Origin of the sequence: Phocaeicola oris (assembly GCF_021295095.1) — a bacterium.
Taxonomy (GTDB): Bacteria; Bacteroidota; Bacteroidia; order Bacteroidales; family Bacteroidaceae; genus Phocaeicola; species Phocaeicola oris.
On the sequence record NZ_JAJLQX010000001.1, the window covers coordinates 1 to 230,686 of the forward strand.

Here is a 230,686-nt window from a genome sequence, read left to right on the forward strand (position 1 = left end):
TCCACCGTCAGGGAGGAAGAGCGGAAGTTTCAAAGACAATGGTTGAAGAAGGCTGCAAGCCGTGCCATGGTAGGAGACGGAAAAGGGATGTACCACTATAAGGTCTGCAAGGCAATCCGCATAGATGCATGTTCGTATAGCCATATATACGTATATACAGCTATACAAGAATGCACCTATATGACAATATGGAAATATAGGAATGCGGCAATAAAGATATGCCGCTATATAGAAAGAAAGGTAAGTACTCTATATCCAACAATGTGGGCAGTGTCTGCAAGTCTCTGCCCTTCCGCTTTTGGGAGCTTTTTCCTGTGGCGTGCCGGAAGGTGAAAGCGACCCCGGCGGACGGGATTCGACAATGTCTTTGACTTCAATCTTAAAGGGAGCCGGTTCATAATCAGGGTGTGGGGCGGTAAGCCCCACCGAAAAAACCACGCTCCCATACAATTAGACATATAGGAGCGTGGAAACTTCATAAAACAAATTTCCGTAAATCAATCAGTACAGACTTGAATACGGCTTTATCATATCCTTCCTTTTTCAGAAGAGCCAACATACGCTTTGAATAAGCATTGGCTTGTGTCTTGCTCATGCCAAATTTGCTTTGCATCGGTCGGTTAGGGCGCATAGTCTGCACTTCGTAACTTTCTCGATAAATCGGAACATAAATTGTTCGCTTGATGACTTCTATTCTTGGAAACCTAAGCATAGTGTGTTATTTATAAATTAAAACAGTTCTAATTGGCAGGGGTTGAACAATTTTCTGTAAGACTTAATCTTATTCATCGTATCCTTAAGTATTGGAAGAGCAGACGAACCTCTTGTTTCGAGTTTGTTTGCATCATCATCATTCGGGTCACCGTCTCTGAATAGAATTTCGTCAATGACCCGTTGACAATTTTCCTCTACACGGTTTAAGGCAGCGGAGACAGCTTCTTTCTCGGTATTGTAACCGTCTTTTAGTGTGTCAATATAAGTTGCACCACAGCAACCGCCTTGTGTCCAAAAATTATAACTAAGTCCAAAGTCCCATCGCCCATTGTCTGATTGCGCTGTTGTAACCTTAAAGAAACAGACTTTTTTAGCCCAATCAATTTTAATATGTGGTGTCAGACACACATCGGCAATATTGAAACAAAATTCTTTATATGTATGCACAACCTTTGGTGGATTCCCTTTCAAATAGTTACACCATTCCTTAAATGTAAATCTCTGACCTGTACACCGGCATTTATAGTGAATTTCTTTATTCATTTGTTTGATATTCATTTTATGAAACACAGTCATTATCTTGTTTTATAGGGTACAAACTATTCAACAATTTTGCAAATCCTATTTTTGAGTTGTTTTTATGCTGCGTTTACAAGTTTCCAAAGTTCCTCTTCAGACTTGACTTCTGTCCCGTTGTAATAAAAATGGGTATCAAGCGATCCGTTGATATAGCTGTCGAACATTTCTCGGCTGCAATCCATTGTGTCAACAAAGTAATAAACGACTTTAAGCCAAAGTATTTCCATGAGGCAATTTCTCACATTTGAGGTGTTGTATCCGGCCACCTCTATCGCTTCGTCCAAGTCTTCACCTGTCCAATCATAACCGAAGTTGGTTTTGAACTCATCTAACTGACTGTCCCAATTAGAAAAACCTAATGCTGCTAAAATCATTTCGTTGTTTGACATAATCTATTATTTTATGAAGTTGTTATTTATTCTGGGCCTCCCGATTCTCAACCTTTTTATAGGTTTTTCGTTTCTTCGACCCGAACTTTTTTTTATCATTCCGGTGTAACCGTCATCTCGAACCTTTTATGTGCAAGGTAAGATCGTAGGCTTTAAGGGAACCTAAGGCAAAGAATTGGCCGGTAAAAGTTTTCAGGAAACCGCAATCTTTGATTTCGGAGGGTCATGAAAAGTTTTCCGCCAATAGGAAGCATTCCGGTGTTTGCCGTGTTCCCTGCCTGCGATACTTTTGCAGAATAAAAGTCGATGGATGACTACAAGCGGACGAAAGTGAGGTCGAAACCAGAAACGGAAATGGAAAGATAGATATACATCAAATAAATAATACAGGAAGAGACTTTTTGCAGTAGCCTATTGAATAAAAAAGACTACAAAGCGTAAGTATTAAAAAATCATAAACATAGGCATTATAAGCCTCGTGTTAAAATTATTTAATTAAAATAATAAGATCAATTATCTCATTAAGTAACAGATTATACATTTATGTACAACCATTTAACTTCACAGCAAAGATACGCAATTTCAACTTTTATTCAAAACGGATGGAGCAGGGCAAAGATAGCAGACTCGATAGGAGTTAATCATTCTACCGTTACTCGTGAAATCAATCGCAACAGCGGAGTCCGTGGAACTTATAATTGGGAGACTGCCCAGAAAAATGCCGATTATAGAAAGATACGAAGACCAGGCAACCGCGCTATTTCTCAAGAGATAAAGGATGAAGCAGTGCGGCTATTAGTGGAAGAACAGTGGTCGCCGGAACAGATTTCGGCAGTTTTAAAGGAACGGGGTATGTCAATATCTCATGAGACTATATACAAGATCATCCGCACAGACAAGAAGAATGGAGGGTCTTTGTATCTTTACTGTCGTCATAAACTTAAACACCGGGCACGTCCAGTAAGTGGCAGTGGATCAATTATTTGTAATAGGGTAAATATAAGCGAAAGACCGGAAGAAGCAGATGGTAGACGCTTTGGTGATTTCGAGATGGACACCATTGTAGGCAAAGGGAACCATGGAGCCATACTGACCCTTACTGAAAAAAGCACAGGCATGTTGTTTATGAGAAAGTTGAACAAAGGAAAAGAAGCTAAAGAACTTGCAAAGACGGTTGTTCGAATACTAATGCCATATAAAGCTTTCCTTAAATCAATAACGACTGATAACGGTTTGGAGTTTGCCTGTCATGAATACATTACAAAAAAATTGGGTGTTACGGTCTACTTCACCGATCCGTATTCATCATGGCAAAAAGGTTCGATTGAAAATCAGAACGGTCTTATCAGGCAATATATCCCCAAATCATCCACTTTTGAAAATATCAGTCATCAGTTTGTTACCAAAGTTGCTGACAAAATAAACCGTCGCCCAAGAGAAAAATTAAATTTTCGTACCCCTTTTGAGTGTTTTTACGAAAATATTCTTTAACTTTGCGGGCGGTGCATTTGCATGTTGAAACCGCCCGAACATTATATGTTCTTTTATGTTAAAATATATAAAAATCTTGGCAGCCTATCATTGGAGTTTTCGCTTCGATACTGAAATGACTTGGAGACATTGGTAATATCGGCAATTAAAGATACGGGGAAAATCATCAACTCAACAAGAGAATGGAAAAATTGATATATATCATCGAGAAAAGTCATCCGCATGAACTGATCAACTCATCCGCATGAACTGATCAACTCGTCCGCATGAATCGATCAACTCATCCGCATGAACTGATCAACTCATCCGCGTCACTTTTCAGAAACTTCTGATGAATTCGATAACTCGTACATATCGTTTTCTTTGAAGATAGGTGCCATATTCCCATTCGATGACTGTGGCCGTAGCGTTTTACTTTAATTTATCGGAGTTGAGTATGGTGATTTCGCGACCTTCAACGCGAATAGCTCCCGACTCTTCAAATTCAGAGAGGCAACGGAGCAGAGAGAATTTCTGAATGCCGAACATATCGGCTATTTCCTGCCGCGACTTATCGATTCTTATCGTACGACTCCCCTGATGCTGAGCTGCCGAAATAAGGAAATAAGCCACCTTTTCGCGTACGGAGAAAAGCGATAACATCCGCATTTTCCGAGTAAGAAACACATTGATAATAGACAATTGCCGGATAAAGTTCATCCGTATACGTTCGTTTTCGTCCATAAGCTTTTTCAGTTCAGATGGTGCCATGCGGAGTAAACGGGTAGGGCGGGAGGTTTCCACATTTACCGGCATGGCATTGTCTTTTGCGAAGATAAAAGCCGGAGCAATAAGCGTACCCTCTTGCAATCGGTCTATTTGCACCTGCTTTCCCGACAGTCCTTCCATACGGGCTATCATCTCACCATCTATAATGATGTCCGCGTACTTGCAGGGGTTACCGGCCAGCGTATAAATCTCTTTAGCGGGAATCTCCACTATACGATAAAATATTTTCAGCAATACATCTTCTATTTCCTTTGGCTCGAATCCGGAGAACAAGGGGCAAGTCGACAAAACGGTCAGCGTATCTATCATTTTTTCCTTTATATCGCAAAAGTACCAAGAATTTCTGATCCTTCCAATTCGACTTGGAAAAATTCCGGAGTTTCGTTATTTGTTTTTATTGGTAGAATGCATAAAGTGCTCTTTTGCAAATTCCATATCTTGAACAAATTCGGCTGTACCCACATAATGTCCTTCCTTATCTCGAACAGCAGTATAGGTAACCAACATGGTTCGTCCGTTTTTCTCCATCCATATAGGAACTTGATTGCGTTTGCCCTCCCGAAATTCTTTGATGATGGTACGTACCATAGGTTCTATCTTTGGCGGGTGACAAGTGAATACTTCGCGGTCGACAGCCATAGCCGGGCGTTTGAACACTTTCGGTCCCTCATTAAAGTAACGGTTGATGTTTCCATCGTCCACGAAACTGATTTCTAATGGGATGGTATTCAGCAAAGCAGTGAGTTGTTCCACTGTGAGATGTCCACCGGGCATCACCACTTCTCCTTGATGATCGGGCAGAACAATCTGTCTTTTTTCTGCCTGCTCCCACATAACACTTTCTACGCCAAGGCAGGGAGCATAATCTTTCGCGTCACGGTAAATTTGTTCCCACTCCTCATCGGTAAAGTTAGCCGCGCAGATTGGAAAGAGTATATTATCCTCTTTATATATCATTTCGTTTGACCGTTGTAAGACTGCTCTTACCCTTTCTTTCCATTCATCGTTTTGTTCTGTGCTTTTCAGTAAGGACGCGAATTCGTCCCTGATTTCATCATCTACGGTCCACATTACCTCCGATGGTCCGGTAATGCCGTATTTCACTTTCAAATGCGGATAAAGCAAATCCCCTTTCTTGGCATAATGAATGGCTACCTGTCGGATACGTTTCAGCGTATCGGTAGGGTCTTCCTGTCGTCCCAATTGTTTGCGTGCCTTTTCGATGAGTTTCTTCAACGCCTTGTTTTCGCGTGTGAACGTTTGTAGCGGATGCCCTTCTATAGCTATAAGAGAGGTACATTTCCCTGTATTGGTGTTAGCCATAGCGATGGTTTTCTCCTGTTCCCGCTTAATTGAAGCCTCCACTTCTTTTTCAGCATGGAGTATTTTCTCTTCCATTGTAGCGCCATGAAAGAGAGCGGAATGGACATCACAGAGTCTTTGTACATTTTTCAGCGGTTCGCCTTCAGCCATCAATTCCTGTTCGGCACGCATAATTTCGGCGGCTTCCACGTTTTTAAAGTTGTCTACAAAATCGGCACGTACGCTCTCCAGATCCTCTCCCTGACTAAGTCGATGGAGGTAGCTTTTCAGCAGTGCTATCCGGTCGAGTTCAAATCCGTTAGAGATAAGTGTATCTGTAATCAGATCCATACTGATACCTTTCATTTTAGCACCCTTAGGTATAGTCATCAGTTTGCCTACCGACTCTCGTATAAACTTCTTGCGGATTTCAGTAAATCCAATTGATGATAGGATTTCTATCAATTCCGGATACTGTTTTGTCAGCTCATAGACAGAGCTGTTGAAATCAATTTTTTTTGCCATAATATTATTTGTTTTGTGCAAAGATAAGAGGGTGGAAATCTTTTTTCGGTAACAATTGTGTCGGTCATGAGTTAATAATCATTAAAGCAGATAGTCAGATTGTCTCGTTCTCATCATTTTTTTTATCAGGATATAGGATGATTTCTGTTAAGATTGGATTGGGATTTAAAATATATTATTTACCTTTACCACCTCATCGAAAGACATACCAAGAATTGAAAAACATATCAAAAAGATGAAAGCAAACATTTTAAAGAGTATTGCAATTGTAGCGCTTGTTGCATTTGTTCCTCTGACAGGATGCGAAAAGCAAGGCAATGTAGTGAAAGACTACGCAGGCATGCGAACCAGTGCGCTGGATAATTCCGCATGGGATCAATCCATTTGGATTTCAGCAGTTAATGCCTCGGTTGTAACCGATACCATTAAAGGCAACGTTTGTCGTGCTGCCGATGGGGCAAGTTTTTTTGCTTCAACTATTAAGAACGAGAAGAAAGTCACTTCGGTAAAGTGGATGACTGCCGGACTCGGTGTGTATGAGTTGTATATCAATGGTAAAGAAGTAGGTAACGAGTTTCTGAAACCGGGATTCACACATTATGCTAAGACGAAACGTTCGTTTACTTACGATGTTACGGATGCCATTGATAATAAGGCAGACAATGAGAACTTGTTTGCTGTTCAGGTCACTCCGGGATGGTGGGCCGATAAGATTGTTACTCCGGGCGACCATGTGGGAATGATTGGAAAGAAATGTGCTTTCCGTGGTGTATTGGAATATACCTTTGCCGATGGCAGTAAAAAACTCTATGGCACGAATGTAGAAGATTGGAAAGCCGGAATAGCCGGTCCTGTTCTACATGCGGCTATCTTTGACGGTGAGGTTTACGACGCTCGTATCAAGCCGGGGTATGAAACTCCGGAGAAGTTAAGTAAACCTGAGCAGAATAATGAGTTCAATGGTGAGATTCTTCCTTCGGACGGAGCGGAGATTTATCTGCGTCAGGATTTAGCCCTTGCTCCGGTTAAAGCTTATGTATGGAAGGACGTAGAGGGCGTAACGGATGATGCTTTTGGTAAGGTCGTTATTTCTAAAGAATTTACTCATGGAGAAGAAATAGTTGTTAAACAGGGCGAGACACTTGTCGTTGATTTTGGTCAGAATGCAGCTGCCGTACCTTCATTTGAATTCAACGCTAAAGAAGGAACTGTCCTTACTTGTCTTCCGGCAGAATTGCTGAACGATGGTAATGGAGCCAAGAGTCGTGGCATGGATGGTCCGGAGGGAAGTTGTCACCGTACCAACCTGAGAACTCCCGATCAAGGGATGCAGCTGATATATACATTTGGTAATAATGAAGGATTTGTTTCATTCTACCCGCGTTGTACCTTCTTCGGATATCGTTTCGTATCCGTAACAGCTACCGATGAAGTTCGTATTAAATCCATTCAATCAGTTCCGGTGACTTCTATTGCCAAGGATTTGGAAATAGGTACGATAACTACCGGTAATGATTTGATCAATCAACTTATTTCGAATACGATATGGGGTGAGCGTTCTAACTATCTGTCAGTTACTACCGACTGCCCTCAGCGTAACGAGCGTTTGGGCTGGACAGCCGATACTCAGGTATTTACCGAAACAGGTACATTCTTTGCCAATACCGATAAGTTCTTCCATAAATGGATGCGTGACATGCGTGACTCTCAGAGTGAGAAGGGCGGATTTCCGGGTGTTGCTCCTACTGCTCAATATGGTGGCGATATGATGCGTGTCGGTTGGGCTGACGCAGGGATAATTGTTCCTTGGACTGTCTGGAAGCAGTTTGGTGATAATCAGATTGTTGACGAGAACTGGGAAGCAATGAATAAGTATATGACATACGTCAATGATACGAAATATGATCATAAAGCACACATTGAAGAGAACGGTAATTATCAATGGGCTGACTGGTTGAGCTATGAGCCTCTGGAGAGCTGTGGCGGCTTGGCATTCGAGGTTGATAAATCGGGCAAGCGTGGTCCTAAGGCTGACGCTGTGGATTACTGGAACTATCTGAGTGCTTCTTATTGGGCTATCGATGCCGGAATGATGCGCGATATGGCAACAGCTACCGGTCGTGACGCAGCTGTTTATCAGAAGATGGAGGATGACGCGAAAGCGTATTTGAAAGCTACTTTCTTAAATGAAAATGGAGAATTTAAGGTTCCGATTTTGAATACTATGCAGACTCCTGCTTTGTTCGCTTTGAAAAATAATCTGGTTGAAGGTCAGGCTAAAGAGAATATGATTGCCCATTTGCGTGATAACTTTAAAGAACATGGCAATTGTCTTCAAACAGGTTTCTTGGGAACATCTATTCTGATGCAGACATTGACGGATAATGGTATGGCCGACATATCTTATGAGTTGCTTTTCCAGCGCAAGAATCCAAGCTGGTTATATTCTGTTGATAACGGCGCTACTACTATCTGGGAGCGTTGGAACAGTTACATGATTGATAAAGGCATGGGACCATCGGGTATGAACAGTTTCAATCACTATGCATACGGTTGTGTATGTCAGTGGATTTGGGAGACTGCTGCCGGTATTGCTGCCGACCCTGCCGTTCCCGGATTTAAGCATATTATTATGCGTCCTGTTCCGGACAAACGTTTAGGTTATATAAAGGCTGAATATAATTCTGCTGCCGGTCTGATTAAGAGTGAGTGGAAGTATGATGGTGATAAGTGGACTTGGAGTTTTACTGTCCCTGAAGGTGCCACTGCGTCAGTTACGCTTCCGGGTGAGACAGAAGTTAAAGAATATAAGAGTGGATCTTATACAGTAGAGAAATAAGTGACGGATTGATATAAATAAAGAGGCTGTCTCAAAACAAAATATGAATATGAGACAGCCTCTTTATATTATGATTTCTAACTTGTATTGTTTATTTCTTGATATAATCTAAGATCTGTTCCGCGTGAATCTTGGTCTTGATTTCTTTCGGTGTGAATATTTTTTCGATGATACCTTCTTCGTTCACTAAATAAGTAGTGCGTAATATGCCAAAATAATGTCGCCCATACAAAACCTTTTCACCCCATGCTCCAAGTGCTTGGAGTAAGGTTGTATCAGTGTCAGCGATGAGTGAAAACTCCAAGCCTTGTGTATCCGCGAACTTCTTTTGTTGTTCTACTTTGTCTTTGCTCACGCCAATTATCTCGTAATCGGCAGCAGCCAATTCTGCTTTATGTGCCTGAAGTGAACAAGCCTCTGCCGTACAGCCGCTGGTATTTGCTTTGGGATAGCTGTAGAGTATCAATTTACGACCTTTGTAGTCGCTTGATTTTATTTCTTTCCCGTTTTGGTCTATGCCAAGAATCTCAGGTATTTTGTCTCCAATTTCCATGATTTTATAATGATATGGTTTGTTATTCAAAAATTTTTTCAAAGAGAAGAAGTGTCATGAACCCAAGCAGCAATGCATAGGTCGCTTGTTTTTGGTATCCATGAGCGTGAGTCTCGGGAATCATTTCATCGCTTATAATATAAAGCATGGCTCCACCGGCGAAGCCCAGCATGGCAGGAAGGAAAGATTGTGAAGCCGTGCCCAAACCAAACCCGATCCACACTCCAATGATTTCAAGCATTCCGATTACAAAGGAAATGGCTAAAGTGCGCGCTTGGCTGACTCCGGCAAGCAATAGGGGAGCGATGATTACCATACCTTCCGGAATATTTTGCAGAGCAATACCGAACGATACACTCCATGATGGCTCTGAGGTATCACTCATGCTGACTCCCGCGGCTATTCCTTCAGGCAACTTGTGAAGCGCGATGGCCATAACAAAGAGTAAGATATGGTTGATGGTGCTGTTGTTGGCATGTTGCTCGGGATCTAACCCTGTGATATGGTGCAGATGAGGCGTTACAAAATCTAAAAGATTTAAGAAGAGAGCACCGACCATCACTCCAACCACAATCATCCACCAGCCGGAAGGAGGACAGAGGTCGAAAGCCGGAACGATCAGTCCTAAAGTGGAGGCAGCCAGCATGATGCCGGCACAGTATCCGAGTAATGTGTCATTCCATTTATGTGGCAGTTCCTTGACAAGAAAGCCTAAGAATGCTCCTATGATGGTTGCTCCGCATAACCCTAAGGCACTAATCCAAACCTGTGTCATTTCTGTAGGTCTTTATAAGTCATAACTTTGTCGCTTATTTTCAATTAGTCTGCGAATGTATGGATTATTATTTGAAAAGCGAAAGTAAATCATAGATGAAGAATAAATAGGATGGAATTTTAACCGTTTTTAAATATATTCTTACTAAAATCAGTCATTATCTTTTTATAAAAACACTTGATGTTTGGTAAATAATCAATATCTTTGCGACAGATAACTACTATAACTTTTTTAAAATTTATCGAATATGGCTACAAAGTATACCGGTACCCAGACCGAGAAGAATCTGGAAGCTGCTTTCGCAGGCGAGAGTCAGGCACGTAATAAGTACACCTATTTTGCGTCAAAGGCAAAGAAAGAGGGATTTGAGCAAATCGCGGAGATGTTTCTGAAGACTGCTGATAATGAGAAAGAACATGCTAAGATTTGGTTTAAAGAACTGAATGGCATTGGCGATACAAAACAGAATTTGGAAGCTGCGGCAGCAGGCGAAAATTATGAGTGGACAGATATGTACGATGGTTTTGCTAAGACTGCGGAAGAAGAAGGTTTTACTGCATTGGCTAAGAAGTTCCGTCTTGTTGCGGCTATCGAAAAGCGCCATGAGGAGCGTTATCGTGCTCTTTTGAAGAATGTTGAAATGCAAGAGGTATTTGCAAGAAGTGAAGTGAAGGTTTGGGAGTGTCGTAACTGCGGTCACATTGTAGTTGGTGAGAAAGCTCCTGAAGTATGTCCGGTATGTGCCCATCCGCAAGCTTATTTCGAGATTCATATAGATAATTTCTAATCTTTTCCTTGCAGAGAGGGATACAGTATAAAAGAGAATCGGGAAGAGTTTGCTCTTCCCGATTCTCTTTTTATGATGGATAAAGGGTAGGTTATCATATCCCGACGACCGATGGTTAAATAATCAGATTCTCTTTTCTTCTTCTTTATTTATCTTTTGAAACTAATTTTTGAATACATTCAGGCAGCTTCACGTTGTCGCAGTTGATTTCAGATAGAAGCTGTTCACCCTTCTTTGTGATGCTGAATTTCATGCACCGCAGGTCTTCTTTGCATGCATGACGGTCGATGAGTCGCTGCTTCTCCATTGAAGCAATGACTTTTGACATGTTAGAATTGGATAGTCCCATCTCCTCAGCGAGTTCACCGGATGAGATATTCTCGTGTTCGGATACAATACACAGCAGCATAGCCTCATTGATATTGAGGCTGAAATTCTGCTGCAGTGTATGTTCAAAGGCAGCTATCGAGCGATAGATATCTCGGATATGACAAAGACAGTCTCTGTTCATTTAAGCAAGATGGTTTTTATTGCTTCGTTGAAGTTCATGCGATTCATGGCGCCAACTTGCATCTGTGGCTGTCCCTCTAAAGGAATGAATAGGAGTGAAGGGATGGAACGGACGCCGAACATGGCAGCCAGTTCTTGTTGTTTGTCAACATCTACCTTGTAGAAGTCTACCTTACCATCATATTCCTTGGCCAAAGAATCTACTATTGGCGCTGTTGCCTTACACGGACCGCACCATACAGCATAAAAATCAATAACGGCAGGACGTTCACCCTTATATTTCCATTCTTCCGGATTTGCCTCATAATCCATGATCTTATTTTTGAAGGCATCTAATGTTAATTCTGTTACATTCATTTTCTTTTCTTTTTTTATTTGTTCATTATTCACCGCATTCAGATTCTTATTCTTTTGCGCGCAACCGGTGTTGAAGAGCATCAACCCCATCATTACTGTCATTATTACTTTTTTTTGCATATTATGTCATATTTATAAATTCAACTGATTTTCTAAAAACTCCGCGGTATCAGCCACACAATTATTGCATGGGCGAAGTACCCTCTTGGTTTCAATGCCTTTCAGTTCCTTGCAAATGGTAGAACTGTTTCTTGCTTTGAATTTGTCCATGATAATTTTCATTTCTTTCATTGACTGTATTTTATCTTTACGAGTAAGACCAAGCACAACACCTGCTCCAACCAGACTGCCACATGTCCCTTCCATACATCCCATGCCTACACCAAAGGCATTGGTTACGTTCTTGATGGTATCCTCATCCATACCTGTGAAGTCGCAATACGTACATGCTATGGCTTGTGCGCAATTATATCCCGCCTGCTTTTTATTTACTGCTTCTTTTACTCTTGATTCCATTTTATTTATTTTACTTAGTAGGTTATTGGAAACATGTCTTTAAATATGCGGCATATTTCGTATAGTGGTCAGTTTCATTTTATATTCATTTATTCTTATAAATAATATTCTATCGGAAAATTGTCGCAAATATATGTTGTTCTATACATATAGACAAATTTCCAATGGAAAATAATGTAAGAAATAAGATAATTTAAGAATAATGATTATAAGAAAAATTGTAGAAAGAATGATAGTGTTCAAAGTTTTATGGGCTGGTATGTGACTCGTTTTTTATAAAGAGCGCAATACATCATTACTTCTTTTTAGTTGGATATATGACTTTTGGAAAACCGACCTATAATAGTTATTGTTCTGATGCATGAGAGTATGGAAAGTGATGCGGATGAGTTGCTTGGTTCATGCGGATGAGTTTGTCGGTTCATGCGTATGAGTTGATCGATTCATCCGTATCACTTTTCTCACTCTCTTTACGATATGGTTAATGAACCCAGATAAAAAATAATTCTTTAGGACATCGCAAAGTGATTTTAACAAAAAAAATATCTAAATTCGCGCTTAGTAATTGAAATTGCCATGGAATTGGAAGAAGACAATTCTCAACAATAAGATAGGTCATAGGCACATAATGGGGTATATGAGATGGGTAAATCAATCATTTCAAATTAAATCTGATGAGTAACGAGAAGAAGAAAAAGGCAGGATGTACGTTCATCTTTATTCTATTACATCTGGTAATCACTCGCTTTTATGTGCGAATTGTGGATGCGATGGTGCATATTGATGATGACATAGCGTTGCTTATTATATCAGTATTGATACTGAATGCCGTGCTTTTCCTATTTTTCAGAATGATTTATAGAAAGATGTTTAAATAGAAAAAGCGTGAGCGATGAAAGAAATAATTATCGAAACAATGGGATATGTAGACAAGAGAGTGGTGCTCTCATGTTTTGCACGTTTCAGGATGAAAAATGTAGAATAGTATGACAGCATTGTTTAAAAGTATCATATATGTAGCCTTTGGTGGTGCGATGGGATCAGTAGGGCGGTTTTTGATGTCGAAATATATTCAGATACATACCGCGGGCGTATTCCCATGGGGGACAATGGTAGTAAATGTCATGGGATGCCTGCTTATCGGTCTGCTTTATGGTGTTTTTGAGCGCACCAATGTGCTTAGTCCCGATATGCGACTTCTGCTTACTGTGGGTATTTGCGGAGGATTCACCACTTTCTCCACATTCATGAACGAGAGCTTGGGATTAGTACATAGTGGTAATATAATTTATGCAGCCCTGTATATGGGTGGAAGCGTAACCTTTGGCTTCATTACCGTATATCTTGGTTCAGTAATGGTAAAAATGATATAAGAAAAGATGATGAATTATATAACAGAAAATGATCGCATTTATGCGACAGATGATAGTGGTAAAGTGATTGCGGAAGTAACATTCCCGACAGAGAATGGTGTTGCCACCATAGACCACACCTTTGTGGACGGTTCTTTGCGTGGTCAGGGCATCGCAGGACAGTTGGTAAAAATGGCCGTTGACAAGATTCTTGCTGACGGGAATAAGATTGCCGCAACATGCTCGTATGCCGTGGCTTGGTTGGAACGGCATTCTGAATACGAAATTGTTAATAGTGATACACCTATTGCATGCAAGATTGACGGACGGCATGAATAGATGGATGGAAAAGAAATTTTAATGAGGCTATGACTCTGTAACGTTATGCTGCAGTTTGCAATTATATATCTTATAATGATCAATCTTATTGCCTTTATCACTTACGGTATTGATAAGTGGAAGGCACGGTATCATCGTTGGCGCATCCCTGAAGCCACATTGATACTGCTTGCCGTTACTGGTGGTGCATTGGGCGCATTTATCGGTATGAAGGTATTCCGGCACAAGACACAACATTGGAAGTTCAAAATACTTGTGCCGTTACTACTTGTACTTTGGATGGTAGTTATCGGGTATTTGATATAGAAAATGGCTGAAAAAGAGAACAAATACGATAGATCATTTTTTATTTAAATAAAAAGATATGTTCAAAATGAATAATCTTCTTATTTGTCTTGGACAGTATCTATCTAATTTTGCTTTCCCATGCCAAATGGGTTTCATGCCATTTTTTACTATGAGCACCTAACGCTCCTATTTGCCGAGGATGGGCTAAAGGTAAAACTTGCAAATTCCTTTTGTTAATAACAACCTCCGTACTTGTACCATATCCGAATAAATCCACATATTGTTGGAGACTGCTATATTGGATTTCTGTCACCTTATTTAGAAATTGCTGAATAGGTATGTCACCAAGCAAGACTAACAAATTTGCCCCAGATTCTTCCAACTCACTCGAAATCTCGTTGGCACGTTGTTCATTACAAAATTCTTTTGACCTAAGAGGTATTGTTACTTCATTCAGCCCATATTGCTTTATGAGAGGGTTATATCTCTCACTGATTACTTTTTCTTGGCTTGGATTAAGCCGGGCTTCTGGCAGAAGATCACAAAGCCATGTGTCTGACCTTGTAAATCCTAATGGAGAAAGAATATGTTCATCTAATGTTTTGGCAGATGGTCCGTTCAAGTGGGCTCCTGTGGGTTCTAATGTGCCAAGTTCTTTTGGAATATTAATTCTGCGGATAATGTCAGTAGCTTCTTGTTGATTACCATCCCAGAAAATTCGAGGCTCACTGGCAACTGCAAGTGCCTGGCAGATGATTTTGTTTTCTATCTTCCATTTTGCATGTACTGCGCTTGCATAAACTCCAAGAATAAAAGCCTTCTTGGGTGTTCTGTCTTGTTGTACTAATGGATGAAGCTCTTCACCGAATGGATAATGATACCTCATATAAAATATCTGTTTTTTCGTTGTTACATTCTTTGATATTGCAAATATAACGATAAATTTTGACCAAAAAAGACTTTTAATAAAAATAGACCTATGAAACACTCATGTTCATTGATGCCATTGACGATGGTTTTACAACGGTGATGATACTTTATTTGGAGAGGTCAACTTTAGAGGGTTCACAGTCTTTACCCATGAAAGCAGCAGCCCAGAAAAGACTGTCAAACTGCCTCTGAGTTGTAATCAATGGAGATTCAGGGATGGTAGCATCATTGCGGAAGAAATAATTGTTCACTGGTTGGAAGCTGATTTTTTCTTCTTGCGCAATCAATTCAGTCTTACGGATAAGTTCCATTTTCTTTGTGGTACAGTTTGTAAATGACACGACAGTTACGAAAGCTAATATGAATATATAATACCTGAGTACCTCATAATGTTTCTTTTATCTTTCGGGATAACTTGGAATAGACAAGGTCGTATGACCTTTTTATCCATTCTTTCACCAATTCATCATCAATATGGTCAAGGTAGATGTCGCTCCAATGCTTCTTGTTCCAGTGAAAAGCAGGTTTGACTCCGTCGTAATGCTCACGAAGTTCTTCGGCAAAGTCAGGTTCCAACTTGATCGTAATCTTGGGCTCTTCTGAATCCAAGCCTATAGCCATAAATATCTTCTCACCGATTCTGAATGTCAACACATCAGGACCGAAAGGTAAATCTTCTGTTACTCTTGGCATGGTCAGCGCGTATTCTCTTACTTCTTCTATGTCCATAGCGTCTTTGTGACTTTAGTCTCTTCTTGTTTCCAATTACCAATAACCTTTCCCTTGTCAAGAAGAACTGGTTGTAAAATATCATTATTGGAATATGTCTTCCACTCGTCTTTCTTCCTCAACACATTATAACGATACTTGTAGCTGATAAGATATTGCATACATGTCCGGTGTAAATAGTCACGTGAGAGTTCGTACATCCATTGTATGTCCTCTGCCGCAACCAGATGCCATGTTGGTCGAAGAATATGGGCACGCAGGATTGTGCCTTGATTTAACGCATCGACGACATCTTCTGTCGAGCCCTTCTGCATTCTTATTGCCACGGTCATCATCGCCATCTTGGCTTGTTGAGTTTGCACGGCTCCCATCCACGAAACGACCTCTGCAGGATTCGTCATCTTTGAACCCACCAAATGCTGGGTCTGAAATCGTATCTTGGGTATATTCAGTTTACTCATATCATTACCTTTTCAAATCTGAATGCTCCTTCAAACTCATCGTCCATCGCGGGATGCTCTGCTTCCCAATTATCATGCGGATTTTGATGAAGTTTGTTGAAGAACTCCACGGCTCTGTACGCCACGCTTCACAAAAAGGAATCCCAACTCATTATGCTGCGAATTTTTGTCTATTACCACAATGGCTCCACCCACCATAGTTCCATTTACTATGGCTTCGTATGCAGCGGCATCCTTCATGGCAAGGCACATATTGATGTCTTTCTCGGGAAGAATTTCACCATCTACTTTGCCCATGACATCCTCAGCACCGTACTGAAATGCTTCCTGTATGTCGTGTTTGAATTGTTTCATATCTTCTTCGCAAAGAGGAATAAGTTTGAAATTCTCTATTTCCATATCAGATACCGAATATCAACAATAGTATAAGTGCTATAAGTGCCAGTCCTCCCTGCTTCGGGAAAATCTTTGGATCAGAGCTGACGGCTCCGTAAGCTGCCACAAGAATGATATAATTCAGAAGAAGGATTATAGTCCCTTTGGAGTGCATGAAGAACAACGCTATCAAAAGCATCATGGCAATGAGAAGATTATACACTCCCTGATTCTTCAAAAGCACGTTTACGTTTCTTCCATCCAAGGCTTTTTGACTGATACCAAAAGTCTCGGAAGTTTTCTTCGATGTGGTTGCTATCGTTTCGAGGTAGAAGATATACACGAACTCGATTGCTACAAGCACAACAAATATGTCTGTCAATATATTCATAAGTTTCTATTTTCTTGCTAAATTGGTCACATCCTTAACTGTTACCGCATAGTGGTCGCAGTTACCCTTGGCACACGCAATCATTGCTTTTGCCACCTCATCCATGGTGTTAGTTTGACCGAAGATGCGCATGATGGGATACATAATTTGGGACATTCGAATGATTTTGGGACTTGCAGCCTGACCTTCGTAGGGTTTCATCACCATCACGCGGAAACCATAATAGTCCTTAAATCCCATTGCCTTGATTTCCATTTCTGTCTTGCCCTTTACACGAGCCCACATTGTTTTGCTATCAGGGTCCAGTTCCGCACCGCCACCAGTAACATAGATGAATGTTGTATTCTCCCGCTGCTCTATCACCCCGGCGAAATGTACAGGTATATCATGGCATGGCACGGAATAATCCTTCTCGTTCATACCTACGCTACTCACGCCCATGCAATAGAACACAGCATCATATCCTTGCAGATGCTCATCGCCATTGGAAAGCGTCATGAAATCTTTTATCAGAAGTTCCTTCAGCTTGGGATGAGTCCTGCCTGTTGACCTTCGGCTCACACTGAGCACTTCCGTTATCTCCGGATTATCGAGGCATGAGAGCAATACTCCCTCACCCACATATCCTGTTGTTCCTGTGATAATGACTTTCATTTCTCTGCAATTTTTAAGTTATCAGCATCCTTTGCCATCAATACTACAGGCAGTACCATTTGTCTGAGGTCGTGGTTCCAATCCAACATCTTTCGAATATAGAGTCACCGTGCCATCTTCAAGCACATAGCAAGGAATGCCTATATCATCCATCGCCTTAGCTTCATCAAAAACGGGATTGGTATCGCGGAGCTTAATAAACTCCTTTAGGTTTCTAACGTGCTTACCTATATCGATAATTTCAAAGTTAGGATTTCCTTCCACCTGCTTTTCCACGTACTCACAGTCGGGACAGGTCTGCATCACATACATTTTAATCATATATTCATTGTTTGATTTATTGAAATGCCATATCATAACCGTATCTAATATTTAGATACTGAGCCCACTTTGCATATCAATCTGACTCATCTATCAAATGTGCTATGGCTCTTGGCTCAATCCATTGGTATTTGTTCTGATCGATATTATATTACGCCATGTGTCCTCCAATCCCATATTCGAATATTTGTATCTACGGTGCAATAAATGAACGTTCTCGTGGAGTTTCACTTGTTCCTTTTGAGCAATTGTCATTTTTTCTGCTATAGTTCTACTTGAATTAAAAGATAATCACTTTATGTCTCTCCGAGGGACACTAATTCTGTCCCCTGAAGATAAAAATCTGAACCTTCATTGTAATCTCCGGGGATATCTGGAGGACAAATTTACGAAAAAAACTGCAAATATTCCAAATGTAATACAAGAAAAAGAAAAAATTCTTGTATATTTTAATACTTGATTTTAAGCGGTTTATAAGGATATCTTTACTTTTCTTATGATTTTCTTTTCAGTGGTATCATTTTCATTTTATAGTTGTTTGGGGGTTAATGTCCAACCGTTATCACCATGATAAATCATCTGCCGGGTCATGCCACCGTCTATGCAGATGTTCTCGCCCGTAATGAAATCGGCTTTCTCACTACAGAGAAAGAGTACCATTTGGGCGATGTCCTGCGGGTTGCCCACACGTCCGCAAGGCTGCTGAACAGCATTAGCACCTTCATAGACCATGTATGCCGTGTCTATCCATCCGGGGGAAATGGAGTTAACTCTTATTTTCGGACCGAGGCTCACGGCCATTGCATGGGTCAGTGCTACAATACCTCCCTTTGCCGCCGTATAGCTCTCCGTCTGCGGCTGGCTCATGCGGTCACGCGAAGAAGAAATGTTGATGATACTGCTTCCTTTAGGCATGGAATCCTTGAAGAGCTTTGCGAGATAAAAGGGTGCCACAACTCCTACGCGCTGGGCATAGCAGAACTCTTCATAACTGCATTCGTCGATGCCCTTGAACAGAGGCAAGGCATTGCTTCTTCGCAAAGAGGAATAAGTTTGAAATCGTTCATGCTCAATCCTCTTATTCAGTATAATTATGATCGATGACCACCATGAACTCATAGTCAGGGAATTGCTGGTGGAGCGTATCTGCTACTAATTGCTGGAACTCACCGTCATTGTGAACATCATCGTCAGGAATGACATCGAGAGTAATGCAGTGCTGCTCTTCATAGACATAGAAGGCATGGACGTAGAGCGCATGAGGAATGGCTTTGGCAGTGGCTGTCACTTTTTCCTGTAGTTCGCCCATCTTTCCTGTGTGCGTGGCGTAGATACCCACATTAATAATCATACCATGGCGATCAGCCATTTCTGTAGAAATAGTGCGTGTCAGTCCGTGAATCTCACGGGCCGTCATCGTATCGGGTACACTGACGTTCATTGAGCCAATGATGGTGCCGGGACCGTAGTAATTCAGGATGATGTCATAAACACCATTCACCTCCTGATGGTCATGCATCACTTCCTCACGCAGTTGGTGATAAAGATCTTTCGGGATGCTCTCGCCAAGCAATTGGCTGACTGGCGAACCAAGCATCTCCACGCCGGCCTTGATGATGATCAGTGAGATGAGTGTACCAAAGATGCCGTCGAGATTGATACCCCACAGCAGCATGATGCCGGCAGAGATGAGTGTGGAGAGTGTCACCACGGCATCAAACAACGCATCAGCTCCAGAGGCAATCAGCGAATCGCTCTTTAACTGATCGCCCTTGCCTTTAACGTAGCGACCAAGGATGAGTTTCACGAGGATGGCCACGATAATGACCGTCAGCGTCACCGTGGTATATTCCGGCTCCGAGGGATTGAAGATTTTTTTCACCGACTCGATGAGCGAGGTGAAACCGGCTATCAGTACGATAATGGCAATGATGATAGCACTGAAATACTCGATGCGTCCATAGCCGAATGGATGCTTGCGGTCGGGATTGCGCTCCGAAAGTTTCGTGCCCACAATGGTGATGACCGACGAGAGCGCGTCACTCAGGTTGTTCACTGCGTCCATCACAATAGCGATGCTGCTTGCCAGCAGTCCCACTGCCGCCTTGAATCCAGCCAGCAGCACATTGGCCACAATGCCGATAATGCTTGTGCGGATAATCTGTTTGTTTCTGTCCATGTAGCTTAACTATTATTTCACTGATTCTCTTATTTTCTTTGGTAATTTACTCACCACGAGGCGATAGGAAGTCTGTATCTGTTTCTTTACGAAGTCATCATCAAATTACTTCAAATAGAGGTCACTCCAATGTTGCTTATTCATGTGATCAGTAGGAGTTATACCCTCATTTGTTTTTCTTAGGTTTACTGCCACTTTTGGCGCGTCCAACTGCATCAGCAGGAACCATTTGCCTTCGATTCGCCAAGGATCCATTCTTCGGCGAACAGCTCTTCCGTCATTCGCTCATTCCGTGATAGCGTATATTGTCTTTCCTCTTCGATGTTCATACTTGTTGTGTTTATCTAAACCCAATCGAACTTGTCCTTTCCGGCACCAATCTCGAAATGGAGCTTGGCAATGCCCAAGTCCATGTGAGTATAGCCAATCATAGAGAAACCTTTGTCGGCCTTAACAAGGTGATGACCGCCTTTATTTCCCAGATACTCGAACGAGAACTTCTGTTGGTTGACAGCGGTAGGAGCAAGCAAGGCTGCTTCCACTCCATCCTTGAACCAAGATGGGGTGAGATCGCTGGCGTTACTTACCTGTTCAAAGGTTTTGATCTTATGCTTCATGCCTTGGTTCTCTCCATATCCGAGAGCTATCATGCAGCAGATCTTTTCGTCCTGGCCCAAATCGTAGGCACCTTTTACCTTACGATAGGAGAGACCGGTCCAGCAAGTATTCAGTCCCAACTGCTGTGCTAACAGTACAAGCTGTTCGCCATAGTACCCGATACGCTCGTCAAGTCCATCCTCTTTTTTCCCTACCATCACGAAATAGTTCTCCACGCCTGAGAAAGAGCCGTAGGCGAAGATACCTGTGAAAGCTTTCGTCTCGTTGGTGACCAGTTGTATGTGCAGACAGCCCCGGGCATTGCATTTGTCCACCTTCGCCTGTAACGTGTCAATGATGTCCTGTTCCAGAGGTTTGTGCAGGTACCTCCTCACGCTATGACGTGATTCTATTGCTTCAAGTATTGTCATCTTTTGTCTTCTTTGATTATTGGATTCTCACGTTCATTCCACTTTTTATTGGACCGGAGTGTGGGTCACGATTCATGATTCTACCATATTTACGCAGTACTCTGAAAATTAAACTTCTGCATTTTCAGCGACCTCATTTACCGATGCAGAAATTTTTGAAGATGTTGCCGAGTACTTCATCGGTGGTGACATCTCCAACGATGTCGGAGAGTTCGTAAATGCATTGACGGAGGTCTTCACTGATAAGGTCTCCGGAGAGGCCGGTTTTAAGCCCGTACAGGACACGACGGATAGATGATAGGGCTTTGCTAAGCGCTTCGTAGTGACGGACGTTGGTGACGATGAAATCGTTCTCTGTGACTTCAGGAATAGCGGATAGACAGACGAGTTTGTTCTCTAACTCATTCAACTGTTTTCCATATTTGGCTGAGATGAACATCTTGTCGGAAGGAACATCTGTAAAGTCGGAGAGAAGGGCTTGTCGTTCCTGTTCATTAATCAGATCTGATTTGTTGAAAAGAACCAGTAACTTAGCTTCTCCTATATGTGGAATCACTTCTTTCTTAATCTCGTGCAGACGGGATAACAAATCAGTGGAGTCAACCATCCACAGAATGATGTTCGCTTGTTTCATCTGCTGGTAAGTTCTCTCTATTCCCAAATTCTCTATTTCATCCTCGGTTTGTCGGATGCCGGCCGTATCAATAAATCGGAAAGTGATGCCTTGCACATTAATGGTGTCTTCTATCACGTCACGGGTAGTTCCGTGAATATCGCTGACAATCGCTTTATCTTCATGCAGAAGCAGATTAAGTAAGGTAGATTTACCCGCGTTCGTTTCACCGATAATGGCAACCGGTACGCCGTTTTTGATAGCATTTCCTACGTTGAATGAATTGGTCAGTTTAGCTATTGTTTCCTCGATGTGTGATGCTAATGCTTTTAGTTCATCACGATTGGCGAACTCTAACTCCTCATGGTCGCTGAAGTCCAATTCAAGCTCTATTAACGAAGTGATATGTAGCAGTTGATCTCGTAGATTCTTTAGCTCTTTATTGAATCCGCCTCGCATCTGATTGATGGCTAACCGATGCGTGGCCGCTGATGAAGAGGATACCAAGTCTGCCACTGCTTCTGCCTGACTTAAGTCCATCTTTCCATTAAGGAAAGCCCGTTGTGTGTATTCTCCGGGATTAGCCATACGACATCCTTTGCGAATAAGCAGTTGCATTACCTGTTGCAGAATATAACTTGAACCATGACATGCTATTTCCGTGCTATCTTCGCCGGTGTAGGAATGAGGTGCTTTGAAGAGGGACACCAATACTTCATCTATCTCTTCGTTTTCTTCATTATATATTTTTCCAAAGGTAAGCGTGTAAGCTCTCCGATCGCTCAATGGAGCACCTTGGATGGGAGCGAATACGGATGAAGTAATCTCAATAGCTCTCGGACCGGAGACCCGAATGATCCCGATTGCTCCGCCTTGAGCGGTGGCAATAGCGCAAATAGTATCTTGGTTAATATTCATTCCTTATTATATATAGTGTCGGCAAGGATAGAAGCAACCTGTTCTAAGTATTTCCGGTCGATGGCATCGAAAGTGTTCAATTGTGTTGAATCTATGTCGAGCACTGCTTTTACCTCATTGTTTGCGAATACAGGAACAACTATCTCCGAGCGTGACAGAGAACTGCAGGCAATGTGTCCGGGGAACTGTTCCACATCGGGGACAACCTGTGTTTTTTGCTCTTTCCAGGCCGTACCGCATACTCCCTTTCCGAATCGGATAGTAGAGCAAGCAACCGGACCTTGGAACGGACCGAGAATAAGTTTATCGGCTTTCACTATGTAAAACCCAACCCAGAAGAAATGGAATTCATCGTGTATGGCAGCTGATGTATTAGCCATAGCGCTAACTTCTTCCGTCTCTCCTGATATGAGCCGTTTATAATCGTCTACAAACTGTATGTATTGTTCTTCTTTTGTCATATCAAATTCTGTCGAGTACCAACTTTATCAGCCCTTCTATGGAGTTCTTATAGCCTGTATTGGCTTCTTTTGCCAGACGGTTGGCTATCACCATGCAACAGGTCATTGCCTTGTGTCCCATCAATTTGGCTAATCCTGCCAAGGCTGAACTCTCCATCTCAAAGTTGGTGATACGGTATCCTTCATACTCAAAGTTTTCTATCTTCTTGTTTTGTTCCGGATCGGCCAGAGGAATACGCAATTCACGTCCCTGAGGTCCGAAGAATCCGTTAGCGGCAATAGTCACTCCGTGTACCATATTTTCGTTGGCAATACGATTCAGCAGCTCCTTGTTCGCGTCAATAACGTAAGGATGAGCCTGACACACATTTCCTTCCCATCCCATGAATTCTACGAATGCTTGCTCGAATTTCAAATCACAGACTTCATTCCGACCGGCATAGAAGTTGAGCAGTCCGTCCAGACCAATCGACTTGTCGCTGGCAATGTACGTACCTACGGGTGTATTGGGTTGAAGACCTCCGCAAGTACCTATCCTGACCAGTTCCAGTGAGCGGAGACGGTCTTTTGCAGTACGGGTCTTGAAATCAATGTTAGCTAATGCGTCTAATTCGTTCATCACGATATCTATGTTATCACAACCTATTCCGGTGGATAACGCTGTAATTCTTTTTCCTTTATATGTTCCCGTAACGGTATGGAACTCACGACTGTTCACTTCACATTCTATTTCATCGAAGTTGGAAGCTACAATGGTTACCCGTCCCGGATCTCCGCAGAGAATGACTTTATCAGCCAACTGCTCGGGTTTTACATGTAAATGGAACACCGAACCGTCTTCATTGATAATCAGTTCGGACGGTGCAAAATATTTTTTCTCTCTCATAATTATTTTATTTTAATGGTGAAGTAGTTGCGCTGCTATCCGGCTTTGCAATACTCTGACGCATATTAGTGTCAGCATCAATATTCTTAATGCGATAGTAATCCATGATACCTAAATTCCCCGAACGGAAAGCTTCGGCTATGGCCTTAGGAATCTCTGCCTCGGCTTGGATAACGTTAGCACGAGCTTCTTGAGCCTTTGCTTTCATCTCCTGTTCCTGAGCGACAGCCATGGCACGACGCTCTTCTGCTTTAGCCTGAGCGATATTTTTATCGGCATTTGCCTGATCCATCTGAAGGGTAGCTCCAATGTTCTTACCTATATCTATGTCGGCGATGTCAATAGACAGAATCTCGAAAGCGGTACCGGCATCCAATCCTTTCGAAAGCACGAGCTTGGAGATAGCATCCGGATGCTCTAAAACCAATTTATGGTTAGCAGATGAGCCGATGGAGGAAACAATGCCTTCGCCTACACGGGCAAGGACGGTATCTTCACCGGCACCTCCTACCAACTGCCGTATGTTGGCACGGACTGTTACACGAGCCTTGGCAATCATCTGAATACCATCTTTGGCAACGGCTGTAACAGGAGGTGTGTCTATCACTTTAGGGTTTACCGACATCTGTACGGCCTGAAATACATCACGACCGGCAAGGTCGATTCCCGTAGCCATCTGGAACGTGAGGTCGATATTCGCTTTCGAAGCGGAGACCAATGCATGTACTACTTTCTCTACATGACCACCTGCCATATAGTGTGCCTCCAGTTCATCGCGGGTGATGGTTTTCAATCCGGCTTTATGCGATTCAATCATTGCCGGAACAATGGTGTATGGAGGAACATTTCGGATACGCATCAGAAACAACTGAACCAACGAGATGTGAACACCTGACACCTTGGCGGACAGCCAAAGGAAGAAGGGCACATAGTGGAAGAACACGATGAGGAAAATAATACATCCTCCTGCAAGGATAAACGGTAAAAAAGGATCAAACATATTATTGAACTTTAAATTAATAATCAGATTTTACGAACATATACGATTCCGTCGGTGATACGGTCGACACACACCGGAGTCTTTTCGTCAATGAATCCATCGGACGAGCGGACTTCTATAATGTGCCCCTCTATCTCGGCATTGCCTATCAACGCCAGACGTGTGACAGCCTTTCCCTGATCGCCGGGCTTGATGTTCAGCCCTTTCAGCGGGTTGATGTCATAATCGATTGATTTCTTCAATGCAATCTTGTCCAGTGTTTTCGATTTCATAAACCAGACTGTGATTCCCACACCACCGATAATAGTGATAACTAACGTAATGATTCCTGCCGTCGGCCCTAAAGTGGCAAAGGCAAAATAGTTGGCATAGAGCAGGCAACCGATGGCCGCGAGGCCTGTCAGCCCAAAGCCGGGAATAAGGAACACCTCGATGATGTACAGTACAAATCCGGCAATGATGAGTAATGTTAAGATGAGTAAATCCATGATTCAGATATTAACTGTTGTTTTTATTTCAGTGTTACGGACTTGGCCGGTAAGGGCTTCTATCTCGTCGTGGAGCTGCTTGACGCGCTTTTCCATATCTAAGATACTTGCCGACGTTTGTTTGTTCCCCTCGGCGTACTGTTGACGTTTGTCGGTCAGTTCCTTCGACAGTATGGCATAGTCTTTCTGTTTCTGAATAATTTGTTGATATAAATGGCGTGCCTCGTCCGAACGGAATTGGTTCAGCGAGGTGTAGGTAATGTTATCGTTAACTATAAATTCAAAGTCTTCTTTTTTCTGCTGTTTCTGTTCTTTAGCGTACAGCAGAGCGGATAGGCGTTGTTTTGCCTCGTGAACCTTATCGTCGTCTTTCCATGTCCTTTTGATGGAACGCAGAGTGGCGGCATTCCTCAGTACGGCAGGGTTGGTGGTGTCATAATCCAGTGTTTTCTTCGATGTGTTCGGAACGAATATATAGACGCAGACCGAATCTTCCGGCTGATAGCGGTCGGAAGCGAACCATCCCAAATCGTTTAACTCGTCTATGGCGAGCATATAATCGTTCGAAGGGGAATTAAAAGGCATACCCTGATTGTTCGGCTTCAGATAATCATTGTCGTCCGTATTGTAACGGGTGACATAGATATCGTAACCACCTAATGTGCCTTCTTCGTCGGACGCGAAGTACAGGGTGACTCCGTCGCCCATCAGGAACGGATAGTTCACATTGCCCAACTCGTTCAGCGACGTGATGGGAGCGGGGGAAGACCACTCGTTAATCAGTTTATTCTCGGTGTACAACAGCGACTTGCCTGTATCGTCCGTCTGACTGATGATTCGCTTGTCGCCCTTTTCCGTTTGGTAGATAATCGATTTTCCTTCTTGCGCTAATGTCCCCGATTCTTTGCTTAATTTGTACAGGCTCAGAAAATCGTTCTTGTTCACCACCATGCTGTCTATAACGGTCACATCTTCCACACTTTTATACATGATAGATGCTCTCTGCAGTGCTTCCATTTCTTTTTCCGCTTCGGCAGTATCGCGCTTTTTATCCTCTAAGAGTGAGATATAACGCTCGTAACTTTCTACTGCTTCATCAAAGCGATATAAGTCGGCATACGCCTTTCCCAAGTAACGGAAAGCACCTATATATTTGCGTTTGGCACTTTTCTCCAGATAGGGGACGGATTCTTCCAATGCGCCTGTTTCATAGCAGCAGGCACCGTAATAATAATTGTACGCGGGGTTCGACGGACTTTTTTTCACCAGCAATCGGTAAACTGTGAGCGCAGAGCTGAACTCTCCGGCATCGAACTGCTTTTGGGCTTGAGCGGCACTCTGAGCTATCAGCTGATGGCTGAAGAGAAAGGCAAGAAAGAAAATGATATATTTCAGTTGTTTCATTTCAAATAGAATAAAAGTATATTATCATATTATAAATCAAAGGTACTCATTTCTTTTGAATTTTCCGAGTAAAACACATTTTATTTTTTTTATTTTCTTTTTCAAATTAGTTGAATTAGCGTATTTTTGTGCCCGTTTTATAAAAGCGGAAGAAAATGTTATCATCGGGAATACAAACGATTTCTTTATTGCTCTTTTCGAACATCTTCATGACATGCGCTTGGTACGGTCATTTAAAGATGCAGGAAGAGTTCAGCTGGTTCGCCTCTTTGCCTTTGATAGGCGTCATTCTATTCAGTTGGGCGATAGCTTTTCTTGAGTACTGTCTTCAGGTTCCTGCCAATCGTATCGGCTTTTAGGACAACGGAGGACCTTTCACGCTGATGCAGTTGAAGATTATCCAAGAGGTAATCACTCTCACGGTTTTTGCGGTCTTCTCCATGCTCGCTTTCAAAACCGAGATTCGCTGGAATCATTTGGCTGCTTTCGTTTGTCTTATTTTAGCGGTGTACTTTGTGTTTAAGAAATAAGAAATGGGGATATGAAGCGATGGAACACGTCATCCGATACGTATGAATGATGGAAGTGATACGGATGAGTTTCCGTATTCATCAGAAGAATTTGTGCGCTTATACGTATGAGTCATGGAACTCATCCGTATGAGTTGGGTGATTCATCCGCATAAGTTTCGGAACTCATGCGCATCACTTTCCAATAGGTTGCTGATGGTAAATTTAATGAACACGTAGGTTCCATAGGTTCCACAGGTTCCGCTATGCTGTTTTCGGAACCTGAAAAGAATGAAAATTTTTCAGAAAACATTGAGTCACAGGATGATATTATCGAGCACACCATTAGTGCCCTACCCTGCCTGCCCCGTTGTGTTTATACCCATCTTAATCAAATTTTGCTTACAATAACGAACATGGCGAACATATACTACGGACTGATAATGATGCGCCTCTGCACCATCCTCACGGCCATGCGTAAGTGGGAAGCTAAAATGACGTTCACCGATGTTTATTGCGACGATGCCGATTTTAAAACGGCACGGGGCATAGTGCCGAACTGCATAAAGCACAGCTTGGCGCTGTTCACCATGCTGCCCGGCGGCATCAAGGTAACGCAGCCGGCAAAAAGCAACGAGGAAGTATTCTACATCCTCTTGGCTATGCCGGAAGAATTTACGTGGAGTGAATTTTGGGCTGCCCTGAAAGAAGCTCAGTTCTCAAAAAATATATGTAACAAAACATTGAAAAAGTTTGTCAAAAAAGGGTTTATTGTAAAAAAAGAAGGCAAGTATATAAAGAACAAAAAAGCCCTGAAGAAGGTTTCCAAAAGGGCATAGTGGAACCTGTGGAACCTGTGGAACCTAAAAAAAAATAAAACGCTGTTTTAATCTATCCTGAGCCTGCTTTTCCGGGAAGTGCGAAAAAAAGACAACGGGTGTTGTGTTTCGCTCCCGAACAGGGAGCCCGCCCTGAAAACCGGAAAAAGCAGGCTCTTTCCCTATCAGGCGTAACGGTAACGCATTTTGACAAGTAAATAGATTCGTTATCAAGTTCTTATAAGTTTTACGACCGGAGTATGTCGCATTCGACAGATAATCCCAATGCCTAAAAATACCACTTATTTTAGTCCGGTTAAATAAAAAATGTAAAAATGATTTGGTGAAGTAGAAAAAGTGGTTAAATTTGCAAGCGATTTATACCTATTGGCAGATAGATATTAATTATTGGTAGAACATTATCAAAAATTTGGAAATGGTTAAATTATTAATTAAATTTGTATTACTTAATCCTAATTCTATTATGACAAAAAACCTTTTAGGAAAAAGATTGGTGTCAGTCTTGGCAACATTCTTAATTGCAGTGACTGCTATGGCGCAGGTCACTGTGAAGGGTGTCGTGAAAGATGAGACGGGCGAACCTATTATTGGCGCGAACGTTCTCGTTAAGGGTACCACAAACGGTACAATTACCGATATTGATGGTAACTACACGATTCAGAATGTAGCGAATAACGCTACGTTAGTTTTCTCCTACGTTGGCTTCAACAACATAGAGATTCCTGTTAATGGAAAGACACAAATAAATGTCACCATGAAAGAGGATTCACAAGCATTGGATGAAGTCTTGGTGGTAGGTTATGCTACAGGTTCAAAACGTACGGTATCCGGTGTTGTTGAACGAGTAAAGAAAGAAGATATGAATAAAGGTATCGTTACCGACCCTACCGAAGCTTTGAAAGGCAAGGTAGCCGGTGTCAGCATTACTTCGGCCGGTGGCGGTGACCCGATGGGAGGTACCAACATTGCTATCCGTGGCGTATCCTCTTTATCCGGTGGTAACGACCCGTTGGTTATCGTTGACGGTGTGTTTGGTGACAAGCGTATGATGGAGGCTTTGTCTCCAAACGATATCGAGACCATCACCATTTTGAAGGACGCGTCAGAGACTGCTCAGTATGGTTCACGTGGCGCTGCCGGTGTAATTGTTATTACCACTACCAAGGGTAAAGCCGGTGTCGCACGCATTGATTATTCCGGTCAGTTTGGTGTTGGTACTACTTACAAGAAGATTGACATGTTGTCTCCGGAAGACTATGTTGCTCAGCCGGGCGCTATTGATGCCGGTTCCAGAAGCAATTGGTACGACTTGGTTACTCGCGACAATCCTATTACTCAGAACCATAACGTAGCATTCTCTACCGGTTCGGAGAACGGAAACATGCGTGCTTCTCTCGGTGTTGTTCAGCGTCAGGGTTTGTTGAAGAGAAACTCAGACATGATACACTATACTGCCAAGATGGACGCTACACAGTTTGCTTTCAATAAGAAGTTGAAGTTCGAGATGGGCTTGATGGGCTCGGAATTGGACGGTTCAATGGTGTATAACCCAACCCGTACATGGAACTCTGTATTCGCTTGTATCCCTACTTATTCGGCAGAGCCTGTAAATGGTATTTATGTTCAGAACGATGCCGGTGTAAACGCTTATAATCCGGTAGGTATTCTGCAAATCGACAACAAGTTCGATGTAACTGTATTGAACGCTCACGCCAAATTGACTTGGACTATTATTGAAGGCTTAAATTTGAGCGCGTTCGGTTCATATACATCTATTAACTTGGCATCGAAGTCGTTTGTTCCTAACAACATTTATCAAGGTAAAGGTTCTAACGGTTATGCTCAGATAAACAACACTCGCCGTGGTGATATCATGGGTAATATCCAGTTGTCTTATACGAAAGACTTTGGTAAGCACCATATTGATGCTTTGGGCTTGGTTGAGGCACAGTCATACGATTCATTCTATAACTTCTCAGCTGCTCGTAACTTCGAAACCAATTATTTCGGTTACAACAACATGAAGTCGGGCGCTACACTTAATTGGGGCGATGTTGATTCTAACAACAGCAACAACAAGTTGATGTCTTACATGGGCCGTTTGAACTATATGTTCGCCGACCGTTACATCGCAACCGTCAACGTACGTACCGATGGTTCTTCTAAGTTAGGTAAAAATCACAAGTGGGGTTTGTTCCCATCCGCGTCTGTTGCTTGGGTATTGAGCAATGAGAGTTTCTTGAAGAACAATCATGTCATCAGCAACTTGAAACTTCGTGCAGGTTACGGTGTTACCGGTAATCAGGATGCTATTGATGCTTATAACTCATTGGAGTTGATGAAACCAAGTGGAACAACTGTTTATAACGGTTCTCAAACTACTACATACGCTATCTATCAGAACGCTAACCCTGATTTGCAGTGGGAAACCAAGAAAACTTTCGACGTTGGTGTTGATGCCGGTTTCTTAGGCGGTCGTTTCCACGCTACATTCGATTACTATCGTTCTACCACATCTAACATGTTGTACACTTATAATGTACCTGTTCCTCCATTTACTTATAACACACTGTTGGCTAACATCGGTGAGATGCAGAACAACGGTATTGAGTTTGCTATTGGCGGTGACATTATTAAGACTAAGGACTTTACATTTACCGCTAACTTGAACGCGGCTTACGCGAAGAATAAGCTGACTAAGTTGGCAGGTACGTATAAAGGACAAGACTTGACACCTGCCGCTCATATCGAGATTGCCGGAGTATACGGTTCTTCCGGTTTGTCCGATGGTCGCGGTACCACTTATCTGATTGAGGGCCAGCCTGTAGGTACTTTCTTTATTCCTAAATTCAAGAGCTTCAATGAAGGTGGTGGTTATGTATTGGAAGATTTGAACGGTGACGGTAAGATTGATACTTCTACCGAGGGTGGCGACCGCTATATTGCCGGTCAAGCTATTCCAAAGTGGACCGGTGCATTGAACTTGGGCTTCAAGTATAAGAACTGGGATTTAACAGCGCAGTTCAACGGTGCGTTCGGTCATAAGATCTACAACGGTACGTATGAGACTTACATGAACATGGATATGATCAATGCTTATAACGTTTTGGCTGATGCTCCTACCGGTGGTAACGGCAAGGGTATCCATGGTATTATCAACTCAGATTATTGGTTGGAGAAAGGTGATTATGTTCACTTCGATTACTTGACATTAGGTTATAACTTCAAGACGCTTCCGAAGTTCATCCAGAACTTACGTCTGGCTCTTTCTTGCAATAACATTGCTACATTCACAAGTTACAGTGGTATGACTCCGCTCATCAACTCTACTTCCATTACCGGAATGAAGTCACAGAATGAAGGTACTGTAGGAAACTTAGGTGTTGATGACAAGCGCGTTTACCCATTGCAGCGTACATTCTCTCTGCAGTTGAACGTAACATTCTAATAACATCTTAAAAGTATACAGATTATGAATAAATACATTTTTGGTTCATTGCTCTTGGGTGTCGGTATGTTGACATCTTGTAGCTTGGATGAGAATCCTAAAAGCGCTTTCTTTGAGAAAGACGCTATGCAGAGCGAGACCTTGATTTACCTGAATACTGTTGCTGCCGTTTACAACAAGATGGGCAACACACAGGAGACTACCGGCTCTGATGCATCCAACTTCGTTTCAGATGAATATTTTGTTCCCGGTCGTTTAGGAGACTGGGTAGATGGTGGCGTTCCACAGAATAAGTTTACTCACAACATTGTGCCTTCACATGGTTCACAGGGTAACTGGTCGGACATATATAGTACCATCGCGATGGCTAACAGCGCTATTGCCAAATTGGAAAGCTATAGTGAAATGGAAGCCGCGAAGAACTATATTTATGAGTTGCGTGCTTACCGTGCCATGTTGTATTATAATTTGTGCGACGTTTACGGTAACTGTCCGTTGGTAACTTCTGCTGAGCAGAGTGTTGCCGACACCAAGTCAAGTCCTCGTAAAGATATTTTTGATTTCGCTGTAAAGGAACTGACAGAGTGTGTATCTCACTTGGCTCCGGATCAGTCACAGAAGTCGGGTACTTACTTTGGTCGTATGACTCAGCCTGTAGCTTACATGGTATTGGCTAAGTTGGCTTTGAATGCTTCTATTTATCAGTTGGATGTAACTCAGGCTAATTGGTCGAAAGATTATTTAGGTTCTGATATGACAGGTAGGGAGCAGATTGACGAAGCTCAGGGACAGAACATCACAAATCTGATGAAGGCTGTCACTATGACTATTGATGGTCAGACCATGAACTCATTGGAGGCAACTATCTACTGTGTTAATAAATTGGAGAAAGATTACGGTTATAAATTGTCTCCTTCATACACTGAGAACTTTGCTGTTACTAACGAGAACTCTGTGGAGAACATTTGGACTATTCCTAACGATGCCGTAACTTATAAGCGCAGTTGGGATCATCATCGTCGTTCATGGCATTATAACCATGCAGGTCACCCTACTTATAAGGGTTTCTCTTCATGGAACGGTCCTTGTGCAACCAAGCACTTGGTTGAGCTTTACGGCTACACCGAGGACAGGCAGGATTTATCAACTTGCGACCCACGTTTCGAATACAATTTCTACATCGATCGTGACTATGTTAACGAAACAGGAGTAAGAGTAACCGATGGTTTCAATAACAAACCGGGGGTTCTCGACACCGAGTTGGCATTGGAATACATGCCGTTGTGGTCGTGTGTCGATATGTCAAATTCAGAAGCTGCCATCAAAGCTAAGAAGCCTGCGCTTTACAGCAGCTTTACTGATGACGAATTCTTCCAGCATGTAGTTAAGAGCGCGGGCGCTCGTTTCAGAAAATATGCGTTCGACTTTACTACTTCCGATGCTTCTTATCCGGGTAACGATTTGGTAGTCTTCCGTTTCGCAGATGCTAAATTGATGCGTGCAGAAGCAGAATATCGTTTGGGTAAGACCGGCGAGGCTTTGCAAGAGGTTAATGATACTCGTGCCCGTGTTGGTTTACCGGCATTGACCGAAGTCAGCTTGCAAGTTATCGGTGATGAGCGTCAGAAAGAGTTGGCTTGGGAAGGTACCCGTCGTCAGGACATGATTCGTTACGCTATTATGAATGAGCCTACTATCGACCGTTACGAAGGCGTTCCGGTAAACGTGTCCGCGTCTCCTTACAAACAGTCGAACATGGATGGTCACACTTATGTATGGCCTGTTCCTGCCGATCAGATTGCTACTAACTCTAATTTGAGTCAGGCTTGGGGATATTAATATCCTGAAATCAAGTTATTCCAATAGGGGAATGTGCATCATTTTTGGTGCACATTCCTTTTTATATATTCAGGAATAAAGTTTGTTCTCACCTTGCTTTTTTCAGGAAAAATGAGTAAATTATGTATTATAAAAACGAATGCTATGCAAAAGTTAGAACGATACTGTCCATACCTGTTTGCTTTGTTACTGATAGTTCTTTTTTATACTCAGTTGCAAAGTGTTCAGGAGTATGTCTTTTATCATCGTGAGCAACAGCAGGTAATGGCTTGGGATTTCGATATACTCTGTCAGCGGTATCATGGTGTGGCAGGATTCTCTTTGTTTTTTGCGCATTTCCTTAGTCAGTTTTTCTTTATACCGGAAACAGGCGCCTGCATAACCGTTTTATTGGCCATGATTGCAGTCATGACTTTATGGTATGGTTGTAATCGATTCTGTCATTCCTTTTATCTTTTCCCTTTATGTGCCATTCCGGTAGCATTTGAGTTGAGTAATTTGAATGACGCCTATTACCTTTATCAAGGTTTCATCAGTTATGTATTGCTTTGCGTTTTTATAGCAGTTTACGCTTGGTTAGCCGATAAATTCTCCTTATATGCCCGAATGGTCATAGGAACTCTACTTTCCGTTCTGTTGTTTTATTTGAGCGGACCGGTTTGTTTGTTATTGGGAACATTCATCTTGATTCATGCCTTGCTTGCTCATAAGGAAAAATGGTATTATCATATTCTCCCGTTATTGGTTGTAGCATTAATTACTGTTTATGCCGTCCGTTGGTGTTGGTTGCCATCTACCCGTACCGCTTTCAGTCAGGATTTATATTACAATATGTTGCTTTCCGTTCCAAAGACATTTAAGTTGTCTTGGGTTCTTTTGCTTATTCTTCCCTTTTTGTTCTTTGCCACTTCTAAATTACAAATATCCAAGTTGGGTATGCGGTTGGCTTTAAGTGTTGTTTTATTTTTGTGTGTAGGGACAGGCGTTTATGCTTTAAGTGAAAAAGACCGTAAGAATACCGATATTTTGTTAGAGTTGCAACATGATGCCATTACGGAGAATTGGGACGCGATTCTCAACAATCGAAACGCTTACTCTCAAAACTATTTGGTGATGAACTATGTGAACTTGGCATTGTCAAAGAAACACCTGCTTCTGTCTCATTTCTTCCGTTATCCGCAACGGGATGTTCAAAATATTATGGTTGCCCGTGAGATTGATGATACCAATGTGCCATTATCTTTTGTCTTTAGTTTTATAACTTATCAGATGGGAGATATGGGAGCAGCTCAGAACCATGCTCATGATACTTTTGTCTGTACCATGTACGGTCAGCCAACCATGTTGAAGATGTTGGTAAAAACTAACCTGATAAAGGGTGCCTATCCGGTGGCAGAGAAATATATCACTTTGTTGGAAAAGACTTGGCGTTACAGTGATTGGGCAAAAAATATGCGTAAGTTTCTTTATAATGACAAGGCGGTAGAGGCAGATCCCGATTTAGGGTTGATGCGCCGAGATCTTCCTGACGATGATACCATGACTTCTGATACTTTTGAATGTCTGATAAAGACATTGGAAACTAATCCGGAGGATATGAATGCCCGTGATTATCTGATAGCATATCTCTTTCTTTATCGTGATCAGGATTATATCAATCGTGTAGTGGAGAAATTTCATGACACTCCGGCATTAAAACCTTTTCCTGAACAGTTGCAGGAAGCCTTCTTGTTGGTAAATAACGGAAACATTGATTATTGCCGTCCATACGGTGTTAGTGAAGGAATCATAAAACGTTATGCGCAATTTATGAATTTTCTGGATGAGGTTGAAAGGCGTGGACTCAATCCTGCTCAAACCATGCGTAAGAGTTTTGGTAATACCATTTGGTATCAATTTATGTTTAACTGATGTGTATGAAAAAGATAGCATACTTTATATTGTCAGGTGTCTTTCTTACCGCTTGTCAAGGTAATATCGAAGTGGCTCAGACATTGAATGAAGAACCGTTTATCTTCCCTGATTATAAGGAGGTGACAGTTCCATCGAATATTGCTCCATTGAACTTCCAATTGATGGATATGGGCGATACTGCCACTTGCTTGATTATAAAAGGTGGGTCTGCCTCGTTTCAAGTGTATGGCAAAGAAGGTGTTTTCGATATTCCTCAGCGTAAGTGGCGCGATATGCTTCAGCAGCAGAAAGGTAAAGAAGTTGAGTTTACCGTATGTAAGCGGAAAGATGAACAATGGCAGGCATATCAGTCATTTTGTATACAAGTGGCAAATGAAGAGATAGATCCTTACTTAGTTTATCGTTTGGTTCCTCCCGGCTATTCTCCTTGGGATAAGATGGGTATTTATCAACGTAATCTTTCTACTTTTAAAGAAACGGCTATCTATGAGAATACGCTGACCGAATTGAACTGTCAGAATTGTCATTCTTTTAAGACGCAGAATCCCAATAAGATGATTTTCCATTCCCGTGCTTGGCATGGTGGAACCATATTGATTGATAATGGTAAAATTGAAAAGCTAAATACCAAAACTCCTGAAACCATATCCGCATTGGTATATCCGTCCTGGCATCCTACAGAAGATATGGTTGCCTTCTCAGTGAACGCTATCGGGCAAACATTCTTTATGAGTCATGCTAATCGTCTGGAGGGTTTCGATGCCGCTTCGGATGTGGTGGTCTATGATACCAAGACTCATCAGATTTTCTCTTGCGATTTGTTGAAGAGTGATTCGGTCTTTGAGACACAACCGACATTTTCTTCTGATGGGAAAAGCCTGTACTTTGTTTCAGCTCCGGCTGTTAATCCTATGCCTGAACGTTATAAGGAATTGCATTATAATCTGTGCAGAATAGACTTCGACTCAAAAACAGAGACGTTTGGCGAAAAGGTAGATACCATATACAATGCCGCTCATGATTCTCTGAGTGTCTTTTTTCCACGGGTATCTCCCGACGGTAAGTATCTGGCTGTTGTCCGTCAACATTACGGACAATGGTCGATTTGGCATAAAGATGCCGACTTGTGTCTGATTAATCTTCAGACCGGAGAGATAGATCCGATGACAGACGCTAACAGTCATGATGCCGAGAGTTATCATTCATGGAGTCATAATAGCCGGTGGTTGGCTTTCAGCAGTCGGCGTGACGATGGATTGTATACCAAGCCGTATTTCACTTATATAGATAAGAACGGTAAAGCGCATAAACCATTTCTGTTGCCTCAGAAGAATCCTAAGAAGTATTACGACAATTTGCTGTTCGCGTACAATATTCCGGAACTTGTTACCGATAAAGTACAAGTGAATGAACGTTCAATTGCTGATAAACTCAGAGACGATCCCGGTATCCATGTCACTTACAGTCATCACTTTTCAGGCCAGCGCTGAATAAGAATGTCCTGTAGTTTCAACAGTTCATCGCGATAAGCAGCTGCTTGCATAAAGTCAAGTTCCTTAGCTGCTTGTTGCATTTGTTTTCGTGTTTCGTTGATTGCCTTTTCAAGCATTTGTCTGCTCATATACTGAACTACGGGATCGGCAGCCAGCGAAGGGATCTCAGGCTCCACGTAAGCTTTCGGTTTGTTGATAAGCTTTTTCTTATCACTATGTTCTTCGGCCGCGGAGAGCAAAGCCTGATTCTGACGGCTTTTAATTTGTGTAGGAGTGATATGATGCTCCTCATTATACTTCAATTGCTTTTCACGTCGACGGTTGGTTTCACTGATGGTCTGTTGCATGCTATCGGTAATTTTATCGGCATACATAATGACTTTTCCGTTGACATTGCGTGCTGCACGACCTGCAGTCTGGGTGAGCGAGCGATGAGAACGTAGAAAGCCTTCCTTATCGGCATCGAGAATAGCCACGAGTGATACTTCCGGTAAGTCGAGTCCCTCACGCAGCAGATTAACTCCCACCAGTACATCAAAGAGTCCAGCTTTCAGATCGTTTAGAATTTTTACACGTTCCAATGTATCGACATCACTATGAATATAATTACATCGCACGTCATGATCAAGCAAGAATTCGGTTAACTCTTCAGCCATTCGTTTGGTAAGTGTGGTTACTAATACGCGTTCATCTTTTTCAGCCCGCTGAAGAATTTCTTCCATCAGGTCGTCAATCTGATTCTTGCTGGGACGGACTTCTATCATCGGATCGAGCAAACCGGTAGGACGGATAACCTGTTCCACTACCACACCTTCGGCCTCTTGAAGTTCATAATCGGCCGGAGTGGCACTTACATAAATAATCTGCTTAGCCAGTTCCTGAAACTCATTGAACTTAAGCGGACGGTTATCGAAAGCAGATTTCATTCTGAAACCATATTTTACTAAATTCTCCTTACGTGCACGATCTCCGCCATACATAGCCTTAATTTGTGGCACGCTGACATGACTTTCGTCAATGACTATGAGATAATCGTCAGGGAAGAAATCGAGCAGGCAGTAAGGACGTGTTCTGGCAGCCCTTCCGTCAAAGTAACGCGAGTAATTCTCTATGCCGGAGCAGTGTCCTAATTCGCGTATCATTTCCATATCGTAGGTAACACGTTCCTGTAGTCGTTTAGCTTCTAACATCTTACCCTCATCTTGCATTTCAGCCACTTCTTTTTTCAAGTCGTCTTCAATATGATAAACGGCTTGCATTTGGGAATCTTTTGTCGTCATGAACAGATTGGCCGGATAGATTTTATATTCGTCGAAAGTAGTCAGTGTCAATCCCGATACCGGTTCCACTTCCGATATTTCGTCAATATCATCATCCCAAAATACCACTCTTAACAGGTTATCGCTATATGCGAGGAAGACATCTACCGTATCTCCTTTTACACGGAAGTTACCTCGATTTAGGTCTACATCGTTTCGTACATAAAGACTATCCACCAATCGGTGGAGAAATACATTTCTGTCGAGCTTCATTCCCTTTTTTATTTCGATGACATTATTATAGAAGTCCGCCGGATTTCCCATACCATATATACACGAGACGGAAGATACGACAATGACATCTTTTCGTCCTGAGAGCAGGGCAGAGGTAGCTGCCAGACGCAGCTTATCTATCTCATCGTTGATGGCAAGATCTTTTTCTATATAAGTATCCGAATTGGGCAGATAAGCCTCCGGTTGATAGTAATCGTAATACGAGACATAATATTCCACCGCATTGTTCGGGAAGAAACTCTTGAACTCTCCGTAAAGCTGTGCTGCCAATGTTTTGTTATGGCTCAGAACGAGCGTAGGCTTATTTACATTCTTGATGACATTGGCGATGGTAAAAGTCTTCCCTGAGCCGGTTACACCAATCAAAACCTGCGCGGGGTTATGTTCTTCCACACCCTTTGTGAGCTGTTCTATTGCTTCAGGCTGGTCGCCGGTAGGCTGGTAGTCGGAAATAAGTTCAAAATTCATAAACAAGTATATTAAGATTACAAAGGTACGGCTATTTTTCTATTATTAATATCCGTTAGAATTAAAAAAAGGTTTGCAAAAATATTTTAGCATTAAAAAACAGTTAACTTTTTGTATTATTCGATGGAATGGCGTAAATTTGTGCCCATATTTGATAAGAATGAGAAGGAATACCATTATAGCTCTTGTATTAGCCTGCGGTGTTTTTACATCGTGTGGAGAATATAATAAGGTGTTAAAGAGTACTGACGCCGATTATCAGTATGAAGCAGCGAAGAGTTACTTTGGTGAGGGCAAGAATTCAAAAGCTGCCACATTACTGGAGGGATTGGTTACAGTGATGAAAGGTAGCGACAGGGCAGAGGAATCTCTTTATATGGAGGCAATGACTTATTATAATCAAACAGATTATCAAACGGCTTCGCACTACTTCACTACCTATTACACTACTTATCCTCGTGGCTTATATGCTGAAGAGGCTCGTTACCATTCGGGGAAAGCTCTGTATCTGGATACTCCGGAACCACGTCTGGATCAATCGGGTACTTATAAGGCGATTCAAGAATTACAATTGTTCATGGAATATTTTCCTCAAAGCAAGTATCATACGGAAGTTCAACAAATGATTTTCGAGTTGCAAGATAAGTTGGTTGTCAAGGATTATATGGCCGCCAAATTATATTATGACTTGGGTTCGTATACCGGTAACGGCAGTTATACTACCACGGGAAATAACTATTTGGCGTGCATTGTTACCGCGCAAAACGCGTTGAGGGATTATCCTTATACCAAGTTACGTGAGGATTTGTCTATCTTGGTGCTCCGTTCTAAGTACGATATGGCGAAGGAGAGTGTTTTAGAGAAGAAGCCTGAACGTATGCGTGAGACGATTGATGAGTATTATGCTTTCACCAATGAGTTTCCTGAGAGCAAATACAAAAAGGAAGTCGACGCGATTTATAAGGATGCCAGCAAATACGTTGACAAGTTGAATGACGAAGAATAAAAGCATAATTAAATATAAATATGGATTATAAAAAGACTAATGCTCCTACCAATACCACTGTCCGTGACATGGTAGATTTGTGGAAAGAGACCGGCAATGTGTATGAGACTGTTGCTATTATAGGTAAACGTTCGAACCAAATTGCCGTTGAAATGAAAGCAGAACTCTCAAAAAAATTGCAAGAGTTTGCTTCTTATAGCGATAATCTGGAAGAAGTATTCGAGAACAGGGAGCAAATAGAGATCTCCCGCTATTACGAGAAGTTGCCAAAGCCAACGCTGATAGCTATTCAGGAGTTCGAGGACGGTAAGATTTATTATCGTAATCCGGCTAAGGAAAAAGAAAAATTTGATTAAGACCTTCTATTAAGGCCGTTTCGTTGAAGCGGTCTTATTTTTTGCCTTATAGATATCATCATTAACTTTAAATATTGTAAGAATGATTCAACGTATACAATCTGTTTATTTGTTTATTGTGACCGTATTGAGCATTGTTAGTATGTGTCTTCCGGTAGGTTATTTCATGGGATCCGACGGTTCGATCATTACGTTTACCAATCTGTCGGTCATTGCTCAAGATCAAGTCAGTCATGCACCTTGGGCACTGTTTGTCATTCTACTCATTGTAGCTATATTGTCATTCGGGACCATCTTTTTGTTTAAACGCAGAATGCTGCAAATCCGTTTGACCATATTCAGCACCATTCTGCTGATATTTTATTATATTACATTTATCGTGTTCATTTTCATGCTGAAAGGTGATTCAAGTTATCGTCCGGCATTTGGAATCTGTCTGCCTGTTATCGGTATAATCCTGAACTGGTTGGCTATCCGCGCCATCGGAAAAGATGAAGTATTAGTGAAAGCTTATGATCATTTAAGATAAGCATTTTGAAATTTACAGTGCGGGCTGTTTATCTCTTCAGGTCGAAGAGGTAGGCAGCCCGTACTCCCATATAAGTATTGGCCGATCGGTCGAAATAATCTTTCTTTGTATTCGGGTATATATCGCTCAGTCCATAGAAGAAACGTCCCTCAACGATGAAATGTCCTATTTTGGTATTCATCTCCATACCTGCTCCGGCTGCTATACCATATTCAAACTTCTTGTCTACTTCGAGGTTATACTGTGCGGTAGGAGAGCGTAAAGATGGATCCCAAGTGTCATCCGAACTCTTATCGACGCTGTCGCTAAGGTAATAGCCAAACTGCGGACCTGCGTTGATAAAGAATTGAAATCCCTTGGTAGTGGAGTCTTTTCCGAAAGCTAAATGAGCCATGAAAGGAATTTCCACATACTTAAACGAATGTTTGTAATAGTTTTCTGTTCCATCCTCTATCTTTTCGTTCCATCCTCGGGTAGAGTAGTTAATTTCCATCTGTACGCCACAAATCATACTGAAATATTTCTCGGTAATATAGCGCAACGTAACACCAACAGAAGGGCCGTTCAGCGTATTCTGCTTCACTTTAGGATTGAAGCTGACAGAAGCCATATTCATTCCACCGTTGATGCCGACAGCAAAGTTATGACGCTCGGAAATCAATTGCGCGGAAGCCGGAACGGAGAGAAGCGCTGTAACAGTTAATATAAGTATTGATCGTTTCATTGCTCGAAGTCTGATTTGATCAGTTCACCGTTCTTGGCAAAGTGAACAAAAAATACTTTCTTATTGATGAAGCCTCCCCAATTGTTCACCCGCTCAAATTTGAATCCGGTCTGAATAGGGGTAACGGTGTATTTATTGAACGACTCTTCAAGATTATTTCCAAATCGTGATAACCCGCTCAACAGGTAGTAGGCGGTATCGAAGCCTAACATGCCATACTTAGGATAGGTGTTCGCCATCTCCTTTCCATACCAACGACGGAAAAGAGAGGAATAACTTACAGCTTCGGGGAACAGATTATTTGTATAGAAAGAAGAATAAAAATATGTGCCGAGCGTATAAAAATCATGAATATGATCGCTGGTATAAGTTTGCCATTCCGGATAACCAAAAAGATGAACCTCATACCCCGGATGTTCCTTGGTAAGAGCTACTAACTGAGGCAGCAGCTTAATAAGCGTTACGTTTGAGCCGGATACCGGAATGAAGATATTATTTTTCAGCGTGTCGGCTGCCGCGGACATGGAAGCCTCTAATATATTATCGCCTTTTAAGTCTGTATATGGAATATGATTGTCGTGAAGCTCAGACTTCAGTCCGTTAATGAAGACCAATTTGTCGTTTGAAGAATCATTCGTATCAAGGAAGATAACATTTGCGTTGTTATTGAACTTACGAATAAAATGATCGTAAACCTCCGAGAACAGATACGATTGTGGCGTATTGATTTGGTATATGTACGGATTGCTGAACACATGATTATCTTTTGAAGTGAACGGAATTACCGTACGGATTTTATTGGTTTGAGCGAACTGAGACAACGGTTCTATCTGTTCGGTAACAGCCGGACCGATGATGATATCCATGTTTTTCATCTCGCTCTTTCGCAGAATAGGGTCGATGGAAGTGGAGGATGTACCGCTGTCGTATGTATAAATATCGAGAGAGGTACCTTTCTTTTTCAAACTGTCGGCAGCCAACAGAAATCCCTCGTAGTACTCCACCATACGGCGGTCGGATTTGAAAGGAAGGATAACGGCTACCTTAATCTTGTTGTATGCATGAAACTCTGTTTTATTGTTGCGGAAGAGTTCATCGTTGGTAGGATCATTGCTTTGCTTATTCGTCGTGGCGACAGAACTCGAATACGGAATAGCCAGATATGAGCCTTTTTTTAGTTTCCCGTTCTTTAATTCAGGATTAGCGGCTTTCAGTTCGTCTTCTGTGATATGGTATTGACGACAGAGACTGAAAATAGTCTCTCCCTTTTTTACTTTGTGCATGTCTTGCCACTTGTTTTGAGACTGTCCAATTGATGAAATCGGATTATCAGTCTTATTATTGCTTTTCCGTATGTTATCGGCATCCTTTTTAGGGGTGTTCGATACCGGTATAACTATCACCTGACCGGCACGGAAATTTTTTTCGCTTAAACCGGGATTGGCTTGGCAAATAGCATTGGCAGATACATTATAATTAACGGAGATACGATAGAGTGTTTCTCCCGATTGAATGGTGTGAAAGGTCTGCTTCGTCTTTGCTGTTACCTGTGGAATTTTCAGTGTCTTGCCTTCTTTAATTACCTGATCGCTTCCCGGGTTCAACCGTACGATATCATCGATTGTTACATTATACATACTGGCAATGGAATAAAGGCTTTGACCTTTAGTAATAGTATGTAGAAAGAATTTGTCTTGTGACTGGCTGAATGCTGCGATGGGTAGAACCGACAAAGCAAGCATCACGTATAATGTCTTAAAAAATTTCATCGGCAATCATAATTAGTTTCTGGTTACAAAAGTACAAAAAAAACGATACGAATCTGTTTTTATCTTATAATTAATGAGTTCTACCGATTATAAGACAGATGCCGATGCCCTTCATAGCATCTCAGGCATTGATTATGGTCTCCTTATAAAGTGATCAGTACGATATCCGAAACTGATCCGCATGAGTTGTTCGGTTCATGCGTATCAGTTGTCCAACTCATGCGCATCATTTGCTAAACTCATCCGCATGAGTTGCTCGGTTCATGCGTATCAACTCGGATGTTGTTAACCAACTCTTTACGTAAGTATACATACAACAAAGTTTATTAATAAATATATAAGAAATCTTGTTTCTTGAGGAGAATTGGAGTAACTTTGTCGGTTCAAAAAATGAGTATGAGTAAGGAAACTGAATATATAGATGTATATGGAGCTCGTGTACATAATCTCAAGAATATAGATGTAAGGATTCCACGAAACAGTTTGACAGTCATTACCGGACTGAGTGGCAGCGGGAAATCTTCATTGGCTTTCGATACTATTTTTGCAGAGGGACAACGTAGGTACATAGAAACCTTTTCGGCTTATGCACGTAACTTTTTAGGTGGTATGGAGCGTCCTGATATAGACAAAATTACAGGATTGAGCCCGGTCATTTCTATTGAGCAAAAGACCACCAATAAAAATCCTCGTTCTACTGTGGGTACCATCACCGAGATTTACGATTATTTCCGTTTGCTTTTTGCCAGAGCGGGTATCGCTTATTCGTACGTATCGGGTGAGCGGATGGTGAAATATACCGAGGAACAGGTGCTTGATTTGATTCATAAGGATTATGTGGGTAAACGTATTTTTATATTGGCTCCATTAGTTCATTCGCGTAAGGGACATTATCGTGAACTCTTTGAGCAAGTCCGTAGGAAAGGATATCTGTATGTCCGTGTAGACGGAGAAGTTAAAGAGATTGTTCATGGAATGAAACTCGACCGTTATAAGAATCACGATATAGAAGTGGTGATTGATAAAATGGTAGTGAACGATAAGGACGATAAGCGGTTGAGGGATAGTGTGTCTATGGCTATGAAGCAGGGCGACGGTCTTCTGACGATTCTTGATGCCGACATCAATCAGGCGCGTCATTATAGTAAGCGGCTTATGGATCCGGTGTCGGGTATATCTTATAAGGAGCCGGCTCCGAACAATTTCTCATTCAACTCTCCCGAAGGCGCTTGTCCGCATTGTAAAGGATTGGGATTTGTCGATTTGATTGATGTGGATAAAGTTATTCCCGACCCTAATTTGTCTATTTACGAAGGGGCCATTGCTCCGTTAGGCAAGTATAAGAATACCATGATTTTCTGGCAGATAGCGTCCTTGCTCGAGCGTAACGAATTAACATTAAAAGACCCTGTTGGTACCATTCCGGAAGATGTTATCAATGAGATTCTATATGGCTCAACCGAACGAATTAAGATAAAAAGCAGTTTGATTCATACTACATCCGATTATTTTGTAGAATATGAGGGACTGGTGAAATATATTCAGATGCTTCAAGATAGAGAGGCATCTGCTACGGCACAGAAATGGGTAGAACAGTTCTCCAAGACAGCTGTCTGTCCGCATTGTCACGGATCACGATTAAATCAGGAAGCACTCTCGTATCGCATTTACGATAAGAATATTCAGCAGTTGGCTGATATGGATATCAAGGATTTATACGAATGGATATGTGCGGTGGATGAACATTTAGAGGAGAAACAGAAGTTGATTGCCACAGAGATTCTCAAAGAGATTCGTTCCCGTCTGCAGTTCCTGCTCGATGTAGGGCTTGATTACCTCTCACTGAATAGAAGTTCCGTTTCCCTTTCGGGTGGCGAGAGTCAGCGGATCCGCTTGGCTACGCAGATAGGTTCCCAATTGGTTAACGTACTTTATATACTTGATGAGCCAAGTATCGGACTCCATCAACGGGATAATTTGCGACTGATCAATTCGTTGAAGAAATTACGTGATGCAGGTAATACCGTCATCGTTGTGGAGCACGATAAAGACATGATGCTTAATGCCGATTATGTGGTTGACATGGGACCAAGAGCAGGCAGGTTGGGAGGTGAGGTGGTATTCCAAGGAACTCCGCGTGAGATGTTGAAAAAAGATACACTTACATCCCAATATCTAACCGGTGAGCAGAAGATAGACGTTCCGGCCAAACGCCGTAAGGGGAATGGGAAATCTATTATTCTGCATGGTGCACGAGGAAATAATCTGAAGAATGTGGATGTGGAGTTCCCATTGGGCAAGTTGATTTGTGTGACGGGAGTATCGGGTAGTGGCAAGTCCACGCTGGTTAATGAAACGCTCCAGCCAATTCTCTCTCAACATTTTTATCGCTCTTTACAAGATCCATTACCATACGACAGCATTGAAGGAATGGAGAATGTTGATAAGGTAGTTAATGTAGATCAGTCGCCATTAGGACGAACTCCACGTTCTAATCCTGCTACCTATACCGGCGTATTCTCCGATATTCGTAATTTGTTTGTCAGCCTGCCCGAGGCGAAGATTCGCGGCTATAAACCCGGACGCTTCTCTTTTAATGTAACAGGAGGACGTTGTGAAGCCTGCAGTGGAAACGGATATAAAACTATTGAGATGAACTTTCTTCCCGATGTGCTTGTACCATGTGAAGTTTGTCATGGAAAACGTTATAACAGAGAAACTTTAGAGGTTCGATTTAAAGGGAAATCTATTGCCGATGTGCTCGATATGACCATAAATAGAGCAGTGGAGTTCTTTGAAAATATTCCGTCTATATTAAATAAAATAAAGGTATTGCAGGATGTAGGACTTGGTTATATCAAGTTGGGGCAGCCATCTACTACTTTGTCGGGAGGAGAAAGTCAGCGTGTGAAACTTGCGACTGAGCTTTCGAAGCGTGATACCGGCAAGACTGTTTATATTTTAGATGAGCCGACTACCGGTTTGCACTTTGAGGATATTCGTGTTTTGATGAATGTATTGAATCGATTGGTAGATAAGGGTAATACGGTGATTGTCATTGAGCATAATCTGGACGTTATCAAGCAGGCCGATTATATTATAGATATGGGGCCTGATGGCGGTAGAAACGGTGGTCAGGTACTCTCTGCCTCCACTCCCGAGCAAGTAGCGAAAAGTGAGAAAGGATATACTCCTAAATATTTAAAAGAGGAACTTGACCTTTACAAGAAAGGGAACGATTCTTCGGATAAAGTGCAATGATATGGCGATGAAAGTTACAAAAACAAATGCAGCTCGTTTGTTAGACCGGCAGAAAATTTCTTATGAACTGGTTCCTTATAGTGTGGACGAGACCGATTTAAGTGCTCAGCATGTAGCCGACAGTCTGGGTGAAAATATTGATCAGGTATATAAAACTTTGGTTCTTGAAGGCGATAAGACAGGGCATTTCATCTGTGTCATTCCGGGAGAGCATGAAATAAATTTGAAGCTTGCGGCAAAAGTTTCGGGAAATAAGAAGTGTGACCTGATTCATTTAAAAGAGCTTCTTCCGCTTACCGGATATATCCGTGGGGGATGTTCGCCCATAGGAATGAAGAAACACTTCCCAACATACATTCATGAAACGTGTCTGCAGTTTGAGCATATCTATGTCAGTGCAGGAATGAGAGGATTGCAGTTAAAAATAGCTCCTGCCGATTTGATTAAGGCGACAGGAGCTCAGACTTGTGTATTGTTTTAATATTATATCTCTATAAAAATAAAGGCATTCGGTTCCAAAAGTACTTCAATCTCTCCATTCTCCACATTTACGGGAACCTCTGTATATAAGTGAGATGTGTCGGTCAAATGTCCGATAGCCGATTGGATGCTTTCATTGGCAATGCTGACTTTATACTTCTCAACACTGCTGGTGTTATCATCGTTGCTGTAACGGCTGATGAGGATTCCTATTTTTCCGTCTTTGCCTTGAGCAGCAGTGACATAGACATCTTTTTCATCCACATTCACTTTCAGCTGTTGGCCAAGCTGTATCAGTTTGTTCCATGCGTAGAAACCATAGTAGCAGGCTCTTGGCTTCAGTGTGTAGGAATCAAACAGCCCGTTAAAAAATATATCGACGCGAGCATCATAATACATTAACATGTCTACAGGTTTGTCCTGACAGACAATCATTGTCGATAGGGTAAACGCTGCGCCTTTCTGATTGTTTATAGTCTGTATACTATACGGATAATCTTTTGTCCAACCCTTCACATAGTTCCATTCGTTCAGAATAGATTCTATATCGCCGTATCCATGTATTTTCATCATGGTTCTGATGCGGTCGGCTTTGTTAGCTATATCCAGCGGACTTTGTGCATAAATGTGCCAACTGAAGAAATCCATTTTTACATTGTGATTGTGCATGTAAGCAAGGAATCGGTCACCCCAGTCATCATTACAACAGAGAGCCGGTCCTCCTATCTTCTGGTTCGGGAAACAACTTTTCAGATATTGCGCTACGGTTTTGTAGAATTCAAAGAACTGCTCTGCGGTGCCTCCCCAAGTGCGTGGATCAGTTTTCCATCGGTCACCATCTTCATCCAAATCAGGCTCATTCCAAATCTCCCAGTATGGGATGTTCCAATGGTATCCGTTATTCCATCCTTCGGTATAATGACGGATGATATGCTCACATATCTGAGCCCATTTTTTATAATCCTTTGGAGGATATATGCCATATTTCTTCTTTGCATGCTCTATCTTCTGTCCTAAGCGATAGAAGACATTTGTTCCGGCATCTTGAATATTTTTCAGATAAATGTCGGTCAGAGTAAAATCGTATGAGTCAGGGGCATTTACATCCTTTGCGAAATCGGGGAAAATACTTGTGATATCTACCACGTGTTCTCCGCCATAGGCTGCACAGAAGGCCGCGTCGTGAATTCGTGCAAACGGGATATGAGCAGCTTTATATTCAGCAAAATTGTCTATGGTTTGGTCGGTACCCGAACGGACCGGTCCGTTATTAACGGCATTCATATACTTGATAGGTCCTTTTATTTCTTTTGTGACCACAATATCGGCCATGGTAAAGCCTGCCGATAGTAAAAAAAGTGTAATGAGAAATAATTTTTTCATTGTAATTATTGATAAATAATAGTGTAAAGATAAATGCTTTACATCGAAAATCAAATAGTTTCAGTAAAAAGATTCATCTAATAAAAAGAAAGAAATCTTTGCACGATTAATTTTAATTCCTAAATTTGTCGAATAACTTTGAAATATTAATAATTTAAACGGATTTGTTATGTTTGAAGGACAACCAAAAGGCCTTTTTGCGTTAGCATTGGCCAACACGGGTGAGCGTTTCGGCTATTATACCATGATTGCTGTTTTCGCCCTATTTTTAAGAGCCAACTTTGGCTTATCTGCCGGTACAGCCGGTTTAATTTACAGTATTTTCTTGGCAATGGTCTATCTGGCTCCGCTGTTTGGCGGTATGCTGGCAGATAAGTATGGCTATGGAAAGATGGTTACTATTGGAATCATTGTAATGTTCTTTGGTTATCTGTTTCTATCTGTTCCTTTAGGTGGAAATACCATTGCATTGGCCTGTATGCTTGCAGCTTTGTTGCTTATCAGTATGGGTACAGGACTTTTTAAGGGCAATCTGCAGGTTATGGTAGGAAATCTTTATGATGACCCTCTTTATAAGGATAAGCGCGATTCCGGTTTCTCTATATTCTATATGGCCATCAATATTGGCGCGCTGTTTGCTCCGACAGCGGCTGTTGAGATTAAAGAATGGGCTGAGACAAGTCTGGGCTTTTCTTCTAACGATGCCTATCATTTCTCTTTTGCCGTGGCCTGTCTTTCATTAGTGTTGTCTATTCTTATATATTATGCATTCCGTTATACTTTCCGTAGTGCCGAAGCAAGTGTTCAGTCATCTGCCGCTGCTGCTAAACATGAGGAAGAACTATCTCCGGCCGACACAAAGGCTCGTATCGTGGCACTCTGTCTGGTATTTGCAGTTGTTATTTTCTTTTGGATGTCTTTTCATCAGAATGGTCTGACATTGACTTACTTTGCTAACGAATTTACTCAGAAGACTTCTACAGGTATTCAGAGTATGGCGTTCGATGTTATCAATCTTGTTATGATTATTCTTATTGTCTATGCGTCATTCTCACTGGTACAGAGCAAGACATCTAAGGGCAAAAGCATCTCTGTGGTGGTTATCATGGCCGCGTTAGCCGTATTGTATTATAAATATCAGCGAATTAGCGGATCTGTCGATGTCAGCGCGCCCATCTTCCAGCAATTCAATCCGTTCTATGTTGTTGCTTTGACACCGGTCAGCATGGCTATCTTCGGTTCACTTGCCAAGAAAGGAAAAGAACCTTCCGCACCACGAAAGATTGCTTATGGTATGCTCGTTGCAGCGGTAGCTTATTTGGTAATGATGGCCGCTTCTATGGGATTAAATACGCCTGACGCGCAGAAGGTGGCCGGTGATGGTGGAACTTTTGTTTCTGCCAACTGGTTGATAGGCACTTATCTTATTCTTACTTTCGGTGAATTGTTACTGAGTCCGATGGGTATCTCTTTTGTTTCTAAAGTGGCTCCTCCTAAGTATAAAGGTTTGATGATGGGTGGTTGGTTTGTTGCTACAGCAGCCGGAAACATGCTTGTCAGTGTAGGCGGATTCCTTTGGGGCGGACTTCCATTATGGGTAGTATGGCTCGTATTCATTATTGTTTGTACGCTCTCTGCTGCTTTCATGTTCGCTATGATGAAGCGATTAGAGAAAGTCGCGAAATAATCTCTTTTTATAGTGTTTATTAGTGTGAAATAGCCCTCCTTTATAATACAAAAAGGGGGGCTATGTGAATAATAAGATGCTTATTACATCATAAATTCTAAACATATTAATATTTAATACTATGTTTGAAGGACAACCTAAAGGTTTGTTTGCACTGGCTTTATCCAATACGGGTGAGCGGTTTGGGTACTATACCATGATAGCTGTCTTTGCCCTTTTTCTTAGAGCGAACTTCGGACTCTCTGCCGGAGCAGCCGGATTGATATACAGTCTGTTTTTGGCATTTGTTTATCTTTCGCCTATTGTGGGAGGTATTTTAGCCGACAAGTATGGCTATGGAAAGATGGTTACTTTAGGAATTGTCGTTATGTTATTCGGCTATCTGCTTCTTTCTATTCCGTTGGGTGGAAACACCTTTGCCCTGATTTTTATGCTGGCAGCATTGCTGCTTATCGGCGTAGGAACGGGACTCTATAAGGGGAATGTGCAGGTTATGGCGGGTAATCTGTACGATGATCTTAAGCTCGCCGGCAAGCGTGATGCCGGATTCTCCGTTTTTTATATGGCTGTGAACATTGGCGCGCTGTTTGCTCCTACGGCGGCAGTACGCATTAAGGAATGGGCAGAGAACAGTCTTGGCTTCTCTTCTAACGATGCTTATCACTTCGCTTTTGCGGTAGCTTGCCTTTCTATGGTAGTTTCCATCATTATTTATTATACATTCCGCTATACTTTCAGGCATGTTGAGGGCAGTGTACAGTCATCGGCCGAGACTGCAAGCCACACAGCCGAGTTGTCATTAAAGGAGACAAAGTCGCGTATCTTTGCGCTTTGTTTTGTGTTCGCTGTTGTTATCTTTTTCTGGATGTCGTATAATCAAAACGGTCTTACGCTGACTTATTTTGCCGACGAATTCACCCAAAAGACTTCTTACGGCTTACAGAGCATGTGGTTTGATGTGGTAAATTTAGTCATGATTATTTTCATCGTATACGCTACGTTCAGTTTATTTCAAAGCAAGACAAAGCGTGCCCGTTATATCGCGTCGGATGTCATTATTTTTGCCATGGCTGTACTTATTTATAAGTATACACAGGCGAATCAAGTCATAGATATCAGCGCGCCTATTTTTCAGCAATTCGGAGCTTTCTTTGTGGTAGCGCTCACACCGGTCAGTTTGGCTATATTTGGAGCGTTGGCAAAGAAGGATAAAGAACCTTCCGCGCCTCGAAAGATTGCTTATGGAATGCTTGTTGCTTCCTTGGCATACGTCGTAATGCTCATTGCGTCTTTCGGGCTGAATACTCCCGATCAACAAAAATTAGCAGGAGATGATGGTACTTTCGTATCGGCCAACTGGTTAATAGTAAACTACCTCATCATCACTTTTGCCGAACTGTTGTTGAGTCCGATGGGCATTTCTTTTGTATCAAAAGTATCGCCTCCGAAGTATAAAGGCTTGATGATGGGAGGTTGGTTCGTTTCCACCGCGCTTGGAAATATCTTAGTCAGCGTAGGCGGATTCCTTTGGGGCAGTTATCCGTTGTGGTTCGTATGGATGGTATTTATTGTATTTTGCGTTATCTCCGCTCTCTTTATGTTCGCCATGATGAAACGCTTGGAGAAAGTGGCTGAGTAAATGCTTATCGTTATGAAAAGTCATACCAATGAGAGTGCCAAGTGATGCTGATGAGTTGTTCGGTTCATGCGTATGAGTTGTTCGGTTCATGCGTATGAGTTGTTCGGTTCATGCGTATGAGTTGTTCGGTTCATGCGTATGAGTTTATCCGTTCATGCGTATCAGTTTATCTGTTCATACGTATCAGTATTGGCGTGTTACTTTTGTCTTTATTTTATTAGCAGAGATAATGATTTTAATTATCTTTGTATGCTTTAACAAAACAATAACAGAGATGAAAATTGATATAGAAGCGAATAAAAAAGAATTCATTACTCTGCTTAAATCGACGGAGCGGGAAGGGGTGGATTACGTGATAGAAGACTTGGAGAAGAACGGGTTCTTCACCGCTCCTGCGTCGGCAGGGCATCATCTGAATGTAGAAGGTGGATTGCTGGTTCACTCGCTGAATACGTGTAAGGCCGCGCTTATGCTATATGAGAACATGCAGAAGCTGGAGCCCACGCTGGCAGGTGAAGTGAAAAGAGAAAGCGTTATTCTGGCAAGCCTGTTGCACGATGTATGTAAAGAAGATGTGTATATCCGTTCTACCAAGAGGCGTAAGAATGTGCTGGGCGAGTGGGAAGATTATGAAGGCTATAGGGTATCGTATAAGAACTTTCCGATGGGGCATGGAGAAAAGTCGGTTGTTCTGTTGCTATACAGTGGTTTGGAACTGAACGATGACGAAATGTTGGCTATTCGTTGGCATATGGGAGCATTCGGACTGAATCTGAACAGTGTAGAGGATATGAAAAACTATGATGCTGCCAAGACACGTTATCCATTGGTATCTATCGTTCAATGTGGTGATAATCTGGCAGCGAGCATCATGGAACGGAACGCGGGGGATATAGACAATTTATAAGAATGTCAGGCAGAATAGAAAGAGAAAAGACTACTGTTCGTGAAATGATAGCGTTGTACTCCAAGCATAAGCTGAAACAGTCGGAAATATCGGAGGAATACAAACAGTTGACCGATTATGCCTGCAATCGTTTAGATCACTGTACGTTCGGAGAGAAGAAGACATCGTGTAAGAACTGCCCGATACATTGTTATGCGCCAAAGCAAAGAGAGCAAATCAGGGAAGTGATGCGGTGGGTAGGACCGAGGATGTTTTTCTATAATCCGATATACGCCATAAAGCATCTTTTCGAGAAATAAATATTTCATGTCATAAATCAAAACAAAAATGGTATTACAAAAATTGTTTGGGTATGATCCCAAAAGCATGAAGGTGAGGACCGAGCTTATAGCAGGAGCCACAACTTTCCTCACCATGAGTTATATTTTAGCCGTAAATCCGGCCATTCTGAGTACTACAGGAATGGATAAGGCGGCATTGTTCACCAGTACGGCTATCGCTTCGGCTATAGCAACCATTCTGTTGGCAGTGATGGCCAAATTGCCGTTCGCTCAGGCCCCGAGTATGGGATTGAATGCGTTTTTTGCCTTCACTCTTTGTCAGGCGATGGGATTCACTTGGCAACAATCGTTGGCCGCATTGCTCATTGAAGGAATTATATTTATCCTTATCACGTTTTTAAATGTACGTGAATTGATATTGAACAGTATTCCTGTTAATCTGCGGTATGCTATCTCGGCGGGCATCGGAATGTTCATTGCTTTCATCGGTTTGAAGAATGCCGGTATTATAGTGGCTAATCCTGATACCTTTGTCGGATTAGGAAAGTTCACTCCGACAGCCATTTTGGGTATAATTGCCATACTGTTAAGCGGTATACTCATGGCTCGCAAGGTAAAAGGAGCGTTGTTTTATGGTATTATCATGGCTACTATCATAGGTATTCCAATGGGAGTGACTCAAATTCCGGAAGGTTGGTTGCCGGTATCTGCTCCACAATCGGTAGCCCCCATCTTCTGTAAGTTCGATTTCACGAACTTTTTCAATTTCAAGATGTTCATTGTCATCTTTTCATTGCTGATAGTTAATATTTTTGATACCGTAGGAACATTGGTTGGTCTGGCCGAGAAGACAGGTATTGTAGAGGAAGACGGAACGATTCCACATGTAAAAGAAGCCATGATGAGCGATGCCATCGGTACTACTGCCGGAGCAATCCTTGGTTCATCGACTATTACTACTTATATAGAAAGCGCGTCGGGTATTGCCGAAGGCGGACGAAGCGGCTTGACATCCTTTGCAGTTGGTATTTTCTTTTTGTTATCATTGTTCCTTTCGCCGTTGTTCCTGCTTATTCCGGGTGCCGCGACCAGTGGAGCGTTGGTATTGGTTGGTGTACTGATGATTGATTCCGTGAAACGGATAGATTTAACCAACATATCCGAAGCGTTCCCGGCTTTCATTACCATGATTACAATGGTGCTTTGTTACAGCATTGCCGATGGTATTTGCCTGGGAATCCTCAGTTATGTTATTATGAAACTTTGCATCGGTGAATATAAGAAAGTAAATCCTACCTTAGCAATACTTAGTGTTCTGTTTATTCTAAATTTTATCTTTGGATAATCAGAAGGTCCATTTAATGGCAAGTGTCGGGATGGCATAGAACTTGTTGTTCTTGCTGTCCCGATTATATACAAAGTTGTTACTGATTTCTACCTCGGTACCGATACTCAGATTAAAATCCTCACATCCCTGAAGGGTGTTCATGTTATACCAGAACTGCGGCTCAGAAAGCAGAATCCATTTTCCGTTTACATTTGGATCGTACCATAAATCACAGAATCCGGAAAAAGTACAAGCCTTATTAGCGAAGGTGATGCCCCAGACTTCAGTAAGTTGAAATCCGCTGAACGGACTGTTCCATGCATTTTGTCCCTTGAAATAATACTTATACATAGCTTGCAGAGAAAATGTACGCGAGAAGTCGGCACTGTGCCAGTTCCATGCCGGACCAACTAATATGGCGTGTTGGAATCGGTTAGCGTAATTTCCTACTTGATTGCCCTGCATACCTCCGTTATATTCCACATGAGCAGCCCACATTTTATTTTTCGAAACATTCAGTTCGCGTGCCACTTCCCAATAGGCACCGGCTATACCATCGTGATAATAATCCAGATCGACAAAGAAGAATGTGCTTCCCCAGCGGTCGGGTTTGAACATCTCAATAGTAGTTGTAACACTCGGACGATTGCTTAATCCATCGAATAAGCTGTGTCCTAAATCATAATGGAACTGTAAGTTCTGCGCAGAGAGCATTCCGCAAAACAGAATAGCGACGAGAAGTGTTATATACCTCTTCATGTATCAAATAATTTATGTTAATATGGGCGCAAAAGTACAATTTTATATTTATCTGCCCAATAATTCTTCTTTAAATCTAACGGTTATTTAATAACCTAAATTTTCTCCGACCAACAGAACGATGTGACGCTTGGCAGGATGTGACATTCGCATGATGGATATATAATTACAGATACTGTCGGGCGACTTGCAGTTATGACAGATTCCATCAGTTTTACACGGAGTCTGATTATGGTCGAAACGAGCCATGTTAATTGGAGCGGCGGTCGATCGAGCGCGTTTAACAGCCGCGTCTATATCCTGACATACTTTGTTCATGCCTACGACGAGCAATACATGTTCAGGACCGAAAGTGATGGCAGCCACACGGTTACCGTTACTATCAATATTGACGATGATTCCGTCTTCGCTGATAGCGTTCACGCCGGCCAGATAGAAATCACATTCAAATGCTTTACGGTAAATTCGCGCTTTATCTTCTTGCGTAGTGACATCGTCACGGTCGAATACCTGATAGTCTCCATTTTTCAGCGCCTCAGTCAGTCCCATATCACGGATACTCATGGAACCTCCCCATGAGATAGAACAACCCTTAGGAATGATTTTCAATGCTTTTCGGAGTGCTTCCTTAGCGGTAGGGCAGTAATAAGCATCGTAATGACGCATGTTCAGGTTTTTTATGAGCTTCTGAGCAAGTAAATCATTACGTAATTCTCTTGGTGATTTCTTTTCATCCAACATAGTCATATATAGTTATTTACGATAATGATAATAATCTTTCCAATCGGTCGACCGATGAAGAAAGGTCGTGCGCGAAAGTGGTATGATCGAGCAAGTAGCTATCGTTTCCTTCCGCAATCTTTGCATACAAATCTTTATTCATTTGTATTATATACGAGTTAATGGCTATTTCTATCTCATCTTTCTGTGTGCTGCTGTTAGATTTCTCGTATACTTTCCATTTCTGATGAAAGAAACAATACGCAGCTTCTATGCTGTCTTTGGTTATCATAATTTATTTACCAAATTCTATTTTGTTTTCCATCATAGCGGTAACCGTTGTCAGCTAATTTCTTTTCAAGTTCTTTACGGTCGACATTATAATGATAGCAAATCTCATCTAAATTGTTGAACATTTCGTCTCTCAATAGGAAATTGATGGCAGAGACAAGCATAGGTATGTCGTTTTCAGGTAAATGATCCATATTTCATATTCGTTTATAATGCGACAAATTTAATAAAAAATCAGTTTACTTTACGATTTACAATGTGAAATATGATTTAGAGAAGTGTATAACCTTTTTGCGTCTTTCGTAAATTTTATATTAAATTATTCGTATGAATATTTCTTATATTGTTTTTTAATTTTAAATTTGCATGTAGTAATACTAAACCATATATTATGATACAAACAGGTTTAAGCTATAATTTTGGAGTTTCAACACAGGTATTGTTTGGTCCAGGGAAGTTGAACGAGTTGCATAACCAAGTTCTTCCGGGAAAGAAAGCGTTGTTGGTTATCTCGAATGGAAAGTCTACACGTGTGAACGGCTATCTTGACCGTACGGTAAAGGAACTGGAACAAGCCGGAGTTTCTTATGTCTTGTTTGATAAGGTACAGGCTAACCCGTTGAAGGCAACGGCTGAGGAAGGTGCCACTGTAGCTCGTGCGAACAATTGTGATTTTGTAGTAGCGCTTGGAGGAGGTTCGGTTATGGACTGCGCAAAGGCTATTGCGCTCAACGCGACTAATCCGGGCGATTTATGGGATTATGCTTTTGGTGGAACAGGAAAGCGCATCTTTGCCAAGAATGCTCCGTTGCCTATTATTGCTATTACTACTACAGCCGGAACAGGTTCGGAAGTTGATTGTGGTGGCGTTATCACCAATCCCGAAACCAACGAGAAGATAGGTATTGTCCATCCCGGTATTTTACCGCTTATAGCTATTGTTGATCCGGAACTCATGACCAGCGTTCCTCCTAAGTTCACTGCATACCAAGGTTTTGATGCCTTGTTCCATTCCACTGAAGGTTATATCTCTAAGCCGAGTAACCTGTTCAGCGACATGGTGGAAGAGACTGTAATTCGTATTATAGGAGAGTATCTTCCTATTGCATATAAGGATGGGAAAAACATGGAAGCTCGTGCTCACATGGCATTTGCGAATACGCTATCGGGATATTCTATGATGACAGCATCGTGTACAGCTGAACACAGCATTGAGCATGCGTTGAGTGCTTTTCATGGAGAACTTCCGCATGGAGCCGGCTTGATTATGATTTCAAAGGCATTTTATACTACTATTATTAAGCAACATGTATGCGATGAGCGCTTTATCCGTATGGCAAAGATGTTAGGGAAAGCTGACGCAAAAGAACCGATGGATTTCATTACCGCTTTGACAGACATACAGAAAGCCTGTGAAGTAGATAATCTGAAAATGAGCGATTACGGTATTACTCGGGATGAGTTCAATAAGATGGCTGCCAATGCCCTTGAAGTAATGGGAGGTTTGGTACAGATGGATCGTCAGCCACTCACGCACACTGATATAGTAAACATATTGCAAGATTCGTATAAGTAAATCATTTGATTTACTCTTTTATTCATAAATTATTGATTTGCGGGATAATGCTTAGCGTTATCCCGTTTCTTTTGAGTTAGAGATAATTAGAAAGTAATATGGTTATATGCATCATCTTAGAATATGATGAGCATGACTTCTCAAGTTCATGCGTATAAAACAACAAAGTGATGCGTATGAGTTGGATGATTCATGCGTATGAGTTGATCAGTTCATGCGTATCACTTTATCGCTTTATACGCATCACTTTATCGCTTTATACGCATCACTTTATTATGTTATCTATTTTGTTTTTATTCCCACTCAATTGTCGAAGGTGGTTTTGAGGAAATATCATAGCATACTCGATTGACTCCCTTTACTTTATTGATGATTTCGTTGGAAACTTTTGCAAGGAATTCATAAGGAAGATGAGCCCAATCGGCTGTCATTGCGTCCGTACTTGTTACGGCACGGAGCGCAACGGGATGTTCGTATGTACGTTCATCACCCATGACACCAACACTGCGAACAGTAGATAAGAGAATGGCACCGGCTTGCCATACATGATCGTATAAAGGTTTTCCATCCTCACAAATCCAGTTATGTAGACCTTCCACGAAGATGTCATCGGCATTCTGAAGAATCTCAACTTTTTCTGGAGTGATGTCTCCTAAGATGCGGACAGCCAGTCCAGGTCCCGGGAACGGATGACGCATAATCAAGCTTTCGGGCATGTCCAATTCGTGTCCTACACGACGCACTTCATCCTTAAACAGCCATTGCAGCGGTTCACAAAGTTGTAATTTCATTTCTTTAGGAAGCCCGCCTACATTATGATGGCTTTTAATAGTCTGCCCTGTAATGTTCAGACTTTCTATGCGGTCGGGGTAGATAGTTCCCTGCGCAAGCCATTTCGCGTCAGTAATCTTCTTTGCTTCGGTGTTGAATACTTCAACAAAGTTTCGACCTATGATTTTACGTTTTTGCTCAGGGTCTGTCACGCCTTTTAAGTCCTTAAAAAACTTTTCGCCGGCATCGACCCCAATAACATTCAGCCCCAAACCTGAGTATTCGTTCATTACTTTTTGGAATTCATTCTTACGAAGCATTCCATGGTCAACAAAAATACAGGTAAGGTTTTTGCCGATGGCTCTATTTAATAAGGTAGCGCAAACAGAAGAGTCAACGCCACCGCTTAATCCGAGAATGACCCGGTCGTTTCCCAATTGTTTCTTCAGTTCTTCAACGGTAGAGTCGATGAACGATGCCGCGCTCCATTCCTGACGGCTTCCGCAGATGTCAACCACAAAGTTCTTCAACAGTTGGGTACCTTGAGTTGTGTGGAACACTTCGGGATGGAACTGAACAGCCCAAACCGGTTGTTTGCTGCTTGCGTAAGCCGCGAACTTCACATCGTTAGTTGATGCTATGACATGACAATCGGAAGGGATAGCCGTAATGGTATCGCCATGACTCATCCAAACTTGTGAGTTGGGAGTGAATCCCTTAAAGAGCGGATCCGTTGCGTCAAACTCCTGAAGGAGAGCACGGCCATATTCGTGAGCTGCTGTTTTCTCTACTTTTCCCCCCAGTGTATGAGCGATGAACTGGGCACCATAGCAAATGCCGAGTACCGGTATACGACCGATGAACTGACTGAGGTCAACCTTGAAGCCTTTCGGGTCGTGTACAGAATACGGGGATCCGCTGAGAATGACGCCAATAATATCTGAGTCATCTTTTGGAAACTTGTTGTAAGGGAAAATCTCACAAAATGTATCAAGTTCACGTACACGGCGACCAATAAGTTGTGTGGTTTGTGAACCGAAGTCGAGAATAACGATTTTTTGTTGCATACGGAAAAGATTATTTCGAATTAGGGTGCGAATATAAAGAAAAAAGAGTGCATAGCCAAATATTATATTGATTATGCACTCAATTTGTTTTTATTAATTCAAATCTTATTTATTTTTCAGCAAATCGCGGATTTCTGTCAACAGGATTTCTTCTTTAGTAGGAGCAGGAGGGGCAGCAGGTTCTTCTTTTTTCTTCTTTGAGAGCTTGTTTACAGCCTTTACCATAATGAAGATACACCACGCGATGATAAGGAAGTCTATAATGTTCTGGATGAACATACCATAGTTTACGGTAGCATCGCTAATTTTCGCGGAAAGGTTTGAGAAATCGACACCACCCGTAATAACACCAATGATAGGCATAATGATATCACCCACCAAAGAACTTACGATTTTACCAAATGCACCGCCAATGATCACACCGACAGCCATGTCCATAACATTGCCACGCATAGCAAAGTTTTTGAACTCAGAAAGAAATTTTCCCATAAATAAAAGAACTTAATTTTATAAAATTTAATAATTAATCCCTGTGCAAATATAGAAAGATTTTTATAACTTTGCACCGTCAAAGAGAAAAAAACTTTGACAGTGATATTTTAAGCGCGGATTATTTTTAAACCATTTATAAATTACAAATAAAATGATTAAAATTGGTATTAACGGTTTCGGTCGTATCGGCCGTTTTGTATTCCGTTCAACTCTTGAAGAGGCTAACAAGAACGATGTTGAAGTTGTAGCTATCAATGACCTTCTGTCAGTTGATTACTTGGCATATTTGCTGAAGTATGATACAATGCACGGAAAGTTCAAAGGCACAGTATCTGTTAAAGATGAGCATACATTAGTTGTTAATGGTAAAGATATCCGTATCTTCGCTGAGAAGGATGCTGAGAACATTAAATGGGGCGAAGTTGGTGCTGAGTATATCGTTGAATCAACAGGTTTCTATTTGACAATGGATCGTGCGGAGAAACATTTGAAAGCCGGTGCTAAGTATGTTGTATTGTCAGCTCCTTCAAAGAAGGGTGAGGATGGTCGTCAGGCTGATATGTTTGTATGTGGCGTTAACACAGATAAATATGAAGGTCAGAAGATTGTTTCTAATGCTTCTTGTACAACAAACTGTTTGGCTCCTATCGCTAAAGTATTGAATGATAATTTCGGTATTGAAACAGGTTTGATGACTACCGTTCATTCAACAACAGCAACTCAGTTAACAGTGGATGGTCCTTCTAAGGGTGGTAAAGACTGGAGAGGTGGTCGTGCCGCTTCCGGCAATATTATCCCTTCAACAACAGGTGCTGCTAAGGCTGTTGGTAAGGTTATTCCTGAACTGAACGGTAAATTGACAGGTATTTCAATGCGTGTTCCGACGTTGGATGTTTCTGTTGTTGACTTGACAGTTAACTTGAAGAAGCCGGCTACTCAGGCTGAGATTGATGTTGCTATGAAGAAAGCTTCTGAAACTAATTTGAAAGGCATTTTAGGTTATACAGAAGACGCTGTTGTTTCTTCTGATTTCTTGGATGATCCACGTACATCAATTTACGACGCTACTGCAGGTGTTCACTTGACAGACAACTTCGTTAAGATTGTTTCTTGGTACGATAATGAGTTTGGTTATTCTCATAAAGTAATCGATTTAATCAAGGTTATGAATGCTTATAACAGCAAGCATTAATCTGATTATTATATCTAAAAAAAAGCCGTCTACTTTTTGTAGGCGGCTTTTTTATGAGTGTTTGTGAGGAATAAAAATAAATTCATTACCTTTGTGTAATTTGATGACTAAAAAGAATGGGAAACTATGATTTGATAACGATTTTAGGTCCTACAGCTTCGGGAAAAACTCCCATAGCAGCTGCATTGGCTTATCGTCTGAATACGGAAATTATCAGTGGTGATAGTCGTCAGGTATACAGGAGAATGAATTTGGGAACAGGAAAGGACTTGGAAGATTATATGGTGAATGGCACACCTATTCCTTATCATCTTATAGACATAGTGGAGCCGGGATACAGATATAGCTTATTTGAGTATCAACGTGATTTTTTGAAAGCATATAATGAAATTATAGCTAAGCATAAAGTTCCGGTATTATGTGGAGGAACCGGTTTATATTTGGAATCAGTTTTGAAAGGATATAAATTGTTTGATGTTCCGGCTAACCCTGAGCTTCGATCAAGGTTGGCTGATGTTTCCTTAGAAGAGTTGACAAAACAATTGACTACCTATAAAAAATTGCATAATACGACTGATGTGGATACAGTTCAGCGGGCTATTCGGGCAATAGAAATAGAGGAATATTATCTTCGACAACCAACTGAACGCAGAGATTTTCCTCAGCTGAACAGTTTGATTATCGGTATAAATGTCGACAGAAATCTTCGAAGAGAGAAGATATCCAAACGATTGAGGCAAAGATTGGAAAGTGGTATGGTGGACGAGGTGAGAGACTTGTTGAAAGAGGGTATTTCTGCTGCAGATTTGATCTATTACGGTTTGGAATATAAATTCCTCACCGAGTATGTAATAGGAAAACTTACATACGAGGAGATGTTCAGATTGCTGGAGATAGCTATTCATCAGTTTGCCAAGCGTCAAATGACGTGGTTCCGTGGAATGGAACGAAGAGGCTTTACCATTCATTGGATTGATGGAACCCTTTCGTTGGAGGAGAAAGTGGATGAGATTTTAAATTTATATAAAAAGAATTAAGGTATATGGCAGTAGATCTGAACAGATGGGGAATAATTTATAACCCAAAAGCAGGTACCAGAAAGAAACAGAAACGCTGGAACAAAATTCGTCAGTACATGGAGAGCAAGAATGTAATGTTCGATTATGTACAGTCGGAAGGTTATGGCTCTATTGAACGATTAGCCCGTATTTTGGCCGATAACGGTTATAAGACTATTGTTGTTGTGGGTGGCGATGGAGCTATTAATGATGCCATAAACGGTATTTTGACTTCAAATGTACCAGATAAAGCATCTATTGCTTTTGGAATTATACCCAATGGAACAGGTAACGACTTTGCCGGATTCTGGGGACTGGACGAGGATGATTATAAGCATGCTATCGACTGTATCATTAACCATCGTACTCGTAAGATTGACGTGGGTATTTGTAATTTCTTTAATGGACAATTACATGTTTCACGTTATTTTGTAAATGCTATTTATATAGGTTTAGGAGCTAAAATTGTACAATACTCCAGCCGGACCGAACGCTTTTGGGGAATGCAAACGTTGTCGTTTATTAACTCTATGGTGCTATTAGGATTTGAGCGTAAGCAGTACAGAACACATATCAGAGTCAATGGAGAACATATAAGTGGGCGATTCATGACAGTATGTATAGGGAATTGCCAAGGATACGGACAGACTCCAAGTGCTTCGCCATATAACGGATTACTTGATGTGTCTGTTGTTGATCGGCCTAAGTTCGGACAGTTGATTTCCGGTCTTTGGATGTTGCTTCGAGGACGTTTCTTAAACCATAAAGTAGTCCATCCTTATCGTACGAAAGAAGTTAAAGTATTACGTGCACAAAATGCTCCTATTAGTTTGGATGGCAGATTATTGAAGGAAAAGCATTTTCCTCTTAAAGTGAATGTTTTACCAGAGGCTATGACCTTGATAATTCCTAATTGATATGATTACTTTTGAAGATTTAAAACACTCCGATAATTTCTTCTTGTTGGCCGGACCATGTGTTATTGAAGGGGAAGACATGGCACTCCGTATAGCTGAGCGTATTGTTAATATTACTGACAGACTTTGCATTCCTTATATTTTTAAAGGTTCGTATAGAAAGGCAAATCGTTCCCGTTTGGATTCGTTTACAGGTATTGGAGACGAGAAAGCATTAAGAGTGTTACGTAAGGTTCGTGAAACATTCGATGTCCCGGTAGTGACAGATATTCATGCATCAGGTGAAGCAGAGATGGCTGCCGAGTATGTTGATGTACTTCAAATTCCGGCATTTCTCTGTCGTCAGACAGATTTATTGGTTGCAGCTGCCAAGACGGGCAAAATTGTCAATATAAAAAAGGGACAATTTCTTGCGCCCGATTCTATGCAGTTTGCTGCTAATAAGATAACCGAGATGGGAAATAATAAAGTAATGTTAACTGATAGAGGAACAACATTCGGTTATCAGGATCTCATTGTTGATTTTCGAGGAATACCTGTAATGCAGTCCTTTGGTCATCCTGTCATTTTAGATGCAACTCATTCTCTTCAACGTCCGAATCAAAGCAGCGGAGTAACAGGAGGTCAGCCTCAGATGATAGAAACCATAGCGAAGGCCGGAGTAGCCGTAGGGGTGGACGGAGTGTTTATTGAAACACACGAAAATCCTTCCGTAGCTAAAAGCGATGGAGCAAACATGTTAAAATTAAATTTACTTGAAGGTTTGTTGGAGAAATTAGTGCGTATTCGTCAAGCTATAAAATAGTTAGCCTATTTTACTTATTTTCATCAATTTATCAAGATTAATTAGCTTTATCTTTCGACCGTCAATAGCAATGATTTTTTCGGATGCAAAGTTCGAAAGGGTACGAATTGCATTGGAAGTAGTCATATTAGATAAATTAGCCAAATCCTCACGGGAGAGATAAATACTTAATGTAGACTCATCCTCCTCTACTCCGTAGGTATCTTTTAAAAATAAAAGAGATTCTGCCAGACGGCCTCGAATATGCTTTTGTGTAAGATTGACTGTACGTTCATCAGATATTCCCAAGTCTTTTGAAAGCTGTTTGATGAAGAATAAGGCTAAGTCGGAATTTTGTATAATTAAAGTAGAAATGGTAGTCATCGGAATAAGGCATGCGATACATCCCTCAAAAGCAGACGCGGCAGTCAGATAATTCTCTTCAGCAAAGTAGGCACGATAACCGAAATATTCTTTTTCTTTAACTACACGCATAATTTGGTTTCTTCCTCCTACTCCCTCTTTAAATATTTTTACTTTCCCGCTGAGCAGACAGATAATGAATTTAGGCTTTTCACCTTCACAATAAATTAACTCGTTCTTCTTGTACTTATGTACGGAAAAATTTTGTGCAAGAAGCTCTCTCTGTTTGGGGGTGAGAGGGTTCCACAAATCAGGGATGCTTTCAGCGATCTCAGTATTTGACAGTTCCTTTTTAACCATTATATTATGCTAAATAACCATGTTATAGAGCACAAATATAATAAGAAATATTTAATATTATTTCATTTGTATTAAAAAAAAGAGAAAGAAAGGAATTCTTCCTCATTTTTTCTCTCATTTTGTAAAGAGCAATTCTCTATATTTAGGTAAAGGCCATATTTCATCATCAATTTCCAGTTCCAAATGGTCTATATGGTCACGGATGGATTCCAAATAAGGACTGACATTTTCACTGTATTTAAAAGCCTTATCAATATCATTATCTAAATGATTGGCAACCTTTCGTGCTTCTGTCATATCATTTACTTCTTTCTTGATGATAAGGATACGATGCTGAATTTCCCGTATCAAATCTTTCCTGTTTGCGCATAATTCTTTATATTCATCCTCATCAAATACTTCTTTCATGAAGTGAAGATTTTGCAGTAGCCTGTTCTCATAGATTACAGCAGTAGGAACAATATGATTGATAGCCAGATCACCCAATACACGACTTTCTATCTGAACTTTCTTGGTGTATTTCTCCAGATCTACTTCTATACGGCTCTTCAATTCGTTTTCATTGAAGATTTTCTCACCGATGAGTACTTCACGCGATTGCGGGTCATTGAGTTTCATGATAGCCTCCGGAACGCTGCTTGTATTGGTCAGACCACGTTTTTCAGCTTCCTTTTTCCACTCGTTTGAGTATCCGTCCCCTTCAAAACGAATATTCTTTGAGGCGATTATTAACTCTCGTAATACCTTATAGATAGCGTGTTCCTGATCTAATCCATTTTTCTTCAATTCATCTACCTGAGCTTTAAACTCACGTAACTGATGTGCCATACCTGCGTTGATGGCTATCATAGGAGACGCACAATTAGCTGATGAACCTGCCGCACGGAACTCGAAGCGATTACCCGTGAAGGCGAAAGGTGAAGTGCGGTTCCTATCGGTACTATCTTGGATGATGCTGGGAATACGTCCTATACCCAATTGTAATTGTCGTTTTTCTTCTGAAGATAACTCGGCATCGTTTAGACGCTCTACTATATCATCGAGCATGTGAGAAAGATGTTTGCCAAGGAAGATGGAAAGAATGGCCGGAGGGGCTTCATTAGCTCCCAAACGATGACAATTTCCTGCACTCATGATTGAGGCACGAAGCAAGTCTTGATTTTTGTAAACCATCATCAGAACGTTGACAATGAAAGTTAGGAATAACATGTTTCCTTCCGGAGTCTTGGCAGGAGCAAACAAATTAATACCTGTGTCTGTACAGAGCGACCAATTATTATGTTTTCCTGAACCATTAACACCTTTAAATGGTTTCTCATGGAGCAAAATTGTGAAGTTGTGTTTATTGGCAATGCGTTTCATCAAATCCATGAGCAATTGGTTATGGTCATTGGCTAAGTTAACATCTTCAAAGATAGGTGCCAGCTCAAATTGATTTGGAGCGACTTCATTGTGACGGGTTTTTACCGGAATACCCAGTCGATAGCATTCCAATTCCAACTCTTTCATAAATGCTGTTACACGAGGTGGAATAGAACCAAAATAATGGTCATCCAACTGTTGATCTTTTGCTGAGGAGTGTCCCATCAAAGTTCTACCTGTAAGAATCAGATCAGGACGTGCATTGTAAAGAGCAATGTCAACTAAGAAATATTCCTGTTCCCATCCCAAATTGGCTCCAACGCGCTTCACATTCTTGTCGAACATCTTGCATACAGCAGTTGCAGCTTTATCAACAGCTGCTAAGGCTTTCAGTAATGGAGTTTTATAGTCCAGAGCTTCACCGGTGTATGAGATGAAAATAGTTGGAATACACAGTGTCTTATCAACGACAAATGCCGGTGATGAAACGTCCCAAGCAGTGTATCCGCGAGCTTCAAAAGTGTTTCTGATACCTCCGCTGGGGAAAGAAGAAGCATCCGGCTCTTGTTGCACAAGTAATTTGCCTGAGAAATGTTCTATCACATCTCCGTTCTTATCTAATTCTATAAAGTTATCATGTTTTTCTGCAGTGCCATCAGTCAATGGCTGGAACCAGTGTGTATAATGAGTGACACCCAGTGTTTTTGCCCAAGATTTCATTCCATTGGCAATCATATCAGCCATATCCCGATTGATTGGCGTGCCATTTTCTATGGCTTCAATCACAGCATTATAAGCTGCTTGCGGAAGATATTCTTGCATTTTCTTCCTATTAAAAACATGATCACCATAGTAATCCGACAGGTTACCCGATGGATATGGAACATCTACCGGTTGACGGTTAGCTAACTCTTGGAGTGCAAAAAATCTCATTTTGGACATATTGTCTTTCTTTATTGGTTGTTGCTTGCAAATTTACATTCTTTTCATTTAATACGAGCATTTATGTCAATCTATTTTTTCAATATGATTTTTATTGTATATTTGCTCATTATTATAAAATTTAAAAATGCGAAGACCTGTTCACATACTTTTTCTGTTCTTTATAATACTTATCCCTTTCCGGATGATGGCTGAAGAGGAGAAAGATAGTCTGAGAAATAGGGAAGAGGTGAATATCGGCATCCTTCAAAATATATTTTATTATGCCGGTCGTTATTCGCGTCTTATAGATGAGTACGATGCTGAACTTTATATTAAAGCTCATCTGCACGTTCATAAATCCAATCATTGGGTTCGTTATGTGCCTTCTATGATTCGTTTCGAAAAAGGAGTGAAGGATTATATTAACGAATCGGTGAGTGAGATTCATTATACCGCCCCTGATATATACGACCGTAAGATAAAGGCGAATGTAAGTACTTTCCCTAAAAATAAGGGTCAGATTACAGATGTGTACGATTATATCAATCTGAATGTTTACTCTGCTACAATGATGACGAATAAAATTTTGTCTCCATTGGATAGAGCGAATAAAAAGTATTATAAGTATTATATGGACTCAATAGTGCCCAATGAGAAAGCTTATAGGTATAAGATACGTATCGTTCCCAAGTTTAAAAGTACACAATTAGTTTCCGGTTATATGTGGGTAAAAGAACATTCATGGAATATTCAGACTATCTACATAGAAGGCATTTACGATGTCATTCTTTTTAAAATGAAAGTGGATATGGGCGACAAGGGACATGAGGAGTTTGTTCCTGTTCATTATGATTTAGACTTGCGCTTCAAGTTTGCATGGAATGACTTACAGATGAAAGCTACTGCGGATATGACTTATAAGAATATTAAACTGTATAGTGAATTTGCAAAAAGACGTAAGCGAAGAAATAAACACCGTCATGACCTGACTAAATCATATACCCTTTCTGTTGATACAACCAAACTTATTAATACGCAAAGAGAGTTTGAACAGTTTCGCCCCAAACCGTTGTCGAGTGATGAATTGGCATTGTATTTCTCCTACTATATGCGACAGGCTGATATAGAAAAAAAGAAATATAAGAAACAGCGATTGCGTACCAAAAGTCAAGTATTTTGGGGACAGGTAGGTGATATGCTGACCGATAATTATTATTTAAATCTGAAAGGAATAGGTAGTGTGAAATGCTCTCCATTACTTAATCCGTTCTTGTTAGATTATAGTCACAGTCGTGGTTGGTCATACCGACAGAAGTTTAAGTATAATCGTTTCTTTACAAATTCTGAGCGGATGCTGAGGGTTGCGCCTCAAATAGGTTACAACTTTAAAGATAAGCAGTTGTACTTAAAATTGAATACAGAGTGGCAATATTGGCCACAGAAACAGGGGAGTATAGAATTGACAGCCGGTAATAACCGACGGATATTCAGTAGTATGGTAATTGATCAGCTGAAAGAATGGCCTGATAGTACATTCAATATGAATAAAAAGGATATGGACTATTTTAAGGATATCAATGTTGAACTGATGAACAGTATTGAAGTGGTGAACGGACTGACTATTAAGTTAGGTATTAACATGCATCATAGAACACTGGTGAATAGATCAAGCATTGAGTTGCGACATCCTCTTACAGGCAAAGAATGGGCTAAGTTGCGTAATATAGATTATTCTTATAATAGTTTTGCTCCACGTATTGTAGTCCAATGGACACCTCATCAATATTATTATATGAATGGCAAACGTAAGATGAATCTGCCATCCGTATTGCCTACTTTTTCCATTGATTATGAGCGTGCCTTTCCAAGAATCTTTGGTTGTCGGGGCACATACGAACGTATTGAAGTTGATATTCGCCAACATATCAAGCTGACCAGTATTAAGAGTGTTAGTTACCGTTTGGGAGGCGGTGCGTTTACAAGACATAGAGGAATGTATTTCGTCGATTTTGAAAACTTCCGTCGGCATAATGTCCCGGAAGATTGGAATGATGAGATAGGAGGCACTTTCCAATTGTTGGCAAGTCGTTGGTTCAACACCTCCCGTAGGTATATCCGTGGTCATTTTACGTACGAGTCTCCGTTTATTCTTCTTCGCCCGCTTAACAAATGGTTAGGCCGTGTGCAAGTTGAACGTCTTTATTTGGGCTTGCTCAGAATGCCCGGAATCAAATCGTATGTCGAGTTAGGTTATGGAATAGGTACCCATATCTTTGATGCAGGTGTCTTTGTTAACAATATGAATGGCGATAAGATGGGAGTAGGATGTAAGTTTACTTTTGAATTGTTTAGAGACTAAAAAAGGATACGGAATTCCTCCCATATCCTTTTTCTTCTTCTTATTAAATAAGTAATTAATTTTTTTTACTTAGTTTCTTATCCATTGCTGCCGCTGCTTTTCTGCCGTCTCCCATGGCCAGAATAACCGTTGCTCCCCCACGAACAATATCTCCTCCGGCGAACAAATTCGGTCGACTGCTTTGCATATCCTCGTTTACTACGATAGTGTTCTTCCGTCCCAGTTCCAATCCGGGGATGCTCTTCGGAACGAGTGGGTTAGGAGATACTCCGACAGCTACCACTACCTGATCAACCTCCAACTCTACGGTTTGCCCTTCTACAGCAACAGGCTTGCGTCTGCCACTTGCATCAGGCTCACCCAATTGCATCACTTGCAATATGGCAGCTTTCACAGCCCCCTCTTCGTCTGTCAGATATTGAATAGGGTTATGCAGTGTCATAAACTTGATACCTTCTTCTTTAGCATGTTTTACTTCCTCTAAACGGGCAGGCATTTCTTGTTCCGAACGGCGATAAACCAGTGTTACGTCGGCACCCAGTCGTTTGGCTGTACGGGCAGAGTCCATAGCGGTATTACCACCACCTACTACCATTACTTTCTTTCCTAAATTGATAGGTGTATCAGCAAGCGGATTGGCTGCATCCATCAGATTTACACGAGTCAGATACTCATTACTTGATAGAATATTGATGGCGTTCTCTCCCGGGATTCCCATAAAGTTAGGCAGACCGGCTCCCGAACCTATAAAGATACCTTTGAAGCCTTTCTCTTCCAATTCTTCCACCTTGATTGTTTTCCCTACGATGCAGTCGGTCTGGAAATGGACACCCATGTTACGAAGGTTCTCTATTTCAACATCGACGATACGATTGGGCAGACGGAATTCGGGAATGCCATATTTCAGTACACCGCCTATTTCATGTAAAGCCTCAAATGCATATACCTCATAGCCGTTCTTTGCCATATCACCGGCAAAGCTTAATCCTGAAGGGCCTGAACCAACTACCGCGACTTTTATTCCATTCGATGGAGCAATGTCGGGGATGGAAATCAATCCGCTCTCACGCTCAAAGTCAGCGGCAAAACGCTCCAAATGACCGATGGCAACAGCTTTTCCTCCCATCTTCAGGTGGATACATTTGCTCTCGCATTGTTTCTCTTGAGGACAGACACGCCCACATACGGCAGGCAGTGCCGAAGTGTTTTTCAAAACCTTTGCCGCTGCCAAAAACTGCCCACGTTCTATATTCTTAATGAACGAAGGAATGTTGATGTTCACGGGACATCCTTCTACACAAGTGGGGTTAGCACAGTCCAGACAACGTTTTGCCTCTGTCATTGCCATCTCTTTCGTCAATCCTTTATTCACTTCTTCCAATCGAGTTTTAGCACGATATGCAGGAGCTAACTCAGGCATGATTACACGTTCTATGGCATTCCGTTCTTTCGGCTTCATGGAAGCACGTAAATCTTTGCGCCATGGAGCATTTCGGTCGGTTAATATATCTATGGTATCATTCGTTGGATCATCATCCATTGTAATGTCGTTGGCATCTGCTTTCACCGTAGGTTCTTCAATGCTATTCATATGTTCGGCGTAATGCTCCATTTCTTCCTGTTCCACATTCTTAAACGTTCTCATTCGCTTGAACATCTCATCCCAGTCTACCAATGCTCCGTCGAACTCAGGGCCATCAATGCAGACAAACTTTGTTTCTCCGCCAATAGTCAGTCGGCAGGCACCGCACATACCGGTACCATCCACCATAATAGTATTTAGTGAAACTTCACACGGAATAGTATATTTTTGAGCTAACAGACAACAGAACTTCATCATGATGGGAGGACCGATAGCATAGACCTTATTGATATGAGGCTCTTGCCGGATAAATTTTTCTATACCAATGGTTATTACACCTTTTTCTCCGTAGCTTCCGTCATCGGTCATAATGATAACCTCATCACTGCTCTCGCGGACTTCCTTTTCCATAATGATAAGGTCTTTTGAACGGCCGGCGATGACCGATAATACTCTGTTTCCAGCCTTCTTTAAAGCACGTATGATGGGCAGCATGGGAGCAACGCCAACACCGCCTCCGGCACAAATCACGGTTCCGAAATTTTCTATATGAGTAGGTTTACCTAAAGGACCTACTACATCGGTAATGTTATCGCCTGCGTTCAATTCACAGAGCCGGGTAGAAGAGAGTCCTACTTTTTGTACAACAAGAGTAATGGTACCTTTCTCTATATCGGCATCGGCTATGGTCAGGGGCATGCGCTCACCTTTTTTCCCCACACGGACAATTACAAAGTTGCCTGCTTTGCGCGATTTAGCTATGAGTGGAGCTTCTACGACAAACTTGAATACTTTATCGGAAAACTGCTCTTTTGCTACAATTTTATTCATTATGCTATGCTTTAAGTTAGTGTATTAGACATTACGCTAACAAAAGTACGATAATAATTTAAATGTAAAAAAGAAAAGATGGTTATTATGCATAAAAAAGAGTTGTGTCGAAATTAATGGTCATCACTTCAAATGTTGATACTTCTCTCCCTAAACACTCATAATGATGGTTGTATATATTATGAAAAACACTGATGTTTGTTTTTAACTCGTTTTTCCTTGCCCAATTCAAACTTAATATTTAACTTTGCCACCGAAATCATCAACGTGGTGATTTACATCCTATTATATAAATGTGTAAAGTGCGAAACTATTTTAATCATAACGTGAATTTTAAGACAAATTATTTGGGCATTCCAAATAATTTGCTAACACACACACACACACACACACACATTCTAACCGCCCATACTTAGGCACATTTTTCCGTCTTTTTATACGCGCGCGTAAGCGTGCCACAAACATAGCAGGCAAAGGCATTCCGAGAGGATGGCCTTTGCCTTTTTTCATGTGTTTTCTTCACGACACAATACTGCGAAATAAGAGCATTTTTATCGCGTTAAAACAGAACATTTGGGAAAATAAAATAATCATATTAAACAAGTGAAAAGAAAGAAGTATGAAAAAGAATTATGTATGTCCTCTGATAGAGGTTATAAAGGTAGAGATTAACAACATTGTATGTGCATCGTCACAGACTGGAAGAGTCGATGATTGGACATTGGACAACGACGATTCGGGGAGTGACGATTGGGGGAATGATTAAAATTAGTCAATAACACAAAAAAGAAAGAATGATGATGACATTATTAAAGAAGATAAAAGCCGGTGTATATGCCGGCATACTTGCCGTATTGACTTTAACGGCGGTATCTTGCTCGAACGAAATAGTTGATGAAAAGAAGTCGACGGAAGAGGTGGGGGATAAGTTTGAGGTAGCTTTGTGGGGAAACATTATTTTCTCTGAGACGAACGAAAAGGCGAGTATACCCTCAACACGCGTGGAAACCCGGCCCGATGAGACGTGCGGATTGAAGACTTCGTGGAAAATGGGGGATAAGATAACGGTCGGTTTCTATGGTTGGAACGATGAAATGAAGACCGTAGAGATGACAGTTAATGAAATAAACGGTGGTGTCGCAAAATTTACGGGTGAAGTTAGTGATTACTGGGATAAACAAAAATTCCAAGAGAGCAAACTCTTTGTAGTGAATAATGAGACTGATGATAAAATAAGCGTAAATGTAGAAAACAATCATTTGAAAGTGACGATCGACTTCTCCGGACAAGACGGAAAGCCTGAGAGCATAGCCAATTACGATTTGTTGTATGCCGAGGGAAAGGCTGATAAGTCGCTCAATTTTTCGCATAAGATAGCTGTGATGCAACTTGCCCTGCAGCCTGCGAACGGTTCGGCTGCCGGTAATTTTTCAGACCTCTCAATTTTCTATATGCCCAGGGAAGCCGGTGAGAGCACAGCCTTGTTCGCAGGTACGGAAACATTCAAGTTTGGCGCAAATCCAGAGGAGAAATATGAGCCTAACAATTTCCTTACCATGTCGGCAACTTCGATAGCGCAGGATGACGACAAGGCAAGGGTCTATGTGGCGGTGCCTTCCAATGAAAAACTTTACGGCAAGCTGTCGGTGGAGGCAAATTTCGAGAATGAGACTTATCGTAAGGAACTCAATTTGAAAGGACAGGCTTTTACGGCGCAGCACGTCGTGGCAAAAAACATCATCCTGAAATTAAGCGAGCGTGTTCCCAAGGTTGGCGACTACCTTTACAACGACGGAACATGGGGACCACTCGAAATCTATACAGACAAATTCCCCGTGGCATTGGTATTCAGTAATTATACGAGCGAGAAAGACCGTCAAAACGGATTCAAGCATGGTTATGCCGTGGCTCTGCGCGACGCTGCATGGCCAACGGCTTGGGGACCGGAGGACACGGATTATCCTGAGACCCCCAATCTCTTTGACGATATACAGACATCTGCACCTCTGGCAATGATGAATAACCTCGATGGATATACCACCTGCAAAATGCTTAACGATAAATATCTAAAAGACTACACATGGGAGAATCATTATGCCAATCATGTAAATACCGCTGCCATCCCCACAGCGATGGAATACGGTACGGCTGGTTGGCGACAGGCTTTCACCGATGTGCAGGTAGATGTGCCCACGCCTACTAACACCAGTGGCTGGTATCTGCCGAGTACAGGGCAATGGTTCCTTATGTTCTTGAATTTGGCAGGACTGAACGCAAATAACATTCATTTCGGAACAGATTCTTATGGAAAGATATACACCATGGGCTGGAGTTTCAGCACGGCAGAGGAGAAACAGTCATATCTCAACCTGTTTGCCAAATATTTCTCCACAACTAATAACCCTGTTCTCAAATGGTACGAAGACAGTCATATCATTCCGCAGTCAGGATTCTATCTTCCCTACAATGGTCAAATAGACTGGTATGAATGGTGTTGCGACGAAGCTTCGTCGGACGGACAGGCTTGCGTGTTGCGATTGGATGCCACGCAGATTTATTTTACCAAACTCTGGAAGACTTCCGGAGGCGACCAACAGAACGGTTACGCCGCCCGTCCGGTTATAGCATTCTAAGCAAATAAAAGTAGTTATTATTTCCCGAAAGTGCTTCTACGAAAAAAAAGTACTATCGGGAACTCCGAAATCTCTTCTACGAGTGAAAAAGTATTGTCGGAACTTCTCGACAATGCTTCCACGAAAGAAAAAGCGTTGGCGAGCCGCTCGCTAACACTTTTACGAGAGAAAATGAGCCGTCGAGCAGCTCGACAGCACTTTTTTGAAGAAAGATGCACCGGCGAGCCGCTCGATAATGCTTTTACTGAAGAAAAAGTACTATCGGAACTTCCCGACAGTGCTTCTACGGGAGAAAAAGCATCAAATCTTTATAATCTCTAATATGGTAGAGAAAACGACGGCTGCCTCAAAATGATTTTGGGGCAGCCGTCTTGATTCGTGTCTGTTTTTTATGTCATCAGTCAATCATATCGAATCCGCAATACGGAACTAAAACCTTTGGAATCTTGATTCCTTCCGGTGTTTGATTGTCTTCCAAAATGGCGGCTACTATTCGTGGCAATGCCAGTGCCGAGCCATTCAGTGTATGACAAAGTTCTATCTTCTTATTATCAGCACGACGGTAGCGGCAGTGCAGGCGATTGGCCTGATAGGTGTCAAAATTGGAAACAGAGCTGACTTCCAACCAGCGTTGCTGAGCCTCTGAATAAACCTCGAAATCATAGCAGATAGAGGATGTGAAGCTCATATCACCACCGCAAAGGCGAAGAATATGGTAGGGAAGTTCCAGCTTCTGCAACAATCCTTCTACATGGTCGAGCATTTCTTGGTGCGACTGACGGCTGTGTTCCGGTTTGTCAATACGGACAAGCTCTACTTTCGAGAACTCATGCAGACGGTTCAGTCCGCGGACATCTTTACCGTATGAGCCGGCTTCACGACGGAAACACTCGGTGTACGCGCAATTTTTAACAGGGAGGTCTTTCTCATCCAGAATCTCATCCCGATAGATATTGGTAACAGGAACTTCGGCTGTAGGTATCAGATAGTAATCGTCCACCTCACAATGGTACATCTGACCTTCTTTGTCGGGCAACTGACCTGTTCCGTAACCGGACGCGGCATTCACTACCGTAGGAGGCTGAATCTCTGTATATCCGGACTTGCGGGCTTCATCTAAGAAGAAATTGATGAGAGCACGCTGCAAACGTGCGCCTTTACCTATATATACAGGGAATCCGGCTCCGGAAATCTTTACCCCTAAATCAAAATCAATAATGTTATATTTCTTGGCAAGTTCCCAGTGTGGCAGCGGGTTTTCAGGGAGAACAGTACGTTTTCCACCTTCTTTAACCACAACGTTGTCGTTGGCGTCTGCGCCTTCCGGAACTTCAGGGTAAGGAACATTAGGAATATTGTAAAGCAGTTGGGTCATATCTTCCTGTGCCTTTTCCATTTCATCCTGCAAAGCTTTGTTGCCATCTTTCATTTGAGTAACGCGAGCTTTGGCAGCTTCAGCTTCCTCTTTCTTTCCCTCTTTCATCAGTTGACCAATGGAACGGGATATGCTGTTGACTTCAGCTAAGTTTGTATCTAATTGGTTTTGAGCAGCCTTACGTTTGTTATTGATAGCTATAACTTCTTCTATAGCTTTCCTTGCATCTTTGAAATGCTTCTTTTCGAGTCCGCGGATAACACCTTCCGTATCATCAGTAATTTGTTTGATAGTAAGCATATTATCTAATATTTTGATATTTTTCTTTAAAGCGGCTACAAAGATACTATATGCTGTTCGAAATCGCAAATTTATTTTATTATTACTTTCGTCCAAATAAAACCCTTTTAACAGTTGTTGCTTGTTCGTTAGCTAAGGGCGCGGCATCTCGTTCCGAAGTGGTCTGTTTGAATGCCTAAGGTGATATGTACGAACTTCTGTATTCATCAGAAGAACTTGTCAAAGTCATCCGCATGAGTTTGCCAAGTCATGCGGATGAGTCGGGCGATTCATGCGGATGAGTTGATCAGTTCATGCGGATGAGTTGGATGATTCATACGCATCACTTTTTCCGATCTCTTTATGGGGGATTGAATAAGCCTGACGGATAAATAAATCTGCTTGTGTCACTCAACTATATAGTGGTATAAAGAAACAAAAAAGGAGAATAGAAATCGCGTCTGTTTCTATTCTCCTTATCATTATTTAATAGTGTTACAGCGTATTTTGCTTCAAATTTTCTATGAACTTATCAATGCGCTGCATCTCCTGCGGAATGCGTATGTTCTGAGGACAGTGCGGAGTACACTGATTACAACTTGTGCAATGTGCTGCCTGACGAAGTTTTGGCACACTCCGGTCGTAGCCGATGAGGAATGCTCTGCGTGCTTCGGCATAATTCGGGTCTTCCTGACTCTTTGGAACATTCCCCTCGTTGACACATTTATTATAATGGACAAAGATAGCCGGGATGTCTAATCCGTAAGGACATGGCATGCAGTATTTACAGTCGTTACAAGGAATGGTAGGATACTGTGACATCAGGTCGGCCGTGTCGTAGAGGAATTGCTTCTCTTCGTCGGTAAGTTCTTTCAATGGGGAATAGGTGCGAATATTATCCTGCAAATGTTCCATGTACACCATTCCGCTGAGGACAGTCATAATTTTGGGGAATGAACCTGCATAACGGAACGACCAAGAGGCTACGCTGCTTCCCGGGTCGCGTTGTTTGAGCCGGCTGACAATATGTTGTGGGACATTCGACAAACGTCCTCCTAATAGCGGTTCCATAATAACCACCGGAATGCCACGTTTCTCTAATTCTCCGTACAAATATTCGGCAGGAGTATTGAATCCGCTGGCATGTTTCCAGTCGACAAAGTTCATTTGTATCTGTACGAAATCCCATTTCACCTCTTTGTTGTCATGCATTTTCAGAGCATAATCGAAGCAGGCGATATCACCATGGAAAGAGAATCCTAAATGACGAATTTTTCCTCTCTCTTGTTCCTTCTTTAAGAATTCAATCATTCCGTTTTCAATGAAACGTTTGTTGAACTGCTCCATTCCGCCACCGCCAATCATGTGTAGCAGATAAAAATCGATAACATCAACCTGCAGGTTTTTAAACGAGTTGTTATAAAGCATCATGGCCACCTCACGACTCGGATCGGAAAAATTTGACAACTTGGTTGCCACATAGAATTTGTCACGGGGATGACGCTTTAGCGCATTACCGGTCGCTCTCTCGGCGTATCCCTGACTGTATACGGGAGCCACGTCATAATAGTTCACTCCGTGCTCCATGGCATAGTCGATAAGTTTATTGACTGCATCCTGATTCAAAGGGTTTTTTCCCTCGTGCGGTACGTTCTCTATATCGGCAAAGCGCATACACCCATAGCCTAAGATAGAAATCTTTTCATCTACAAAGCCCGGGAATGTGCGATAAGTCATTTTATCAGTAGGAACAGGTCCTTGATTAGTTGGGGCCGGACCTGCGTCTATGGTTCTCTTAGGCGAGCAAGCTGCCAGACCGGTGGTGGCTGTGGCACCGCCTACTATTTTCATAAAATCACGACGATTCATATCTTTCATAATCATTCCTCCTTATTAAACGGTACGGTGAATTTCATGTCCTTCCACATAGATGGCACTGATGGGGCGAGACGGACAAAGATTCTCGCAGGCACCACAACCGATACAACGTTCTTCGTTAACGGTTGGAATCTGATGAGATTTCGGATCGTCAGGATTCTTAGGAACCATGGTAATGGCTCCCGACGGGCAATGGCGGGCACAGTTACCACACTCTACGTCATCGGTATTTACTATACAGAGGTCTTTATTCCATACGGCATGACCGATTTGTACGGCGGTTTTATCCTCAACGGTGATTGGAGTGATAGCTCCGGCAGGACAAACCTGTGAGCAACGATTACACTCCGGACGGCAATAGCCACGTTCGTACGACATAACCGGTTGCATAAGGTGCATTAAGTCGGTAGACGGGCGAAGTACCTCGTTAGGACACTCAGCCACACACAGTTGGCAGGCTGTGCAATGCTGATACATATTGTCAATACTTTTCGATCCCGGAGGAGTAATGCGGGTAGCACGTTTAGGAGCTACTTTATCAATGATATCGGCATAACCGCCATCAAGCTTAACCACTTCTTTCTCGGCTTTCTGCTGCGCTTTTGCAATGGATGCGCCAGCTATAACGGCAGTAGTGGCAATAATGGAACGGAGTGAATTATCAATTTTCTCATTCTTTACTTCAGGCTTGTTTTCAGTAGCTTGATTTGTTTTCTCAGCCGCTTTCTTCAATGCGGCAACTTTTCGGGCAGCTATCTTTTCGGCATTGTTCTTGGTTGCTTCAATAATATGTTTTTTGTCGTCACCCGAAAGATGTACATAATGTAAAGCATCGGAGTCGCAGGTAGTGATACAGTCGCCACAAGTAACACAGCGACTATAGTCGAAAGCGAAGTTACGGAAATCAATACAGGCAGCTTTACAGTTGCGTGAACATTTACCGCATTGTATGCACTTGTCCGGATTGATGGCCGGCTTAAACCATGAAAAGCGAGCAAGGAAGCCAAGAACGGTTCCCACCGGACAGATGGTGTTGCAGTAGGTACGACCGTTACGAGCAGCAAGAATAAATACGATAACAAATGTAACGGCGGCGATGACGAATGTAGGAAGGCTACGCATCCACACATCTACATTATAGAACGTGTAGTTGTTTGCACGTTCGGAAAAATACGCAAAGATATTATTCACCCAGATATAGAGAGGCTGAAACAGATTGGCAACGATTCGCCCGAAAGAGCTATACGGAGCGATTAACGCGACCAATGAGCCTATACCGGCTATAAGAGCGATGATAAAGATACCTAATACGGAGTATCGCAACCATGATTTGGCTGGAGAATAGGAGTAAGGAAGTTTCCTTTTGTTTTTCGGTTTGAACAAGCGGCCTATTCGTGCCATGATATCTTGCATAACGCCCATAGGACAGATTACTGAGCAATAGATTCGACCCATAAGCAGTGTCAGTACTATTAGGGCGATGATCACGATAACATTTAATGCCAATACCGCCGGCAAGAATTGGATTTTAGCCATCCATCCCAAATAAGTATGTAATGTTCCGGTAAAGTCGAGGAACAATAATGTGATACATACGAAAAAGAAGATAGCAAAAGTTAATCTGATTTTACGTAACATAGTATGTTGTTATTAGTTTTATGGCAAAGATAGAAAAAAGATAATAGCACCTTAATTAAATAGGTGATTTTTTTTACTAATTATTCAAAATAAATGACCGTGTTATTTTCTGCTTATAAATAAAGGTCTGATAAAAAACTAAAGATAAATATTTCGGTGTCTCTAAAAAATATTCTAACTTTGCCCCTTAAAATTAGGAAAATAAATATATCAATATAATTATGACTAAGAAATTTGCTGAACACTCCCATCTTGATCTTTCACAAGTTAACAAAGAGGTCTTGAAAAATTGGGAAGCGAATGATGTATTTGATAAGAGTGTGACGGAACGGGAAGGTTATCCGTCGTTTATATTCTACGAAGGGCCTCCTTCGGCCAACGGTATGCCGGGTATTCATCATGTAATGGCTCGTACTATTAAGGATACTATTTGCCGGTACAAAACAATGAAAGGTTATCAGGTAAAGCGTAAAGCAGGGTGGGATACCCATGGACTGCCTGTAGAACTGAGTGTAGAAAAGACATTAGGTATTACAAAAGTCGATATAGGTAAAAAGATTTCTGTCCGCGATTATAACGCAGCCTGTCGTAAAGACGTCATGAAGTACACTAAAGAGTGGACCGACCTGACGCATAAGATGGGATATTGGGTGGATACCGAAGATCCGTACATTACTTATGATAACCGTTATATAGAAACTCTTTGGTGGCTGTTGAAACAGCTTTACAACAAGAATTTGTTATATAAAGGATATACTATTCAGCCGTACTCTCCGGCAGCAGGAACAGGATTGAGTTCACATGAGCTGAGCCTTCCGGGATGCTATCGTGACGTAAAGGATACGACTGTGGTGGCACAGTTCAAGATGATTGACCCGAAGCCTGAAATGAATCAGTGGGGTACACCTTACTTTATAGCATGGACTACCACGCCTTGGACATTGCCATCCAATACGGCACTCTGTGTAGGTCCGAAGATAGATTATGTAGCTGTTCAGAGCTATAATGGCTATACCGGTGAGAAGATAACTGTTGTGCTGGCAAAGAATCTGTTATATACACACTTTAATCAGAAAGGTGAAAATCTTCCGCTGGAAGACTATAAAAAGGGTGATAAGATTATTCCGTTCAAGGTGATAGGAGAATATAAAGGAACGGATCTGCTGGGTATGAAATATGAACAGCTCTTCCCGTGGGTGAAACCTATCAATGCTGACGAGAGAGGTAATTGGAAAGTCGCGGAAGATCAGGCCTTCCGTGTAATCCCGGGCGATTATGTGACAACAGATGATGGTACCGGTATCGTTCATATTGCACAGACATTCGGCGCAGATGACGCAAAGGTATCAAAAGCTGCAGGAATTCCTCCTTTGTACATTGTCAATAAAAAAGGAAAACCATGTCCGTTGGTCGACCTTACCGGTAAGTTCTACTTGATGAGTGATATGGATGATGAGTTCGTAAAGACATGTGTCAATGTGGACTTATATAAGGAATATGAAGGACGATGGGTAAAGAATGCATACGATCCGCAGTTTACTGTCGACGGAAAATGGGACGAAAAAGCATCGGCAGCAACCGAATCACTCGACATTTACATGTGTATGAAGATGAAAGCTGACGATCAGGCATTCAAGATAGAAAAGCATGTACATAACTATCCGCATTGCTGGCGTACCGACAAACCGGTTCTTTATTATCCGTTAGACAGTTGGTTTATCCGTTCTACCGCTTGCAAGGAACGTATGATGGAGTTGAACAAGACTATCAATTGGAAACCGGAATATACCGGTACGGGACGTTTTGGTAAGTGGCTGGAAAACTTGAATGATTGGAACTTGAGCCGTTCACGCTATTGGGGAACTCCGCTTCCTATTTGGCGTGATGAGGATGGAAAAGAGATTTGTATTGGTTCTGTAGAGGAACTGTATAACGAAATAGAGAAGTCTGTCAAGGCCGGATTTATGAAGTCGAACCCGTATAAAGAAGAAGGCTTTGCTCCCGGTGAGTATACGAAGGAGAATTATGATAAGATAGATTTGCACCGTCCGTATGTAGATGAGATTATTTTGGTTTCCGAAACAGGTAAACCGATGAAGCGTGAGGAAGACCTGATTGATGTATGGTTCGATTCAGGATCCATGCCTTATGCGCAGTTGCATTATCCGTTTGAAAACAAAGAATTGGTTGATAGTGGTTCTTATTATCCGGCTGATTTTATCGCTGAAGGTGTGGATCAAACACGTGGATGGTTCTTTACATTGCATGCCATTGCCACAATGATTTTCGACAGTGTCGCGTATAAAAACGTTATTTCTAACGGATTGGTTCTCGATAAAGACGGTAACAAAATGTCTAAACATCTGGGTAATGCCATAGAACCGTTTGGAGAGATAGAAAAATTTGGTTCCGATCCTTTACGCTGGTATATGATTACCAATTCTTCTCCTTGGGATAACCTGAAGTTTGATGAAGCCGGAGTGGATGAGGTTAAGCGTAAATTCTTCGGTACTTTATATAATACTTACTCATTCTTTGCGCTTTATGCCAATGTTGACGGCTTCATTTATTCGGAACCGGATGTACCGATGGAAAATCGACCGGAGATTGATCGTTGGATTATTTCAGAGTTAAACACTTTGATTAATAATGTTGATGCGGATTTGGCAGATTATGAACCGACAAAGGCCGGACGTTTGATCAGTGAGTTTGTAAACGATAATTTGAGCAATTGGTACGTTCGTCTGAACCGTAAACGTTTCTGGGGCAGTGCTATGTCTGAGGATAAGTTAGCTGCCTATCAGACATTATATACTTGTTTAGAGACCGTTGCCAAATTAATGGCGCCTATCGCTCCATTTTATGCTGATATGCTATATAGAGATTTGATAAGTGTTACAGGACGTGATAAGAATGTTATTTCTGTTCATTTGGCATTCTTTCCGAAAGCCGATGATGCTTTGATTGATAAGGAGCTGGAGGCTCGCATGGAGATGGCACAGAAAGTTACTTCCATGGTTCTGGCTCTTCGCCGTAAGGTTAGTATCAAGGTTCGTCAACCGCTGCAGAGCATTATTATTCCTGTCATTGATGAGGAACAAAGAAAACATATTGGGGCTGTTGAAGATTTGATAAAAAGCGAAGTAAATGTAAAGGAAATAAAGTTGCTTGATAATACTACCGGTATCTTAGTAAAGAAAGTTAAATGTAACTTCAAAAAGTTAGGTCCGAAGTTTGGAAAGCAGATGAAGGCTATAGCTGCTGCAGTTGACGAAATGTCGCAAGAAGCTATTGCTCTGTTTGAGAAAGAAGGACATTATACATTTAATTTGGATGGTACACTGGCTACTGTTGATTTGGAGGATGTAGAAATCTTTAGTCAGGATATTCAGGGATGGGAAGTTGCTAACGAAGGTAATATCACTGTGGCATTGGAAGTCACTGTTACCGAAGAACTCCGTAAAGAGGGAATTGCACGTGAGTTGGTGAACCGAATTCAGAATATTCGTAAGAACAGTGGTTTTGAGATAACCGATAGAATTATTATTGAATTATCTAAAAATCCTGTCAGTGACGATGCAGTAAAAGAATATAATTCATATATTTGTAACCAAGTACTTGCTAATTCACTGAATTTAGTTGATGAGGTAAAGGATGGCATCGAACTTGATATGGATGAGTTCAAAGTCATGATTAATGTAAAGAAAGAACAATAACCCTAAAACTTAAATGTTATGGCAGAGAAAACAAGATATTCTGATGCGGAACTTGAGGAGTTTCGTGCCATTATTATGGAGAAGTTGGAGCTCGCTCAGCGGGACTACAATAAATTAAAGAGTAGTATTATGAACCAAGATGGCAATGATGTGGATGATACTTCGCCTACATATAAGGTACTGGAGGAAGGAGCCAATACTCTTTCGAAAGAAGAGACAACTCGTCTGGCTGCTCGTCAACTGAAATTCATTCAGAATCTTCAGGCTGCTTTGGTTCGTATTGAGAATAAGACTTATGGCATTTGCCGGGCTACAGGAAAGCTGATTCCCAAGGAACGCTTACGTGCTGTTCCTCATGCAACACTGAGTATTGAGGCAAAAGAAAAAGGAGTGAAATAATGAAGTTCGTGCATCAATAGGAAACAATCCGTTGATGCACGATTAGTAATGAGCTAAAGAATGAAACAATTTTTGTCGAAGGGACAGTTATCCGCAGCAATCATTGTCACGGTGTTACTTGTCGACCAAATCGTAAAGATTTTGGTTAAGACTACCATGTACCTTCATGAGAGTATTCATATTACCGACTGGTTTCAGATATTCTTTACGGAGAATATGGGCATGGCTTTTGGCATGGAATTGGTTGGAAAGCTTTTCTTGACAAGTTTTAGAATCGTGGCTGTAGTATTGATTGGTTGGTATTTAATAGATATCATTAAACGAAACCTAAAGACCGGATATATTGTCTGCATTGCGCTTATTATGGCAGGAGCTATAGGTAATATCATTGATAGTGTGTTCTATGGCGTTATTTTTAATGAGAGTACAAACTCACAAATCGCATCGTTGGTTCCAATCGGTCAAGGGTATGGGGAATGGTTTCAGGGGAAAGTAGTCGATATGTTTTATTTTCCTATCATTGATACTTATTTACCTAATTGGCTTCCTATATGGGGAGGTCGGCATTTTATATTCTTCAGTCCGATTTTTAATATAGCCGATTCTGCCATCAGCTGTGGAATTATTGTTTTGTTGATATTTTACCATAAAGAGTTAGGTAGAGCATTTAAAGAGGATAGAAGAGAGTAAACGGAATGCAGAGGATAATAGTTGTTTTTATGGTAATATCTTGTCTGTTTCTTTCGAGTTGTGGCAAACAGATTCCTGGAGGTGTCATTAAACCGGATGAGATGGAGAAGATACTGTACGACTATCAGCGCACGGCTGTAATGAATGAGAATATATCTTTTGAAAAGAACTATGAGAAAGATTTGCTCCGCCAGTCGGTTTTCGATAAATATGGTATTACAGAGGCTCAGTTCGATTCCTCAATGGTTTGGTATACCCGTCATGCAAAAGAATTAGCTCAAGTCTACGATGCGGTAGAAAAGCGGATGGAAAATGATAGGAACGAGCTTAAAGCCAAGATGGGTATTCTATCGGATGAGACAGGAATTTCAATGGCGGGCGATACAGTAGATGTTTGGAAAGGGAATACATTGTATTTGCTTACTGATGACCCTTTGAACAATAAGGTTCAATTTTCCATTTTGGCTGATACAAATTATCATCCGAGAGATTATTTCAATCTGGAAATGAATGTAGCATATATTCCTAATAAGCCGGTTAAAGCAATCATGGCAATGAATATTATTTTTAATAATGATTCCGTGAAAGGAAAAACGATGGAGATTCTTCATGCCGGACATAACAGACTTATGTTTAACAGCGATTCTGCTTTTACTATCAAGTCGGTAAACGGATTTATATATATGTTTCAGCAGGAGGATACGAAGCCTCGTAGTATGATAATCAGCAATATTAAATTATTTCGCATACATTCTAAAGAGAAACCGATAGTCGCAAAGCAGGATAGTATGATGGTTGATAGCGTTAATATGATAAAGCCTGATACGATGAAGAATATTATCGAGAGCGATAAAAAAGAACCATAAGGCTTTTAAAAAACAAAAGAAGTTATTAATATCAGGGAATAATGATTCGCTAAGTATTCTTGCTTATACTGCAAAGTTAGGCACCAATGGAAATTTCATTATATGTATCGGAAAAAGAAAACTGAATAATTAGAGTAATATTTATAATGTAAAGAGAGAGCCGTACTATTAAAATGCGACTCTCTCTTTGTTATGTTGGAATAACTTTGGTATTATACTTTTCTCGAATCGAATGTGAATACATCCTGAACCTTATTATCTAAAATGTTATGGACTGTAATTTTCAATTTATTATCTGAAATCTCTCCTTCTACGATGGTGGGATATTCTTTTGTTCCTTTATCCATTTTAGGACCTCCGCCTACTATTTGAGCCCATTGACGATTTTGTGTAGGAGCATCGTAACGGTAAAGATGTTGATGAGCAGTAATAATCAGTTGACAGCCTGCTTCTTGAAGTAAAGGAGTCCATAACTGCGCACATGTTCTCTGCCAAGAAGCATAATCCGGACTATAGTTGGGAGCTTTATCTGCCGGACGCAAATCTCCCGGATTAGCTGTAGGGTCAGGATCATAAAGCGGAATATGACAGATAGCAATCAGATAGGGCGCGGACATAATTTCCGGCTGCTTCAGCGCTTCGCGTAACCAAGGTTTTTGTGCTTCACGGTAAGCTTCACTACTGAACAAACCGGCAAACAATGGGTTTGTATCCAACTTATCCTCTGCAGTATCTAAACCGATTAGAGCTATATCGCCCATGCGAACGGCAAAGTTACGTCCCAAATCCCAGTCGCGTGATAGACGTTCTTCCGGCTGACGAAACATCCAAACACGTTCCATGTGCCGGTTTGCCAGACCACGAGAATCATGATTGCCACAGCAAAACAGATAAGGCGTTTCTGACGCATAATCTTTCCGATTGATTTCCGGTTTCAAGAAGATGCGTTTCTGTGCCTCGATAGTCTCTTCTGTATTGCAGGCATCACCATTCCAAACAACACAACTCGGATTCAGCTCTGCCAACTTATCGGCTATTTTGGTGATAGCCGGCCACTGAACATGGGTATCATTGATGACGCAAAAATGCGCCTTGGCTTCTTTTCCGGCGGTAGTAAAATGATAAATACGGGGATCAATTTCTGTTCCAAGGATGTGCATATCGTAACCGCCCTTATAACAGATGCGGTCGGCACCTATCTTATAATAATAGGTAGTGGCAGGTTTTAGTCCGGTTAAACGAATTTGCATCACTTTGTCATTCATATCCGTTACCCGATAGCCACCACATTTGACTGTTTTACCGTCGCTCAAATCTGGTTTCTCGCCATAGGTGACAAAGCCATTAGCCATATCGGTTACACTAAATGCAACACCCATGCTGTTTTCAGCGTAATTTTGGAGCATGGGAGCAGAGTCAATTAATGATTCCTTCGCTGTCTTTGCGTCCAAAATGTCACCTGATTTTGATTGTCGAGTTTCCGCAAGGGATATAGCAGGAACCGTTGTTCCCACTGCCAGTATAGCAGAACTCTTAAGAAAGTCTCTTCTTTTCATAATATTTTTATAGGATGTGTATTATTGCCGTGCAAGTTACGATAATTTTATTTTTTCATCAAGCCGATGGAAAAGATTTATTTGATATTCCATGAATGTGAAATAAATACAGATAAAAAGTCATCAGAAGTTTATGCAAAGTGATGCGTATAATCTCATAAATTGATGCGTATGAGTTGATCGATTCATGCGTATCACTTTCCTCGTTCATGCGTATGAGTTGACCAAATGATACGCATGAAATACCCAACTTATACGTATGAACGACAGGGTTGATAATAACAGACATTAAAAAAATAAAGGCGCATCGGAAAAGATGCGCCTTTTATGCTTAAATTTTTAATAATGATTTACCTTACTCGCTCTTAGCAGCAGCTTCCATCGTTCCTTCAATGTACAAACGGGCCATCTCTTGTTTAGCGTTGGTACGGATTGTAATTGATTTCTTGAAGTGTCCCGGAAACTTTCCTGCACCATTATAAGTTACTGTTATTTTTCCAGACTCGCCCGGCTTGATAGGAGCCTTTGGAAAGTCGGGAACAGTGCATCCGCAAGATGCAATAGCCTGATGAATAATCAATGGGGCATCTCCGGTATTTTTAAAATTGAATGTACAAGTTACTTTTGGACTGCTTTCAGGAAAAGAGCCAAAGTCGTGTGTAGTTGTCTCGAAAGTAATTTCTGCTTGACCATTGTCTGTAGCAGCATATCCTGCAAAGACAAGCACCATCATTAAGGTAGTCAATAAAATCTTTTTCATTTCTTCTTCCTCACTTAAAATAATTTGTGGTAAAGGTAAAGAAATTTTTTTATTTATAGACAAGGTGTTAAAGGTATTTAACTATTAACGGATAATTTGTTTCACTCCTTTTACTGTTTTCAACTTCTTAATGAGAGCTATTAGTTTCGAGGTTTCGTCAACCATGATAGTGAGCATACCAGAGAATAGTCCATCATTAGAATCAATGCTGATGGAACGTAGCGTGATATCTTCTTCTTTATTGATAATGGAAGTGATGTTGGTAACGATGCCAATATCATCCTGTCCGACAATGTGCAACGTGATAGGATATTTCTTCCCTATGCTTTTACCAGCCCAGCGAGCACGGACGATACGATAAGGAAAGCGTGCTTTCATCTCTTTGGCGTTTGGACAGTCTCGGCGATGTATTTTGATTCCTCCTTTCACTGTGACAAAACCAAACACGTCGTCGCCATAGATTGGATTGCAGCACTTGGCTAATTGAAAATCAATTCCTTTCAGATCGCGGTCAATAACCAGTATGTCATCCTTGTAGTTTTGCTCTTCATCTTGTTGCAGGTTATATGTTTCGGCACTCACCGTTTGATAATTATCATTCGGTTCTGTCTTAACTCGCTGCATATCGGAAAATTTATCGCATACCTCGTTTACGTCGAGCTTATAATCTGCAATATCCTGATAGAAGTCGGTTACATTCTTATAGCCTAATTTTTTGATGAGTCGCATCATAATAGTCTCGTCGTATGTAATCTTCCGATTTTTGAAACGACGTTCCATTGTCTCTTTGGCGAACTCTATCTGAAGTGCCTGAATTTCTTTCAGTGCCTGTCGGATCTTTGTACGGGCTTTTGAGGTAGTAACGATATTCAGCCAATCACGTTTAGGGCTTTGGGTATTCGATGTTATAATTTCTACCTGATCACCACTGAACAGCTGTTGGCGGATAGGAGCAACCTTTCCGTTTACCTTTGCGCCTATGCAATGGCAACCAAGTTGCGAGTGAATAGTAAAAGCAAAATCGAGTACAGTAGCTCCTTTAGGCAGCTTGAATAAATCACCTTTTGGGGTGAATACAAACACCTCGTCTTCGTATAGTTCAAGCTTAAATTGACTAATTGCTTCGGTGTCAGAATCTGTACTCTCCAGTGTTTCGCGAATTGTTTTGAGCCATTCATCAATACCGTTTTCATTTTTTACTCCCTTATAGCGCCAATGAGCTGCCAGTCCACGCTCAGCTATAGCGTCCATCCGCTCGGTTCTGATTTGTACTTCCACCCATTTGCCTTGAGGTCCCATTACCGTAGTATGCAGCGATTCATAGCCATTGCTCTTTGGTACGGAAAGCCAATCGCGCAGACGGTTCGGATTTGGTTTGTACATATCGGTGACAATGGAGTAGACTTGCCAACAGAGTTGTTTCTCTTTCTCAGGTGAAGCATCAAGAATAATACGAATAGCAAAAAGGTCGTACACCCCTTCGAAGGAACAGTTTTGCTTCTTCATTTTCTGATAAATGGAGTAGATAGACTTGGTACGTCCTTTCATGTGAAACTTCAATCCGGCTTCTTCCAGTTTCTTCTGAACCGGTTGGATAAATTCCGCGATATATTTGTCACGCGATGCTTTCGTTTGGTTTAGTTTGTCCTTAATAAAATAATATATTTCATGTTCGGTGTATTTCAAGGAGAGGTCTTCAAGCTCTGATTTCAGTTTATATAATCCCAACTTATGAGCGATAGGGGCATAGAGGTATTCCGACTCTTGAGCTACTCGTGTACGTGCGTCAATTGGGTCGGTATCTTTAATTTGCCTCATCAGATTCACACGGTCGGCTATCATGATAAGAATAACTTGCATATCCTCGGCGAAAGAGAGAAGCAGATTACGAAAGTTTTCTGACTCAATAGTAGGATTCTTGGCGTAGAGGTCATTGATACGAACTAATCCGTATATAATCTTAGCCACGTCGTCGCCGTATTCCGTCTTCACCATATCAAGAGTATAAGCATTGTTGCGTATAGCATGATGGAGCATGATACTCAAAATGGAAGCACGTTTCATTCCTATCTCATTGGTTACTATCAGCGCGGTCTGCAAATCACGAATAACCGGATTCATACCAAACACATTACGTGGTAAATTACCTTGTATAATAGCATTGGTAAGGTGTTTCTTTAGTTTTCGGTAATCATTTCTTTGCAGCGTATCTCTTGTAGACCATGATAATTGCTTGTATAATACAAACAATTTCTGATACTCTTCAGATGTAAAGAAATTCGTTTCTTCCATAATTAAATCTCATATCTCCTTGTAAAGGTAATTAATTCTTTCATTGTTTTCCTTATTCTAATGAAAAATTTAGTAATTTTGAAGAATAAAGCCCTTTAGCGAGGAATACAGTTGAAAATAATAATCAATATATACATATATGTTAACACAAGAAGATAAAGTCTTACTGGGAAAGAAAGGTATTACGGAACAGCAGATGCAAGAGGAATTGGCCTATTTTGAGAGTGGTTTTCCGTATTTGAAACTTGAAGCAGCAGCTTCTATAGAGCGTGGAATACTCGTTCCTGAAGAGAAGGCTGTAGAGGAATATTTGAATGCTTGGAATACGTATAAGCAAGCTGATAAGAAGATAATGAAGTTTGTTCCGGCTTCCGGAGCTGCCAGTCGAATGTTCAAAAATATGTTTGCATTCATGGATGCTGATTATAATGATCCTCATACCGATTTTGAAAAAGATTTCTTCGCTCATATTCACTGCTTTGCATTTTATGAAGACCTGAATAAGGTTTGTATAAAGAACGAAGGAAAGGATGTTGATACGTTGATAAGTGAGAAGAACTATAAAGCTGTAGTGGCCGACATGCTTCAGGAAAAAGGTTTGAATTACGGTAACTTACCCAAAGGCTTACTGAAGTTCCATAACTACGAGAAAGGTTCCCGCACTGCAATGGAAGAACATCTGGTGGAAGGTGCGCTCTATACAGCCGGAACGAATAGGGAGGTGAATATTCACTTTACTGTCTCTTCGGAACATGTGAAGCTTTTTACCGAATTGGTAAAGGAAAAGGCTCCGATATATGCTGCTATGTTTGATGTGAACTATAACATTTCTTTTTCTATTCAGAAACCGAGTACGGATACTATTGCTGTAGATATGGAGAATAAACCCTTCCGTGTGGATGGGAAACTGTTTTTCCGTCCGGGAGGTCATGGATCGCTTATTGAAAATCTGAATGACTTAGACGCGGATATCGTGTTTATTAAGAATGTAGACAATGTAGTACCTGATAAATTAAAAGATGACACTGTAAAATATAAGAACCTTATTGCCGGTGTATTGGTCAGCTATCAGCAGAAAGCTTTTAAATACCTGAATATATTAGAGACGGGTAAGTACACGCATGACCTGTTGGCAGAGATGGCTCACTTTCTGCAGCATGATTTATGCTGTCGTAAACCGGATATTAAAACATTGGAAGATACAGAATTGGCCATATATTTATATAAAAAGTTGAATCGTCCTATGCGAGTATGCGGCATGGTGAAAAATGTAGGAGAGCCCGGAGGAGGTCCGTTCTTGGCTTATAATCCGGATGGAACCATTTCTTTGCAAATTTTAGAAAGCTCACAGATAGAAATGAATGATGTGGAGAAGAAATCTATGTTTCAGAAAGGTACTCACTTCAATCCGGTCGATTTGGTCTGTGGTATTAAGGATTACAAAGGCAATGCATTCAATTTGTTACAATATGTGGATAAATCGACGGGATTTATCTCTCAGAAGTCGAAGGATGGCAGGGATCTGAAAGCATTAGAGCATCCGGGACTTTGGAACGGTTCTATGAGCGATTGGAATACCATTTTTGTAGAAGTTCCATTGAATACCTTCAATCCGGTTAAGACAGTGAATGATTTGTTACATCCTCAACATCAAGGATAAAAGTGGTAGGATAACGGAATTTTTAAGTTATCGGACAGCAATGGTATCAATCAATTAGGGTGTATGTCATAAAGAAAATACTCAAAGGCGATGTGTATGAATCGATTGACTCGTACGCATCACCTTTTTACTATCTATTTATGGTATATTAAATCCAACTGATTAAATAGGATACTCCAATATACCGCCTATTTAATTAAATTTATGGTTCTATCACCATATCAAATTGACAACATTTATCTGTCCGGTGTGCAAGATGTTTTGTAACAGGAGAGATGCCAAAGAGTGCCGAATAAGTACTCGCTTTAATAGTCTTCCCATCAGGCATAAACTCCAGTAAGCGAAGCCAGCCATCGCCACCATTACCTTCCCATCCACCACCAAGGCACTGAATATTGAACATCATTTGGTGAACTGTTTTTCCATCTGAGTTCTTGTCACAACGATAGGCATTATTGGCTGCATGGTCTTCGTCGCTTCCCGCAACTTCTGCAGGATGTCCGGTATGTCCGCAAATAGCCAAGCGAATATTTTTGCATGGATAAAGCAGTTTCTCCCAAATTTGTTTCCCCCAATTGTGTGGAGTAAGTTTATAGTTTTCATTGTCGGTATATTCTGCCGATGTCTCTCGCAGCAGAGAGTGAGTCAGGAAGATAACTTTGTGGTTTTTATATTTCTCACTGTCGCAGAGGTTCTTTGCCCAAGCGAGTACAGTATCGCGTGGAGCAAACTCACTGCATATAACCAGAAGGTCTCCCCAGTTCTTCTCTTTAAATTCCCAAGCAGAGTTCTCTAATGACATGGTCCCTGTACGGTTAGGAATGGCGGCGACCAAGTGTTCGGAAGTCTTGCTGTTACGCTCTGCCGTGTAATATTCCGGATAATGAGTAAATCCTTCATCACCACGCACATAACCGTATTCATGATTTCCTCCTGCAATGATGTATGGAACTTTGTTATCCAATCGTTTTAAACAATGCGATGACCATTCCCACATCTGTTTGCTGGTCTGGTTTAACATATTGCGGTTCATCACTATCTGCTCGTTTTGCTCTATTAAATCACCGGTAAACAATACGGCTTTTATGTTTAAATTCTTAACATTATCAGCTATCCAGCAAGTACTTAACTCGTATAGCGGTTGGTTGATATCGTATTTGGTATATCCTTGTGGATCGCCGAATACTATCATAGTAAAAGAATTCGGATTATTCAAATGTTGTTGGTCAGCGCGTTTCTGAGCCATACCTGAAAGTTCGCCTAAGCAGAAAGCAAGGCATAATAGAAGTTTTATTTTCATGATGTATGATTTTTAATGGTTCTACAAAATAAATGAATAATTCCGATGGTTAAAAGTATTAGAAGGAAAAGATGATAATGTTTCATCCAAAAACAATTTTAAAGAAGATTTTTTGCCTCGAAAATGTATATCAAATAGTTTGTTTAAATGAAAGTTCATATATTTATTGTAATAAAAATATGTCTTTTTAGGCTTAATCAATTAGCTTTAAAAGAAAAAGCGTAACTTTACGGCAGAAAATGAAATACATGCCACATTTTAAAACGAAAGTATTTTTATCATTGCTTCCTGTCATCTTTTTGATAGGACTTTTGGCAATTATCATCCAAGTATATGGTTCTGACTCGTTATCGGGAGGCAGTCAAATCGTGCTTATGCTGGCTACGGCTGTTTGCGCAATAATTTCCATTACTTATTTCCATATTCTATGGAAAGATCTTCAGGAAGAAATAAACCGATCCATAGGAAATATTGGAACGGCTATTGTCATCTTGCTGCTGATAGGTATGCTGTCCGGAGCATGGACAGTGAGCGGAGTTGTTCCTACTTTTTTAATATATTATGGTATGCAGATTATCAGTCCGAAAGTGTTCTTAATATCAACTTGTATAATCTGTGGGATAGTTTCGCTGATGGTAGGAAGCTCGTGGACAACGGTCGCGACTATTGGCATTGCTTTAATGGGCATTGGGAAAGCATTGGGATTTAGCGATGGTTGGATAGCCGGAGCAATTATATCCGGAGCTTATTTCGGCGATAAGATGTCTCCACTTTCCGATACTACGGTATTAGCTTCTTCTATGGTGGGTACTCCGCTATTTGTACATATCCGTTATATGATTATTACGGTGGTGCCTTCTATAGCTATTGCACTGATTGTTTATCTGGTAGCCGGATTCTTGGTTACTTCTCCCGGCGCTGTTGATATAAATGGATATACGACTGCCTTAGCATCAAAGTATAATATGTCGTTATGGTTACTACTTGTTCCGCTTTTTACCGGAGTGATGATTTATAAACGTCTTCCTGCTATTGTTGTGCTTTTTGTTTTTTCGGTTATTGCGATTGTTTTCGCTTTGATATTTCAACCGCATATTCTTGTTGAGATAGAGGGTGGACAGGAGCCGTCAGCATTAGTTCTTTTGAAAGCTTGTTTACGAAGTTTTTATGGATCTACTTCCGTTAGTACTGGTAATCCGGAAGTTGACGGACTACTTGCTTCACGTGGTATGGCCGGCATGTTAAATACTATTTGGCTGATTCTTTGTGCCATGTGTTTTGGAGGAGCAATGAAAGCGAGTGGAATGTTGACAAATATAGTCAGTCTGATTACGTGCTTTACTCGTACTCGTTTCGGACTGGTATCTTCTACCGTTGTTTCCGGTATATTTCTTAATACGACAGTTTCCGATCAGTATCTTTCCATTATGCTTTCTTCCAGTATGTTTAAAGGTATTTATGAAAAAGAAAGGTATGAGCCACGACTACTCAGCAGGAGTATAGAAGATTCATGTACGGTTACCTCTGTATTGGTTCCTTGGAACACGTGTGGCATGACTCAGTCGACTGTGTTGAATGTTCCAACCTTTGTCTATTTCCCGTATTGTATCTTTAATATAATCAGCCCTTTAATGAGTATAATTATCTCTATTTCCGGTTATAAGATTTATCGATATCTACAACAGAGAGCAGGATACAAGAAATAAATCTATTAAAGGGTTAGAATGTGAAATTACTTTCTAACCCTTTTTATGAATAAAGATCGGATTACATTAAACAAGCGTCCAATCCTTTTGTTATAGCTTCTTTATCGAGGTTCTGGCCGATAAAGACTATCTTTTGCATGCGGTCACCATAATGTTCATCCCAATCTTTCATCATATCAGGATTCTGGTGCATAAAGCGGATAAGTTCTTCTTCAGGCATGGTAGCATACCATTGTCCTCCCTGGCTGATAGTCTTCTGTACACCTGCCTGCTCGAACACATAACACATTTCCATCTCGTTAGAGAAATAGCATAAACCTTTTGTACGGATAATGCTTTTAGGCCAATTATCGGAAACAAAATCATCGAACTTCTTTAAGTTGAATGGACGACGTCGATAATAAACAAATGTTCCGATACCGTATTCCAGTTCTTCTTCGCTCTCTTCGGCATTCTTGCCCATCTCATCCTCATGCTCCTCTAACTCTTTAATCCAAAGTGGAGACATGGATACTTTCTCGAAATTAAATTTCTTTGTGTTGATAATCTTATCCAAATCAATATCGCCGTAATTACACTCCAGCATCTCTGCTTCAGGCTGGATGGTACGGATAATAGCTTTCATCCGCCCCATTTCTTCAGATTTCACTTCCGAAGTTTTATTTAATAAAATGATATTACAGAATTCTATCTGCTGTATGACAAGATTCTCCAAGTCATCATCCTTGATGTCTTTTTTCTGTAAATCTTTTCCACATTGAAACTCATCAACCATGCGGAGTGAATCAACAACAGTCACGATACAGTCTAAATGAACGTTAATGTCTTCGTTATAAATAGGATCTATTTTATCGAATGAAGCAATAGTTTGTGCAATAGGAGCAGGTTCGCAAATACCACTGGCTTCAATAACAATGTAGTCGAATTTACGCATGGAAGCAATATCGTGCAATTGCTGTACAAGATCCATCTTCAACGTACAGCAAATACATCCGTTCTGCAGCGCAACCAGACTGTCATCTTTTTTACCTACAACTCCGCCTTTCTCTATCAATGAGGCATCAATATTGACTTCACCTATGTCGTTGACAATGACTGCGAATTTAATACCTTTCTTGTTTGCGAGAATTTTATTTACCAATGTGGTTTTTCCGCTACCTAAATAGCCTGTTAACAGGAGAACAGGCAAATCTTTCTTCTGATAAGTAATTGTTGGCATATTCTTTTTCTTTAAATTTCCCGCAAAGTTAATACTTTTTCGTATCTTTGTGCGCTTAAATTTATATTATATAACAATGTATAGAACTTATACTTGTGGAGAGTTGAGACTTTCCGACGCAGGAAAAGAAGTAACGCTGGCCGGTTGGGTACAACGGACGCGTAAGATGGGAGGTATGACATTTGTCGACCTTCGCGATCGTTATGGTATCACTCAGTTGGTTTTCAATGAAGCGATAGATGCTGAACTTTTTGAACAGGCAAATCATTTGGGACGTGAGTATTGCATCAGGGTTAAGGGTACTGTGAACGAGCGTTCGAATAAAAATAAAAATCTTCCAACCGGTGAGATTGAGTTGGTGGTTTCTTTCTTGAATGTTTTGAGCGAGAGTGTGACTCCGCCATTCACTATCGAAGATAATACCGACGGTGGTGACGATTTGAGAATGAAGTACCGTTATCTCGATTTACGCCGTTCTTGTGTTCGTAAGAATTTGGAGCTACGCCATCGCATGACGATTCTTATTCGTAACTTCCTTGACGCTCACAACTTTATTGAAGTTGAGACTCCTATATTGATTGGTTCTACTCCTGAAGGCGCACGTGATTTTGTCGTTCCTTCACGTATGAATCCGGGACAGTTTTATGCTCTTCCTCAAAGCCCGCAGACATTGAAGCAACTACTGATGATTGCCGGTTTCGACCGTTATTTTCAAATTGCGAAATGCTTCCGTGATGAAGATCTTCGTGCCGATCGTCAGCCGGAATTTACTCAGATCGACTGTGAGATGTCATTTGTTGAGCAAGATGATGTCATTAATCTATTTGAGGATATGGCTCGTCACTTATTCAAGGAGATTCGAGGTGTTGAATTGCCTGCAAAGTTACAACAAATGACTTGGGCTGAAGCTATGCGACGTTTCGGCAGTGATAAGCCTGATCTTCGTTTCGGGATGGAATTCATTGAGGCGATGGACGTACTAAAAGGTACAGGAACATTTTCTGTATTCGATAATGCTGAATATATTGGAGGTATCTGTGTACCGGGATGCGCGAATTATACACGTAAACAGTTGGATCAGTTGACCGATTTTGTTAAGAAACCTCAGATCGGCGCCAAAGGTTTGGTATACGTTAAATACGATGAGGACGGTACCATAAAGAGCAGTATCGATAAGTTTTATGCTCCTGAGGTTTTCCTTAAGTTGAAGGAGAAAATGGGAGCTAAGAATGGCGACTTAGTTCTGATTCTAAGTGGAGACAATGCCAATAGAACACGTGTTCAACTTTGTTCACTTCGCTTGGAGATGGGAGATCGACTTGGACTTCGCGACAAGAATAAATTTGAGTGTTTGTGGATTATCGACTTTCCGTTGTTTGAGTGGAGTGATGAGGAACAACGTTTGATGTCTACCCATCATCCGTTTACCATGCCGAATCCTGATGACGTTTCTCTTTTGGATGAGCATCCTGAAAAGGTTCGTGCCAAAGCTTACGATTTTGTTTGCAATGGTATAGAAGTTGGTGGTGGCAGTCTTCGTATCCACGACAGTAAGTTGCAGGAGAAGATGTTCCAAGTATTGGGTTTCACTCAGGAGAAAGCGATGGCTCAGTTTGGATTCTTAATTAATGCATTCAAATATGGCGCGCCTCCTCATGCAGGTCTTGCTTTTGGCTTGGATCGCTTTGTCAGTATTATGGCAGGTCTGGACAGTATTCGTGATTGCATTGCATTCCCGAAGAACAATAGTGGACGCGATGTCATGCTTGACGCTCCATCCGAATTAGATCCGAAACAATTGGATGAGCTTCAATTAAAGATTGACTTAAAGAAAGAATAAGAAAGACAAATTCAATATAGAAAAGGACGAGTTAAAAAACAGACTCGTCCTTTTTTAATGTTAGTAACCGATACGAGTCTCTTGTGAAAAGGATCAATAATAAGAGCTCAACTCATACGTATGAGTTGAGCAACTGATGCGGATGAGTTGTCAAAGTCATCCGCATGAACTTGCCAACTCATCCGCATAAAACAGTCAAGAGATACTGATCACTTTTTCAATTTATACTCATCACTTAAAATACAGATATTTATTGCCGATAGAATAAGCCCTCAACTATATTTAGTCGGCAAAGCGTTTAAGCAGATCCTCGTACTTATCTATTCGTCTGTCACGAAGGAAAGGCCACCATCTTCTCACATTTTCACTGCGAGTGAGATCCACATCTGCCACTATATTTTCTTCTTCCACATCACCTGCGTGCGCCAAGAATTCGCCTTGCGGACCGACTACAAAACTATTTCCCCAGAACTGAATACCATTCGTTTGCTTGCTTGGATCCGGTTCCAAACCAACACGGTTGACTGCTACAACAGGTAATCCGTTTGCTATGGCATGACCTCGCTGAACCGTCATCCATGCATTCAGCTGGCGTTGTTTTTCCTCTTTTGTGTCGGAACTTTCGAATCCGATGGCTGTTGGATAAATTAAGATTTCCGCGCCTTTCAAAGCCATTATACGTGCTCCTTCCGGATACCACTGATCCCAACAAACTTGCACGCCGAGAACGCCAAGGGATGTTTTTATCGGGTTAAAGCCTAAATCTCCCGGAGTGAAATAGAATTTCTCGTAATAGGCCGGATCGTCAGGTATGTGCATCTTGCGGTATTTTCCGGCTATACTTCCGTCTTTTTCAAAAACAACAGCCGTATTATGATACACTCCCGGAGCACGGCGTTCAAATAAAGATGTCACCAGAATAATACCATATTGAGCGGCTATTTCACCATAAAATTTTGTTGAAGGGCCGGGAATAGGTTCTGCCAAGTTGAAGTTATCAACACTTTCCATCTGACAGAAATATAACGAATTGTGTAACTCCTGTAATACTACCAACCGGGCACCTTTCTCAACTACCTCTTTTATATTGGCAGCTAATTTTTGTTTGTTCTGTTCAATGTCAGCCACACATTTTTGCTGAACGATTCCTATTTTAATGATTCTTTCCATTTCTTTATATATACGCCTTCCGGAAATTGCATTGTCGAGCAATGTAATGATCCGTGCTGCTGTATCAGAGCAAGACAATTTATGCCGACAATGTCTTTATCAGGAAATGCTTCGGTTAATATTTCTTTTGCTTTTGTATCGTTTGCTACCTGATTATAAGTAGGGTAAAGAACGGCTTCATTCATAATCAGGAAGTTGGCATAAGTGGCCGGTAATCGGTTGCCTTCTATATCACGTACCTCATCAGCCATAGGCAGAGGAAGCAATCTGAAAGGTTGTCCGCAAAGTGTACGGAAGTTTTTCAGTTCCTCCTCCATTAGTTTCAAGGCATTATAATGTTCGTCTCGCGCGTCTGTACATTTCACATAGACGATAGTATCATTCGGACAGAGACGGGCTAACGTATCTACATGGCTGTCGGTATCATCACCGGCCAAATATCCATGACGCAACCAGAGCACTTGTTTCAACCCGAACCGTTCTTTTAAAAAAGATTCTATTTCATGAACGTCTAAAGTGTCGTTTCGGTTTGGAGAAAGCAGACATTCTGTTGTAGTAAGTAATGTTCCTTTACCGTCACTCTCAATTGATCCTCCTTCCAAAACATAATTTCTACAATCTTTATACGCTCCATTTAGTAGTCCTGATCGGTATAGTTTTGAATTTATCTGATTATCTTTGTTAGCAGCGAATTTCAGTCCCCAACCATTAAAGCGGAAGTCGAGCAGGAGTGGAGTTCCTTTTTTGTTCAGTAATGTGATGAATCCGTGATCACGTGCCCATGTGTCGTTGGTGTCGCATTCAAAGAAAATGATATTTCCTACTTCCACATTGTTCTTTGTAAGGAAACACTTCACAGAATCCACTTCGGGGCTGACAATGAGTAACGGCTCTCTTTTTACTATCTCCCGGGTTATGTGCAGATAGCAGTCCTCTACCTCATGGAGTATATAGTTCCAATCGGTTCCGGCGTGCGGCCAAGTGAGTTGTATCAAGCTTTGGCAATGCCATTCTGATGGTAAATAATATTCACTCATCTATTTCTTTCTTCATTAAAATAAATCATTTGTGATGTATCTCGTTTTTGCTTGGATACCAGTACGGGTGTTACATTATTCCGCTGGTTTCGCATCTCTTCTTTTCGTTTCTTACGCCGAAAGATCTTAAACATATCCAACCAATTGTCCAAATCTCTTTTATAAATAATTCCGACCCCCTGAGTAGTTAAAGTAGACTTCACAAAGTAACGATTATTAGTTTGGTTATAGCCTTTCAACTGCCATTCGCCATTCTTTGTCAAAAGCCAACGAGCCTCAAAGTCGCCTACAAAGTTAGTATTGGCCAAGGCATTATCCCGATAGCCGAAGTTACCATTTATCAATAATCGATTGTTCAGTAATCGGCCGGAGAGAATGGCCTGTGCTTCCATATCGCTCCATCCTTCTTGACCGGAACTGAAGTTTGCGCCTATGTTCCAGTTCTTGTTTGTCATCCATTGTGAGATCATATTGTTCAATTGGCTTGAAATAGTTGAGAGAGCCAGTGAGCTGGTTGCATTTCCTTGTGAGGCAGTAGTATTGGCCGCGTAATCGTACGTGTAGAATTTACCGATACCCAATAGATAAATGATTTGTGTATTCATCTGTTCTTCGGTAGCTGTGATACTCTTTACCAGTTCTCGGTCTTCCTCACTGACCGTTGGCAGTTCCAAATCGAAATGGATTTCCGGATCACTTAGGTTACCTGTCAGATTCATCAGACAATTTACTTTGATGGATGATTGGCTGGAGTTTAGATCCCCTATGCCCAAGTCGTTCAATGAAACGGCCGGTACGGTATAAACCGCTTGAACATCGACATTTGCATGATACGGGTCGCCAGAGAAGTTGACCGTACCACCTTGTTGCAGAGCAAAATCCTTACGTATTACCTCTTGCATGCTCAACTTATATATACCTTGATTAATAATGTATGAGCCGAATATCTTCATATCACCTTTATTAAAATAGTTTACCTGAAGATTTCCATTTCCCGTAGCAGATATGAAGTCTCCGGCTATCGGATCCATAATGACGCGGATGGTTGCATCGTTGTTCGCGTCAATCAGCAGATTCATTCTTAAGTCCATAGGCGGACCATCATCTTCCTTAGTCTCTTTGACATCCGATGGATGATAAAGATGAGTTTGAATACTGTCCTGAATTCTCCTCGGAGTCTTGTCAATAAACGTAATAAATTGATTATCGGTGGCTTCAGTAGTGATACCTGTCACATAAGTAAACTCGCTGTTACGAGCTGTAGTTACTTTTGCGTTGATATTCAATGCGTTGTTTCCACCATTGAGCGATACGTTTCCTGTAGCATATATTCTACCATAGAAGGGCATATCATCTGTCCCTTGTGTATTATACATCAGCATATTTGTGCCTCTGATATCAAAGTTATACGACAAGTCTGTCAACTTATGATGATGAATAACACCGTTTGCTATACCATCATGTCCTTCCGGATCTTTTAAATGCACATTCTTAAAAATGATATTCCCGGTATTTCCGGAGTAAAGATGTACAGAATCGTTTGGAATAGTAAATCCCGTATTCAGAACCTTTACAAATCCGTTGGCATTAGCTCTCAAATCTCCTTCTATATCAATGAATGAAAGTGGTCCGAATAGATGGATATATCCGTTGGCACGACCGGTTAATTGACTGAATATACCTTCTACAAACGGATGAAGGAACGCGATATTTGTACTGTCGGCATAGATTTTCAGGTCAATTTCTTCATTCTTAAGAGATAACATACCATCCACACGGGTCTTCGATATGTTCGGCTCCTGCATATTGACTAAGAAATGAAATCCTCCTTTCTCATTATCCCATAATCCATGAATTTTGGCATCACCGAGAGGAGAGTTATTCAGCAGAAAGTTGTGTACGCTTAGGTTGGTGTTCATATCCATATCTTTCCCCAGCGCGCCTTTCACGTTTACCTTACCTGTTACTCCGCCGCCAAAGGTGAGCAGATCAAAATTGGTCATGGAAAGGATATAGCTTAAGTCAATATCTTTTAAATCCACCAAACAAGAATCTTTCATATTCTTGGTGAGCTTACCGTTTATTTTTATATACTGGTCGTCATGCTCAAAGAGAAAGTTGCTGACATATATTTTTCCCGAATCAACTTCTACCTGTGAAGGATGGATATTCCAAATAGTATCGTTCATCACTACATGAGTAGGTTCTATATCAATGAGTGCATTCAGCAGCGGGTGTTTTCCTTCCGTCTTCGAGAAATGTGTTGTCGATGCCAGCTTACCCACATAAGTGGCATGGGTATTATTTCCCCAATTGATGATAGTTTTCAGGTTATCATTTTTTGCTTTTGCCTCAACAGCTACATTCAGCATGCCACCTGTTTTAAGCAACATACCTGTTCGTAAGTTACAAAGGAATTGATCTTGGGAGTTTTCACAAATCAGATTACCCGAATCAAAAAGAGTTTTGTTATATTGGAACTCAGAGAAATGTCCTTCTACGCGAATCTTTTCCTCATTATCGTTGATGCTTCCTGAGAGGGTAGCGGGATAATGCAGCTCTAACGGAAGCCGGAATATCTGCTTAAAGAAAGTGGCATCATTGATGTTTAGTGTAAAGTCGAAGTTATTATGCGGAACTTTGGCATCTTTCTTTAATGTCAGCAAAGAAGGAATGTATCGTTGTATAGTGTGTAGGATGCTGGCTGGTAATGTCTTATATGAATAGTCTCCTCTTACCGTCGCTTTGAGGAATGGCGAATTGATGTGAAGCTCTTTGTCCGTATCGTTTATTTTGTTCGAGGTGATGGTAAGATTACTCAATTGGTATTCCGTACTGTCTGAACTGCTAAGTGTCAAGCTATCGAGTGATATGGTTCCTATCAGATCGTCAATGGAATGTCCGGTAAAGTTGGCTGCTATATTAAACGAGAATGCTTTATCAGCATATTTGTCCGACAAATGCAGCTCTTTCAAACGCAAGTTGCGTACTGAGGTGGTAATGTTATAGGTGGGAACAGCCTGTAATCGGTTAAACTTTCCGTTCAGCTCTATGGTTCCGTTAGGGTCGTTCATTGTCAGGTTCCCGTTGAACCCTCCATCTTTTAAGTTTCCGTCCAGTATGATATTCTCATATTTATAGTTGCTGTATACCAGAGAATTGATTACTCCTTTCACTGTTGTTTCTGGGTATCGGTTTTGGTGATTAAAGCCGGTCAAGTCAAGGTCAAAGTCGGCTTCACCTAAATTCTCGTCACCAATTAGTTTGCCAATGTTCAGATTCGTACTTTTAATGTTACCCGAATAGTTTAGTTTATTCTTTTCACCTAAAGTTATGCGTCCTTCACCACTTACATCTCCAATGCCCGACCTGATATTAGTGATAATATTCAGGTTGCTTAAATAGCCGTTAACCATACCATTCAACTGAATATGATGGACTCTCTGCATAACCGCTTTTACTCCTCCGAAGAAAGAATTTCCTAAAAAATCAATACCGCTGCTATCCACTTCAACCTGTTTCAATCGCCCTTCAATACGCGTTTTCTTTCCGGCTTGCCAATCATGTACTGTTCCATTACCGGCTATGACAATACCGTTTGAATTGTTGATTTCAAGTAATGGTGTGGTCAGATCATGTCCTTTCCCCTCGAATTCAAAATGGACATCGAAACGTGTTTTTAAAGCGAAGAGCGTAGGAACGATAGGTGCCATGTCTGTAGGCGAAACAGAGGCTGCAAGTTTTCCTTTATAGGTTACATCATCGCTTAGTTTAAACAAATTCTCTGCCTTATTATATTGGCAAATTAAGGTATCAATACTTAAATCAGAGTTTGAAAGTTCTATTTTGAAATTATTGATTAACAGTTTATTATTATTTGCTGTAACCTTTGCTGCTGCCTTTTTAAGACTAAATCCTGATTGTTCATCAAAACTGATTCTTCGGATAGAGGCATTTAATGTATCTTTTGTCAGTGTCTTGAGCGAAATCGTCGCGGCGAAGTTGGTCACCCCTATATGATTCTTATCAAATTTATTCGGTGTGGACGGTTCAGAAAGCACGTCATAGATTACACGACCTCGCCGTATCAGTACGGAATTGACCCGCAGGTCGAGTTTAAAATCTTTCTTCACCGTATCTTTCGAAGCGAAAGCATCCAAAACGAATTGGAAGTTGGGGTTATCTGTGGGAGTGTTCTTGTTAAAGTTTGCAGTGAATCCGAAGAACTGTACGCTGCTGATAGAGATTTTTTTCTTCAATAAAGGAAGAATATCGAATTTAGCTGACAATCGGGTAACATTGAGCATCTGCTTGTTCTGCCGATCATTCATAGTTACATCCTCTATGATGATTCGGTTCAGCAGTCCCATGTCGACTTTGCCTATCGACAGTTCCGTATGCAATTTTTCTTTTAATGCACCGGTTACGGCAAAAGCTATCTTGCTCTGAACAAAAGGTATGTTCAGCAGTACGATAATGCCTAAGTAAAGTCCTATCACAAGCCCTACCGGAATGTATATCGAATATTTTATTCCTTTCGAAACAGTCATTATTCTTTAAACAGACAAATTTATAAATTCTGAAGAACGCTACCTAACGATTGCCTGTTTTTTAACAAACTATACCTATTAAAAGTCTCCGATGGATTATATAGCTATTGATATATGTAGCATTTAGACGCGGATTCATCTTAAAATATAGTCGGTTAGAACGAATGTTCTTTGTTTTTCATATTCATAAACTCGCAAATCATAAGAAAATATAGGTGTATCACGTGCGTGGTACAGATGGCTCACGTGCGTGATACACATGCCTCACATGCGTGATACACTTGATTCACGTACGTGGTACACTTAAATTATAAGCCTAAACGGAAATAAAAAGAAAGCCTGCCATTGTTTTATCAACGACAGACTCTTCTTTTTGAGCTGTATCAACTCACGTAGTTATGAAATGAATAGATTGAATTATTAGTAAAAAAGATACTTATTGACAAAGTGAAAAAATCAAACTGTTCATATTTTTTTTACATAGGAAAAGTATACAGCCAACCGATTATGGTCAATACATGTTCGTATCATTGTTATCATAGTTAGTATCCCTATAGAAATTTATTGATTAGATCACTTTTAATCTATTTTTGTTTCTTTTACTTTCATTATGTATTTAAACATAACATTACTATAAACTTTCTTATATTCCTTTCGAAGTATATTAATATATCTTGGTGTATTTAGAACTTTATTACAAACTTGGCATATATGCATTGATTTATATATTTTATAATCTTCAGATGTAAATTGAGAAATGTAATTAAGAATTTCATATGGTCCTTCTGTAGCTATCCATATTTTTAAAAAATCTTTAAATTGATTCAAGTAAAGTTCTTTAATTGAATGTGTTTTCAAATTTCCTAAATCTAGGTATTTAGAATATTTAGAAATAAGACCACAACAGGCGAGCATTCTATGATCTGGATCAATTGCTATTGTACTAAATAAATTAGAGTAACCACCATAGCATGGCATAACAAATCTACTTATACCAGGAATTTCTGTATCTTTATTATTCTTGTTTTTAAATTGCACCCAAATCCCATTCAAGATTCTAAGTTTTCCGATTTTTATATAAGGTATCAACATGCTATGCTCTTTTAAGAATTTTGAATTGAAATTCCTGTCATCACTAGATTCAACATTTACAACTACATTTATATTTTGCTCTACTGCTGCTATTATCCCGTTTAAGATATTGTTAATAGGTACAAACTTCTGATGATCATCACCAGTGCTATAATTAATTTCGGACAGACCAACTTTTTTTAGTTGATTAACAATCTGAAATGCTTTTTTGTAAGAAGATGCCCAAAATGCATTGGTTACGATTCGTACCTTAAGCCCTAATCTTGAAGCAAAGTTAACTATTTCTTCTAACTCATTCATTAAAAGGAAAGATTCGCCACCTGATAAAATTAAAAGTTTTACACTATAAAAAGAGCAAATAGTTTCTTTTATATAAAATTTTATTTCTGATATTGTTAGTTTCTCATTTCTGTTTGGACTGCATTGAAAGCAACAATTTTCACAACTACTAGTACATTTGTACGTTGTTAATATGCACAAAGAAACAGGGGGTATATATAGGATTTCATTATTCATAAACAAAGCAATATTATCAATATCTATTAATTATATTTATCTTTATAAAGTTCTTTACTTGCTCTTTTGCTTCTGTTTCCATTGGATAATTAAGACTCTCAATTTTTTTATAAATTTTGTCTACTTCATCATCAATAAACTTATTTACTGCAATATATGTTTTAGTAGAGCAAGATTTTAATTTTAAAATGCGAAGAGTTGAATTACTTCCCACATTTGACATTTCGTTAGTTACATCCATTGATGTACGAATATAAATAATAGTTCCTGCAGCAATAGCTAAGGCTAAAGCAGCAATGGCAAAAACAATTACAGGTATTGGAGCAATAAAGCCTGTATCAACTTCTTGACTTTTTGCTTTAATACCTATAACATTGTAAAGTTTAGTAATTTCACCGTTTGAAAGATCAATAAAGTCACTTCTCACAGAAGTTAAGAGTCCTTTGTTCTTTAATAAATTAATGGCCAATGAGTAGTCTTCTGCATTTATGGCTGAATTAACATCATTATCACCTAAAGCAAGAATTAATTTAAGTAAACTATCATCTAAATTGATTGGTTCACAGAAACCATATTTTTCAATGTATTTTTGAGGATTTGCAATAAATTCCCGTGCAGTTTGGGGATATTCTATTATATCATTGCCAAGTTTACTTAAAAAAAGGAGATAAGATATCTCTTGCTCATCAAAAGGTAAATTGATTGCAGAAATACCTATATCCGGCAATTCTGCATTTTCTACAAGTTCTTCATCTATGAAATAACCACTACATGATGGTAATATTACGCCAGTCGAGACCAATGCAGCCACTATTTTTGTTAAAACAGGATTCGATTTCATGACACTTGATTTATATAAAACAATACTTACTTCTTTAGATCGGAAAAGATTATTTTTTTATCTGCTTTTTCATATTATCAAATACTTGTTTTGTCTTCGTACTATCTGCATAGTTTATATAGATATATTTATTATCTTTAGTTGAAATATAAATGTAAGGACCTCTGTATGATTTTGAATACAACTTAATCTTTTCGTTTTTATTCGTCTCAAAATATCCGAGTCTGGTTTCATTTACGGCTATACCATTTGATCTTTTTCTTATAGGAGGGAGTTTTGGGACAAGATAAATTTCTGAAACATCTTTGTTTGGGATATGATCATAAAATCTATAACAAGAGATGTCTATAAAACCATCTTGCACAGAAAGAGCAGGACTTCGACTTGCTTTATAAAAAACGACTCCGACAATAATAAAACAAGCGAGAATAACCCAAAAATAGAACTTGACTTTCTCTTTTTCTGTTAAAACTTTTTCATATTGATATAAATAGCATAGTAGAGGAATAAGAATTGCGCCTAACAAAATCCAAAAGATATATTTCATGCTATTTGTTATGCTTAAAACGGTACTTCCTGAAATGGCTACGAATCCTCCTATTATCAAAGAGATAGAAATAAACTTTATCGCATTTTGAACTTCATGACTTTCAAATCGGTCTTTGTCTATAGACTTAAATCCATTAAGGGAACTCGGATACTTTGCAACTAATATTCCACACACAATCAATAGTATGCCAAATACGACAGATGTAATTAATGTATTTTTCATAAAAATATTAGGTTAGAATTTCATTATGCGTTAAAGTGAAATAAATAATGTCGAAAAGAAAACTATCTTTTATCTTTCGCTAAAATAAAAAAAATATTTATTGACAAGCAAAAAATTAAATTACTTTATGCTTTTTAACATAGGAAGTATGGCATGGATGCTTAAAGTCGATAACATCATGTAGAGATGAAATCAATAAGTGGCATATTTTGCTCTAAAATCTAACCTTCCATCGGTAAATTTAAGTATGTTATCTATCTTTGTATTCGACAAAACTGTTATATGTAACATAAAGCAGATTTTAAACCTATAAAGATGATTGAATGACATCATCAGAATAAAAGAAGTGATAATTCTAAACATTAAGAAAGTGTTGGAGAATAAGGTGGGAGGATTAGAAGAATGGATTTCGAAAATAGACCGATGATATCTTCCGATGTTTTAAGAATGTGATTTATATTTAATATATTGATAAAATCGCAAAAGATAAGATTAACGTATTCAATAAATTAGTATCTTTGCAAACGAAATCTTGAGAGAACATTATTTATTCTTAAATATTTAAGCAAAATGAAAAAGTTATTTTTAGGTATTGCATTGATGTTGGTTGCTTGTGTTTCGTGCACCAACAAGACACAGGAAAATGCTGTTGCAAATGTTCCTGCTGTCGATAGTATTATTCGTGTAAACTGTACATTGGTTGTTCCTGCTGATGTTCGTGATTCTGTAGTTACTTTTGGTAAAGAATTGGTTGATAGTTCCAGAATGGACGCCGGCAATATTGACTATGCTTTATACATTGATGCTGCTGATTCAAGTAAGATGATGATTATTGAGACATGGAGCGATCAACCTTCATTGGACAAACACATGGCTCAGCCACATTTCACTCGTATCGTTCCTCAGTTGCAGAGCTTAACTCAGATGGGGATCAAGGTTTTCAAAGGTCCGAAAGACTAATAGAATTCAGTATTCGCTAAATAAAGGGGAAAAGGAAGGTGCTATAAAAAGATAGCATCTTCTTTTTTTTTAGGAAATCTAAGTTAAATTGAACAGTTGTTCTACTATTTTGGCAACTCCTTCATTATCGTTGCTGGGAGCAATTATATCCGCTTCACGCTTTACTACTTCTATAGCGTTCTCCATGACTACCCCCAGCCCGGCATAGCGAATCATGGAAATATCATTATATCCGTCTCCTATAGCGATAAGTTCTTCACGTTGTAACTTCAAATGTTGAAGCAATACACAGAGTGAGCGAGCCTTATCAATATCTTTTGCTACAATTTCAAGAAAATATGGTTCTGAACGAAAGATGCCCAATTCACCTTGCAATTTCTCCTGAAGCTCTTTTTCTGCCACTTCCAATTTCTCGGATTCTCCCACGATAAGACATTTAATGATGGAAAAGTTAACAGCTTCTAAGAAGTCGGGAACACAAGTGATGGTGAGGTTATTAATTGCAGCCTGTCGCTGTATATATTTGTCGTTTGGGGTTTCTGTAATGGCATATTGCCCATTGAATGTCTCGATAGCGAGGTGATGCTTTCTTGTGCTTTCGTACAAATAAGGTAAATAGGATTTATTTACCTCTTTCTGCCAGATAATATCCCCTGTCTGCCAGTTGGTAATCTCTCCACCATTAAAAGAAAGTACATAACCTCCGAATTCATTCAGACGAAGCAGATTGGCAATAGGTGCTATACCATGAGTAGGACGTCCGGAAGCGATCACGATTTTCGTTCCACAACGTTGCGCGTGGAGCAAAACGGAAAGCGTACGGGGAGAGATTTGTTTATTACTGTCGGTAAGTGTACCGTCCAAATCGATGGCAAGCAGCTTATACTTCATAATGGGCTTTTTACATTATTTGATTGCGAAGATAGGAATAAAATCGTGTTTTTTTGATATATTTGCAAAAATAGATATATAGTTATGACAGGAGAGTTTATATTACGTCTTTTTGTTGCTGCAATATTGGGCAGTGTCGTTGGACTTGACCGTGAATACAGGGCGAAAGAAGCGGGATATCGTACGCATTTTCTTGTTTCTTTGGGTAGTGCTTTGATGATGATTATATCACAATATGGTTTTATAGATGTGGTATCCGGACATCTCGATCAGATTCGTTATGACCCGGGGCGTGTAGCTGCTCAAGTAGTAACAGGTATTGGATTTATTGGCGCAGGAACTATTATTTTGCAACGTCATATAGTTCGTGGTTTAACTACAGCTGCCGGTATCTGGGCTACATCGGGAATAGGTTTGGCTATCGGGGCCGGCATGTACTGGCTTGGTTTAGCTGCTACAGTATTAACTTTGATAGGTTTGGAGGTGATGGGGTTCTTTTTTAAAAGCGTCAGCATGAAAAGCTCACTGGTAGAGTTTTCGACTACTAAGAAAGAGACACTAAGCGCATTGACCAAACTTTTTAATTCGAAAGACTACGTAGTAGTTTCATATCAGGTAGAAGAAAAGAATACCATCGATGGAATTCTCTATATAGTCAGCCTGATTATCAAATCGAAACGGAACAACAAGGACGGGCATATAATGGAACTCTTGCAGAACTTTGAAGACGTGATGGTGACACGAATAGAATAGAAAAATAGAAGGAGCAAGTATAAGGAGTCAGTTTTCTTATTAACTTTGCGCCCGAAAAAAGAATTGAAAATGAGAAGAATAAAACACAATTGGGTTGTCCCCAAAGGTGAAGAGTACACAGAACTTGACCGTAAGGTACTCTCTTTCCAAGATCAGGGCTATCTCTGCCCGACTAAGAGTTTAATACTTACTCCGGAACAAATTGAAGGTGTCCGCAAGAGCGGTATTATCAATACGGGGATTCTCGACTTGGTTGGTCGGGAGATTCATGCCGGAATGACAACAGAAGAGATTGACAAGTTAGTATACGACTACACCATTCAGCATGGAGCTACTCCGGCTACACTGGGATATGAAGGTTTCCCAAAGAGCTGTTGTACATCTATCAATGAAGTTGTATGTCATGGTATTCCAAACGATCTGGAAGAGTTACATGAAGGAGATATTATTAATGTGGACTGTACTACTATTTTAAATGGATACTATGCCGATGCATCGAGAATGTATGTAATAGGTAAGACCACTCCAAAGAAGCAGAAGTTGGTAGATGTAACAAAGGAATGCTTGGAGATTGGAATGGAAGCTGCAAAGCCGTTTGGCTTCGTAGGCGATATAGGTTATGCCATAGAAAAACATGCTCATAAGAACGGCTTTTCGGTGGTACGCGATTTATGTGGGCATGGTGTAGGATTGAAGTTTCATGAGGAACCGGATGTGTTACACTACGGAAAAAGAAAGACAGGTATGTTATTGGTTCCGGGTATGGTGTTTACCATAGAACCGATGATCAATATGGGTACTTGGGAGGTATTCATTGACTCAGAAGACGGATGGACAGTTGTAACTGAGGATGAGCTTCCATCCGCGCAGTGGGAACATACATTTGTGATGACTGACCATGGATTGGAGATTCTAACACATTAATAACGTGCAATATGGATACATATATATTAGGTATAGAGTCGTCGTGCGATGATACGTCGGCTGCTGTAATAAAGAATGGTATTTTGCTTTCAAATGTAACAGCCGGTCAAGCAGTTCACATGGCCTATGGGGGAGTGGTTCCTGAATTAGCTTCCAGAGCACACCAGCAAAACATAGTCCCTGTAGTATCAGAAGCATTACGTCAGGCTGGGGTAAATAAAGAACAATTGAATGCCGTAGCTTTTACTCGCGGTCCCGGATTAATGGGTTCTTTGTTGGTAGGAGTTTCCTTTGCCAAAGGATTTGCTCGTTCATTGGATATTCCGTTGATTGATGTGAATCATTTACAAGCCCATGTTATAGCTAATTTTGTTAAAGAACCGGGAGAGGAAAGTGATCAGCCGAGATTCCCATTCCTCTGCCTGTTGGTGTCAGGAGGTAATTCTCAGATCATAAAAGTGAATGCCTACAACGATATGGAAGTATTGGGACAGACAATAGATGATGCTGCAGGTGAAGCAATTGATAAATGTTCGAAAGTGATGGGACTTGGATATCCGGGAGGGCCGATCATTGATAAGCTGGCTCGTCAAGGTAATCCAAAGACATTCACATTTGCAAAGCCACATATTGAAGGATATAACTTCAGTTTTAGCGGTCTGAAGACGTCATTTCTTTATTCATTAAGAGATTGGATAAAAGATGATCCCGACTTTGTAGAGCATCATAAAACAGATTTGGCAGCTTCATTAGAGCATACCATCGTAGAGATTCTGATGGATAAGCTTAGGAAAGTGGTGAAGGATACCCATATAAAGGAAGTGGCTCTGGCCGGTGGAGTATCAGCTAACAATGGACTGCGTAATTCCTTTCATGAGCATGCTGAAAAATACGGATGGAAGGTCTATATTCCGAAGTTCAGATTCACAACTGATAATGCTGCGATGATTGCTACTACCGGATATTTCAAGTATCAGGATAAGGATTTTTGTAGCATTGATCTTCCGGCATATTCACGTGTAACAATTATATAAATTAAAGATATATGACATTAAATAGTAAGATTTTAGCTATTGATATAAATAATAAATTCTGGACAGAAGAGCAGACACTGGCTACCGCGGAGAGTTGTACAGGAGGTCTGATAGCATCAGCTATAACGTCGTACCCGGGTAGCTCAAAATTCTTCAAAGGTGGGGTAGTAGCCTATTCTATTGAAGCTAAAGAGAATATTTTGGGCGTGAGTAAAGAGACGATTGAGACAAAAGGGATAGTAAGTAAAGAAACAGCAGTCGCTATGGCAAAAGGAGCGATGAAAGCGTTTAATACCACTTGTGGCATAGCTACGACAGGTGTAGCCGGGCCAACGGGAGGTACACAGGAAATTCCGGTAGGAACCATTTGGATAGCAGCAGTGTGTGGTGAAAAGGTTCTGACTGAGAAAGTGGAAAGTGATTGTGGACGCGAGCCAAACGTTCAGTTAGCAACGGAGAAAGCATTGCAATTAGCACTAAATTTGTTTATTAGGTAAGGAAAATAAGTTGAAAAATAGAATTATTTTCCTTTTTTCTTGTTTTATATAAAGAAAAGTGTTTATTTTGCACTCCGTTTGTAGGAATTACTATTTGAAACAATAAAAATTAGATAGAAATGTCGAAGATTTGTCAAATTACAGGAAAGAAAGCCTTGAGAGGCAACAATGTTTCGCATTCAAAGAGAAGAACAAAACGTACATTTGATGTGAACTTGTTTACGAAGAAATTCTACTATGTAGAGCAAGGATGCTGGATTAGCTTGAATATCTGCGCTAACGGCTTACGTGTTATAAATAAGAAAGGTCTGGATGCAGCATTGAACGATGCAGTAGCAAAAGGATATTGTGATTGGAAAGATATCAAAATTATTGGTTAATAAGGAGAATTAGACTATGGCTAAGAAAGCAAAAGGTAATAGAGTTCAGGTCATTCTTGAATGTACAGAAATGAAGGATAGTGGTATGCCGGGGACTTCTCGTTATATCACAACAAAGAATAAAAAGAATACTCCGGAGAGATTGGAATTGAAGAAATACAATCCTATCTTGAAGCGTGTAACAGTTCATAAAGAAATAAAATAATTTAGGATATGGCAAAGAAAGCAGTTGCAACCTTGCACGAAGGTTCTAAAGAAGGACGTGCTTATACTAAAGTAATTAGAATGCTTAAGTCTCCAAAGACTGGTGCTTATTACTTTGACGAGCAGATGGTTTTGAATGAAAAGGTAGACGATTTCTTCAAAAAATAATTTATAGTCAGCAGTTAATTTGACTAAATATAAAAAATAGTTCCTTTCATATTAATAATGTGGAAGGAACTTTTTTATGTGCGTATCTTTAAATACTTGTTTTATTTTACTGCATATATTATCTTTGCAAAAAATAATTAAAAAGGCAGCAAATGGGATTATTTAGTTCCTTCTCGAAAGAGAAAAAAGAAACCCTCGATAAGGGCTTATCTAAAACAAAGGAAAGCGTATTCGGAAAAATTGCCAGAGCAATAGCCGGTAAATCCAAGGTTGACGATGAAGTGCTGGATAATTTGGAGGAAGTATTGGTAACTTCGGATGTGGGAGTTGATACCACATTGAAGATTATCAAACGAATAGAAGCCCGTGTCGCTAAAGATAAATATGTCAGTACTCAAGAGCTTAATAAAATCCTTCGCAGTGAGATAGCCCAGTTGTTAATAGAGAATAATACGATTGATACGGAGAATTTTGACACTCCATCCGGAAAGAAGCCATATATTATTATGGTAGTCGGCGTGAATGGAGTAGGAAAAACGACTACTATCGGTAAATTAGCTTATCAGTATAAAAAAGCCGGAAAGAAAGTTTATTTAGGTGCTGCCGATACTTTCCGCGCCGCAGCTGTAGAACAGTTGGATATATGGGGACATCGGGTTGGAGTACCGGTTATTCAACAAAAAATGGGATCTGATCCGGCCTCTGTTGCATTCGATACTTTAACGTCAGCAAAGGCAAATAATGTCGATGTGGTATTAATAGATACTGCGGGACGTTTGCATAATAAAATTGGCTTGATGAACGAGTTGACAAAGATTAAGAATGTCATGAAGAAAGTTATTCCTGACGCTCCACACGAGGTATTACTGGTATTAGATGGGTCTACAGGACAGAACGCGTTCGAGCAAGCCAAGCAATTTACGCTGGCTACAGAAGTAACTTCCATGGCTATCACTAAACTGGATGGAACTGCAAAGGGGGGAGTGGTTATCGGTATTTCAGACCAATTTAAGATTCCTGTCAAATATATAGGCTTGGGTGAAGGAATGGAAGATTTACAGTTGTTCCATAAAAATGAATTTGTTGATTCTCTCTTCGGTGATACTAAGGGGAAATGAGAAAGAATACCATTGACATTATTACACTGGGTTGCTCAAAGAATCTGGTAGATTCAGAACATCTGATGCGTCAGTTAGAGCAGAACGGCTATAAAGTAGAACATGATTCGGAATTTCCTCATGGAGAGATGGCTGTAATTAATACTTGTGGTTTTATCGGTGACGCGAAAGAGGAATCTGTTAATACTATTCTGGAATTCTGTAAGGCAAAAGAAGAGGGTAAGCTGAAAAAGCTGTATGTAATGGGATGTCTGTCAGAACGATATTTAAAAGATTTGGAAGCAGAGATTCCACTGGTGGATAAGTTCTATGGAAAGTTTAACTGGAAAGAGCTGCTTAATGACTTAGGCAAGGCATACAATGCCGATCTTCCCTTGAATAGAGTAATCACCACACCTCATCATTACGCTTATTTAAAAATAGCGGAGGGTTGTAATCGAAGGTGTGCGTATTGCGCCATTCCTTTGATTACAGGCGCACATCAGTCTCGCCCGATGGAAGATATTCTGAAGGAGGTAAAAGAGCTTGTGGCACAAGGAGTAAAAGAATTTCAAGTAATCGAACAGGAACTCACCTATTACGGGATGGATCTTTACGGAACTCAGAAAATAGCTGATCTAATAGAGATGATGTCGGAGATTCCGGGGGTAGAATGGATTCGTTTGCACTATGCATACCCCGCCCATTTCCCCATTGATTTACTAAGAGTGATGCGTGAACATGATAATGTATGTAAATATCTGGATATAGCATTGCAACATGTAAGCAATCATATACTTGATAGGATGCATCGTCATGTTTCTAAGCAAGAAACTTTAGATTTGATTAAACGGATAAGGGAAGAAGTTCCTGGAATTTGTATCCGAACCACATTGATGGTTGGTTTTCCCGGAGAAACAGATCAAGATTTTGAAGAGCTGAAAGAGTTTGCCCGATTAGAGAGATTTGATAGAATGGGTGCGTTTGCATACTCTGAAGAAGAAGGAACTTATGCGGCTATTCATTACAAAGACGATGTTCCGTTTGAAGTAAAGCAAAAGCGTTTGGATGAGATAATGCGCATTCAAGAAGGCATATCCGCTGAATTAAACGAAGCCAAAATAGGGAGAATATTTAAGACTATCATCGATCGTCGAGAAGGGGAATATTATGTGGGACGAACACAATTTGATTCTCCGGAGGTGGATCAGGAAGTGTTAATAAAAGCGAATGGAAGACAATTACGTAAAGGCCATTTCTATAATGTTAAGATTACCGATTCTGAGGACTATGATTTGTTCGGTGATGTTCAATAATATAACAGATGAATTCAACGAATTCATAATGAAAACAAAACGTGTATCTTTCTAAAAAGAATGAAGGATACACGTTTTTTTGGCACCCAATCATAACTGTTATTGTTCCGATATGTATGAACGCTCGAAGTGATACGGATGAGTTCACGTATTCATCAGAAGTTTTTGTCCGGTCATACGTATGAGTTGAGCGATTCATACGCATCAGTTGAGCGATTCATACGCATCAGTTGTGGAACTCATCCGCATCACTTTTCCTCATTATTCTTATGATAAATTTAATTAACACGTAGGTTCACAAGGTTCGGTAGGTTCGCTTATATGCTTTTCTGAACCTAAAAATAACGGGAAAGGTTGTTAGAATGTTGATTTGTAGGAATATATAAAATAAAGGATAGTTCGTGAACTACCTGAATGTCAGTTCGACTTGTAGCATTTTTAATCAATTTTTTATTATAATAGTGAATGCATCGAATACCATAGGAAACGAGATGTTTTGCTTTTGCATATATTCGTCATTTTAAGCTTGCTATCCGGAAGGGGGTCAAAAAATACGATCGACTAAAAGCAATGGGGGAGTTATTCTCTATCCTCTTGGTTATGCCGGATGAATTTGCGTGGAGTGAATTTTGGACTGTCCAGAAAGATGTGCATTTTTCAAGAGATACCACTTGCAATAGAATATTGAAAAAAATGTCAAAAATAAGATTGTTATCTCTAAAGAAGGCAAGTATATAAAGCCCCCCAAAGCTCTTTAAGAAGGTTTCAAAAAGAGCATAAGCGAACCTGCGAACCTGCCGAACCTAAAAAAATGTCAAAACGATGTTTTAACATATTCAGAGGATTCTTTTTCAGAAAATGAGAAAAAAACGAACGGGTTATGTGCTTCGTTTCCGAACACGGAATAAGAAAGAAAAACTGGAAATAGTAGGCTCTTTATCAACAAGACATGATGGTAAAATAAATTGAATTAATCGCTCAGTTGGAATGAAACTTTTAATTCATCGAAAAATTTGGTTAATTCACATATAATTTATATTTTGCGACCAAATTAAAAATTAGTCAACCTTGAATAATAAAGAATTTATCGCGGAGCTTTCAAAGCGTTCGAACTTAAGTGTGAAAGAGACTAATAATTTAGTTTCTTCTTTTATCGATTTACTATCGGATGAACTTCAGAATGGAGATAGTATTACTTTGAACAACTTTGGAACTTTTGAGGTTAAAAAGAAGTTAGAACGTATTTCTGTGAATCCGATATCGCGTCAGCGGATGCTTATTCCACCCAAATTAGTCGTTAATTTTAGACCAAGTACTTTTTTAAAAGAGAAATTTAAGTGAGCGGCATTATGGATCAAAAATTGAACATACAAGATTTCGTGGAATTATTGGTCACGCAAACCGGTAAGTCGAAGAAGGAAACGGAAGAGTTTATTAAAATTATCTGCGATGTCATCATTGATGCTATAGAGGCTGATAAATATGTAAAGATTAAAGGGTTAGGTACATTTAAACTTACAGAGATCAGTAGCAGGGAGAGTATTGATGTTAATACACATGAACGTATTGAGATTCAAGGACATAAAAAGGTATCGTTTACTCCTGACGCAAAGTTAAAAGATTTGGTAAATAAACCATTTGCTCATTTTGAGACTGTTGTTTTATATGATAATGTTACGGATGGTGAGATAGATAATGTTATTGACGCTATTCCTGTCATAGAAGAAAAAGAAACTACGATGGAGAAAGCGGAATCTTCATCTGCTCCAATTCAAGAAAGTACTTTAGATAAAGCTATTCAATCATCTGAAAATAAAAATATTACTTCTGTAGAAGAAGAAGTAATTATTGCTAAAGATATTTCCTCTGAAATAGAACAAGCAGCAAAAGAGAAAGAAAATATTAGCCATATAGAAGTAGAGAGACATCATCGTGAGAAACCACGTAGCAGAAAGAATTTATATATTATATCAATATTTCTGATATTGGCATTGATTGCTTTTGGTATCCGGCATTTTGTGTTGAAAGATAAGGCTCCTATGCCTGTCACAGAAATTAATGCCGGCGTGGAACTTTCTACATCAGCTTCAGTGGATTCGACAAAAATAATCAAAGAAAATCAACCTGTTTCTGTTCCTAATTTAAATTCCAATTCACAAATAGACGCCAATGTGTTGCCGACTAAAGTCACCATAGAATCCATAGCAGATACGATAGAGTATTGTATTTCCGGATTAAAAGCCAATTATGTTTTAGGAGCTGGAGAGTCTTTAGGGAAAGTTTCTCAAAAGTTTTACGGTTCAAGGAAATTTTGGCCGTATTTTGCAGTGTACAATAAAGATTTACCCAATATAAACAGACTAATGCCTGGAACAGTTATAAAGGTTCCTAATTTAGTCGTTAGATAGTCAATAAGTTTTAAAATACGGCATTAACTACATTTTTTTTATAAAATTAAATTGACTCTTTTAATATAATACTGTAATTTTGGGCTTGCTTTCGTAAGAAATAGAAATATGACAGTATTATGATAGCACTATATACATTGATATCAAGTAATTAAAAACTAAAAAATTATGGCAGAAGCTATTGATATTCGTGCTTTAAATGAACGAATAGAAAGAGAAAGTACATTTATAACTAACCTGATGACCGGCATGGATCAGGTAATTGTCGGTCAGAAGCATTTGGTTGAATCGTTGCTAATTGGTCTTTTATCTGATGGGCATATCCTTTTAGAAGGTGTTCCGGGTTTGGCTAAGACCCTTGCAATTAAAACACTTGCGTCGTTGATTGACGCAAAATATAGCCGTATTCAGTTTACGCCAGATTTGTTACCGGCCGATGTTATTGGAACTATGATATATAGTCAAAAAGAGGAGGTATTCCTTCCTAAAAAAGGTCCCATCTTCGCAAACTTTGTTTTGTCTGATGAGATTAATCGCGCTCCGGCCAAAGTTCAAAGCGCATTACTTGAAGCCATGCAGGAACGTCAGGTAACATTATCTACGCAAACCTTCGATTTGCCAAGACCTTTCTTGGTAATGGCCACTCAAAATCCGATTGAGCAGGAAGGTACATACCCATTACCGGAAGCGCAAGTCGATCGTTTCATGTTAAAGGTTATCATTGATTATCCAAAGATTGACGAAGAGAAGAAAATCATTCGTATGAATATTAGCGGGCAATCGTTTAATGTTAAACCTATCGTCAGCTCAGAAGATATTATAAATGCACAAAAAGTAGTTCGTGAGGTTTATTTGGACGAGAAGATAGAGCAATATATCGCAGATATTGTATTCGCGACTCGTTATCCTGATCAATACGGTTTGCCTGAGTTAAAAGATTTGATTGGATTCGGAGGTTCGCCTCGTGCTTCTATAAATCTTGCTTTGGCTGCCCGTAGTTACGCATTCATCAAACGTCGTGGTTATGTTATTCCGGAAGATGTACGTGCTGTTGCGCATGACGTTCTCCGTCATCGTATCGGATTGACATACGAAGCAGAGGCAAGCAATACAACTTCAGAGGAAATTATCAGTAAGATTTTGAATAAGGTTGAAGTGCCTTAACCTATGGATACAAGTGATATATTAAAACGCGTCCGCCGGATTGAAATAAAGACTCGCGGACTCTCTAACAATATTTTTGCAGGGCAATATCATTCTGCCTTTAAGGGGAGGGGTATGTCGTTTGCTGAAGTTAGAGAGTACCAATATGGCGATGATGTGCGTGATATTGATTGGAATGTTACTGCCCGCTATAACCGTCCTTATGTAAAAGTTTACGAAGAGGAGCGTGAGTTGACTGTGATGCTGCTGATAGATGTTTCTAACAGCTTGGATTTCGGTACGATTAAACAGAAAAAAAAGGACATGGTGACAGAGATTGCTGCCACATTAGCTTTCTCTTCCATTGAAAATAATGATAAGATTGGCGTTATCTTTTTCTCTGACAAGATAGAAAAATTTATACCACCCAAAAAAGGTCGCAAACATATCCTTTATATTATTCGTGAGTTGCTTGACTTTAAACCACAAAGTAAACGAACAAATATTAAGATGGCTGTAGAATACCTGACTAATGCTATTAAGAAGCGTTGTACAGTATTTGTTTTGAGTGATTTCATTGATGATGGAGATTATAAGAATGCATTAACTATTGCAAATAAAAAACATGATATAGTAGCTATTCAAATCTATGATCGCCGTTTGGTTGATTTGCCCAATGTCGGCTTGATGAAAGTTCGTGATGCCGAGACAGGGCATGAACAATGGATTGATACGTCATCAAAAGCACTACGGAAAGCACAACACGACTGGTGGGCTGAACGGGTAGAGAAACTTCAGGAAGTGTTTAATAAGAGTAATGTTGACTCTGTTTCTATCCGTACCGACGAGGATTATGTTAAGTCACTGATAAGCTTGTTTGCTAAACGAAGTTAATAATTATGGGAAGTTATATAAAACATATTCTTAGACTAAACATCTTGGTTTGCATGGGGGTATTACTTAGCTTGCCAATGCAAGCGCAAGTTACCGTTGACGCGTCTATTGACTCCTTGGAACTTCTTATTGGAGAACAGACAGATATCCATCTTGAGGTTAGTCTTGATGCCAAACAGAGAATTCAACTGCCTGTATTAAAAGATACTATTATTAAAGGTATAGAGATTATAGACATAGCAAAGCCTGATACACAGATGCTCAATGAAGGAAAACGAATGTTGATAAAGCAGAAATATACCATTACTTCTTTTGATTCAGCACTATATTACCTTCCTCCATTTGAAGTAAAAGTGAATGACCGGTCTTATGCTTCCAAGCCTCTTGCCCTGAAAGTATATTCTATTCCGGTAGATACCTTGCGTCCCGATCAGTTTTTTGGTCCGAAGGATATTCATAGTGTGAGCATCACATGGAATGATATCCGATGGATAATATGGTTTGCGTTGATGATACTCGTTCTTCTTACAGCCGGGTATTACTTGTTCAAACGTTATCGCGATAACAAACCAATCATTCGTCGTATCCATGTGGAACCTAAGCTATCACCACATGAACAAGCATTAAAAGATATAGAAGAAATTAAGGCTGATAGATCTTTATTACAAAACGATTCTAAAGTATATTACACTAAACTTACGGAAGTGCTTCGTAATTATATGAAAGAACGTTTCGGATTCAATGCTATGGAAATGACATCATCCGAAATTATTAGTTATTTGATGGAGATTAAAGAACAAAATGCCTTAAGCGATTTGAAGAGCTTATTTGAAACAGCCGACTTGGTTAAGTTTGCTAAGTTGGATCCATTGATGAATGAGAACGATAAAAACTTAGTAAATGCAGTTGCCTTTATTAATGAAACAAAGATAGAGCCTGACTCTAACGCGAAACCTGATCCGACAGAGATTACTGTTGTGGAGAAGCGATCGCCGAAAGGAAGAATGATATTATTGGGTTGTCTGATTATTATTGCTATTGCAATAGTTATTTTGGTATATCTTATTATAAATAATATCATTGATGTCTGGTTCTAATGAATAAAATGTGAAACAATGATTTTTGCAAATATTGAATACCTATTTTTACTGCTTCTGTTAATTCCTTATATAGTATGGTATATATTTAAACGGAAGAAAACAGAGCCAACACTACAGGTTTCTACAACCGGTATGTATAAGAATGTTCCCAAAACTTGGAAAATCTATTTGTTACACGTTCCCTTTATTCTGCGAGTCATTTCTATTCTTATGATAATTTTAGTATTGGCTCGTCCACAAGCAACCAATCATTGGCAGAATACCGAAATCGAAGGCATAGATATTATGCTGGCCGTAGATGTATCAACAAGTATGCTGGCCGAAGATTTACAGCCGAATCGTTTGGAAGCGGCAAAGGCTGTCGCGACAGAATTTGTTAATGGTCGTCCGAATGATAATATTGGTTTAACTATTTTTGCCGGAGAGAGTTTTACTCAATGCCCCTTGACAACTGATCATGCCGTACTATTGAATTTATTTAATAGCATTAATGTTAACATTGCACAGAGCGGTTTAATAGAAGATGGCACAGCTATTGGCATGGGTATTGCTAATGCTGTCAGTCGTTTAAAAGGGAGTAAAGCAAAATCAAAAGTTATTATTCTTTTGACAGACGGTAGTAATAACCGAGGCGATATTTCACCTTTGATGGCTGCTGAGATTGCTAAGCAATTTGGGGTTCGTGTCTATACCATTGGTGTTGGGACAAATGGTACAGCTCGTTATCCGTTGAGAACTTATACAGGAATTGAATATGTAAATGTTCCTGTTGAGATTGATGAGAAAACGTTGATGGAGATTGCTTCTACCACAGATGGTCAATATTACCGCGCAACAAGTAATTCTAAACTGAAAGATGTTTATGAAGAAATTGATAAATTAGAGAAAACGAAGTTGAACATAAAGGAATTTAGCAAGCGTGAAGAGAACTATCAGTTATTTGCATTGATAGCATTCTTCTGTATCTTGTCGGAGTTGATATTACGTAACACTTTGTTGAAAAAAATACCATAAAGATTATGTTTCGATTTGCAGATCCATATTATTTATACTTATTAATTATCATTCCTCTATTAATAGTTTTATTCTATTACGGTGTCTATCGGAGGCATCAGAATATTCGGAAGTATGGCGATCCGGAATTGGTAAAACATTTAATGCCTACCATTTCAAAGTATCGTCCTTCCATAAAATTCTGGATTCTGTTGTCCGCTTTGGTATTGGTCGTTTTACTCTTGGCCCGTCCACAGTTTGGATCAAAGATGCAGTCAGTAAAACGAAGTGGAGTGGAAACAATGATTTGTTTGGATATTTCTAATTCTATGTTAGCTCAGGATGTTACTCCCAGCCGATTGGAAAAAGCAAAGAAGTTAATTTCCCGTTTAGTCGATACATTCAACAATGACAAAGTTGGAATGATTGTTTTTGCAGGTGAAGCTTTCACACAGTTGCCTATCACGACTGATTACGTCTCTGCAAAGATGTTCCTCGAATCTATCACACCTGATTTGATTACTACTCAGGGAACGGATATCGGTGGGGCTATTCGTTTGAGTATTAAGAGTTTTACTCAACAGGAAGAGGTTGGACGTGCCATTATTATTATCACCGATGGCGAGAACCATGAAGGCGGTGCTGTTGAAGCGGCTAAGGAAGCAGCTAAGAAGGGCATGAGGATATTTGTTTTGGGTATTGGCTCACCCGATGGATCACCGATTCCAAATGGAGAGGGAGCAAATGAATATCGTAAGGACTCGGAAGGTAATGTGATTATTACTAAATTAAACGAAGAGATGTGTCAGCAGATAGCTAAGGTTGGTGCCGGCGCATATATTCGCGTTGATAATTCTAATTCAGCAGAGCGTTTGTTGAATGATGAAATTGCCAAATTATCTAAAAAGGATGTAGAGAGTCAAGTCTATACAGAATTTGATGAGCAATTTCAGGTCATTGCCTGGATTGTTTTAATCTTATTAATTCTGGAGATGTTGATACTTGAGAGAAAGAATCCGCTCTTCAAGAACGTGAAGCTTTTTAAAAACAATTGATTATGAATAAGAGATTATACATATTAATGTTTCTTTTGATTACAGCCGGTAACGTTATGGCACAAAAGTCTGATCGTAACTATTTGCGTAAAGGCAACCGTTATTATCGAGATAGTACTTATGTAAAAGCAGAAACGGAATATCGAAAAGCATTGGAGAAGAATCCAAAGTCAACTGACGCGATGTATAACTTAGGCAATGCATTGCTCTTCCAACAAAAAGGGAAAGAAGCAATGGAACAATATGAATCTGTTTCCAAAATTGAGAAAGATAAAAGTAAATTGGCACAGATTTACCATAATGCCGGTGTCATTCTTCAGTCATCAAAACAATATCAACAATGCATTGAGGCTTATAAGGAGGCTCTCAGGAAAAATCCTCATGATGATGAGACTCGTTATAACTTAGCTTTAGCTCAGAAGATGCTGAAAGATCAGCAGCAGAACCAACAAAATCAGCAGCAAAAGCAGGATCAAAAAGAAGACAAGCAAGATCAAAACAAGAACCAACAGAACGAGCAGCAGCAACAGCAACAGAATCAGAACCAAAATAAAGATGAAATGTCGAAAGAAAATGCTGAACAGTTGTTGAATGCTGTTATGCAGGATGAGAAAGAAGTACAGGATAAAGTAAAGAAATCAATTCAAATTCAAGGAAAGAAGTTGGATAAAGATTGGTAATAGTGATAAATAAAAAGATTATGAAAAAGATAATATTCTTATTAATTGGTTTATTTACTGTTCTAAATATTTGGGCTGATGATAAACCGCGATTTACTACCAGTGCTCCTGATGTGGTAGTTAACGGTGATCAGTTTCGACTTTCATTTACCATTAATACGAAGAAAGTAAAAGATTTTAGAGCACCTAATATACAAGACTTTGATGTACTGATGGGACCAAACCGGTCGGAGCAAAGCAGTATTCAGATTATTAACGGTAAACAAACTTCCAATCAATCCATTACATATACTTATATTTTGATGGCTACGAAAGAAGGTACATTTACCATTCCGGGCGCAACTATTGTAGCTGATGGCCAGTCGCTAAAATCAAATCAAGTTAATATAAAGGTTCTTCCTCCGGACAAGACTGGTAATACTTCGCAGAGTGGTAAAAGCGGATCGGTTGGATCTCTAAACGGTACTTCATCCGGCGGTAAAATTTCAAATAATGACTTATTTATTACGGCTACAGCAAGTAAAACTACTGCTTATGAGCAGGAAGCAATTCTTCTGACGTATAAAGTCTATACTTTGGTCGACTTGCGTTCTTTAAATGGTAACATGCCTGACATGAAAGATTTCCATACACAGGAGGTTGACTTGCCTCGACAGAAACAGTTTACTCTCGAACATTATAACGGAAGAAATTATAATACATGTGTATGGAGTCAGTATATTCTATATCCTCAGCGTTCAGGAAAATTAGAAGTTCCTTCTATTAAGTTTGATGGAGAGATTGCTCAGCATATTGAGTCAATTGATCCGTTTGACGCGTTCTTTAATGGAACGGGAGCTTTATCAACGTATAAGAAGACTATTGTTACTCCAAAGGTTATTATTAATGTAAAGGAATTGCCTTCAGGAAAACCTGAGGGCTTTTCAGGAGGTGTTGGATCGTTCAATTTGACTTCTTCCATTAATGAAACAAAAGTTAAGACAAATGATGCTGTTACATTAAAACTGATTATCTCAGGAACAGGCAATATGAAACTGATGGAGAATCCGGAGGTGAAATTTCCTCAGGATTTTGAAACTTATGATCCAAAGACAGAAAATAACTATAATCTAACCTCTGAAGGTTTGTCCGGAAGTAAAGTGATTGAATATTTGGCAATTCCTCGTCATGCGGGCAATTTTACCATTCCTCCGATTGAATTCTCATATTTCGACATCAAATCGAATAGCTACAAAGTTTTAAAAACAAATCCATATAACATTACTGTTGAGAAGGGAGCCGGTAATGCTGATCAGGTTATAGCTGACTTTACAAATAAAGAAGACTTGAAAATTATCGGAAGTGACGTTCGTTATATTAAGATGGGTAACCCCAATCTGACAAAGAAAGGCAATTTCTTTTTCGGAACAACTTCTTATTATGCTTGGTATATTGTTCCATTTCTCATCTTTGCCATTGTAATGATTGTATGCAGAAAACAAGCCATGGAGAATGCAAATGTAGCCAAGGTCCGCACTAAAAAAGCTAATAAAGTTGCTACTAAGCGTCTGAAAGCCGCAGGTAAGTTATTGGCTGCCAATAAGCAAGCAGAGTTTTACGATGAGTTATTGAAAGCTTTGTGGGGATACACCGGCGATAAGTTGAATATTTCTGTTTCCGAGCTTTCAAAAGATAATATTGAGGAGAAATTGAGAGAACATCAAGTTAATGATGATTTGATTAAGGAATTTGTTGATATATTAAATGACGCGGAATTTGCACGTTTTGCTCCTGGTGATCCGAGTGCTACGATGGATAAGGAATATCAGGCAGCTATCGATGTCATCAGTAAAATGGAAAACAGCATCAAACATTAATAGGAGGATAAACGATGAAAAAAATATGTCTTTTACTTTTATTTGTCTCGGCATTCCTTTCAACGAATGCGCAAACTTCATTGGATTCTACTGCTACAGATTCTCTTCAAACTGATTCTGTAGCATCTAAAGCAATTCAGCAAACTGTCCAATTGGCAGCGAATGTCGTTCCAAGCAAAGCCGCGGCCGACAGTGCTTATGCAAAAGAAAGCTATGCTGATGCTGTTGCTCTTTACGAAGGTATTCTAAACACAGGTAAAGAATCGGCGGATATTTACTATAACTTGGGGAACAGTTACTATAAAATGAAGAATATAGCGAAAGCCATTCTGAATTATGAGCGTGCTTTACTGTTGAATCCGGGAGATAGTGACATACGTTTCAATTTGAAATTGGCTCAGAGCAAAACAGTAGATAACATCACTCCTATGAGTGAGGTTTTCCTCATAACTTGGTTTAAGTCTTTGACGAATATTGTAAGTGAAAAGGGATGGTCTAAAATAGCTATTGCATGTTTTATATTAAGTCTTATTTTAATAGCTATATATATTTTTTCTAAACAGATTCTGTGGAAAAAAATAGGATTTATTTCTGCTATTGTATTTATTTTAATTTGCATTCTATCGAATGTGTTTGCTTCAGTTCAGAAGTCGGAACTTGTGGGTCACAATGCCGCTATTGTTATGTCTCCGAGTGTAACGATAAAGAGCACTCCTAATGAGAGTGGCAATGAACTGTTCATTTTGCACGAAGGAACAAAAGTGCTGATAAAAGATAACACAATGAAAGAATGGAAAGAGATTAAACTTGAAGATGGTAACGTAGGATGGATTCCGGCTGACGCTATAGAAATTATTTAATTTGATGGATATACAACAACTTATAGCCTTTGATAAGAATTTGTTGCTGCAACTGAATGGAAGTGATTCCTTATTCGTGGATGGATTCATGTGGGCAGCGACGAGTACTATTGTGTGGATTCCTGCAGGACTTGCCTTGTTGTTTATCTTTATAAAAAGTAATACGCGTGAAAAAGCTCTCTTTACCCTATTTATGTTGGTTGCTTGTGTTCTTGTCGCCAATATTATTTCCGGAGGGATTTGCAAGCCATATTTTGCAAGGCTCCGGCCGGTGAATGACCTGGATATAATGTATTTGGTCAATACGGTAAATGATTTCCGTCCTAACTCATTCAGTTTTCTATCAAGCCATTCAGCCAATTCGTTTGCCCTTGCTGTGTTCGCCTCCTTATTGATAAAAAAGTGTTGGTTCGCTTTCTCAACAATAGCTTGGGCTATATTACATGCATTTACCCGAATATATTTGGGAGTCCATTTCCCCGGTGATATTATTTTTGGCATTATCGATGGAGTAGTAGTTGCCTTTATCTTTTATTTCTTGCATAACATTCTGCGGAAAAGAATATTTCCTGAAACACATTTTTCCCCTGATCAGTATAAAGGACAAGGTTATGTCGTTAGTGACTTGAAAGTATTTTATTTCGTATTGCTATTAACGTTAATACTGCTTATTTTTCTTGGAATAAGGTTCTCATATAATCTTTCGCTATAAAGTTTCTATATAAAAGAAGCTAAATAATTTGTTTTATTCTTATACATTGAGTAAGTTTATACCGTCATAAGGCATAAACCTATTTAATTTTTTTATTATGAGAACAATTACATTTAATGAACTTCGTAGAATAAAAGATTCGTTACCTGATGGTAGCATCCATCGGATAGCTGATGAATTAGATATGACAGTGGAGACTGTACGCAATTTTTTTGGCGGTGAGAATTTTGTCAACGGAAAAAGTGTCGGTATTCACATTGAGCCCGGACCGGATGGAGGTATTGTTCTATTGGACGATACAATCGTTTTGGATAAGGCTCTTGAAATTTTAAAGGAAGAGGAAAGCAAAAAGGAAGCTTAATGCGATTTTCTTCCCGTATGTTTTCTTATCTTTTTTAATCAAAAAAGTAATGAAGTATGGAAGACAAATTGGTTACACTCTCTATCTTAACTTATGCTAAAGCACAGATCCTAAAGACGCTGCTCGAATCGGAAGGCATTGAAGCCACTATTCATAACGTTAATCTGATACAACCGGTTGTATCATCGGGAGTTCGTGTACGTATTAAGGAAAGTGATTTGCCTAAAGCATTACAAATTATTGAGAATTCCGGCTGGATGTCGGAAGATGTTATGAATAAATCGGTGGAGTACAAGAAGAGAAAATCCGTAAGGAAAGTACTTATTCCTGTCGACTTTTCCGATTATTCACTGAAAGCATGTGAGTTTGGCTTCTCGTATGCTGACGCAATTCATGCCGAAGTTGCCTTGTTGCATGTGTATTCCAGTCCGATGTTCATGCCTAATATTCCTTATAACGCAGATTCGTTTAATGTCACTACCGACGTGGGTACTGACTTGAAGTCGTTGCTTGATCAGGAACAGGAAGAGTTGAATAAACTGGCAAAAACAATTAAACAAAAAGTAGAAACAAAAGAATTTCCGAATGTGAAGTATTCGTGTACACTTCGAGATGGCATCCCTGAAGAGGAAATTCTGAAATATGCTAAAGAGATCCGCCCACAACTTATAGTGATGGGTACTCGCGGAAAGAATCAAAAAGATATTGAGCTGATAGGCAGTGTCACTGCCGAAGTAATAGAACGCAGTAAGACTTCTGTTTACGCTATTGCGGAAGAGTCGCACGTCGCTACATTTAAGGAGATAAAGAAGATGGCTTTTGTCACTTCTTTTGATCAGCGTGACTTGGTAGCTTTCGATAATCTTATTAACGCATTCAGCAATCCTGACGCAACTATTTCTTTTATTCATCTGAGCTCGGATAATGATGCATGGAACGAAATAAAGCTGGCAGGTATAAAAGACTATTTCCAAAAGCAATATCCGAAGTTGAATTTGAAATATAGCATGATAGCCGACGATGACATTCTGAGCAATTTGGATAAGTATGTGAAAGAAGAGAAGATAGATGTGATTTGTATTACAAATTATAAGCGAAATATCTTTGCGCGACTTTTTAATCCGAGCATTGCAAGAAAGATGATTTTCCATGCTAACACACCTATTCTGGTTATTAAGTAATAATGAAGTCACAAATCTTAGTCGGGTCTATATCGCAATCCTGCGGAAAAACAATCTTTTCCGCAGGATTGTTACGATTACTGAAGCGTCAGAACCTGACCGGACAAGCATTTAAAAGCGGCTCCGACTTTATTGATACAAAACTTTTAAGCTATGCGTCGGGAAAACCTTCCTACCATCTGGACGCATGGGTAACATCAAAATCTCATATCCAACGTTTATATAATAAGTATGGCGATTGTGCCGATGTATGTATCACTGAAGGCCATTCCGGTCTGTTTGACGGGTACGACCGTTTGACAGGGAGTAGCGCAACTATTGCGATGCGTTTAAAACTTCCTGTTTTATTAATTGTTAATGCGACAGGAGCATCTTATTCGGTGGCTGCGTCTATTTTTGGATTCAAGCATTTCTATTCTTCCATTCGAATTGTCGGAGTGGTGTTTAATCAGGTGGTTTCATCGGAGCAACACACATTCCTCCGTAGGTGTTGTAATGATGCCGGAGTAGAGTGCTTAGGGTATATCCCATTCGACGAGAAACTGAAGATTCCTTCCAAGCATCATTGCTATACTAACAAAGAATGGAACGATTTGAACGCAACTTTTGAATTGGCTGCCGATTATATCAGTCGATATGTTGAAGTGGACAAATTGTTAAGTATTACACAGCGAAATTTTCCTGTTGAGTATACGCTACCTTATAATGAAGAGATAGATGTGGAAAGCCTTTCGTTAAGAAAGAAGCTGACTATAGCGGTAGCCGATGATCCTGCGTTCGGACTCACTTATACGGAAAATCTCACTCATCTGAATAAATTTGGGACAATTCTCAAGTTCAGTCCGGTATTTGGCAACGATTTACCTAAAGCCGACATCGTTTATTTGCCGGGTGGATACCCCGAATTATTTGCACGTCAACTACATCGACGGAAAAGAATGCTTGATGATTTGAAAACTTTCGCCGAAGAAGGAGGGAAAATACTCGCGGAAGATGGAGGAATGGTACTGCTGGGACGTACTTTATCCATTCGGGAGGGAGGAACAGCATACGAAATGGCGGGAGTGTTCCCTATTGATGTCACCATGAACGGACCAAAGATTTGCTCCGGATACCGGCAGATGAATGCCGAACACTTTCATCTGCGCGGATATGAGTTTCATTACACCACATGCAATCATTATCCGGAAAGAGAAATCGTATGCAAGACGGGGAATACATACGACATTGATGTCAATTCACCATTACTTCGGTACAAGAATGTTATAGCCACTTATTCTCATTTATATCTCGGCGAAACAGATTTCTTTGGATTATGGGATAACATAAAATAAATCTGTTACTTTTTTCTATTGAGGTATACTATTATTAATATTGAAATAGGTATAAACATCATTATCAGGTATTCCCACCATTTTTTTTCAAAAAAATGAGGGAACATGTATTAAGGATAATCAATAATATACTTACAATGATTAATAATTTTTCTGTTGTTTTCATATTACTCATCCTGTTTAGATTATTTCTCTATATACACAGCTTACACTTTCAATATGAGTAACCTCAATAACACTTAATTCTACGCTTAAAGGCTATTTCTTTTTTATATCACTTTTCGTGTTATAAGCCAGTATTATCATCATGATGGGTGGGTATAGAAAAATAATGAATTCCCACCATTTTTCATCACCCGAAACAAAACGGCTTACATTAACAAATAACAGGAGAATAGCTCCAATAATACTGATTATTTTTATTGATTTCATGGTTATTTGATTATTAAGAACATAGCGATAAAAGTATTAGATAAAAGACTTATACCTTTATTTTAAGTTTTTATTTTCATTCTAAAATTGACTCTAAACTGTTCCTTCCGTTTCCTTAAACGGATTAGGACCGTACTCATTATCCGGAGCACTTCCTAAGCAGACAAGGTATAATAGAACTAAGCAACCAACGAAAGGGAAGAAAGACCAGAAAAAATTCCAACCGCTGTGGCCGGAGTCATGCAACCGGCGCACACATACACTGATTGATGCCGGAAGTAAAACTAATGCTAAAAGAAGTAGAATGGTTACAGGCAAGGCTATAGTCGCGTTAAATTCTTCATTATTCGCCAACAGTATGCCATAACATAAAAAGTTGATGACAACACTTATTAATAGAAACCACCAGAATTCGCTTCGAGTTGCTCTGCCTTTCAGCACGAAAGATTTCCTCATGCATGTTTTAAAAGATTCTGCTTATTTAGAAAAATTTATTGAATTATGTTATCTATTGGATGACTGTATATGTTCTTATCCTATGGGGATCGTTAATACAACTTTCTTCCTATCGCCAAAGAATACAACCGATTAGAAGTTTGGCCCTTTGACATATATAGGATTTCTCTTCGTGTTTTCATTAACAATTTTCCCTGACTGCAACAAATCTTTTATGATGCGATGAGCGGTAGATCGAGACACACCGAATGCAGCTTCTATATGGGCGCGAACGAACGACGTTTTACCACTGTCAAAGAATTGTTTCAACTTTTCTACAATCTTTTCTTTCGTCGGATATTTGCCGTGCATGAGCGGACAGCGTCGGAAAGCCATGTTAATCAACTGATTATTAAAACCTTTATCCGGAGTGAACCCTGTGGTATCATACGAAATATGATTGGCTTTAGTCTTGTTTGGATCAATTTTTACATCACTTTTTAATTTCAAATTGAAATATCCTAAATTTGGTAAATGAACTCGTTCTCCATTGGCCAGACAATTGGCAATATGATTACTTAGAGCTTCTATAACCGCTTTTACATCAGCCCGTGTAAGTGTACATTCTTTCTCAATTCGTGTGGCTAAATCATTAGCTGTAACGGTACGTTGAATAACAGGACGAACGCAATAGATCATTTCATCTTTGTTTTTAGCATTAGGCACGGTATAGAAATCAAACAGAATCTCACCTTCTTTTTTCTTCATCATTTTGAATTTCATATTGATAAATTTTTAAAGTTATAGTAAATATTAGGTGTACCACGTGCGTGAGACAAGTGTATCACGCAGGTGGCGCATGTTGTTCACGCACGTGGTACACTTGTCTCACGCACGTAGTACACCTGAATTGTTTATACAAATATAAACGATATATGCATAAAAAGCAAATATTATATAGATAAGAATACCTTTGTCATCATTGATAGCAAACGAAAGTATAAGTCATATCAATGATGGCATACAAACTGTATATATGATTTTTTACCCTATCCGAAATTGATAGAATGCATAGGAATGCTAAAAGATAAAAACAAATTTAAAAACGTATCCTGCTTTTTCCACATATTTAAAGGAAAAATTCATTTTTGGCTAAAAAAAACAGCTCATCTTCGTTTTAATTGTAGAATATTTCTAACTTTGCGAGATATGAATTAAAAGCGATCCAAGGATTGTTTAGATTGGAAACTATTAAATTTAATAATAAATTACGCTTATGTCACAATTAATTGGGCATATATCTCAGGTAATCGGACCGGTTGTGGATGTGGTCTTTACGGGAGATAACATTGATTCAGAGATGCTTCTTCCTCGTATTCATGATGGACTGACGTGTAAGCGCCCGGACGGGAGAATGTTGATTCTTGAAGTACAACAGCATATTGGTGAAGATATGGTTCGTGCTGTTGCTATGGATAGTACCGACGGTTTGAAACGCGGCTTGGAAGTTTCTCCAATGGGACAGCCTATTACAATGCCTGTTGGAACCCAAATCAAAGGTCGATTGATGAATGTAGTGGGTGAAGCGGTTGATGGAATGAAGCCTCTCAGTAAGGAAGGCGCGCTTCCTATTCACCGTGAACCTCCAAAATTTGAGGAATTAGCTACCACTCAGGAAGTTTTATTCACAGGTATCAAGGTTATCGATTTGTTAGAGCCTTATGCCAAAGGTGGTAAGATTGGTTTGTTTGGCGGTGCCGGTGTGGGTAAAACCGTGTTAATCATGGAACTTATCAATAACATCGCGAAGGCCAATAATGGTTTTTCTGTTTTTTCAGGTGTAGGGGAACGTACGCGTGAGGGAAACGATTTGCTTCGTGAAATGATTGAATCCAGTGTTATCCGTTATGGCGAAGACTTCAAAAAGAGTATGGAAGAAGGGAATTGGGATCTCTCTAAAGTAGATTACGATGAGATAGCCAAATCTCAGGCAACTTTAGTATATGGTCAGATGAATGAGCCTCCCGGCGCACGTTCTTCTGTCGCGTTATCAGGTTTAACTATAGCAGAGTCGTTCCGTGACGGCAAAAGTGGCGATGCGGACGCGCCTCGTGATATATTGTTCTTTATTGATAATATATTCCGTTTCACTCAGGCAGGTTCTGAGGTATCAGCTCTGTTAGGTCGAATGCCATCAGCCGTAGGTTATCAGCCTACATTAGCGACAGAGATGGGACAGATGCAGGAACGTATTACTTCAACAAAGAACGGTTCAATCACTTCTGTTCAAGCTGTTTATGTGCCTGCCGACGACTTAACCGACCCGGCTCCGGCAACGACTTTTACTCACTTGGACGCAACAACCGTATTGAGCAGAAAGATTACCGAATTGGGTATTTATCCGGCTGTCGATCCTTTGGATTCAACATCACGTATCATGGACCCGAATGTTATCGGTAAAAAGCATTACGAGACGGCACAGCGTGTTAAGCAAATTCTGCAGCGCAACAAGGAATTGCAGGATATTATTGCCATTTTAGGTATGGACGAGTTGTCGGATGAAGACAAGACAACTGTTAATCGTGCTCGTCGCGTACAGCGATTTTTATCACAACCATTCCACGTTGCCGAGCAGTTTACCGGAGTTCCCGGCGTACTTGTATCTATTGAAGATACTATTAAAGGTTTCAATATGATTTTAGATGGAGAAGTCGATGACCTTCCCGAGCAAGCATTCCTGAATGTAGGTACTATTGAGGATGCCATTGCCAAGGGCAAGAAGTTGATGGAAGCATCTAATTAAAAATGTAAAGTTATGGCAAACGAAAGTAAAGTATTGAAGCTGACTATTGCTACTCCCGAAGGTATACTATATGATGGGGTGGTTGATAGTGTAAAGTTACCGGGTACAAAGTCAGCTTTTACCGTTTTGCCACTTCATGCGCCTATTATTTCAAGTCTTGATGAAGGGACAGTCACCTATACAAATGGTGAAGATTCCAAGGACGTGATAATAAAAGGAGGCTTTGTTCAAGTGAAGAATAATGAAGTGTCAGTCTGTGTAGAAGTATAGGAGGGAAGTATGAGAGGAAAATCGTTGAAGAGAAGTTATCTGATATATAGTGCGGTAGTACTTCTTATTGCATTAATCATTGTCTTTTCGATACTTCGATTCGGTTATCCTTCACATTACTTTTCTTTTCTTCCGGTGATACCGGTCTTTTTTTACATTTACGGCTTGTTTTTCATCGTGTTATACGATAAAGCATGGCGCAGTGATGTTAAAAAAGATTTGTTCGTAATATATTTCGGGCATACGGTAGCACGTTTTCTCCTATTTATATTTGCGTGTGTAGGAGTAATGCTGCTGGGAGGAATTCATCGAACAGACATAGTACTTGCCGGTATAGCATTTTATTTCTTCATCATTTTATTTGAAACAAGCTTTTTCTTCTCGAAAGAGAGACGGGAAAAGTTGATTAATAGTAAAAAGATAAATAAGAATGAATAAGTTAAGATATATCCTCATCGCAATTCTTTGCTTGCTGACGTTCTCCGTCTCATTTGCTCAGACAGAAGAAACTCCTCAGCAAGATCAGGTGAATGCTACAGAGATAGTAAAGGGTCATATAACCGACTCATACGAATGGCATATCACTAAGATAGGCGAAACAGATATAGTCATTCCACTTCCGGTGATTGTCTACAGTGGCACTACGGGGTGGCATGTATTCTCTTCCTCTCATCTCTATCCCGAAGGAATGGAATACGAAGGTTTCCATATTGCCACTGAAGGTGACCATATTGGAAAGATAGTCGAGACAATCGCAGAAGGAGAGAAGAAGCCATTGGACATCTCAATTACAAAGACCGTCCTTTCCTTGCTTATCAATAGCCTCATACTTATCCTTATTATTTTGGGCTGTGCTCATTGGTATAAAGGTAAAAAGGCAGAAGATGTCGCGCCAAAAGGATTTGTCGGATTTATGGAAATGTTCATCATGATGATTGAGAACGATGTGATTAAAGCTTGCGTCGGTAAGGAATACAAAAAATATTCGCCTTATCTGTTGACTGCTTTCTTCTTTATCTTCGTCAATAATGTCATGGGAATCATTCCAATCTTTCCGGGCGGTGCCAATGTTACCGGTAACATTGCTGTTACATTAGTCTTGGCATTATGTACATTCGTAGCAGTTAACGTATTTGGTAACAAGGAATATTGGAAAGATATTCTTTGGCCGGAGGTACCGATGTGGTTAAAAGTTCCTATACCAATTATGCCGGCCATTGAGATTTTTGGTATTTTTACCAAACCATTTGCATTGATGATTCGTCTATTTGCCAATATTACAGCCGGTCACTCGGCAATTTTGGCGTTAGTTAGTATCATCTTCGTGACAGCTACAATGGGGGCAGTAATTAATGGCATGATGTCTGCCATTTCTATCCTGTTGGTCATTTTTATGAACTGCTTGGAATTATTGGTTGCCTTTATTCAGGCTTATGTATTTACCATGCTGTCATCAGCCTTTATCGGACTATCACGGCAAGAAGCAAGAAAATAAATTAAATATAAACAATTAAAAATTTAAGACTATGTTACTATCAAGTATGTTATTACAAGCTGCTGCTGGCGCAGCCTTGAGTAAATTAGGTGCCGCACTTGGTGCTGGTATCGCAGTTGTTGGCGCAGGATTAGGCATTGGTAAGATTGGTGGAGCTGCAATGGAAGCTATTGCCCGTCAACCGGAATCAGCTTCAGATATTCGTATGAATATGATTATTATTGGAGCCTTGATTGAAGGTGTTGCATTGTTCGCATGCGCAGTTTGTTTTATGGCACTATAAATAAAAAAGGAGAAATTATATGTCATTGTTAATGCCCGATAGTGGTTTACTGTTCTGGATGCTTTTTGCGTTTCTGGTAGTATTCTTTATATTGGCGAAGTTCGGATTTCCGGTTATTACAAAGATGGTGAACGAACGTAAGTCGTATATAGATAATTCCCTGATTGCGGCAAAGCAAGCCAATGAACAGCTTGCCAATTTAAAAGCCGAAGGTGAAAGCATCTTGGCTAAGGCCCACGAAGAGCAGGCACGCATACTTAACGAAGCAGCTAAAACTCGTGAACAGATAGTAGCCGAAGCAAAGGATCAGGCTCGCGTTGAAGGTAATAAACTTCTGGAAGAGGCAAAAAAACAAATTGAAGCCGAAAAAGAAGATGCTATACGCGATATCCGCCGTCAGGTTGCTATATTGTCGGTTGACATTGCAGAGAAAGTATTACGTAAGAACCTCGATGATGAATTCAAACAGACTGATATGATTGAACGTCTGTTGGACGAAGTAAACATTTCTAAAAACTGATAATTTATGACTATAGGATCTATCGCAGTACGTTATGCCAAAGCTTTATTGGAATATGCCAATGAAACAGGCGCGGCAGAAAGAGTCTACCATGAAGTGTTGAAACTAAAAGAGACCTTGATGACTGTTCCTGAACTGCGGACTGCCGTGAATAATTCTTTGCTTGAAACAAAGAAGAAAGCGAATCTGCTGGAAGAAGCTATTGGCGGTGAAATAACATCCGAAATCAAACGCTTCATACAACTTGTTTTAAAGGAGAAGCGTGAGGGTGCGATATTGTTTATGGCCACTTCCTATATCGGTTTATATAGAAAACAGGAAAATATCAGTGTGGGCAGTTTGATTACCGCTACGCCTGCAACTCCCGAAATAGTGGAGCGCATTCGTAAGATGGTAGCAAATGAGACAAAAGGAACTGCTGAGTTTACTACTCAAGTAAATCCAAACATCCTTGGAGGATTTATCTTCCAACTTGGGACATATCGTTTGGATGCCAGTGTTGCTCATCAAATGCAACTCGTAAAGAAGCAGTTCATTGAGAAAAACAGAAGAGTAGTCTGAAAGCTATGGAATCTTTCACTACATTATATTAATTATTAAATTAGAACTATGTCTGAAAAAATAAGACCCAGTGAGGTTTCCGAGATACTGCTCCGACAGTTGAAGGATATTGATACGTCACTTCAGTTTGATGAGGTGGGCGAAGTACTTCAGGTAAGCGATGGTGTGGTGCGTATCTACGGATTAAAAAACGCGGAAGCCGGTGAACTACTTGAGTTCGATAATGGTACAAAAGCTATTGTAATGAACTTGGAGGAAGACAATGTAGGCGCGGTGTTACTGGGACCAACTGATCAAATCAAGGAAGGCATGATTGTAAAACGTACCAAACGTATTGCTTCTATCCGTGTAGGAGAGAGTATGTTGGGACGTGTTATCAACCCTTTGGGCGAGCCTTTGGACGGACGTGGCGAGATTGACGGCGAATTATGTGAAATGCCTTTGGAACGTAAAGCTCCGGGGGTTATTTATCGCCAGCCGGTAAATCAGCCATTGCAGACCGGTTTGAAATCTGTTGATGCCATGATCCCTATCGGTCGCGGACAACGTGAGTTGATTATCGGTGACCGTCAGACAGGTAAGACTGCTATAGCAATCGATACCATTATCAACCAACGTGCCAACTTTGAAGCAGGCAAACCGGTCTATTGCATTTATGTAGCTATTGGTCAGAAGGCTTCGACTGTTGCCAACTTAGTTAATATATTAAAGAAATATGGAGCCATGGATTATACTATTGTTGTTTCCGCGACAGCAGCTATTCCTGCCGCTCTGCAATACTTCGCTCCATTTGCCGGTGCTGCCATCGGAGAGTATTTCCGTGATACGGGACGCGATGCTTTGGTTGTTTATGATGATTTGTCTAAACAGGCTGTCGCATATCGTGAGGTATCTTTAATTCTTCGTCGTCCTTCCGGACGTGAAGCTTATCCGGGTGACATCTTCTACCTGCATTCCCGTTTGTTGGAACGTGCAGCAAGAATTATCGGTCAACAGGAAGTTGCCGAACAGATGAATGATTTGCCTGAAAGCATGAAAGGTAAAGTAAAAGGTGGTGGATCACTCACCGCTCTTCCTATTATCGAAACTCAAGCAGGCGATGTATCAGCATATATTCCTACTAATGTCATCTCCATTACCGATGGTCAGATTTTCTTGGATACCAACTTGTTCAATCAGGGATTCCGTCCGGCAATTGATGTTGGTATTTCCGTATCTCGTGTTGGTGGTAGCGCTCAGATTAAGAGTATGAAGAAAGTGGCCGGAACCTTGAAGATAGACCAAGCCCAATATCGTGAGTTGGAAGCTTTTTCTAAGTTCAGTAGTGATATGGATAAGGTAACTGCAAGAACATTGGATCGTGGTCGTAAGAATAACAAATTGCTTATTCAGCCGCAATACAGTCCTATGGCGGTAGGTGAACAGGTGGCAATACTTTACTGTGGTGTTCATGGTTTGATGCGTGACATACCATTGGAAAAGGTTACTGAGTTTCAAGATACCTTCTTGCAGCGTTTGCGTGCAGAACATCAGAAAGACGTTATCGACACATTAGCTTCCGGTAAGCTGACAGAAGAAATAACATCAATTATTGAGCAAATAGCTGCCGATACAGCATCTACTTATAAAGCATAACTATGGCATCACTGAAAGAAGTTAAAGGAAGAATTAATTCCGTCAAGAGTACAAGTAAAATTACTTCTGCTATGAAGATGGTAGCCTCTGCGAAACTGCACAAAATGCAGAAGGCTGTAGAGAACATGCTTCCTTATGAACACAGACTGCATAGCATTATGGCCGACTTTTTGGAAAGCGGTCAGGACATGAACATTCAGTCGCCTTTCATGATGGAGCATGACGATGTGAAAAGAGTAGCTATTGTGGTATTCTCTTCTAACCAAAGCTTATGCGGTGCTTTCAATGCCAATATTATTAAAGCGTTCCGGAAGACGTACAATGAATATAAGCAGTTGGGGAAGGAGAATGTTCTGATTTATCCTGTCGGAAAGAAAATACGCGACGCGGCAGTCAAAATGGGGATAGATGTTAAAGACAATTATACCGGAATGGCTGATAAGCCCAACTTTACGGACGCATCGAATTTAGCGCGAGAACTGATGACGAAATATGCGAAGAAAGAGATTGATAAGGTGATATTGATTTATCATCATTTCAAATCAACATCTTCACAAGTACTGACTCAGGAAACATACCTTCCGGTAGCGATGGACGCAAAAGAACAGAAAGAAGAGGAACAGAATATGTATTTCAATTATATTCTTGAACCATCGGTAGAAGAATTGTTGATAAATATACTTCCCAAATCATTACGGCTAAAAATTTATACGGTATTGCTTGACACCGCTTGTTCCGAGCATGCAGCACGAACCATTGCCATGCAAACCGCTACCGATAATGCAAACGATTTGTTAGATGAGCTTACACTGATGTATAATAAGACTCGCCAGCAGGCTATTACAAGCGAGTTGCTTGATATTATGGGTGGTGCTCAAAATTAATATAGTAACTCATCTCAATCTATAAAAGCTGGCTCTTTCGGGTCAGCTTTTATAATCTTATAGTGCATCAAAACATTTATCAGAGTCATTTAATAACTTCGTCAAACTCATGTGTATCAGTTTGCCAACTTACGCATCACTTTATCAAATGATACATATTGACATTTGGGTTTATGAGTATCTGTTCGGCAATCTAAACAGAATACAGAGTAATGCGATGCCGCCCAATGTCAACGGATAATAAAGATACCCGATAATGCTAATAGGAGAGAGTTGCGTAAGTTTGGCAGCTAATAACATTTGCGCCCCGTATGGAATAATTCCTTGAACCACACACGAGAAAGTGTCCAATAGGCTGGCACTCTTCCGCTTATCAACATGAAATTTATCAGAAATCTCATTGGCTAATGGGTCAATGGTGATGATCGCGATAGTATTATTCGCTGTACATAGATTCGCAATACTCACTAATGTAGCAATAGTAAGTTCGGCTCCACGTTTATTGTTAATGTGTTTTGTCAATTTCTCAATGATGTAATCTACACCACCGTTAAAACGAACCAATTCCAACATTCCTCCGGTCATTAGTGTCACTATAATCAGCTCTCCCATACCAAGGATACCATTCCCGATGGAACCCAGCAAACCGAATATTCCGGCACTGCCGGTAAGCAGACCAACGATACAAGTGGAGATTATTCCGAGAACAAGTACCAGTGAAACATTCATTCCTCCTATGGAAGTACCCAAAACAATGAGATAAGGAATCACCTTTACCCATTCAACTTGACCGATCTCTTGAGTCATATTCACATCAAATCCCTTAATAAAGTAGTAAATAATAACCAAAGAGGCAGCCGGAAGCGCAATCAGAATGTTCACTCGGAATTTATCACGCATAGCGCAACCTTGTGTACGAGTAGCGGCAATGGTCGTATCAGAAATCATAGAAAGGTTATCGCCAAAGAATGCTCCGCCAACTACAATTGCAGTCATAAACGGCATACTCAAACCTGTCTTGTCGGCTATTCCTGCAACCACCGGAACCAATGCGACAATGGTTCCTACCGATGTCCCTACCGACATGGAAATAAAACAAGCAGCAATAAAAATGCCTCCGAGAAGTAGATTGTTCGGCAATAACATTAACGTTAAGTTGACTGTTGCGTCAATAGCCCCTATATCCTTGGCACTTTGAGCGAAGCCCCTGGCCAGAATAAAAATCCATATCATGAGAAGAATATTACTATTTGAAGCTCCAAGGGAATACTGTGTCAACCGTTGGTTTAGTGTCAGCCTTTTGGTGATACCAATCGCATAAATAGAAGAAATTAAGAAAGCTACCGTGAGAGGCACCTTATAAAAGTCGTTTAATATCAAAGAGGTCACCAAGTACAAGCAAAGAAACACGATTAACGGACTTAAAGCCCATAGACTTGGCTTCCTCTTTGTTTCAATCTCTTCATTTTCCATTTTCAGTTTATTGCTCTCTTGCCATCTTTAAAGCCTGGGTTGTTACGTAATATTTTGCAAGCATTCCGGGAACTTCCCATTCCGGCAACTGGCCATCTATCAGATACTGTAGAAAGTGTTCCATTACCTGAGCAAAGTGAGCTTCATGACCGTTACGGTAACTGTCAGGAATAATGACGTGCCAACCACCATCTTTGGTCTTTTTCAATTCGATACCCGGATATTTCTTCTGTAATTCCTGAAAGTTTTTATCTAAAACATCGGAATATGCCTTAGTATCTTTCTTTGCGGCATCAGTCGGATTGATATACAATTCCGGTCGGAAGTTTTGACTCTTACCTTGAAGAATAACCAATTCTGCCTTTGTTCCGCGAAGTTTGGAATAATGAGAATCACCACCTATTGGAGTTTCCCAGTCCCAAAGAGCGGTAACTTTAGCGTTCACACCCTTAATCTGATAATCAATTTCACCGTTCTGATATTCATAAAGAGAATCATTTTTAACAACATTCTTCAGATAATCAGGATACACATCGCTACCTGTTGACATCTTAAACTGTTCCTTGCTTAAAACTGTCGGCCAGTGTTTTCCGGCAACCATTTTGATATCTTTCGTATAGTCGAGTATTATTTCCGGAAAGAGTTCCCACTGAACCAAGTCGACCAAGTGAGTGGCAACATCGACAATGGCCTCGCCCTGTTGGTTAATATCATAGTACCACACCGGTCGAGTTAATGCGTTACCCGATACCACTTTATAGAAATTATGTACACTTTTCATTTCTACGCCGGGATACTCCGTCGTACCAATTTCTTGCTCACCGTAAACATCAGGCAGATGAGCTAATTCTTTCTGAAGAATGGTTGTTATTTCATTGCGTTCTGTCATGATATCATAAAGAAGAATATCTTTTTGCTTCGCGATATCAAAACATTCCTTCAGCTCATCAAACTTAGTCGGATCAATAATCATCGGTTTATCAGCAAACACATTCATACCTGCTTCCAATGTTTTCTTGATATAATCAGTTTTCAATTGATTATTTCCGGCAGTTACCATAACGTTCCCTTTCTTTTCGGTAATCATCTTATCAAAGAAATCTTTACCGGTGTAAATTATCTCATTCCAATGAGTAGGACTTTCCGTTCGATTGTTATAAGCATTAATCTTAGCAAGATGTTCTTTCAAATCATCTCCGCCGGGAGAGTAAACATATACATCATCACTAATCTGATTATACGAAGTTTTCTGTACGAGCGCGGCATGGAAATGTCCGGGATCAAGAGTGATAAGCTTTACCTCTCCAACAGCTCCTGTAAATTTCTGAGGATCTGTTTGCTCTTGTCTTTTTTGCATGCACGATGTCATAACTAACAGAGACATAATAACGAATAAATACTTTTTCATATTATAAATACATTATTTTATTATCGATTTAACTTAATAAGATTAACTTTAATCATACGATGACCATCTTTTCTATTTCTTTGTAAAATTACAAATTAATAAGAATAACGAAAGAGAAATATTAGATTAATTAAAAAAACACTAAGAATATAATGTTCAGAACGTTTATTCTTCTGCCTTTTTCATAAATTTCTGTTCGGTTTTTTATCTTTTTTTCTTCGTAGATAAGGTAAATTTATTATATTTGCGAAATTATGTTCAAATTATAATAAAAAATGACATCTTTAACCATTGCCATTATTGTCGTATTCATTTTTGGATACTTGTGCATTACACTTGAGAGTGTATTAAAGATCAACAAGGCTGCCATTGCGTTGTTGATGTGTGTATTAGTGTGGACAATCTATATGATTAATCCACTTCCTTATCTCGTCGCAAACGGATTTACAGGTGGGGAAGACGGAATGATTGCCAGAATCAGCGAAATTATTAAGGAACATTTGGGTGATACATCAGAAACGTTGTTCTTCTTGATGGGAGCCATGACAATTGTTGAAATAGTTGATTCGAATGGTGGTTTTAACTTTGTGAAGCGTGCTTTGCAGACTACGAATAAACGAGCTTTACTTTGGAAAATTGCGTTTATGACATTCATTCTTTCAGCTATTCTCGACAATCTGACTACCAGTATTGTGATGATTATGGTGCTTAGAAAACTTGTCTTCGACCATAAAGATCGCCTTGTATATGCTTCGTTGATTGTTATTTCTGCCAATAGCGGTGGTGCATTCTCCCCAATTGGTGACGTTACAACCATCATGCTTTGGATAGGAAATACCATTACTTCCGCCGGTGTTATTAAAGAAATATTCATTCCTTCTTTAATTTCTATGGTAGTTCCTGCATTCATTCTTCAATTCATGTTAAAAGGTAAACTGGAGATAGTTGAGAGTAGGAAAGATGAACAGGAAACAGGGTTTACTGCTTTCCAACGTAGAGTAGTCTTTGTATTAGGTGTGGGAGGTTTAATGTTTGTTCCCATTTTCCGATATATGACGGATCTTCCTCCATTTATGGGAATCCTTCTGATTCTTGCTATTCTTTGGACAGTTACTGAGATATTCTACCGTAAAGATCAAATTCAGGTGGGTAGTTTTGTAAATCGGGTTTCTAAGCTTTTAACTAAGATTGATTTACCTACTATCATGTTCTTCCTTGGTATTTTGATGGCTGTGGCTTGTCTGTCAGAGGTTGGCGTTTTAACAGCATTAGGAAAATCTCTTGATACGATGTCGGGTGGTAATCATTATTTGGTTACAGGAGTCATCGGAGTCCTTTCAAGTATTGTAGACAACGTACCATTAGTTGCCGGTTGTATGGGTATGTATCCTATTGCTCCGGTTGGAGACATGGCAGTCGATGGAATCTTCTGGCAGTTATTAGCATACTGTGCCGGTGTTGGCGGATCAATGCTGATTATCGGTAGTGCTGCCGGTGTCGTTGTCATGGGATTGGAAAAAATTACTTTCGGATGGTATATGAAACATATTACGTGGATTGCCTTTGTTGGTTATATTGCAGGTATGATAAGTTACTATTTTGTTCGAGCATTTATATTCTAAATATAAAAAGTAAAAGACAGAATGGAGGATGTGTCCTAAACACACATCCTCTTTTTTATTGCCCGTTTCTTTACGCTTATTGTTAAAAGTATCAGGTTATATTCATGTGTTTTTTATGATATAGCTTACTCTATGCCAATTAATCAAGAGTCGTTATATACCATCAACAAAAGATTATGTGGGTATTTAAATGCTTTTTATATTTCATAAAGAGAATTGGAAAACTCATCCGCATGAACCGATCAACTCATCCGCATGAACCGATCAACTCATCCGCATGAACTGATCAACTCATCCGCATGAACTGATCAACTCATCCGCGTCACTTTACATGTTCTTATATATTAAAATAGCAGTTGACTATGATTGATTGCCAAAAGAGTAGTATCATGATAAACATTGCCTTTTATAAAGAATTGGAATTCTCATTCTGTAATAAGTTTATATCCTATTCCACGGACATTCACAATCTGTATATGAGAATCTTTCGATAGCTTATGTCTGATTTTGGTGATGAATACATGTAGGCTTCGGGAATTAAAAAAAGTATCATCACCCCAAAGTTCCAAAAGAATATTTTGTGTATTTACAACTTGATTCTCGTTCATGCAAAGTCGTTTTAGTATTTCTGACTCTCGAAAAGAGAGTACTTCCTCTTTTCCGGCAAAAAGTAATCGTTGAAGTGTCGGGTTAAACTTGTATTTTCCTATGTCGTACCAATCCGGTTGTTTGTCTGTTTGTTCCTGAACGAAAGCTCGTTTAGCCAAAGCTTTAATACGAACCATTAATTCCTGCATACCAAATGGTTTTTTTAAATAATCCGTCCCACCAATTTCAAACCCTTGAACCACATCATCCATAGCAGAACGAGCTGTGAGAAACAGCACCGGAGTATGCTTATCGGTCTGTCGAATCCGCTTTACTAATTCGAAGCCATCCATTTTAGGCATCATCACATCAGTGACTAATACCTCTGGGTGTAATTCACAGAATAAGCGAAATCCCTCTTCTCCATTCTTCGCTATTTGTATATCAAAGCATTGAACATCGAGTGTATCCTTAATAATCATAGCTAATGTCTGCTCATCTTCAACAAATAAAACACGAATCTTCTCCATTACCTAATTAAATTGAATTACAAACTTAGTACCCACATTCACTGTACTTTGAACATCGATTGTTCCACCATGTTTCTCTGTCATGTACTTCACATAATAGAGTCCCAGGCCATAGCCTTTAACATCATAACGATTTCCGTTAGACACCCGATAGAATTTATCAAAAATATACTTCAACTTATCTTGCGGAATGCCTATTCCATTATCTTTTACCGTGATACAGACACCTCCGACCTTATTTTTCCGACAAAGGATATCAATCTTCACTGTTTCTTTTGAGTATTTAATTGCGTTATCAATTAGATTACTGATGATATTATAAAAATGAATACGGTCGACATTAACCATTAGTTCTTCCGGATCAACAGATAATGTAATATCCAACGGCTTTTCGGCTTTTAATTTTAATTGCGCGACTAATGGATCTAACATATCTTTAATACCAATACTTTCTTTATGAAGTTCTAATGTTTTACGTTGCTCCATGCTCATGGAAAGAATTTGTTCCACCATGCCGCTCAGCCGTTGCAATTGTTCTTGGCTAATATTCAAATATTCTTTTGCCTTGTCCGGATTCGTAATAGTATTAAAGTTCAGCATTGCGTCATTAGCTGCGTAAGCAATAGCAATAGGTGTTTTCAATTCATGAGTAATGTTATTAGTAAAATCGCTTTTCATCTCATCCAATGTTTTTTGTTTCCAGAGCGTTCGGATTAGATAAATATATGTAAAAAGAAGAATCAGCAATGTGAAAGCAGAAGCAACAAGCATACCTTTCATTTGCTTGAGCACTTCAAAGGTAATGGGTTCCATTTGTATCTGATACGCTAATTGCGAATCGACATCGGCATAATATTTGAATCGTTGCGCTTTTGTTGACGGATGATAACCGTGTGTACTTGTTTCCGCGATGACAGAATACTTTTCTAACAGACTATCTTCATAATGAATCAGTTCTATTTTATGTGGTTTATATATATTATATTGGTATAATTGCTTGTCAAGGATACTATCGTATACCGCGATGTTCAATTTGGTTATGTTATCTAATCCGGAATGCATAGCACGTTGTATACTCGTTGCCAGATGAGCAAAGTCGGACATGTTTAATGAGAAATTTTTATCATCCGGTTTACTTGTAATAGCAATGGCATGAACTTTCGCTTGCGTTGTGTCTCCATTCTGTACGTTAAATTCTTTATTATAAATAATTGATTTGCGCGTGCTATACAACGTAGAATCTTTCGAATGATAAAAGGTTTGCACCCTTGTATACGAGGTATCGGTTTTGTTATCGAAACCGGAAGAAATAGTAATCTGTCCATTTCTTGAGGAATCTTTTTGCAGAGTGTCAACACGAATCATCATCTCTGTAATATCGGCAGCAATCATAGCATCGACAATATGCAACTCGACTTCTTCTTTCTGCGAATGATAAACACCAAGCAGCCAATGGGTCTGATAACTGAATATGCAGGTCAGGGCAAAGACTGCCAGAAATATAATATGTTTAAAAGGTATATGCATTCCTTCTGTTTTTGTGAAGTAAAGATAATATGTATTATTGAGAAAATTCGGATTTGATAAGACTAAATAACACTTTTGATAAGACTATGTAACAGAGATAATTTCCAAAATGGTACTTGAAGCTATAATTTTGTGAAATCAAAAAAATGAATGATGAAAAAAGTTATTGTTTTATTGGGGGCTTTATTCTTGACTTTGAATATTCAATCGCAAGTAAAGAATGATTCTATTTCTAAAGAAGAAAAGTCAGAAGCAGAGTTAGATAGTATATTTCAGACTTTACCTGAAATAATGATTAAAGGGGAGAGACCCGTAGTTAAAGCAGAACCCGGCAAGTTGGTATACGATGTACCTCGATTGATAATCAATAAGCCGGTGGATAATATCTATGAAGCTTTGAAAGAAATTCCGGGTGTGGTGGAAAATAATGAATCATTATCATTAGGCAGTTTAGGAGCAACCATTGTACTCGACGGGAAAGTAACGAATATGACAACAGAACAATTAATGGCATTATTAAAGTCGATGCCGGCCAACAGAATAAAAAATGTGGAAGTAATGTATAATGCTCCGGCGAAATATCAGATACGTGGAGCAATGATTAATATAATTCTAAATCATAGCACCGATGGTTCTTCTGATTTAAAGGGCGAAGTATATGGACTAATCAATAATAAACATCACATGAACTACGAGGAACGTGGCTCACTGCAATACAGTCATAAGAAGTTCTCATCCGACTTTCTTTATAGCTACAATCACGGTACTTATTATCAAGTAACAGATAATCACTCCTTGCATACTCTTAATTCCGGAGAGGTGCATAACATGACCTCTACAGGAATTGTTCATGCTCCGGAACATAGACATTCGTTTCGATTGGGGATGGATTATAATATATCGAAAGATAATCAATTAAGTTTTGTATATAATGGAGAATACAGTTCGCTACATAACACTCGCATTGTAGAAGGAGCTATAAGTTCTACTTCACATTCCGACTTTTCGCATTGGCTTCATAATTTCCGTGCGGATTATACTTCCTCGTTCGGACTGAAAGCCGGAGCGGAATTCACTTATTACAAAGCTCCGGAATACCAAATACTCGATAGTCGGTATAACGATAAGGAATATCACTTTGAAAGTAGTAACGGACAAAAGATTAATCGATGGAAATTTTTTCTTTCCCAAGAACATAAATTAAAGAATAAATGGGAGATTAATTATGGTATTATCTATAATATGAGTCACGACAACAGTTTTCAGAATTATCTTAAGAAAGATGGCAATACCATTGAGCTTCCCGATGACGCGTCCTTTAAGCAAAGTGAAGATGTGGTTAATATTTACACAGGCTTCAGTAAGAGCTTTGGAGAAAGACTAATGTTAAATGGTTCTCTTGCGGCGGAATATTATCATAATGTTATTTGGAACCAATGGGATTGGTATCCGACATTAAGCTTGAATTATTTGCCAAAAGACGGACATACATTCCAATTCAGTTTAAGCAGCAATAAAAAATATCCGGAGTATTGGGCTGTGCAGGGCTTCACTTCCTATAACAATGGAGGTTACGGCGCTATCGTAGGTAATCCGCATTTGAAACCGTCAAGTAATTATGAATTCATGCTGACTTACCTCTTGAAAAACAAATACACATTTATGATTTGGTATAGGCATGATAAAGAACACTTTACACAGTTAGCTTATCAACGACCGGACATATTGGAGATGAATTATAAATATTTGAATTTCGATTTTGTGAAACAAATAGGATTTCAAACTTATATACCTGTTAGTATAGCCAAATGGTGGCAAACAAACTTTATTTTTATTGGTGTCTGGCAAAAAGACAAAGATTCTGATTTCTATGATATTCCGTTCGACAGGGATAAATTTTGGACAATGGCAATCATGAACAATACGTTTATTGTTAGTAAGAAACCGGACATTACGATGACTGCTAATGGAAGAATCCGAAGTTTGGCTCTTCAAGGGAATTATGATTTGCCGGCATCACAAAATCTTGATATAGCCTTACGATACAAATTTGCTAATAAACGAGCTACCATTAAGGCTTATGCTAATAATGTTTTTGAAAGCAATGCCATCTATCCGGTTATTCACTGGAAAAATCAGAATTATCGAATGCACTATTCTGATTTCAGGGAAGTTGGAATATCATTTACTTATAACTTTGGAGGATATAAGGAGAAAGAACACAAGGCAGTAGACACTTCAAGATTTAAATAATGGTGATAACACGACATATCAATTAAATATTTTGCTTACAAGAAAAGGTTCCATAATGGGGCCTTTTCTTGTGTCTGTATTTATCTTCTTAATGTTTCATTTTGATAGGATACACACTTAACAAGAGGAAACGTAAAACTGATGCGGATGAGTTACTCAACTGATACGCATGAGTTACTCAATTCATCCGCATGAGTTACTCGATTCATCCGCATGAGTTGAACAATTGATGCGTATCACTTTGACGATTGATACGCATCACTTTATTGATTGATGATTATTACTTTGACAAACGACAATAAAAAACGAGAATATCCTTTTGAACATCCTCGTATGTATGTGATTCAGAAGGGATTCGAACCCTTGACCCACAGCTTAGAAGGCTGTTGCTCTATCCAACTGAGCTACTGAACCATCCTTTTTTGCGGGGGCAAAAGTATATCTTTTTAATGACAACTCCAAAAAAAATCAATACTTTTTAATTTATACTACAATAAGTTATAGGCGGGCGCGTCTATACCTTTATAATAAGTCTAAAGAAAAAACAGTCAGCCTGTAAGCCGGGTTCTGTTCCCCAAGGGGTGTCTGCCATTTATCTACTCCCGATGTCACCATCAGGCTTTAGCGGTCTACCCTCCGACAATCGGGCGAGCAACCCTGATAACGCCGGTATACATGACCTTTCAACTCCTAAGATGCACAACTCGAGATGTCACCATCCGATTGGTGGGCTCTTACCCCGCCTTCTCACCCTTACCCCGCTTTACTCACGGCAGACCGGGAGTAGAACGGAGCGGTTATTTTCTTCTGCATTACTCAATTATCACTAATCGCTTTCTGTTAGGAAGTAGGATGCTCTGTGTTGCCCGGACTTTCCTCTTCTACATAAGTATCAGCGGCAGACCGGCTAACTGTTGGTACAAAAGTACAACAAAATTCATATCTTTTCCATATCAGTCAGGATTTCTTTTTATTCTCTGCCAAATTTGACAGGAAAGAAACCATAATGACATTAAATCCGGTTAACCGTTGTTAAGTTAAATGGCTGGTTTGTTAAATAAGAGAAAAATTAAAGGTCTATTGATATCAACGTATGATATTTGCTATTATATTAGCGTTTGAAAGTTAAAACAATGTATGAATTAACAATTAAAATGAATATAAGTTATGAAAAAAGCAACTAAATTAATTGTAGGGATTGGCACTGTTGCTATAATGAGTGCTGCTATCGGCGGTCTTACAGCTTCGGTACTAATGAACAAATCGAATAAAGCCAATGTAGAATTCAGCGATGCTTTTCAGCAGAATAACGCAAAGCTTGCTTCTTATGGTACGAATGCTCAACCTGTTGATTTGACCGAAGCAGCCGAGATAGCTGTCAATGCCGTTGTACATATTAAATCAACTCAGGAATCAAAGACTGTTCGAGGTCAGGCCGGTCCATCTTTTGAAGATATCTTTGGCGATATTTTTGGCTTTGGAAGAAACGGCGGTAGTCGTGAACGTGAATATCAAACTCCGGAGCGTGTCGGTATCGGATCCGGTGTAATCATCTCATCTGATGGTTACGTTGTTACTAATAATCATGTTGTTGCAGATGCCGATATTATCAGTGTTCGTTTAAACGACAACAGAGAGTTTAAGGGACGTGTAATAGGCACTGATCCGAGTACAGATTTAGCTTTAGTTAAAATAGAAGGAAATGATTTTCCAACATTGAAAGTTGGTAATTCCGATGCGCTGAAAGTAGGAGAGTGGGTACTTGCTGTGGGTAATCCGTTTAATCTGACGTCTACTGTTACAGCCGGTATTGTTAGTGCTAAAGCTCGTACATTGGGTGTATACAGTTCGAATAACGTAAGTGGCGTTGAATCCTTCATTCAAACTGACGCAGCCATCAATCAAGGTAACAGTGGTGGCGCGTTGGTTAATGCTCGTGGTGAGTTGGTAGGAATCAATGCTGTTCTGTCTTCACCAACAGGAGCTTATGCCGGTTATGGATTCGCTATTCCAACAAGTATTATGACAAAGGTGGTTACCGACTTGAAACAATATGGTTCTGTTCAGCGTGCTATGTTGGGTATCAAAGGATCTTCAGTGAGTGATGAAGGTCAGCAATTGCCTGATGAAATGAAGAAGAAGTTTGAAGAACTTGATTCTAAAGGTTATGGTGTATATGTTGCCGAAGTTGTTGATGGTGGTTCTGCTTCAGGTACACTGAAGAAAGACGATATTATTTTAACAATGGATAATAAGAAGATTGATAATTTTGCTAAAATGCAAGAAATTCTTGCCACACATCGCCCGGGCGATAAAGTTACCATGACTATTCTTCGTAATAAGAAAGAACAAACAGTAAGTCTGACATTGAAGAACGAACAAGGCAATACCAAGATGGTAAAGAATCAGGGACTTGATGCCTTTGGCGCTGCATTCCGTGAGATTCCTGATAATCTGAAGAAACAATTGAATCTGAGCTATGGTTTGGAAGTTACCGGTGTCAGTCAGGGCAAATTTGCTGACGTAAACATGCGTAAAGGATTTATTATTCTGAAAGCCAACTTACAGCCAATGAAGACAGTTGACGATTTGGAAGAAGCATTAAAGGCAGCTCAGAAAACTCCGGAGCAGACATTGTTCATCAGCGGTATGTATCCGTCAGGAAAACGAGTAAATTATGCTATTGATTTAAGTCAGGATTAATTAAGAAGAAGATTTTGATTATAATATATCAAACAAAGGATGTGCGAAGCAATTTACACATCCTTTGTTTTGACTTTGGAAGATAAAAATAAATTGATATTCATAATGAAAAGTCAATAAAATATTGTATCTTTGAACCCAAATTCTATTTTAAAGAATGAGACAGTTAAAGATTACCAAAAGTATCACTAACCGAGAGAGTGCGTCTTTGGACAAATATCTGCAGGAAATCGGTCGTGAAGATTTGATTTCAGTAGAGGAAGAAGTTGAACTCGCTCAACGTATTAGAAAAGGAGACCGCAGAGCTTTGGAAAAACTTACACGTGCAAACCTCCGTTTTGTAGTGTCTGTTGCCAAGCAATATCAGAATCAGGGATTGAGTTTGCCTGATTTGATAAATGAAGGAAACCTGGGATTAATCAAGGCTGCAGAGAAATTTGATGAAACGCGTGGATTCAAGTTTATCAGTTATGCCGTTTGGTGGATCAGACAGTCAATATTACAAGCATTGGCCGAACAGTCGCGTATTGTCCGATTGCCGTTAAACCAAGTAGGTTCACTGAATAAAATTAGTAAAGCCTTCTCAAAGTTCGAGCAAGAGAATGAACGTAAGCCATCACCAGAAGAATTGGCCGACCAACTTGATATTCCTGTTGATAAAATATCTGATACGCTGAAGGTATCCGGTCGTCATGTCTCTGTTGATGCTCCTTTTGTTGAGGGAGAAGATAACAGTTTGCTTGACGTCCTGCCTAATGAGGACTCTCCAATGGCCGACAGGGAATTGGTTAATGAATCACTTTCGAAGGAAATCGACAGAGCACTATCTACGTTGTCCGAAAGGGAAAAGGAAATAATCCAGATGTTTTTCGGAATAGGTACGCAAGAAATGACGTTAGAAGAAATTGGCGATAAATTTGGTTTGACACGTGAACGTGTGCGCCAAATTAAGGAAAAAGCCATCAGAAGATTAAGAAATAATTCTCGTAGTAAGTTGCTCAAAGCTTATTTAGGATAAGCAAAGCTTGGTTTTCTAACAACAGTCAAAAGCCTAAGTTTGATGTTTTTATCAAGCTTAGGCTTTTTTCATGTTTTTTTCTTTTGACGTCTTGGTGGATGTAAAGATTTGCTTTATCTTTGTAACGTTATAATTTGAAATCAATGAAATCTATAAGAATCTTTTTAATCTTAAGCCTCTGTATGCTGCTTTCGGTCTCTTCTATCTATGCTAAAAAAGAGAAGAAAGAAAAACAAAAAACCGAAAAAGAACAGAAAGCGAAAGAAGATAAAGGAAAAGAAGAAAGTGTATATATCTTTGGTGTCTCTGCGTCGTTCCTTGATTCGTTGGTTTACTTTACCGATATAGAGGAACTTCAAGGCGTGCGAATCAAAAAGGATGGGCTACTTCCCTACAGACAGGAATACAGTAATCAACTGAAGAATTACATGGAACAGACTGAGGGACTGACAAATCGTACATGCTTTATCTACTTTAACAAGAAAAAGAAAAAGTTGGATAAGCTGGAAACAAAACTAAAACAACGCTACGCAAAAGGAGGAGCATTATATATTCAACAAGTGAATCCAAATACGTTCCACTTTGAAAAATACGAGGAACAAGTATCACAGGAGTGATTCAATTTGCCTCATAAGCTCTTTAAATGTATAATCCACAAAATTAGGAATGACAATATCTGCCATTCCTTTTATTTTTTCCGCAGAATTGGTTGTTGCCAAACCAACGACTGTCATCTTAGCATCACGTCCGGCTTTGAGTCCACTGAAAGAATCTTCGAAAACAATAGCTTGATCAGGAGTGACTCCACATGTTTCCGCGCCTAAAAGATAGCAATCAGGATAGGGTTTGGATCGGGTAAAACGTTCAGCCGTTAAAATATAATCGACAAGTTTTTTAATCTCCGGATGATGACGGTAAACAATCTCCATCTTCTTTATGTTCGAACTGGTAACAATGGCTGTCTTTACCCCATGATTCCGCAAGTTTGTGATGAAATCGACAGTTCCCGGTATATAGTTATATTCCATTGAAGACTCCCAATCATCTAATAATTTTATAATGGTATTTTGGACTTGAATTTGTTCAGGGAAATAAAGATCGCATATCTGTTTAAGCGTAGTTCCCTTTATTTTATAGCCGAAATCGGGAATCTCAGGATGATATTTTTCTCCTATCTTATTCCAAAGAATAGTATATTGCGTTTCTGTATCCAGAATCACTCCGTCTAAATCGAATAGGGCAGCTATCTGTTTATTCTTATCCATTGCTTTTTGTTTGATTTAACATTGCAAAGGTCGTATAATAATCTTATTATTCCTAACTTTGCAACGCTAAATAATTCTTAATGCTCTCAATTGAAATGAAAGGTTACATTACAACAGGCTTATTCGTTCTTATGTTTTGTTTGACAGCTTGTAGCAAAAAACCGGCAACTGAGAAATTAGCTTTGCTGACCAAGCGGGAAAATAAGAATTTTCCTCAGAGACTGAATGACTCTATTATGATTGACAGCACTACATTTGATAAAGCAACCAATACGAAAAGCTATTATTATACAGTGAGTAGGGGACTCGACAATCGGTTAATTATCACAGAGAATTATCTCTCGTTGTACAACGCGCTGAAAGAAGCTGTTCAGAATTCTGTTGAAATGCGCGACTATTTAAATGCAAACAGCACTATCCGTTATGTATATTACTCCGGATCAACACACCAGCAGTTGGCCGAGTTTAAGTTTTAAAAATAAAAATATGCTTGATGATTTTTTCTATCCCAATGACAACGTTAAAGTGTGGTCAGGGAATTTTATACTTTTAGCCTTTTCCGGATTTCTTACTTTTGCAATGGTTTATGGATTGCTTACGGCAAATACTATGAATCTGACTGCCGATGAAGACTACACATTTGGGCAAGCAGCCCTTTATATGAGTACTTTTGCCATCGGACCTTTCTTAATTGGAAGTTTTAACGCTTTCCTTATTGATAGATATAAGCGAAAGTCGGTTTGTCAACTTGCTTTATTGCTTTTAATCGTCACTACTTTTCTGCTACTTTACGTCACTACTCCTTCAGGCATTATGATTCTTCGACTTGCTCAAGGGATTTTTTTCAGTTTAGTAATCATGGCCGGAGGCAATACTCTTGCAATCGACGTAACCCCTTCACATAAACGGACGCATGCAAATGTATCGTATGCGTGGTCCATTCGTTTCGGATCCTTATTGGGTCTGATGTTCAGCGCGTTTTTTTATGGAACTATTCGGTACGAGCATCTTATTTATATACTCTGCGGACTTGGTCTGTTAGGCTTGATCCTTATGTTACCTGTGAAAGTCAAGTTTCATGCCCCTCTTAACCCTCCGATATTTTCTTTAGATCGTTTCCTTTTACTTAGTACGTTACGTCTGGCAGCCAACTTATTGCTTATTGGAATGATTCTTGGATTTCTTATCGGGCATAACTTCGACTATACATTCTTTCTATTGATAGCTGTAGGATTTGTTTTAGCAATAATATTTAATCGATTAAAACTGAATGATATATCCATTATAACAGGAACGGAAACAGGTTATGCCGTTCTGATTCTCGGTCTTGTATTGTCAGCTTTATCTACAGGAATTGTCAGTTATTACATAGGGTCGGTCATCACCGGAATCGGAATGGGTATCACTCTCTCTCGGTATTTATTGGCATTTATTGGCAAGGCACAACACTGCGAACGGGGAACAGCCGGCAATACATATATGATAACAATGGAACTGGGTGTATTATTAGGATTCCTTTGTGAGAATATATGGTTGAGTTCTGCGTCAAATCTCGATTATATTGTTTCATTCGTAATCTGTATATTTAGCGTCATTCTTTTTGAAATAAACAACATAAAGTCAAGGAATTCAAAATAATACATACCATATATCTTTTATTTCTTTCAGATGGATACCATTACTTTTTGGAAACCGACGGCATGTAACTGCAGGTCCGTACATGAGAATTTGGAAAGGGAGACGCATAACTTTTTCGTATTCATCAAAAGAGTTCATCCGGTCGTCCGGATGAGTTGCTAAAGTCATGCGTATGAGTTGCTCAGTTCATGCGTATGAGTTGTTAAAGTCATCCGCATGAGTTGTTCAGTTCATGCGTATGAGTTAACCGATTCATACGTATCACTTTCTCCGGTCTCTTTATGATAAAATTAAAGAGCCTAATAATGGAATAAAAGCATAGTTTAATACACATAGAAAAAGCGTTTCTTTCTTTTCCTTGGACTCAACAATATCATTCTGTTGACAGATACGATTGCTCATTATAGCAAGTTTAAGATAAAGTTGTTTAAACAGAAGAAAATTCATGTTTTTATACGTACCTTTGTGAATCAATAAACGAAAGAAATAATTCGATGAACAATAATAGTTTGGTTCTGAAGATACGGCTTGTTATCATGAACTACCTCCAATTTGCAGTTTGGGGAGCCTATCTTACTTCAATGGGAACTTTTCTGGTGAATATAGGAATGGCAGAGCACATTGGTTGGTTCTATGCTATGCAAGGTATTGTTTCACTATTTATGCCGGCACTGATTGGAATCGTAGCCGATCGATGGGTACCTGCTCAGCGTTTGTTAAGTTTCTGTCATATAGTAGCAGCCTTTTTTATGGGTGCTGCATATTGGTATTGTACGGTTTCTCCACAGCCTGCATATTGGCTGCTCTTCACGCTTTATTCGGTAAGTGTAGCTTTTTATATGCCTACCATAGCTCTTAGCAACTCTGTAGCTTACAATGCGTTGGCGAAGGCCGGACTGGATACGGTGAAAACTTTTCCACCTATTCGTGTGTTCGGGACTATTGGCTTTATTTGCACCATGTGGATTGTCGATTTGTTGGGATTCCAAAGTAATCAGGGACAATTCGCGGTATCAGCTATTGTTGGAATTATTTTAGGATTCTACGCACTCACTCTTCCGGCATGTCCAATTAACGAGACAACGGAGAAAAAGAGTCTGGTCGATTCATTCGGATTGCGTGCATTCACTCTTTTCAAACAGAAGAAAATGGCTATTTTCTTTATATTTTCTATGTTTTTAGGAGTCAGTTTGCAAATTACAAATGGTTTTGCCAATCCGTTTATTACCAGTTTCGGATCTAATCCCGAATATGCCGGAACATTCGGTGTTCAGCATGCTAACATATTGATATCACTTTCACAGGTTAGCGAAACCTGTTGCATCTTGCTCATACCATTCTTCATGAAACGATACGGAATAAAGAATGTAATGCTCATTGCTATGTTGGCATGGGTATTACGATTCGGATTGTTTGGCTTGGGGAATCCGGGGACCGGAGTGTGGATGTTTGTCTTGTCAATGATAGTTTATGGCGTTGCTTTTGATTTCTTCAATATATCAGGTTCACTTTATGTAGATAAATCAACCGACCCTGTTCTTCGTTCCAGTGCTCAAGGCCTGTTCATGCTAATGACAAATGGGATAGGCGCTACGATAGGAACCCTTTCCGCTCAAGCAGTGGTCAACGCATATACAGTAGATGGAATAACCAATTGGCAGCCTTGCTGGTTTATCTTTGCAGGGTATGCATTAGTGGTAGCAATATTATTCGCTTTGATATTTAAACCTAAAGAGACAACATGACAGAAAGTGACTTTATTGAATTGATAATAGAAGGAATGTCTACTATTCTTCATCCTGCGGAAGCCTATGCGCTGGTACTCAAAGAAGTCGGAGGAGAGAGACGGTTGCCTGTAATTATTGGAGCTCATGAAGCTCAATCTATACGGGTGATAATGGCTAATTATAAATTTCCTCGTCCGTTAACTCATGATTTAATGGTGAATTTGATGGAGAAAATGGATATTCACATGAAGAAGGCAGTCATTTATAAAGTAGAAGAAGGGGTATTCTATTCCTATATATATATGGAATATCAGGGAGAAGAGTTTAAATTGGATGCCCGTACCTCGGATGCTATTGCACTGGCATTGCGTTGTGGTGTTCCACTGTATACATTACGAACAATTATGGAACATGATCACATGAGCGAGGATGCAGAAGGGCATACATCTGTGACTGTCAATACTGTGGATTTGCCCGAGTTGAAGAGAGCACTCGAGAAAGCTATTCGAACTGAAAATTATGAGTTAGCTGCTTCACTTCGTGATGAAATCCGTCGTCGTGAAGAAGAACAAAAGCAATGATGTATGCGTCTTTTTTATACTCCTGACATAGAAAAATCGCCTGAGCTACCCGAAGAAGAAGCAGCTCATTGTCTACGTGTGCTGCGCCTAACGACGGGAGATGAGATTACACTTACCGACGGGAAGGGATTCTTCTACAAAGCAACGATTTGTGCGGTAACAAACAGACGTTGTCAAGTGAAAATTATTGAAAAGATTCCGGAAAAGAAAGGTTGGACGGGACATATTCATATAGCTATGGCTCCGACCAAAAATATGGACCGTACGGAATGGTTCGCAGAAAAAGCAACAGAGATAGGATTGGATGAATTAACATTCTTGAACTGCAAATTATCGGAGCGAAAAGTAATAAAAACAGAACGCATAGAAAAGATACTCATTTCGGCAGTGAAACAATCATTAAAGGCATCAGTTCCTATATTGCATGAGATGATTGATTTCAAAAAGTTTATTGCTCAACCTATAAGCGGACAGAAATTCATCGCTCACTGTTACCCCGACGTGAAACCTTTACTTAAAGATATTGCGAAAGAAAAAGAAGATGCTTTGATTATGATTGGTCCTGAAGGAGATTTTAGTAAAGAAGAAGTAGATGCTGCAATTAATGCAGGATTCCAGCCGATAAGTTTGGGACAATCCAGATTGCGAACAGAAACGGCCGCATTAGTAGCAAGTCATATTCTAAATTTAAAGAATCAATTATGAAACAAATTCTATGGAAGTCGTTAATGCTGTTACTCTTAGTATTCACATTGACGAATTGCTCAAGTAAATCGAATTATACGAGTGTTATTCCAAAAAATGCTTCGTTAGTTATTGGGTTCGACTTTAGAGCAATGTATGAGAAAAGTGGCGTAAAAGGAACGAAAGAAGGAGAACAATTGATAGAATCTTTTACTAAACTTTTAATCAGTCAGTTTGGAAATGAAAAGAATATAAAGGAGTATATCGAGAATCCGGAGAAGACAGGATTAAAATTGACGGATAAGGTGTATGTTTTTTCAAGTTATCAGTCTAAATTTTTTGGGTTGGTAATGCACGTCTCCAGTGTAAGCAGATTGAAGAAATTGATAGAATCGGAGAACAAACAATTAAATAAGGAAAGTGGAATTTATTATCAAGTAGAAGATAATGCTGTCATAGCATTTAATAGCAATACACTTTTGATGGTCTCTTCTCAATACCCAAGCGATATCGGATTAAAAGATCAGGCAATTATGTTGATGAAAGAAGAATCAAAAGAAAATTCTTCATCCGAGATTAAGCAAGTTATTGAGAAGAAGGATGATATTGATTTATATTTAGACCTCAACTGCGTTCCGGATGAATACCTTTCAGAGGTTAAAATGGGACTTCCTGCAGACTTTAAACCGGAAGATGTGAAGTTCTTTGCTTCTGTGATATTTGAAAAAGGAAGAGTTAATATAAAATTGAATAATATAACAAAGAGTCCTAAGATAGTTGATATCTTTAACCAATTGAGTAAGGTTACTTCACAGATTAATGGAAAATTTATGAGTCTTTTCCCATCGAATACACTATTATGGCTTGGCTCAAACATAAAAGGAAAGGAACTGCTCAATTTACTGGAACAGAATCCGGCAATTAAAAATAATATTCAATTCTCAGAGATACCGGTTGATTTGGAACGTGTCATTTCTTCTATCCAAGGCGACGTAGCTATAGGAATCAATTCGTTCGCTACTCCCAGTTTTACTATTTACGCAGAGATAAATGATGATACTTTCTTGCAGAATACGCTTGATGAACTGAATCCGTTTGTTGATATGGCTATGGGAATGGCTTCCTTAAACAAAATAGGAAACAATATATACGTATTTAAAGCATATCCTTCAATTCAGGTTTGGTTTGGAGTGGAAGAAAATATGCTATTCGTAAGCAATAGTCAATTTGCGGCCGATCATTTTACTCAGGCAGTAGCCGGTTCTTTAAACAATAATGAATGGAGACAGAAAGTGACAAGTAACCGTGGCTTTATTGTTTTAAATTGCGCTCAACTGATTAGTGATTCTATGTATTCCGGTTTAAGTAGAGATAACCCGATAAATTTGGTATTATCTCCGTTCGATTATATAGCATTCAATAAAGTTGATTGGCAAAATGGAGAACTTAATTTAGTATTGAAGGATAAATCAGCCAATTTGTTAGAGCAAATAATTAAATTGGTTGCAAGTTTAAATTGATATGAACAGTATTGGCTTACGACAGATTTTGCCGAAAGTGTTTAAGAATCGCGCAGACTTACATTCAGATGTGTGGAATGAGAACATTGAATTCAAGAAAGGAGAGACTTATTTGCTTGAAGCTGCGTCAGGAACAGGAAAGTCATCTTTGTGCAGTTATATCTATGGCTATCGTTATGATTATATCGGAGAGATTACATTTGATGGTCGGTCGATTCTTAATCTAAAAGTGAATGATTGGGTAAAGATACGCAAGCAGCATCTGAGTATTTTGTTTCAGGAACTGAGGTTATTTCCGGAATTAACTGCTTATGAAAATATAAAGTTGAAGAATTCATTAACCCATTATAGAAAGGAAGATGAAATTAAGACTTGGTTTGAACTGTTAGGCATAGCTGATAAAATGAAGACTAAAGTTGGACAAATTTCTTTTGGTCAGCAGCAACGTGTTGCTTTCATCAGAGCTTTTTGTCAACCTTTCGATTTTATTCTTTTGGATGAACCCATCAGTCATTTAGATAATGAGAATGCCCGTGTGATGACACAAATTCTACTTAAAGAGGTAATGAACACGGGCGCAGGTTTGATAGTAACTTCTATCGGAAAACATTTACCCATGGTTTATTCAAAAACGTTACAACTATGAATTTGGTTTGGAAATTACTACGCAAGCATATTAGTGTCGGGCAGTTTTGTGGATTCTTCCTTGCTAATCTCTGCGGCATGTTTATTGTGTTGCTAAGTATTCAATTCTATAAAGATGTGTTGCTGGTATTCACTGAAGGTGACAGTTTTATGAAGAAAGATTATGTCATTATCAGTAAACCTGTTAGTACCATCGGATCACTTCTTGGTAGTAAATCTGGATTTGCAAAGCGCGATATAGAGGAAATGAAACTCCAGCCATTTATTCAACAAGTAGGAGAGTTTACCTCTTCACAGTTTCATGTTACGGCAGGAATAGGCGACCAAGATTTGGGCGTAAATATGTCTACTCAAATGTTTTTTGAATCTGTCCCTGATAACTTTGTTGATATAAAAAAAGATAATTGGGCTTTTGATTTCGATTCCAATGAAATTCCTATTATTCTTCCTCGAGACTATTTAAATCTATATAACTTTGGCTTTGCTAAAAGTAGAAATCTCCCACAATTAACCGAAAATTTGATAAAGATGGTCAGTCTGGATATTACAATAAGCGGTAATGGGCAGAGAGATAATTTTAAAGGAAAACTTGTTGGATTCTCAAACCGATTAAATACTATCTTAGTTCCTGAATCGTTTATGAAGTGGGCTAATGAGAAGTATGCTTCCGATAAAAGAATAAATCCGTCACGTCTGATTTTGGAAGTGAATAATCCTGCCGATGAACGCCTTGTACAATACATTCAGAAAAAGGGCTATGAAACAGAAAAAGATAAATTAGACGCAGGTAAAACAACTTGGTTCCTGAAGGTAGTCGTTGGTATTGTACTTACTATTGGAATGGTTATCAGCTTGCTATCTTTCTATATACTTATGTTGAGTGTATTCCTCCTGCTACAAAAGAATACCACTAAGTTGGAGAATTTACTGCTCATAGGCTATTCTCCTTCAAGTATTGCTAAACCTTATCAATGGCTTACTATATGTTTGAATCTTTTTGTACTTATTAGTGCCATTGTGTTGGTATTCGTCATGCGGGATTTCTACATTGGTGCGTTAGATAAAGCTTTCCCCACATTGGGGACAGAAAGTTTTATGCCAACTGTCATTATTGGCATTCTATTATTTGTGCTGATATCTGTTTTAAATTGTTTAGTGATTAAGCGTAAAGTACTGAATATTTGGCATAAATGATATAATGTCTTCTGTACATGAGCTTATATTCTTCTGTCTTCTAAAGAAATAATCAAAATAGAATGACGCCTAATTCAATAATTGGTTTATGTTGATATAGTTTGTTCTTATTATAAAAACGAGTCCAACTATATCCGACTGAGGCCATTAAAGCAATATTTTTTGAGATTTGATATTCTACGTTAACTCTGGGTTGGAGAGAATACATTCGTTTAGGTGTATGGGCATCTTTATTACTAAAACTCTCGATATGATAAAAACCTCCATCACCGCTAAAAGACAGCTTCTGCGTTAAAGGAAAATGTAATCCGGCACGGTAAAACAAAGCACCCGATAATTTCTTCTTCAAACCAAGATATTGTGTTCCTATACCCAAGATAGTATAAGTTCTGTGATTAAGAAATCGGACAGCAACATTTCCTTTACTTAAATTACCGCCATAAGTCATCATTTGAATACGGGTATGAGGATTTATATTAACTAAACCTATTTTGATTGTAGTTGTATCTTTACTATGATTGAAGATTCCAATTTGTACCCCTTTCGCATTCCCTTCACATAAGTTAATGACTCCAATTTGCGCGCCATGTAGCTTGCCTGCATAATTTCCTATTCCTATTTGGATACCTCGCATTTGCTCTGCACACACATTTGCTAAAGCTGAGAATTGGGTTGCATGATGGGTATTTACAGCAACATTCATCACTCCGGCCAACTGCAATCCATGAACTCTATCAATGCCAATATTGGTAAGTCCGGCAAGTTGAAAGCCGTTCATGCTTGATCCTGCTACATTCATGATACCGCTCAATTGCATCCCACGCATATTTTGAGCCGTTATATTAGCTAATCCCGACAACTGCAATGCCGAAGTATTACCTCCTGAGATGGTTAGCAAACCACCTATAGAGATTCCTTTTATATTTCTTCCACCGATATTTCCAATAGCTGAGATTTGCAAACCATTCAAGTCATTGCCACCGATATTCATTAATCCGCCCAATTGAAATCCTTTGAGATTTCTGCCTGTAACATTTACCGCACCTGCAATTTGAATACCGGTTGCGTCGAGTCCCGTAATATTTGCCAAGCCTGCCAACTGAAGACCGGTCATGTCACGCTGAACTATACTGGAAATGACATTGATTCCAATACCTTTTAATTGATGGATATTGGTTAGTAATCCTAAATTAAAATAAGATGTACGTGATTGTTTATCAGAATTTGTTATATTTAATGATATGTTAGGGCTGCTCTTCATCTTCTGCACCTTATTTTGCGCGAAAATAGGAGTGAGACTAACTACGGAATTCACTAATATTAAAAGAAGTAATGTTTTAATTCTCATGAGATAACATCTTGATATAAGAATCGCTTAATGCTTTTCTTTGGAGTTTTTTCGAATTCTTCAGGATAGATTTTTACAGTCGAAATGGTTGAATAAGAAGGTACAACGGTATTAAGCATTGCGATATTTTCTTCCATAGCCTTATTTAATTGTTCTTCCGAAAGTTGGTGTGCGCTTACCGCATCATAATCCGGATAAACCAAAGCTGCCAACTTACCGTTAGCCTGTTGGATAACAAGGCTTTCTGAGACATAAGGCATATTATTTAAACGCTCTTCAATCTCCTCAGGATATATGTTTTGCCCTGAAGGACCTAAAATCATATTCTTGTTCCTTCCTCTGATAGTCAGATTCCCTTTTTCATCCATAATACCAAGGTCACCGGTATGCAACCATCCTTCTTTATCAATAATGGCATCAGTAGCTTCTTGATTTTTATAGTAACCAAGCATGACATTCATACCACGGGTTAATATTTCCCCAACTTCATGTTGCGGATTAGCACTGTCAATTTTTAATTCCATGCGAGGAGCTGTTTTACCACATGAACCCAATTTAAAACTTTTCCAGTCTTCATACGAAATAATCGGAGCGCATTCTGTCATGCCGTAACCTACTGTATAAGGAAAATCAATGCTCTTCAAGAATGCTTCAATCTCTTTATTGAAAGCAGCTCCTCCAACTATTACTTCGTAGAAGTTTCCACCAAAAGCATTAATAACGTACTCACGAACTTTTTCCTTTAATTTATCACTGATAATAGGAATACGCATCATGAGCTTTGCTGTTGGATTCGCTAATTTAGGAAGTACGTTCTTCTTTATTATTTTCTCTATAATTAAAGGAACTGCTACAATTAAATTAGGCTTTATTTCATTACAAGCATCGAAAATTATTTTAGGACTTGGAATGCGGGTAAGGAAATAAATATGACAACCGGAACAAACTTCGTAAATAAACTCAAAAGCTAATCCATACATGTGAGCCATAGGCAGCATAGATACCAATTTATCTCCGGGATTCAAATGAAAAACTTCACGTGCAAAGTCCAAGTTCGACCATATAGCTCTATAAGGAATCATTACTCCTTTTGAATTACTTGTAGTTCCTGATGTATAGTTAATCATAGCCAATTCCTCAGGATTATCACGGCGATAAGAGATGTGTTCCTTGCGGAAGTTACGAGGATATTTCTTGCCAAAGAGTTCATTCAAATGCTCGCGTGCATAATCCAATTTCTTAGATCGTGATATTTGTATGGTAAAGTTGTTCATTTGAATGATACCTTCCAGATTTGGCATGGCATTTTCGTTCAGGTTTTCCCAAACCTGATTACCGACGAACAACATTCTGGATTCTGAATGATTGATGATAGTATGAACATTATCAACATTAAATTCGTGAAGAATAGGAACGGCTACAGCTCCGTATGTAAGAGTTGCAAGAAATGTTACACCCCAGTGTGAACTGTTCTTTCCACATATAGCAATCTTATCACCGGGTTGGATTCCAACCTCCTCAAAAATGATGTGTAACTTTTCTATTTTTCTTGCTAAATCTTTATATTGTAAAGTTGCGCCCTTGTAATCGGTAAGAGCATCTAAGTCCCAATTGTTGATGATGCCCTTTTCGAATTCGGCAATGAAGCTATTTTCCATTTTAACGTTCGTTGGTTTGATAAATGCACATATTGAATTCAACTGTGCAAAGATAGTTTTTTAAATTTACTCAACAAATGAATTGAAATGAATTTAGCCTATTTTGTGTAAAAAGGAATATATATTGTGTGTTTTATTCTATCATCTCCTTTTTATTTATTCTGATGCCTTGTTTTCATTATCGTAGTAAATAAATCTATCAAATAATAAAGCGGAGCGCGATAAAGATAAACGCTCAAAGTGATACGTATGAACAGATAAACTCATCCGCATGAACCGAGCAACTCATGCGGATGACTTGAGCAACTCATGCGGATGACTTGAGTAACTCATACGCATGAACCGATTGACTCATACGTATTGACTTTTTTCCTTTTCTTTATGACCCAATCTAACGAACCAAACAGAAAGATAGAAACTCTTTTTAAGCGCGTTTGTATTTATTGATTATAATTGATATAATTGCGTTCTCCGAAGATCTTCGTTCCGATACGTACCAATGTGCTGCCTTCTTCCACGGCAATATGATAATCGTGTGTCATTCCCATTGAGACTTCTTTAAACAACGTATCATTTTTGAAATATTTTCCCTTGATTTCATCGAAAAATGTCTTTAGGTTATGAAATTCTTTGCGAACTTTAATAACATCAGGCGTATTTGTTGCCATGCCCATCACGCCACATAGATGAACATGGTCAAGTGCTTTCCATTCTCCCATGTCAAGCATTTGCCTGCATTCATCGAAACTAAAACCAAATTTGGTATCTTCTTCGGCAATATGAATTTGCAATAAGCAAGGTATAACACGATGATACTTTGCTGCCTGTTTATTAACTTCGGAAAGTAATTTAAAGGTATCAATACCGTGGATAATCGAAACAAAAGGAGCGATATATTTAACTTTATTCGTTTGAAGATGACCAATGAAGTGCCATTCAATGTCTTTTGGAAGTGTGTCATATTTCTGAGTCATTTCCTGAACATGGTTCTCTCCAAAGACGCGCTGACCGGCATTATATGCCTCCATAATCATCTCGTTAGGATGAAACTTTGAAACGGCGACAAGTCGTGTGCTTAATGGTAACTCTTTGCGAATCTCTTTAATGGTTGACTCAATACTCACAATATTACTTCTCCAAAAATTTAATAGTTATATCCACTATTTAGCTGATTCAGAAAATTCAGGTTTCTCTTCTTTCGATTTAAAAGGGAAAACATCCATGATAGGAGTTTCAATAATAGAAGAAATCACGAAATCCTGCATCGATCCTTTCATTCCTTCATCAAGTTTTTTTACGGCATCATGAAAATTAGCAGCCTGAACTAACACGTAACTTGATGTTTTTTTCTCTATACCACGTTTCTCATCCAAAGTAATAAAAGAAAGTTTAACTTTAAACCAGCGGTCGGCTGCCTCTTCATCTGAGGTGAATAGCTCTGTATAATTTGCTCTCTTAATATCAGATACCGAAAACTCTCCACTGATATACGGAGTCATTTCTTCTATAATACGAGCTTCTGCTTCTGTAAAACTCAAAGCATCAACTAAGTATGGTTCTGTTACTTTTTTATTCTTGCCATCTTCCATGATTTTCTCATAGCGGACTTTACATTCAAACCAGTTATTTGTTTCCATTTATTCTTCTTTTTTATTTAGCGTGGCAAAGATAACCAAATTTCTTCAATATACGGATTTACAATCATAAAGTTGCATGAATTCTTTTATCACTTGAACGTGATCACCCGTAATGATGATATGATGATTTCCCAAGTTATGGTTATAAAAGTAACTGACAGACTTTTCCATCATAATTTTCAACTGGGTGCGTCCTAAAAGAGGAAGTTCTGTATTGTCTATGATATGCCCCCGCGATACAAAATATTCGTCAATACATTCTCCTCCACATTTCAGAATGGTTACTTCTTCATGATCCAGAATACCTTGAATGGCGATGCCTTTCTCTGTACTTGCTTCATTCCGAATGTTATAATAATTGGTCAATGCAGTTGGAATACTGGAATGAGAAATAACAAAAGTATTATCATCCTCATTAATGAACGAAACGTTTCCCATGAAATTTGGCAAACCGGTCAGAATTTTAGCGACCATCATGGTAATAACCGATTGTAAATCCCCATCGCATGCAGTAGTAATACCTTCATTATTCAATAATGAAGCAGCTACATTTCCGGTTATATTTAATTTATCAAGCATAGGAGAGGAGGTGTACATCATAGCATCAAAGTTATTTTGCTCAGCGTATGTCTTTAATGCTTTATAAAGATGCAATCCTTTTAGTAGTGCGTCGGGGTCTCCTTCATGATATTCTGTTGCGTCATTTACGAACTGAGTTGCAAGTAGTCCGATTTCATCATCTGTTACCTTATTATATAGAGACATAACTTCTTTAGGATCAACATTGACAAGTTCAACTCCCCACCGACGTTTAGCCATCAGATAATCAACATTACTTGCTATATTCCATGGAGAAGGAAAACCTATCACGGCAATACGTTTTGTTTTAATTTCCCTACGAGCAGCGAATACCCAATGATCGTCAAGAATATGTTTTGCCATTACTTCCGGAGTTCCATGAATAAGCTTAACTTTCATTCCCTTAGTGCGAATCCATGTTGCTATTTCCAAAGCTGCATTCAAAGATTTCTGTTGTCCATCGCAAAGTAAGTGGATAGGATAAGGCAAATCGTCAAAATATTGAGTAACAATATTTTCAACTTGCGAAGTCGCGATGAAAGCCATTTTATATTCATCTGCAGGAATAGTGTTTATCTTATTTAAAGAAATGAGATAAAGCTTGAAATACTTTTCTATTTCTTGGAAAAAAACTTTATGTTCCTCGTAAACTATTTCTTTCTTGAAAGGTTTATTTTGAAATACAATGAGGTATAGATTCATAAGTATTTTTTAATTTAATAGTAAACAAATATAAGCCTTTTAATTATTCATACAACTTTTTATTACTTAAATTATGCTTAAAATAAAAGGAAAGCCGACTTTTTATCTTTCTTTGATGTTATTTCGTATATTTGCAAGGAAATTTTTATCCGATGAATTGGAAATATTTTATAGCAAGAAAAATTTATCATAACGATGAAGGAGGGAAAAAAGTTTCCAAGCCGGCTATTCGTATTGCTATGGCAGGAATCGCAATAGGTTTGGCAGTAATAATTGTTTCTGTTGCTGTCGTTATCGGATTTAAAAACCAAGTTAGAGATAAAGTTGTGGGGATTGGTTCAGACATTTTTATTTCTAATTTTGACGTTCAAGGAACATACGAGACTTTACCTGTAGTTGTAAATGATAGCTTATTAAATGTTATTCAGGCTGTTGACGGTGTAATGCATGTGCAACGTTACTCAACTAAACCTGGTATGTTGATGACAGAAACAGACTTCTCAGGTATGGTATTAAAGGGGATAGGTCAGGATTATGATACAAAGTTCTTAAAAAAGAATATGGTAGAAGGCGAGATTCCTGCTTTTAGTGATACAGTGTCCTCTCAAAAGGTATTGATTTCCAAGACAAATGCTAATAAACTGAAGTTAAAAATGGGAGACTCTTTTCTTTCATACTACATAGAAGGAGATAATATTCGTGCTCGTAAGTTTATAATCTCTGGCATTTATCAGACAAATTTCTCAAATTACGATAATCTTTTTCTAATAACCGATTTATATACAGTGAATCGATTGAACAAATGGAAGCCTGAACAAGTTTCCGGAATAGAAGTAGAGGTAAATGATTATTCTCGTTTGAATGATATAAAGGAGGCTATTCATGAGAAAGTGGATGTAAAAGCAGATAAGTATGGTGGTATTTATTTTACTCAAACTGTAGAGGAAGCTAATCCGGACATCTTTGCGTGGTTGGGACTACTTGACATGAATGTTTGGATTATTCTGATTCTGATGATTGGCGTTGCAGGTTTTACTATGATTTCCGGATTGCTTATTATCATATTAGAACGTACCAACATGATTGGAGTGCTGAAAGCCTTGGGAGCTAATAATTGGTCTATCCGCACTATCTTTCTGAACTTTTCTGCTTTTCTTATTGGACGTGGAATGTTATGGGGGAATTTATTTGGTTTGTTGATCTGTTTTCTACAATGGCAGTTTCATATTATAAAGTTGGACCCTGCAACATATTATGTTAACTATGTTCCTATAGAACTGAATATATGGATATTCCTTTTGCTGAATATATGTACATTCCTTATCTCATTGATGATGTTAATAGGTCCTTCATATCTTATTGCTCATATCCATCCGGCAAAATCAATTCGATACGAATAAGTTTCAGATCACAATCTTTACTATATCGCCATAGTTCGGCATGTGATCGCCAACTTCATCGAATGTAAAATGGTGAGCATATACTTGTCCGTCAATAAGCACTCCGCCATGAGTAAATAGAGCAACATTCAGATATTCTTTTTGCTTTAATTCATCCAGAAAGTCACTGACTCGTTTAAACTGATCAGAAAAGGATTCTCCATTCGTTGCCCGAACATGAATATAATCTTTATACCAATTTTGAAGATTCGGATCATGAATATCATCAAAGCTCTTCAATTCCCAATCTCCAAAATTGATTTCTAATATACGGCTATCTCTTTCCGCCTCAGCATATCCACAATAATCGGCCAATTTTACACATCGTTTTAAAGGGCTGCAATAAACCTTATCGAAATGAATATGTTTTATCTGCTCTTTTACCGCTTCTGCCTCTTGTTCAAACGAATCTTTTACTTCTACATCTGATTGTCCATAACAGATGCCACGTGGAACTTTAACGGATGTATGTCGAATTAAATATATGTTCATAAGGCATAATGTATTGCAAGTACGATGATATAAAAAGATAATTCAGTGATCAGAAACAGAGCTCCACAACAATCTCCTGTATATCCTTGAAGCCGTTTCTTCATCAGTCGGATTATTAAATAACATATCAATGCAGATACAATTAACGCAACGATGTATCTTGCTTGAAGTAAGAATATTGTTGGAAATAAACCGAGGGCGGCATTAACAATCATTGTCTGAGGCGGCATCTTATCATAAATAATTTTTGCTTTTGACTCTTCTTCTTTGCGTGCATAAGGCAGAATATTAATGATATGTGAGGAACAATACTTTGCCCATATATCACCACAGAACAAAACGGAATAAACCAATGGATAGGAAATAGAGGTGAGCGTATATATTAATAAGGTATAGTAAAGTATCAATCCAATGACTCCATACGTTCCGATATGAGAATCCTTCATAATTTCTAATATGCGTTCACGAGAAGTTCCTCCACCAAAACCATCGCAGAAGTCAGCTAACCCATCTTCATGTAAGGCTCCGGTTATAAGCAAGCGCGTCAATACGGTAAGAATAACAGCTATCGGCAATGGAAAAAAATGTGATGTTACAAATATGGTAAGTGCCATTAAGCCTCCTGTAAGATATCCCACCATCGGCCAGTAATTTACTACGTGCTTAAAATATATTGATGGAACATTAGTAATTTTCCAAAAAGGAAGACGGGTAAAGAAAATAAAAGCTGCAAGAATCTGCTTCATATCAAAAATATTTTGTGATAGACGCATGAGCAAAGTTATCCATCTCATTGATCATATTGACGGCCGACTGTACTATCGGGTAAGAGCATACTGCTCCGGTTCCTTCACCTAAACGGAGACCGAGATGAAGAATAGGATGTACATGCATAGCTTCCAAGACTAATTTGTGTCCTGACTCGTCCCCCTGATGTCCAAAAATGGCATATTCTAATACTTCAGGATAGAGTTTGCTGGCTGCTAAAATACAATTAGTCATAATGAATCCATCGACAAGAATAATCATGTGAAGTTCTGCTGCCCTGAGCATTCCACCGATTGCCATTACCATTTCAAATCCGCCAAAGTAGCTGATGTAGCTCTCAACCGTTCCATCACCTTTATAATTTTCAATCGATTGTTTCAATACTTCATATTTGTGTCGTACGGCTTCATCATCCAGTCCGCTACCGGCTCCGACACATTCTTTTAAAGGGATACCGGTAAATAAATGCATCCAGATGGAAGAAGGAGAAGTATTGCCTATTCCCATCTCGCCAAAGCTGACTACATTACAATTTTGTGCATAGACCTTATCAATGATTTCAGCTCCACGCTCAAGACATATATTACGCTGTTCATCAGTCATGGCTGGTCCATGGAGAAAATTCTTTGTACCACGTGCTATGCTATAATTCAAAATACCCGATGTTTTATACGGTATGTCATGGTCAACTCCTGCATCCACAATATCAAGCTTAAAATGATGTTGACGGCAAAGAAAAGATATTCCGCCTCCACCATGAACAAAGTTGCTCAACTGTTGCCATGTAACTTCTTTCGGTGACTTGCTGACTCCTTCATCTGCTATACCATGATCGGCAGCCAATAAAATATTATGCGGATTCTTCAAAGAAGGAGTAAGTGTTTGCTGGATTAATCCTATCTGCAAAGCCAACTTTTCGAGCATTCCCAAAGAACCTTTTGGCTTTGTCAGGTTATTTATTTTATCAATCAATACAGGTTTAATTGTCTGATCGGGTTTATAAATCTGAAAAGTTCTCATTGTATATAGTTTTTTAAAGTTTTCTTATCGGGGATTCTCCTTTTATGACTACGGGAATTCCGCTGACCATTAAGTAAACTGTATCGGCAATAGACGCAACATACTGATTCATCCAACCTTGCATATCGGTGAACAGTCGTTGCAATTTGTTCTCCGATACACCTCCCGAGCCAATTTCATTTGTTACAAATATAAAAGTTGCCTCCTGATTAGTGAATTGGGAAAAGTCTGTTTTTAAAGCAGTCAGAGCTTGGTCAACATCCGAATCCATATCAAAGAAATAATTGGTTCCCCACAATGTGATACAGTCGATAAGAATAACACGACCTTCCACTTTAACTTCATGGAGGTTCATATCTTTTTCAATGTTAGTCCATTCCGGTCCACGACGCTCTTTGTGTTTACGGACACGTTCTTTAAATTCATCATCCCAAATACGGGAAGTAGCTATATAAATGGGATGTTCTGATAGCTCGAGTGCTATTTTTTCAGCAAACTGACTTTTTCCCGATCGTTGACCTCCGGTAATTAGTATTATCTTTTTCATGACAGAACTTTTTTATTTTCTGCTGCACGAAGAATAATAGTTGTAGCTCCAAGATTTATGATGGCCCCATCGTCAATAATGCGGCATTCTTTCTCCAAAACCTCTTCATTCATAAGAAAAGTTCCCGTCAAACTATCATTATCTCGAAGTGTGTAAACTACTTTCCCTGTCTTGTTCACCTTTACATTAATAATACAATGCTGGCGATCAAGACTGGGATCGTTTGACTCAATGGGGACATCTAATTTAATTGTTCGTACGCGCTTACCAATCATATTGTCACCTTCTTTTAATGGAAGAACTTGTTTGAAAGCAAAGTCGTTTTTTAGTACAACAATACTTCCAAAATCGTTTTTATTAGCTTCTTCGTCCGGATGATCATCTCGTTGTAAGGGCTTAACAGGTGATTTGCCAATTCGAATTTTGAATTCTTTGTGACAATTGTCGCAAACAAATACAAGGGATTGGCCTTCAATATACTTCGTTTCATCAAACATGATATAATTATCACATTTGGGACATCGAACTCTTTTCATATTTTATGATCATTTAGTATGGAGCACCCAAGCACTTTGATATATTCCTTGTTGCTTCAACTCATTTGCTCTCTTATAAGCTGCAGTTTCATTGTCAAAACTTCCGGCAGACACACGGAAATGTCCATCGCCTTCGACAATGCTTAACTCCGTTAAATTCTTTTGAGCTTCAATAAAATGTTGGGCGCCTGATTTTGAATCCAGACTGGCGATAATGATATGATAGCTGTTGTTTTTCTTCACAGGTATTGCTGCAGGTGTACTTTCAGCAGGTTCTGATACGGGTTCTACTGCAGTTCTTACTGATGTGGAAACCTCAGTTGTAACTTTGTCTGTTAAGTTAATTGGCGCAGATGATTCTTGATTCGATTGAACATTCGAAGAATTTGTCTTTGTATTTGATGAAGAAACGGGTTCGGTACGAACAACTTTTGGCTTTTCATGCGTCTTCATAGCCTCTGAGGAATAGTTTGGATTAATTACATTAAGGGCTAATGATTGTGACTTTAACGCACTAAATAACTCATCGGTACTTAAAGAGGCATAACTGTCATCATCAACATACGTATTTTCCAATGGAGTGGACAAGACAAAGAACAAAAAAATTGCTGCTGCTACGGCAACTACATCGCCTAACCATCGCATAGGAATTACTTTTTGTTGTTTCTCTGCCGACTTTTCTTTCTGAACATTTAAAGGTATTATTTTCGAAGCAATCGGAGCTTTTTTACCTAACGCATTGACCTGAAACGAATTGAAAGCATATAAAGAAGGAGTTACAATTTCTTCTTTATCCGAATGAAACTCGTATATACCATGAATATTACAGCACAATTTGCCTAAATGAGGAATCTCAACCCCACCTTCTTTATAAAGACAATCCTTTAATTTTTCTACTTCTTTTTTTATTTTTCGCGTAGCATCGGGGAAATCGGTATGATAAGTCTGCATATAGAACTGAACAAGTAATCCGTCGTTTATGGTTAATTTCGGATTAAATCCTATAGTACGCTTAGGAGGATAGTAAATATGTTCCGTAGTATCATAATAAGCCGATTGATAGTGAGCAATAAATCCGCCCAATTCAGGAACAATAACACAATCGTTCTCTAATAATAGAATTTCTATATGTCTTATCAATTCATTCATACGGCAAATTTAAGAATATTATTCTATTTCATCTAACTTTTCTCACGAAAATAAAACACCCTCTTAAAATAAATTGTAACTTTGCAAGAAGAGTAAAAATAAATGAAAAGTCACAGCAAGCTTAACCTTATGAAAATAACTTACTTGATGGTTATTATTTTACTTTTTTCTTTTTCATCGTGCAGACATTCTGATAAAGAGCATGTAAAGATGGAAGAGAATGAGGAAGCCAAAGCTATGTTGCAAGGGGTTTGGTTAGAAGATGAAACAGATGCCCCACAGCTGCGTGTTTCAGGCGATACTATTTACTATGCCGATGAGTCGGTCGCCCCCGTTTGCTTTAAAATCTTTGGTGACAGCCTTATAACATACGGTGGCGTGACCAACGAATATAAAATAGAAAAGCAGGCTCCCCATATTTTCTGGTTTCATACTTTGTCGGGAGAGGTAATTCATCTGCATAAAGCCGAAAGAGAGATTGACTTATCTGAGTTTTTGCATAAAGGCAATGTTCCGGTTTATGAAGAGGTAATTAAAAAAGATTCGGTTGTTTGGTATGACAACCATCGTTATCACGGCTATGTTTACATTAATCCTTCTGAAATTAAAATTGTTAAACCCAGCTTAACCAGTGATGGTATTATAGTAGATAATGTCTATTACGATAATATTATTCATATTTGTGTATACGAGGGTAAACAAAGCCTTTTTGCCAAAGATATTACAAAACAAATGTTTGCCCATTTAATTCCATCTGATTTCTTTGAATATGCGGTACTCTCCGATATGAATTTCGGCTGGGTAGATGGAAAAGGTTATCACTTTCAAGCCAATCTCTGCATTCCGGATGAAGCATCCTGCTATTTAGTAAATCTTACTGTTGGGAAAGAAGGTAAGATAGACTATAAACTTGTTCAATAGACTTGCTCTGTAAAACTTATAAAAGCAATACTAAAGAAATCATTCTTTTATTTTTCTTTTCTAACATGCTATATGATAATGTTTTGAAGGAATAAGATACCCGTTTCTTTAAATTCCAATATAGGAGAGAATGAAAAGGGGTACGGATGGATTTACCTATTCGTCAAAAGAATTCATTCAGTTATGCGGATGAGTTGATTAATTCATACGGATGAGTTAGTCAGTTCATGCGGATGAGTTGATCGGTTGATGCGGATGAGTTGATCGATTCATCCGCATGAGTTGTGCGATTCATGCGGATCACTTTTTAATCATATATAATTGAAGCATTACTTCCTTATTGATGACTGTTGCGCTGATCTTTGTGACGAATATCTTTCGTGCTGTCTATTCGACCTGTTTCCTTTATTTCCTTGCTTTTGTTTGCTCGGCTGTCTGTGATTAGGGCGCTTCCCTTTAAAAGAGTTCTTTTTAGGTTCATAAGCCGGACTTTCACCTAATTCACTTGGAACAGGTATTTTATATATTTCCTTACCAAGGAAGTCTTCTATTTGCTTAAACTTAAATTGCTCTTCTTCATTAACCAAAGTGATGGCGCAACCATCATTATTCGCACGGGCAGTTCGTCCGATGCGGTGAACGTAATCTTCACTGTCGTGAGGAACATCGTAATTGATAACCAATCGGATATCATCAATATCAATACCTCTTGCAACTATATCGGTGGCTACCAAAATGTTTACACGTCCGGCCTTGAATTCATTCATAATTTCATCGCGTTGCGACTGATCTAAATCGGAATGCATTTCACCAACATTCAAGTGCATACGTTTCAATGAATTAGTTAAGTCCTTAACTTTTAACTTTGAAGACGCAAAAATGAGGATTCTACTTTCGATGTTATTTTTGAAAAGAGAACGGATAATGCCCATCTTTTGTGGCTCATAGCAGATATAGGCAGTCTGAATAATTTTTTCGGCAGGCTTAGATACGGCAATCTTAACCTCCACCGGATTATTCAATATGTTTTTCGCTAACTGTTGAATCTTAACCGGCATGGTTGCGGAAAACATAAGTGTTTGTCTGTTCTTTGGCAATAGTTTGACTATCTGCATAATGTCGTCGTAAAATCCCATATCGAGCATGCGGTCAGCCTCATCAAGAATAAAAAATGAAACTTTTGAGAGATCAACATATCCCATTTGAATATGACTGATCAATCGACCGGGAGTAGCAATAATTACGTCAGCGCCTAAAGTCAATCCACGCTTTTCCTGTTCAAAACGAACACCATCGTTGCCTCCATACACCGCAACACTTGATACAGGCATAAAGTAAGCAAAGCCTTCCATCTGTTGATCAATTTGCTGGGCTAATTCCCGTGTTGGTGACATGATGAGACAGTTCACTGCGTCTTTCGGATAGTTTCCTGTACAAAGTTTATTAATCACAGGAAGCAAGTAAGCCGCTGTTTTGCCGGTTCCGGTTTGTGCCACACCTATAACATCACATCCTTTTAGCAATACAGGAATAGTTTTTTCTTGGATAGGAGTGCATTCTGAGAAATTCATGGCGTCTAATGCCTCAAGGACACTATCATCCAGATTCAATTCTGTAAACTTCATTAATTATATTTGAATTTATGTGTAATTTAATTACAATTTGCCCTTTTCATCGAGGTAAGAATCTTTAAACCCCAGGAAATAAAGCACGCCATCAAGACCGATGGAATTAATTGATTGCCGAGCATTGGCAACAACTTTAGGTTTCGCATGAAAGGCAATGCCAAGTCCGGCAGCCGACAACATGGGCAAGTCGTTAGCGCCATCACCCACAGCAATAGTTTGGGCAATATCCACGTTTTCCACCTGAGCAATAAGTTTCAACAGTTCTGCTTTACGATGTCCGTCAACAATTTCACCAATATAACGTCCCGTGAGTTTTCCATTAACTATTTCCAACTCGTTGGCATACATATAATCGATATTATACTTTTGTTTGAGATAATTACCGAAATAAGTGAATCCTCCGGAAAGAATAGCTATTTTATATCCATAATGCTTTAAAACGAACATAAGCCGGTCAACTCCTTCGGTGATGGGCAAATGTTCGGCAATATCTTGCATAACATTTTCATCAAGTCCTTTGAGCAAAGAAACTCGTTCAGCAAAACTTTCCTTAAAGTCTATTTCTCCACGCATAGCCCGATCGGTAATAGCTTTCACTTTATCTCCGACACCGGCTCTCTGTGCCAATTCATCAATACATTCCGTCTGAATAAGTGTAGAATCCATATCGAAACAAATGAGACGACGCATACGACGGTACATATTGTCCAACTGATAAGAGAAATCCACACCCATTTCCGAGCTGAGATGCATGAGATGGCTTTGCATTTCTTCGCGATTCAGTGGATTCCCACGAACAGAAAACTCGATACAAGAGCGAACACCCGCCTTTTTCTCATCAAGTGGCATTCTCCCTGTGAGACGTTTGATAGAGTCAATATTAAGTCCCTGATTAGCAATGATTCTTGTTACGGCCGCTATATGATTTGCCGAAAGTTTCCTACCTAATAGAGTAAGAATATAACGATTCTTTCCCTGCATATTAACCCAATGCGAGTATTCTTCCTCAGAAACCGGAGTGAAACGGATTTGAATACCTAAAGATGTAGCTTTAAACAGTAATTCCTTCATGATATTTCCGGAATCTTCTTCATGGCTCATAAAAAGAATACCGAGAGACAGTTGACTGTGAATATCAGCCTGACCAATATCAAGAATGGTTACATCATATTGTGAAAGGATTTCTGTAATCGAGGCCGTTAGTCCGGGGCGATCAACGCCACTAATAGCAATAAGAATAAGTTCTCTCTTTGATTCCATAAGTAAATGGCTTGATTTCTTTGCAAAATTACATTTATTTATCTGAATACACCACTAAATCGCCTATCTTTTTTATCGATGGAATCGGCAATTTTATGCTCTATAACATAATTTATTTCTTTTTCTCTTGGTCGTAATACGAAAAGTATTTATCTTTGCCGCAATTCAACTCGCTGAAATCGAATTGATATTCAATGAAATGCCTGTGAAGGTCAACTAAAATATTGAATATTTACGATTGAAAGCGATAAAAGTGTGGTATATGATTAAAAATGTAAGATTGATTTTTATTCTGTTACTCGCTACTTCAATCTTTTCCGTATCATTTATAGGAATAGATTCACATGTTGAAGGATTAAGTGTAGGAGATAAAGCCCCTTACTTTACTTTACATGAGGACAATGGACATGATATGAACTTGAAGATGTTACAAGGCAATTTAGTTTTAGTTAGTTTTTGGGCTAGTTACGATGCTTCTTCAAGAATACAAAACGCTACATTAAGTCATGTCATTGGCAAAGCGGCCAATAGAATAAAAATGGTATCAGTCTCATTCGATGATTATGAGTCTATATTTAAGGAAGCAATAAAACAAGACAACATATCATCAGAGAACTGCTACTTAGTAAGAATTGATCGTTCTTCAGAACTTTACAAGACTTACAAAATTAGAAAAGGCTTTAGGAATTATCTCCTAAACGAGAGAGGAGAAATTGTAGCAAAAGATATTACTCCTTCTCAATTAAAGGCCTATTTTAACTAAAAACTTGTTTTAAATAGTAATTTACGCGAAAGGGATTGGCCTCTTAATTGAGCCAATCCCTTTTTTATAAGCTTTGTTTTATAGCATTAGTTTATTTCACCGTATAAAGTAGTAATGAGGTTTCTATCTCCCCATGCGTCATCAACACGGGCAACATTAATCCAAAATTTATTATCGCGTACCGATTGAATTGGATATACAGCCTTTTCACGACTGTAACAATGATTCCATTCGTTAGCAACAACTTCATATTCCGGATGAGGAGCATTTATAAGAACATTATCATCTTTATTAGCCTGACCATTCTTCACTTCCTGAATCTCTTTCCATATACATTCCATCACGTCAACAAAGTTATTAAGCTCTGCCAAACTTTCACTTTCGGTAGGCTCAATCATCAAAGTGCCATGAACAGGGAATGAAAGAGTAGGAGCATGATAACCATAATCCATCAGACGTTTCGCGATATCAGCTTCACTAAAACCAACATCTTCATGTAAATTGCGGCAATCCAAAATCATTTCATGACCCACATAGCCTGTTGCACCTGTATAAACAATACCGTATGTATCTTTAAGACAAGCAGCCAGATAGTTTGAACTAAGGATAGCAATTTTTGTTGCTTTTGTTAAACCTTCTGCTCCCAGCATGCTGATGTATCCGTATGCGATGGGAAGAATTCCTGCGCTTCCATAAGGAGCAGCAGCAACTTCATTTGTACTATCGCCGAATAACGAATGCCCAGGTAAAAATGGAACAAGATGTTCTGATACACAAACCGGACCAACACCCGGACCACCACCACCGTGAGGGCTTGAGAATGTCTTATGTAAATTCAAATGGCAAACGTCAGCGCCAATATATCCAGGACTTGTCAATCCAACCTGTCCGTTCATATTAGCGCCATCCATATAGACTTGTGCGCCACAGCCGTGTATAATCTCACAAATCTTCTTTATCTCCGGTTCAAAGATACCATGAGTTGATGGATATGTAATCATTAACGCAGCAAGATTCTCCTTGTTCTCTTCTGCTTTCTTCTTTAAGTCTTCAACATCAACATTCCCTTTTTCATCGCAAGCACATGTAAGAGTTGTGAATCCGCACTGAACTGCAGAAGCCGGATTTGTTCCGTGAGCAGATGCGGGAATAAGAATGATATTGCGATGGCTTTGACCGATATGTTCAAGATATGAGCGGATGATGCGAAGTCCGGTATATTCACCGGCAGCTCCTGAGTTTGGTTGGAATGTAATACCGGAAAAGCCGGTTATTACTTTTAACTGTTCTGCCAGATTATGAATTAAAGTTTGATAACCTTGTGCCTGATCTATTGGAACTAATGGATGCATGCCCATCCAACCAAGATTGCTCAGCGCAATCATTTCAACAGCAGGATTACATTTCATAGTACAAGAGCCCAATGAAATCATAGAATGAGCCAATGAAATATCTTTCCTTTCCAAACGTTTAATGTAGCGCATCATCTCTGTCTCAGTGTGATATTTCCGGAATACCTCATGAGTTAAGTAGGCAGACTTACGACACAACGCTCCTTTATAAGAAACAAAAGGAACATCAGTTACTTCCTGAACTTCTTTTTCGGCAGCGATCGAGAAAATAGCAATCAGCTGATTAACATCTTTCATGTTTGTTGTCTCATCAATGCTTAAACCAACGTCACCATTATCAAAGTAACGAAGATTCACCTCTTTACTTAAGGCAATGGTACGCAACTCCTGAGCTGTTACTGTTTCAGGAAGACTGAAACGAAGTGTATCGAAGAAGTCTTCATTACGCTGTTTATATCCCAGATGAGTTAAAGTCTGATTAAGCAGTACTGCAATGCTATGAATACGTTCTGCAATAGTCTTAATACCTTCCGGTCCGTGGTAAACGGCATAGAAACCAGCCATTACCGCTAACAGTGCCTGAGCAGTACAGATATTTGAAGTCGCACGCTCACGTTTGATATGCTGCTCACGAGTCTGTAAAGCCATACGATAACAAACTTTACCATACTTATCTTTCGATTTGCCTATGATTCGTCCCGGCATTTGACGCTTGAATTCTTCACGTGTCGCAAAGTATGCTGCTGATGGACCGCCATAGAATAAAGGTATACCCAAGCGTTGTGTACTGCCAAATACAATATCAGCATCCCATTCTCCCGGAGGAGTGAGTAATGCCAAACTTAAGATATCGGCTGCAACTGCAACTTTGCATTCTGAATGATGTGCTTTTTCTACAAACGATTTATAATTCTCAACACTTCCATCACTGTTCGGATACTGAATAATGCAACCGAAGACGTCGGGTGTGAACTCGAATGTTTTATAATTGCCAAATACTAAATTAATTCCCTGAGGAATAGCACGTGTAGATAACACGGCAATAATCTGAGGGAATACATTCTCATCTACAAACAAGGTATTTGCACCTGCTTTTTGCTGAGTACGACTACGAAGACTGTGCATCATGGTCATAGCTTCAGCTGCTGATGTAGCTTCGTCTAATAGAGAACAGTTGGCCAACGGCATGGCTGTTAAATCTGATACCACAGTCTGGAAATTAAGCAAAGCTTCCAAACGACCTTGTGAAATCTCTGTCTGATAAGGGGTATAAGAGGTGTACCAAACCGGATTCTCAAATACGTTACGCTGAATAACGGCAGGAGTAATAGTATCGTACCATCCCAAACCAATATAGGAAGTGTACAACTTATTCTGTGTGGCCAATTGCGCGATATGTTCCGTAAACTCTCTCTCAGTCATTGGCTCGGGCAATGACAAAGGATCCTTCAGACGGATATTTTCCGGAATAATCTTATCAATCAGTTCATCCAAACTGCTCACGCCAATTCTTTTTAGCATCACCGGAAGGTCGGCTTCCTGAATTCCGATATGTCTATCGGCCAATAAATCAGTTCTCATATTTATAGTTTTAATTGATTATTTATCTTAAAAATGGATTATTCTTTTTCTCATAGCCAATAGTCGTAATATCACCATGACCGGGATAGACCACGGTATTTTCCGGCAATACAAGCAGACGACTGCATATATGTTTACGTAATGAATCAAAGTCACCACCGGCAAAATCAGCTCGACCTACACTGCCATGAAACAATGAGTCTCCACTGAATAAGCAAGATTCTTCTTTACAATAATAAACCATACCTCCGGGAGAATGACCTGGAATATGGATGGCATCAAGTTGATGATTCCCAAACTTAATTATATCTCCATCGTTTACATAGCCACCCAGCGGAACCATCTTATCTGGAAGTTCCACATCGAAGACTTTTGCTTGAGCATCAGCGTATTCCAACCAAAATTCATCTTTTTGATTGGCTTCCGCCTTTAGTCCATAGGTATGGTAAAGAAACGGATTTCCAAAAATATGGTCAATATGCAAATGAGTATTTAGCAAATGCATCAAATTCAAGTTATTAGTATCAATATAATCCTTCAATGCTTGACGATCTTCTTCATAAAAACATCCGGCATCAATAATGACGGCTTCGTTTGTTTCATCGGAGAGTATATAACAGTTCTCCGGAAACATATTGAATTCAAATTTCTTTATCGTCATGACTGTTTAAGTTTATAAAGGTACATAAACTAATTTCTTAGTCTCAAAATAAGGTTCGGTAAACACAGTATTAATTTCAAAGGCAGTCGCAATCTTTTTTACAGGTAATATTTCTTGGTCGAGCTCACCTCCTTTTAAACAAATAACTCCGTTAGGGTAGGCATTAGAATCGGTCTTCAAAATATTCTTGCGCACAATTTTTATCAGGTCGGATAAAGGCATAACAGCACGACTGACAATAAAGTTATACTTACCCTTCTCTTCCTCTCCGCGAATATGTGAACAAATTACGTTATTCAGCCCGATAGCATTCGCGACTTCTTGTGCAACCTTTACTTTTTTACCCGTTCCGTCAATAAGATGAAATTGAACATCAGGGTAATAGATGGCCAAAGGAATACCCGGAAAACCACCTCCTGTGCCGAAGTCAAGCACTTTTGTTCCGGAATGAAAACGGATAAACTTAGGTATTGCCAGAGAATGAAGCACATGGTGCTCATAAAGATTATCTATGTCTTTTCTGGAAATAACGTTTATCTTACTGTTCCAGTCCTGATAAAGTGCATCAAGAGCAGCAAACTGTTGCTTTTGCTCATCAGTCAGATCGGGAAAATACTTCAAAATTTGTTCCATCAGTTTTTTATCATGTATTTGCTGATTGCTGAGTACGGAAGAGTAATTTCCATACTTCCCTCTGCGTACGAACTAATATCATATCTGTTATATAAAAAAGTAATGCCGTCAGCTCCAAGGATAAAATTATCAGGGACGAAGATATCTCCGTCATCATTGAAAAGAATTCCCTGTTCTTTCAAGTCATCAAAAGTTTTAATATTCATATCTTTATGCTGTTCTGCTTTTACTTTTACCAATTCATCTTTTATCAGCGGAAGTAGCTGGTCTTTTGCTCCCGGAATAAACAGATCGTCAAGTGTTAGAAGCTTTCCTGTTTTTACATCAATACATAACCAAGTTGCTATCGTATTCGGATGAGCACCACCTCGATAGTCTGTAACTACTGATTTATAATTTAAAATCCCTGCCTTGCCTTGCTCAACAGATGTTTCCTGATTGTATTCATAGTTATACCATGAAGGAATCTCATTGGCATCGCGGTTTAATTTTTGGTCTTCTTTATATAATTCAGCTATTTCATCCTTATACGATGCAATGTAATTGTTATAATATAAATCTACCGCGCTTTGAGCATCGGTTACGTCCTCACTCAAACTAAGAATCTGCTTACGAATAATATTATTGATAATTTTTGATATAGAATCGCCTGCTGACTCGTCTATATAGGAATACTTCAGTTTGAAGGTACAATGCGGAGCATTGGTCTGATCATTCAAATGATAAGTCTGTTCTTTCTCAATTGTTTTAAATGTATAGTTTACATTCTGTTCTTTCTTATTGCATCCTGCCAATAAAATTAAAAATAAAGCACATGGAAAAAGAACAGAGAGACATAATTTTGTTAATTTCATCTTCTTTTTGGTTTTTAATAAGTATAATATGTTTTTTTACCTCTCTACAAAGGTAAAACAACTTCATGAATTCACCCACGAAAAGACAAAAAATATCTTTTCTAAATTTAGTAACCGAATGGAGTCTCACGCCCTTGATTCACCTCAATGCGAATACCAAATTTGCCATTATCCGATTTCATTTCGAAAGCACCTTTGAAGTTGTTGCGTTGCCATGGAAGTACTCCCGGATCGAATACTTTATATCCATCGGCATTATACTGACCGTAAGTTGTCAGTTTCAATCCGTTAGACAAACGAAATGTCGCGCTTTGTAAAGAAGTAGGAGAGTGGTATTGATTCAGACCGCTTGAACCGTATAAACTGTGCATGGAATAGTCACGTCCGAATACAGTATGCGTATCTACTTTATCGTAGATGGTTTCCTTTCGGAAATAGATGGGGCTGTTTTGATTCGAAACAGAATAAACCGGCAACATCTCGTGCAGAGTGAGAGGAGAGATGAGTTGCATTTGTCGAGGTGCTAATATCTTATTATCCAATAGAAAGCCATCATTTAACTCCGTTACGCCTTCCAGTTCTTTTATTAAATTGCGCGAATCTATATCGTCGGGTATAATAATTTCTGCGTTATTCTTTGTTAATGTGGAATCATTCTTTACGGGATTCTGTGCCAAAAGCCCCGATGAAATGGAACAAAACAACAAAAGAAGAATTATATTTTTCATTTTAATATATCGTATTATATATAGATTCGGAAATAGAATGAATGGTATCGGATTCCAAATCCTTCTTCCGAGCTTTTCAAAGTTAATGTTTTTTTCTTGAGATGCCATACAACTTTTATTCTTTTTATTTTTCATTGTATTTATTACATAATTTTGCTTCCTTTGCCCGAAAAATAAAGTTTGATAATGAAAATTGAAAATTGGGGAACAGTTCCTTATGCCGATGCATGGAACAGACAGAAGGATTTGTTCAGTGAATTGATTGATGCAAAACTCACAGGAAAACCATACACCAACCGGATGATTTTTGTAGAACATCCGCATGTTTACACTTTGGGAAAGAGTGGTAAAGAAAAGAACATGTTATTGAATGAGAAGCAATTGGAAGCTGTTGGTGCTCAGCTCTATCATATTGATCGTGGTGGAGACATCACATATCATGGTCCCGGCCAACTTGTTTGTTATCCCATTCTTAATTTAGAAGATTATAACTTAGGGTTACGCGAATATATTTATTTACTGGAGGAAGCCGTCATTCGGGTTTGTGCTTCATACGGCATAGTTGCCGGGCGTGTAAAGGGCGCAACAGGCGTATGGATCGCTATCGGAACAAAGACTGAACGGAAAATTTGTGCCATCGGCGTACGTGCCAGTCACTTTGTTACGATGCACGGATTGGCATTAAACGTGAATACCTATTTACGATACTTCGGATACATCAATCCATGTGGTTTCATTGATAAGGGAGTTACTTCCATAGAAAAAGAAATCGGGCATTCTATCCCTTTGGAAGAAGTTCGTTTACGCTTACAAGTTGAGTTGATGAACCGGATAAAGTAAATCTGTTATCTTATTATATAAGTTTTTTATGATGATGAACTAAGCACATCTCAATTGAGATTAACACGTATCTCAATTGAGATGTGCATGAATCACAGTTGAGGTGCGATCGAATCACGCTCGTGATTAGCTTAACCTATACTTATGAATTGTTTACTTTTCCTGAAGAAAAGGGCAATTCTTATTTAAAGTGTTTTAGTTTCTGATCTCAATCGTAAGTTATATCTCCACCAGACATAAAGTGCTATTGCTAATCCTAAAACAGCTGCTATGATAGATGCTTCGGGACCGAAAGCTCCACCGGTAATGACTTCAGAACCTTTCACTTCAGCAGTGATGATACTGATACTATCCACATTACCCGATACAGGGAAACCGAGAACCGGACCTTCCATCACATTCCATGCCCAATGAATTCCGATAGGCAACCAGAGAGTTCCACTGGCTTTATAGCATACACCCAATAAAAGCCCTGCTTCTATAGCTATCGCCACAGCTCCCCAAAGAGTGACGCCTTCATTTCCAAGATGAACCAATCCGAAGAATAAAGCGGATACCAAAAGTGCCCAAATGGTATTCCATTTCTTGTCTATCAATCGGAAAACAATTCCTCTGAAAAGAATTTCCTCCGAGGCAGCGACAATGAAAAATTGAGATAACTGAGAAAAGAATACATTATTGAATGAGGTATCGGTAACATGATAACTACCTATTATAAACATAATTCCTGTAACAATCAGGAAGAAAAATATGCCGACCGACAAGCCTTTTAACATATCAGATACTAATTTATTCATTGGTAATGTCTTCGACCACGTATGTTCAAATGCTCGAATTAACAGTTCATAAATAAGAAGCATTATGATACCATAAACAATGCCGAAAGGTATGGTTAAATGAAGCCACGGTATAGATTCAAAAATGATTGTACCAAGTCCATAAAGAAAGAAAAACAATATAAAGCCACCTATTAAAAGCAAAATCACTTTCCACCAAGCAGAAGTTCGAATATTCATAATAACATACCTTTAAAATAACGACACAAAAATAAATAATATCAATGAGTAAACGGAATATGTTCTCGGAATTATTAATTTGTTTATAAGTAGAAATGAAAGTGAAATAAAATAAAAAGGAGGTTTGCTCATGGCACACCTCCTTTCAATATATTGAATAATAATTACTTGCAATACTTTTGAATAAGAGTTTCTACTGCTGTATCACCTAATTCTTTTGCTTTGTTAAAGTTGGCACAAGCCTCTTTGTTCTGTTTCTTCTGAACTTGACAATAGCCAATCATACGATATGCAGCTCCCATCTTCTGATTCAGTTCAATAGTCTTTTGAAGAGCTGTCAATGCCTCTTCTATCTGATTAACACGAATATGCAATGCACCTTTTTCCAACCAAACATCAGGACTGTCGGGGACAAGCTCAGTGGCACGATTAATATCATCAATAGCCTGTTGATACATTTTTAAGTTCACTTCCGCTTGCTCACGTTGGAAAAAAAAGTTAGCATTCACATTTCCATTATAAGCACGATAAGTCTCGTCGAAATCTTTCACAGCTCCACGATAATCTTTCATATCTGCTTTCTGTTGCCCGCGGGCAAACAGGTAAGGAGCTGCATCCGAAGTATAAGGGACGATACATTTATCCACTGCGTTATCAAGCAACGACAAAATTTGCTGCCGGTCACTTCCTTCCATGTTTTGCAAGGCATGAGCAGCCGAATAGAATGATGCTGCGGAAGCAAGATTCGATTGGTTCACTTTCTGATAGCTATCAAATGCAGCCTGATAATCTTTCATCGCATAATTTATATCTCCTTCAAGTTGAGCGTAAATTGGTTGAGAATCAGTCAAAATTACTTCTTTTATCATCTCCAATGCTTTGCTGAAACTCCAATCCGGATTCCCTTGTCCTTCCTCTTTTGATAGGGAATAATTATAAAACATTTTAGCAATATTATATTTTGCTTCATTCTTATCGTTTGCGACTTCAAGTGCCTTATCAATATCTGCCTGAGCTTCCGGCCAAGATTCCTGTTTGCCGCTGTCTATCTTCTTCGCGGCTCGGCGGATATAACCTTCATAACTGTTTGGGAACTTTGCTAAGAAGTCTTCCAATGCAGTAGTATAGATATCTTGATCGCCCGAAGAAATCATATATAGATATATAAGAGCCTGTTCTTCTGTATCAGGCAGCGCCTTTTTAATACCTATTTTGGTATATGCTTCGTGAGCAGCAGATACGGCGGTTATATGCAGTGATGCTCCAAAGCTGGCACCGATAGCAAAACTGGAAGTATCTTCCTCTGATGCATTTCGCTGAATCATTCCAAGTACCTGACCGTTTGCATTCATAATAGGGCAACTTACCATTTTAGCCGGAGTCTTCATTGCCAGCGTATAATAGAAACCATCTTGCCCAATGCTGTCGACAGCGGTTATTTTACCAGTCTGCACTTCTGCGTTTTTCTGAGTAGAATAAGGAAGCAGATAAACAATTTCACCTACCTTTCCAGCAACAGTAGCCGGCTGCAGAAACTCAACATTTCCGTCTATTTCTGTTTTGAACTTTAACACATCGTATATTTGATTGGCTCCGGCAATACACGATACATTCATTTCTTTACCTTTACTATTTACTATGACAGCTCGTTGAGCACCATCAAACAGTGTATAATCGGAAAGTGCGATACCGTCTTCACCTATATAAAATCCGTTACCGTTCCCTTTGATATTATTTTTCTCATCGTAGGTAATGACGGAGAAGACCGCCTTCTTTGCCTTATCAACCCATTTTGGAGTCTGTGCATAGGAGCTTATTCCCATACAACATAAAAGTAATAAAAGAACTTTTCTCATATTTCGTCTCATAATATTTTTCATTTTCCTTTCATTTTGTCGAAGTGTTTTTTTGTTTATTAGAATATCCCAACAAAGCACGTGCGTTATTCAGAGCTTCTTCAGTCATAGTAACACCGCTTAACATATTTGCTATTTCTGTTACACGCTGTTCATCAGTCAGACGGATTATGTGACTTGATGTCCCCGTATTTGTATCTTCTTTATATACCTTATAATGCACGGTGCCTTTAGCTGCTATTTGAGGCAAATGGGTAATACTGATGACCTGCCGGTTGTTTTTACCCATGTTCTGCATCATTTCTGCCATTTTATCCGCAATAGAACCGGATACACCGGTATCTATTTCGTCGAAAATAATGGTTGGCAATTGGACTGCACCTGCTATCATGGCTTTCAAAGAGAGCATTACACGTGCAATTTCACCGCCCGATGCAATGGAAGAAACATTTTGCAAGGGAGTATTTTTGTTGGCAGAGAACAAGAAGTTCACACAATCAAGTCCGTTTATATCCGGCTCCTTATTCTTTTTCATCTCTACTTCGAAGCGAATATTCTGCATTCCAAGAGGAACAAGATATTCGTGCATCTGCTTTTCCACCATTCTTGCCGCTTTCGAACGTTCTTTAGAAAGTATCTCCGATTGCTCCAATACCTTATTATATATAGCAGCTTTCTTTTCTTTCAATTCTTTAATCTCATCATCGGATGAAGTGATAGCTTTCAGTTGCAAACGGTATTCATCGGCTATATTAATTAATTCCTTAACGGTATTGACCCTATGCTTTTGCTCCAGCGAATAGATTAAATTCAATCGTTCATTCACAAAGTTGAGTCGATCGGGATTAAAATCAATCTTCTCTTCTTCCTTTCTTATGTCGTGCTGCAAATCTTTCAAGTCGATTATACTGCTGTTTATTCGTTCTATCCATTGTCCGGCAATAGGGTATAAGCCTTTTATATCTTCCAAAGACTGTTGGCAGTCACGCATCTCAGATAAAAATCCACCTTCATCGGATACCATTAGTTGATCGGCCTTATACAAACTTGCTTTAATATCTTCCGTATGACTCAATACATCTGCTTCCTGTTGAAGGGCATCTTGTTCATCTTCCGATAGTTTTGCTTCATCCAACTGTTGTAGCTGGAACTGCAGATAGTCTTCATCTTGTTTATTTTTCTCAGCTTGTTCAATAAAATCGGCTAACTCCTCAGAAACATGTTTATATTCTTTATATAATTGCCGATATACCGACAACTCTTTCTCATTGCGCGAGAGAATATCGAGCACTCCACGTTGAAATTCTTCGTGATTTAATAGAAGATTTTTATGTTGACTGTGAATATCTATGAGTTGCTCTCCAAGAGTTCTCATTTGTACAAGAGAAACCGGAGAGTCGTTAATAAACGCGCGACTTTTCCCCGTTGCATATACTTCTCGGCGCAGGATACATTCTTCGGGATCGTATTCCAAATCATTTTCTAAAAAGAAATCTTTTAGAAAATGATTTGCCAATTTGAAATTCGCTTCAACTATACATTTGCTTTCTCCGCTTTTTATTGCTTTGATATCTGCCCGTTGACCAAGCAAAATACCAAGCGCGCCAAGGATAATAGACTTTCCCGCGCCGGTTTCACCAGTAATAACAGAAAAACCGGAGGTGAAGGAAATATCTAATATATCAATAAGCGCGTAATTCTGTATGTAAAGTGATTGAAGCATTTCCTTTATTTGCTCAATCCTGATTCACGCAAACGAATCTTTGTGAGTACATTTTTTGTATTTAACGTAAAATCTCCTCCCAGAATCCAACTATAATAACCGGGATCTCTTTTAAGTACATCCATTACATGATGACCTTTATATTTCCCGAAATTGAATGTTTCAATTCCTTTGTCATCATAGATGATACGACCTGCAAAATCCACATTTTTAGTGAACGACGAATATTCTGACAAGAAACTTATATCATTTTCCAATACATTGGGATATAAGTCTAATTGAGCTTTAAGCACTTCGTATGTTGCACGGGTATCGGCTTCAGCAGAATGAGCATCATCTAAGTTTTTATGACAATAGAATTTATACGCGGCAGAGAGAGTTCGCTGCTCCAGCTTATGATAAATGACTTGTACATCGACGAATTTTCTTTTTGTCATGTCAATATCTACATCTGCCCGCAGAAATTCCTCCACGAGTACCGGAACGTCAAAACGATTCGAATTGAATCCGGCAATGTCACAACCTTCTATATCATTGGCAATTTCCTGAGCCACCTCCTTAAAAGTCGGACAATTCGCGACATCTTCGTCTTTTATGCCGTGAATAGCCGTCGATTCTTCAGGGATATGCATTCCGGGATTGATTCGCATCGTCTTAGCAACATCATTTCCATTTGGGAATACTTTCAGATAACAAATCTCAATAATCCTATCTAAGCTGACATTCGTGCCTGTTGTTTCAAGATCAAAAAAGACTAATGGATTCCTCAAATTCAGTTTCATAATTTAATACTTTAACAATACACCGTTTACCCATTAGCAATTAATCACTCAACATCATTGGCATCAGCAACATCAGCACATTATCATTCTCTTCTTGTTGAGCCGGAGTAATTACTCCTGCACGCGACGGATCGGCTAATTCAATGACGACTTCGTCAGCACTCAAATTGCTTAGTATATCAATAAGGAATGTAGATTTAAATCCAATACTCATTGGACTTCCGCTATATTCGCAATTTAAAGTCTCCTCAGCAGAAGTAGAGAAATCTATATCCTGAGCAGAGATTTGTATCTGATTATTCTCTATATGCAATTTTATCAAACTGCTGGCTTGAGAAGAGAAAATAGACACACGACGCAGACCGCTGATTAGAGTAGAACGGTCAATTTGTATCTTATATGGATTATCTTTGGGAATAACAGAGTTATAGTTTGGATAGCGTCCTTCTATCAGACGACATACCATTTTATACTCGGTTGATGTGATAACAGCATTCTTTTCATCAAAATCAATGATAATTTTATCTTCGTCTTTAGGCAATAATGTTTTCCAAATGTTTGCCGGCTTCTTCGGAAGAATAAATGCTGCTTTTGTATCCGCATGAGCTGCAACTGATTTGTCACGAACCAAACGGTGCCCATCTGAGGCTACAAATGTAATATCTTCAGGTGTCATATCTAAATAGATACCATTCATTACCGGACGGAGTTCGTCTTCCGCAGTAGCAAAGATAGTTCGGTTAATGCCATTAACAAATACTTTAGAATCCATGGTAATATGAATGGCATCGGCACTTAAATCAGGAGCCATGGGAAAATCCTCGGCATTCTGTCCGACAAGACTGTATTTACCATTCTGATAATATAGAGTAAGACTGAAGTTGGTGGTGTCAACATCGAAAGTAAGCGGCTGTTCAGGGATTTCTTTTAAAGAATCGATGAATTTCTTTGCTGAGATAGCAAAACGACCGTCACTATCAGAATCGTTAACCGGTAAAGAAGTAGTAAGTGTACTCTCACTGTCGGAAGCCGTTAATGACAATACGCCTTCTTTTATTTCCATTAATACGCAATCAAGGATTGGTAATGAGTTTTTAGAATTAATTACTCGACTTACAGCCTGCAAATGGCTGAATAAGTTAGTACTTGAAACAATGAACTTCATAGCTATATTTTATTTATTTGTTATCTATGTATTTATTGCCAAAGTTACGAAAAGATTATGTACTAAACCCAAAAAAAGAGTGAAAAATTAGTTTACTTAAGAGGAAAATAGTAAATTCGAACCGTTTTAAATATAATACAATCATAATAAATATGGAATTAGCAGGAAAAATAATTGCCGTACTCGAACCACGTGAAGGTATTTCTAAGAATACCGGTAATAAATGGATGGTACAAACGTATGTTATTGAAACTCATGACCAGTATCCAAAGAGAATGGCTTTCGAAGTTTTTGGTGAAGATAAAATCAAACAATTCAATATTCAAATGGGTGAGGAGCTAAATGTATCATTTGATATTGATGCCCGTCAGTGGCAAGATAAATGGTTCAATCAGATTCGAGCATGGAAGATTGATCGTGTAAGCGCAGAAAGTCCGATTCCTCAAAATAATCCGTTTGATGGACAACCGCAAGCTATCCAATCTGCCCCTGTCGATTTTTCGGCTACAGATAAAACAGACGATCTTCCTTTCTAATTGAATTTTGGATCAATATTTATAATTACTCGTTCATGAAATCATGAACGAGTCTTTTTATCTACATTAATAATACACTCGTCAAGGACTTTTTTTGTATTCATTTGAAGATTTTTTCGTTTCACTTAGGTGAAACAAACGAATGACGCAGACGATCCGTGCGATTCATGCGGATGACTTTGAGAACTCATGCGGATGAGTTGATTGATTCATGCGGATGACTTTGGCAACTCATGCGGATGAGTTGAGCGATTCATGCGGATGAGTTAGGCGGTTTATACATATTGACTTTTCTCTATTTATTGATGACAAATCCAATGAACCTATCAATACGAATAAAAACATTGTTTGAAGATGTTGTAAGACTGTTTTTATAAAAAAATGCCATAAGATAAGTTGCATAATAAGAATGCATGATAAAGCAACCTGAGCTTTTTGATAAGAAGTGATATACTAACTACCGTTAATGAATAATGAAGAAAAGAGTGATTTCTGCCTTATAATAAAAAGAGAGGATACCTTGTTTTAGCGTATCCTCTCTCTTCTCTATATAATAATTTATACTTACGAATTCATACTCAGAAGAAATTCTTCATTATTCTTTGTCTTTTCCATTCTATCTTTAACGAATGTCATAGCTTCTACCGGATTCATATCCGATAAGTATTTGCGAAGAATCCACATCCTATCGAGCGTCATCTTATCCAATAACAAATCGTCACGACGTGTACTTGAAGCCACCAAATTAACTGCCGGGAATATACGTTTGTTACTGAGGTTCCGATCGAGTTGTAACTCCATGTTACCTGTTCCTTTGAATTCCTCAAAGATAACTTCATCCATCTTAGATCCGGTATCAATCAATGCCGTTGAAATGATGGTTAAAGAACCTCCATTTTCAATATTGCGAGCTGCACCAAAGAAACGTTTGGGCTTATGCAAAGCGTTTGCGTCAACACCACCCGAGAGTACTTTTCCTGAAGCAGGCGCTACATTATTATATGCTCGTGCAAGTCGAGTAATAGAATCTAAGAAAATAACCACGTCGTGACCACACTCGACCATTCTCTTTGCCTTCTCAAGAACAATACTTGCTACTTTTACATGGTGATCGGCAGGCTCATCAAAAGTAGAAGCTATGACTTCAGCTTTTACAGTACGGGCCATATCAGTGACTTCTTCAGGACGCTCATCAATCAGAAGCATGATGGTATAAACATCAGGATGATTCTCAGCTATAGCATTTGCAATGGCTTTCATCAACATAGTTTTACCTGTTTTAGGCTGAGCGACAATCAATGCACGTTGGCCTTTGCCAATGGGAGAAATCATATCGACAACCCGAACAGACAAATCGTCATCATATCCTTTACAAAGCTGAAATTTCTCATCAGGGAAAAGAGGGGTGAGGTGCTCAAAAGCAACACGGTCGCGTACCAATGAAGGATCTAATCCATTAATTTTATTGACTTTAACTAATGGGAAATATTTTTCACCTTCTTTTGGCGGACGAATAGGGCCTTCAACTACATCGCCAGTCTTTAATCCGAAGAGTTTTATCTGAGATTGTGATACATAGATATCGTCAGGAGAAGAGAGATAGTTATAGTCAGAAGAACGAAGGAAGCCATAGCCATCGGGGATAATCTCCAAACAACCGGAACCGATGAGAATATCATTAAATTCGTAAGGCTTTTCTATTTGTCTCGGTTCAATAGACTTTTGTACCGGAGCCTGCATATCCTCTTGAACAGACAAACGTAACTGTTGAGGACGCTGATTATTAGAATTCTGCTTTGGGTTGAATCGATTATTCGATTGCTTCTGCTTTTGAATTGGAGCTATTGGCGGCTCCATTTTTGTAGAACTAAACTTATCGACTAATTCTGCGGGTAAAACCGCTTCTTCAGAAGGAAGATCTTCTATAGGAATAAATTCGTCGTCTCCATTGTCGAATTCCAATTCCGGAAGAATGTTTTCTTTTTTTGCCGGTTCAACCTTAGTTTTTGTTTTTGCTGGTTTTTCCGGAATAGGAGCATCCGCAGACTCTTCAGTTTTCGGCTTATTCTTTGTACTTGCCTTTCTTTCTCTCTTCTTTGGCACCTGAGGTTCTTCTTTAATCTCTTCCTCAACTTGACTAACCGGAGACTGATCGGCAGCCGAATTAGGAGCCTCGTTAGGTGTTACATTTACAGCCGGTTTCTCAGTTTCTATTTTTTGAGCTTTATCCTGAGTGGTTGTATAAACTTTATCCGCGTCTTTCTTTACAATTCGTGTTCTTTTACGCGACCGTGAAGCAGTCGGTTTAGAATTAGCAATTTTTTGAGACGCGCTTACAATGGCTTGCTCATCCAAAATTTTATAAACTAATTCATCTTTTGTAGTTGAGCTTATCTTGCTGATTCCCATTTCTTTTGCTATATCCTGCAGCTCAGACAAACTCTTGTCATTTAATTGAATAATATTATACATAAAGTATATGTTGTTAGTGATTAGTGCACAAAAACATAAAGACAGAAACACATCTCTGCTTTTGTACGACAATAATTATTTTTGGATTTTTATTTATTGATAAAATTAATAAGGAGAAAAGTTTGTTATTGTATTAACTCTATTTTCTGCTACAAAGATAATTATATTTTTGAGTAATTGGAAGAAAAGAGATAAAAATTTAATATACTAATATAAAAAGTATATTTGGAAATAGACTATTTGCTTAAAAAACGCTATTTTAGTAGCAAAATTAGAATATTAAATAATTAACATGATGAAAAAAGTTATTTTCACCGATAAAGCTCCGAAGGCAATCGGTCCTTATAGTCAAGGAATTGAAGTAAATGGTTTTCTATTCTTTTCCGGTCAAATTCCCATTGTTCCTGCTACCGGAGAATTTGCAGAAGGAGGAATTAAAGGTCAAACCAAACAAGTATTTGAAAATATCAAGAATCTCCTTGCCTCAGAAGGGCTAACTACAGCGAATATTATAAAAACCACCGTATTTTTAGCAGACATGGATTTGTTTACAGATATGAACGAGGTATATGCTACCTATTTTGATAGTGCTTATCCTGCCCGTTCTGCTGTTGCTGTCAAGAAGTTGCCTAAAGGTGCTTTGGTTGAAATAGAATGTATTGCTGCCCGTTAAAAGTTAAACAATGAATTTTAAGTTTTGGATCGGATGGGAGAAACGTGAGTGGGGTATCTTTCTAATTATACTTATTATAACAGGAGGTATCGCGACTTTTGTCCACAGGACTTTTTTCGGCTCTAAAAACTTAGAATTCAATGATGAGCTTGGCGGAAATGTATTTCCCGTTACTATTCTTTCAACAGCAACAACTGATTGTAACTTAATAGAGCCTGTCGATTCAGATTATGTAGGTAACCCGAAATCGTGCATCTCTATTAAGTTAAAAAGTTCTATTCCAAATAGTCGAGTGATGATTCAGTTGGCAGAGACTCCATATTTCTCAAAGTCTATATCCGAATTCATTCTCCCAAAGGCAGAAAGAAAATATACCATTTATCCGGACGTAGTTTGGAACTATGACGCGCTTCGTAATAACAAACAAGCCGCGCCTGTTGCTTTAACTATTCAGGTTAATTTGAATGGGCATGATTTGCCTCCTAAAGTGAAAAATATTTCAATGCGGAGTATTAATGAATGCCCTATCGGATATTATGATCGGAATAATCATTTTCATGATACAAGCAAATTCTTTGCTGCTTATGTGAATGAAGAGCATCCTAAGATTGATGAACTCTTGCGTGAAGCTTTGGATACACGTATTATTAATCGTTTTCTTGGATATCAAGGAACGTTAAAAGAACAGGCAAAGAATGTTGATAATCAAGTTTATGCTTTATGGAATATACTTCAAAAGCGCAACTTTAAGTATAGTTCGGTTACCAATACAAGCCTTTCTTCGAATATAGTTTTCGCGCAACGAGTCAGAACTTTGGATGATGCTTTGGAATCTTCTCAAATTAATTGTGTGGATGGCAGCGTGCTAATGGCTTCTCTTCTAAAAGCAATTAACATTAATCCTATTCTAATCAGATTGCCTGGACACATGTTTGTCGGATATTATACCGATAAAACGCATAAAGCCATTAGTTTTATGGAAATGACAATGATTGGAGATGTCGATCTTGACGATTTCTTTCCTGACGAGAAGTTAGATTCCACAAGAATAGGTAAAACACAAAATCAGATATCAAAGTTAACTTTTGAAAAGTCGAAAGAGTATGCAACGAAAATGTATTTGCAAAATGACTCATTGCTACATGCCGGAAAAGCGAATTATATGTTCCTCGAGATAGATAAAAAGACAAGGGCTCGGATACAGCCGATAGGAAAATGATTGGCAATTATTAAATATTATTAGCTTATGAAGAAATATATATCACCCGGAAGTTGGTTCTCTTTGGAATATCCCACCAATTGGAATGAATTTGAAGATGAAGAGGATACTTTCCTTTTTTATAATCCCAATAAATGGAACGGAAATTTCCGTATCTCTGCAACAAAAGGTAAAGATAACCGTTACGGAGATGAATGTCTCCGTTCGGAATTAAGAGAGAACCCTTTTGCTGTCATAACAGTTATAGGAAAGGTTCAGTGCGCTTTTAGTTCAGAATCCTTTAGAGAGAATGGAAACGTGTATACTTCATATATATGGATTATGGATTATGGAACCATTTGCATAAATTGCAGCTTCACTACAACAAAAAATGGTGAAAAATCTATTGCTGAGGATATTATTCATACAATTTATGTTCCAAAATTACATAGTGGATTTCATCAAGAGCTAATTCCTATTCGCATTCTTGAAGTTGGAGAGATTAATGCAGCCTATGGATGGGTAGAGAAAATAATTAAGAAAGAATTAAAAACAGATTTTACTGGTGAGGAAGACGATATAGCTAAATTGCAGCAGGTCATTGATAGTGGAAAATTCAAACCTCAACAAAAAGAAATTTGGAGTGACTTTGCTTTAACTTTCGGATCTATCATAGTTAATGAAATGGAAGGTATGGAATGGAAAACATTCGTTGATGGATCGATAGAATGTCCGGTTCTTCAATTTATGAATTCTAATTTAATTATTAATCCAATTGATCTTATATATAATAAGGTAAAGCAAAACGAGCAAATTGATTTGATTGCTGAATATGAAAAGATTCAGAATGCAGCTGTAAAAATGATAAAATTGAAAAAGAAATAAATATGGGTAGTCCTCACTTACAGGTTGATGATTTGACGAAGTCGTTTGGTGACTTGCTGCTATTTCATAACATATCTTTCGGCATTGAGGAAGGGCAACGTTGTGGATTGATTGCTAAAAATGGAAGTGGTAAATCCACTTTATTGAATATTCTGGCCGGAAAAGAGAATTATGATGAAGGAACAATTACATACCGTCGTGACCTGCGCGTGGGATATTTGAAACAGAATCCTCATTTTTCTGATCAACAAACGGTACTTCAGGCTTGTTTTGAGCATGGAAATCCAACAGCACAACTCATAAAAGATTATGAATCGTGTATGGAAACTCATGGAAATCCTGGATTAGAAGACTTATTGGTTAAAATGGAGCATGAGAAGGCTTGGGATTATGAACGAAAAATTAAGCAAATTCTTTCACAATTGAATATTAGAGACTATGCCCAACCGATTAGTCAGCTTTCTGGTGGACAGTTGAAGCGTGTAGCTTTGGCCAATGTGCTGATTCTCGAACCTGATTTTCTAATATTGGATGAGCCTACCAATCATTTAGATCTAAATATGACAGAATGGCTTGAGAAATATATACAGCAAAGTAAGCTTAGTTTGCTGATGGTTACTCACGATCGTTTTTTTCTTGATAGAGTTTGTTCCGATATTTTAGAAATTGATAATCAGCAACTTTACTCATATAAAGGTAATTATTCTTATTATCTGGAAAAGAAACAAGAACGTATTGATACAGCTAACGTGGAGATAGCTCATGCAAAAAATTTATATCGCACGGAATTGGATTGGATGCGCAGAATGCCTCAAGCTCGTGGTCATAAGGCTCGTTATCGTGAGAATTCTTTCTATGAATTAGAAAAAGTTGCCAAACGTCGTATTGTTGACAATAATATTAAGTTGGATACCAAAGCTTCTTACATCGGCTCTAAGATTTTTGAAGCAGATCATGTATATAAGAATTTTGGTGACTTAAAAATTTTAAACGATTTCAGCTATACTTTCTCCCGTTATGAAAAGATGGGCATAGTGGGAAATAACGGAACAGGTAAGTCTACTTTTATAAAGATGCTTATTGGTGAGGAAAAACCGGATAGCGGTGTCATTGAGGTGGGTGAAACTGTTCGGTTTGGATATTATTCCCAAGACGGATTGAAGTTTGATGAGCAGATGAGAGTTGTTGATATTGTTCAACAATATGCCGAAGTTATAGTTCTGAATGACGGACGACGGTTTACTGCATCACAATTCCTTCAATATTTTCTTTTTCCTCCAGAAAAACAATATGACTATGTGTATAAGTTGAGTGGGGGAGAACGTCGCCGACTTTATCTCTGTACGGTATTGATAAAGAATCCGAATTTCTTGGTTCTTGATGAGCCTACAAACGACTTGGATATTCCTACATTGCAAGTACTCGAAGATTATCTTCAAAATTTTAAAGGATGTGTTATTGTGGTTAGTCATGACAGGTATTTTATGGATAAGATAGTCGACCATATCCTTGTGTTCAATGGACATGGTGATATTCGTGACTTCCCGGGAAATTATTCTGATTATAACGAATGGAAAATAGAAAAAGAAAAGCACGAAAAGAAAGAAGAGAGTGCTAAAAAGGATAAAACCGAGCGTGTACGCACCAATGATAAGCATCGCATGACGTTTAAAGAACGAAAAGAATTTGAACAATTAGAAGAAGAAATTGCTCGGCTGGAAGAAGAAAAGAAACAAATTGAAGCAGACCTTTGCAGTGGTAAACTATCTGTTGATGAACTGACAGAAAAGTCAAAACGACTTCCAGAACTCAATAATGAACTTGATGAGAAGTCTATGCGATGGCTCGAACTCAGTGAGATAGAAGAAAGTTAATATTTTAATATTTGCTTGACAAACTGTTCTGCTTTAATCAGTGTCTCCGGTTTTCCTATATCCAAAAGTTTCAAGTCGTTTGCAATATAAGCTTTAATCGCTAACTCATTGCAATGATTCAAATAGAAATCAATGATAGAGAACTTGCCTTCGGGTAACCATTTGTAAATTTTCGGTTGAACGACTTCTATTCCCGCATAAGCATATTCTGCATATTCACCCTCTTTATAAACGAATCCTTCCGGTTTTGTATCACCGGTTTTTTTATTTATCCAACCGCAGAGTCGATTTTCCTTATTAAACAGAAGGTAACGCTGTGTCTTACGCGAGCTTACCACAAGTGTAGCAACCGCCTGATAGTCTTTATGATACTGCATCAAACCTTGCAAATCACAATTGGATAGGATATCTACATTATGAATCAGAACACTTTCGTCATTTGGTGTAAATAGAGGTAATGCTTTCTGCAATCCGCCACCAGTTTCCAACAATTCTTGTCGCTCATCCGATATGTGAATAGTGATACCAAAGTTGTTGTTGTCTTTTAAATAATCAATGATTTGTTTTGCTAAATGATGAACATTGATAACAATTTCATCGAAACCTGACATTTTCAATTTATTAATGACATGTTCCAACATCGGCAGTCCGGCTACTTTTATAAGTGCCTTCGGACAATAATCGGTGAGCGGTTTCAAACGGGAACCCACTCCAGCGGCAAAAATTATGGCTTTCATATCAATCCTTGCGGTTAAATGTCTGTTCTATATTCTGTTCCCTATGAATCAGCTCTACTTTTACCCCGAACTTTTCATTAAGGTGTTCTGCCAAATGTTGTGCCGCATAAACCGAACGGTGCTGTCCGCCCGTACACCCAAAACAAACACTTAAATTAGTGAATCCTCTCTCCATATAACGTTTAACGCTGGCATCAACCAACCCATAAGCATGCTCAAGGAATGTAAGAATCTCACCATCTTCCTCCAAGAATTTAATCACAGGTTCGTCAAGTCCTATAAATGATTTAAACCGATCGTATTTCCCCGGATTATTAATGGCACGACAGTCGAAGACGTATCCTCCTCCATTACCGCTTGGGTCATCGGGTATACCTTTCTTATATGCAAAACTCATCACCGTTACAGTCAACTGACGTTTCTGAAGGTCGGTTTTAAACATTGAAAGGTTGGTTAGATTTTTCAATACTTCGCATAGATACGGGTATTCCGGATAATCTTCTTTCAAAAGACTCCGTAAGTTGGCCAATGCGTATGGAACACTCTGGATAAAATGTGGTTTTTTTTCAAAATACCCTCTAAAGCCGTACGCGCCAAGAACTTGGAGAGTTCTGAACAATACAAAATGTCGTAACTGACTATAAAAATAATAACGGTCAATAGGCTGGTATTGATTCAATACATCCAAATATTCCTCAAGTAACTCCTTGCGGAGTGTATCAGGAAAGTTGGCTTTGGCTTGCCATAGGAAAGAAGCTACGTCATAAAAGAATGGGCCTTTTCTGCCACCTTGAAAATCAATGAAGTAAGGCTGACTGTAATGAATCATGATGTTCCTGCTCTGGAAATCGCGGTACATAAAAGTAGCTGACGCGCTTCGCATCAATACATCACACATTTTCTGAAAGTCGTCTTCCAACTTATCTTCTTGAAAATCAAGACCTGTAGCCTTAAGGAAACAGTATTTGAAATAGTTTAAATCCCATTTAATAGACCGTTCATTGAATCCCGACTGCGGATAGCAATAAGAGAAATCAAATCCATCGGCTCCGGCGAATTGAAAGACGGGGAGAAGTCGGATGGTTTTACGCAACATATCTTTTTCTTCTTCCGAATAAACGGTGGTCAGACGACCTTTTTCTATCGCTTTGAATAAAAGCAAGTCGCCTAAATCCTCTTGAATATAATATAATTGGTCTTCGGATACGGCATAAACTTCAGGAACAGGGAGTGCTTTTTTGCGGAAATGTGCCGCCATATAAACGAATGCTCTGTTTTCTTCAACACATGTTCCGTAAACTCCGATAATACTTTTTACGCCTGTCAAGCGAAAATATCTTCTGTTCGAGCCGGAAGCCGGTAGCTCGACCATGTTTTCCGGTTCCGTTCCCGTATATTGTTGATATAATTCTTGTAATTTCTCTGTAAACATAGTAATCAAATTTGATGTAAAGATACTGTAAATTAATGAATTCTTCATTCAAACAAACTTGCTTTTTAGTTAAATTCACTAAGTCATCATATAATCAACTAAAGTCATCCATATCTTTGTGTCAACTCATACGTATCATTTAGTCAATTCATCCGCATAAACCAATCAACTCATCAGCATCATTTTACCAACTCATCAGCATCATTTTAGTAACTCATACGTATCAGTTGAGCAATTGATACCTGTCACTTTCACGAAAGAAGAGAGAAGAGTCTCTTCAATGCCTTATTGTCTTATCGGATAAAACAATAAACTATTTTAGGAAGCGTGAACAGAATTAATCCCAAACAGATAATCCACAAACATTTTTTGTAATACCTTTCTTTATGTGCCATCCACCAGCAAAGAAGGATGATTAATGAAGGGGTATACCAAATAGTGTGAATTAATAAATTCGTATCCTCGCCCTCTGTACCTTTTATCCATAAATAAGTGTCGGGGACTAATGTTAGTACCATCAGAACAATAAAGAAAATGTATTTCTGTGTGAATTGCCTCATCTCAATATTATTTCTGTTCATTTTACAACGATTCAACAGAATGACCGGAAGAGGGGTTAATCACCCCTTTATTACTTTTACGCGATATAATAATATTACGAATATAAGCTATAAATCCTACCGACTGTCCAAGTATCAGAATAGGATCTAAACGAATAATTCCGTAAGAAACAATAATACCGGAACCAATCAGGCTGATTATCCAGAATCCAACCGGAAGAATGGACTCTTGACGACGTTGAGAGTAATACCATTGATAGACAAATCGCATGGTAAAGATAATTTGCCCAAGTGATCCGAAAATGACAAGCCAAAGCGGAATATCTTTATTTTGCAAAAAAGAATTGGCAAAAGCCGAAGCATTTTTAATTGTAAAAATAAATGCTAAAACAGGAAGAATGAAAATGCAAAAACGAATCACTTTCGGAACTTTAATCCACACACCTTTAATGTTCAAATTCCATATATATATATAATAGGATATGAATTGACCAAGGATAATGGAAAAGTCGTTCCGCAGCCAACCATACGTAAACAACAAGATGCTTCCGATTAAACTGCAAATCCAATAAAGATTCGGGGACACAACTTTATGGCTTCGCTCCGACATGATCCATTGAACAAGGATTCGAGCAGAGAAGAAGCCCTGAGCAATGAATCCTATAGCGTAAATTAAGGTAGCCGGCATAACTTATGCGTTGAAATTACTTTCATCGACGTGATAACGAATGTATCGCTTCTTCATCCAGCGATAAGCAAAGCAATCCATGAATGGACCTGCCAACCTATTCCACAAATGATACTTTGACACTCCGGCTATTCTGGGATAATGTCGTACCGGTAATTCTTTAAACTTTCCATTCTCCAGACTCATCAGTGCCGGGAGAAAACGGTGCATCCCATTGTAAAAAGGAATACGTTTGGCATAATCCGTCCACATCACTTTCAGCGGACAACCGGTATCCGTAGCTGTATCACCTGTCATAGAACGACGAAATCCATTGGCAATTTTAGATTGCAAACGCTTAAAAGCAGAATCCTTGCGTTTCGCACGAATACCCGAAACAAGCTGATAATCGGGAGCATACTCCAAAAGTAAATTAAAGTCTTCAGGATCGGTTTGCAAATCAGAATCGATATATCCTACATATTCACTTTCTGCCGTATCGATTCCGGCTTTCATAGCTGTACTTAATCCACGATTTGCATTAGAACTGATATAATAAAAGTCTTTATTTCGTTTACAAACCTGTTTGATAAGTTGCAGACTATTATCTTTTGAACCGTCGTTTACAAACAAGACGCAAGCAGACACCACGGCTTTTGGTACATAAGCTACCAATTTCTGTTCCAATCGTTCCATATTGTCTTGCTCATTAAAAACGGGAACAATGATAGTCAGCTTATATTTCGATGTATTGTTCATTACTTTAATTTTAATAATGTAACCTGATTAAGAAATTCTTCATGATAATGTTTTGTCCCTTTCGGATGACGGTTATCATCGTAAATTCCAATCATTGTTGTATCAATCATATTTAAAATTTCTTTCGGAAATTCGTTCTTTATAGGCTCTATAGTCACTACAGCACAAGGTAAAGCCTTCAATACGTCTTCTTTATTTTCAAAGTCCAAAGGTAATATTTTTCTATGAGCTTCGTACACTAATTCCATACGAATCGGTCCTTTCAGCTCATTATAATACAATGGAACGCCTTTCAACTCATTAACTTCCCTGATTCCTCGGATAGAATTAAACTCAGGATTGGTAAATGAAGCACCAATCATATTGAAGAGAAAGCATTCCGCGACAACAAACAGAGCTACGATTCCAAAAACAAATTCAATTGATCTTAAACGCGCTGTCGATTTCCATAGCCAGATTGCTATAACCAATATTAACATTCCGGCTACAATAGCAGTAATAAGAGATATTCTATGCTGTTGATATCCAAAGATAAAAATTAAAACAGGAAGTATCGTAGCTATTAAAGAGACTAATCCCGCATTGATGTAGAAAATCAGTTTACTTGTTTTGTCCAATCTGTATTCCTTATAGAAATGATAAACCAAAAACGCAACAGCGTATGAACATGGAACCATCATTGGAAGTAGATAACGCATTTTTTTCTCCGGCATAAAAGAGAGCAAAACAAGAGCGGCCAACATCCACCAAATGGTAAACAAATATCCGCGTCGGTCATAAATAACTTTTTTCCAATGAGAAATAAAAAGAGTAGAAAGCGTCAGTAATGCCCACACACCGGTTTCCGCAAAGAATCTCCAATAATACCACCACGGACGAACGTTATGATTTATCCAAGAACCTGATTCCTTTTCAATAACAGCGTTAGCAGCTTCCGGATGAAAAGCAATAATATAAAGATACCACCAAGCACTCAATATTACACATACTATAATCATAAAGATAAAAGCTTTCCATTTGCCACGCATTAATGGGCGACGGTAAACCAATGCGGCTATAATGAAGGGAAGGAGTAGGGCATAGAAAGATACGGGACCTTTACTCAAAAAAGATAACCCCATAAATATTCCGGCAAACGTAAAGTTTCGCCAAGGTCTGGACTTCTCTCGGTAAGGATCGTCATAAAGACCTTTCCAAAGAAAGAATATAGCTCCCATCATAAAAGCATGACAATATATGTCCCATGTAGCTGTTCGTCCCATTAAAATTATGTTATAGCACGTAAGGAATATTAATGTAGCTATAAACGCATAATCTTTCTTACGGAATATTTCTTTGGCAGTCAGATAAAAGAAAAGGACCCAAATGATACCCATTACTCCTGCTGCAGATCGTTGAGCTTTTAAATTATCGGGAGCAACTTTTTCGATAAATCCTGCTACCCACGTTGGCAATGGAGGTTTCTCTAATCGAAGTTCTCCGTTCATGGTAGGAATGAGCCAATTACCTTCGGATACCATCTCTCGCGCAGTAACGATATTACGTGATTCCATAATATCTGTTTGTAGTGCTCCGTTATGAACAAAAAACGCAGCTATACAGAGTAATATAATCCAGATATATCTTTTCATAATATACTATACATATACTATACGTTTACAAAAATATTCAAAACTAATGATAAAGTTTGATATATCCTTTATCTTTTGCATCTTTGCACCAATTTTAAATTTAGTTGGCAAAATGTCTGTTCGTAAAGTTGGTAGATATATCAGAAATATTATCCTGTTTTTCTTTATTTCAACCATATTAGCCGTTGTTATATATCGTTTTATTCCGGTTTATGTCACTCCGTTAATGGTTATCAGGAGTGTACAAAACATCTCTGCCGGTCAGTCGCCAACTTGGCGTCATTCGTGGGTTCCATTAGAAAACATCTCACATAACTTACCTTTAGCAGTGATTGCTTCGGAAGATAATAATTTTATAAAGCATAACGGATTTGATTTTGAGCAGATTAAGAAAGCACAAAAAGAAAATGAAACACGAAAAAGGCCCAGAGGAGCAAGTACAATAAGTCAGCAAACAGCAAAGAATGTTTTCCTATGGCCTAATTCTTCATGGATACGTAAAGGTTTCGAAGTCTATTTCACTGCCTTAATTGAATTTATTTGGAATAAAGAGCGAATTATGGAAGTTTATTTGAATTCAATTGAGATGGGAAAGAATATTTATGGAGCAGAGGCAGCCGCAAAAATCAAGTTTAACACCACAGCAAAACAGTTGACTGCTCCACAATGTGCATTAATTGCGGCTTCACTTCCAAATCCAAGAAGATTTGATTCAGCTCATCCCTCAAAGTATCTTTTAAGACGCCAATCAAAGATTTTGAAATTAATGCAATTGGTTCCGAGTTTTCCATCTAAGAAAACAAAATCAGGCACAACGAAACAAAAACCTCAACCCTCCCAACGCTTGAATAAGAATAACTAAAGAGGAATAAAAAGTAAAGTCAAAGCTAAAGTACTCCAACTGATACAGGTGTTCGGATGAATTCATTAATATTTTTTGTCCGGTTCATGCTGATGAGTTGAGTAAGTGATGCTGATGAGTTGGTAAAGTCATCCGTATGAGTTGGACGGTTCATGCGTATCACTTTGTCGGTTCAAACGTATCGTTTTTATTGTTTATCAATATCACTTGTTATATTGAACTTTATCGTGCAATAAGATTGACATATTAGTTTAGTAATAGGTATATATAAAGAAAGAGAGTTCGAAGTGTCGGACCCTCTTTCTATGAAATAGTTTGTAAAATTATTGTGCAATGTAACCTAATTGTTCGGCAGCGACAGGAGTGAATTTCTCTTGACCGGCTTCGCGCAGGTTAATACTTCCATTATCCCATTGTGAAGGCCAACCTCCTATAATGTTGCCTAAAAAGACTACCTTTAGCTGATGCCATCCGCCAGCCAGAGCCATGGATGTGTCGGCACGACTATAGCGTTTAACCTGACCTTCATTATTGTTAACTAACTTTCCGTCTATCCAGACTTGATCGTAGTTGGATGAGATGTAATAAATACCGTCGGAAGGAATATTAATCAAGCCTTCAGCGATAGCTCCGTAGTGAGGAATACCACGCATATCTTCTGTTGTAGGAACTTGACTTGGAATCTCTTCGAGGGCTTTCACTGTTTTCTGCTTCCATTCTGTTATGCCATCCAACTCATTCGGCTTAAAGAAATTACCATAAGCAATTTTCAGTTTTAGTCCATGCAGAGGTTTAACATCAGCTTGAATAGGAGAGAGTGTTTGTTTCTCGATGGTGATAGCTCTTATCGGACTCATCTTTCCAGAAGGAAGGACAGTAGCAATTTTCAATATGGTGTTTTCTTTGAACTTCAGAGGTTCGGTATATTCCATGGATTCCGGAGTAGGAGTACTGTTATCGGTCGTATAAACCATTTTCTCCGGACGGGAAGTCTTGAATGTGAGTGTAGCTTCGTCAGTGAATGCGATGAAGTTACAAGATCCGTTAGGTTGTTCCGGTTGTGGAATATGATAGTGAATTTCATGACCGTCCAGACGTACGTATGCATTATTCACCCGACGATAGAAATCATTCAGATCCTTTTTATCTACCGGACTCCACGCGATTTCTGACAGAGCCAGTGCGCGAGGGAACATACGGTATTCCAACAAATCGTTGTTATAGATATATTCAGTCCATGTATTCCCTTGAACTCCAAGGATATATTTTTCTTTTCCGATAGTTCTCAATGTATCCGGAACCGGATCATAGTTGTACGTTTTCTCTAAGGCAGTGTAACCTCCGATGCCTATCGGTTCTATTTTTGAATCGCCCTGATAATAGTCGAAATACATACCGCCATCATGTCCCGGAGTCATCACTACATTGTGATTTTGCAGTCCGGCAGCTATACCACCGGCTACTCCCCGCCATGACATGACTGTTGCGTTAGGACTCAAGCCTCCTTGAAGAATTTCATCCCAACCGATAATACTTTTCCCATATTTGGCAAGAACCTTTTCCATTCGTTGGATAACGTAACTCTGAAGCTTTTCTTCGGCAGTGTGTTGAGCATCGCCCTGCAAGTGTTCCTGACGGATACGTGCTTGACAGGCAGGACACTTCTTCCAACTGACTTTCGGACATTCATCACCACCAATGTGGAAATATTTGCCCGGGAATAATGGAACCACCTCGGCCAATACATCTTCAAGGAAGTTGAACATGTCCTCTTTACCCGGACACATCACCACATCTTCTATACCCCAGATAAAGCGCGGGGTAATAGAGTCTCCTTTGCAAGAAAGGCCGGGATATGCGGCTATGGCAGCCAGCTCATGACCAGGTATTTCAATTTCAGGAACGATAGTAACGAAACGTTCTGCTGCATAAGCTACTATATCTTTAATTTCTTCTTGAGTATAGAAACCACCGTATTCGTTTCCTTCACCTTCAATACGTTTGGAACCATATTCTGTCAGACGCGGATATTTTTTGATTTCAATTCTCCAGCCTTGATCTTCGGTAAGATGCCAGTGCATGGTGTTGATCTTGAACATAGCCATTACGTCAATCAGTTTCTTTACCTCCTCGGTAGGAATAAAGTGACGACAGGCATCAATGTGGAATCCTCTGTAGCCGAAACGAGGTTGATCATTAATGCTTACACACGGAGCAATCCAAGCAATGTTATCCACTACACCCTGATTCTCGATTTCCGCGGGAAGCAGTTGCATAAAGCTGTCCATAGCATAGAAAGCTCCGGCAGCTGTTTTAGCGACAATCTTAACTCCTTTCGGTGTAACATTTAATATGTAGCCTTCATCAGCCAATTGTTGATTTGGGTCAACGTTAATAGCAATGCAGTTGGATCCATCCTTTTCCTTTACTGTCAGCCTATATCCTGTCGATTTGTTGATTCTGTCAGCAAAGAACTGAGCTACTTTTTCAGCCTCAGGAGTAGGAGCGTAGAATGATGTACTTTTCGTTAATTTGAACTGTCCTTCTTGCTGCTGTAGTTCTGCAGGAACAGGGAGAATATTAATTCCCTCATTGTAACTCTTCATGGTTACATTTTTTTGATCGCATGATGTCATTAGTCCGAATAGCGCAGACAGACATACTATACCAAATAGTTTTTTCATGAAATATGAATTTAATTGTTGAGATTTAAAAGATGGCGTAAAGGTACGAATAAAAGTTTAAAGAATCCTATATATTATATTAATATAGTATAACTTTGTGAATATGAAACATTCGTATTTACGTCTCCATACAGCTATCCTGCTGGCCGGTGCTACGGGACTGTTCGGTCGGCTTATCACAATAGGTGAGCTACCGTTGGTTTGCTTCCGTGTTCTTCTTTCATTTATCATTCTGGGGATAATGATGAGTATTAAGAAGCAACTTCATGCTATTCCCAGACATCATTTGCTGATGATGATGGGCTGTGGAGTACTGTTGACTACTCACTGGGTGTTTTATTATGGTAGCATTAAGGCTGCAAATGTTTCTATTGGAGCCGTATGTTTTGCTCTTGTAGGTTTTTTCACCGCTATTTTGGAACCTGTTATTGGTCGTCGTGGTTTCTCAGGAAGAGAGATACTGTTAAGTCTGCTTACGGTAGCCGGCATCATTCTCATTTTCGGTTTCGATACACGTTATCGATTTGGTATAGTTTTAGGGTGTATATCATCATTACTCTATACGATATTTTCTATCTATTGTAAGCGGGTTCAAACATCTACCGGACATAGCAGCAGTACAATGCTGTTGTACGAGCTTATTGGAGGTGGAATTGTACTTATATTGGTACTACCGATATATTCCATATTATTTCCTGATGTGAAGATCTTTCCTGATGCTCACGATATCGGATTGCTTTTGTTATTTGCAGCCGTATTCACGGTTGTTCCTTTTCTTCTTCAGCTTCAGGCTTTACGGACTATTTCTGCCTTTACGGTTAATTTAAGCTATAATCTTGAGCCTGTCTATACGATTCTTTTGGCTATTATCATTTTTAATGAGTCAAGTGAATTGAGCAGCGCATTCTGGGTAGGAGTACTGCTGATTATTCTGTCTGTAGTGTTACAAACTATACTTTCTATTTATTCAAAGAAAAATAGGCAGTGATTTGTTCTATTTTCAATTTAAGGAAGATTATCTTATTGTTCTATTTGATAATTTGTAGATTTTGATAAATTTGCAAGGCTTTATTAACAGTAGTAATCTTATTTCAATAAAAATAACTTATAAAATATATTTATGAAAAGAATTTTGATTGTCTCTTTCTTTACCTTGTCCGCTATGGGTGGATTAGCTCAGTCACAGCGTATTTACGACCGTAGTACTCGTCCAAATGATTTTTATCTATATCAGCAGGATGTGCCGAGTAGTGTAAAACTATTGCCTCCTCCGCCTGATTCTATCTCTGCACGTGCTGCATACGATAGAGAGCAGTTTGAATGGGGCATCTCTGTAAGAACGACAGAGCGTGGGAAGTTAGCTGTTAAGGATGCCGATTCAAGTGCAAAGGGTGTAGTGGAAGCCATGTCTCCGGCTTTTGGAATAGAGATTGATTCGCTAAATACTCCACAAATATGGAAGTTAGTGACCAAGTGTAGAGAGGATTTTGGTGCTCTGGCGACAAGTGAAGCAAAGAGATATTATCATCGTGTCCGTCCTTTCGATTATTATCATGAAGATTCAGCTATTCCCGAAATTCAGAAATATTATCATCAGAATGGATCTTATCCTTCGGGACATACAGCCATCGGCTGGGGAGAAGCCTTGGTTTTGGCAGAAATTAATGTGATGAATCAGAATGCTATATTAAAACGGGGCTATGAGTATGGACAAAGCCGCGTAATAGCCGGATTCCATTACCAGAGTGATGTAGACGCGGCTCGTTGGCTTGTTGCCGGAACAGTAGCCCGACTACATGCAGACAAGGCCTTTTGCAAACAAATGGAAAAAGCCAAGAAAGAATTTAAAAAGCTTTATAAGAAAGGTTTAATAAAAAAGGTGGAACTATAATTTAATAGAATCGTGAGTCTTGTAAAAATCGCAAGACCCACGACTTATTATATCATTAAAAGTTCCAGTTGATACCTGCCATTACTGTAGCTCGAGGCATAGGAAAGCCGGCTACTGTTTCATACTTTTGGGCAAGTAAATTCTCTCCTTTAACAAATAAGCGTAATTCTTTGATAACGCGATAATTTGCTGTTACATTCCACAACAGGAAATTCTCTTTTCGTTCTTTAGCTCCTGTAGCAGTATATAGTCCGGCCACATATTGCAGACCTGTATTTACGGAGAATTGTTTTTTCTGATAATTGATTCCCATGTATATTTTATGCTCCGGTGCGGAAAGTTGCGGATTGCTCATGTGGAGAAAGCTGTAATTTCCATTTATGTTCCAAACCTCATTAATATGATAGGCTGCCTCCAGTTCAACTCCAGAGTTCTCTGTTTTGCCGGTATTGATATTAAGCGGTTTACCTTCTATCATAGCCGTCTGAATCATATTATCGGCTTTCAAATAAAACACGTTAATGTTATAATTGAAGCGATTCTCGAAGAGTCGCTGTTTAAATGAAAGCTCATAATTCATCAGTCGTACAGGCTTAAGGTCGGCATTAGCCGGACGATACATATAAAGTTCACGAATAGTAGGATTACGGAAGCCTTTGCTTACCATTGCCCGAATTTCCGACTCGTTTGACAAGCGGAAGGTAAAGCCTCCCTGTGGAATCCACTCATTACCAGATACGCTGTGATGGTTTAGGCGGATTCCCGCGTCCAATGTGATCCATTCGGCTAAATCTTGTCGGAAGTCAATATATCCGGCTACCTCATTCACGCTCTTATCGGCAATCTCTGTTTTCGCGCCATTCGACATTGCCTTGTTCCACGCATGACCACCATAATGTTGGTAATCTAATCCTAAGGTGATATGGTTTCCTTCCATGAATGAAAGGTTCTGATAGGCAGAGAATCCCCCCATACGATCGTTATGCATGTAATAAGTGGCGCGGGGAGTACCTCCCGGATGGTAACCGTCGTTGATGTGATGATGTCCCCAATTATAGTATGCTCTGATAGCTCCCGATGTCTTCTCGTATTCATTGGTGAGTGAAACAGCTGCCATTCCACGGGTAATCATCATGTCATTATCTATATACGGGTTAGAAACTTCACCCGGATTGGATGATTCGAAATAAGTGACATTTATATTTCCGCTAAGTGCCCAGTTAGGTGTAAAATCGTATCCTAATTTTGCATATCCACTCGTCTGTTTAAATTCAGAATTGGTACGATGACCATCTGTTCTGCCATAGTTTACACCTACAACGGAAGAGAACTTTCCACTGCGCGTATGATTAGTGGCATTCGCCTCAAAGGTTCCATACGAACCGCCTTGCAAGTTTATATTCGTAGTTGTTCCGTCCTGTTGCGTTTGGCGAGTTACAATGTTTACAACCCCACCCATGGCATTCGAGCCATAGATCATGGAAGCCGGACCTCGAATCACTTCAACACGATCAGCCAACATGGTTTGATAAACATCAGCAATGGGATGACCATAGAGTCCTGCATACTGTGGGAGTCCGTCAATCAGCACAAGCAAATCGGCTGTACTTCCTATACCGCGCACTTTAATGCCTCCGGCTGAACCTGTACTCACACCATATCCTAACAATCCGCGTGACGTGACAAAGAGTCCGGGAACTTGTTCACTAAGCGTGGGGAGCACATTCTGTTTGTAATTCTGAATCAGTTTACTCTGATTAATCACCGAAATAGTCATCGGTAAATGACGAATATCACTATGATATCGGGTGCCGGTAATCACTACATTGTCTATTTTATACGTAGTGGTGTCAATACTATCTGCCATTACATGGAATGGTACCAGAGTCAATAAAAGTAGTAGAATCTTTTTCATGGGATAAAGGTAAATCAAATATTGGAACGTAATGATTTTTTGTAAATTAAATTATGTTAATTAATCGGTTGGGGGATGCGGATCACTACTTATGGATGATTGTTATCAACTGATTACTTCCTCATCTACGCGGGTAGGAATGAAAGTCTATTTTGATCGTTCTATTTATTGATGTATATAAAAGAAAGAAGTGATAAAGTTAATCGCCCAAACTGATGCGGACGACCGGATGAAGTCATGCGGATGAGTTGATCAATTCATCCGCATGAGTTATGCGATTCATGCGTATGAGTTGGACGATTCATCCGCATCACTTTTCTCGACCTTCTTTATAACTATTTTTATAAGCTTGACGAAAAGCCAAAAAGCTTCGTTTAAACATGCTGTAAGTTCGTTTTTCCTTATGGGTCAGGCTTATACTGTCCTTGCGGTTGATAGTGTGGAAAACGTAAATCTTATAGTGAAAAAATCAAGAAGTAAGCCTTTATCGTTCAAATGTATAATACATATAAATGGTGCTTTGAAGTATATTAAAAGCTCTTGTCTCAGGATATTCCCTTTTTTCTATAGGAAAACACCTATGCTAAAATAGGATTTTTCCTTCACGAAAGGAATATCTTTGTCTATATATTTGTGATAAGGAAACTTAATAAAGATGGAGATATGAAAAAGTTATTGTACTTATTTACTATTTGTAGTATGTTGTTGGTTAGTAGCTGTGGAACAATTGACAATATGAGTAATGCCATGTTTAAAGTGAAGAAAGGAATGACAACAGAGGAAGTATCAAGAGTATTGGGTAAACCGGATTATAGGCGGTTCAATGAAGATATGGAGGAGTGGCAGTATGAGAGAATTCCTTGGATAGGTTATACTAAAATCTTTATAGTTGGTTTTTGTGACGGCAAAGTGGTTAACTTTAATTCTTTTCGCGAGCCTAACACACCGGAAAATAAAGTGAATGTAGAGGTAAATAACTGAATAATTTCTTTAAAAAATGAGATAACACTTCGTGTTTTCTGGAGAATTGCCTATATTTGCACGCAATAAAATTCTAAATATATCTTATATATGTCATCATTTATTGCAGATAAAGTTATTATGGATGGATTGACGTTTGATGACGTCCTTCTGGTTCCCTCTTATTCAAGTGTATTGCCTCGCGATGTTGTTCTTGCCACCCAGTTCTCCCGTCACATTAAATTAAATATTCCTTTTGTTACGGCAGCCATGGATACCGTAACTGAATCCCAAATGGCTATTGCCATTGCTCGTGAGGGTGGTATAGGAGTTATTCATAAGAATATGCCAATTGCAGAGCAGGCTCGTCAGGTAGCCATCGTAAAACGAGCAGAGAACGGGATGATATATGATCCGGTTACTATTAAGCGTGGTTCGACTGTAAAAGACGCGCTTGATTTGATGTGTGATTATCATATTGGCGGTATTCCTGTGGTTGATGAAGAAAGACATTTGGTGGGGATTGTTACCAATCGTGACCTTCGGTTTGAGGTTCACATGGATAAGAAGATAGATGATGTCATGACAAAAGATCATTTGGTAACTACTCATCAGCAAGCTGATTTAGCTTCAGCAGCAAAGATTCTTCAGGAGAACAAGATTGAGAAGCTGCCGGTAATTGATAAGGAAAATCATTTGGTGGGACTTATTACCTATAAAGATATTACAAAAGCAAAGGATAAACCTATGTCTTGTAAAGACGAAAAAGGTCGTTTGCGTGTAGCTGCCGGTGTGGGAGTTACGGTTGACACTCTTGATCGTATGCAGGCTTTGGTTTCTGCCGGAGCTGATGCTATTGTTATTGATACAGCACACGGACATTCGGAATCTGTTATTCAAAAGCTGCGTGAGGCAAAAATATCATTTCCTAATGTAGATATCGTAGTAGGTAATGTGGCAACAGGTGAGGCGGCGAGGATGTTAGTTGAGAATGGAGCTGATTCCGTTAAGGTTGGCATAGGTCCGGGGTCTATTTGTACAACACGTATTGTGGCCGGTGTCGGTGTTCCTCAGTTGAGTGCCGTATACGATGTGGCTTGTGCTTTGAAGAGTACAGATGTTCCATTGATTGCAGATGGTGGCTTGCGTTATTCCGGTGATGTTGTTAAAGCATTAGCAGCAGGAGGATATAGTGTTATGATTGGCTCGTTAGTTGCCGGAACAGAGGAAAGTCCGGGTGAGACAATTATCTTTAACGGACGAAAGTTTAAGAGCTATCGTGGAATGGGCAGCTTGGAAGCTATGGAAAACGGATCTAAGGATCGTTATTTTCAAGCTGGAACAAAAGAAGTGAAGAAGTTGGTTCCGGAAGGTATTGCCGGTCGCGTGCCATTTAAAGGAACAGTTCAAGAGGTTATTTATCAGTTGGTGGGCGGTCTTCGCTCAGGCATGGGGTATTGTGGAGCAAGAGACATTATGGAGTTGCATAATGCTAAGTTTACTCGTATCACCAATGCCGGTGTTTTGGAGAGCCATCCGCATGATATTACAATTACCAGTGAGGCACCTAATTATAGTCGTCCGGAATAATTTTATTATGCCCCTTGTTGGTGTAATAGGACTTCTTTTTGTGCATACTGCCAATATGTATGCTCAAAAAGAAGTTGTCTTTTCTATCGGAGATAAGATGCTGATAGACAGAACAGAGTTTAACTATCAGCTGTCGAAATCAGGTAAGCAGGAAAAAGATTTTAAAAATATTTATATTGACTATAAGCTTAAAGTATGTGAAGCGGAAGCTCAAGGTTTGGATACAACAGAGGAATTTAAGTCTCAGTATTCATATTATACAAGTCAGATATTAAAACCGTATTTTCAAGATCAGCAGCGGCTTATTTTCGAGGAACAACGTATCTCTTCTCGTGAACAAAATCGATTAAACTTGTCAGAATGGGTTAAAATAGCCCATATTAGTGTTGATATTCCTCAGTTTGCTGACGCAAAGTTAGCGTATCGGGCAAGGACATGGATGGATTCTATTTATTCGGCTGTTAAAAGTGGTTCTGATTTTATCTCGTTCATAAAGAAATTTGGGCCTGTCTATACGCTGATGCCGGAGAAACTACATGTCACACTTTCAGAACTTCAATGGATGCCAGCCAACAGAAATCTCAAAGAATGGATGGAAAATTTGGTCACGCTGGAGAAAGGGAAAGTGTCGGTTCCTTTTGCGTCCCCTAAGGGTATGCATCTGATTAAGCTCATTGATCGTCGGTCAGATATTCCTTTATCAATGATAAAACCTTTGGCAGATCAGTATCTGGAAAGTTTAGGAAGTAATAATCCTACTATCGATAAAGATAACATGTTGATTTGGAATAAGGGTGGTCTTGTTTTATTGGAGCAGAAGTATCCGGAATTGAAACTTCAGTTACAAGATGTCCATGATGGGCTGTTAGTCATGGCTTTTGATAAGCAATATGTTGATAAGACTCTTCCTGACGATGCTATTTTGGAAAGATATTATGCGCAGCATAAAAATAACTGGAAGGTGCCTTGTTTTAAAGGTGCAGTTATTCATGCCAAGAATAAAAAAATAGCGAAAACGATTAAGAAATATTTGAAATCGCAACCAATTGATGAATGGAAGACAGCTTATGAACGATTGGTTTCCAATGGTGAAGAGAAGGATATGTTGGCTCAAGTGGAGATAGGGATTTTCCAAATAGGTAAAAACGCGGCTATTGATAAGAAGGTTTTTAAACAAGGAACTTATCAACCTGATGTTGATTATCCGATTACTTTGGTGATAGGAAAGAAGATGAAAAACGGTCCTGAAGATTTTAAGGATGTCAAAGAGCAGGTTACTCATAATTTTCTGTCGGAATATGAAGAACAATTATTAAAACACTTGAGAGAAAAATATCATGTTGAAAGAAATTGAGAGGATTTAAAATCCGTTAATAATAGCGGAAGTATATAAATTTACTATATCTTCGTACATTAATAGCTTTTTAGAATGATTGAATACATAAATAATTGTATGAATAAGAAATTTTGTTTGTTTTTGCTGATAATGTTAGCTCCTATATTTGCTTTTGCTCAGGATAATGTCGTTGACGAGGTGGTATGGGTTGTTGGCGATGAAGCAATTCTGAAATCAGATGTAGAGAACGAGCGTTTAAATGCTCAGTATGAAGGAAGAAAGATAGATGGAGATCCGTATTGTGTTATTCCTGAACAATTAGCTATTCGTAAGTTGTACTTACATCAAGCAGAGTTGGATAGTGTTATAGTTTCCGATCAAGATGTCCTTAGCATGGTAGAACGTAAAACTAACTGGTATATTGATCAGATTGGCTCTAAAGAGAAGATGGAAGAGTACTTTAACAAGACTACAACACAGATTAGAGAGATGCTTCGTGAGAATGAACGTGAAGAACAGACTGTTCAAAAAATGCAGCAACAACTTGTTGGTGAGATAAAGATTGTTCCTGCCGAGGTTCGTAGATATTTTAAGGATCTTCCATCCGATAGTATTCCTTATATTCCTACTCAAGTGGAAGTCCAGGTTATTGTTTTAGAACCAAAGATTCCACAGTCGGAAATTGAGCGTGTTAAAAAAACATTACGTGATTATACACAGAAAATCACTTCAGGGGAGATGCCTTTCTCAGTATTGGCTCGTCTTTATTCAGAAGATGAGGCATCGGCTCGTCGTGGGGGGGAATTAGGATTTATGAGTAAAGGAGAGTTAGTTCCTGAATACGCGAATGTTGCATTTAACTTGCAAGACCCTAATAAAGTATCAAAAATAGTAGAATCAGAATTCGGATTTCATATTATTCAGTTGATAGAAAAACGTGGAGACAGAATAAATACTCGTCATATTCTTTTGAAACCGAAAGTTGATGAAAAGGATATAGAGGCGTCAACATTGAAACTTGATTCTATAGCAAAGGAGATTCGTAATGATAAGTTTTCTTTTGATGAAGCTGCATTCTATATTTCCCAAGACAAGGATACGAAGAATAATCATGGCTTGATGGCTAATACAATGACAGGAACTTCTCGTTTTGAAATGGATCAATTGGCACAACGTTCACAGGAGATTGCAAAGGTAGTAGATAAGATGCATGTCGGAGAGATTTCGGAACCATTTATAATGACGAATACGAAAGGACGTGAGGTTTGTGCAATAGTCAAGCTAAAGAGCCGTATAGATGGTCATAAGGCTACAATGACGGAAGATTATCAGCGGTTAAAACAGATAGTAATGGCTAAACGAAGCAATGAAATTCTGGATAAATGGATACGTGATAAACAAAAGAAGACATACGTCAGAATAAATGATAAATGGCATAATTGTGATTTTAAATATCCTGGATGGGTACATACAGAAGATAGTAAGTTGTGAGTAAAAGAAATTATAAATTATATGACGGGCATAGGGTACTACTTGTAAGTTTTCTATGCCTGTTTGCTCTTTGTATTTTAGCTCAGGTCAATCAAATAAGACCTGCAAAGCAAGCTAAACAGGCGAAGAGCAAAGTTTATCTGCTTCATTCAGACGTAATCAAGAAGAGCATGGATAATCCGGATCCGAATGCTCAGATATTGATAGGAAATGTAGAATTCCGTCACGATAGCGTGTATATGTATTGTGATAGTGCTTGTTTCTATCAGGAGTCGAATTCTTTTGAAGCCTATGATAATGTGAAGATGGAACAGGGAGATACACTTTTCCTGTATGGAGATTATCTTTTTTATGATGGAAATACAAAAATTGCGCAGGTCCGCAACCATGTTAAAATGGAAAACAAGACGACCACACTTCTTACTGATAGTTTGAATTATGACCGTGTGATGAATTTGGGATACTATTTTGATGGTGGTATCTTGATGGATGAAGAGAATGTATTGACATCTGATTGGGGAGAATATAATCCGTCAACAAAACAGGCTGTTTTTAACTATAATGTGAGATTGGAAAATAAGAAGTTTACCTTGACAGCAGATACATTGCATTATAATACAGAAACAAAAATAACAAATATCGTAGGACCAACGAATATTGTTAGTGATAAAGATTATATTTATTCAGAACGAGGTTCATATAATACTTCAACCGGCCAGGCTATCCTTCTTGATCGTTCGAAGATTATTAATGAAGGCGGAAAGCAAATGACAGGTGACAGCTTGTTTTATGATAGAGAGAAGGCTTATGGTGAGGCATTTAATAATATCATTTATAACGATACTGTGAATAAGAATCAATTGACAGGTAATTACGGCTTTTATAATGATTCTACAAAATTTGCGTATGTTACGGATTATGCCCAATTGATAGATTATTCTCAGGGTGACAGTTTATTCTTACATGCTGACACTTTACAAATGTATACATTTAACCTGAATACTGATTCTATATATCGTGAAGCTAGAGCTTACTTTAAAGTACGCTTCTTTCGGAATGATGTACAGGGTGTTTGTGATTCTTTAGTGTTTTCTTCAAAAGATAGTTGCCTAACTATGTATCGTGAACCTGTTCTTTGGCATGAGAACCAGCAATTGTTGGGAGAAAAAATTTATATTTATATGAATGATAGTACTATTGATTGGGCGAATATTCATAATCAGGCTCTTTCTATGGAACAGTTGGATTCTGTTAAGTATAATCAGGTAAGCGGAAAAGATATCAACGCATATTTTATCAATGGTGAGATGCGTCAGGTTGATGTAATCGGATCGGTTAGAGTTATTTATTATTATCAGGATAAAGATAGTACATATTTGGGCATGGATGTATCTGAGACAAGTACATTAAATCTTTATTTACAGAATAGAAAGATGAAAAAGATAAAGATGTACCCTAAACCGACAGGAACGTTCTATCCTATGGGAATGATTCCGGATAATAAGCGGAAACTGGATAGTTTTGCGTGGTTTGATTATCTTCGTCCTAGGGATAAAAGAGATATAATGGTTTGGAGATATCGTTTAGCAGGACAAGGTTTGAAGAAGACAAAGCATTCGCCAGCCCCTATACCAAATCAGAATTTATTTAAGAGAGAAGAAAAAAGCAAGAAAGACGTTAATAAAGAAAATAAAAACGTTGTTATGCAAAGTATCGATATACCATTGGATAGTGTCAAAGTGGATAACTGAAATAAGAATAAAACTAATGATAAAATAATAAACTATGGGTATGGGATTCTTTAACATGGATAAGCCCCGTCCTTATCATCATGAATATATTTATTATGATGAACGGAAGGAAAAACTGAAGGAAATAGAGGAACGTGCGAAACGTGAACTTGGTATGCTTCCTCCAAAGGAATTTAAACCGGAGGATATTCGCGGTAAATTTGTTGAAGGAACAAAATATCTGAAGCGTCGTAAAGAAAGTGGAAGGAAGCCATCGTACGCAATGCTTATTATTGGAATTTTGGTATTATCTTATATCTTGTATTACTTGGTTACAGGTAATATTACGTTTTAAAACAACTGACAATGAGTGATGTAATTCGTGTACTTCCTGATTCTGTTGCCAACCAAATTGCCGCAGGTGAAGTTATACAGCGTCCTGCTTCTGTAATAAAAGAATTAATGGAAAATTCCATTGATGCCGGAGCAATGCATATTGATGTGGTGATAACTGATGCGGGTAAGACGTCTATTCAAGTGATAGATGATGGTAAAGGAATGTCTGATACCGATGCACGAATCGCTTTTGAACGGCATGCGACATCTAAAATTCGTCAGGCTTCTGATCTGTTTGCTTTACATACAATGGGATTTCGCGGAGAAGCTTTAGCTTCTATAGCAGCAGTTGCGCAAGTGGAACTTCGTACAAGAACAGCAGATGAAGAATTGGGTACAAGCATTCAGATTTCCGGATCTAAGTTTGAGAGCCAAGAAGCTATAGCTTGTCCGAAAGGCAGTAACTTTATAATCAAGAATTTGTTTTTTAATATTCCTGCCAGACGAAAATTCTTGAAATCAAATCATACAGAACTTAATAATATTCTTGTTGAATTTGAGCGTGTAGTATTAGTTAACCCGACTGTATCTTTTACACTTTATCATAATGATATTGAACTTTATAATCTTCCAGCATCTTCATTGCGCCAACGAATTATAGGTGTGTTTGGAAAAAAAATGGATCAGGATTTGTTAGATCTGAAATTGGATACCACCATGGTAAAGCTATCTGGTTATGTGGGGCGTCCGGAATCATCTCGAAAGAGAGGTGTCAGGCAATATTTCTTTGTAAATGGACGTTACATGCGTCATCCTTATTTTAATAAAGCTGTGATGAGTGCGTATGAAAAATTGCTTCCGGCAGATGAGGAAGTTCCTTATTTTATATATTTTAATGTAGATCCAGCTAATATTGACGTTAATATCCATCCAACTAAAACGGAAATAAAATTTGAAAACGAACCAGCTATCTGGCAAATTCTATCTGCAGTAGTAAAGGAAACGTTAGGAAAGTTTAATGAAGTTCCTTCTATAGATTTTGATACGGAGGATATGCCGGATATTCCTGTTTACGAACCATCGAAATTAGAAGGGGTAAAACCTCCAAAGGTATCTATTGACCCTTCATATAATCCTTTTAGAGATAATAGTTACGCCCAACAACAGAAAAATTTGAATCGTTGGCAGGAATTGTATAAGGGATTAGAGGGACAAAATGACCTTATGCCGGAAACTAATTATTCAGGAAAAGAAGAAGAGCCTACTTTATATGACGACCAAAATGTCTTACAGACGGGAACTGTTCATTATCAATATAAGGGACAATATATACTTACATCTGTTAAGTCGGGCTTAATGATTATAGATCAGCAGCGAGCTCATATCAGGATATTGTATGATCAATATATCAGGCAGATAAAGACTCAAAAGGGGAATTCACAAGGATTACTTTTTCCTGAGATGGTGCAATTTCCAATATCTGATTTACCAATTGTGCAAGAAGAGATGTCGGATTTGGAATATTTGGGGTTTGAACTTGCGGATTTGGGTAACGGAAGTTATTCTATTAATGGAGTACCTGTTAATATTGACGGCTTAAATCCTGCTACACTTTTGCAGAATATGATTCAAACGGCAAAAGATAAAAGTGGAAAAGTTAAAGAGTCAATTCAAAGTACATTAGCATTATCTTTAGCTAAAGCTGCGTCTATCGTTCCCGGACAGGTGCTTTCTAATGAGGAAATGAATAATTTGGTAGAACAATTATTATCTCTTTCAACTCCTAATTATACTCCTGACGGTAAAACAGTATTATATGTTTTAAGAGATGATGAACTGAATAAATATTTTAAGTAATGATTTTAAACGATTATATTTTTCAAGTTATTGATATTGCGTTAAAAGCAGGGAAGGAAGTAATGTCGATATATGAAAGCCCTAATTCTGACTTTGAGATAGAGATAAAAGTCGATAATTCCCCTTTGACTGTTGCTGATAAGAAGTCGAATGAAATTATTACAAACTTTTTAAAAACGACAGATTTTCCTATTTTAAGTGAAGAAGCTAATCTTCCTTCCTATGAAGTACGTAAACAATGGAAAATATTTTGGATTGTTGATCCTCTAGATGGAACAAAAGAATTTATAAAAAGGAATGGTGAGTTTACTATAAATATAGCTTTAGCTAAAGATGGTATTCCTATTATGGGGGTTATTTATGTTCCGGTCAAACAAACACTATATTGGGGAATAAAGGGAGAGGGAGCTTATAAAATAGAAAATATAAAAGATGTAGAGAATATTACATATCAGAATTTAAAGCGAAAAGCTTTAGTTCTTCCGGGGGCTCGACATGCTGATTCTTATGTAGTTGTTGCTTCAAGATCTCATCTTTCGACAGAGACTCAGAGATATATAGACGAAATAAAAAAGATTCATCCAAATCTGGAAATAGATTCTGTTGGAAGCTCTATTAAAATTTGTTGGGTTGCAGAAGGAAAGGCAGATATTTATCCTCGTTTTGCTCCAACAATGGAGTGGGATACTGCAGCCGGTCATGCAATTGCTATTGCTGCTGGAGCTGATATATACCATGCTGACAGTAATAATCCTATTACTTATAATAAGGAAGACTTGCATAATCCATGGTTTATTGTGAAACGAAATTAAGTTGAAAAAAGAATGGCGAGTATGATCATAGTGTTAGTTGGTCTTATCTTGATGGTTATTGCACTAATCAGGGATAAAATGCGACCTGGTATGATTCTTTTTTCCGTTGTTGTTTTATTTCTCTGTTGCGGAATTCTTACGCCAAAGGAGGCATTAGAAGGTTTTAGTAATAAAGGGATGATAACGGTTGCTCTTCTTTTTCTAATAAGTGAAGGTGTTAGACAATCAGGAATTCTTTCCCAGTTCATAAAACGTGTATTCCCTCAAAAGAAGACTTCAATATGGAGAACACAGATTCGTTTGTTTCCAATAATCTCTTTTATTTCTGCTTTTTTAAATAATACGCCGGTTGTAGTAATTTTTGCACCAGCTATTAAACGTTGGGCTCAGAGCATGAAAACTCCAGTAACTAAATTTCTTATGCCTCTTTCTTATGCGACGATCTTAGGAGGTATGTGTACATTAATAGGAACCTCGACAAATTTGGTTGTTGACGGAATGATTATTGATGCAGGGTATAAAGGTTTCACTATGTTTGAATTAGGAAAAGTAGGTATATTTGTCGCTTTAGGTGGTATTATTTATATGTTGTTATTTTCTAATAAGTTATTGCCGACGGAAAGAAGAGATTCCATCAATGAAATTGAAAATAATCTTTCTATTCATACGATTGAGGCAGTTATCGGCCCTCGTTTTCCGGGAATTAACAAGAAAGTCGGAACCTTTAATTTCTTTCGTCATTATGGAGCACAACTGAAAGAAATTAAACGAAATGGAGAAAGCTTTATATCCAATATGGACAATCAGTTGTTTTGTGAAGGAGATACTTTAGTTCTTTGGGCCGATGAATCGTTTGTAAAAACTTGGGGAGATTCTTCTGGCTTTGTAATGTTGGCAGATGGAAAAGCAGAACTTCATTTTGGTAAGAAGAAAAAATATTTTGCATTGATTCTTTTGATTTTTATGATAGTTGGAGCTACGGTGGGTGAAACAACATTTGTTCGTAATGCTTTTCCTTCAGTAGAATTTGATATGTTCTTTTTTGCTTGTATAACCACCATTATAATGATATGGACTAAAATGGTTCCACCAAGGAAATATACAAAATATATTACTTGGGATATTCTGATAACGATAGCATGTGCTTTTGCTATTAGTAAAGCCATGGTAAATTCTGGTTTGGCAAGCTTTATGGCAAAATACATTATTTCTATGAGTCATGAATTAAGTCCGCGGGTATTATTAGCTATTTTATTTATTATGACGAATCTTTTTACAGAGCTAATTACCAACAATGCTGCAGCTGCTTTATCTTTTCCTATAGCTATTTCTTTATCTAATCAGTTAGAGGTAAACCCTGTACCTTTTTTTGTTATAATTTGTATTGCTTCTTCTGCTAGCTTTTCAACTCCAATTGGTTATCAAACTAACTTAATTGTACAAGGTATTGGCAATTATAAATTTGTTGATTTTGTAAAATTTGGGTTGCCTTTAAATATACTGACATTTATAATTACAATAACGTTAGTTCCTCTTATTTGGCCTTTAAATTGATGTTTATGAAAGGAAATATATTTCCTATGGTTAATAAAATGATATCACGTACGGATAAAGAGAAGCTCTTACATCAGCATGGGCTTGTAATATGGTTTACTGGATTGAGTGGATCAGGGAAGAGTACATTGGCTATAGCTTTGGAAAAAGAATTGCATCAAAGAAATTTTCTTTGCAGACTTCTGGATGGGGATAATATCCGGTCAGGTATTAATAAGAATCTTGGATTTTCTGAAGAAGATAGAATGGAGAATATCCGTCGTATAGCCGAGATAGGGAAATTATTTGTAGAAACAGGGATAATAACTATTGCAGCATTGATTACTCCGACGAATAAATTACGTACATTGGCTTCAAATATTATTGGTAAAAAAGATTTCTTTGAGGTATATGTTTCTACTCCTTTAATTGTTTGTGAGCAACGTGATATAAAAGGATTATATGCTAAGGCAAGAAGGGAAGAAATTAAAAATTTTACAGGAATCTCAGCTCCTTTTGAACAACCAACACAAGCTTCATCAGTCATTGATACATCGAACAAAAGTATAGATGAATGTATCAATGAGGTATTATCGAATGTATTACCTATAATTGTAAATAAATGAAAGAAATGTGTCGGTTAACTCATTTGCAGGAACTTGAGGCTGAATCTATATATATTATGCGGGAAGTAGCTTCAGAGTTTGAGAATCCGGTGATGTTATATAGTATTGGCAAAGACTCCTCTGTAATGGTACGTCTAGCCGAAAAAGCTTTCTACCCGGGAAAAGTTCCTTTCCCTTTAATGCATATTGACACCAAGTGGAAGTTTAAAGAAATGATAAAATTCCGTGATGAATATGCAAAAAAATATAGCTGGGATTTGATTGTTGAAACTAATGAAGAAGCTTATAAAGCGGGGATAGGACCTTTTACTCATGGTAGTAAGATACACACCGATTTAATGAAGACAAAAGCTTTAATAGATGCTTTACAGAAGCATCACTTTGATGCTGCATTTGGTGGTGCCAGAAGGGATGAGGAAAAGTCTCGCGCAAAAGAACGGATTTTTTCTTTTCGCGATCAATTTCAACAATGGGATCCTAAGAATCAACGTCCTGAGTTATGGGATCTTTTCAATACTCGCATTCATAAAGGTGAAAGTATACGCGTTTTCCCTTTAAGTAATTGGACTGAACTTGATATTTGGCAGTATATTCGTTTGGAAAAGATACCCATTGTTCCGTTATATTTCGCAAGAGAACGTCCAGTGGTGGAAATCGATGGTCAACTGATTATGCCGGATGATGATAGACTTCCGGAGATATATAAAGGTAGAATAAAAACAAAGAAAATACGATTCCGTACATTGGGTTGCTGGCCTCTTACCGGTGCTATAGAAAGTGAGGCTGATACCATCGAAAAAATTGTAGAAGAAATGATGGTAACAACTAAAAGTGAACGGACTACTCGTGTAATTGATTTTGATCAAGATGCCAGTATGGAACAAAAGAAAAGAGAAGGATACTTTTAATGATTGATGAAAAACAAAAAATAGAGGATTTTTTAGATACAGATGAGAAGAAAGATCAATTACGGATTCTTACTGCCGGGTCAGTTGACGATGGAAAGTCAACGCTAATAGGTCGTTTGCTATTTGATAGCAAGAAAATATACGATGATCAATTCAAAGAATTGGTTAGAGACAGCAAACGGTTGGGTAATGCAGGGAATGATAATATTGATTTCGCATTATTGCTTGACGGCTTAAAAGCAGAAAGAGAGGAAGGAATAACGATTGATGTTGCATATAGATTTTTCTCTACAAATAGAAGAAAGTTTATTATTGCAGATACTCCGGGACATGAACAATATACTCGCAACATGATAACAGGTGGATCAACAGCAAATCTTGCGATAATTTTGGTAGATGCGAGGAATGGTGTGAATATTCAAACTAAAAGACATTTATTCTTACTGTCAATCTTAGGCATTAAGCATGTTATTATAGCTGTCAATAAAATGGATCTTATGCAGTATGATAAAGACTGCTTTGATCATATCGTCTTCAATTGCAAACATTTTATAGAGCTATTACATATAACAGATTTGAATTGCATTCCTTTATCTGCATTAAAAGGTGATAATGTAGTTTATGTATCTTCAAATATGCCGTGGTATAGAGGTAAAAGCCTGCTAAATTTATTAGAGACAATCTCCATTGAGGACGAACACAATTGGAATGATTTTCGTTTCCCTGTGCAATATGTGTTGCGCCCAAATATGAATTTTAGAGGTTATTGCGGAAAGGTCGTTTCAGGAATTATCCATAAAGGAGATGAGATCTTAATTTTGCCTTCCCAAAAACATACTTATGTAAAGTCGATTGTTACATACGACGGAAATTTAGATGATGCTTTTCCTTCTCAATCGGTTACATTAACGTTGGCTGATGAGCTTGACATATCACGAGGAGATATGCTTGTAAAGCCTGATAATATACCGACTATAGATAGAAGCTTTGAGGCAATATTAGTCTGGATGGATGAAGAACCGTTGAATTTTGGGAAACTGTTCTTTATAAAGCATACAACAAATATGTCTCGCGTTCGAATTAATAGAATTCAATATAAGATTGATGTTAATACAATGACTCATCAGGATAAAGATGCTGGAAGTATGTGTCTAAACCAAATAGCTCGTGTTACTTTTATCTCATCAAAACCTTTGTTCTTTGACCCTTATAACAGAAACAGATCTACCGGCTCTTTTATAATCATAGATCCGATAACGAATAAAACTTCTGCTGTTGGGATGATTATTGGAAGTGTGCCTACGACTGAAATTATTCATTCTTCAGCGATGCCAACTCTTAACTTAATGGAGTTGGGTATTCCGGAAGAACAGAAGGGGATAGTGGATAAAATTGTTAAAGAGCTTGGAAGACAAGGTATTTCTGTTATGGTTGAATAGCATTGACTTATATCAGTATAAGTCAATGCTTATTTTGCCTTCTTCACTTTACGGAAAAGAATCCATATCAACGGGAGGTAACAGCATAAATTGAAAGTAGCAGTTATAGCTTGTTGGCTTATACCAACGCTGGAAACTAAGCCGGTATACTCCAGACAAGTAAAGAATTGTACCACAAAGAATAACACAACAAAATAGTCGGAGCAACGAACAAACAAATAACTCATGCCGTAAACCACGTCTTTATCATTCCGCATTTGTCCGGATGCCATTCCATATACCATGCCGACAAGTCCGATTCCAAGTGAGATAATATAATAAATACCCTGACTGAAAGGAGAATAACTCAGCGTGCCCATTACATTCCGCAGTAATGTCCATGGAGCTATGGTGATAGAGAAGATAATTAGCGTATAAATAATAAAAGTTAGAAGCGATAGAATTAAAGCTCGGCGTTCCTTTAAGGTAAGTATTTTCCGGCGAATGATGAAATTCCAAAGACTTCGGGTCAGTCCTCCATAAACGGCGACGCCACTTCCGATAAATAAAATCATTATAATGCCTAATGCAGGTGTATCAACGTACTGCCTTAACGAGTTGCGGAGTATCCAACGAAGATCTTCCGGGCTCAAAAGACTTTGCACATTGCTCATCCCATAGGAGTTACCTATCCATGAGTAAAGTGCCAGTATAAGCGTTAACACAAAGAAAATGCTCGCCATGTGGAAAGAAGGATGTCGACTATTCTTCATCTGATTCTAAATTATCTATATCTAAAATATGAAGTTGAAATGCTCTGGTGGTCAAACGAGTTGCATTGACTCCGTTACGCTCATCTTCAGGAAACAGGCGGTTTACCAAATCGTTCTGACGTTTCTCGATAGATTTCACTCCGAATGGCATACCTTTCAGGTTGGCAATCATTTCTTTCGTATAGCCCAATGCCAGATGACGGAGTAATCGCTCATCGTATTCATCAATGTCGTACTCGATGATGGCTTCCTGACATCGTTGCTCTTGAATAACTGATGCTTTGAATCGAGCAACAATTTTTTCCAGAATAGGTTCGTTGAAAACCATACGCTTGCCTTCCATCACTGCTTCTACATCAATGGCAGTCAATAGTTCACCTGTTTTAAGAATAATACCATCGGCACCGGCATCGAGCACATCTACCCAAAGTTTCTCATTTAAAATCTCACCTGTAAAAATAAGTACTTTAATCTCCGGACAATTCTTCTTCAATTGCGTGCAGATGTCTACCCCAACTGTAGTTGAACCGCCTAATCCCAAGTCGAGCAATACCAGGTCCGGCGTCTGAATCTTCATCTGTTCCCAGAATTCATTTTCGGTCATTGCCGTACCGACAATTTCGGCAGTAGGAATCTCATTGCGGAAAATTTCTTCCGTCCCTTTCAATTCCAACTTAGCATCTTCAACGATAATAACTTTAAAATGTTTTTTCATATTTATTGCAATTTATTTCTTTTTGGCGAAACAGGGATGGTGAACCATACAGTAAAACCTTTCGGATGAGCAGATTGCGCATTAATTCGGCAACCTCTGTGTCCTGTATATTCATCATGTTCTCGTATTACTTGTTTACAAATTAAATATTCTGTTCCGGTTAGTATACCTTCGCCTTCTTGATGGATATGTGAAAGGTGAGGATTGAACAATTGATTCAATTCTTCTTGTGTCTTTTCGCGGCGGGGATCGGTAAAGTCAAATCGAACAAAGTCTTTTTCCTTATATATATGTAGGCTGAGTGTACCATCATTTTCATAGTTAATGGCTTCATTGATAAGATTCTCCAGTAAAAATTTTAATTCAGCTTCATCCCCCGACATCCGCACGTCTTCAGCATCTGTTTGCATACCAAGATGAAATGTAAGTCTCTTTGCTTTCTTCTTCATATAATTTGAAGCATATTCTGCTAAAGACTTAGCTTTTACATTCTCTCGACGGAAAGTAATGTCTTCCAACTGTTTGGCAGCACACGAGCTTAAAATGGTAAATATATCTTTGTAATAACTGATAAGGTCGGAAACAGTCTCCACTTCCTTCATTTCATCCTCTATGCTCTGCTTTGTAAGTAGTTTTTCAATGATTTGTTTAATCTTATTTGGATAGTAGATTGTTTCATGTTTGATAGTCGACAAGCAATTGTCCAATACCATATTCTGAACATGTAACTGATTTTCCTCATGAATAGCACGATTAGTTTCATCTAAAGCACTTTCTATATCTTGATATTTTTTAGAGATCCGTACAATGGCATTATAAGCTATGATGGCCATATAGTTTGCTACAAGTTCCACCATTAACTGGTCGTCTTTGCGTTCATTATCATACGTGTATTGTATAGCGATTACCCCAATACAATGGTTTTCACCACCGGCTTCTACCCATAACGGCAAGCATTTCAATTGGTTACCTTCAGTCCAGTATGTTGTTTTATCCTCATAACAACGCGCCATCATAATAGTCATTTCATCCGGTTCTTTTTTCTTTTTTACTTCTTTTTCAGGAATAAAAGCAGAGTATGACGTATTATTCTCTTCATCGACTATTGATAATCCTATCCGGTCATAAGTTATTAATTCGTTCATACCTTCGGAAACGGTATTAAGTAATTGGTTGACAATGGCATTAACCGGAACCTCCTTTTGTGAATCTGTAGCAAGTGAAGGCATCTTAAACAATTGTTTATTAATTTCTAAAACTTGTTGCAAATCGTATCTGTATGTCAGTCGATGATGAAAATTAAGAATGTAATATGTAATGAAGAAGACAATCAATAGAATAATAGAGACAATAATGGCTATAGTCTTGGTATTCGCTGAAAGTTGCATCTTTTTACAATAGAAATCTAATGAAGAATCCTTACTGGTTTGCTTATAAATAAAGACATAAGCATTATTGTTATAACGATAATTATCAAAATCCTTTAAAGCAAGAAAAGCAACTGCTGCTTCGTTTCGTATGTCGAGTAAGATATAATAATCGGTCATGAAATGATTATTGTACCAAGTCTGTTCCGCCGTGCTTCCTGTTCCTCGCAACAAAGCTAAAGGATGCGTCTTCTTACTATACTTTTGGTAATGTTTGTTTAAATAATACAATGCCGTATCGGCATTTGCTATAGCTCCGTCATAATCACGATGAACATTGCAGTTGTATGTTCTATTGGCGAAAAAGTCAGCTTGATTCAATAGCGGATCATTATATTGAATTGAATCTTGTGCAGTCATCACTTGGATAGATTGATCTTTCTGCTCATTATCACATGATGTCGTAAAAGTTGACAGAAAGATGAGCAGTATCATAGTCAGTTTCATCATGCCTTTTGGCAAACGGAAGAAGAAACGGCTTCCTTCGCCCAACTTACTTTCTATATCGAAAGTACAGACTTGAAACAGGCTATTGGTCTTTTTGTATTTTTCAATAATGCCTTTACAATTCATTAAGCCAAAGCCATGACCTTTATTCATCTGAAGGTCTACAATATTACTACTGGTTTGTATACCAATCTTTTTTGAATTGTAAACTTTCTCATTTAAAATGTGATTTCGATCTTCATCCGATAAGCCGGGACCGTTGTCTTTAACTGAAATTTCAACATAATCGTT

Annotated in this window: 206 protein-coding genes, 1 tRNA gene, 1 other RNA gene and 1 pseudogene (1 of these 209 cut by a window edge); 110 read left to right on the forward strand and 99 right to left on the reverse strand. The window is 39.0% G+C overall.

Annotation, left to right across the window (positions count from 1 at the left end; genetic code table 11):
* A partial coding sequence (locus tag LO761_RS00005; protein ID WP_272816287.1) for a hypothetical protein occupies positions 1 to 333 on the forward strand: 333 nt, incomplete at its 5' end.
* A gap of 142 nt (positions 334 to 475) precedes the next feature.
* Here the strand turns inward: LO761_RS00005 and LO761_RS00010 are convergent.
* From LO761_RS00010 to LO761_RS00020, 3 genes are all read right to left on the reverse strand, one after another.
* Positions 476 to 712: a hypothetical protein gene (locus LO761_RS00010; RefSeq protein ID WP_025066696.1), complete on the reverse strand. Its 237-nt coding sequence runs from the start codon at positions 710 to 712 to the stop codon at positions 476 to 478.
* A 17-nt stretch (positions 713 to 729) separates the two neighbouring features.
* The gene (locus tag LO761_RS00015; RefSeq protein ID WP_148299633.1) at positions 730 to 1,257 is read right to left on the reverse strand and encodes a hypothetical protein; all 528 of its coding nucleotides are present in this window, start codon (positions 1,255 to 1,257) and stop codon (positions 730 to 732) included.
* Positions 1,258 to 1,352: 95 nt separating this feature from the next.
* Positions 1,353 to 1,682, reverse strand: coding sequence for a hypothetical protein (locus LO761_RS00020; protein WP_025066698.1), 330 nt, complete (start codon positions 1,680 to 1,682; stop codon positions 1,353 to 1,355).
* Between the two features lie 543 nt (positions 1,683 to 2,225).
* On the opposite strand from LO761_RS00020, the gene LO761_RS00025 reads away from it, so the two are divergent.
* A complete protein-coding gene (locus tag LO761_RS00025) occupies positions 2,226 to 3,173 on the forward strand; it encodes an IS30 family transposase (protein ID WP_007411771.1) in 948 nt (315 codons plus the stop codon).
* Positions 3,174 to 3,584: 411 nt separating this feature from the next.
* Here the strand turns inward: LO761_RS00025 and LO761_RS00030 are convergent, their stop codons facing one another.
* Together LO761_RS00030 and LO761_RS00035 are read right to left on the reverse strand one after the other, a co-directional pair.
* Positions 3,585 to 4,250, reverse strand: coding sequence for a Crp/Fnr family transcriptional regulator (locus LO761_RS00030; RefSeq protein ID WP_272816288.1), 666 nt, complete (start codon positions 4,248 to 4,250; stop codon positions 3,585 to 3,587).
* Positions 4,251 to 4,325: 75 nt separating this feature from the next.
* Complete coding sequence (locus tag LO761_RS00035) at positions 4,326 to 5,768, reverse strand: DUF438 domain-containing protein (RefSeq protein ID WP_272816289.1); 1,443 nt, start codon at positions 5,766 to 5,768, stop codon at positions 4,326 to 4,328.
* Positions 5,769 to 6,003: 235 nt separating this feature from the next.
* Between LO761_RS00035 and LO761_RS00040 the strand changes: the two genes are divergently transcribed.
* Positions 6,004 to 8,607 carry a family 78 glycoside hydrolase catalytic domain gene (locus LO761_RS00040; protein ID WP_272816290.1) on the forward strand — a complete coding sequence of 868 codons (2,604 nt, stop codon included), beginning with the start codon at positions 6,004 to 6,006 and terminating at the stop codon, positions 8,605 to 8,607.
* Positions 8,608 to 8,698: 91 nt separating this feature from the next.
* Here the strand turns inward: LO761_RS00040 and bcp are convergent, their stop codons facing one another.
* Both bcp and LO761_RS00050 read right to left on the reverse strand, forming a co-directional pair.
* Entirely contained in the window at positions 8,699 to 9,160 is a 462-nt protein-coding gene (gene bcp, locus LO761_RS00045; protein WP_272816291.1) for a thioredoxin-dependent thiol peroxidase, read from the reverse strand.
* Between the two features lie 22 nt (positions 9,161 to 9,182).
* Positions 9,183 to 9,935 carry a ZIP family metal transporter gene (locus LO761_RS00050; protein ID WP_272816292.1) on the reverse strand — a complete coding sequence of 251 codons (753 nt, stop codon included), beginning with the start codon at positions 9,933 to 9,935 and terminating at the stop codon, positions 9,183 to 9,185.
* A 247-nt stretch (positions 9,936 to 10,182) separates the two neighbouring features.
* On the opposite strand from LO761_RS00050, the gene rbr reads away from it, so the two are divergent.
* Positions 10,183 to 10,722, forward strand: a complete 540-nt coding sequence (gene rbr, locus LO761_RS00055) for a rubrerythrin (protein ID WP_272816293.1) — start codon at positions 10,183 to 10,185, stop codon at positions 10,720 to 10,722.
* A 145-nt stretch (positions 10,723 to 10,867) separates the two neighbouring features.
* Here rbr and LO761_RS00060 read toward each other — a convergent pair whose 3' ends face one another.
* The 3 genes from LO761_RS00060 to LO761_RS00070 are packed head-to-tail and all read right to left on the reverse strand — an operon-like array spanning position 10,868 to position 12,105.
* Positions 10,868 to 11,233 (reverse strand): MarR family transcriptional regulator, encoded by a 366-nt coding sequence (locus LO761_RS00060; protein ID WP_272816294.1) that lies wholly within the window; start codon positions 11,231 to 11,233, stop codon positions 10,868 to 10,870.
* Positions 11,230 to 11,709: a thioredoxin gene (trxA, locus tag LO761_RS00065; protein WP_272816295.1), complete on the reverse strand. Its 480-nt coding sequence runs from the start codon at positions 11,707 to 11,709 to the stop codon at positions 11,230 to 11,232. The genes LO761_RS00060 and trxA overlap by 4 nt, the downstream gene beginning before the upstream one ends.
* Before the next feature lie 12 nt (positions 11,710 to 11,721).
* On the reverse strand, positions 11,722 to 12,105 hold the full coding sequence (locus LO761_RS00070) for a C-GCAxxG-C-C family protein (protein ID WP_272816296.1): 384 nt from the start codon (positions 12,103 to 12,105) through the stop codon (positions 11,722 to 11,724).
* Between the two features lie 674 nt (positions 12,106 to 12,779).
* Between LO761_RS00070 and LO761_RS00075 the strand changes: the two genes are divergently transcribed.
* From LO761_RS00075 to LO761_RS00090, 4 genes are all read left to right on the forward strand, one after another.
* Positions 12,780 to 12,983: a hypothetical protein gene (locus LO761_RS00075; protein WP_272816297.1), complete on the forward strand. Its 204-nt coding sequence runs from the start codon at positions 12,780 to 12,782 to the stop codon at positions 12,981 to 12,983.
* A 108-nt stretch (positions 12,984 to 13,091) separates the two neighbouring features.
* On the forward strand, positions 13,092 to 13,478 hold the full coding sequence (gene crcB / locus LO761_RS00080) for a fluoride efflux transporter CrcB (protein ID WP_272816298.1): 387 nt from the start codon (positions 13,092 to 13,094) through the stop codon (positions 13,476 to 13,478).
* Positions 13,479 to 13,487: 9 nt separating this feature from the next.
* Complete coding sequence (locus LO761_RS00085; RefSeq protein ID WP_272816299.1) at positions 13,488 to 13,796, forward strand: GNAT family N-acetyltransferase; 309 nt, start codon at positions 13,488 to 13,490, stop codon at positions 13,794 to 13,796.
* A 75-nt stretch (positions 13,797 to 13,871) separates the two neighbouring features.
* Complete coding sequence (locus LO761_RS00090) at positions 13,872 to 14,102, forward strand: DUF1294 domain-containing protein (RefSeq protein ID WP_272816300.1); 231 nt, start codon at positions 13,872 to 13,874, stop codon at positions 14,100 to 14,102.
* Positions 14,103 to 14,202: 100 nt separating this feature from the next.
* Here the strand turns inward: LO761_RS00090 and LO761_RS00095 are convergent, their stop codons facing one another.
* The 17 genes from LO761_RS00095 to LO761_RS00175 form a co-directional block, all read right to left on the reverse strand.
* Positions 14,203 to 14,970, reverse strand: coding sequence for a hypothetical protein (locus LO761_RS00095; RefSeq protein ID WP_272816301.1), 768 nt, complete (start codon positions 14,968 to 14,970; stop codon positions 14,203 to 14,205).
* Positions 14,971 to 15,121: 151 nt separating this feature from the next.
* Positions 15,122 to 15,325, reverse strand: coding sequence for a hypothetical protein (locus LO761_RS00100; protein ID WP_272816302.1), 204 nt, complete (start codon positions 15,323 to 15,325; stop codon positions 15,122 to 15,124).
* 73 nt (positions 15,326 to 15,398) lie between these two features.
* Complete coding sequence (locus LO761_RS00105) at positions 15,399 to 15,743, reverse strand: MmcQ/YjbR family DNA-binding protein (protein WP_272816303.1); 345 nt, start codon at positions 15,741 to 15,743, stop codon at positions 15,399 to 15,401.
* Entirely contained in the window at positions 15,734 to 16,204 is a 471-nt protein-coding gene (locus LO761_RS00110; protein ID WP_272816304.1) for a DNA glycosylase AlkZ-like family protein, read from the reverse strand. Before LO761_RS00110 ends, LO761_RS00105 begins: the two co-directional genes overlap by 10 nt.
* Positions 16,205 to 16,276: 72 nt before the next feature.
* A complete protein-coding gene (locus LO761_RS00115) occupies positions 16,277 to 16,603 on the reverse strand; it encodes a hypothetical protein (protein ID WP_272816305.1) in 327 nt (108 codons plus the stop codon).
* A gap of 1 nt (position 16,604) precedes the next feature.
* On the reverse strand, positions 16,605 to 16,970 hold the full coding sequence (locus LO761_RS00120) for a DUF1304 domain-containing protein (RefSeq protein ID WP_272816306.1): 366 nt from the start codon (positions 16,968 to 16,970) through the stop codon (positions 16,605 to 16,607).
* A gap of 6 nt (positions 16,971 to 16,976) precedes the next feature.
* Positions 16,977 to 17,624, reverse strand: a complete 648-nt coding sequence (locus LO761_RS00125; RefSeq protein ID WP_272816307.1) for an NAD-dependent epimerase/dehydratase family protein — start codon at positions 17,622 to 17,624, stop codon at positions 16,977 to 16,979.
* Between the two features lie 21 nt (positions 17,625 to 17,645).
* Positions 17,646 to 17,945: a glutaredoxin gene (locus LO761_RS00130; RefSeq protein ID WP_272816308.1), complete on the reverse strand. Its 300-nt coding sequence runs from the start codon at positions 17,943 to 17,945 to the stop codon at positions 17,646 to 17,648.
* 528 nt (positions 17,946 to 18,473) lie between these two features.
* The gene (locus LO761_RS00135; RefSeq protein WP_272816309.1) at positions 18,474 to 19,064 is read right to left on the reverse strand and encodes an SDR family oxidoreductase; all 591 of its coding nucleotides are present in this window, start codon (positions 19,062 to 19,064) and stop codon (positions 18,474 to 18,476) included.
* Complete coding sequence (locus LO761_RS00140) at positions 19,024 to 20,124, reverse strand: cation diffusion facilitator family transporter (protein WP_272816310.1); 1,101 nt, start codon at positions 20,122 to 20,124, stop codon at positions 19,024 to 19,026. The genes LO761_RS00135 and LO761_RS00140 overlap by 41 nt, the downstream gene beginning before the upstream one ends.
* A 344-nt stretch (positions 20,125 to 20,468) precedes the next feature.
* Entirely contained in the window at positions 20,469 to 21,152 is a 684-nt protein-coding gene (locus tag LO761_RS00145) for a nitroreductase family protein (protein WP_272816311.1), read from the reverse strand.
* A gap of 133 nt (positions 21,153 to 21,285) precedes the next feature.
* Positions 21,286 to 22,677, reverse strand: a complete 1,392-nt coding sequence (gene mnmE / locus LO761_RS00150; RefSeq protein WP_272816559.1) for a tRNA uridine-5-carboxymethylaminomethyl(34) synthesis GTPase MnmE — start codon at positions 22,675 to 22,677, stop codon at positions 21,286 to 21,288.
* Positions 22,678 to 22,679: 2 nt separating this feature from the next.
* Positions 22,680 to 23,144, reverse strand: a complete 465-nt coding sequence (locus LO761_RS00155) for a GAF domain-containing protein (protein WP_272816312.1) — start codon at positions 23,142 to 23,144, stop codon at positions 22,680 to 22,682.
* Between the two features lies 1 nt (position 23,145).
* Positions 23,146 to 24,030, reverse strand: coding sequence for a nucleoside phosphorylase (locus LO761_RS00160; RefSeq protein WP_272816313.1), 885 nt, complete (start codon positions 24,028 to 24,030; stop codon positions 23,146 to 23,148).
* A 7-nt stretch (positions 24,031 to 24,037) separates the two neighbouring features.
* Positions 24,038 to 25,030, reverse strand: a complete 993-nt coding sequence (gene floA / locus LO761_RS00165) for a flotillin-like protein FloA (RefSeq protein WP_272816314.1) — start codon at positions 25,028 to 25,030, stop codon at positions 24,038 to 24,040.
* Between the two features lie 23 nt (positions 25,031 to 25,053).
* A complete protein-coding gene (locus tag LO761_RS00170) occupies positions 25,054 to 25,518 on the reverse strand; it encodes an NfeD family protein (RefSeq protein ID WP_272816315.1) in 465 nt (154 codons plus the stop codon).
* 3 nt (positions 25,519 to 25,521) lie between these two features.
* A complete protein-coding gene (locus tag LO761_RS00175) occupies positions 25,522 to 26,922 on the reverse strand; it encodes a tetratricopeptide repeat protein (protein ID WP_272816316.1) in 1,401 nt (466 codons plus the stop codon).
* A 155-nt stretch (positions 26,923 to 27,077) separates the two neighbouring features.
* Between LO761_RS00175 and LO761_RS00180 the strand changes: the two are divergent.
* The 6 genes and pseudogenes from LO761_RS00180 to LO761_RS00205 all read left to right on the forward strand — a co-directional run bounded on the left by LO761_RS00180 (position 27,078) and on the right by LO761_RS00205 (position 36,961).
* Positions 27,078 to 27,452, forward strand: a pseudogene (locus LO761_RS00180) (DMT family protein).
* Between the two features lie 395 nt (positions 27,453 to 27,847).
* Complete coding sequence (locus tag LO761_RS00185; RefSeq protein WP_272816317.1) at positions 27,848 to 28,270, forward strand: hypothetical protein; 423 nt, start codon at positions 27,848 to 27,850, stop codon at positions 28,268 to 28,270.
* 463 nt (positions 28,271 to 28,733) lie between these two features.
* Positions 28,734 to 31,718, forward strand: coding sequence for a SusC/RagA family TonB-linked outer membrane protein (locus LO761_RS00190; protein WP_272816560.1), 2,985 nt, complete (start codon positions 28,734 to 28,736; stop codon positions 31,716 to 31,718).
* Between the two features lie 24 nt (positions 31,719 to 31,742).
* A complete protein-coding gene (locus LO761_RS00195) occupies positions 31,743 to 33,557 on the forward strand; it encodes a RagB/SusD family nutrient uptake outer membrane protein (protein ID WP_272816318.1) in 1,815 nt (604 codons plus the stop codon).
* A 144-nt stretch (positions 33,558 to 33,701) separates the two neighbouring features.
* On the forward strand, positions 33,702 to 35,468 hold the full coding sequence (locus tag LO761_RS00200) for a DUF6057 family protein (protein ID WP_272816319.1): 1,767 nt from the start codon (positions 33,702 to 33,704) through the stop codon (positions 35,466 to 35,468).
* Between the two features lie 5 nt (positions 35,469 to 35,473).
* Positions 35,474 to 36,961 carry a TolB family protein gene (locus LO761_RS00205; protein ID WP_272816320.1) on the forward strand — a complete coding sequence of 496 codons (1,488 nt, stop codon included), beginning with the start codon at positions 35,474 to 35,476 and terminating at the stop codon, positions 36,959 to 36,961.
* On the opposite strand, the gene uvrB is transcribed toward LO761_RS00205, so the two are convergent.
* Positions 36,940 to 38,985 carry an excinuclease ABC subunit UvrB gene (gene uvrB, locus LO761_RS00210; RefSeq protein ID WP_272816321.1) on the reverse strand — a complete coding sequence of 682 codons (2,046 nt, stop codon included), beginning with the start codon at positions 38,983 to 38,985 and terminating at the stop codon, positions 36,940 to 36,942. The genes LO761_RS00205 and uvrB overlap by 22 nt on opposite strands.
* Positions 38,986 to 39,145: 160 nt before the next feature.
* Between uvrB and LO761_RS00215 the strand changes: the two genes are divergently transcribed.
* The 3 genes from LO761_RS00215 (at position 39,146) to LO761_RS00225 (ending at position 40,876) form a co-directional block, all read left to right on the forward strand.
* Positions 39,146 to 39,991 (forward strand): outer membrane protein assembly factor BamD, encoded by an 846-nt coding sequence (locus LO761_RS00215; RefSeq protein ID WP_272816322.1) that lies wholly within the window; start codon positions 39,146 to 39,148, stop codon positions 39,989 to 39,991.
* 20 nt (positions 39,992 to 40,011) lie between these two features.
* A complete protein-coding gene (locus tag LO761_RS00220; RefSeq protein ID WP_272816323.1) occupies positions 40,012 to 40,347 on the forward strand; it encodes a DNA-directed RNA polymerase subunit omega in 336 nt (111 codons plus the stop codon).
* A gap of 82 nt (positions 40,348 to 40,429) precedes the next feature.
* A complete protein-coding gene (locus tag LO761_RS00225) occupies positions 40,430 to 40,876 on the forward strand; it encodes a DUF4293 domain-containing protein (protein ID WP_272816324.1) in 447 nt (148 codons plus the stop codon).
* A 28-nt stretch (positions 40,877 to 40,904) separates the two neighbouring features.
* On the opposite strand, the gene LO761_RS00230 is transcribed toward LO761_RS00225, so the two are convergent.
* A complete protein-coding gene (locus tag LO761_RS00230; RefSeq protein ID WP_272816325.1) occupies positions 40,905 to 41,600 on the reverse strand; it encodes a porin family protein in 696 nt (231 codons plus the stop codon).
* Positions 41,597 to 43,369: a PBP1 and LysM peptidoglycan-binding domain-containing protein gene (locus tag LO761_RS00235; protein ID WP_272816326.1), complete on the reverse strand. Its 1,773-nt coding sequence runs from the start codon at positions 43,367 to 43,369 to the stop codon at positions 41,597 to 41,599. Before LO761_RS00235 ends, LO761_RS00230 begins: the two co-directional genes overlap by 4 nt.
* Before the next feature lie 396 nt (positions 43,370 to 43,765).
* Here LO761_RS00235 and uvrA point away from each other — a divergent pair, with 396 nt between their 5' ends.
* Positions 43,766 to 46,630: an excinuclease ABC subunit UvrA gene (uvrA, locus tag LO761_RS00240; protein WP_272816327.1), complete on the forward strand. Its 2,865-nt coding sequence runs from the start codon at positions 43,766 to 43,768 to the stop codon at positions 46,628 to 46,630.
* A 7-nt stretch (positions 46,631 to 46,637) separates the two neighbouring features.
* Entirely contained in the window at positions 46,638 to 47,111 is a 474-nt protein-coding gene (gene ybaK / locus LO761_RS00245; RefSeq protein ID WP_272816561.1) for a Cys-tRNA(Pro) deacylase, read from the forward strand.
* Between the two features lie 2 nt (positions 47,112 to 47,113).
* Here ybaK and LO761_RS00250 read toward each other — a convergent pair whose 3' ends face one another.
* A complete protein-coding gene (locus LO761_RS00250) occupies positions 47,114 to 48,493 on the reverse strand; it encodes a GH39 family glycosyl hydrolase (protein ID WP_272816328.1) in 1,380 nt (459 codons plus the stop codon).
* Positions 48,494 to 48,662: 169 nt separating this feature from the next.
* Here LO761_RS00250 and LO761_RS00255 point away from each other — a divergent pair, with 169 nt between their 5' ends.
* The 5 genes from LO761_RS00255 to LO761_RS00275 all read left to right on the forward strand — a co-directional run bounded on the left by LO761_RS00255 (position 48,663) and on the right by LO761_RS00275 (position 54,352).
* On the forward strand, positions 48,663 to 50,180 hold the full coding sequence (locus LO761_RS00255) for a peptide MFS transporter (RefSeq protein ID WP_272816329.1): 1,518 nt from the start codon (positions 48,663 to 48,665) through the stop codon (positions 50,178 to 50,180).
* Positions 50,181 to 50,301: 121 nt separating this feature from the next.
* The gene (locus LO761_RS00260) at positions 50,302 to 51,819 is read left to right on the forward strand and encodes a peptide MFS transporter (protein WP_272816330.1); all 1,518 of its coding nucleotides are present in this window, start codon (positions 50,302 to 50,304) and stop codon (positions 51,817 to 51,819) included.
* A 274-nt stretch (positions 51,820 to 52,093) separates the two neighbouring features.
* Positions 52,094 to 52,726 (forward strand): HD family phosphohydrolase, encoded by a 633-nt coding sequence (locus tag LO761_RS00265; protein WP_272816331.1) that lies wholly within the window; start codon positions 52,094 to 52,096, stop codon positions 52,724 to 52,726.
* Positions 52,727 to 52,728: 2 nt separating this feature from the next.
* A complete protein-coding gene (locus LO761_RS00270) occupies positions 52,729 to 53,025 on the forward strand; it encodes a nitrous oxide-stimulated promoter family protein (RefSeq protein ID WP_272816332.1) in 297 nt (98 codons plus the stop codon).
* Positions 53,026 to 53,053: 28 nt separating this feature from the next.
* Positions 53,054 to 54,352, forward strand: a complete 1,299-nt coding sequence (locus tag LO761_RS00275; protein WP_272816333.1) for an NCS2 family permease — start codon at positions 53,054 to 53,056, stop codon at positions 54,350 to 54,352.
* On the opposite strand, the gene LO761_RS00280 is transcribed toward LO761_RS00275, so the two are convergent.
* The 4 genes from LO761_RS00280 to LO761_RS00295 form a co-directional block, all read right to left on the reverse strand.
* The gene (locus LO761_RS00280) at positions 54,353 to 55,093 is read right to left on the reverse strand and encodes a nucleoside-specific channel-forming Tsx family protein (protein ID WP_272816334.1); all 741 of its coding nucleotides are present in this window, start codon (positions 55,091 to 55,093) and stop codon (positions 54,353 to 54,355) included.
* A gap of 87 nt (positions 55,094 to 55,180) precedes the next feature.
* Positions 55,181 to 55,840, reverse strand: coding sequence for a lactate utilization protein (locus LO761_RS00285; RefSeq protein ID WP_272816335.1), 660 nt, complete (start codon positions 55,838 to 55,840; stop codon positions 55,181 to 55,183).
* 10 nt (positions 55,841 to 55,850) lie between these two features.
* Positions 55,851 to 56,105, reverse strand: coding sequence for a hypothetical protein (locus tag LO761_RS00290; protein WP_272816336.1), 255 nt, complete (start codon positions 56,103 to 56,105; stop codon positions 55,851 to 55,853).
* A 7-nt stretch (positions 56,106 to 56,112) separates the two neighbouring features.
* The gene (locus LO761_RS00295; protein ID WP_272816337.1) at positions 56,113 to 56,298 is read right to left on the reverse strand and encodes a DUF4250 domain-containing protein; all 186 of its coding nucleotides are present in this window, start codon (positions 56,296 to 56,298) and stop codon (positions 56,113 to 56,115) included.
* Positions 56,299 to 56,495: 197 nt separating this feature from the next.
* On the opposite strand from LO761_RS00295, the gene LO761_RS00300 reads away from it, so the two are divergent.
* The gene (locus LO761_RS00300) at positions 56,496 to 57,680 is read left to right on the forward strand and encodes an iron-containing alcohol dehydrogenase (RefSeq protein WP_336385759.1); all 1,185 of its coding nucleotides are present in this window, start codon (positions 56,496 to 56,498) and stop codon (positions 57,678 to 57,680) included.
* 293 nt (positions 57,681 to 57,973) lie between these two features.
* Here LO761_RS00300 and guaA read toward each other — a convergent pair whose 3' ends face one another.
* The gene (gene guaA / locus LO761_RS00305) at positions 57,974 to 59,518 is read right to left on the reverse strand and encodes a glutamine-hydrolyzing GMP synthase (protein WP_272816338.1); all 1,545 of its coding nucleotides are present in this window, start codon (positions 59,516 to 59,518) and stop codon (positions 57,974 to 57,976) included.
* A 105-nt stretch (positions 59,519 to 59,623) separates the two neighbouring features.
* Positions 59,624 to 60,007, reverse strand: coding sequence for a large-conductance mechanosensitive channel protein MscL (mscL, locus tag LO761_RS00310; protein WP_272816339.1), 384 nt, complete (start codon positions 60,005 to 60,007; stop codon positions 59,624 to 59,626).
* 154 nt (positions 60,008 to 60,161) lie between these two features.
* Between mscL and gap the strand changes: the two genes are divergently transcribed.
* The 4 genes from gap to kdsA all read left to right on the forward strand — a co-directional run bounded on the left by gap (position 60,162) and on the right by kdsA (position 63,982).
* The gene (gap, locus tag LO761_RS00315; RefSeq protein WP_272816340.1) at positions 60,162 to 61,202 is read left to right on the forward strand and encodes a type I glyceraldehyde-3-phosphate dehydrogenase; all 1,041 of its coding nucleotides are present in this window, start codon (positions 60,162 to 60,164) and stop codon (positions 61,200 to 61,202) included.
* A gap of 116 nt (positions 61,203 to 61,318) precedes the next feature.
* Positions 61,319 to 62,239: a tRNA (adenosine(37)-N6)-dimethylallyltransferase MiaA gene (gene miaA, locus LO761_RS00320; protein WP_272816341.1), complete on the forward strand. Its 921-nt coding sequence runs from the start codon at positions 61,319 to 61,321 to the stop codon at positions 62,237 to 62,239.
* A gap of 5 nt (positions 62,240 to 62,244) precedes the next feature.
* A complete protein-coding gene (locus LO761_RS00325) occupies positions 62,245 to 63,177 on the forward strand; it encodes a diacylglycerol/lipid kinase family protein (RefSeq protein WP_272816342.1) in 933 nt (310 codons plus the stop codon).
* 1 nt (position 63,178) lies between these two features.
* A complete protein-coding gene (gene kdsA, locus LO761_RS00330) occupies positions 63,179 to 63,982 on the forward strand; it encodes a 3-deoxy-8-phosphooctulonate synthase (RefSeq protein WP_272816343.1) in 804 nt (267 codons plus the stop codon).
* Here the strand turns inward: kdsA and LO761_RS00335 are convergent, their stop codons facing one another.
* On the reverse strand, positions 63,983 to 64,684 hold the full coding sequence (locus LO761_RS00335; RefSeq protein WP_272816344.1) for a Crp/Fnr family transcriptional regulator: 702 nt from the start codon (positions 64,682 to 64,684) through the stop codon (positions 63,983 to 63,985).
* Positions 64,685 to 64,798: 114 nt separating this feature from the next.
* Positions 64,799 to 66,988 carry a glutamine synthetase III family protein gene (locus LO761_RS00340; protein WP_272816345.1) on the reverse strand — a complete coding sequence of 730 codons (2,190 nt, stop codon included), beginning with the start codon at positions 66,986 to 66,988 and terminating at the stop codon, positions 64,799 to 64,801.
* Between the two features lie 127 nt (positions 66,989 to 67,115).
* Between LO761_RS00340 and LO761_RS00345 the strand changes: the two genes are divergently transcribed.
* Positions 67,116 to 69,329 (forward strand): DUF5686 family protein, encoded by a 2,214-nt coding sequence (locus tag LO761_RS00345; RefSeq protein ID WP_272816346.1) that lies wholly within the window; start codon positions 67,116 to 67,118, stop codon positions 69,327 to 69,329.
* A 55-nt stretch (positions 69,330 to 69,384) separates the two neighbouring features.
* Here the strand turns inward: LO761_RS00345 and LO761_RS00350 are convergent, their stop codons facing one another.
* Positions 69,385 to 71,742 (reverse strand): bifunctional dihydroorotate dehydrogenase B NAD binding subunit/NADPH-dependent glutamate synthase, encoded by a 2,358-nt coding sequence (locus LO761_RS00350; RefSeq protein ID WP_272816347.1) that lies wholly within the window; start codon positions 71,740 to 71,742, stop codon positions 69,385 to 69,387.
* A 619-nt stretch (positions 71,743 to 72,361) separates the two neighbouring features.
* On the opposite strand from LO761_RS00350, the gene LO761_RS00355 reads away from it, so the two are divergent.
* The 3 genes from LO761_RS00355 to LO761_RS00365 all read left to right on the forward strand — a co-directional run bounded on the left by LO761_RS00355 (position 72,362) and on the right by LO761_RS00365 (position 74,696).
* Positions 72,362 to 72,508 carry a hypothetical protein gene (locus LO761_RS00355; protein ID WP_272816348.1) on the forward strand — a complete coding sequence of 49 codons (147 nt, stop codon included), beginning with the start codon at positions 72,362 to 72,364 and terminating at the stop codon, positions 72,506 to 72,508.
* Between the two features lie 31 nt (positions 72,509 to 72,539).
* The gene (locus tag LO761_RS00360) at positions 72,540 to 74,375 is read left to right on the forward strand and encodes a hypothetical protein (protein WP_272816349.1); all 1,836 of its coding nucleotides are present in this window, start codon (positions 72,540 to 72,542) and stop codon (positions 74,373 to 74,375) included.
* Between the two features lie 93 nt (positions 74,376 to 74,468).
* Positions 74,469 to 74,696, forward strand: coding sequence for a hypothetical protein (locus LO761_RS00365; RefSeq protein WP_272816350.1), 228 nt, complete (start codon positions 74,469 to 74,471; stop codon positions 74,694 to 74,696).
* A gap of 76 nt (positions 74,697 to 74,772) precedes the next feature.
* On the opposite strand, the gene serS is transcribed toward LO761_RS00365, so the two are convergent.
* Positions 74,773 to 76,050, reverse strand: coding sequence for a serine--tRNA ligase (gene serS / locus LO761_RS00370; protein ID WP_272816351.1), 1,278 nt, complete (start codon positions 76,048 to 76,050; stop codon positions 74,773 to 74,775).
* Between the two features lie 50 nt (positions 76,051 to 76,100).
* On the opposite strand from serS, the gene LO761_RS00375 reads away from it, so the two are divergent.
* Positions 76,101 to 76,229 carry a hypothetical protein gene (locus tag LO761_RS00375; RefSeq protein ID WP_272816352.1) on the forward strand — a complete coding sequence of 43 codons (129 nt, stop codon included), beginning with the start codon at positions 76,101 to 76,103 and terminating at the stop codon, positions 76,227 to 76,229.
* Positions 76,230 to 76,524: 295 nt separating this feature from the next.
* Here LO761_RS00375 and LO761_RS00380 read toward each other — a convergent pair whose 3' ends face one another.
* Together LO761_RS00380 and LO761_RS00385 are read right to left on the reverse strand one after the other, a co-directional pair.
* Complete coding sequence (locus LO761_RS00380) at positions 76,525 to 77,913, reverse strand: aldo/keto reductase (RefSeq protein WP_407951528.1); 1,389 nt, start codon at positions 77,911 to 77,913, stop codon at positions 76,525 to 76,527.
* 9 nt (positions 77,914 to 77,922) lie between these two features.
* Positions 77,923 to 79,545 carry a 4Fe-4S binding protein gene (locus LO761_RS00385; RefSeq protein WP_272816354.1) on the reverse strand — a complete coding sequence of 541 codons (1,623 nt, stop codon included), beginning with the start codon at positions 79,543 to 79,545 and terminating at the stop codon, positions 77,923 to 77,925.
* 221 nt (positions 79,546 to 79,766) lie between these two features.
* On the opposite strand from LO761_RS00385, the gene ileS reads away from it, so the two are divergent.
* The 4 genes from ileS to LO761_RS00405 are packed head-to-tail and all read left to right on the forward strand — an operon-like array spanning position 79,767 to position 85,216.
* Positions 79,767 to 83,261: an isoleucine--tRNA ligase gene (gene ileS, locus LO761_RS00390; protein ID WP_272816355.1), complete on the forward strand. Its 3,495-nt coding sequence runs from the start codon at positions 79,767 to 79,769 to the stop codon at positions 83,259 to 83,261.
* Positions 83,262 to 83,279: 18 nt separating this feature from the next.
* Positions 83,280 to 83,660: a TraR/DksA family transcriptional regulator gene (locus LO761_RS00395; RefSeq protein WP_272816356.1), complete on the forward strand. Its 381-nt coding sequence runs from the start codon at positions 83,280 to 83,282 to the stop codon at positions 83,658 to 83,660.
* A 60-nt stretch (positions 83,661 to 83,720) separates the two neighbouring features.
* Positions 83,721 to 84,350, forward strand: coding sequence for a lipoprotein signal peptidase (locus LO761_RS00400; RefSeq protein ID WP_272816357.1), 630 nt, complete (start codon positions 83,721 to 83,723; stop codon positions 84,348 to 84,350).
* A gap of 29 nt (positions 84,351 to 84,379) precedes the next feature.
* Complete coding sequence (locus tag LO761_RS00405; protein WP_272816358.1) at positions 84,380 to 85,216, forward strand: DUF4296 domain-containing protein; 837 nt, start codon at positions 84,380 to 84,382, stop codon at positions 85,214 to 85,216.
* Positions 85,217 to 85,428: 212 nt separating this feature from the next.
* On the opposite strand, the gene LO761_RS00410 is transcribed toward LO761_RS00405, so the two are convergent.
* From LO761_RS00410 to LO761_RS00420, 3 genes are all read right to left on the reverse strand, one after another.
* The gene (locus LO761_RS00410) at positions 85,429 to 86,772 is read right to left on the reverse strand and encodes a metallophosphoesterase (protein ID WP_272816359.1); all 1,344 of its coding nucleotides are present in this window, start codon (positions 86,770 to 86,772) and stop codon (positions 85,429 to 85,431) included.
* Between the two features lie 355 nt (positions 86,773 to 87,127).
* A complete protein-coding gene (locus LO761_RS00415; protein WP_272816360.1) occupies positions 87,128 to 87,532 on the reverse strand; it encodes a DUF1573 domain-containing protein in 405 nt (134 codons plus the stop codon).
* Between the two features lie 84 nt (positions 87,533 to 87,616).
* A complete protein-coding gene (locus LO761_RS00420) occupies positions 87,617 to 89,824 on the reverse strand; it encodes a RelA/SpoT family protein (protein ID WP_272816361.1) in 2,208 nt (735 codons plus the stop codon).
* Between the two features lie 139 nt (positions 89,825 to 89,963).
* Here LO761_RS00420 and LO761_RS00425 point away from each other — a divergent pair, with 139 nt between their 5' ends.
* Positions 89,964 to 91,484 carry a DUF4301 family protein gene (locus LO761_RS00425; RefSeq protein WP_272816362.1) on the forward strand — a complete coding sequence of 507 codons (1,521 nt, stop codon included), beginning with the start codon at positions 89,964 to 89,966 and terminating at the stop codon, positions 91,482 to 91,484.
* A 202-nt stretch (positions 91,485 to 91,686) separates the two neighbouring features.
* Here the strand turns inward: LO761_RS00425 and LO761_RS00430 are convergent, their stop codons facing one another.
* Positions 91,687 to 92,784, reverse strand: coding sequence for a metallophosphoesterase (locus tag LO761_RS00430; RefSeq protein ID WP_272816363.1), 1,098 nt, complete (start codon positions 92,782 to 92,784; stop codon positions 91,687 to 91,689).
* Between the two features lie 248 nt (positions 92,785 to 93,032).
* On the opposite strand from LO761_RS00430, the gene LO761_RS00435 reads away from it, so the two are divergent.
* Positions 93,033 to 94,490, forward strand: a complete 1,458-nt coding sequence (locus tag LO761_RS00435) for a Na+/H+ antiporter NhaC family protein (RefSeq protein ID WP_272816364.1) — start codon at positions 93,033 to 93,035, stop codon at positions 94,488 to 94,490.
* A 61-nt stretch (positions 94,491 to 94,551) separates the two neighbouring features.
* Here the strand turns inward: LO761_RS00435 and LO761_RS00440 are convergent, their stop codons facing one another.
* Positions 94,552 to 95,709: a GTP-binding protein gene (locus LO761_RS00440; RefSeq protein WP_272816365.1), complete on the reverse strand. Its 1,158-nt coding sequence runs from the start codon at positions 95,707 to 95,709 to the stop codon at positions 94,552 to 94,554.
* A 76-nt stretch (positions 95,710 to 95,785) separates the two neighbouring features.
* Here LO761_RS00440 and aspS point away from each other — a divergent pair, with 76 nt between their 5' ends.
* Complete coding sequence (gene aspS / locus LO761_RS00445) at positions 95,786 to 97,549, forward strand: aspartate--tRNA ligase (RefSeq protein WP_272816366.1); 1,764 nt, start codon at positions 95,786 to 95,788, stop codon at positions 97,547 to 97,549.
* Positions 97,550 to 97,831: 282 nt separating this feature from the next.
* On the opposite strand, the gene LO761_RS00450 is transcribed toward aspS, so the two are convergent.
* The 6 genes from LO761_RS00450 to LO761_RS00475 all read right to left on the reverse strand — a co-directional run bounded on the left by LO761_RS00450 (position 97,832) and on the right by LO761_RS00475 (position 107,527).
* Entirely contained in the window at positions 97,832 to 98,719 is an 888-nt protein-coding gene (locus LO761_RS00450; protein WP_272816367.1) for a carbon-nitrogen hydrolase, read from the reverse strand.
* Entirely contained in the window at positions 98,698 to 99,756 is a 1,059-nt protein-coding gene (locus LO761_RS00455) for an agmatine deiminase family protein (protein ID WP_272816368.1), read from the reverse strand. Before LO761_RS00455 ends, LO761_RS00450 begins: the two co-directional genes overlap by 22 nt.
* Positions 99,753 to 104,306 (reverse strand): translocation/assembly module TamB domain-containing protein, encoded by a 4,554-nt coding sequence (locus LO761_RS00460; RefSeq protein ID WP_272816369.1) that lies wholly within the window; start codon positions 104,304 to 104,306, stop codon positions 99,753 to 99,755. The genes LO761_RS00455 and LO761_RS00460 overlap by 4 nt, the downstream gene beginning before the upstream one ends.
* Before the next feature lie 579 nt (positions 104,307 to 104,885).
* On the reverse strand, positions 104,886 to 105,914 hold the full coding sequence (locus LO761_RS00465) for a radical SAM protein (RefSeq protein ID WP_272816370.1): 1,029 nt from the start codon (positions 105,912 to 105,914) through the stop codon (positions 104,886 to 104,888).
* A gap of 16 nt (positions 105,915 to 105,930) precedes the next feature.
* Positions 105,931 to 106,755: a hypothetical protein gene (locus LO761_RS00470; protein WP_272816371.1), complete on the reverse strand. Its 825-nt coding sequence runs from the start codon at positions 106,753 to 106,755 to the stop codon at positions 105,931 to 105,933.
* 49 nt (positions 106,756 to 106,804) lie between these two features.
* Positions 106,805 to 107,527: a hypothetical protein gene (locus LO761_RS00475; protein ID WP_272816372.1), complete on the reverse strand. Its 723-nt coding sequence runs from the start codon at positions 107,525 to 107,527 to the stop codon at positions 106,805 to 106,807.
* Positions 107,528 to 108,097: 570 nt separating this feature from the next.
* On the opposite strand from LO761_RS00475, the gene LO761_RS00480 reads away from it, so the two are divergent.
* Positions 108,098 to 108,487, forward strand: coding sequence for a putative quinol monooxygenase (locus LO761_RS00480; RefSeq protein ID WP_272816373.1), 390 nt, complete (start codon positions 108,098 to 108,100; stop codon positions 108,485 to 108,487).
* Positions 108,488 to 108,565: 78 nt separating this feature from the next.
* Here LO761_RS00480 and LO761_RS00485 read toward each other — a convergent pair whose 3' ends face one another.
* The gene (locus LO761_RS00485) at positions 108,566 to 109,378 is read right to left on the reverse strand and encodes a Cof-type HAD-IIB family hydrolase (RefSeq protein ID WP_272816374.1); all 813 of its coding nucleotides are present in this window, start codon (positions 109,376 to 109,378) and stop codon (positions 108,566 to 108,568) included.
* Between the two features lie 78 nt (positions 109,379 to 109,456).
* Here LO761_RS00485 and LO761_RS00490 point away from each other — a divergent pair, with 78 nt between their 5' ends.
* The 23 genes from LO761_RS00490 to LO761_RS00600 all read left to right on the forward strand — a co-directional run bounded on the left by LO761_RS00490 (position 109,457) and on the right by LO761_RS00600 (position 130,328).
* Entirely contained in the window at positions 109,457 to 110,131 is a 675-nt protein-coding gene (locus LO761_RS00490) for an MgtC/SapB family protein (protein WP_272816563.1), read from the forward strand.
* Between the two features lie 69 nt (positions 110,132 to 110,200).
* Positions 110,201 to 111,055 (forward strand): type I methionyl aminopeptidase, encoded by an 855-nt coding sequence (gene map / locus LO761_RS00495; RefSeq protein WP_272816375.1) that lies wholly within the window; start codon positions 110,201 to 110,203, stop codon positions 111,053 to 111,055.
* An 11-nt stretch (positions 111,056 to 111,066) separates the two neighbouring features.
* Positions 111,067 to 112,089, forward strand: a complete 1,023-nt coding sequence (gene tsaD, locus LO761_RS00500; protein WP_272816376.1) for a tRNA (adenosine(37)-N6)-threonylcarbamoyltransferase complex transferase subunit TsaD — start codon at positions 111,067 to 111,069, stop codon at positions 112,087 to 112,089.
* An 11-nt stretch (positions 112,090 to 112,100) separates the two neighbouring features.
* Complete coding sequence (locus LO761_RS00505) at positions 112,101 to 112,586, forward strand: CinA family protein (RefSeq protein WP_272816377.1); 486 nt, start codon at positions 112,101 to 112,103, stop codon at positions 112,584 to 112,586.
* 119 nt (positions 112,587 to 112,705) lie between these two features.
* Positions 112,706 to 112,966: a 50S ribosomal protein L28 gene (gene rpmB, locus LO761_RS00510; protein WP_272816378.1), complete on the forward strand. Its 261-nt coding sequence runs from the start codon at positions 112,706 to 112,708 to the stop codon at positions 112,964 to 112,966.
* A 16-nt stretch (positions 112,967 to 112,982) separates the two neighbouring features.
* On the forward strand, positions 112,983 to 113,171 hold the full coding sequence (gene rpmG, locus LO761_RS00515; RefSeq protein ID WP_272816379.1) for a 50S ribosomal protein L33: 189 nt from the start codon (positions 112,983 to 112,985) through the stop codon (positions 113,169 to 113,171).
* Between the two features lie 8 nt (positions 113,172 to 113,179).
* Positions 113,180 to 113,338 carry a DUF4295 domain-containing protein gene (locus LO761_RS00520; RefSeq protein WP_272816380.1) on the forward strand — a complete coding sequence of 53 codons (159 nt, stop codon included), beginning with the start codon at positions 113,180 to 113,182 and terminating at the stop codon, positions 113,336 to 113,338.
* A 152-nt stretch (positions 113,339 to 113,490) separates the two neighbouring features.
* The gene (gene ftsY / locus LO761_RS00525; RefSeq protein ID WP_272816381.1) at positions 113,491 to 114,456 is read left to right on the forward strand and encodes a signal recognition particle-docking protein FtsY; all 966 of its coding nucleotides are present in this window, start codon (positions 113,491 to 113,493) and stop codon (positions 114,454 to 114,456) included.
* Positions 114,453 to 115,751 (forward strand): 30S ribosomal protein S12 methylthiotransferase RimO, encoded by a 1,299-nt coding sequence (gene rimO / locus LO761_RS00530; RefSeq protein ID WP_272816382.1) that lies wholly within the window; start codon positions 114,453 to 114,455, stop codon positions 115,749 to 115,751. Before ftsY ends, rimO begins: the two co-directional genes overlap by 4 nt.
* Positions 115,752 to 116,819: 1,068 nt before the next feature.
* Positions 116,820 to 117,092, forward strand: a complete 273-nt coding sequence (locus LO761_RS00535; RefSeq protein ID WP_272816383.1) for an HU family DNA-binding protein — start codon at positions 116,820 to 116,822, stop codon at positions 117,090 to 117,092.
* 8 nt (positions 117,093 to 117,100) lie between these two features.
* Entirely contained in the window at positions 117,101 to 118,159 is a 1,059-nt protein-coding gene (locus LO761_RS00540) for an HU family DNA-binding protein (RefSeq protein WP_272816384.1), read from the forward strand.
* 168 nt (positions 118,160 to 118,327) lie between these two features.
* Positions 118,328 to 119,323 (forward strand): AAA family ATPase, encoded by a 996-nt coding sequence (locus LO761_RS00545; RefSeq protein ID WP_272816385.1) that lies wholly within the window; start codon positions 118,328 to 118,330, stop codon positions 119,321 to 119,323.
* 3 nt (positions 119,324 to 119,326) lie between these two features.
* Entirely contained in the window at positions 119,327 to 120,196 is an 870-nt protein-coding gene (locus LO761_RS00550; protein ID WP_272816386.1) for a DUF58 domain-containing protein, read from the forward strand.
* A 53-nt stretch (positions 120,197 to 120,249) separates the two neighbouring features.
* Positions 120,250 to 121,293 carry a hypothetical protein gene (locus LO761_RS00555; RefSeq protein WP_272816564.1) on the forward strand — a complete coding sequence of 348 codons (1,044 nt, stop codon included), beginning with the start codon at positions 120,250 to 120,252 and terminating at the stop codon, positions 121,291 to 121,293.
* Positions 121,294 to 121,311: 18 nt separating this feature from the next.
* Positions 121,312 to 122,310: a vWA domain-containing protein gene (locus tag LO761_RS00560; RefSeq protein WP_272816387.1), complete on the forward strand. Its 999-nt coding sequence runs from the start codon at positions 121,312 to 121,314 to the stop codon at positions 122,308 to 122,310.
* Between the two features lie 5 nt (positions 122,311 to 122,315).
* Positions 122,316 to 123,344: a VWA domain-containing protein gene (locus LO761_RS00565; RefSeq protein WP_272816388.1), complete on the forward strand. Its 1,029-nt coding sequence runs from the start codon at positions 122,316 to 122,318 to the stop codon at positions 123,342 to 123,344.
* A gap of 2 nt (positions 123,345 to 123,346) precedes the next feature.
* Positions 123,347 to 124,024 (forward strand): tetratricopeptide repeat protein, encoded by a 678-nt coding sequence (locus LO761_RS00570; protein WP_272816389.1) that lies wholly within the window; start codon positions 123,347 to 123,349, stop codon positions 124,022 to 124,024.
* Between the two features lie 20 nt (positions 124,025 to 124,044).
* Positions 124,045 to 125,880, forward strand: coding sequence for a BatD family protein (locus LO761_RS00575; protein WP_272816390.1), 1,836 nt, complete (start codon positions 124,045 to 124,047; stop codon positions 125,878 to 125,880).
* A gap of 14 nt (positions 125,881 to 125,894) precedes the next feature.
* Positions 125,895 to 126,740, forward strand: a complete 846-nt coding sequence (locus LO761_RS00580) for a tetratricopeptide repeat protein (protein ID WP_272816391.1) — start codon at positions 125,895 to 125,897, stop codon at positions 126,738 to 126,740.
* A gap of 4 nt (positions 126,741 to 126,744) precedes the next feature.
* Positions 126,745 to 127,452, forward strand: a complete 708-nt coding sequence (locus tag LO761_RS00585; protein WP_272816392.1) for a phosphatase PAP2 family protein — start codon at positions 126,745 to 126,747, stop codon at positions 127,450 to 127,452.
* A gap of 97 nt (positions 127,453 to 127,549) precedes the next feature.
* A complete protein-coding gene (locus LO761_RS00590) occupies positions 127,550 to 127,813 on the forward strand; it encodes a DNA-binding protein (protein ID WP_272816393.1) in 264 nt (87 codons plus the stop codon).
* A gap of 56 nt (positions 127,814 to 127,869) precedes the next feature.
* The gene (locus LO761_RS00595) at positions 127,870 to 128,994 is read left to right on the forward strand and encodes a universal stress protein (RefSeq protein WP_272816394.1); all 1,125 of its coding nucleotides are present in this window, start codon (positions 127,870 to 127,872) and stop codon (positions 128,992 to 128,994) included.
* 2 nt (positions 128,995 to 128,996) lie between these two features.
* Positions 128,997 to 130,328, forward strand: a complete 1,332-nt coding sequence (locus LO761_RS00600) for a cobyrinate a,c-diamide synthase (RefSeq protein ID WP_272816395.1) — start codon at positions 128,997 to 128,999, stop codon at positions 130,326 to 130,328.
* Between the two features lie 525 nt (positions 130,329 to 130,853).
* Here the strand turns inward: LO761_RS00600 and LO761_RS00605 are convergent.
* On the reverse strand, positions 130,854 to 131,216 hold the full coding sequence (locus LO761_RS00605; RefSeq protein WP_272816396.1) for a DUF805 domain-containing protein: 363 nt from the start codon (positions 131,214 to 131,216) through the stop codon (positions 130,854 to 130,856).
* A gap of 132 nt (positions 131,217 to 131,348) precedes the next feature.
* Entirely contained in the window at positions 131,349 to 131,978 is a 630-nt protein-coding gene (locus LO761_RS00610; protein WP_272816397.1) for an HU family DNA-binding protein, read from the reverse strand.
* Between the two features lie 493 nt (positions 131,979 to 132,471).
* Here LO761_RS00610 and atpD point away from each other — a divergent pair, with 493 nt between their 5' ends.
* The 8 genes from atpD to LO761_RS00650 all read left to right on the forward strand — a co-directional run bounded on the left by atpD (position 132,472) and on the right by LO761_RS00650 (position 139,646).
* The gene (atpD, locus tag LO761_RS00615) at positions 132,472 to 133,998 is read left to right on the forward strand and encodes a F0F1 ATP synthase subunit beta (RefSeq protein WP_272816398.1); all 1,527 of its coding nucleotides are present in this window, start codon (positions 132,472 to 132,474) and stop codon (positions 133,996 to 133,998) included.
* A gap of 12 nt (positions 133,999 to 134,010) precedes the next feature.
* On the forward strand, positions 134,011 to 134,268 hold the full coding sequence (locus tag LO761_RS00620) for a F0F1 ATP synthase subunit epsilon (RefSeq protein WP_272816399.1): 258 nt from the start codon (positions 134,011 to 134,013) through the stop codon (positions 134,266 to 134,268).
* Between the two features lie 430 nt (positions 134,269 to 134,698).
* The gene (gene atpB, locus LO761_RS00625) at positions 134,699 to 135,763 is read left to right on the forward strand and encodes a F0F1 ATP synthase subunit A (protein ID WP_272816400.1); all 1,065 of its coding nucleotides are present in this window, start codon (positions 134,699 to 134,701) and stop codon (positions 135,761 to 135,763) included.
* A 31-nt stretch (positions 135,764 to 135,794) separates the two neighbouring features.
* Positions 135,795 to 136,046, forward strand: a complete 252-nt coding sequence (gene atpE / locus LO761_RS00630; RefSeq protein ID WP_272816401.1) for an ATP synthase F0 subunit C — start codon at positions 135,795 to 135,797, stop codon at positions 136,044 to 136,046.
* A 19-nt stretch (positions 136,047 to 136,065) separates the two neighbouring features.
* Positions 136,066 to 136,566 carry a F0F1 ATP synthase subunit B gene (gene atpF / locus LO761_RS00635; RefSeq protein ID WP_272816402.1) on the forward strand — a complete coding sequence of 167 codons (501 nt, stop codon included), beginning with the start codon at positions 136,066 to 136,068 and terminating at the stop codon, positions 136,564 to 136,566.
* 6 nt (positions 136,567 to 136,572) lie between these two features.
* Complete coding sequence (locus tag LO761_RS00640; protein WP_272816403.1) at positions 136,573 to 137,127, forward strand: F0F1 ATP synthase subunit delta; 555 nt, start codon at positions 136,573 to 136,575, stop codon at positions 137,125 to 137,127.
* Between the two features lie 48 nt (positions 137,128 to 137,175).
* Positions 137,176 to 138,762, forward strand: a complete 1,587-nt coding sequence (atpA, locus tag LO761_RS00645) for a F0F1 ATP synthase subunit alpha (protein WP_272816404.1) — start codon at positions 137,176 to 137,178, stop codon at positions 138,760 to 138,762.
* 2 nt (positions 138,763 to 138,764) lie between these two features.
* Positions 138,765 to 139,646 (forward strand): F0F1 ATP synthase subunit gamma, encoded by an 882-nt coding sequence (locus tag LO761_RS00650; protein WP_272816405.1) that lies wholly within the window; start codon positions 138,765 to 138,767, stop codon positions 139,644 to 139,646.
* Between the two features lie 171 nt (positions 139,647 to 139,817).
* Here the strand turns inward: LO761_RS00650 and LO761_RS00655 are convergent, their stop codons facing one another.
* On the reverse strand, positions 139,818 to 141,119 hold the full coding sequence (locus LO761_RS00655; RefSeq protein ID WP_272816406.1) for a Na+/H+ antiporter NhaC family protein: 1,302 nt from the start codon (positions 141,117 to 141,119) through the stop codon (positions 139,818 to 139,820).
* Between the two features lie 7 nt (positions 141,120 to 141,126).
* Complete coding sequence (locus LO761_RS00660) at positions 141,127 to 142,527, reverse strand: putative oxidoreductase C-terminal domain-containing protein (RefSeq protein ID WP_272816407.1); 1,401 nt, start codon at positions 142,525 to 142,527, stop codon at positions 141,127 to 141,129.
* A 275-nt stretch (positions 142,528 to 142,802) separates the two neighbouring features.
* Here LO761_RS00660 and nhaD point away from each other — a divergent pair, with 275 nt between their 5' ends.
* The gene (gene nhaD / locus LO761_RS00665) at positions 142,803 to 144,149 is read left to right on the forward strand and encodes a sodium:proton antiporter NhaD (RefSeq protein ID WP_272816408.1); all 1,347 of its coding nucleotides are present in this window, start codon (positions 142,803 to 142,805) and stop codon (positions 144,147 to 144,149) included.
* A gap of 425 nt (positions 144,150 to 144,574) precedes the next feature.
* Here nhaD and LO761_RS00670 read toward each other — a convergent pair whose 3' ends face one another.
* Both LO761_RS00670 and LO761_RS00675 read right to left on the reverse strand, forming a co-directional pair.
* A complete protein-coding gene (locus LO761_RS00670) occupies positions 144,575 to 145,267 on the reverse strand; it encodes a response regulator transcription factor (protein WP_272816409.1) in 693 nt (230 codons plus the stop codon).
* A 3-nt stretch (positions 145,268 to 145,270) separates the two neighbouring features.
* The gene (locus LO761_RS00675) at positions 145,271 to 146,794 is read right to left on the reverse strand and encodes a sensor histidine kinase (protein WP_272816410.1); all 1,524 of its coding nucleotides are present in this window, start codon (positions 146,792 to 146,794) and stop codon (positions 145,271 to 145,273) included.
* A 153-nt stretch (positions 146,795 to 146,947) separates the two neighbouring features.
* Here LO761_RS00675 and LO761_RS00680 point away from each other — a divergent pair, with 153 nt between their 5' ends.
* Positions 146,948 to 149,047, forward strand: coding sequence for an outer membrane beta-barrel family protein (locus tag LO761_RS00680; protein WP_272816411.1), 2,100 nt, complete (start codon positions 146,948 to 146,950; stop codon positions 149,045 to 149,047).
* A 340-nt stretch (positions 149,048 to 149,387) separates the two neighbouring features.
* Here the strand turns inward: LO761_RS00680 and LO761_RS00685 are convergent.
* Both LO761_RS00685 and rnpB read right to left on the reverse strand, forming a co-directional pair.
* A tRNA-Arg gene (locus tag LO761_RS00685) sits at positions 149,388 to 149,461 on the reverse strand.
* Positions 149,462 to 149,587: 126 nt separating this feature from the next.
* Positions 149,588 to 149,962: RNase P RNA component class A (gene rnpB, locus LO761_RS00690), an RNA gene on the reverse strand.
* Positions 149,963 to 150,214: 252 nt separating this feature from the next.
* On the opposite strand from rnpB, the gene LO761_RS00695 reads away from it, so the two are divergent.
* From LO761_RS00695 to LO761_RS00705, 3 genes are all read left to right on the forward strand, one after another.
* Complete coding sequence (locus LO761_RS00695) at positions 150,215 to 151,750, forward strand: trypsin-like peptidase domain-containing protein (RefSeq protein ID WP_272816412.1); 1,536 nt, start codon at positions 150,215 to 150,217, stop codon at positions 151,748 to 151,750.
* Between the two features lie 157 nt (positions 151,751 to 151,907).
* Positions 151,908 to 152,768, forward strand: a complete 861-nt coding sequence (locus LO761_RS00700; RefSeq protein WP_272816413.1) for a sigma-70 family RNA polymerase sigma factor — start codon at positions 151,908 to 151,910, stop codon at positions 152,766 to 152,768.
* Positions 152,769 to 152,911: 143 nt separating this feature from the next.
* A complete protein-coding gene (locus LO761_RS00705; RefSeq protein ID WP_272816414.1) occupies positions 152,912 to 153,385 on the forward strand; it encodes a hypothetical protein in 474 nt (157 codons plus the stop codon).
* On the opposite strand, the gene LO761_RS00710 is transcribed toward LO761_RS00705, so the two are convergent.
* On the reverse strand, positions 153,374 to 154,033 hold the full coding sequence (locus LO761_RS00710; protein WP_272816415.1) for an HAD family hydrolase: 660 nt from the start codon (positions 154,031 to 154,033) through the stop codon (positions 153,374 to 153,376). The two genes, LO761_RS00705 and LO761_RS00710, sit on opposite strands and share 12 nt — an antisense overlap.
* A gap of 80 nt (positions 154,034 to 154,113) precedes the next feature.
* On the opposite strand from LO761_RS00710, the gene LO761_RS00715 reads away from it, so the two are divergent.
* From LO761_RS00715 to LO761_RS00750, 8 genes are all read left to right on the forward strand, one after another.
* On the forward strand, positions 154,114 to 154,509 hold the full coding sequence (locus LO761_RS00715) for a hypothetical protein (RefSeq protein WP_272816416.1): 396 nt from the start codon (positions 154,114 to 154,116) through the stop codon (positions 154,507 to 154,509).
* A 10-nt stretch (positions 154,510 to 154,519) separates the two neighbouring features.
* Positions 154,520 to 155,671 (forward strand): MFS transporter, encoded by a 1,152-nt coding sequence (locus LO761_RS00720; RefSeq protein ID WP_272816417.1) that lies wholly within the window; start codon positions 154,520 to 154,522, stop codon positions 155,669 to 155,671.
* A 494-nt stretch (positions 155,672 to 156,165) separates the two neighbouring features.
* Positions 156,166 to 157,416 (forward strand): nucleoside permease, encoded by a 1,251-nt coding sequence (locus LO761_RS00725; RefSeq protein ID WP_272816418.1) that lies wholly within the window; start codon positions 156,166 to 156,168, stop codon positions 157,414 to 157,416.
* A complete protein-coding gene (locus LO761_RS00730; protein ID WP_272816419.1) occupies positions 157,413 to 157,979 on the forward strand; it encodes a bifunctional nuclease family protein in 567 nt (188 codons plus the stop codon). The genes LO761_RS00725 and LO761_RS00730 overlap by 4 nt, the downstream gene beginning before the upstream one ends.
* A gap of 3 nt (positions 157,980 to 157,982) precedes the next feature.
* A complete protein-coding gene (locus LO761_RS00735; RefSeq protein ID WP_272816420.1) occupies positions 157,983 to 158,684 on the forward strand; it encodes a 16S rRNA (uracil(1498)-N(3))-methyltransferase in 702 nt (233 codons plus the stop codon).
* On the forward strand, positions 158,681 to 160,183 hold the full coding sequence (locus LO761_RS00740; protein WP_272816421.1) for a DUF4836 family protein: 1,503 nt from the start codon (positions 158,681 to 158,683) through the stop codon (positions 160,181 to 160,183). The genes LO761_RS00735 and LO761_RS00740 overlap by 4 nt, the downstream gene beginning before the upstream one ends.
* A 1-nt stretch (position 160,184) precedes the next feature.
* The gene (locus LO761_RS00745) at positions 160,185 to 160,829 is read left to right on the forward strand and encodes an ATP-binding cassette domain-containing protein (RefSeq protein WP_272816422.1); all 645 of its coding nucleotides are present in this window, start codon (positions 160,185 to 160,187) and stop codon (positions 160,827 to 160,829) included.
* Positions 160,826 to 162,022: an ABC transporter permease gene (locus LO761_RS00750; RefSeq protein ID WP_272816423.1), complete on the forward strand. Its 1,197-nt coding sequence runs from the start codon at positions 160,826 to 160,828 to the stop codon at positions 162,020 to 162,022. Before LO761_RS00745 ends, LO761_RS00750 begins: the two co-directional genes overlap by 4 nt.
* A 52-nt stretch (positions 162,023 to 162,074) precedes the next feature.
* On the opposite strand, the gene LO761_RS00755 is transcribed toward LO761_RS00750, so the two are convergent.
* The 5 genes from LO761_RS00755 to LO761_RS00775 all read right to left on the reverse strand — a co-directional run bounded on the left by LO761_RS00755 (position 162,075) and on the right by LO761_RS00775 (position 167,946).
* Entirely contained in the window at positions 162,075 to 163,370 is a 1,296-nt protein-coding gene (locus tag LO761_RS00755) for an LA_2272 family surface repeat-containing protein (protein ID WP_272816424.1), read from the reverse strand.
* The gene (locus LO761_RS00760; protein ID WP_272816425.1) at positions 163,367 to 165,028 is read right to left on the reverse strand and encodes an AMP-binding protein; all 1,662 of its coding nucleotides are present in this window, start codon (positions 165,026 to 165,028) and stop codon (positions 163,367 to 163,369) included. Before LO761_RS00760 ends, LO761_RS00755 begins: the two co-directional genes overlap by 4 nt.
* Before the next feature lie 440 nt (positions 165,029 to 165,468).
* Positions 165,469 to 166,152: a YggS family pyridoxal phosphate-dependent enzyme gene (locus tag LO761_RS00765; RefSeq protein ID WP_272816426.1), complete on the reverse strand. Its 684-nt coding sequence runs from the start codon at positions 166,150 to 166,152 to the stop codon at positions 165,469 to 165,471.
* Positions 166,153 to 166,188: 36 nt separating this feature from the next.
* Positions 166,189 to 166,665: a DUF4494 domain-containing protein gene (locus LO761_RS00770; protein WP_272816427.1), complete on the reverse strand. Its 477-nt coding sequence runs from the start codon at positions 166,663 to 166,665 to the stop codon at positions 166,189 to 166,191.
* 45 nt (positions 166,666 to 166,710) lie between these two features.
* Positions 166,711 to 167,946 (reverse strand): fucose isomerase, encoded by a 1,236-nt coding sequence (locus LO761_RS00775; RefSeq protein ID WP_272816428.1) that lies wholly within the window; start codon positions 167,944 to 167,946, stop codon positions 166,711 to 166,713.
* Between the two features lie 152 nt (positions 167,947 to 168,098).
* Here LO761_RS00775 and LO761_RS00780 point away from each other — a divergent pair, with 152 nt between their 5' ends.
* The gene (locus LO761_RS00780) at positions 168,099 to 169,346 is read left to right on the forward strand and encodes an ABC transporter permease (protein WP_272816429.1); all 1,248 of its coding nucleotides are present in this window, start codon (positions 168,099 to 168,101) and stop codon (positions 169,344 to 169,346) included.
* 3 nt (positions 169,347 to 169,349) lie between these two features.
* On the opposite strand, the gene cobC is transcribed toward LO761_RS00780, so the two are convergent.
* The 6 genes from cobC to LO761_RS00810 are packed head-to-tail and all read right to left on the reverse strand — an operon-like array spanning position 169,350 to position 173,897.
* On the reverse strand, positions 169,350 to 169,877 hold the full coding sequence (gene cobC / locus LO761_RS00785; RefSeq protein WP_272816430.1) for an alpha-ribazole phosphatase: 528 nt from the start codon (positions 169,875 to 169,877) through the stop codon (positions 169,350 to 169,352).
* Positions 169,874 to 170,623, reverse strand: a complete 750-nt coding sequence (cobS, locus tag LO761_RS00790; protein ID WP_272816431.1) for an adenosylcobinamide-GDP ribazoletransferase — start codon at positions 170,621 to 170,623, stop codon at positions 169,874 to 169,876. The genes cobC and cobS overlap by 4 nt, the downstream gene beginning before the upstream one ends.
* Before the next feature lies 1 nt (position 170,624).
* Positions 170,625 to 171,665: a nicotinate-nucleotide--dimethylbenzimidazole phosphoribosyltransferase gene (gene cobT / locus LO761_RS00795; RefSeq protein ID WP_272816432.1), complete on the reverse strand. Its 1,041-nt coding sequence runs from the start codon at positions 171,663 to 171,665 to the stop codon at positions 170,625 to 170,627.
* 13 nt (positions 171,666 to 171,678) lie between these two features.
* Positions 171,679 to 172,212 carry a bifunctional adenosylcobinamide kinase/adenosylcobinamide-phosphate guanylyltransferase gene (cobU, locus tag LO761_RS00800; protein ID WP_272816433.1) on the reverse strand — a complete coding sequence of 178 codons (534 nt, stop codon included), beginning with the start codon at positions 172,210 to 172,212 and terminating at the stop codon, positions 171,679 to 171,681.
* Entirely contained in the window at positions 172,209 to 172,748 is a 540-nt protein-coding gene (locus LO761_RS00805; RefSeq protein ID WP_272816434.1) for an FHA domain-containing protein, read from the reverse strand. The genes cobU and LO761_RS00805 overlap by 4 nt, the downstream gene beginning before the upstream one ends.
* Before the next feature lie 9 nt (positions 172,749 to 172,757).
* Positions 172,758 to 173,897: an HU domain-containing protein gene (locus LO761_RS00810; RefSeq protein WP_272816435.1), complete on the reverse strand. Its 1,140-nt coding sequence runs from the start codon at positions 173,895 to 173,897 to the stop codon at positions 172,758 to 172,760.
* A 147-nt stretch (positions 173,898 to 174,044) separates the two neighbouring features.
* Here LO761_RS00810 and LO761_RS00815 point away from each other — a divergent pair, with 147 nt between their 5' ends.
* Entirely contained in the window at positions 174,045 to 174,818 is a 774-nt protein-coding gene (locus LO761_RS00815) for a DUF4738 domain-containing protein (RefSeq protein ID WP_272816436.1), read from the forward strand.
* A gap of 329 nt (positions 174,819 to 175,147) precedes the next feature.
* Here LO761_RS00815 and LO761_RS00820 read toward each other — a convergent pair whose 3' ends face one another.
* Both LO761_RS00820 and serB read right to left on the reverse strand, forming a co-directional pair.
* Entirely contained in the window at positions 175,148 to 176,443 is a 1,296-nt protein-coding gene (locus LO761_RS00820) for a DEAD/DEAH box helicase (protein ID WP_272816437.1), read from the reverse strand.
* A gap of 30 nt (positions 176,444 to 176,473) precedes the next feature.
* Positions 176,474 to 177,706 carry a phosphoserine phosphatase SerB gene (serB, locus tag LO761_RS00825; protein ID WP_272816438.1) on the reverse strand — a complete coding sequence of 411 codons (1,233 nt, stop codon included), beginning with the start codon at positions 177,704 to 177,706 and terminating at the stop codon, positions 176,474 to 176,476.
* A 262-nt stretch (positions 177,707 to 177,968) separates the two neighbouring features.
* Between serB and LO761_RS00830 the strand changes: the two genes are divergently transcribed.
* On the forward strand, positions 177,969 to 178,469 hold the full coding sequence (locus LO761_RS00830) for a TlpA family protein disulfide reductase (protein ID WP_272816439.1): 501 nt from the start codon (positions 177,969 to 177,971) through the stop codon (positions 178,467 to 178,469).
* Between the two features lie 86 nt (positions 178,470 to 178,555).
* Here the strand turns inward: LO761_RS00830 and gcvP are convergent, their stop codons facing one another.
* The 5 genes from gcvP to LO761_RS00855 all read right to left on the reverse strand — a co-directional run bounded on the left by gcvP (position 178,556) and on the right by LO761_RS00855 (position 184,278).
* Positions 178,556 to 181,402 (reverse strand): aminomethyl-transferring glycine dehydrogenase, encoded by a 2,847-nt coding sequence (gene gcvP, locus LO761_RS00835; protein ID WP_272816440.1) that lies wholly within the window; start codon positions 181,400 to 181,402, stop codon positions 178,556 to 178,558.
* 22 nt (positions 181,403 to 181,424) lie between these two features.
* Positions 181,425 to 182,063: an MBL fold metallo-hydrolase gene (locus LO761_RS00840; protein ID WP_272816441.1), complete on the reverse strand. Its 639-nt coding sequence runs from the start codon at positions 182,061 to 182,063 to the stop codon at positions 181,425 to 181,427.
* Positions 182,064 to 182,075: 12 nt separating this feature from the next.
* Positions 182,076 to 182,696, reverse strand: a complete 621-nt coding sequence (rsmG, locus tag LO761_RS00845; RefSeq protein WP_272816442.1) for a 16S rRNA (guanine(527)-N(7))-methyltransferase RsmG — start codon at positions 182,694 to 182,696, stop codon at positions 182,076 to 182,078.
* On the reverse strand, positions 182,696 to 183,550 hold the full coding sequence (locus LO761_RS00850) for an RsiV family protein (protein WP_272816443.1): 855 nt from the start codon (positions 183,548 to 183,550) through the stop codon (positions 182,696 to 182,698). Before LO761_RS00850 ends, rsmG begins: the two co-directional genes overlap by 1 nt.
* 107 nt (positions 183,551 to 183,657) lie before the next feature.
* Positions 183,658 to 184,278: a hypothetical protein gene (locus tag LO761_RS00855; protein ID WP_272816444.1), complete on the reverse strand. Its 621-nt coding sequence runs from the start codon at positions 184,276 to 184,278 to the stop codon at positions 183,658 to 183,660.
* A gap of 180 nt (positions 184,279 to 184,458) precedes the next feature.
* On the opposite strand from LO761_RS00855, the gene lipB reads away from it, so the two are divergent.
* A complete protein-coding gene (gene lipB, locus LO761_RS00860) occupies positions 184,459 to 185,118 on the forward strand; it encodes a lipoyl(octanoyl) transferase LipB (RefSeq protein WP_272816445.1) in 660 nt (219 codons plus the stop codon).
* A gap of 185 nt (positions 185,119 to 185,303) precedes the next feature.
* On the opposite strand, the gene LO761_RS00865 is transcribed toward lipB, so the two are convergent.
* From LO761_RS00865 to dnaN, 5 genes are all read right to left on the reverse strand, one after another.
* The gene (locus tag LO761_RS00865; RefSeq protein ID WP_272816446.1) at positions 185,304 to 186,134 is read right to left on the reverse strand and encodes a CPBP family intramembrane glutamic endopeptidase; all 831 of its coding nucleotides are present in this window, start codon (positions 186,132 to 186,134) and stop codon (positions 185,304 to 185,306) included.
* Positions 186,135 to 186,298: 164 nt separating this feature from the next.
* The gene (locus tag LO761_RS00870; RefSeq protein WP_272816447.1) at positions 186,299 to 187,957 is read right to left on the reverse strand and encodes a trypsin-like peptidase domain-containing protein; all 1,659 of its coding nucleotides are present in this window, start codon (positions 187,955 to 187,957) and stop codon (positions 186,299 to 186,301) included.
* A gap of 64 nt (positions 187,958 to 188,021) precedes the next feature.
* Positions 188,022 to 189,713, reverse strand: coding sequence for a DNA repair protein RecN (gene recN / locus LO761_RS00875; protein WP_272816448.1), 1,692 nt, complete (start codon positions 189,711 to 189,713; stop codon positions 188,022 to 188,024).
* 5 nt (positions 189,714 to 189,718) lie between these two features.
* The gene (locus tag LO761_RS00880) at positions 189,719 to 190,495 is read right to left on the reverse strand and encodes a 3'-5' exonuclease (RefSeq protein ID WP_272816449.1); all 777 of its coding nucleotides are present in this window, start codon (positions 190,493 to 190,495) and stop codon (positions 189,719 to 189,721) included.
* 40 nt (positions 190,496 to 190,535) lie between these two features.
* Positions 190,536 to 191,660, reverse strand: a complete 1,125-nt coding sequence (dnaN, locus tag LO761_RS00885; RefSeq protein WP_272816450.1) for a DNA polymerase III subunit beta — start codon at positions 191,658 to 191,660, stop codon at positions 190,536 to 190,538.
* Between the two features lie 152 nt (positions 191,661 to 191,812).
* On the opposite strand from dnaN, the gene LO761_RS00890 reads away from it, so the two are divergent.
* Positions 191,813 to 192,196, forward strand: coding sequence for a DUF3127 domain-containing protein (locus tag LO761_RS00890; RefSeq protein ID WP_272816451.1), 384 nt, complete (start codon positions 191,813 to 191,815; stop codon positions 192,194 to 192,196).
* Between the two features lie 564 nt (positions 192,197 to 192,760).
* Here the strand turns inward: LO761_RS00890 and rho are convergent.
* Positions 192,761 to 194,668, reverse strand: coding sequence for a transcription termination factor Rho (rho, locus tag LO761_RS00895; RefSeq protein ID WP_272816452.1), 1,908 nt, complete (start codon positions 194,666 to 194,668; stop codon positions 192,761 to 192,763).
* A 295-nt stretch (positions 194,669 to 194,963) separates the two neighbouring features.
* On the opposite strand from rho, the gene LO761_RS00900 reads away from it, so the two are divergent.
* The 4 genes from LO761_RS00900 to LO761_RS00915 are packed head-to-tail and all read left to right on the forward strand — an operon-like array spanning position 194,964 to position 199,298.
* Entirely contained in the window at positions 194,964 to 195,341 is a 378-nt protein-coding gene (locus tag LO761_RS00900; protein WP_272816453.1) for a RidA family protein, read from the forward strand.
* A 10-nt stretch (positions 195,342 to 195,351) separates the two neighbouring features.
* Positions 195,352 to 196,560 carry a hypothetical protein gene (locus LO761_RS00905; RefSeq protein ID WP_272816454.1) on the forward strand — a complete coding sequence of 403 codons (1,209 nt, stop codon included), beginning with the start codon at positions 195,352 to 195,354 and terminating at the stop codon, positions 196,558 to 196,560.
* A gap of 27 nt (positions 196,561 to 196,587) precedes the next feature.
* Positions 196,588 to 197,424: a DUF3805 domain-containing protein gene (locus LO761_RS00910; protein WP_272816455.1), complete on the forward strand. Its 837-nt coding sequence runs from the start codon at positions 196,588 to 196,590 to the stop codon at positions 197,422 to 197,424.
* Positions 197,425 to 197,426: 2 nt separating this feature from the next.
* Entirely contained in the window at positions 197,427 to 199,298 is a 1,872-nt protein-coding gene (locus LO761_RS00915) for an ABC-F family ATP-binding cassette domain-containing protein (protein ID WP_272816456.1), read from the forward strand.
* Here the strand turns inward: LO761_RS00915 and LO761_RS00920 are convergent.
* The 6 genes from LO761_RS00920 to LO761_RS00945 all read right to left on the reverse strand — a co-directional run bounded on the left by LO761_RS00920 (position 199,295) and on the right by LO761_RS00945 (position 205,084).
* Complete coding sequence (locus tag LO761_RS00920; RefSeq protein WP_272816457.1) at positions 199,295 to 200,035, reverse strand: nucleotidyltransferase family protein; 741 nt, start codon at positions 200,033 to 200,035, stop codon at positions 199,295 to 199,297. The genes LO761_RS00915 and LO761_RS00920 overlap by 4 nt on opposite strands.
* 1 nt (position 200,036) lies before the next feature.
* A complete protein-coding gene (locus tag LO761_RS00925; RefSeq protein WP_272816565.1) occupies positions 200,037 to 201,467 on the reverse strand; it encodes a RapZ C-terminal domain-containing protein in 1,431 nt (476 codons plus the stop codon).
* Between the two features lie 293 nt (positions 201,468 to 201,760).
* Entirely contained in the window at positions 201,761 to 202,048 is a 288-nt protein-coding gene (locus LO761_RS00930) for a hypothetical protein (protein ID WP_272816458.1), read from the reverse strand.
* A 1-nt stretch (position 202,049) separates the two neighbouring features.
* Positions 202,050 to 202,715: a lipid-A-disaccharide synthase N-terminal domain-containing protein gene (locus LO761_RS00935; protein WP_272816459.1), complete on the reverse strand. Its 666-nt coding sequence runs from the start codon at positions 202,713 to 202,715 to the stop codon at positions 202,050 to 202,052.
* Positions 202,716 to 202,718: 3 nt separating this feature from the next.
* Positions 202,719 to 203,453 carry a glycosyltransferase gene (locus tag LO761_RS00940; protein ID WP_272816460.1) on the reverse strand — a complete coding sequence of 245 codons (735 nt, stop codon included), beginning with the start codon at positions 203,451 to 203,453 and terminating at the stop codon, positions 202,719 to 202,721.
* Positions 203,453 to 205,084: an ArnT family glycosyltransferase gene (locus tag LO761_RS00945; RefSeq protein ID WP_272816461.1), complete on the reverse strand. Its 1,632-nt coding sequence runs from the start codon at positions 205,082 to 205,084 to the stop codon at positions 203,453 to 203,455. The genes LO761_RS00940 and LO761_RS00945 overlap by 1 nt, the downstream gene beginning before the upstream one ends.
* A 112-nt stretch (positions 205,085 to 205,196) precedes the next feature.
* Between LO761_RS00945 and mtgA the strand changes: the two genes are divergently transcribed.
* Complete coding sequence (gene mtgA, locus LO761_RS00950; protein ID WP_272816566.1) at positions 205,197 to 205,946, forward strand: monofunctional biosynthetic peptidoglycan transglycosylase; 750 nt, start codon at positions 205,197 to 205,199, stop codon at positions 205,944 to 205,946.
* 323 nt (positions 205,947 to 206,269) lie between these two features.
* On the opposite strand, the gene LO761_RS00955 is transcribed toward mtgA, so the two are convergent.
* The gene (locus LO761_RS00955; RefSeq protein WP_272816462.1) at positions 206,270 to 208,630 is read right to left on the reverse strand and encodes a family 20 glycosylhydrolase; all 2,361 of its coding nucleotides are present in this window, start codon (positions 208,628 to 208,630) and stop codon (positions 206,270 to 206,272) included.
* 103 nt (positions 208,631 to 208,733) lie between these two features.
* On the opposite strand from LO761_RS00955, the gene LO761_RS00960 reads away from it, so the two are divergent.
* Both LO761_RS00960 and LO761_RS00965 read left to right on the forward strand, forming a co-directional pair.
* Positions 208,734 to 209,618: a DMT family transporter gene (locus LO761_RS00960; RefSeq protein WP_272816463.1), complete on the forward strand. Its 885-nt coding sequence runs from the start codon at positions 208,734 to 208,736 to the stop codon at positions 209,616 to 209,618.
* Between the two features lie 132 nt (positions 209,619 to 209,750).
* The gene (locus LO761_RS00965) at positions 209,751 to 210,521 is read left to right on the forward strand and encodes an acid phosphatase (RefSeq protein WP_272816464.1); all 771 of its coding nucleotides are present in this window, start codon (positions 209,751 to 209,753) and stop codon (positions 210,519 to 210,521) included.
* 55 nt (positions 210,522 to 210,576) lie between these two features.
* Here LO761_RS00965 and LO761_RS00970 read toward each other — a convergent pair whose 3' ends face one another.
* Positions 210,577 to 212,436, reverse strand: coding sequence for a TonB-dependent receptor (locus LO761_RS00970; RefSeq protein WP_272816465.1), 1,860 nt, complete (start codon positions 212,434 to 212,436; stop codon positions 210,577 to 210,579).
* A 663-nt stretch (positions 212,437 to 213,099) separates the two neighbouring features.
* Here LO761_RS00970 and LO761_RS00975 point away from each other — a divergent pair.
* The 12 genes from LO761_RS00975 to cysN all read left to right on the forward strand — a co-directional run bounded on the left by LO761_RS00975 (position 213,100) and on the right by cysN (position 227,054).
* Positions 213,100 to 213,417 carry a hypothetical protein gene (locus LO761_RS00975; RefSeq protein ID WP_272816466.1) on the forward strand — a complete coding sequence of 106 codons (318 nt, stop codon included), beginning with the start codon at positions 213,100 to 213,102 and terminating at the stop codon, positions 213,415 to 213,417.
* 90 nt (positions 213,418 to 213,507) lie between these two features.
* Positions 213,508 to 214,986: an IMP dehydrogenase gene (gene guaB, locus LO761_RS00980; RefSeq protein ID WP_272816467.1), complete on the forward strand. Its 1,479-nt coding sequence runs from the start codon at positions 213,508 to 213,510 to the stop codon at positions 214,984 to 214,986.
* Between the two features lie 7 nt (positions 214,987 to 214,993).
* On the forward strand, positions 214,994 to 216,340 hold the full coding sequence (locus tag LO761_RS00985) for a peptidylprolyl isomerase (RefSeq protein ID WP_272816468.1): 1,347 nt from the start codon (positions 214,994 to 214,996) through the stop codon (positions 216,338 to 216,340).
* Positions 216,341 to 216,439: 99 nt separating this feature from the next.
* A complete protein-coding gene (locus LO761_RS00990) occupies positions 216,440 to 217,813 on the forward strand; it encodes a peptidylprolyl isomerase (RefSeq protein WP_272816469.1) in 1,374 nt (457 codons plus the stop codon).
* A complete protein-coding gene (locus tag LO761_RS00995; protein WP_272816470.1) occupies positions 217,810 to 219,564 on the forward strand; it encodes an OstA-like protein in 1,755 nt (584 codons plus the stop codon). The genes LO761_RS00990 and LO761_RS00995 overlap by 4 nt, the downstream gene beginning before the upstream one ends.
* Positions 219,565 to 219,604: 40 nt before the next feature.
* The gene (locus LO761_RS01000; protein WP_272816471.1) at positions 219,605 to 219,898 is read left to right on the forward strand and encodes a hypothetical protein; all 294 of its coding nucleotides are present in this window, start codon (positions 219,605 to 219,607) and stop codon (positions 219,896 to 219,898) included.
* 11 nt (positions 219,899 to 219,909) lie between these two features.
* Entirely contained in the window at positions 219,910 to 221,736 is a 1,827-nt protein-coding gene (gene mutL / locus LO761_RS01005) for a DNA mismatch repair endonuclease MutL (RefSeq protein WP_272816472.1), read from the forward strand.
* A gap of 2 nt (positions 221,737 to 221,738) precedes the next feature.
* Complete coding sequence (gene cysQ / locus LO761_RS01010) at positions 221,739 to 222,548, forward strand: 3'(2'),5'-bisphosphate nucleotidase CysQ (RefSeq protein WP_407951530.1); 810 nt, start codon at positions 221,739 to 221,741, stop codon at positions 222,546 to 222,548.
* A gap of 12 nt (positions 222,549 to 222,560) precedes the next feature.
* Entirely contained in the window at positions 222,561 to 224,102 is a 1,542-nt protein-coding gene (locus LO761_RS01015; RefSeq protein WP_407951529.1) for an SLC13 family permease, read from the forward strand.
* Between the two features lie 5 nt (positions 224,103 to 224,107).
* Positions 224,108 to 224,707 carry an adenylyl-sulfate kinase gene (cysC, locus tag LO761_RS01020; RefSeq protein WP_272816475.1) on the forward strand — a complete coding sequence of 200 codons (600 nt, stop codon included), beginning with the start codon at positions 224,108 to 224,110 and terminating at the stop codon, positions 224,705 to 224,707.
* Positions 224,704 to 225,615 (forward strand): sulfate adenylyltransferase subunit CysD, encoded by a 912-nt coding sequence (gene cysD / locus LO761_RS01025; RefSeq protein WP_272816476.1) that lies wholly within the window; start codon positions 224,704 to 224,706, stop codon positions 225,613 to 225,615. The genes cysC and cysD overlap by 4 nt, the downstream gene beginning before the upstream one ends.
* Positions 225,615 to 227,054, forward strand: a complete 1,440-nt coding sequence (gene cysN, locus LO761_RS01030) for a sulfate adenylyltransferase subunit CysN (RefSeq protein WP_272816477.1) — start codon at positions 225,615 to 225,617, stop codon at positions 227,052 to 227,054. Before cysD ends, cysN begins: the two co-directional genes overlap by 1 nt.
* Positions 227,055 to 227,083: 29 nt before the next feature.
* On the opposite strand, the gene LO761_RS01035 is transcribed toward cysN, so the two are convergent.
* The 3 genes in view from LO761_RS01035 to LO761_RS01045 are tightly spaced (at most 2 nt apart) and all read right to left on the reverse strand, a layout consistent with a single transcriptional unit that may run on beyond the window.
* Positions 227,084 to 227,806 (reverse strand): AbgT family transporter, encoded by a 723-nt coding sequence (locus LO761_RS01035; protein WP_272816478.1) that lies wholly within the window; start codon positions 227,804 to 227,806, stop codon positions 227,084 to 227,086.
* A complete protein-coding gene (locus LO761_RS01040; RefSeq protein ID WP_272816479.1) occupies positions 227,796 to 228,521 on the reverse strand; it encodes a DUF5932 domain-containing protein in 726 nt (241 codons plus the stop codon). Before LO761_RS01040 ends, LO761_RS01035 begins: the two co-directional genes overlap by 11 nt.
* A gap of 2 nt (positions 228,522 to 228,523) precedes the next feature.
* Positions 228,524 to 230,686 carry the 3' portion of a DUF5113 domain-containing protein gene (locus LO761_RS01045; RefSeq protein WP_272816480.1) on the reverse strand. The gene runs 2,280 nt beyond the window's last position, so 2,163 of the gene's 4,443 nt are visible here — the last part of the coding sequence; its start codon lies off the right edge, out of view; the stop codon is at positions 228,524 to 228,526.

Coding starts and splice junctions, on each gene's coding strand:
- LO761_RS00010 (WP_025066696.1), bottom strand. CDS start 712: ATGCTTAGGTTTCCAAGAATAGAAGTCATCAAGCGAACAATTTATGTT.
- LO761_RS00015 (WP_148299633.1), bottom strand. CDS start 1,257: ATGAATAAAGAAATTCACTATAAATGCCGGTGTACAGGTCAGAGATTT.
- LO761_RS00020 (WP_025066698.1), bottom strand. CDS start 1,682: ATGTCAAACAACGAAATGATTTTAGCAGCATTAGGTTTTTCTAATTGG.
- LO761_RS00025 (WP_007411771.1), top strand. CDS start 2,226: ATGTACAACCATTTAACTTCACAGCAAAGATACGCAATTTCAACTTTT.
- LO761_RS00030 (WP_272816288.1), bottom strand. CDS start 4,250: ATGATAGATACGCTGACCGTTTTGTCGACTTGCCCCTTGTTCTCCGGA.
- LO761_RS00035 (WP_272816289.1), bottom strand. CDS start 5,768: ATGGCAAAAAAAATTGATTTCAACAGCTCTGTCTATGAGCTGACAAAA.
- LO761_RS00040 (WP_272816290.1), top strand. CDS start 6,004: ATGAAAGCAAACATTTTAAAGAGTATTGCAATTGTAGCGCTTGTTGCA.
- bcp (WP_272816291.1), bottom strand. CDS start 9,160: ATGGAAATTGGAGACAAAATACCTGAGATTCTTGGCATAGACCAAAAC.
- LO761_RS00050 (WP_272816292.1), bottom strand. CDS start 9,935: ATGACACAGGTTTGGATTAGTGCCTTAGGGTTATGCGGAGCAACCATC.
- rbr (WP_272816293.1), top strand. CDS start 10,183: ATGGCTACAAAGTATACCGGTACCCAGACCGAGAAGAATCTGGAAGCT.
- LO761_RS00060 (WP_272816294.1), bottom strand. CDS start 11,233: ATGAACAGAGACTGTCTTTGTCATATCCGAGATATCTATCGCTCGATA.
- trxA (WP_272816295.1), bottom strand. CDS start 11,709: ATGCAAAAAAAAGTAATAATGACAGTAATGATGGGGTTGATGCTCTTC.
- LO761_RS00070 (WP_272816296.1), bottom strand. CDS start 12,105: ATGGAATCAAGAGTAAAAGAAGCAGTAAATAAAAAGCAGGCGGGATAT.
- LO761_RS00075 (WP_272816297.1), top strand. CDS start 12,780: ATGAGTAACGAGAAGAAGAAAAAGGCAGGATGTACGTTCATCTTTATT.
- crcB (WP_272816298.1), top strand. CDS start 13,092: ATGACAGCATTGTTTAAAAGTATCATATATGTAGCCTTTGGTGGTGCG.
- LO761_RS00085 (WP_272816299.1), top strand. CDS start 13,488: ATGAATTATATAACAGAAAATGATCGCATTTATGCGACAGATGATAGT.
- LO761_RS00090 (WP_272816300.1), top strand. CDS start 13,872: ATGATCAATCTTATTGCCTTTATCACTTACGGTATTGATAAGTGGAAG.
- LO761_RS00095 (WP_272816301.1), bottom strand. CDS start 14,970: ATGAGGTATCATTATCCATTCGGTGAAGAGCTTCATCCATTAGTACAA.
- LO761_RS00100 (WP_272816302.1), bottom strand. CDS start 15,325: ATGGAACTTATCCGTAAGACTGAATTGATTGCGCAAGAAGAAAAAATC.
- LO761_RS00105 (WP_272816303.1), bottom strand. CDS start 15,743: ATGGACATAGAAGAAGTAAGAGAATACGCGCTGACCATGCCAAGAGTA.
- LO761_RS00110 (WP_272816304.1), bottom strand. CDS start 16,204: ATGAGTAAACTGAATATACCCAAGATACGATTTCAGACCCAGCATTTG.
- LO761_RS00115 (WP_272816305.1), bottom strand. CDS start 16,603: ATGGAAATAGAGAATTTCAAACTTATTCCTCTTTGCGAAGAAGATATG.
- LO761_RS00120 (WP_272816306.1), bottom strand. CDS start 16,970: ATGAATATATTGACAGACATATTTGTTGTGCTTGTAGCAATCGAGTTC.
- LO761_RS00125 (WP_272816307.1), bottom strand. CDS start 17,624: ATGAAAGTCATTATCACAGGAACAACAGGATATGTGGGTGAGGGAGTA.
- LO761_RS00130 (WP_272816308.1), bottom strand. CDS start 17,945: ATGATTAAAATGTATGTGATGCAGACCTGTCCCGACTGTGAGTACGTG.
- LO761_RS00135 (WP_272816309.1), bottom strand. CDS start 19,064: ATGAGTTCATGGTGGTCATCGATCATAATTATACTGAATAAGAGGATT.
- LO761_RS00140 (WP_272816310.1), bottom strand. CDS start 20,124: ATGGACAGAAACAAACAGATTATCCGCACAAGCATTATCGGCATTGTG.
- LO761_RS00145 (WP_272816311.1), bottom strand. CDS start 21,152: ATGACAATACTTGAAGCAATAGAATCACGTCATAGCGTGAGGAGGTAC.
- LO761_RS00155 (WP_272816312.1), bottom strand. CDS start 23,144: ATGACAAAAGAAGAACAATACATACAGTTTGTAGACGATTATAAACGG.
- LO761_RS00160 (WP_272816313.1), bottom strand. CDS start 24,030: ATGAGAGAGAAAAAATATTTTGCACCGTCCGAACTGATTATCAATGAA.
- floA (WP_272816314.1), bottom strand. CDS start 25,030: ATGTTTGATCCTTTTTTACCGTTTATCCTTGCAGGAGGATGTATTATT.
- LO761_RS00170 (WP_272816315.1), bottom strand. CDS start 25,518: ATGGATTTACTCATCTTAACATTACTCATCATTGCCGGATTTGTACTG.
- LO761_RS00175 (WP_272816316.1), bottom strand. CDS start 26,922: ATGAAACAACTGAAATATATCATTTTCTTTCTTGCCTTTCTCTTCAGC.
- LO761_RS00185 (WP_272816317.1), top strand. CDS start 27,848: ATGGCGAACATATACTACGGACTGATAATGATGCGCCTCTGCACCATC.
- LO761_RS00190 (WP_272816560.1), top strand. CDS start 28,734: ATGACAAAAAACCTTTTAGGAAAAAGATTGGTGTCAGTCTTGGCAACA.
- LO761_RS00195 (WP_272816318.1), top strand. CDS start 31,743: ATGAATAAATACATTTTTGGTTCATTGCTCTTGGGTGTCGGTATGTTG.
- LO761_RS00200 (WP_272816319.1), top strand. CDS start 33,702: ATGCAAAAGTTAGAACGATACTGTCCATACCTGTTTGCTTTGTTACTG.
- LO761_RS00205 (WP_272816320.1), top strand. CDS start 35,474: ATGAAAAAGATAGCATACTTTATATTGTCAGGTGTCTTTCTTACCGCT.
- uvrB (WP_272816321.1), bottom strand. CDS start 38,985: ATGAATTTTGAACTTATTTCCGACTACCAGCCTACCGGCGACCAGCCT.
- LO761_RS00215 (WP_272816322.1), top strand. CDS start 39,146: ATGAGAAGGAATACCATTATAGCTCTTGTATTAGCCTGCGGTGTTTTT.
- LO761_RS00220 (WP_272816323.1), top strand. CDS start 40,012: ATGGATTATAAAAAGACTAATGCTCCTACCAATACCACTGTCCGTGAC.
- LO761_RS00225 (WP_272816324.1), top strand. CDS start 40,430: ATGATTCAACGTATACAATCTGTTTATTTGTTTATTGTGACCGTATTG.
- LO761_RS00230 (WP_272816325.1), bottom strand. CDS start 41,600: ATGAAACGATCAATACTTATATTAACTGTTACAGCGCTTCTCTCCGTT.
- LO761_RS00235 (WP_272816326.1), bottom strand. CDS start 43,369: ATGAAATTTTTTAAGACATTATACGTGATGCTTGCTTTGTCGGTTCTA.
- uvrA (WP_272816327.1), top strand. CDS start 43,766: ATGAGTAAGGAAACTGAATATATAGATGTATATGGAGCTCGTGTACAT.
- ybaK (WP_272816561.1), top strand. CDS start 46,638: ATGAAAGTTACAAAAACAAATGCAGCTCGTTTGTTAGACCGGCAGAAA.
- LO761_RS00250 (WP_272816328.1), bottom strand. CDS start 48,493: ATGAAAAAATTATTTCTCATTACACTTTTTTTACTATCGGCAGGCTTT.
- LO761_RS00255 (WP_272816329.1), top strand. CDS start 48,663: ATGTTTGAAGGACAACCAAAAGGCCTTTTTGCGTTAGCATTGGCCAAC.
- LO761_RS00260 (WP_272816330.1), top strand. CDS start 50,302: ATGTTTGAAGGACAACCTAAAGGTTTGTTTGCACTGGCTTTATCCAAT.
- LO761_RS00265 (WP_272816331.1), top strand. CDS start 52,094: ATGAAAATTGATATAGAAGCGAATAAAAAAGAATTCATTACTCTGCTT.
- LO761_RS00270 (WP_272816332.1), top strand. CDS start 52,729: ATGTCAGGCAGAATAGAAAGAGAAAAGACTACTGTTCGTGAAATGATA.
- LO761_RS00275 (WP_272816333.1), top strand. CDS start 53,054: ATGGTATTACAAAAATTGTTTGGGTATGATCCCAAAAGCATGAAGGTG.
- LO761_RS00280 (WP_272816334.1), bottom strand. CDS start 55,093: ATGAAGAGGTATATAACACTTCTCGTCGCTATTCTGTTTTGCGGAATG.
- LO761_RS00285 (WP_272816335.1), bottom strand. CDS start 55,840: ATGACTATGTTGGATGAAAAGAAATCACCAAGAGAATTACGTAATGAT.
- LO761_RS00290 (WP_272816336.1), bottom strand. CDS start 56,105: ATGATAACCAAAGACAGCATAGAAGCTGCGTATTGTTTCTTTCATCAG.
- LO761_RS00295 (WP_272816337.1), bottom strand. CDS start 56,298: ATGGATCATTTACCTGAAAACGACATACCTATGCTTGTCTCTGCCATC.
- LO761_RS00300 (WP_336385759.1), top strand. CDS start 56,496: ATGATACAAACAGGTTTAAGCTATAATTTTGGAGTTTCAACACAGGTA.
- guaA (WP_272816338.1), bottom strand. CDS start 59,518: ATGCAACAAAAAATCGTTATTCTCGACTTCGGTTCACAAACCACACAA.
- mscL (WP_272816339.1), bottom strand. CDS start 60,007: ATGGGAAAATTTCTTTCTGAGTTCAAAAACTTTGCTATGCGTGGCAAT.
- gap (WP_272816340.1), top strand. CDS start 60,162: ATGATTAAAATTGGTATTAACGGTTTCGGTCGTATCGGCCGTTTTGTA.
- miaA (WP_272816341.1), top strand. CDS start 61,319: ATGGGAAACTATGATTTGATAACGATTTTAGGTCCTACAGCTTCGGGA.
- LO761_RS00325 (WP_272816342.1), top strand. CDS start 62,245: ATGGCAGTAGATCTGAACAGATGGGGAATAATTTATAACCCAAAAGCA.
- kdsA (WP_272816343.1), top strand. CDS start 63,179: ATGATTACTTTTGAAGATTTAAAACACTCCGATAATTTCTTCTTGTTG.
- LO761_RS00335 (WP_272816344.1), bottom strand. CDS start 64,684: ATGGTTAAAAAGGAACTGTCAAATACTGAGATCGCTGAAAGCATCCCT.
- LO761_RS00340 (WP_272816345.1), bottom strand. CDS start 66,988: ATGTCCAAAATGAGATTTTTTGCACTCCAAGAGTTAGCTAACCGTCAA.
- LO761_RS00345 (WP_272816346.1), top strand. CDS start 67,116: ATGCGAAGACCTGTTCACATACTTTTTCTGTTCTTTATAATACTTATC.
- LO761_RS00350 (WP_272816347.1), bottom strand. CDS start 71,742: ATGAATAAAATTGTAGCAAAAGAGCAGTTTTCCGATAAAGTATTCAAG.
- LO761_RS00355 (WP_272816348.1), top strand. CDS start 72,362: ATGAAAAAGAATTATGTATGTCCTCTGATAGAGGTTATAAAGGTAGAG.
- LO761_RS00360 (WP_272816349.1), top strand. CDS start 72,540: ATGATGACATTATTAAAGAAGATAAAAGCCGGTGTATATGCCGGCATA.
- serS (WP_272816351.1), bottom strand. CDS start 76,050: ATGCTTACTATCAAACAAATTACTGATGATACGGAAGGTGTTATCCGC.
- LO761_RS00375 (WP_272816352.1), top strand. CDS start 76,101: ATGCTGTTCGAAATCGCAAATTTATTTTATTATTACTTTCGTCCAAAT.
- LO761_RS00380 (WP_407951528.1), bottom strand. CDS start 77,913: ATGATTATGAAAGATATGAATCGTCGTGATTTTATGAAAATAGTAGGC.
- LO761_RS00385 (WP_272816354.1), bottom strand. CDS start 79,545: ATGTTACGTAAAATCAGATTAACTTTTGCTATCTTCTTTTTCGTATGT.
- ileS (WP_272816355.1), top strand. CDS start 79,767: ATGACTAAGAAATTTGCTGAACACTCCCATCTTGATCTTTCACAAGTT.
- LO761_RS00395 (WP_272816356.1), top strand. CDS start 83,280: ATGGCAGAGAAAACAAGATATTCTGATGCGGAACTTGAGGAGTTTCGT.
- LO761_RS00400 (WP_272816357.1), top strand. CDS start 83,721: ATGAAACAATTTTTGTCGAAGGGACAGTTATCCGCAGCAATCATTGTC.
- LO761_RS00405 (WP_272816358.1), top strand. CDS start 84,380: ATGGTAATATCTTGTCTGTTTCTTTCGAGTTGTGGCAAACAGATTCCT.
- LO761_RS00410 (WP_272816359.1), bottom strand. CDS start 86,772: ATGAAAAGAAGAGACTTTCTTAAGAGTTCTGCTATACTGGCAGTGGGA.
- LO761_RS00415 (WP_272816360.1), bottom strand. CDS start 87,532: ATGAAAAAGATTTTATTGACTACCTTAATGATGGTGCTTGTCTTTGCA.
- LO761_RS00420 (WP_272816361.1), bottom strand. CDS start 89,824: ATGGAAGAAACGAATTTCTTTACATCTGAAGAGTATCAGAAATTGTTT.
- LO761_RS00425 (WP_272816362.1), top strand. CDS start 89,964: ATGTTAACACAAGAAGATAAAGTCTTACTGGGAAAGAAAGGTATTACG.
- LO761_RS00430 (WP_272816363.1), bottom strand. CDS start 92,784: ATGAAAATAAAACTTCTATTATGCCTTGCTTTCTGCTTAGGCGAACTT.
- LO761_RS00435 (WP_272816364.1), top strand. CDS start 93,033: ATGCCACATTTTAAAACGAAAGTATTTTTATCATTGCTTCCTGTCATC.
- LO761_RS00440 (WP_272816365.1), bottom strand. CDS start 95,709: ATGCCAACAATTACTTATCAGAAGAAAGATTTGCCTGTTCTCCTGTTA.
- aspS (WP_272816366.1), top strand. CDS start 95,786: ATGTATAGAACTTATACTTGTGGAGAGTTGAGACTTTCCGACGCAGGA.
- LO761_RS00450 (WP_272816367.1), bottom strand. CDS start 98,719: ATGGAAAGAATCATTAAAATAGGAATCGTTCAGCAAAAATGTGTGGCT.
- LO761_RS00455 (WP_272816368.1), bottom strand. CDS start 99,756: ATGAGTGAATATTATTTACCATCAGAATGGCATTGCCAAAGCTTGATA.
- LO761_RS00460 (WP_272816369.1), bottom strand. CDS start 104,306: ATGACTGTTTCGAAAGGAATAAAATATTCGATATACATTCCGGTAGGG.
- LO761_RS00465 (WP_272816370.1), bottom strand. CDS start 105,914: ATGAATAATGAAATCCTATATATACCCCCTGTTTCTTTGTGCATATTA.
- LO761_RS00470 (WP_272816371.1), bottom strand. CDS start 106,755: ATGAAATCGAATCCTGTTTTAACAAAAATAGTGGCTGCATTGGTCTCG.
- LO761_RS00475 (WP_272816372.1), bottom strand. CDS start 107,527: ATGAAAAATACATTAATTACATCTGTCGTATTTGGCATACTATTGATT.
- LO761_RS00480 (WP_272816373.1), top strand. CDS start 108,098: ATGAAAAAGTTATTTTTAGGTATTGCATTGATGTTGGTTGCTTGTGTT.
- LO761_RS00485 (WP_272816374.1), bottom strand. CDS start 109,378: ATGAAGTATAAGCTGCTTGCCATCGATTTGGACGGTACACTTACCGAC.
- map (WP_272816375.1), top strand. CDS start 110,201: ATGAGAAGAATAAAACACAATTGGGTTGTCCCCAAAGGTGAAGAGTAC.
- tsaD (WP_272816376.1), top strand. CDS start 111,067: ATGGATACATATATATTAGGTATAGAGTCGTCGTGCGATGATACGTCG.
- LO761_RS00505 (WP_272816377.1), top strand. CDS start 112,101: ATGACATTAAATAGTAAGATTTTAGCTATTGATATAAATAATAAATTC.
- rpmB (WP_272816378.1), top strand. CDS start 112,706: ATGTCGAAGATTTGTCAAATTACAGGAAAGAAAGCCTTGAGAGGCAAC.
- rpmG (WP_272816379.1), top strand. CDS start 112,983: ATGGCTAAGAAAGCAAAAGGTAATAGAGTTCAGGTCATTCTTGAATGT.
- LO761_RS00520 (WP_272816380.1), top strand. CDS start 113,180: ATGGCAAAGAAAGCAGTTGCAACCTTGCACGAAGGTTCTAAAGAAGGA.
- ftsY (WP_272816381.1), top strand. CDS start 113,491: ATGGGATTATTTAGTTCCTTCTCGAAAGAGAAAAAAGAAACCCTCGAT.
- rimO (WP_272816382.1), top strand. CDS start 114,453: ATGAGAAAGAATACCATTGACATTATTACACTGGGTTGCTCAAAGAAT.
- LO761_RS00540 (WP_272816384.1), top strand. CDS start 117,101: ATGGATCAAAAATTGAACATACAAGATTTCGTGGAATTATTGGTCACG.
- LO761_RS00545 (WP_272816385.1), top strand. CDS start 118,328: ATGGCAGAAGCTATTGATATTCGTGCTTTAAATGAACGAATAGAAAGA.
- LO761_RS00550 (WP_272816386.1), top strand. CDS start 119,327: ATGGATACAAGTGATATATTAAAACGCGTCCGCCGGATTGAAATAAAG.
- LO761_RS00555 (WP_272816564.1), top strand. CDS start 120,250: ATGGGGGTATTACTTAGCTTGCCAATGCAAGCGCAAGTTACCGTTGAC.
- LO761_RS00560 (WP_272816387.1), top strand. CDS start 121,312: ATGATTTTTGCAAATATTGAATACCTATTTTTACTGCTTCTGTTAATT.
- LO761_RS00565 (WP_272816388.1), top strand. CDS start 122,316: ATGTTTCGATTTGCAGATCCATATTATTTATACTTATTAATTATCATT.
- LO761_RS00570 (WP_272816389.1), top strand. CDS start 123,347: ATGAATAAGAGATTATACATATTAATGTTTCTTTTGATTACAGCCGGT.
- LO761_RS00575 (WP_272816390.1), top strand. CDS start 124,045: ATGAAAAAGATAATATTCTTATTAATTGGTTTATTTACTGTTCTAAAT.
- LO761_RS00580 (WP_272816391.1), top strand. CDS start 125,895: ATGAAAAAAATATGTCTTTTACTTTTATTTGTCTCGGCATTCCTTTCA.
- LO761_RS00585 (WP_272816392.1), top strand. CDS start 126,745: ATGGATATACAACAACTTATAGCCTTTGATAAGAATTTGTTGCTGCAA.
- LO761_RS00590 (WP_272816393.1), top strand. CDS start 127,550: ATGAGAACAATTACATTTAATGAACTTCGTAGAATAAAAGATTCGTTA.
- LO761_RS00595 (WP_272816394.1), top strand. CDS start 127,870: ATGGAAGACAAATTGGTTACACTCTCTATCTTAACTTATGCTAAAGCA.
- LO761_RS00600 (WP_272816395.1), top strand. CDS start 128,997: ATGAAGTCACAAATCTTAGTCGGGTCTATATCGCAATCCTGCGGAAAA.
- LO761_RS00605 (WP_272816396.1), bottom strand. CDS start 131,216: ATGAGGAAATCTTTCGTGCTGAAAGGCAGAGCAACTCGAAGCGAATTC.
- LO761_RS00610 (WP_272816397.1), bottom strand. CDS start 131,978: ATGAAATTCAAAATGATGAAGAAAAAAGAAGGTGAGATTCTGTTTGAT.
- atpD (WP_272816398.1), top strand. CDS start 132,472: ATGTCACAATTAATTGGGCATATATCTCAGGTAATCGGACCGGTTGTG.
- LO761_RS00620 (WP_272816399.1), top strand. CDS start 134,011: ATGGCAAACGAAAGTAAAGTATTGAAGCTGACTATTGCTACTCCCGAA.
- atpB (WP_272816400.1), top strand. CDS start 134,699: ATGAATAAGTTAAGATATATCCTCATCGCAATTCTTTGCTTGCTGACG.
- atpE (WP_272816401.1), top strand. CDS start 135,795: ATGTTACTATCAAGTATGTTATTACAAGCTGCTGCTGGCGCAGCCTTG.
- atpF (WP_272816402.1), top strand. CDS start 136,066: ATGTCATTGTTAATGCCCGATAGTGGTTTACTGTTCTGGATGCTTTTT.
- LO761_RS00640 (WP_272816403.1), top strand. CDS start 136,573: ATGACTATAGGATCTATCGCAGTACGTTATGCCAAAGCTTTATTGGAA.
- atpA (WP_272816404.1), top strand. CDS start 137,176: ATGTCTGAAAAAATAAGACCCAGTGAGGTTTCCGAGATACTGCTCCGA.
- LO761_RS00650 (WP_272816405.1), top strand. CDS start 138,765: ATGGCATCACTGAAAGAAGTTAAAGGAAGAATTAATTCCGTCAAGAGT.
- LO761_RS00655 (WP_272816406.1), bottom strand. CDS start 141,119: ATGGAAAATGAAGAGATTGAAACAAAGAGGAAGCCAAGTCTATGGGCT.
- LO761_RS00660 (WP_272816407.1), bottom strand. CDS start 142,527: ATGAAAAAGTATTTATTCGTTATTATGTCTCTGTTAGTTATGACATCG.
- nhaD (WP_272816408.1), top strand. CDS start 142,803: ATGACATCTTTAACCATTGCCATTATTGTCGTATTCATTTTTGGATAC.
- LO761_RS00670 (WP_272816409.1), bottom strand. CDS start 145,267: ATGGAGAAGATTCGTGTTTTATTTGTTGAAGATGAGCAGACATTAGCT.
- LO761_RS00675 (WP_272816410.1), bottom strand. CDS start 146,794: ATGCATATACCTTTTAAACATATTATATTTCTGGCAGTCTTTGCCCTG.
- LO761_RS00680 (WP_272816411.1), top strand. CDS start 146,948: ATGAAAAAAGTTATTGTTTTATTGGGGGCTTTATTCTTGACTTTGAAT.
- LO761_RS00695 (WP_272816412.1), top strand. CDS start 150,215: ATGAAAAAAGCAACTAAATTAATTGTAGGGATTGGCACTGTTGCTATA.
- LO761_RS00700 (WP_272816413.1), top strand. CDS start 151,908: ATGAGACAGTTAAAGATTACCAAAAGTATCACTAACCGAGAGAGTGCG.
- LO761_RS00705 (WP_272816414.1), top strand. CDS start 152,912: ATGAAATCTATAAGAATCTTTTTAATCTTAAGCCTCTGTATGCTGCTT.
- LO761_RS00710 (WP_272816415.1), bottom strand. CDS start 154,033: ATGGATAAGAATAAACAGATAGCTGCCCTATTCGATTTAGACGGAGTG.
- LO761_RS00715 (WP_272816416.1), top strand. CDS start 154,114: ATGCTCTCAATTGAAATGAAAGGTTACATTACAACAGGCTTATTCGTT.
- LO761_RS00720 (WP_272816417.1), top strand. CDS start 154,520: ATGCTTGATGATTTTTTCTATCCCAATGACAACGTTAAAGTGTGGTCA.
- LO761_RS00725 (WP_272816418.1), top strand. CDS start 156,166: ATGAACAATAATAGTTTGGTTCTGAAGATACGGCTTGTTATCATGAAC.
- LO761_RS00730 (WP_272816419.1), top strand. CDS start 157,413: ATGACAGAAAGTGACTTTATTGAATTGATAATAGAAGGAATGTCTACT.
- LO761_RS00735 (WP_272816420.1), top strand. CDS start 157,983: ATGCGTCTTTTTTATACTCCTGACATAGAAAAATCGCCTGAGCTACCC.
- LO761_RS00740 (WP_272816421.1), top strand. CDS start 158,681: ATGAAACAAATTCTATGGAAGTCGTTAATGCTGTTACTCTTAGTATTC.
- LO761_RS00745 (WP_272816422.1), top strand. CDS start 160,185: ATGAACAGTATTGGCTTACGACAGATTTTGCCGAAAGTGTTTAAGAAT.
- LO761_RS00750 (WP_272816423.1), top strand. CDS start 160,826: ATGAATTTGGTTTGGAAATTACTACGCAAGCATATTAGTGTCGGGCAG.
- LO761_RS00755 (WP_272816424.1), bottom strand. CDS start 163,370: ATGAGAATTAAAACATTACTTCTTTTAATATTAGTGAATTCCGTAGTT.
- LO761_RS00760 (WP_272816425.1), bottom strand. CDS start 165,028: ATGGAAAATAGCTTCATTGCCGAATTCGAAAAGGGCATCATCAACAAT.
- LO761_RS00770 (WP_272816427.1), bottom strand. CDS start 166,665: ATGGAAACAAATAACTGGTTTGAATGTAAAGTCCGCTATGAGAAAATC.
- LO761_RS00775 (WP_272816428.1), bottom strand. CDS start 167,946: ATGAATCTATACCTCATTGTATTTCAAAATAAACCTTTCAAGAAAGAA.
- LO761_RS00780 (WP_272816429.1), top strand. CDS start 168,099: ATGAATTGGAAATATTTTATAGCAAGAAAAATTTATCATAACGATGAA.
- cobC (WP_272816430.1), bottom strand. CDS start 169,877: ATGAACATATATTTAATTCGACATACATCCGTTAAAGTTCCACGTGGC.
- cobS (WP_272816431.1), bottom strand. CDS start 170,623: ATGAAGCAGATTCTTGCAGCTTTTATTTTCTTTACCCGTCTTCCTTTT.
- cobT (WP_272816432.1), bottom strand. CDS start 171,665: ATGAGAACTTTTCAGATTTATAAACCCGATCAGACAATTAAACCTGTA.
- cobU (WP_272816433.1), bottom strand. CDS start 172,212: ATGAAAAAGATAATACTAATTACCGGAGGTCAACGATCGGGAAAAAGT.
- LO761_RS00805 (WP_272816434.1), bottom strand. CDS start 172,748: ATGAAAAGAGTTCGATGTCCCAAATGTGATAATTATATCATGTTTGAT.
- LO761_RS00810 (WP_272816435.1), bottom strand. CDS start 173,897: ATGAATGAATTGATAAGACATATAGAAATTCTATTATTAGAGAACGAT.
- LO761_RS00815 (WP_272816436.1), top strand. CDS start 174,045: ATGGTTATTATTTTACTTTTTTCTTTTTCATCGTGCAGACATTCTGAT.
- LO761_RS00820 (WP_272816437.1), bottom strand. CDS start 176,443: ATGAAGTTTACAGAATTGAATCTGGATGATAGTGTCCTTGAGGCATTA.
- serB (WP_272816438.1), bottom strand. CDS start 177,706: ATGGAATCAAAGAGAGAACTTATTCTTATTGCTATTAGTGGCGTTGAT.
- LO761_RS00830 (WP_272816439.1), top strand. CDS start 177,969: ATGATTAAAAATGTAAGATTGATTTTTATTCTGTTACTCGCTACTTCA.
- gcvP (WP_272816440.1), bottom strand. CDS start 181,402: ATGAGAACTGATTTATTGGCCGATAGACATATCGGAATTCAGGAAGCC.
- LO761_RS00840 (WP_272816441.1), bottom strand. CDS start 182,063: ATGACGATAAAGAAATTTGAATTCAATATGTTTCCGGAGAACTGTTAT.
- rsmG (WP_272816442.1), bottom strand. CDS start 182,696: ATGGAACAAATTTTGAAGTATTTTCCCGATCTGACTGATGAGCAAAAG.
- LO761_RS00850 (WP_272816443.1), bottom strand. CDS start 183,550: ATGAAATTAACAAAATTATGTCTCTCTGTTCTTTTTCCATGTGCTTTA.
- LO761_RS00855 (WP_272816444.1), bottom strand. CDS start 184,278: ATGAAAAATATAATTCTTCTTTTGTTGTTTTGTTCCATTTCATCGGGG.
- LO761_RS00865 (WP_272816446.1), bottom strand. CDS start 186,134: ATGAATATTCGAACTTCTGCTTGGTGGAAAGTGATTTTGCTTTTAATA.
- LO761_RS00870 (WP_272816447.1), bottom strand. CDS start 187,957: ATGGGAATAAGCTCCTATGCACAGACTCCAAAATGGGTTGATAAGGCA.
- recN (WP_272816448.1), bottom strand. CDS start 189,713: ATGCTTCAATCACTTTACATACAGAATTACGCGCTTATTGATATATTA.
- LO761_RS00880 (WP_272816449.1), bottom strand. CDS start 190,495: ATGAAACTGAATTTGAGGAATCCATTAGTCTTTTTTGATCTTGAAACA.
- dnaN (WP_272816450.1), bottom strand. CDS start 191,660: ATGAAGTTCATTGTTTCAAGTACTAACTTATTCAGCCATTTGCAGGCT.
- LO761_RS00890 (WP_272816451.1), top strand. CDS start 191,813: ATGGAATTAGCAGGAAAAATAATTGCCGTACTCGAACCACGTGAAGGT.
- rho (WP_272816452.1), bottom strand. CDS start 194,668: ATGTATAATATTATTCAATTAAATGACAAGAGTTTGTCTGAGCTGCAG.
- LO761_RS00900 (WP_272816453.1), top strand. CDS start 194,964: ATGAAAAAAGTTATTTTCACCGATAAAGCTCCGAAGGCAATCGGTCCT.
- LO761_RS00905 (WP_272816454.1), top strand. CDS start 195,352: ATGAATTTTAAGTTTTGGATCGGATGGGAGAAACGTGAGTGGGGTATC.
- LO761_RS00910 (WP_272816455.1), top strand. CDS start 196,588: ATGAAGAAATATATATCACCCGGAAGTTGGTTCTCTTTGGAATATCCC.
- LO761_RS00915 (WP_272816456.1), top strand. CDS start 197,427: ATGGGTAGTCCTCACTTACAGGTTGATGATTTGACGAAGTCGTTTGGT.
- LO761_RS00920 (WP_272816457.1), bottom strand. CDS start 200,035: ATGAAAGCCATAATTTTTGCCGCTGGAGTGGGTTCCCGTTTGAAACCG.
- LO761_RS00925 (WP_272816565.1), bottom strand. CDS start 201,467: ATGTTTACAGAGAAATTACAAGAATTATATCAACAATATACGGGAACG.
- LO761_RS00930 (WP_272816458.1), bottom strand. CDS start 202,048: ATGAACAGAAATAATATTGAGATGAGGCAATTCACACAGAAATACATT.
- LO761_RS00935 (WP_272816459.1), bottom strand. CDS start 202,715: ATGCCGGCTACCTTAATTTACGCTATAGGATTCATTGCTCAGGGCTTC.
- LO761_RS00940 (WP_272816460.1), bottom strand. CDS start 203,453: ATGAACAATACATCGAAATATAAGCTGACTATCATTGTTCCCGTTTTT.
- LO761_RS00945 (WP_272816461.1), bottom strand. CDS start 205,084: ATGAAAAGATATATCTGGATTATATTACTCTGTATAGCTGCGTTTTTT.
- mtgA (WP_272816566.1), top strand. CDS start 205,197: ATGTCTGTTCGTAAAGTTGGTAGATATATCAGAAATATTATCCTGTTT.
- LO761_RS00955 (WP_272816462.1), bottom strand. CDS start 208,630: ATGAAAAAACTATTTGGTATAGTATGTCTGTCTGCGCTATTCGGACTA.
- LO761_RS00960 (WP_272816463.1), top strand. CDS start 208,734: ATGAAACATTCGTATTTACGTCTCCATACAGCTATCCTGCTGGCCGGT.
- LO761_RS00965 (WP_272816464.1), top strand. CDS start 209,751: ATGAAAAGAATTTTGATTGTCTCTTTCTTTACCTTGTCCGCTATGGGT.
- LO761_RS00970 (WP_272816465.1), bottom strand. CDS start 212,436: ATGAAAAAGATTCTACTACTTTTATTGACTCTGGTACCATTCCATGTA.
- LO761_RS00975 (WP_272816466.1), top strand. CDS start 213,100: ATGAAAAAGTTATTGTACTTATTTACTATTTGTAGTATGTTGTTGGTT.
- guaB (WP_272816467.1), top strand. CDS start 213,508: ATGTCATCATTTATTGCAGATAAAGTTATTATGGATGGATTGACGTTT.
- LO761_RS00985 (WP_272816468.1), top strand. CDS start 214,994: ATGCCCCTTGTTGGTGTAATAGGACTTCTTTTTGTGCATACTGCCAAT.
- LO761_RS00990 (WP_272816469.1), top strand. CDS start 216,440: ATGAATAAGAAATTTTGTTTGTTTTTGCTGATAATGTTAGCTCCTATA.
- LO761_RS01000 (WP_272816471.1), top strand. CDS start 219,605: ATGGGATTCTTTAACATGGATAAGCCCCGTCCTTATCATCATGAATAT.
- mutL (WP_272816472.1), top strand. CDS start 219,910: ATGAGTGATGTAATTCGTGTACTTCCTGATTCTGTTGCCAACCAAATT.
- LO761_RS01015 (WP_407951529.1), top strand. CDS start 222,561: ATGGCGAGTATGATCATAGTGTTAGTTGGTCTTATCTTGATGGTTATT.
- cysC (WP_272816475.1), top strand. CDS start 224,108: ATGAAAGGAAATATATTTCCTATGGTTAATAAAATGATATCACGTACG.
- cysD (WP_272816476.1), top strand. CDS start 224,704: ATGAAAGAAATGTGTCGGTTAACTCATTTGCAGGAACTTGAGGCTGAA.
- cysN (WP_272816477.1), top strand. CDS start 225,615: ATGATTGATGAAAAACAAAAAATAGAGGATTTTTTAGATACAGATGAG.
- LO761_RS01035 (WP_272816478.1), bottom strand. CDS start 227,806: ATGAAGAATAGTCGACATCCTTCTTTCCACATGGCGAGCATTTTCTTT.
- LO761_RS01040 (WP_272816479.1), bottom strand. CDS start 228,521: ATGAAAAAACATTTTAAAGTTATTATCGTTGAAGATGCTAAGTTGGAA.